This window comes from Streptomyces natalensis ATCC 27448, from assembly GCF_000935125.1.
In the GTDB taxonomy this organism is placed as follows: domain Bacteria; phylum Actinomycetota; class Actinomycetes; order Streptomycetales; family Streptomycetaceae; genus Streptomyces; species Streptomyces natalensis.
Genome location: NZ_JRKI01000034.1, coordinates 1 through 228,505, shown reverse-complemented (window position 1 = coordinate 228,505; position 228,505 = coordinate 1). Strand labels below are relative to the sequence as shown.

192 protein-coding genes, 2 tRNA genes and 5 pseudogenes (1 of these 199 cut by a window edge) are annotated in these 228,505 nt (G+C 71.8%); 108 read left to right on the top strand and 91 right to left on the bottom strand.

Annotated features, from left to right (window positions below; all coding sequences use genetic code 11):
* Both SNA_RS25710 and SNA_RS25705 read right to left on the bottom strand, forming a co-directional pair.
* On the bottom strand, positions 1-319 hold the start of the coding sequence (locus SNA_RS25710; RefSeq protein WP_030065960.1) for an alpha-hydroxy-acid oxidizing protein. Its footprint begins 842 nt before the window's first position; the window shows 319 of its 1,161 coding nt (coding positions 1-319); its start codon is at positions 317-319; the stop codon falls past the left edge of the window.
* 120 nt (positions 320-439) lie between these two features.
* Positions 440-1,018 carry a TetR/AcrR family transcriptional regulator gene (locus tag SNA_RS25705; protein ID WP_030065959.1) on the bottom strand — a complete coding sequence of 193 codons (579 nt, stop codon included), beginning with the start codon at positions 1,016-1,018 and terminating at the stop codon, positions 440-442.
* A 79-nt stretch (positions 1,019-1,097) separates the two neighbouring features.
* Here SNA_RS25705 and SNA_RS25700 point away from each other — a divergent pair, with 79 nt between their 5' ends.
* Positions 1,098-1,691 carry a dihydrofolate reductase family protein gene (locus tag SNA_RS25700; protein ID WP_030065958.1) on the top strand — a complete coding sequence of 198 codons (594 nt, stop codon included), beginning with the start codon at positions 1,098-1,100 and terminating at the stop codon, positions 1,689-1,691.
* Between the two features lie 218 nt (positions 1,692-1,909).
* Here the strand turns inward: SNA_RS25700 and SNA_RS25695 are convergent, their stop codons facing one another.
* From SNA_RS25695 to SNA_RS25670, 6 genes are all read right to left on the bottom strand, one after another.
* A complete protein-coding gene (locus SNA_RS25695; RefSeq protein WP_030065957.1) occupies positions 1,910-3,886 on the bottom strand; it encodes a collagenase in 1,977 nt (658 codons plus the stop codon).
* A gap of 226 nt (positions 3,887-4,112) precedes the next feature.
* Positions 4,113-5,081, bottom strand: coding sequence for a LysR family transcriptional regulator (locus SNA_RS25690; RefSeq protein ID WP_030065956.1), 969 nt, complete (start codon positions 5,079-5,081; stop codon positions 4,113-4,115).
* Between the two features lie 194 nt (positions 5,082-5,275).
* On the bottom strand, positions 5,276-6,055 hold the full coding sequence (locus SNA_RS25685) for an SDR family NAD(P)-dependent oxidoreductase (RefSeq protein WP_030065955.1): 780 nt from the start codon (positions 6,053-6,055) through the stop codon (positions 5,276-5,278).
* Between the two features lie 144 nt (positions 6,056-6,199).
* Positions 6,200-7,777, bottom strand: coding sequence for a hypothetical protein (locus SNA_RS25680; RefSeq protein ID WP_030065954.1), 1,578 nt, complete (start codon positions 7,775-7,777; stop codon positions 6,200-6,202).
* 440 nt (positions 7,778-8,217) lie between these two features.
* Entirely contained in the window at positions 8,218-8,817 is a 600-nt protein-coding gene (locus SNA_RS25675) for a carboxymuconolactone decarboxylase family protein (protein WP_037789729.1), read from the bottom strand.
* 127 nt (positions 8,818-8,944) lie between these two features.
* On the bottom strand, positions 8,945-10,045 hold the full coding sequence (locus tag SNA_RS25670) for a PP2C family protein-serine/threonine phosphatase (protein WP_030065952.1): 1,101 nt from the start codon (positions 10,043-10,045) through the stop codon (positions 8,945-8,947).
* A gap of 315 nt (positions 10,046-10,360) precedes the next feature.
* Here SNA_RS25670 and SNA_RS25665 point away from each other — a divergent pair, with 315 nt between their 5' ends.
* Positions 10,361-11,407 (top strand): hypothetical protein, encoded by a 1,047-nt coding sequence (locus SNA_RS25665; RefSeq protein ID WP_241779833.1) that lies wholly within the window; start codon positions 10,361-10,363, stop codon positions 11,405-11,407.
* A gap of 98 nt (positions 11,408-11,505) precedes the next feature.
* On the opposite strand, the gene SNA_RS25660 is transcribed toward SNA_RS25665, so the two are convergent.
* Positions 11,506-12,102: a hypothetical protein gene (locus SNA_RS25660; protein ID WP_241779832.1), complete on the bottom strand. Its 597-nt coding sequence runs from the start codon at positions 12,100-12,102 to the stop codon at positions 11,506-11,508.
* 487 nt (positions 12,103-12,589) lie between these two features.
* On the opposite strand from SNA_RS25660, the gene SNA_RS25655 reads away from it, so the two are divergent.
* The 3 genes from SNA_RS25655 (at position 12,590) to SNA_RS25645 (ending at position 16,160) form a co-directional block, all read left to right on the top strand.
* Entirely contained in the window at positions 12,590-14,002 is a 1,413-nt protein-coding gene (locus SNA_RS25655) for an amino acid permease (protein WP_044366933.1), read from the top strand.
* Positions 14,003-14,226: 224 nt separating this feature from the next.
* A complete protein-coding gene (locus tag SNA_RS25650) occupies positions 14,227-15,273 on the top strand; it encodes a hypothetical protein (protein WP_051877290.1) in 1,047 nt (348 codons plus the stop codon).
* A gap of 167 nt (positions 15,274-15,440) precedes the next feature.
* A complete protein-coding gene (locus SNA_RS25645) occupies positions 15,441-16,160 on the top strand; it encodes a hypothetical protein (RefSeq protein WP_044366929.1) in 720 nt (239 codons plus the stop codon).
* 116 nt (positions 16,161-16,276) lie between these two features.
* Here SNA_RS25645 and SNA_RS25640 read toward each other — a convergent pair whose 3' ends face one another.
* The gene (locus SNA_RS25640; protein ID WP_037789721.1) at positions 16,277-17,149 is read right to left on the bottom strand and encodes a helix-turn-helix transcriptional regulator; all 873 of its coding nucleotides are present in this window, start codon (positions 17,147-17,149) and stop codon (positions 16,277-16,279) included.
* Positions 17,150-17,345: 196 nt separating this feature from the next.
* On the opposite strand from SNA_RS25640, the gene SNA_RS25635 reads away from it, so the two are divergent.
* Positions 17,346-18,746 (top strand): MFS transporter, encoded by a 1,401-nt coding sequence (locus SNA_RS25635; RefSeq protein ID WP_078970193.1) that lies wholly within the window; start codon positions 17,346-17,348, stop codon positions 18,744-18,746.
* A gap of 11 nt (positions 18,747-18,757) precedes the next feature.
* A pseudogene (locus tag SNA_RS40440) lies at positions 18,758-18,943 on the top strand (GNAT family N-acetyltransferase); the annotation flags it as partial.
* Positions 18,944-18,955: 12 nt separating this feature from the next.
* Here SNA_RS40440 and SNA_RS25630 read toward each other — a convergent pair.
* Positions 18,956-19,390 (bottom strand): DUF2000 domain-containing protein, encoded by a 435-nt coding sequence (locus tag SNA_RS25630; protein WP_030065943.1) that lies wholly within the window; start codon positions 19,388-19,390, stop codon positions 18,956-18,958.
* Between the two features lie 118 nt (positions 19,391-19,508).
* On the opposite strand from SNA_RS25630, the gene SNA_RS25625 reads away from it, so the two are divergent.
* Positions 19,509-20,336, top strand: a complete 828-nt coding sequence (locus tag SNA_RS25625) for a helix-turn-helix domain-containing protein (protein ID WP_241779831.1) — start codon at positions 19,509-19,511, stop codon at positions 20,334-20,336.
* On the opposite strand, the gene SNA_RS25620 is transcribed toward SNA_RS25625, so the two are convergent.
* The 5 genes from SNA_RS25620 to SNA_RS25600 are packed head-to-tail and all read right to left on the bottom strand — an operon-like array spanning position 20,290 to position 27,866.
* The gene (locus tag SNA_RS25620; RefSeq protein ID WP_030065940.1) at positions 20,290-22,917 is read right to left on the bottom strand and encodes an acyl-CoA reductase; all 2,628 of its coding nucleotides are present in this window, start codon (positions 22,915-22,917) and stop codon (positions 20,290-20,292) included. The two genes, SNA_RS25625 and SNA_RS25620, sit on opposite strands and share 47 nt — an antisense overlap.
* Positions 22,914-24,080, bottom strand: coding sequence for a LuxE/PaaK family acyltransferase (locus SNA_RS25615; protein ID WP_030065939.1), 1,167 nt, complete (start codon positions 24,078-24,080; stop codon positions 22,914-22,916). Before SNA_RS25615 ends, SNA_RS25620 begins: the two co-directional genes overlap by 4 nt.
* Positions 24,077-25,246, bottom strand: coding sequence for a GNAT family N-acetyltransferase (locus SNA_RS25610; RefSeq protein WP_044366924.1), 1,170 nt, complete (start codon positions 25,244-25,246; stop codon positions 24,077-24,079). Before SNA_RS25610 ends, SNA_RS25615 begins: the two co-directional genes overlap by 4 nt.
* Entirely contained in the window at positions 25,243-26,601 is a 1,359-nt protein-coding gene (locus SNA_RS25605; protein ID WP_044366921.1) for an MFS transporter, read from the bottom strand. Before SNA_RS25605 ends, SNA_RS25610 begins: the two co-directional genes overlap by 4 nt.
* On the bottom strand, positions 26,598-27,866 hold the full coding sequence (locus tag SNA_RS25600; protein WP_030065934.1) for a phenylacetate--CoA ligase family protein: 1,269 nt from the start codon (positions 27,864-27,866) through the stop codon (positions 26,598-26,600). Before SNA_RS25600 ends, SNA_RS25605 begins: the two co-directional genes overlap by 4 nt.
* Positions 27,867-28,287: 421 nt before the next feature.
* Between SNA_RS25600 and SNA_RS25595 the strand changes: the two genes are divergently transcribed.
* From SNA_RS25595 to SNA_RS25580, 4 genes are all read left to right on the top strand, one after another.
* Positions 28,288-28,659, top strand: coding sequence for a hypothetical protein (locus SNA_RS25595; RefSeq protein WP_157880088.1), 372 nt, complete (start codon positions 28,288-28,290; stop codon positions 28,657-28,659).
* Positions 28,660-28,720: 61 nt separating this feature from the next.
* The gene (locus tag SNA_RS25590; protein WP_078970191.1) at positions 28,721-30,652 is read left to right on the top strand and encodes an ABC transporter ATP-binding protein; all 1,932 of its coding nucleotides are present in this window, start codon (positions 28,721-28,723) and stop codon (positions 30,650-30,652) included.
* Positions 30,649-31,608, top strand: coding sequence for a serine/threonine-protein kinase (locus SNA_RS25585; RefSeq protein WP_030065931.1), 960 nt, complete (start codon positions 30,649-30,651; stop codon positions 31,606-31,608). The genes SNA_RS25590 and SNA_RS25585 overlap by 4 nt, the downstream gene beginning before the upstream one ends.
* 83 nt (positions 31,609-31,691) lie before the next feature.
* Positions 31,692-34,658, top strand: coding sequence for an AfsR/SARP family transcriptional regulator (locus tag SNA_RS25580; protein ID WP_044366919.1), 2,967 nt, complete (start codon positions 31,692-31,694; stop codon positions 34,656-34,658).
* Positions 34,659-35,115: 457 nt separating this feature from the next.
* On the opposite strand, the gene SNA_RS43405 is transcribed toward SNA_RS25580, so the two are convergent.
* The 5 genes from SNA_RS43405 to SNA_RS43400 form a co-directional block, all read right to left on the bottom strand.
* Positions 35,116-35,292: a cold-shock protein gene (locus tag SNA_RS43405; RefSeq protein WP_198535131.1), complete on the bottom strand. Its 177-nt coding sequence runs from the start codon at positions 35,290-35,292 to the stop codon at positions 35,116-35,118.
* A gap of 176 nt (positions 35,293-35,468) precedes the next feature.
* Positions 35,469-37,442, bottom strand: a complete 1,974-nt coding sequence (locus SNA_RS25570) for an APC family permease (RefSeq protein ID WP_044366917.1) — start codon at positions 37,440-37,442, stop codon at positions 35,469-35,471.
* Positions 37,443-37,690: 248 nt separating this feature from the next.
* Complete coding sequence (locus SNA_RS25565) at positions 37,691-39,277, bottom strand: GMC family oxidoreductase (protein ID WP_030071236.1); 1,587 nt, start codon at positions 39,275-39,277, stop codon at positions 37,691-37,693.
* Between the two features lie 33 nt (positions 39,278-39,310).
* Complete coding sequence (locus tag SNA_RS25560; RefSeq protein ID WP_241779830.1) at positions 39,311-40,855, bottom strand: APC family permease; 1,545 nt, start codon at positions 40,853-40,855, stop codon at positions 39,311-39,313.
* The gene (locus SNA_RS43400) at positions 40,852-42,321 is read right to left on the bottom strand and encodes an aldehyde dehydrogenase family protein (protein ID WP_030071237.1); all 1,470 of its coding nucleotides are present in this window, start codon (positions 42,319-42,321) and stop codon (positions 40,852-40,854) included. Before SNA_RS43400 ends, SNA_RS25560 begins: the two co-directional genes overlap by 4 nt.
* Positions 42,322-42,450: 129 nt before the next feature.
* Between SNA_RS43400 and SNA_RS25550 the strand changes: the two genes are divergently transcribed.
* Complete coding sequence (locus SNA_RS25550; RefSeq protein ID WP_338059818.1) at positions 42,451-42,987, top strand: DUF6314 family protein; 537 nt, start codon at positions 42,451-42,453, stop codon at positions 42,985-42,987.
* A 55-nt stretch (positions 42,988-43,042) separates the two neighbouring features.
* Here the strand turns inward: SNA_RS25550 and SNA_RS25545 are convergent, their stop codons facing one another.
* Positions 43,043-43,897, bottom strand: coding sequence for a class I SAM-dependent methyltransferase (locus SNA_RS25545; protein WP_030071230.1), 855 nt, complete (start codon positions 43,895-43,897; stop codon positions 43,043-43,045).
* 92 nt (positions 43,898-43,989) lie between these two features.
* On the opposite strand from SNA_RS25545, the gene SNA_RS25540 reads away from it, so the two are divergent.
* The 5 genes from SNA_RS25540 (at position 43,990) to SNA_RS25520 (ending at position 48,491) form a co-directional block, all read left to right on the top strand.
* Positions 43,990-45,501, top strand: coding sequence for a DNA-3-methyladenine glycosylase 2 family protein (locus SNA_RS25540; RefSeq protein WP_044366915.1), 1,512 nt, complete (start codon positions 43,990-43,992; stop codon positions 45,499-45,501).
* 137 nt (positions 45,502-45,638) lie between these two features.
* Positions 45,639-46,145 carry a methylated-DNA--[protein]-cysteine S-methyltransferase gene (locus SNA_RS25535; protein ID WP_030071224.1) on the top strand — a complete coding sequence of 169 codons (507 nt, stop codon included), beginning with the start codon at positions 45,639-45,641 and terminating at the stop codon, positions 46,143-46,145.
* Positions 46,146-46,169: 24 nt separating this feature from the next.
* Positions 46,170-46,883 (top strand): 2OG-Fe(II) oxygenase, encoded by a 714-nt coding sequence (locus tag SNA_RS25530; RefSeq protein ID WP_030071223.1) that lies wholly within the window; start codon positions 46,170-46,172, stop codon positions 46,881-46,883.
* Positions 46,883-47,494 carry a type 1 periplasmic-binding domain-containing protein gene (locus tag SNA_RS25525; RefSeq protein ID WP_044366914.1) on the top strand — a complete coding sequence of 204 codons (612 nt, stop codon included), beginning with the start codon at positions 46,883-46,885 and terminating at the stop codon, positions 47,492-47,494. The genes SNA_RS25530 and SNA_RS25525 overlap by 1 nt, the downstream gene beginning before the upstream one ends.
* Positions 47,495-47,675: 181 nt before the next feature.
* On the top strand, positions 47,676-48,491 hold the full coding sequence (locus tag SNA_RS25520; protein ID WP_030071217.1) for an SAM-dependent methyltransferase: 816 nt from the start codon (positions 47,676-47,678) through the stop codon (positions 48,489-48,491).
* 37 nt (positions 48,492-48,528) lie between these two features.
* Here the strand turns inward: SNA_RS25520 and SNA_RS25515 are convergent, their stop codons facing one another.
* Together SNA_RS25515 and SNA_RS25510 are read right to left on the bottom strand one after the other, a co-directional pair.
* Positions 48,529-49,437, bottom strand: coding sequence for a helix-turn-helix domain-containing protein (locus SNA_RS25515; protein ID WP_030071215.1), 909 nt, complete (start codon positions 49,435-49,437; stop codon positions 48,529-48,531).
* 113 nt (positions 49,438-49,550) lie between these two features.
* Positions 49,551-49,793, bottom strand: a complete 243-nt coding sequence (locus tag SNA_RS25510; protein ID WP_030071213.1) for a DUF397 domain-containing protein — start codon at positions 49,791-49,793, stop codon at positions 49,551-49,553.
* Between the two features lie 196 nt (positions 49,794-49,989).
* Here SNA_RS25510 and SNA_RS25505 point away from each other — a divergent pair, with 196 nt between their 5' ends.
* Positions 49,990-50,502: an ATP-binding protein gene (locus tag SNA_RS25505; protein ID WP_030071212.1), complete on the top strand. Its 513-nt coding sequence runs from the start codon at positions 49,990-49,992 to the stop codon at positions 50,500-50,502.
* Between the two features lie 19 nt (positions 50,503-50,521).
* Here the strand turns inward: SNA_RS25505 and SNA_RS25500 are convergent, their stop codons facing one another.
* The 4 genes from SNA_RS25500 to SNA_RS25485 all read right to left on the bottom strand — a co-directional run bounded on the left by SNA_RS25500 (position 50,522) and on the right by SNA_RS25485 (position 56,206).
* Positions 50,522-50,914: a hypothetical protein gene (locus tag SNA_RS25500; protein WP_030071210.1), complete on the bottom strand. Its 393-nt coding sequence runs from the start codon at positions 50,912-50,914 to the stop codon at positions 50,522-50,524.
* A gap of 144 nt (positions 50,915-51,058) precedes the next feature.
* On the bottom strand, positions 51,059-52,102 hold the full coding sequence (gene meaB / locus SNA_RS25495; protein ID WP_044366913.1) for a methylmalonyl Co-A mutase-associated GTPase MeaB: 1,044 nt from the start codon (positions 52,100-52,102) through the stop codon (positions 51,059-51,061).
* A 10-nt stretch (positions 52,103-52,112) separates the two neighbouring features.
* Positions 52,113-54,338, bottom strand: coding sequence for a methylmalonyl-CoA mutase (scpA, locus tag SNA_RS25490; protein WP_030071207.1), 2,226 nt, complete (start codon positions 54,336-54,338; stop codon positions 52,113-52,115).
* On the bottom strand, positions 54,338-56,206 hold the full coding sequence (locus SNA_RS25485) for a methylmalonyl-CoA mutase subunit beta (RefSeq protein WP_030071205.1): 1,869 nt from the start codon (positions 56,204-56,206) through the stop codon (positions 54,338-54,340). The genes scpA and SNA_RS25485 overlap by 1 nt, the downstream gene beginning before the upstream one ends.
* A 171-nt stretch (positions 56,207-56,377) precedes the next feature.
* Between SNA_RS25485 and SNA_RS25480 the strand changes: the two genes are divergently transcribed.
* The gene (locus tag SNA_RS25480; RefSeq protein WP_044366912.1) at positions 56,378-57,643 is read left to right on the top strand and encodes a DUF4185 domain-containing protein; all 1,266 of its coding nucleotides are present in this window, start codon (positions 56,378-56,380) and stop codon (positions 57,641-57,643) included.
* 53 nt (positions 57,644-57,696) lie between these two features.
* Here the strand turns inward: SNA_RS25480 and SNA_RS25475 are convergent, their stop codons facing one another.
* The 4 genes from SNA_RS25475 to SNA_RS25460 form a co-directional block, all read right to left on the bottom strand.
* Complete coding sequence (locus tag SNA_RS25475; RefSeq protein ID WP_030071203.1) at positions 57,697-58,098, bottom strand: DnaJ family domain-containing protein; 402 nt, start codon at positions 58,096-58,098, stop codon at positions 57,697-57,699.
* A gap of 89 nt (positions 58,099-58,187) precedes the next feature.
* A complete protein-coding gene (locus tag SNA_RS25470) occupies positions 58,188-58,781 on the bottom strand; it encodes a GerMN domain-containing protein (protein WP_030071202.1) in 594 nt (197 codons plus the stop codon).
* On the bottom strand, positions 58,778-60,370 hold the full coding sequence (locus tag SNA_RS25465) for an ATP-binding protein (RefSeq protein WP_044366910.1): 1,593 nt from the start codon (positions 60,368-60,370) through the stop codon (positions 58,778-58,780). Before SNA_RS25465 ends, SNA_RS25470 begins: the two co-directional genes overlap by 4 nt.
* Positions 60,367-61,071 carry a response regulator transcription factor gene (locus SNA_RS25460; protein WP_044366908.1) on the bottom strand — a complete coding sequence of 235 codons (705 nt, stop codon included), beginning with the start codon at positions 61,069-61,071 and terminating at the stop codon, positions 60,367-60,369. The genes SNA_RS25465 and SNA_RS25460 overlap by 4 nt, the downstream gene beginning before the upstream one ends.
* A gap of 146 nt (positions 61,072-61,217) precedes the next feature.
* Here SNA_RS25460 and SNA_RS25455 point away from each other — a divergent pair, with 146 nt between their 5' ends.
* Complete coding sequence (locus tag SNA_RS25455) at positions 61,218-61,991, top strand: polysaccharide deacetylase family protein (protein WP_044366905.1); 774 nt, start codon at positions 61,218-61,220, stop codon at positions 61,989-61,991.
* Positions 61,992-62,093: 102 nt separating this feature from the next.
* Here SNA_RS25455 and ssgD (SNA_RS25450) read toward each other — a convergent pair whose 3' ends face one another.
* Both ssgD (SNA_RS25450) and SNA_RS25445 read right to left on the bottom strand, forming a co-directional pair.
* Complete coding sequence (ssgD, locus tag SNA_RS25450) at positions 62,094-62,507, bottom strand: spore wall synthesis regulator SsgD (RefSeq protein WP_030071192.1); 414 nt, start codon at positions 62,505-62,507, stop codon at positions 62,094-62,096.
* A 175-nt stretch (positions 62,508-62,682) separates the two neighbouring features.
* Complete coding sequence (locus tag SNA_RS25445) at positions 62,683-63,948, bottom strand: LuxR C-terminal-related transcriptional regulator (protein ID WP_044366903.1); 1,266 nt, start codon at positions 63,946-63,948, stop codon at positions 62,683-62,685.
* A 163-nt stretch (positions 63,949-64,111) separates the two neighbouring features.
* Between SNA_RS25445 and SNA_RS25440 the strand changes: the two genes are divergently transcribed.
* Positions 64,112-65,026, top strand: coding sequence for an NADP-dependent oxidoreductase (locus SNA_RS25440; protein WP_044366901.1), 915 nt, complete (start codon positions 64,112-64,114; stop codon positions 65,024-65,026).
* On the opposite strand, the gene SNA_RS25435 is transcribed toward SNA_RS25440, so the two are convergent.
* A complete protein-coding gene (locus SNA_RS25435; RefSeq protein WP_044367222.1) occupies positions 65,013-66,599 on the bottom strand; it encodes a PH domain-containing protein in 1,587 nt (528 codons plus the stop codon). The genes SNA_RS25440 and SNA_RS25435 overlap by 14 nt on opposite strands.
* A gap of 44 nt (positions 66,600-66,643) precedes the next feature.
* The gene (locus SNA_RS25430; RefSeq protein ID WP_030071182.1) at positions 66,644-67,162 is read right to left on the bottom strand and encodes a PH domain-containing protein; all 519 of its coding nucleotides are present in this window, start codon (positions 67,160-67,162) and stop codon (positions 66,644-66,646) included.
* Positions 67,163-67,270: 108 nt separating this feature from the next.
* Between SNA_RS25430 and SNA_RS25425 the strand changes: the two genes are divergently transcribed.
* A complete protein-coding gene (locus tag SNA_RS25425) occupies positions 67,271-67,882 on the top strand; it encodes a TetR/AcrR family transcriptional regulator (protein WP_030071181.1) in 612 nt (203 codons plus the stop codon).
* Between the two features lie 51 nt (positions 67,883-67,933).
* Here the strand turns inward: SNA_RS25425 and ssgD (SNA_RS25420) are convergent, their stop codons facing one another.
* Entirely contained in the window at positions 67,934-68,347 is a 414-nt protein-coding gene (gene ssgD, locus SNA_RS25420; RefSeq protein WP_030071179.1) for a spore wall synthesis regulator SsgD, read from the bottom strand.
* A gap of 382 nt (positions 68,348-68,729) precedes the next feature.
* Here ssgD (SNA_RS25420) and SNA_RS25415 point away from each other — a divergent pair, with 382 nt between their 5' ends.
* Positions 68,730-69,083: a hypothetical protein gene (locus tag SNA_RS25415; RefSeq protein WP_030071177.1), complete on the top strand. Its 354-nt coding sequence runs from the start codon at positions 68,730-68,732 to the stop codon at positions 69,081-69,083.
* A gap of 123 nt (positions 69,084-69,206) precedes the next feature.
* Here SNA_RS25415 and SNA_RS25410 read toward each other — a convergent pair whose 3' ends face one another.
* Together SNA_RS25410 and SNA_RS25405 are read right to left on the bottom strand one after the other, a co-directional pair.
* On the bottom strand, positions 69,207-69,713 hold the full coding sequence (locus SNA_RS25410; RefSeq protein ID WP_030071175.1) for a MarR family winged helix-turn-helix transcriptional regulator: 507 nt from the start codon (positions 69,711-69,713) through the stop codon (positions 69,207-69,209).
* Positions 69,714-70,032: 319 nt separating this feature from the next.
* Positions 70,033-71,832 (bottom strand): FUSC family protein, encoded by a 1,800-nt coding sequence (locus SNA_RS25405; protein ID WP_078970186.1) that lies wholly within the window; start codon positions 71,830-71,832, stop codon positions 70,033-70,035.
* 158 nt (positions 71,833-71,990) lie between these two features.
* On the opposite strand from SNA_RS25405, the gene SNA_RS25400 reads away from it, so the two are divergent.
* Positions 71,991-72,620, top strand: a complete 630-nt coding sequence (locus SNA_RS25400) for a TetR/AcrR family transcriptional regulator (RefSeq protein WP_030071171.1) — start codon at positions 71,991-71,993, stop codon at positions 72,618-72,620.
* Positions 72,621-72,699: 79 nt separating this feature from the next.
* Here SNA_RS25400 and SNA_RS25395 read toward each other — a convergent pair whose 3' ends face one another.
* The 5 genes from SNA_RS25395 to SNA_RS25375 form a co-directional block, all read right to left on the bottom strand.
* On the bottom strand, positions 72,700-73,023 hold the full coding sequence (locus SNA_RS25395; protein WP_030071169.1) for a hypothetical protein: 324 nt from the start codon (positions 73,021-73,023) through the stop codon (positions 72,700-72,702).
* Between the two features lie 268 nt (positions 73,024-73,291).
* A complete protein-coding gene (locus SNA_RS25390; RefSeq protein ID WP_044367216.1) occupies positions 73,292-73,927 on the bottom strand; it encodes a TetR/AcrR family transcriptional regulator in 636 nt (211 codons plus the stop codon).
* 393 nt (positions 73,928-74,320) lie between these two features.
* Complete coding sequence (locus SNA_RS25385) at positions 74,321-75,160, bottom strand: DeoR/GlpR family DNA-binding transcription regulator (RefSeq protein ID WP_030064178.1); 840 nt, start codon at positions 75,158-75,160, stop codon at positions 74,321-74,323.
* 72 nt (positions 75,161-75,232) lie between these two features.
* Positions 75,233-76,114, bottom strand: a complete 882-nt coding sequence (locus SNA_RS25380) for a class II fructose-bisphosphate aldolase (RefSeq protein WP_030064179.1) — start codon at positions 76,112-76,114, stop codon at positions 75,233-75,235.
* Between the two features lie 55 nt (positions 76,115-76,169).
* Positions 76,170-77,075, bottom strand: coding sequence for an SIS domain-containing protein (locus SNA_RS25375; protein WP_044366899.1), 906 nt, complete (start codon positions 77,073-77,075; stop codon positions 76,170-76,172).
* A 326-nt stretch (positions 77,076-77,401) separates the two neighbouring features.
* Here SNA_RS25375 and SNA_RS25370 point away from each other — a divergent pair, with 326 nt between their 5' ends.
* Complete coding sequence (locus SNA_RS25370) at positions 77,402-78,847, top strand: sugar porter family MFS transporter (RefSeq protein WP_044366898.1); 1,446 nt, start codon at positions 77,402-77,404, stop codon at positions 78,845-78,847.
* Between the two features lie 91 nt (positions 78,848-78,938).
* On the opposite strand, the gene SNA_RS25365 is transcribed toward SNA_RS25370, so the two are convergent.
* Together SNA_RS25365 and SNA_RS25360 are read right to left on the bottom strand one after the other, a co-directional pair.
* Positions 78,939-79,238, bottom strand: a complete 300-nt coding sequence (locus tag SNA_RS25365) for a YciI family protein (RefSeq protein ID WP_044366897.1) — start codon at positions 79,236-79,238, stop codon at positions 78,939-78,941.
* A gap of 26 nt (positions 79,239-79,264) precedes the next feature.
* Positions 79,265-79,687, bottom strand: a complete 423-nt coding sequence (locus SNA_RS25360; RefSeq protein ID WP_420823511.1) for an amidase family protein — start codon at positions 79,685-79,687, stop codon at positions 79,265-79,267.
* 53 nt (positions 79,688-79,740) lie between these two features.
* On the opposite strand from SNA_RS25360, the gene SNA_RS25355 reads away from it, so the two are divergent.
* Complete coding sequence (locus SNA_RS25355) at positions 79,741-80,463, top strand: endonuclease V (protein ID WP_044367214.1); 723 nt, start codon at positions 79,741-79,743, stop codon at positions 80,461-80,463.
* An 18-nt stretch (positions 80,464-80,481) separates the two neighbouring features.
* Here SNA_RS25355 and SNA_RS25350 read toward each other — a convergent pair whose 3' ends face one another.
* Positions 80,482-81,669: a saccharopine dehydrogenase family protein gene (locus SNA_RS25350; protein ID WP_044366895.1), complete on the bottom strand. Its 1,188-nt coding sequence runs from the start codon at positions 81,667-81,669 to the stop codon at positions 80,482-80,484.
* Positions 81,670-81,852: 183 nt separating this feature from the next.
* Between SNA_RS25350 and SNA_RS25345 the strand changes: the two genes are divergently transcribed.
* On the top strand, positions 81,853-83,388 hold the full coding sequence (locus tag SNA_RS25345; protein WP_078970185.1) for a sialate:H+ symport family MFS transporter: 1,536 nt from the start codon (positions 81,853-81,855) through the stop codon (positions 83,386-83,388).
* A 42-nt stretch (positions 83,389-83,430) separates the two neighbouring features.
* Here the strand turns inward: SNA_RS25345 and SNA_RS25340 are convergent, their stop codons facing one another.
* Positions 83,431-84,180, bottom strand: coding sequence for an MgtC/SapB family protein (locus SNA_RS25340; protein ID WP_030064187.1), 750 nt, complete (start codon positions 84,178-84,180; stop codon positions 83,431-83,433).
* Between the two features lie 153 nt (positions 84,181-84,333).
* On the opposite strand from SNA_RS25340, the gene SNA_RS25335 reads away from it, so the two are divergent.
* The 6 genes from SNA_RS25335 (at position 84,334) to SNA_RS25310 (ending at position 91,824) form a co-directional block, all read left to right on the top strand.
* Positions 84,334-84,714 (top strand): MmcQ/YjbR family DNA-binding protein, encoded by a 381-nt coding sequence (locus SNA_RS25335; protein ID WP_030064188.1) that lies wholly within the window; start codon positions 84,334-84,336, stop codon positions 84,712-84,714.
* A gap of 239 nt (positions 84,715-84,953) precedes the next feature.
* Entirely contained in the window at positions 84,954-86,111 is a 1,158-nt protein-coding gene (locus SNA_RS25330; protein ID WP_030064189.1) for a CaiB/BaiF CoA transferase family protein, read from the top strand.
* Positions 86,111-87,136: an LLM class F420-dependent oxidoreductase gene (locus tag SNA_RS25325; RefSeq protein ID WP_030064190.1), complete on the top strand. Its 1,026-nt coding sequence runs from the start codon at positions 86,111-86,113 to the stop codon at positions 87,134-87,136. Before SNA_RS25330 ends, SNA_RS25325 begins: the two co-directional genes overlap by 1 nt.
* A gap of 24 nt (positions 87,137-87,160) precedes the next feature.
* Positions 87,161-88,303, top strand: coding sequence for an acyl-CoA dehydrogenase family protein (locus SNA_RS25320; protein ID WP_030064191.1), 1,143 nt, complete (start codon positions 87,161-87,163; stop codon positions 88,301-88,303).
* 68 nt (positions 88,304-88,371) lie between these two features.
* Entirely contained in the window at positions 88,372-89,586 is a 1,215-nt protein-coding gene (locus SNA_RS25315) for an acetyl-CoA C-acetyltransferase (RefSeq protein ID WP_030064192.1), read from the top strand.
* Between the two features lie 33 nt (positions 89,587-89,619).
* Positions 89,620-91,824, top strand: a complete 2,205-nt coding sequence (locus tag SNA_RS25310) for a 3-hydroxyacyl-CoA dehydrogenase NAD-binding domain-containing protein (protein ID WP_030064193.1) — start codon at positions 89,620-89,622, stop codon at positions 91,822-91,824.
* Positions 91,825-91,863: 39 nt separating this feature from the next.
* Here the strand turns inward: SNA_RS25310 and SNA_RS25305 are convergent, their stop codons facing one another.
* Positions 91,864-92,655, bottom strand: a complete 792-nt coding sequence (locus tag SNA_RS25305) for a MerR family transcriptional regulator (RefSeq protein WP_030064194.1) — start codon at positions 92,653-92,655, stop codon at positions 91,864-91,866.
* A gap of 103 nt (positions 92,656-92,758) precedes the next feature.
* Between SNA_RS25305 and SNA_RS25300 the strand changes: the two genes are divergently transcribed.
* From SNA_RS25300 to SNA_RS25290, 3 genes are all read left to right on the top strand, one after another.
* Positions 92,759-94,603, top strand: a complete 1,845-nt coding sequence (locus SNA_RS25300) for an AMP-dependent synthetase/ligase (protein ID WP_044366893.1) — start codon at positions 92,759-92,761, stop codon at positions 94,601-94,603.
* 109 nt (positions 94,604-94,712) lie between these two features.
* A complete protein-coding gene (locus tag SNA_RS25295; protein WP_030064195.1) occupies positions 94,713-96,176 on the top strand; it encodes an amino acid permease in 1,464 nt (487 codons plus the stop codon).
* Positions 96,177-96,292: 116 nt separating this feature from the next.
* Complete coding sequence (locus SNA_RS25290; RefSeq protein WP_030064196.1) at positions 96,293-96,775, top strand: macro domain-containing protein; 483 nt, start codon at positions 96,293-96,295, stop codon at positions 96,773-96,775.
* Between the two features lie 37 nt (positions 96,776-96,812).
* Here SNA_RS25290 and sph read toward each other — a convergent pair whose 3' ends face one another.
* From sph to SNA_RS25275, 3 genes and pseudogenes are all read right to left on the bottom strand, one after another.
* Positions 96,813-97,787: a sphingomyelin phosphodiesterase gene (gene sph, locus SNA_RS25285; RefSeq protein ID WP_030064197.1), complete on the bottom strand. Its 975-nt coding sequence runs from the start codon at positions 97,785-97,787 to the stop codon at positions 96,813-96,815.
* Positions 97,788-97,924: 137 nt separating this feature from the next.
* Complete coding sequence (locus SNA_RS38610) at positions 97,925-99,346, bottom strand: serine/threonine-protein kinase (protein WP_051877169.1); 1,422 nt, start codon at positions 99,344-99,346, stop codon at positions 97,925-97,927.
* Between the two features lie 136 nt (positions 99,347-99,482).
* Positions 99,483-99,722: pseudogene (locus tag SNA_RS25275) on the bottom strand (acyl-CoA dehydrogenase family protein); the annotation flags it as partial.
* A 329-nt stretch (positions 99,723-100,051) separates the two neighbouring features.
* Between SNA_RS25275 and SNA_RS25270 the strand changes: the two are divergent.
* Positions 100,052-100,651, top strand: a complete 600-nt coding sequence (locus SNA_RS25270) for a TetR/AcrR family transcriptional regulator (protein WP_030064200.1) — start codon at positions 100,052-100,054, stop codon at positions 100,649-100,651.
* 93 nt (positions 100,652-100,744) lie between these two features.
* Here the strand turns inward: SNA_RS25270 and SNA_RS25265 are convergent.
* The 4 genes and pseudogenes from SNA_RS25265 to SNA_RS25250 all read right to left on the bottom strand — a co-directional run bounded on the left by SNA_RS25265 (position 100,745) and on the right by SNA_RS25250 (position 105,038).
* Positions 100,745-102,220, bottom strand: a pseudogene (locus tag SNA_RS25265) (aldehyde dehydrogenase family protein).
* The gene (locus SNA_RS25260; RefSeq protein WP_030064201.1) at positions 102,217-103,098 is read right to left on the bottom strand and encodes an oxygenase MpaB family protein; all 882 of its coding nucleotides are present in this window, start codon (positions 103,096-103,098) and stop codon (positions 102,217-102,219) included. The pseudogene SNA_RS25265 and the gene SNA_RS25260 overlap by 4 nt, the downstream one beginning before the upstream one ends.
* A gap of 32 nt (positions 103,099-103,130) precedes the next feature.
* Positions 103,131-104,399, bottom strand: coding sequence for a DUF6114 domain-containing protein (locus tag SNA_RS38605; protein WP_051877170.1), 1,269 nt, complete (start codon positions 104,397-104,399; stop codon positions 103,131-103,133).
* Between the two features lie 18 nt (positions 104,400-104,417).
* Positions 104,418-105,038 (bottom strand): DUF6230 family protein, encoded by a 621-nt coding sequence (locus SNA_RS25250; RefSeq protein ID WP_030064203.1) that lies wholly within the window; start codon positions 105,036-105,038, stop codon positions 104,418-104,420.
* Between the two features lie 132 nt (positions 105,039-105,170).
* Between SNA_RS25250 and SNA_RS25245 the strand changes: the two genes are divergently transcribed.
* The 4 genes from SNA_RS25245 to SNA_RS25230 are packed head-to-tail and all read left to right on the top strand — an operon-like array spanning position 105,171 to position 108,802.
* Positions 105,171-106,115 carry an oxygenase MpaB family protein gene (locus SNA_RS25245; RefSeq protein WP_063894105.1) on the top strand — a complete coding sequence of 315 codons (945 nt, stop codon included), beginning with the start codon at positions 105,171-105,173 and terminating at the stop codon, positions 106,113-106,115.
* Positions 106,116-106,119: 4 nt separating this feature from the next.
* Complete coding sequence (locus SNA_RS25240) at positions 106,120-107,019, top strand: oxygenase MpaB family protein (protein WP_030064206.1); 900 nt, start codon at positions 106,120-106,122, stop codon at positions 107,017-107,019.
* A gap of 60 nt (positions 107,020-107,079) precedes the next feature.
* Positions 107,080-108,072: an alpha/beta hydrolase gene (locus SNA_RS25235; protein WP_241779828.1), complete on the top strand. Its 993-nt coding sequence runs from the start codon at positions 107,080-107,082 to the stop codon at positions 108,070-108,072.
* Positions 108,073-108,082: 10 nt separating this feature from the next.
* Entirely contained in the window at positions 108,083-108,802 is a 720-nt protein-coding gene (locus tag SNA_RS25230) for a helix-turn-helix transcriptional regulator (RefSeq protein ID WP_030064208.1), read from the top strand.
* A gap of 64 nt (positions 108,803-108,866) precedes the next feature.
* Here SNA_RS25230 and SNA_RS25225 read toward each other — a convergent pair whose 3' ends face one another.
* A complete protein-coding gene (locus tag SNA_RS25225) occupies positions 108,867-110,366 on the bottom strand; it encodes a M1 family metallopeptidase (RefSeq protein ID WP_044366892.1) in 1,500 nt (499 codons plus the stop codon).
* A gap of 180 nt (positions 110,367-110,546) precedes the next feature.
* Here SNA_RS25225 and SNA_RS25220 point away from each other — a divergent pair, with 180 nt between their 5' ends.
* From SNA_RS25220 to SNA_RS25210, 3 genes are all read left to right on the top strand, one after another.
* Positions 110,547-112,547, top strand: a complete 2,001-nt coding sequence (locus tag SNA_RS25220) for a Xaa-Pro dipeptidyl-peptidase (protein WP_044366890.1) — start codon at positions 110,547-110,549, stop codon at positions 112,545-112,547.
* Positions 112,548-112,670: 123 nt separating this feature from the next.
* Positions 112,671-113,972: a M14 family metallopeptidase gene (locus SNA_RS25215; protein WP_044367208.1), complete on the top strand. Its 1,302-nt coding sequence runs from the start codon at positions 112,671-112,673 to the stop codon at positions 113,970-113,972.
* A gap of 84 nt (positions 113,973-114,056) precedes the next feature.
* Complete coding sequence (locus SNA_RS25210; protein WP_044366888.1) at positions 114,057-116,063, top strand: FUSC family protein; 2,007 nt, start codon at positions 114,057-114,059, stop codon at positions 116,061-116,063.
* Between the two features lie 36 nt (positions 116,064-116,099).
* Here the strand turns inward: SNA_RS25210 and SNA_RS25205 are convergent, their stop codons facing one another.
* From SNA_RS25205 to SNA_RS25190, 4 genes are all read right to left on the bottom strand, one after another.
* Positions 116,100-118,040, bottom strand: coding sequence for an AAA family ATPase (locus SNA_RS25205; RefSeq protein WP_104532067.1), 1,941 nt, complete (start codon positions 118,038-118,040; stop codon positions 116,100-116,102).
* Positions 118,037-119,443 carry a DUF2201 family putative metallopeptidase gene (locus tag SNA_RS25200; protein ID WP_030064217.1) on the bottom strand — a complete coding sequence of 469 codons (1,407 nt, stop codon included), beginning with the start codon at positions 119,441-119,443 and terminating at the stop codon, positions 118,037-118,039. The genes SNA_RS25205 and SNA_RS25200 overlap by 4 nt, the downstream gene beginning before the upstream one ends.
* A 177-nt stretch (positions 119,444-119,620) precedes the next feature.
* Positions 119,621-122,155, bottom strand: a complete 2,535-nt coding sequence (locus tag SNA_RS25195; protein ID WP_044366887.1) for a Tex family protein — start codon at positions 122,153-122,155, stop codon at positions 119,621-119,623.
* A 163-nt stretch (positions 122,156-122,318) separates the two neighbouring features.
* Entirely contained in the window at positions 122,319-123,188 is an 870-nt protein-coding gene (locus tag SNA_RS25190) for an SCO6745 family protein (RefSeq protein ID WP_030064220.1), read from the bottom strand.
* A gap of 138 nt (positions 123,189-123,326) precedes the next feature.
* Between SNA_RS25190 and SNA_RS25185 the strand changes: the two genes are divergently transcribed.
* Positions 123,327-124,292 (top strand): GlxA family transcriptional regulator, encoded by a 966-nt coding sequence (locus SNA_RS25185; RefSeq protein ID WP_030064221.1) that lies wholly within the window; start codon positions 123,327-123,329, stop codon positions 124,290-124,292.
* A gap of 56 nt (positions 124,293-124,348) precedes the next feature.
* On the top strand, positions 124,349-124,993 hold the full coding sequence (locus SNA_RS25180) for a DJ-1/PfpI family protein (RefSeq protein ID WP_044366886.1): 645 nt from the start codon (positions 124,349-124,351) through the stop codon (positions 124,991-124,993).
* A 21-nt stretch (positions 124,994-125,014) separates the two neighbouring features.
* Here SNA_RS25180 and SNA_RS25175 read toward each other — a convergent pair whose 3' ends face one another.
* Complete coding sequence (locus tag SNA_RS25175; RefSeq protein WP_044366885.1) at positions 125,015-125,785, bottom strand: enoyl-CoA hydratase/isomerase family protein; 771 nt, start codon at positions 125,783-125,785, stop codon at positions 125,015-125,017.
* Between the two features lie 54 nt (positions 125,786-125,839).
* On the opposite strand from SNA_RS25175, the gene SNA_RS25170 reads away from it, so the two are divergent.
* The 3 genes from SNA_RS25170 to SNA_RS25160 all read left to right on the top strand — a co-directional run bounded on the left by SNA_RS25170 (position 125,840) and on the right by SNA_RS25160 (position 128,402).
* Positions 125,840-127,498 (top strand): ABC-F family ATP-binding cassette domain-containing protein, encoded by a 1,659-nt coding sequence (locus SNA_RS25170; protein ID WP_030064225.1) that lies wholly within the window; start codon positions 125,840-125,842, stop codon positions 127,496-127,498.
* Positions 127,499-127,575: 77 nt separating this feature from the next.
* A tRNA-Met gene (locus tag SNA_RS25165) sits at positions 127,576-127,649 on the top strand.
* Between the two features lie 261 nt (positions 127,650-127,910).
* Positions 127,911-128,402: an ATP-binding protein gene (locus SNA_RS25160; RefSeq protein WP_030064226.1), complete on the top strand. Its 492-nt coding sequence runs from the start codon at positions 127,911-127,913 to the stop codon at positions 128,400-128,402.
* Here the strand turns inward: SNA_RS25160 and idi are convergent.
* The gene (gene idi / locus SNA_RS25155; protein WP_030064227.1) at positions 128,377-128,988 is read right to left on the bottom strand and encodes an isopentenyl-diphosphate Delta-isomerase; all 612 of its coding nucleotides are present in this window, start codon (positions 128,986-128,988) and stop codon (positions 128,377-128,379) included. The genes SNA_RS25160 and idi overlap by 26 nt on opposite strands.
* A 599-nt stretch (positions 128,989-129,587) precedes the next feature.
* Here idi and SNA_RS25150 point away from each other — a divergent pair.
* From SNA_RS25150 to SNA_RS25070, 17 genes are all read left to right on the top strand, one after another.
* Positions 129,588-131,381 (top strand): DUF5941 domain-containing protein, encoded by a 1,794-nt coding sequence (locus SNA_RS25150; RefSeq protein ID WP_030064228.1) that lies wholly within the window; start codon positions 129,588-129,590, stop codon positions 131,379-131,381.
* A complete protein-coding gene (locus SNA_RS25145) occupies positions 131,378-132,115 on the top strand; it encodes a phosphocholine cytidylyltransferase family protein (protein ID WP_030064229.1) in 738 nt (245 codons plus the stop codon). The genes SNA_RS25150 and SNA_RS25145 overlap by 4 nt, the downstream gene beginning before the upstream one ends.
* Positions 132,103-133,164, top strand: a complete 1,062-nt coding sequence (locus SNA_RS25140) for an iron-containing alcohol dehydrogenase family protein (RefSeq protein ID WP_044366884.1) — start codon at positions 132,103-132,105, stop codon at positions 133,162-133,164. Before SNA_RS25145 ends, SNA_RS25140 begins: the two co-directional genes overlap by 13 nt.
* Positions 133,142-133,921, top strand: coding sequence for a CDP-alcohol phosphatidyltransferase family protein (locus SNA_RS25135; protein ID WP_078970181.1), 780 nt, complete (start codon positions 133,142-133,144; stop codon positions 133,919-133,921). Before SNA_RS25140 ends, SNA_RS25135 begins: the two co-directional genes overlap by 23 nt.
* Positions 133,922-133,962: 41 nt before the next feature.
* Entirely contained in the window at positions 133,963-134,808 is an 846-nt protein-coding gene (locus tag SNA_RS25130; RefSeq protein ID WP_420823510.1) for a glycosyltransferase family 2 protein, read from the top strand.
* A gap of 78 nt (positions 134,809-134,886) precedes the next feature.
* Complete coding sequence (locus tag SNA_RS25125) at positions 134,887-135,816, top strand: ABC transporter permease (protein ID WP_030064234.1); 930 nt, start codon at positions 134,887-134,889, stop codon at positions 135,814-135,816.
* A gap of 16 nt (positions 135,817-135,832) precedes the next feature.
* Positions 135,833-136,624, top strand: a complete 792-nt coding sequence (locus SNA_RS25120) for an ABC transporter ATP-binding protein (RefSeq protein ID WP_241779866.1) — start codon at positions 135,833-135,835, stop codon at positions 136,622-136,624.
* 448 nt (positions 136,625-137,072) lie between these two features.
* Positions 137,073-138,008: a squalene synthase HpnC gene (gene hpnC / locus SNA_RS25115; protein ID WP_044366883.1), complete on the top strand. Its 936-nt coding sequence runs from the start codon at positions 137,073-137,075 to the stop codon at positions 138,006-138,008.
* Positions 138,005-138,955, top strand: a complete 951-nt coding sequence (hpnD, locus tag SNA_RS25110) for a presqualene diphosphate synthase HpnD (protein ID WP_078970180.1) — start codon at positions 138,005-138,007, stop codon at positions 138,953-138,955. Before hpnC ends, hpnD begins: the two co-directional genes overlap by 4 nt.
* Positions 138,956-139,016: 61 nt before the next feature.
* Positions 139,017-140,435 carry a hydroxysqualene dehydroxylase HpnE gene (gene hpnE / locus SNA_RS25105; RefSeq protein WP_044366882.1) on the top strand — a complete coding sequence of 473 codons (1,419 nt, stop codon included), beginning with the start codon at positions 139,017-139,019 and terminating at the stop codon, positions 140,433-140,435.
* On the top strand, positions 140,432-141,547 hold the full coding sequence (locus SNA_RS25100; protein ID WP_037788815.1) for a polyprenyl synthetase family protein: 1,116 nt from the start codon (positions 140,432-140,434) through the stop codon (positions 141,545-141,547). Before hpnE ends, SNA_RS25100 begins: the two co-directional genes overlap by 4 nt.
* 107 nt (positions 141,548-141,654) lie before the next feature.
* Positions 141,655-143,634 (top strand): squalene--hopene cyclase, encoded by a 1,980-nt coding sequence (gene shc, locus SNA_RS25095; protein ID WP_030064242.1) that lies wholly within the window; start codon positions 141,655-141,657, stop codon positions 143,632-143,634.
* Complete coding sequence (locus SNA_RS25090; protein WP_030064243.1) at positions 143,634-144,290, top strand: phosphorylase family protein; 657 nt, start codon at positions 143,634-143,636, stop codon at positions 144,288-144,290. Before shc ends, SNA_RS25090 begins: the two co-directional genes overlap by 1 nt.
* A 5-nt stretch (positions 144,291-144,295) precedes the next feature.
* Positions 144,296-145,321, top strand: coding sequence for an adenosyl-hopene transferase HpnH (gene hpnH, locus SNA_RS25085; RefSeq protein WP_030064244.1), 1,026 nt, complete (start codon positions 144,296-144,298; stop codon positions 145,319-145,321).
* A gap of 20 nt (positions 145,322-145,341) precedes the next feature.
* A complete protein-coding gene (dxs, locus tag SNA_RS25080; protein ID WP_044366881.1) occupies positions 145,342-147,243 on the top strand; it encodes a 1-deoxy-D-xylulose-5-phosphate synthase in 1,902 nt (633 codons plus the stop codon).
* A complete protein-coding gene (locus SNA_RS25075) occupies positions 147,240-148,622 on the top strand; it encodes an aspartate aminotransferase family protein (RefSeq protein WP_044366880.1) in 1,383 nt (460 codons plus the stop codon). The genes dxs and SNA_RS25075 overlap by 4 nt, the downstream gene beginning before the upstream one ends.
* Positions 148,623-148,651: 29 nt before the next feature.
* Positions 148,652-149,821 (top strand): serpin family protein, encoded by a 1,170-nt coding sequence (locus SNA_RS25070; RefSeq protein WP_030064247.1) that lies wholly within the window; start codon positions 148,652-148,654, stop codon positions 149,819-149,821.
* A gap of 6 nt (positions 149,822-149,827) precedes the next feature.
* Here SNA_RS25070 and SNA_RS25065 read toward each other — a convergent pair whose 3' ends face one another.
* Entirely contained in the window at positions 149,828-150,631 is an 804-nt protein-coding gene (locus tag SNA_RS25065) for a tyrosine-protein phosphatase (RefSeq protein WP_030064248.1), read from the bottom strand.
* Between the two features lie 255 nt (positions 150,632-150,886).
* Between SNA_RS25065 and SNA_RS25060 the strand changes: the two genes are divergently transcribed.
* The gene (locus SNA_RS25060; protein WP_030064249.1) at positions 150,887-151,687 is read left to right on the top strand and encodes an SGNH/GDSL hydrolase family protein; all 801 of its coding nucleotides are present in this window, start codon (positions 150,887-150,889) and stop codon (positions 151,685-151,687) included.
* A 66-nt stretch (positions 151,688-151,753) separates the two neighbouring features.
* Here the strand turns inward: SNA_RS25060 and SNA_RS25055 are convergent, their stop codons facing one another.
* A complete protein-coding gene (locus tag SNA_RS25055; RefSeq protein WP_241779827.1) occupies positions 151,754-152,215 on the bottom strand; it encodes an ATP-binding protein in 462 nt (153 codons plus the stop codon).
* A gap of 136 nt (positions 152,216-152,351) precedes the next feature.
* Here SNA_RS25055 and SNA_RS25050 point away from each other — a divergent pair, with 136 nt between their 5' ends.
* The 3 genes from SNA_RS25050 to SNA_RS25040 are packed head-to-tail and all read left to right on the top strand — an operon-like array spanning position 152,352 to position 154,426.
* Positions 152,352-153,218, top strand: a complete 867-nt coding sequence (locus SNA_RS25050; RefSeq protein WP_030064251.1) for a helix-turn-helix domain-containing protein — start codon at positions 152,352-152,354, stop codon at positions 153,216-153,218.
* A gap of 6 nt (positions 153,219-153,224) precedes the next feature.
* Positions 153,225-153,503, top strand: coding sequence for a DUF397 domain-containing protein (locus tag SNA_RS25045; protein WP_030064252.1), 279 nt, complete (start codon positions 153,225-153,227; stop codon positions 153,501-153,503).
* Complete coding sequence (locus SNA_RS25040; RefSeq protein WP_030064253.1) at positions 153,500-154,426, top strand: SAM-dependent methyltransferase; 927 nt, start codon at positions 153,500-153,502, stop codon at positions 154,424-154,426. Before SNA_RS25045 ends, SNA_RS25040 begins: the two co-directional genes overlap by 4 nt.
* A 34-nt stretch (positions 154,427-154,460) precedes the next feature.
* Here the strand turns inward: SNA_RS25040 and SNA_RS25035 are convergent, their stop codons facing one another.
* Positions 154,461-156,095, bottom strand: coding sequence for an FAD-dependent oxidoreductase (locus tag SNA_RS25035; RefSeq protein WP_044366879.1), 1,635 nt, complete (start codon positions 156,093-156,095; stop codon positions 154,461-154,463).
* A 251-nt stretch (positions 156,096-156,346) separates the two neighbouring features.
* On the opposite strand from SNA_RS25035, the gene SNA_RS25030 reads away from it, so the two are divergent.
* From SNA_RS25030 to SNA_RS25000, 7 genes are all read left to right on the top strand, one after another.
* Positions 156,347-157,471: a SchA/CurD-like domain-containing protein gene (locus SNA_RS25030; protein WP_030064255.1), complete on the top strand. Its 1,125-nt coding sequence runs from the start codon at positions 156,347-156,349 to the stop codon at positions 157,469-157,471.
* 61 nt (positions 157,472-157,532) lie between these two features.
* Positions 157,533-157,967: a cupin domain-containing protein gene (locus SNA_RS25025; protein WP_030064256.1), complete on the top strand. Its 435-nt coding sequence runs from the start codon at positions 157,533-157,535 to the stop codon at positions 157,965-157,967.
* Positions 157,964-159,232: a beta-ketoacyl-[acyl-carrier-protein] synthase family protein gene (locus SNA_RS25020; protein WP_044366878.1), complete on the top strand. Its 1,269-nt coding sequence runs from the start codon at positions 157,964-157,966 to the stop codon at positions 159,230-159,232. Before SNA_RS25025 ends, SNA_RS25020 begins: the two co-directional genes overlap by 4 nt.
* Positions 159,229-160,500: a ketosynthase chain-length factor gene (locus SNA_RS25015; protein WP_044366877.1), complete on the top strand. Its 1,272-nt coding sequence runs from the start codon at positions 159,229-159,231 to the stop codon at positions 160,498-160,500. The genes SNA_RS25020 and SNA_RS25015 overlap by 4 nt, the downstream gene beginning before the upstream one ends.
* A gap of 16 nt (positions 160,501-160,516) precedes the next feature.
* Positions 160,517-160,774: an acyl carrier protein gene (locus tag SNA_RS25010; RefSeq protein ID WP_030064261.1), complete on the top strand. Its 258-nt coding sequence runs from the start codon at positions 160,517-160,519 to the stop codon at positions 160,772-160,774.
* A 1-nt stretch (position 160,775) separates the two neighbouring features.
* Positions 160,776-161,252: an SRPBCC family protein gene (locus SNA_RS25005; protein ID WP_030064262.1), complete on the top strand. Its 477-nt coding sequence runs from the start codon at positions 160,776-160,778 to the stop codon at positions 161,250-161,252.
* 55 nt (positions 161,253-161,307) lie between these two features.
* Complete coding sequence (locus SNA_RS25000; protein WP_030064263.1) at positions 161,308-161,640, top strand: TcmI family type II polyketide cyclase; 333 nt, start codon at positions 161,308-161,310, stop codon at positions 161,638-161,640.
* Positions 161,641-161,710: 70 nt separating this feature from the next.
* On the opposite strand, the gene SNA_RS24995 is transcribed toward SNA_RS25000, so the two are convergent.
* The 4 genes from SNA_RS24995 to SNA_RS24980 form a co-directional block, all read right to left on the bottom strand.
* Positions 161,711-162,739: a methyltransferase gene (locus SNA_RS24995; protein WP_030064264.1), complete on the bottom strand. Its 1,029-nt coding sequence runs from the start codon at positions 162,737-162,739 to the stop codon at positions 161,711-161,713.
* 61 nt (positions 162,740-162,800) lie between these two features.
* Positions 162,801-163,883 carry a right-handed parallel beta-helix repeat-containing protein gene (locus SNA_RS24990; RefSeq protein ID WP_420823515.1) on the bottom strand — a complete coding sequence of 361 codons (1,083 nt, stop codon included), beginning with the start codon at positions 163,881-163,883 and terminating at the stop codon, positions 162,801-162,803.
* A gap of 238 nt (positions 163,884-164,121) precedes the next feature.
* Entirely contained in the window at positions 164,122-164,328 is a 207-nt protein-coding gene (locus SNA_RS24985; protein WP_030064266.1) for a hypothetical protein, read from the bottom strand.
* The gene (locus tag SNA_RS24980) at positions 164,325-165,176 is read right to left on the bottom strand and encodes a caspase family protein (RefSeq protein WP_030064267.1); all 852 of its coding nucleotides are present in this window, start codon (positions 165,174-165,176) and stop codon (positions 164,325-164,327) included. The genes SNA_RS24985 and SNA_RS24980 overlap by 4 nt, the downstream gene beginning before the upstream one ends.
* Positions 165,177-165,428: 252 nt before the next feature.
* Between SNA_RS24980 and SNA_RS24975 the strand changes: the two genes are divergently transcribed.
* From SNA_RS24975 to SNA_RS24950, 7 genes are all read left to right on the top strand, one after another.
* Entirely contained in the window at positions 165,429-166,322 is an 894-nt protein-coding gene (locus tag SNA_RS24975) for a DNA/RNA non-specific endonuclease (protein ID WP_030064268.1), read from the top strand.
* Between the two features lie 5 nt (positions 166,323-166,327).
* Positions 166,328-167,281 carry an alpha/beta fold hydrolase gene (locus SNA_RS24970; RefSeq protein ID WP_044366875.1) on the top strand — a complete coding sequence of 318 codons (954 nt, stop codon included), beginning with the start codon at positions 166,328-166,330 and terminating at the stop codon, positions 167,279-167,281.
* Positions 167,282-167,377: 96 nt separating this feature from the next.
* On the top strand, positions 167,378-168,499 hold the full coding sequence (locus tag SNA_RS42770; RefSeq protein WP_051877171.1) for a hypothetical protein: 1,122 nt from the start codon (positions 167,378-167,380) through the stop codon (positions 168,497-168,499).
* The gene (locus SNA_RS24965) at positions 168,480-171,380 is read left to right on the top strand and encodes an AAA family ATPase (RefSeq protein ID WP_052808985.1); all 2,901 of its coding nucleotides are present in this window, start codon (positions 168,480-168,482) and stop codon (positions 171,378-171,380) included. Before SNA_RS42770 ends, SNA_RS24965 begins: the two co-directional genes overlap by 20 nt.
* Positions 171,377-172,501 carry a trypsin-like peptidase domain-containing protein gene (locus SNA_RS24960; RefSeq protein ID WP_044366874.1) on the top strand — a complete coding sequence of 375 codons (1,125 nt, stop codon included), beginning with the start codon at positions 171,377-171,379 and terminating at the stop codon, positions 172,499-172,501. Before SNA_RS24965 ends, SNA_RS24960 begins: the two co-directional genes overlap by 4 nt.
* A 23-nt stretch (positions 172,502-172,524) precedes the next feature.
* Positions 172,525-173,592, top strand: coding sequence for a trypsin-like serine peptidase (locus tag SNA_RS24955; protein WP_044366873.1), 1,068 nt, complete (start codon positions 172,525-172,527; stop codon positions 173,590-173,592).
* A gap of 143 nt (positions 173,593-173,735) precedes the next feature.
* Positions 173,736-174,965, top strand: coding sequence for an MBL fold metallo-hydrolase (locus SNA_RS24950; RefSeq protein WP_030064275.1), 1,230 nt, complete (start codon positions 173,736-173,738; stop codon positions 174,963-174,965).
* Between the two features lies 1 nt (position 174,966).
* On the opposite strand, the gene SNA_RS42765 is transcribed toward SNA_RS24950, so the two are convergent.
* Positions 174,967-175,182, bottom strand: a complete 216-nt coding sequence (locus tag SNA_RS42765) for a hypothetical protein (protein WP_157880087.1) — start codon at positions 175,180-175,182, stop codon at positions 174,967-174,969.
* 3 nt (positions 175,183-175,185) lie between these two features.
* A complete protein-coding gene (locus SNA_RS24945; RefSeq protein ID WP_030064276.1) occupies positions 175,186-175,779 on the bottom strand; it encodes a hypothetical protein in 594 nt (197 codons plus the stop codon).
* A 389-nt stretch (positions 175,780-176,168) separates the two neighbouring features.
* On the opposite strand from SNA_RS24945, the gene SNA_RS24940 reads away from it, so the two are divergent.
* From SNA_RS24940 to SNA_RS24920, 5 genes are read left to right on the top strand one after another with little or no spacing between them, the layout of a single operon-like run.
* The gene (locus SNA_RS24940) at positions 176,169-178,154 is read left to right on the top strand and encodes a sensor histidine kinase (RefSeq protein WP_052808984.1); all 1,986 of its coding nucleotides are present in this window, start codon (positions 176,169-176,171) and stop codon (positions 178,152-178,154) included.
* Positions 178,144-178,632 carry a roadblock/LC7 domain-containing protein gene (locus SNA_RS24935; RefSeq protein WP_078970177.1) on the top strand — a complete coding sequence of 163 codons (489 nt, stop codon included), beginning with the start codon at positions 178,144-178,146 and terminating at the stop codon, positions 178,630-178,632. Before SNA_RS24940 ends, SNA_RS24935 begins: the two co-directional genes overlap by 11 nt.
* Before the next feature lie 2 nt (positions 178,633-178,634).
* On the top strand, positions 178,635-179,039 hold the full coding sequence (locus SNA_RS24930; protein ID WP_198535130.1) for a DUF742 domain-containing protein: 405 nt from the start codon (positions 178,635-178,637) through the stop codon (positions 179,037-179,039).
* The gene (locus tag SNA_RS24925) at positions 179,017-179,676 is read left to right on the top strand and encodes a GTP-binding protein (protein WP_030064280.1); all 660 of its coding nucleotides are present in this window, start codon (positions 179,017-179,019) and stop codon (positions 179,674-179,676) included. The genes SNA_RS24930 and SNA_RS24925 overlap by 23 nt, the downstream gene beginning before the upstream one ends.
* On the top strand, positions 179,673-180,296 hold the full coding sequence (locus tag SNA_RS24920; RefSeq protein ID WP_037788818.1) for a GAF domain-containing protein: 624 nt from the start codon (positions 179,673-179,675) through the stop codon (positions 180,294-180,296). Before SNA_RS24925 ends, SNA_RS24920 begins: the two co-directional genes overlap by 4 nt.
* Before the next feature lie 76 nt (positions 180,297-180,372).
* Here the strand turns inward: SNA_RS24920 and SNA_RS24915 are convergent, their stop codons facing one another.
* Entirely contained in the window at positions 180,373-181,653 is a 1,281-nt protein-coding gene (locus SNA_RS24915) for an acyl-CoA dehydrogenase family protein (protein ID WP_044366872.1), read from the bottom strand.
* 309 nt (positions 181,654-181,962) lie between these two features.
* Entirely contained in the window at positions 181,963-185,154 is a 3,192-nt protein-coding gene (locus SNA_RS24910) for an amidohydrolase family protein (RefSeq protein ID WP_030064283.1), read from the bottom strand.
* Between the two features lie 198 nt (positions 185,155-185,352).
* Between SNA_RS24910 and SNA_RS24905 the strand changes: the two genes are divergently transcribed.
* Positions 185,353-186,276, top strand: coding sequence for an alpha/beta fold hydrolase (locus SNA_RS24905; protein ID WP_044366871.1), 924 nt, complete (start codon positions 185,353-185,355; stop codon positions 186,274-186,276).
* 15 nt (positions 186,277-186,291) lie between these two features.
* Here the strand turns inward: SNA_RS24905 and SNA_RS24900 are convergent.
* Positions 186,292-186,695 (bottom strand): annotated as a pseudogene (locus SNA_RS24900) (hypothetical protein); the annotation flags it as partial.
* Positions 186,696-186,822: 127 nt separating this feature from the next.
* On the opposite strand from SNA_RS24900, the gene SNA_RS24895 reads away from it, so the two are divergent.
* Positions 186,823-186,896 (top strand) — tRNA-Pro (locus tag SNA_RS24895).
* 53 nt (positions 186,897-186,949) lie between these two features.
* Here SNA_RS24895 and SNA_RS24890 read toward each other — a convergent pair.
* On the bottom strand, positions 186,950-188,602 hold the full coding sequence (locus tag SNA_RS24890; protein WP_063752633.1) for a carboxylesterase/lipase family protein: 1,653 nt from the start codon (positions 188,600-188,602) through the stop codon (positions 186,950-186,952).
* A gap of 290 nt (positions 188,603-188,892) precedes the next feature.
* On the opposite strand from SNA_RS24890, the gene SNA_RS24885 reads away from it, so the two are divergent.
* The 5 genes from SNA_RS24885 (at position 188,893) to SNA_RS24865 (ending at position 194,163) form a co-directional block, all read left to right on the top strand.
* Positions 188,893-189,384 carry a helix-turn-helix domain-containing protein gene (locus SNA_RS24885; RefSeq protein WP_030066526.1) on the top strand — a complete coding sequence of 164 codons (492 nt, stop codon included), beginning with the start codon at positions 188,893-188,895 and terminating at the stop codon, positions 189,382-189,384.
* Positions 189,374-190,111, top strand: coding sequence for a hypothetical protein (locus tag SNA_RS24880; protein ID WP_044366870.1), 738 nt, complete (start codon positions 189,374-189,376; stop codon positions 190,109-190,111). Before SNA_RS24885 ends, SNA_RS24880 begins: the two co-directional genes overlap by 11 nt.
* Positions 190,104-191,348 (top strand): MAB_1171c family putative transporter, encoded by a 1,245-nt coding sequence (locus tag SNA_RS24875; RefSeq protein WP_030066523.1) that lies wholly within the window; start codon positions 190,104-190,106, stop codon positions 191,346-191,348. The genes SNA_RS24880 and SNA_RS24875 overlap by 8 nt, the downstream gene beginning before the upstream one ends.
* A gap of 114 nt (positions 191,349-191,462) precedes the next feature.
* Complete coding sequence (locus tag SNA_RS24870) at positions 191,463-192,716, top strand: cytochrome P450 family protein (protein ID WP_030066521.1); 1,254 nt, start codon at positions 191,463-191,465, stop codon at positions 192,714-192,716.
* Positions 192,717-192,939: 223 nt separating this feature from the next.
* On the top strand, positions 192,940-194,163 hold the full coding sequence (locus SNA_RS24865; protein ID WP_078970176.1) for a D-alanyl-D-alanine carboxypeptidase family protein: 1,224 nt from the start codon (positions 192,940-192,942) through the stop codon (positions 194,161-194,163).
* A gap of 21 nt (positions 194,164-194,184) precedes the next feature.
* On the opposite strand, the gene SNA_RS24860 is transcribed toward SNA_RS24865, so the two are convergent.
* The 3 genes from SNA_RS24860 to SNA_RS24850 form a co-directional block, all read right to left on the bottom strand.
* Positions 194,185-194,697 (bottom strand): DUF309 domain-containing protein, encoded by a 513-nt coding sequence (locus SNA_RS24860; RefSeq protein ID WP_037790364.1) that lies wholly within the window; start codon positions 194,695-194,697, stop codon positions 194,185-194,187.
* Positions 194,698-194,917: 220 nt separating this feature from the next.
* On the bottom strand, positions 194,918-195,250 hold the full coding sequence (locus SNA_RS24855; RefSeq protein WP_030066518.1) for a DUF427 domain-containing protein: 333 nt from the start codon (positions 195,248-195,250) through the stop codon (positions 194,918-194,920).
* A gap of 59 nt (positions 195,251-195,309) precedes the next feature.
* On the bottom strand, positions 195,310-199,065 hold the full coding sequence (locus tag SNA_RS24850; RefSeq protein WP_052808983.1) for a wHTH domain-containing protein: 3,756 nt from the start codon (positions 199,063-199,065) through the stop codon (positions 195,310-195,312).
* Positions 199,066-199,245: 180 nt separating this feature from the next.
* Here SNA_RS24850 and SNA_RS24845 point away from each other — a divergent pair, with 180 nt between their 5' ends.
* The 4 genes from SNA_RS24845 to SNA_RS24830 all read left to right on the top strand — a co-directional run bounded on the left by SNA_RS24845 (position 199,246) and on the right by SNA_RS24830 (position 205,367).
* The gene (locus tag SNA_RS24845; protein WP_030066513.1) at positions 199,246-201,321 is read left to right on the top strand and encodes a SpoIIE family protein phosphatase; all 2,076 of its coding nucleotides are present in this window, start codon (positions 199,246-199,248) and stop codon (positions 201,319-201,321) included.
* A gap of 84 nt (positions 201,322-201,405) precedes the next feature.
* Positions 201,406-202,809, top strand: a complete 1,404-nt coding sequence (locus SNA_RS24840; protein ID WP_044366869.1) for a type I glutamate--ammonia ligase — start codon at positions 201,406-201,408, stop codon at positions 202,807-202,809.
* Positions 202,810-202,811: 2 nt separating this feature from the next.
* On the top strand, positions 202,812-203,978 hold the full coding sequence (locus SNA_RS24835; RefSeq protein WP_198535129.1) for an amidohydrolase family protein: 1,167 nt from the start codon (positions 202,812-202,814) through the stop codon (positions 203,976-203,978).
* Between the two features lie 87 nt (positions 203,979-204,065).
* Positions 204,066-205,367, top strand: a complete 1,302-nt coding sequence (locus SNA_RS24830; RefSeq protein WP_030066510.1) for an MFS transporter — start codon at positions 204,066-204,068, stop codon at positions 205,365-205,367.
* 313 nt (positions 205,368-205,680) lie between these two features.
* On the opposite strand, the gene SNA_RS24825 is transcribed toward SNA_RS24830, so the two are convergent.
* Complete coding sequence (locus SNA_RS24825) at positions 205,681-206,439, bottom strand: L,D-transpeptidase family protein (RefSeq protein WP_241779825.1); 759 nt, start codon at positions 206,437-206,439, stop codon at positions 205,681-205,683.
* 512 nt (positions 206,440-206,951) lie between these two features.
* Here SNA_RS24825 and SNA_RS24820 point away from each other — a divergent pair.
* Positions 206,952-208,349: an NADP-dependent succinic semialdehyde dehydrogenase gene (locus SNA_RS24820; protein WP_030066508.1), complete on the top strand. Its 1,398-nt coding sequence runs from the start codon at positions 206,952-206,954 to the stop codon at positions 208,347-208,349.
* Between the two features lie 39 nt (positions 208,350-208,388).
* On the opposite strand, the gene SNA_RS44815 is transcribed toward SNA_RS24820, so the two are convergent.
* From SNA_RS44815 to SNA_RS24805, 3 genes are all read right to left on the bottom strand, one after another.
* Positions 208,389-209,981: a caspase family protein gene (locus SNA_RS44815; protein WP_051877322.1), complete on the bottom strand. Its 1,593-nt coding sequence runs from the start codon at positions 209,979-209,981 to the stop codon at positions 208,389-208,391.
* The gene (locus SNA_RS38590) at positions 209,978-210,379 is read right to left on the bottom strand and encodes an effector-associated constant component EACC1 (protein WP_051877321.1); all 402 of its coding nucleotides are present in this window, start codon (positions 210,377-210,379) and stop codon (positions 209,978-209,980) included. The genes SNA_RS44815 and SNA_RS38590 overlap by 4 nt, the downstream gene beginning before the upstream one ends.
* Positions 210,380-210,493: 114 nt before the next feature.
* Positions 210,494-212,659, bottom strand: coding sequence for a SpoIIE family protein phosphatase (locus tag SNA_RS24805; RefSeq protein WP_030066505.1), 2,166 nt, complete (start codon positions 212,657-212,659; stop codon positions 210,494-210,496).
* A 134-nt stretch (positions 212,660-212,793) separates the two neighbouring features.
* Here SNA_RS24805 and SNA_RS24800 point away from each other — a divergent pair.
* Positions 212,794-214,296 (top strand): annotated as a pseudogene (locus SNA_RS24800) (glycoside hydrolase family 30 protein); the annotation flags it as partial.
* On the opposite strand, the gene SNA_RS24795 reads toward SNA_RS24800, so the two are convergent.
* The 5 genes from SNA_RS24795 to SNA_RS24775 all read right to left on the bottom strand — a co-directional run bounded on the left by SNA_RS24795 (position 214,289) and on the right by SNA_RS24775 (position 219,910).
* Complete coding sequence (locus tag SNA_RS24795) at positions 214,289-215,527, bottom strand: metallophosphoesterase (protein ID WP_030066503.1); 1,239 nt, start codon at positions 215,525-215,527, stop codon at positions 214,289-214,291. The pseudogene SNA_RS24800 and the gene SNA_RS24795 sit on opposite strands and share 8 nt — an antisense overlap.
* A gap of 153 nt (positions 215,528-215,680) precedes the next feature.
* The gene (locus SNA_RS24790; protein WP_044366867.1) at positions 215,681-216,238 is read right to left on the bottom strand and encodes a DUF1990 family protein; all 558 of its coding nucleotides are present in this window, start codon (positions 216,236-216,238) and stop codon (positions 215,681-215,683) included.
* Positions 216,235-217,098: a YndJ family protein gene (locus SNA_RS24785; protein ID WP_044366866.1), complete on the bottom strand. Its 864-nt coding sequence runs from the start codon at positions 217,096-217,098 to the stop codon at positions 216,235-216,237. Before SNA_RS24785 ends, SNA_RS24790 begins: the two co-directional genes overlap by 4 nt.
* Positions 217,099-217,487: 389 nt before the next feature.
* The gene (locus tag SNA_RS24780) at positions 217,488-218,255 is read right to left on the bottom strand and encodes a crotonase/enoyl-CoA hydratase family protein (protein ID WP_044366865.1); all 768 of its coding nucleotides are present in this window, start codon (positions 218,253-218,255) and stop codon (positions 217,488-217,490) included.
* Positions 218,255-219,910, bottom strand: coding sequence for an acyl-CoA dehydrogenase family protein (locus SNA_RS24775; RefSeq protein WP_030066500.1), 1,656 nt, complete (start codon positions 219,908-219,910; stop codon positions 218,255-218,257). The genes SNA_RS24780 and SNA_RS24775 overlap by 1 nt, the downstream gene beginning before the upstream one ends.
* A gap of 104 nt (positions 219,911-220,014) precedes the next feature.
* Between SNA_RS24775 and SNA_RS24770 the strand changes: the two genes are divergently transcribed.
* Both SNA_RS24770 and SNA_RS24765 read left to right on the top strand, forming a co-directional pair.
* Entirely contained in the window at positions 220,015-220,764 is a 750-nt protein-coding gene (locus tag SNA_RS24770; RefSeq protein WP_044366864.1) for a PaaX family transcriptional regulator C-terminal domain-containing protein, read from the top strand.
* Between the two features lie 480 nt (positions 220,765-221,244).
* Positions 221,245-221,922, top strand: a complete 678-nt coding sequence (locus tag SNA_RS24765; RefSeq protein ID WP_044367180.1) for a LysM peptidoglycan-binding domain-containing protein — start codon at positions 221,245-221,247, stop codon at positions 221,920-221,922.
* A 287-nt stretch (positions 221,923-222,209) separates the two neighbouring features.
* On the opposite strand, the gene SNA_RS24760 is transcribed toward SNA_RS24765, so the two are convergent.
* Positions 222,210-223,427, bottom strand: a complete 1,218-nt coding sequence (locus tag SNA_RS24760; protein WP_044366863.1) for a lactonase family protein — start codon at positions 223,425-223,427, stop codon at positions 222,210-222,212.
* A 290-nt stretch (positions 223,428-223,717) separates the two neighbouring features.
* Between SNA_RS24760 and SNA_RS24755 the strand changes: the two genes are divergently transcribed.
* On the top strand, positions 223,718-224,824 hold the full coding sequence (locus SNA_RS24755; RefSeq protein WP_044366862.1) for a tetratricopeptide repeat protein: 1,107 nt from the start codon (positions 223,718-223,720) through the stop codon (positions 224,822-224,824).
* Between the two features lie 76 nt (positions 224,825-224,900).
* Here the strand turns inward: SNA_RS24755 and SNA_RS24750 are convergent, their stop codons facing one another.
* Positions 224,901-226,358: a lipase maturation factor family protein gene (locus SNA_RS24750; RefSeq protein WP_044366861.1), complete on the bottom strand. Its 1,458-nt coding sequence runs from the start codon at positions 226,356-226,358 to the stop codon at positions 224,901-224,903.
* 358 nt (positions 226,359-226,716) lie between these two features.
* On the opposite strand from SNA_RS24750, the gene SNA_RS24745 reads away from it, so the two are divergent.
* The gene (locus tag SNA_RS24745) at positions 226,717-226,887 is read left to right on the top strand and encodes a hypothetical protein (RefSeq protein ID WP_157880086.1); all 171 of its coding nucleotides are present in this window, start codon (positions 226,717-226,719) and stop codon (positions 226,885-226,887) included.
* Positions 226,888-226,985: 98 nt separating this feature from the next.
* Here the strand turns inward: SNA_RS24745 and SNA_RS24740 are convergent, their stop codons facing one another.
* Positions 226,986-227,561 (bottom strand): TIGR03086 family metal-binding protein, encoded by a 576-nt coding sequence (locus SNA_RS24740; protein WP_030066495.1) that lies wholly within the window; start codon positions 227,559-227,561, stop codon positions 226,986-226,988.
* Between the two features lie 369 nt (positions 227,562-227,930).
* Between SNA_RS24740 and SNA_RS24735 the strand changes: the two genes are divergently transcribed.
* Positions 227,931-228,505 (top strand): AMP-binding protein (locus SNA_RS24735; RefSeq protein WP_044367177.1); only part of this gene is annotated, 575 nt, incomplete at its 3' end.

Genomic DNA, 228,505 nt, shown 5'->3' with positions numbered 1-228,505 from the left:
CCTGGGTGCACAGGCCGATCACGCCGACCGGTGCCATGAGCAGCGGCGTGGCCAGCTGAACGCCGAACAGTTCGACGGACAGGTCCCGCTGGGTGGGGCTGACCATCATGCGGGGGATCAGGCCCCACTCCTCGAACGCGGTGACGTTGGCCCGCTGGGTGTACTCGTTGCCGGCGCCCCCGGCCACGTAGGAAAGCACCGAGGGCGGCATCGCCGCCTGGGCCAGCGGCTCCAGTTGGCCGTAGGTCATCGGCAGGCTGGGTACCACCCCGCGCAGCCCGTCGAAGTAGATCTCGTTCTGGTAGTCGGCGTAGTTCACGATCCTGCCCTCCCGGCGCGGGCCCTGAACCCTACAACCTGGCGGCGGCGCACGGTCCACCGTCCGCACCCGGACCCCGTGCGCACAGCAGGCCATACGCCGACACCAATCCGGCCGGGCCTACTCCGCCGCCACGATGCGCTCGACCGCGGCCGTTACCAGCTGGTCGCGCTCCGTCTCTGTGAAGACGTCCGGCAGGGTGAGCTGTTCGACGATCAGCCAGTTCAGGGTCAGATAGAGGAGCTTGACGGCCATGGCGTCGCCGGGGAGGCCGGAATTCTCGTGGTAGGCGATGTTGGCGTCGATGTCGGCGCGGACGCGTTCGGTCAGCACCTTACGTAGTTCGGGGCGGCGGGTGGCCTCGAGGCGGAGTTCGAGCAGGGCGAGGTAGCCGGTGCGGAAGGACGCGATGCGGCCGACGAGTTCGCGCATCAGCTCCGCATAGGTTTCGCGGTCGCGGCCCGCTGCCCGCTGGCGGCCGATCGTGGCCTCGTCGGGCTGGAGTCGCTCGTAGACGCGGGCGCCGGCCTGGGTGAGCAGGTCGTCGCGGTTGGCGAAGTAGTTGGATGCGGTGCCGGTGGGTACGGCGGCCTCGGTGTCCACCGCGCGGAAGGTCAGCCCCCGCGCACCTTCTTGGGCCAGTACCTCGATCGCGGCATCCACGAGGGCGGCCCGCCGCTGCTCGTTCCGTCTCGCCATTGACACCACTCCATCTGTAGTACTAAGTTCCTGTCCGTCAAACCACTTCAGGCAGAGTACTACGGATGGAGTCACAGGAATGCGAAAGCTCGTGTACTACGTCGCTGTCACGCTCGACGGCCGCATCGCAGGCCCCGGCGGCGAGTACGACTTCTTCCCCGCCGGCGATGAACAGCAGGCCGCCGCCTACGCCGCCTGGACCAACGCGCTGTACCCGGAGACCGTCCCAACCGCCCACCGCCCCGCCGTCGGCCTCGCCGACGTGCCCAACCGGCGCTTCGACACCGTCGTCATGGGCCTCGGTTCCTACCGGCCCGCACTCGACGCGGGGATCACCAGCCCGTACGCGCACCTGCGCCAGTACGTCGTGTCCAGCACCCTCAAGCCCGATACCGACCCGGCCGTCACCGTCGTCCCGGGCGACCCGCTCGCCCTCGTCCGCGAACTCAAGCAGGAGGACGGCGAGGGGCTGGACATCTGGCTCTGCGGCGGCGGCAAGCTCGCGGGCGCGCTTCTGCCCGAGATCGACGAATTGGTGATCAAGAACTATCCGGTGGTCGTCGGTGCCGGGGTCCCGGCCTTCGACGGCGCCTTCGACCCCACCGCCTTCGATGTGTCCGAGCGCACCGCGTTTCCCAACGGTGTCACCCTCACCCGCCTGAGCCGCCGTTAGGCGGTTTCGTCGGAGAGGGTGGGCTGGAGAGGGAGTGTGGAGAGGGAGTGTGGAGAGGGAGTACGGGGTCACGGGGCCAGCGGTAGGGCATGAGGCTCCTGACCAGGGCCGCTCGGGCTTCGCCGAGGGGGGTTGGGTCAGGAGCCTCATGTCTGCGCCCGTGGCTCGTGCATCAGGAGCCATGCGCCGTGGGCGGTGCGGTCCGGTCGCTCAGTGCGTCACCGGGTCTTGGCGCCGCAGGCGCCGGATGCGCAGGCGGTGAGCCAGGTGTCGAAGTCGGCGTCGTAGCGGGTGCCGATGTCGGTGTGATACACGGCGTAGCCGCCCTTGTAGTCGCCGGTCCGGAAGTGCCCGAGCATCTTGGCGACGTCGTCCGGGTGCTTCTCGAACATATAGCGGACCGCGAGGTAGCCCCAGGGGTAGGTGCGGGTCACATCGCTGTTGTCGTACGTGCCCTCGAACAACGTACTCAGCTTGTACGTGTGCTTTCCGGCCTCGGAGACCGCCTCGTCGTCCTTCTTGCCGCGGTAGCCGTACGACACGTACTCGGCGAGCCCCTCGATCCACCAGACGTCCGGGACCGATGTCTGCTGGGTGAAGTCGCCCTTCATGTCGTCGCGGGCGTCGAGGTAGTGCGTGTACTCGTGGTTGAGGTTCCAGATCCGGGCCGGGAAGCCGTTGTCGTCGTCCCGCTGGTACATGATCGAGAGGGGTTGGTTGTCGGGTTTGGTGGGATCACCGATCATGGTGATGCCGCCGTTGTTCGTGTCGACGCCGTAGATCGCGCCGGCATAGGTCTGGTAGTCGGCGCGACTGCCGAACACGACGTACTGGATGGTCGATTCGTGCTGGCCGGGTATGGGGCCGTCGTCCTTCACGAGCTTGTGGAAGTACGGGTCCTGTTTCTCGACGCTGGCGCAGGTGGCGGCGAGATCGGCGTCGGTCAGCGCCTGCGCCTTGACGGTGTGCGTCTTGTCGCAGGTGTGGTTGACGGGGAGGGCCGCCTGCGTGAGTTGTTTGGCCAGGTCGCAGACGCCGTAGTACGAGCAGTTGTCCTTGTCGTAGGAGTCGGCCTGCGAGGCGACCGTGACCCACAGGGGCGCCGTCTTGCCGGTGATCTTCGAGGCGTCCAGCAGGCCCTTCATCAGCGGCCGGGCCTTGTCCCTGAGGCCCTGGTGCTCGACGTAACGCGCCACGTTCATCCCGGCGTTGGAGTCCAGATAGGACTTGTCGGTACCCAGCAGGTCCAGGTGGTCCCGCGCGAACGAGTCGAGCGTGTCGAGGATGCTCGGGTCGGCCGTCACCGCCTTCACATAGTCCGGGTTCCAGTTTCCGCGCCAGAGCGGGGTGTAGACGTTGTTCACCGCCGCCAGCATGCTCGGGATGCCGTCGTAGGAGCCGTTGTACCCGGTGAGGATCGCCTTGTAGACGTCCAGGTAGTGGCCCTGGTCATTGGCGCTGTCGGTGAGGGTGACGACCTCGCTGAGGACGTCACCGTTCTTCGCTGTGACGTCCTTGGAATGCGCGTTGGCGAAGAAGGCGTCCAGGGCGCCCTGGACGGGTGTCGCCAGGTTCTGGCCGTAGTCGCCGACATCGTTGGGGTTGTTGGACTGCACGTAGTAGCCGGCGCGCAGGAAGAGCACGAGCTGCAACGTGTTCGCCGAATTGTCGCCGGGGTACGTCGGTGCCGCGTCCTTGAAGGCGTTGGCCACGGTGACCATCTGGTCCTCGCGGAACACGTCGTGCGCGTCTTTGCCGGTGACCGAGAAGAGGGTGTTGATGCACTCGGTGGTCGCGGCCTTGACGGCCGTGACCAGTTCGGGTCCGGTCCGGCTGCCGAAGTCGCCGGGGCTACAGGCGGCCGGTTTCGGGGAGGCCGGATGCGGCGCCGCAGTCGAAGAAGTGGGGGGATTCTTCGCGCTGAGCGGGCGGAGTTGGGCGGGGGAGAGCGGCCGGGCCTGGACGACCGACCGTTGCCCCGCTCCGACGCTTGAGCCGGTCGGTGGCGGCATGGTGTGAGGTGGCGGTTGTGGTGTGGTGTGGCTCGTCGGTGCCGGGACCCCGGTCGCGGCTTTGGCGGAGGCGGTCGGCTGGGGCGTGGTGGCCAGCGCCGGCATCGCCAGGAAACCGGCGATCGTCGCACAGGCGGTCAGGCCGCCGACCACATATCTGGGCAAGGTGAAGCGGTAGCGCATCCCTGCTCCTCTGTGGGGGGACAGATGCGCCTCGGGGACTGGATGAGGCGTGTGCGGCACCTTCTCAGCGCGCACCGGCCGACGACAATGAGGTGTGACATAGCACATGGGACTGACGGGTCATAACCTCCAGGACGGGTTGGCTGTTACGTGTGCCGTTGTCGTCCTGTGGCGCTTCCCTTCGTCCTGCGTCCTGTGGCGTCCTGCTATGGCCTGTGCCGTCGTTCTACGCCTTGTCCCGTGGGCCCACGCCCCAGGTGCGCGAGGCCCATCTGCGCAGGTGGGGCGACTGGGCGAGGAGGTCGCGGTACGCCGCGGTGGCGGAGCCGACGAGCGTATCCGCCACCTCGTCGGCGAGGCTGTCGCGCCGCCAGGCCAGCACATAACGGCACCACAGCGGTGTTCCGTTCAACGGTTTGATGAGGACGCCGGAGACCGGCCGGAGCGTGGCCTGCACAACGGAGACACCGAGCCCCTCCGCGATCATGTTCTGCAACTGGAGTTGGTCACCCAGGAATTCATGGACCGCGGCCGGGGTGAAACCGGCCGACTCGCAGGCCGCGTAGAACACGCCCGGCCAGCCGGCCCCGTCATCCGGAGTCAGGAACCATGCATCGTCGGCCAGATCCGCCAACCCGACCTCCATGCAGTGTTTGAGCCGGTGACGCGCCGGCAGGGCGACGAAGGACGGCTCGGTGACGATCCCGCGATGCGCCACCGCGGCCGAGTGCACGAGCTCCAGCCCCGGGTAGTCGGCGGCGATCGCCGCGTCCACCTCGCCGTCCTCCAGCAGTTGGACGATCTCCGAGGACGGATACACGCTGCTCACCGTGAGCGCGAGGTCGGGCAGGCGGCTCCGGAGCCGGACGACCATGCCGGACAGGACCGGAGAATTGGTCGCGGCCAGACGGAGGGGCATGCGCATGCGCGTCACGCTCTCGACCGGGCCGCGTCCTATCGCGTCCGCGCGGGTCAGGACGTCCCGTGCCTGCGCCAGGACCCCCACGCCGTACGGTGTCAGCTCGACGCCCGAGATGCGGCGATCGAACAGCGGCTCCCCGAAATACCTCTCAATGCGGCGGAGTTGCGTGCTCATCGCCGGTTGCGAGTACCCCAGCTCCGACGCGGCCCGTCCCAGGCTCCCGGCGTCGGCGATCGCACACAGCACCCTCAGGTGCCGAAGCTCCAGCTCCATGTGCACACTCCTCCCATCGGGTCAGCGCATCACGGGCATGCCTCGTACGTCTCGCGCAGGGCATGTCACGTACGTCATGCCCTGCGTGCCGGCGTGGGGCCGACCAGGCAGTGTTGCGTAGCTCAATTCCGGGCAACCCAGGCGGACTTCGCCATACTGGGGGCGGCGGCGTGGGTGATCCCGCTGGGTGGGGCTCAGTGAACGGAGAAGCCGCCGTCGACGAAGATCGACTGTCCGGTGACGTAGCCGGAGGCGCGGCCGGCCAGGAACACCGCTGCTCCGGCGAAGTCCTCGGCCAGGCCGTTGCGCCCGATCAGCGTGCGCGCGGCCAGGGCCGCCACCTTCTCCGGGTCGGACTGCAACCGGGTATTGAGCGGGGTCAGGACGAAGCCGGGCACCAGTGTGTTGCAGGTGACGCCGTGCGGCGACCATGCCTCGGCCTGGGAGCGGGCCAGCGACTCCAGCGCTCCCTTGGAGACCCCGTAGGCGCCGCTCTGGACGAATGCCCGGTGGGCCTGCTGGGAGGTGATGTGGATGATCCGGCCGAAGCCCCGCTCGGCCATACCGGGCCCGAACCGCTCGCCCAACAGGTACGGCGCCTCAAGATTCACCGCCATCGTGGCATCCCACACCTCTTCGCCCAGCTCGCCCATCGGCGGCCGCAGGTTGATCCCGGCGCTGTTGACGAGAATGTCCGGTTCGCCGAACACCTCGGCCGCCTGCTCCGCCGCCGCACGCACGCCGCCGCGGGTGCTCAGGTCGGCGCTCACCCAAGCCGCCCGGCAGCCGTCCGCCGTGAGTTCGTCGACCGTGGCGGCCAGTTCCGACTCCTTGCGCGCCACGATCACCACGCTCGCCCCTGCTCGTGCGAGGGCCCCGGCGATGCCTCGGCCGATACCGGAACTGCCGCCCGTCACCACGGCGACCCGGCCGTCCAGCGAGAACAATTCGGAGAGGTAGCTCTGCGAGATCATGTCCGCACCCTAGACGGCGCGTCCGCGGCGGCCGTGCCCGGGGCGATCTTCTGCCCGCCACGACCGATCCGGGGGTCCGGCCCACGGCGGCCCCGTGACTCGGCCGCATGATCCAGGCATGTGATCCGGCCCCGGGCAGTGAGCTCAGCGGTGGAGGAGTATGACCGCCGCCGAGTAAGGGGCGAGGCGTATCGGGGCCGTGCCGTGGTGGGTGGTGGGGGTGGAGTCGCCGCGCTGCCAGGTGAGGGTGCGGTCGGTGTGGTAGCCGGCCGGGAGCGTGAGGTGGAAGGGCTGGGCCTGCTTCGGGTCCTTGTTGATCACGACGACGGCCAGTGTGCCGTCCGCGCGACGGACCGCATGGGCGGTGAGGGTGCCTGGGCCGCCGGTGGTGGTCGTGGCGAGGGTGGCGCCTCCGCCCTTGAGGGCCGTGGTCAGCATCCGCAGGGTCTGGTAGGGCGCGAACGGAGTGCCGACCGGCGGCTCGCAGTGCTTCTTCTTCGGCTGGTCCCACGGGCACTTTCCGGAGGACAGCAGCCCCAGGTCGCCCCAGCCGCCGTCCTTCGTGGCGGACGGACCGTTGTACAGGGCCCACCAGTCGATGTCCGAGACGCCGTTCTCCAGCAGCGACAGATTGCTGTCGAGCAGGTAGAGCGCGCCGACGGCGTTGTCCTGCTGCTGCGTCGGGAAGACGCCGGAGTTGCTCTCACCCGCGACGATGCCGATGTGGTGGCGCGGCCCCGACGCCCGGTCCAGATCCGCCCGCAGCGCCTTCAGCACGGGCGCCGTGTTCGCGGTGTCGGCGAGCACCGATGCGTCGTCGAACTTCCCGCTGAACGTCGGGTGGTACCAGTGGATATCGACGAAGTCGACGGCCTTCGCCAGGCCCGGCGTGTGCAGAACCGCGTCGTCCCACTGCTTCAGCTTGCTCTGCCCCGGCTTGTGCGCCGTCGCCGGGTCGGAGGGGAAGAACTCGACGCCGACGCGGATGCTCGGATCGACGGCCTTCATCGCCTTCGCGTAGGCGATGGCGTTGCGGGCGTAGGCGGCCGGCGACTTGTCGGCGTGCGCGTCGGGCTCCTTGGGCATCGGGTGCGCGGGGTTGCTGAACCAGCCGTTGAGGTACGTCTCCTCGCCGACGATCCAGTTGCGCACGTGGTAGTGGTGCGTGCGGTTGGCGTACCGCACCCAGGCGGCGGCCTCGCGCGGGTCACCGGGCTTGGGGTGCTCCTTGGTACTCGGATGCGCCTTGGTGTCGGTCGGGCCGGTGCCGTAGTTGACGTGCACCAGCATGCGGGCGTGTGCGTCGTGGGCGGTCTTCGCGAACTGGTCGAAGCTGAACGTCGGGTTGAGGTCCTGGTACCCCCCGTTGTTCTTGCCGTTCGGATCGGGGCTCAGCCAGCCGCCGTGCTGGAAGTGGTACAGGTCGCTGGGCCCGCCGGCGTTGAACGACAGGGTCTTGATGCCTGCCTTGCGGATGAGCTCCGGGGTGTGGGAACGGGTGAGGTACGGGTTCCAGAAGGGGGTGTTCACCCCGATTGCGTGTGCGGAGACGGTGTTGGTCGGGTGGCTGGTGACCTTGATGTCCGCAGCCGAGGTGGGCGGCTTGGACGACTCGGCCCCGAGCGCCGTGGCGCTGGGCGTAAGGGCAAGTGTGGCTACTGCGGCGAGCGCGGCCGTGGCGGAGGCCAGGGCGAAGACACGGTGGCGGTGGCGTTGCGACATGGTGTGCGGGCCTTTCGCTTGAGGCACATCACCAAGTGGTGATCTGACATCAATCTGTCGCAATGGCCGCACAGTTGGCAGAACCGTGTGTCACGGATCCGCACTGACGAATGTCACAGAAGCGGATGCGCTCGTTCCCTACCGGCACCCTCACCGGCACCCTCACCGGCCCCGGCCCGGTTCCGCGGGCCGGGAGCCCCGGACCGCGCAGGGCCGGTCCGTCGTCGCGGGCGAGCCCGCGGATGCCCACCGAGGCGCTGTCGTTCTCCGTCGCCGGACGTGCCGAGCGGTGCGCGACGCCGGATTCCCCGGACGCCGCGCCACGGCCCCGCCTGCGAGGGGGTACCCGCCAAGTAAGGTGCCACCGCTGCAAGTTGCGCGCACGCCTGTGCCCTCCATCGGTACGTCCGACGGGCCGAAAGCGGTCTGTCCTCGACCGGTCAATGAGAGGCGTCCTGGACGTCGTCAGGCGGGAACCGCGGGTCCCGGCGGAACCGCGGTGCACCGGGTTCCGGCGCGAGCCTGGTCGCGCGGGCGGTGAAGCTGATGGCGTGGTACCAGCCGCACAGCATCAGCAGATCGAGAAGCTGTTCCGCGGTGAACTCCGCGCCGAGCCGGTCCCACAGGCCGTCATCGATGTCGTGGTGGGTGTGGAGAGCGTCCGTCGCGTCGAGGAGCAGCCGGTCGCGTTCGGCCGTCCAGCAGCCGTCCGCGCTCGTGCCGTACGTCAAGGAATCCACCTGGTCGGCGGTGAGTCCGGCACGCTCCGCGAACCGGGCGATGTGCACACCCCATTCGTACTCGCAGCCGCACAGGGCGCAGGTGCGGTCGATGACGATCTCGCGGTCGCGCAGGCCGAGGCCGAGCCGGCGGCCGAGCTGATACGAGCCCCAGCCGTGGAGCGCCTCGGCGAGGTGCTGGTGGCGCGCGAACAGGCGGAACAGGGCGAGCGGAGCTTCGTCGCGCGGCATCATCCGGCGCAGTACCGCCGCGGCCTCCGGGCGGTAGGGCGGCTCCAGGGGCGGTATCCGTTCGGGCACAGGCACCTCCGGTGCTTCGATTTTCGAATCAGAGTGATGTCGAGGTTAGTGCTTCTGAAATCGAAGCACCAGTCTCCACTGGGAGAGGGGCCGGAGAGTGCGATGTGCGGCGCCGTGGCCGCCCCGCTCAGGCGGTGTGGGGAGGGCGGCAGCGGGTGAGGGCCAGGATGGCCATATCGTCCTGTCCTCGGCCGCCGGTCCAGCGCCCGACGTCCCTGGTCAGGGTGTCCACCAGGACATCGGGATGGAGGAACCGCCTGCTCATGCGACGGGAGCGCAACGGATCGTAGAAGGTCCCCTGCTTGTCCCGCGCCTCGGTGACACCGTCGGTGACCAGGATCAGCGACGCGCCCGGGGGCAGGCGCACCACATCGACCGGCTCGCGACCCGGGGGAGCGAGGTCGTTCAGCCCCATGCCGAGGGGCAGCTGCGGCACGGCCGGATCGAGCCGTACCAGCCGCCCGTCGTGGACCAGGTACGGGGGCGGATGTCCCCGGTTGACCAGGCTCAGCACCTCACCGTCGACGGACACCTCGGCCAGTAGGGCGGTGGTGAAGCCCTCGGTCGACGCGATCGGGCCGCTCCGGGCCGCCATCCTGGCCATCGCCTCGTCCAGCCGTTGCGCCAGCGTGGCCAGCGTGGGAGCGTACTCGGCTTCCTGCCGGAAGGCGCCGATGGCGACCGAGACGGCGGCGACGGCCTGGATGCCCTTGCCCCGTACATCGCCGATGATCATTCGCACCCCGAAGGGAGTCTCCTGCACCGCGTACAGGTCACCGCCGATCCGCGCCTCGGCCTGCGCCGCCGTATACCCGGCGGCCACCGCCAGCGGACCGGCCCTCCTCGGCGGGTCGGGGAGCACCGCCAGCTGGACCGCCTCCGCAAGATCCCTGGTCAGCGCCAGATCGCGCCCCTGCCGCGTGAGGAGTCCGTTGATCGCCAGGCCCAGCACACCGATCAGGCCCACCACCGCCAGATCGACGAGCAGGGGAGTCGCCGGGCGCTGGCGCTCGATGTCCAGTCCCACCGAGACCCCGCAGGTCAGGCCCACGACGGCGACCGCGCAGCGGAAGGGCAGCATGGCACCCGCGATCAGCGGTCCGGCCGCGAGAAGCGGCAGTCCCGTATACGGCTCGGGCGCGAGAAGGTCCAGCAGGACGCCGGTCACAAGGGCCAGCGCCACAAGCGTCCACGACGCCTTCACCGGCGTGCGCTGCAAGCCGTCCACAGTGCTTCTCCTGCTGCCGGGCCACGCCCGCAACGCGGCAGAAAGCAGAGCCACGCAACGGTGCGCCTCACCGACTCCATCGGTATGCCCATGGCTTCACAGATACGCGGTATGCGCAACAGGTACGGGTTCGGCAGACGGTCGACAGGCCGCCGGACGCCGCCGTCGCGCACGTCCTCCCGAATACCATGTCGGTAAATTTCCGAAGGTGTAGGAACCCCGTACCGCGGTAGGCGACTCCTCTCCCGTGGAGACGCACGCCGGTGCGTCCGGTACGAATATGGGGGCGAGACGATGACACGTACAGTGCAGCCAGTGCGGCAGTCCGTGAGGGCGCGGAGAGCGGCGGCGGGTTCTGCGGCGGCGGTGGCGGCCGGGCTGGCGTTGGTGGTCGGAGCGGCGGGGACCGGGCAGGCGGCGCCCCTGCACACGGACGCAGGTGCGCAGTCGCCGTCCGCGGCGAGCTGCGGTGCTGCGACGGCGGCGCGGACCGCACCCGCGGCGGAGACGGCTCCGGCCCCCGGCATCACGGGTAGCGCGGCGCAGAAGATCTCCTACAGCCTTGCCGGGGAGGCGCCGGTGGGCCTGTGGACGTCGTCGAGCGTCACCCTGCGCACGCCGGTCTCCAAGGGCACGGTCAGCCTGGACGTCACCACGAGCGGCTTCAGTGCCGCCTCTCTGGAGATTCAGCGCTATGTGCCCACGACCCACCGCTGGGTCGATCTGCACTCCTCCGTCGGCGGCGGCCTGCCGGACAAGGGAACGTTCACCTTCCCGGTGTCGGTGGCGGCGAGCCCCGGTCACCCGGCCTCCGTGGCGCTGCGGGTCAAGGACCTCGACCGTCCCGGCCGCCTGAGCGTGGCCGCCTCGGTCAAGGACGGCCACGGGCACACCTACCGGGCGCCGGTGCGGAACGCCGTCGTCGATCAGCCGACGACCACGCTCACCGGCTGGTCGCGCGGCACCGCCATGGTGCGCGGTGGCGCGGCAAAGGAGTTCACCCTCAAGGTCAAGAACACCACCCGGCGGGCCTACCCGGCGCTGAACGCCGGGTACTTCGCCTACGGCCAGAGCAACGGACACACCCTGGCGCCGAAGGACCTGAAGTTGCAGCAGTATGTGCCCGGCCACGGGTGGCAGCGCGTTTCGCTGCTCCCCGGCGGCTGCGACCCCGGCATGAGCGCCGCGCTGGTCCCGACCGCCAAGTCGCCGCTGGCGCCCGGTGCCACGGCCGTCTACCGCATGCGTCTGGCGGTGGAGGGCTCCGCTCCCGTGACCAATGTCGAGGCGGGTGTGTCGGCGGGCACCGGTGACACATCGTTCTTCTACCGGATGCTGCCGTTCGTCATTCGCGCCCGGTAACGCCTCGCACTCCTCCCGGGACGACGCCTCGCAGTGTTCCGGGGACAACGTGGCGGGCGCCGACCAGGAGTCGGCGCCCGCTGTGACGTGGTCGGCCGTCAGCGCTGCACCACGAACGCCCGGCCCTTCTTCGCCTTGGACGAGCAGGAGTTCTGCTCGTCCTGGGTCATCTTGCGGGTCTTGACGATCACCGCATTGTTCTGTCCGTCCGTGCCATTGGCCGCGGGACCGGTGACCTTGTCCGGCACGTACCAGAAGTAGTGGCCCCACTTCGGGCTGTCGTAGTGGGTCTGCCAGGTGCCCGAGACGGTCTGCATCACCTGTGCGCGGGAGATCCAGCCCACCTCGCCGGGTTTCACCGTCATGTTCATCGAGCTGTTCTCGGTGTGCGTGCTCGACCAGGTGTGGCTGTAGGTCGCGGTGACACTCAGATCGATGAGGTCGGCGATCTTGCCGCCGGCGGTGACGGAGACGCCCGCGGAGTCCGTCGAGCCGACGGTGTCCGCCCAGCCCATCGACTGTGTGGCGTCCGAAGTGCTGCAGTTGTAGAGGGAGTTCGAGACCTGGTGGAAGTCTCCGAGGTGCGCCGTGTCGAGCTTGGGCTCGTTGAAGCTGCACTTCCCCTCGCCGGAAGCGCAGTCGGCTATCAGCTGCTCCCTGGTGGGTTGGTCATCCGCTGCGGCCGGCATGGTCATCGTCGCGACCAGACCTAAGGCCGCCGTGGAGAGCGCCATCAGGCGGCTTGCGCACCGGATCGTTCTGCTTTTCGTCCTGTTGCTGTTCACGTTGCTGTTGCCTTTCGCCCAGCCTCACGGAAGCGACGAGGCCGCCCGGAGTGGGGAGTTCGTCGCTGTTGCGTCTGAGACTGGAGTGAAATTTGATTCAACTACACCAAGAATCGGCAAAGTTGTAGTTGAGGGCGAAACATACTCCGTATGGGGGTGGGAAACGGAGGCAGCGTCAGGTCTCGATGGGGCATGGCGGGCCGTCATCGGTGCCGGTCGGGGGCCGCGCATGTGATCTCCGGCGTGCGGGGCGCCGAGCTTTCCGGGCGTGTCAGCCCCTTTACGGTGCGTAAGGAAAAGGTCCGAATAGCGGGCGTTCACGTCGTTCGTGCAGACGCCCCCTCAGACTCGTGAGGCTTTCCGCACGTCCCCGGCAATGAACAGGCACCACACGACCATGAGTCGGACACAAACCAGGTCACCCCAGGTTTCCCCGCAGGCAGCGCAGAACGGCGAACCCGTTTTGTCGCACGGCCTCAAGCAACGCCATCTGTCGATGATCGCCCTCGGCGGGGTCATCGGCGCCGGGCTCTTCGTGGGCTCCGGGGTCGCCATCGCCACGGCCGGGCCGGCCATCGTCCTCCTGTACATGGCGACCGGCGCGCTGGTCACGCTGATCATGCGGATGCTCGGTGAGATGTCCGCGGCCCGGCCGTCCACCGGTTCGTTCTCGGTGCACGCCGAGGAGGAGCTCGGCGCCTGGGCGGGGGTCACCTCGGGCTGGATGTACTGGCTGATGCTCTGCGCCGGTGTGGCCGCGGAGGCCACCGCGGCGGGCAAGATCATGCACACCTGGGTGCCGTTCCTCCCCGCCTACGGCTGGGTGGCGGTCTTCATGGCGTTCTTCTGCGCCAGCAATCTGACCGCTGTCAAGAACTTCGGCGAGTTCGAGTTCTGGTTCTCCGCGGTCAAGGTCACCATGATCGTCGCTTTCCTGGTGCTGGGCGTGCTCGGCATCCTCGGGGTGTTCGGCAGCGCGCCCGGCACCCGTCATCTCACCGGCCACGGCGGCTTCTTCCCGACCGGCGCCGCCGGGCTCGCGGCCGGTCTGCTGACCACCATTTCGGGGTTCGCCGGTCTGGAAACCGTCACCATCGCGGCGGCGGAGTCCGACCACCCGAGCCGGAACGTGGCCCGTGCCGTCCGCACCGCCGTCTGGCGGATCGCCGTTTTCTACATCGGCTCCATGGCCGTGGTCGTCACCCTGGTGCCGTGGAACGACCCGAAGGTCGCCCTGGACGGCCCGTACGTCACCGTGCTCGACCGGCTCGGCATCCCGGCAGCGGGCACGATCATGGAGATCGTGGTGCTGGTGGCGCTGCTCTCCGCCATGAACGCGAACATCTACGGCTCGTCGCGCATGGCGTACTCCCTCGTCTACCGGGGCCAGGGCCCGCGCGTCCTCGGCAAGGTCACCAGGGGAGTGCCGGCGGCGGCCGTGCTGGCGTCCTGCGTGTTCGGCTTCGCGGCCGTGATCGCCGGGATCGTCTGGCCCACCACGGTGTTCGCCTGGCTGCTCAACATCGCCGGCTGCTCGGTGCTGGTCGTCTGGTCCCTCGTCTGCCTCACCCAGCTGAAGATGCGCTGCCGTCTGGAGCGCGAGGCACCCGAGCTGTTGTCGGTACGGATGTGGGGCTTCCCGTATCTGACCTGGCTGGCGTTCGCCGCCATCCTCGGCGTCTTCACCGTCATGGCGGCCCATACGAACGGGCGCCGGCAACTCGTCGGCACCGCGGTCGTGGTGGCGGCGCTGGCCGGCGCGGGCCATCTCAAGCAGCGGCGCGACCGGCGGGGCGCTCCCACCGCCTAGGGCACCGCAGGCCGCAGACTTGCCGCCTTGCTGAAACGGGCCTCCTCTCGCGCGCATCACGGGCACACTCGCTCCAACTCCTCGCGCGAGAAGGACAACAGGTGAACCCGTACCAGAATCCTTATCCGAACCATCCGCATCAGCCGAACAATTCGCCTCACCCGTTCCATCCGGGGCCCGCGGTCCCGCGGCCGTGGTGGAAGACGACTCCGAGCGCGATCGCGATGATCGCGCTCGTGGCCGTCCTGGCCGCGATCAGTTTCCCGCTCGGCTTTCTCGCGATGATCGCCGTCATGGTTCTCTTATGGGTGCTGCCGCCGTGGAAGTGGGGCGCCAAGCTCGGCGCCACGATCGGGACCTTCCTCCTCCTCACGGTTGCCAGCGGGATGACCGGACAGCTCGACGACGCGGGGAAGGGCAAGCACAGGCCGGTCGCGGCGAAGGCCCATGAGCCGGCCGCCACGCCGAGCCCGGCCAGGAGCGCAGCGCTCAAGGCGAAGGCGCCGGACTACACCGGCAAGCCGCTGAACGAGGCGGAGCAACGGGCGCGCGCCGCCGGATACACCCCCGGGGCACACGACGCATCGGCAGAGCACCGGACCATCGTCCTCCAGTCGGGCTGGGTGGTGTGCTTCCAGCGGCCCGGCCGGGACGACGGACGCAAGCTGGTCGACTTCGGTGCGGTCAAGGACGGGGAGCCGTGCCCGGACAAGGACGGCGGACGGATTCCGTGGCCGGCGATGCCGGATCTGAAGGGCAAGACCTGGACGGCGTCCGTCCGCGCGCTGAGCGACCTCGGCGTCAAGAAGGACGGGATCCGCGCGGAGGCCGCGTACGCGAACGACACCCTGCCCGACGACGGCGGATACGACGACTGGACGGTGTGCACCACCGATCCGGCCGACGGCGGGGACATCGACACCAGGAGCACCACCCCGGCGACCTTGGACCTCACGGCACCGGGCAACGGATGCCCCGGCAACGCGCACGCCAACCTGCCCGACAGGGACCACGACGGAACCCCGGACTACCGGGACAAGCACGACGACCCCGACGACCGCGACACCACCGGCGGCGGGGGCAGCACGTCCGGAGGCAGCACCTCCGGGGGAGGCTCGTCCAGCGGCGGTGGCTCGTCCAGCAGCGGCGGAGGCGGCGGCGTCCGCACCGTGACCCCGGGCGCCTTCTGCTCCCCGCCGGGCGCGACCGGTACCTCCCACGGCCGTATCTACACGTGCAAGGGCCCCGGACGGAACCGCTGGCGCCAGTGAACGACACCGCGGCCCCGGCGCCCACCACGCCGGGGCCCGCCTCCTCCGCCCGTCCCCTCTCTTCGGGTGGTAGCTCGCCCCGATCCGGTATGCGGCAGATGGCGTAGGTCATACCTCTCTCCGGCCCTCCGGCCCTCCGGCACCGGACCGAAAGGAATCCCCTCCCCATGACCCCGCGCCACCAGCACGCACCCGAGGACCCGTCCGGCCACGCCTTCATCCTGGCGGGCCGGGAGGCGATCCACGGCTACCACCTGGCGATGTTCGGCAGGGCCGAGCACGCCTACCAGGTCGTGGTGAAGTACGACCTGCCCCAAGAGATCGCCGAGACCTACCTCAAGGACCGGGCGCGGCACCCCGACAGTTGGCATGCGGTACGCAACACCCGAGAGGTGCTGCTGCCGCCGATCGGCTACGGCTCGGTGACCGAGTACCCGGCACGGCTCGACCGCGTCACCCAGACCGGAAACGGCGAGGACCGGGTCTGGGAGCCGATCTCCGAGGGCTTCACCGCACGGATCCAGCGGGTGCTGCACTTCCGCCGGTTGAGCGACGAGGACTTCCCCGAGGATCTCACCTATCTGATCTACGGCCAGGGCGACGAGGCCCACATCTGCCACCGGCTGGTCAGGCGCCCGCACTTCGAGCAGATCTGCACCCTCCAGCAGGTGCCCGAAGGGGTCACCCAGGACGATCTGGCCAACGCCGTGGAACTGACCATCCACGCCGTCGCCGACAACGGCCACGACGGCAGGCCGTGGACCACCAGGCCGCTGCCGAACCGTTCCTACGACGCGCTGCTGCGCCGCGGTCCGTCCGGCCCCGTACCGATCCGACTCGACCTCGACGAGGAACGCTGGTGGAACATCACCACCCTCAACGCCTGAAGCCTCAATCGTCTGAAACCTGAACGTCTGAAACCTGAACGCCTGAAACCTGAACGCCAACCCTCAACACCGGAAGCCTTGAACGCCTGGAACCTCCATGCCGGGGAGGGCGCCGGCTACCGCTCGGCCCCCTCGGGGAGCCCTGCCTCCTCGGGGCTGGCCATGTCCAGCAGCAGCATCGCGTCGTGGTCCGCGGAGCCGGGCGGCGCCTGGTAGGTGACGAGGCGCTGGCCGTCCGTGCGGAAGATCGCCATCACCTCGAAGGTGAGGCGCATCGAGCCGACCTCCGGGTGCTGGAAATGCTTCTGGCCGCCGCTGCGCGCCCGTACGTCGTAGCGCTCCCACAACCGGGCGAACTCCGGGCTCTTCACCACGAGTTCGCCGACCAGCTGGGCCAGCTCCGGCATGTCCGGGTCGGCGCCCGCCATCGCCCGCAGGTGGGCCGCGCTGTGTGCCGCCATCCGCTCCCAGTCGGCGTAGAGCCTGAGGCCCATCGGGTGCAGGAACATATAGCGGGTGATGTTGCGGCGCTCCGGTGGCCAGTCCGTGATGCCGGGGAAGAGGCGCAGACCGGGCCGGTTGGCGGCCAGCAGGTCGTTGGTGCGGCTGACGACGTACGCCGGCGAGGGGCGCAGCGTCTCCAGCATGCCGCGCACCGACTCGCGCACCGTACGGGCGGGTCCCGCGCACGGCGCCGGCGCCTGGCCCGCGGCGAGTGCCGCCAGTTCGTGCAGCCGGTGCAGCGCGTCTCCGGAGAGCCGGAGCGCCTCGCCGAGCGCGGCGACGACCGCGGGCGAGGGCCGGGTCTCGCGGCCGCGCTCCAGCCGCGTGTAGTAGTCGACGCTGACCCCGGCCAGCGTCGCCAGCTCCTCACGGCGCAGCCCCGGCGTGCGGCGGATGCCGGTGCCGGCGGGCAGGCCCACGTCCTGCGGGCGGATCTGCCCGCGGCGGGCGCGGAGGAAGCGGCCCAGTTCCGTACCTTCGCTCATCCGGCCATTTTCGCAAAGGGCCGCGCGGGCAGGGAGGCCGTACCAGGGCCAGGAACCGCGCTCCCCCGTACGGCGCGGTCTGCCGGGGGCCGCCCGCGCCGGGCACGCTGTTTTCCGTAGCCGTCCCCGTACCCCTACCCGTAGCGGTACCCGACTCCGTATCCGACAGGGGCGGCACAGTGAGGAGCAGTGCACGATGAGCGTCACGCAATCCGGGGCGGGCACGGCAGTTGAGGCGGGGGCGGGTGAGCGGGTCGAGCCGGGGCGGCCGGGCTCCGCCACAGCGGCCCTGGTCGCCGCCGTGCTCGGATTCTTCGTGATCACGGTCGACGTCTCCGGCGTCAATGTCGCCCTGCCCGCCGTGCGCGGAGACATCGGCGGCTCGATGTCCGGTCTCCAGTGGGTCGTTGACAGCTACACGCTGATGTTCGCGGCGCTGATGCTCTCCGCCGGTGCGCTCTCCGACGCGGTGGGCGCGCGGCGCGCATACGGCTGGGGGCTCGGCGTCTTCACCCTCGCCTCGCTGGCCTGCGGAGCGGCGCCGACGCTCGGGGCGCTGACGGCGGCGCGGGTGGTGCAGGGGAGCGCGGCGGCGGTGATGGTGCCCGCCTCGCTGGCGCTGATCCGGCAGGCATTCCCGGAGGCGGGTGCGCGGGCGCGGGCCATCGCCCTGTGGACGGTCGGCGGCGCGGTCGCCATGGCCGCCGGGCCCGTACTGGGCGGGCTGCTCACCACGGAGTGGAGCTGGCGCGCCGTGTTCTGCCTCAACGCACCCGCCGGGCTGGCCGGTTTCCTGTTCCTGCTGCGGGCCGGACGCTCCCCGCGGCGCCGTGCCGCGTTCGATCTGCCGGGGCAGCTGACGGCGGTACTGGCGCTGGCCGCACTGACCTTCGCCGTGATCGAGGGCGGGCACGCCGGGCTCACCGGCACGGTGGTGACCGCGGCCGGGGTCGCGGTGGTGTCCGGCGCCGGTTTCGTGGCGGTCGAGGCACGGCGGTGCGCGCCGATGCTGCCGCTGGAGCTGTTCCGGCAGCGCGGCGTCACCGTGCCGGTCCTCGCGGGCTTCTCCCTCAACGCCGCCTTCTACGGGGTGGTGTTCGTGCTGAGCCTCTTCTTCCAGGAGCAGCGGGGGCAGTCGGCGCTCTCGGCCGGGCTGATGTTCGTGCCCATGGCGGCGGTCACCGCCTGCGCCAACTACCTCTCACCGCGGGCGGTTTCCCGCTTCGGTCCGCGGTCGGTGGTCGTCGTGGGGCTGCTGGTCTGCGCGCTGGGCTGCGGCGGACTGCTCACGGTCGACACCGGTACGCCCGCGCCGGTGACCGCCCTGCTGATGATCCCGCTGGGCGTCGGCGGCTCCCTGGCCATGCCGGCGCTGACCTCCCTGATGCTCGACAGCGTCGCCGCCGAACGGGCGGGTACGGCGGCGGCGTTGCTCAACACCAGCCGTCAGACGGGCGGCGCGCTCAGCATCGCCGTCTTCGGCGCACTCCTCGCAGGGAACTTCGCACCGGGCATGCGGGAGAGCCTGCTGCTCGCCGCCTGCCTGATGGTGGCGGCTGCACTGGCCGCGGCGGCACTGCCGCGGCGTAGCGCGTAATACACGAGCCCCCCATCGGCATGGGGCGGATCATCGGCGACGGCGGTACCGCGTTCCAGATCGTCGACGTCTGTGTGCACCCCGCCCACCAGGGGCGGGGCCTGGGCAAGCGCATCATGGCCGCGCTCACCGAGGAACCGGAGCGCCGGGCGCCCGCCACCGCGTATGTCTCGCTGATCGCGGACGGGCCGGCACGCGGCCAGCGCTGGTCAGGGGTGCATCCGGGCGCCCTTGAGCACCTTGTCGACGGCGTTGCGCGGTCCGTAGACGGCCAGGCCCACCACATCCAACTGGTCCTTGGCCACGGCCCGCACCGCCGCGCGGTTGTCCCGGTCGTTCCCGGTGGTGAAGAGGTCGGAGGTGAACACCGCCCGGGGCAGCGCGCGGGACAGTGCGCGGCCGTGGGCCGCGGTCAGCGTTTCCTTCGTCCCCTCGAAGACCAGGACCGGCTGGCGGAACATCGGCAGATACGGGGTGCCGTCGGCGTCGGCGTACGGTTCGCCGATCACCTCGGGCACCTCCGTGCCCAGCCCACTGACCAGGAACGCGGTCACGTTCAGCCGCTGCCAGGGCTCCAGGTCCTCGCGCAGCAGGACGGCGATCTTGTTGTCGAAACGGACGGGGGCGCTGTCGTCGGTAGTCATGCTCCGAGCCTGCCGACCGTCGCGGCGCACCGTCTTGTACATTCCTTGCGTGACCCCACCCGTGACTGACGTTGCGGGCTTCCTGAGGTCAGAGCAGTTGAGAGAAGAGATTCGCCCCTTGCCTGAGAGCGAAAGCCCCGTCGCCGGAAAACTGAGGGTGGCCCGGCAGCAGGTTTCCGCGTGGCGCCCGCAGGTCCCGGGTGTGGTGGAGGTCTTCCACGCGCATTTCACCGAGCACACCTACCCGATGCACGTGCACGACGTCTGGACCCTGCTCATCGTCGACGACGGTGCGGTCCGTTACGACCTGAACCGGCACGAGCGCGGCACCCCGCACGGCACGGTGTCCCTGCTTCCGCCGCAGGTCCCGCACAACGGCTCACCCGCCACCTCCCACGGCTTTCGCAAGCGGGTTCTCTACCTGGACCTGACCCAGCTGGACGAGAGCTTCATCGGCCCGGCGGTGGACGGCCCCGACCTCGCCGACGGCCTGCTGCGCCGGCGCATCGGACAACTGCACACCGCACTCGCCCACCGTGGCGACGAACTGGAGGCGCAAAGCCGCCTCGCCCTCATCCGGGAACGGCTGCGCACCCACCTGCGGCCCGGGCTCGTCGCCCGCAGGCCGGCGCCCGATCACGGTGTGGCGCACAGGCTGCGCGAGCTCCTCGACGCACGGCTGCTCCAGGGCGTCACCCTGGACGAGGCCGCCAAGCTGCTGCACGCCCACCCCACCCACCTGGTGCGGGCGTTCAGCGGCGCCTTCGGCATCGCCCCGCACCAGTACCTGACGGCCCGCCGCGTCGACCGCGCCCGCGGGCTGCTGCTCGACGGGCGGCCGCCCGGAGAGGTGGCGGCCGCCGCCGGCTTCTACGACCAGTCGCACCTGAACCGGCACTTCACCCGGCTGGTGGGCACCACCCCCGGGCGCTTCGGCGGTCGATGACCGTGCGGAGTTTGCCGCTGGTGGGGGTGCGTTCGAAGGCGAGCGTGGGGGCGGTCTCGACCGTGCAGGTCAGCAGCGCGTCCGGGCCGGCCGCCGAGCCGAGTTCCGGGATGTGGGCCAGCAGCGCCGCGCGGGCCGCGTCCGGGTCCGGTGCGTAGCGGTCGTCCAGCCGTACGGTCAGCTGCTCGCGGTCGGCTGCGGAGGTCAGGACGATCTGCAACTCGCCCCGGTAGCCGAAGCGTTCCTCGGCGACCTGGGTGAAGCGGCGGTAGTGGAAGTGATACGTGCCCATCCGGAACACCTCGCCGTACCGGCCCAGGAGTTCGATGCGCGGGGTGTGGCTGCCGCACGGGCAGGTCCCGCTCACGGCCCGGCCCAGGTCGCCGATCTCGTAGCGCTCCAGACGCTGGCCGGCCCGGGTCCGGGTGGTGAAGACCAGCCGCCCCGGCTGTCCTGCGGGGACCGGGAGGTCCTCCTGCGGGTCGAGGATCTCCAGTGTGTGCAGCTCGGTCAGGACGTGGTGTTCGGTTCCCCGGGCGTGGGTGCACTGGTGGCCCAGCGGGCCCAGGTCGGTGCTGCCGTATGCGGCGGACCGGATCAGCTCCACGCCGAACGTCTCGGTGAGGATGCGGCGTTGTTCGGTGGTGAAGTGCTCCCCGCCGTAGAACACCTTGCGGATGCCGCCGTAGGAGCGCAGCCGCTCGCCCTGTGTGTGGAAGAGCTGCCACAGGTAGGACGGCATCCCGAAGAGGGTGTCGACCCGGTAGGTGACGAGGGCTTTGGCTATCTCCTCGTGGTCGGGGCCGGCGGCCATCGGGATCTGGGTGGCGTTCAGGCGTTCCAGGATGGAGAAGAAGCTGATGAAGCTGCCGTACATGCCCCCGCAGAAGAAGAGGTTGGCGGCCCGGTCGCGGGCCGGATCGAAGCCCGCGGCGAGCAGGCCGTGGGCCGAGGCGCGCATCTGTGTGTCGTAGTCGTCGCAGGTGAAGACGGACAGGGCCGGGGCGCCGGTGGTTCCTCCGCTGCGGAAGTACAGCTGGGCGTGTTCGGGCGCGAGGGTACGCAGCTGGTCCTGGGCCGCCGCCTTGTCCATCAGCGGGCCGGTGGGCGCGGCGGGCGGTGTGGCGGGGGCGATCAGATCGTCCAGGCACGGGGTGGCGGCGAAGGCGGCGCCGTCGGCCTGCACGCTGACCCGGCGGCTGTAGCGCTGGAGGGCGTAGACGCCGTCGTGGGGTTCGCCCGGGTAGCTGTCGAGCATCGCGCCGAGCGGGGTGATCCGCTGGACGCCCGCGGTGATCAGGGTCCGGGAGAGCGTGGCGATGTCGGCGCGGCTGCCGCCGACCGAGGCGGTCTGGAGATAGCGGCGCATGGGCCGCAGCGTCGCGGTGATCTCGTGGCGGGGGAGTGGCTTGATCCAGACGGTGCGGTGCAGCGGGGAGGCGGCCAGGGCGGGACGGACGTCGGCGAAGACCCGCCAGCTTCCGTCGTCGGCGGTGATGACCCTGGTCAGCCCGAGATGCTGTTCGGCCCGGGCGACCAGTTCGGCGGTGGTGATCTCCGCATGCTCGGCGGCGTCCGCCGCATCCGCCGCGTCGTCGGACGGTGCGGGGAAGGTGGCGGATACCTCGTCGAGGACGGCGGCGAACCGCTCCGCGAAGGCGAAGAGTTCGGCGGTGAGTTCGTCGGCGCCTTCGTCGCCGGCGGGCGACCCGGCCGCGGTCTCACCATCCGTCCCGGTATCGAGATACACGACCTGCGGGCTGGAGCACGCCTGCTGCTCCGCCCGGCAGACATCGGCGGCCAGTGCGGCGAGCCCGTCCCGGTCCGTCCACGCCTCGCGGGCGAGGTAGGCGAAAGAGATCTTGTGGCCCCATTCGACGAGCCGGCACCCGGGCGGGACGAGGGCCGCGACCCCCTCCACGGCGTCCTCGCCGCCCCAGACGGCCACTGCGTCCGCGGGCGCGCACAGCAACCGCATCAGGTCCTTGCGGCGGGAGGGGAATTGCAGCGCCACGATCCGGCGGCCGACGGCCCCTGTGGGGTCCGCGGCCGCGAGTTCGGCGAGCAGGTGCTGGGCGAGCGGGGTGTCGTTCCTGCTGGTCTTGAGGACGTTCACATTGCCCGCGAGCAGGCCCTCCACGACGCTCAGCGGGGCGACCGTCGCGGCATTGCCGGGGGCGATGTGAACCAGCAGGCCCACCGGCGCCCACGCCTCGTAGACCGTCTCCCGCGCGTCGGGGCGGGTGAACCGCTCGGGACGCGGCCCGCCGAGTTCGCGGCGCAGTTTGCGTTCGAGGGCCGGCCGGGCGAGGGCGTCCGCGAGTTCGGCGAGGGTGGCGGCGGCTTCCGCGCGGTCGGCGGCCGGGACGTCCTCGGTCGCGTACGAGAGGAGCCGGGTGTGCACATCACCGTCCGGATCGCGCAGGGCGCGGCTGAGTGTGTCGCAGGCCCGCAGCACCGTCTCGGCGGACAGCGGCTCCGCGAGGGCGCGTTCGACGGCAACGGGCAGTTCGGCGAGTCGGCCGGCGACCTCGGCGTCGGCGATGAACGCGCCCTGCCAGAAGTGGAGTTGGCTGGTCATGACATTCCCTTCAAAAGTTCTGCGGCGGCCACCGCACAGCTGCGGTTACGGCTCACCCCGGCGCGGCCATGGATCGTGAACCACGGTGTGGCCAGGGGGCAGCCGCACTCCTCCCCGGGGTGCAGCGAGGCCAGGTCGCCCATCACGACGCTCTGCGCGGGGACCGAGGTGATGTACGGGGACACCAGGTGGAGGAAGCCGCGTGCGCCGTACGGCAGCGGTTGCAGGGTCCGGGTGTCGCGTACGGCGGCGCGGGACCAGACGGGAACGTGCAGCCGGTGGTGTGCGCACTCGACGTACGGCACGCAGTGCTCGACGGATCCGTAGGTGTCGCGGATCCGCTCGCCGGGGATGCCGAGTTGCTCGGTCACCTGGTCGTAGAAGTCCTCCTTGCCGATCTGCCGGTCGGCATGGCCCTTCCAGCCGCCGCCGAGGACGATCAGCGAGCCCTCCGGGAGGCGCAGCGGCGGGATGCCGGTGGCGCGCATGCGCTCCAGGGTGAAGTGCAGGAATGCCGGGAAGCCCAGGATCCGTACCGGCAGACCTTCGTCGGCGTAGCGCCGGAGCGCGGCGATACAGCCGTGTACGTCGAATTCATGGCCGGATCCGGTGTGCCGCAGGGCGTGGGTGATGTGCCGCGCGGGCGCGAAGTCGCACAGGTAGTTGTCGGTGAAGGAGGTGCCCAGACGCACGTCCGGTGCGGGTTCGTAGCTGTAGAGCAGGTAGTTGACGGGCCGGTCGGGGGTGATCCACCCGTAGTGGTCGAAGATGCGGGCCACCATCCGCTGCGCGGCGCGGATGGTCCACCGGTCGTAGAACATCTGCGACTTCTGTCCGGTGGTGCCGGACGAGGTCAGATGCAGGAAGACCTCCTCGCGCGGTACGGACAGCACCTCGTGCCGCTTGAAGAAGGTGGCGTGCAGCAGCGGGGTACGGGTCCGGGCGCCGACGGTGGGGGCCGGGGTCTCGGGAGGGTCCGCGAGCAGGGAGCGGAAGAACGGGGAGCGTTCCGCGTGCCAGGAGTTCGTTTCGGCCATCGCGGCCGCGAAGAGGGCGTCCGTCTCCGGGCCGGTCGTATAGGGCGCGGTGAGGTCGCACAGGCGTTGGACGGCGGGGAGGGCCGCCGGGTCGGGGACCTCGACGGGGGCGAGATGCGGGTTCATCGGTCAACCTCGTGACGGGGCAGGTAGGTGGACGTCCAGGCGGTCAGGTACGCGCTCAGATACGGCTGGAGCGGTGTGCTGACGGCGGTGGTCCGGAAGTCGATCTGACGGTCGGTACGGGAGAGGACGACGTGGTCGTGGAAGCGGTCGCCGATCCGGCGCATGGCCGGGTAGGCGGCGCTGGGGACGAAGCCGGAGGAGAGGAACGCGTGCAGCCCCGCGGTGTCGGACAGCGGCAGCAGCGCCTCGACGTAGTCGGCGCCCGCCCGTCCGAGGGCCGCCATGAGCGAATCGAGGGCCCCGGTGGCGGCCGACAGACAGGGGTGCACCGCGACCAGGGCACAGCTGCCGGCCGCCGGGTCGAGGTCGGCATAGATCTCGAACGCGCCGTCCGGCGGCGTCAGCACCGTGTTCGGGGTGCGCAGCGGGACGTAGGCGCCCGACGGGTCGGGGAAGACCTCACCGAACCGGCGGCGGACGAAGCCGGGGGCAGTGATCACTTCGACGGGGGTGCGGTCCGCTGTGTGGTGCGCGGATTTCGCGGGGTGCGCAGCCGAGCTCTCCGGCTCCCCGGGACCGAGCGGGCGCAGCGCGGCGTACCGGATCCCGATGCTGTCCTCGGCCGCCTCCAGCAGCGGTACCAGCGCCCGCGGTACGGCGGCGACGGGTGCGCGGCGGTCGAGGACGCCGTCGGCATAGCAGGCGAACAGGGCCAGGGTCTCGCAGCCGGACACCTCGGCGGCGTTGGGCAGCAGCCCGAGCGGCCGGTACCCGTTGCGGGCGACGACGCGCTGCGGGGCCTGCGTGACCGTACGGACCGTGGTGTGGATCGAATCGAGGGCACCGGTGGCGAGGGCATCGGCGGTGACCGCCGCGGTCAGCCGGCCCGCCAGCCCGTGCTGACGATGGCGGGGATGGACCGCGAGGCCGACGAGCTTGCCGACGCGGTTGCCCCGGTCGGTCTGCACGACCGCGGACCCGGCCAGTTCGCCGGTGTCGGCCCGGCGTGCGGTGAGCCAGTGGCAGTGCGGGTCGGTGATCAGGCGGTGCATCTCGGCCGGATCACTGCCCAGGGCGACCGGATACGCGTTTCCGTACACCTCGAAGTACAACTGCCGCAGCTCGGCGATGTCCTGGGGCCCGGCCGGTACGAGGGCGGCGGTCATCGGGCGTCCCCCAGCGGCACGGCGCCGGTGGCGGACTCGGGGGACGCGGACGCGGACCCGGACCCGGACCCGGACGCGGACCCGGGCACCGCCGCGGCGGCACCGTCGGACTCCGGCGGCGCCTCCGTACGCCTGCCGGACCACCACAGCACCACGGCGACCGGCAGCAGCCCGACGGCTTGCAGTACGCACAGGGCCCGCGGGGACAGCACGTCGCCGAGCGCGCCGAAGACGAGCGAGGACAGCGGGAAGGTCGCGCCGAGCAGCGCCTGCATCATGGCGAAGAAGCCCGGCTTGTCCTCGGCCGGAACCATCCGCTGGAACAGTGCGACGAACCGCACCCCGATGGCCCCCACACACCAGCCCGCGACGGTCAGGGCGGCGACGGCCGCGGTCTGACCGGCGACCAGGCCCGGCGTCCCGAGGGCCGCGGCCATCAGCGCCAGGCAGGCCCCGCCGACAGTGGTCGCCTTTCCCGGCAGCCGCGCGCCGGTGAACGACCCGAGCAGCGTTCCGACGCCGAGGCCCGCCTCCAGCGCGGCGACCGTGGCACCGTGCGCATGCAGCACGGACCGGGTGTACAGCGGCATGACCACGTAGACCGCGGTGGTGAAGACGTTCGCCGCGGTGAAGCAGAGCAGCACCCGCCGGATGTACCGGTGGTCGGCGAGAATCCGGCGCAGCGTCCGCCGCGCGGGCGCGCCCTCGGCCGGGCCGGCGTCGTCCGCGACCGCAGCAGCCCGCGGGAACCGGGTGACGGACACCAGCACCGCCGCGGCCAGGTAGGCACCGGCACATCCGGAGACGATGCCGGTCAGCTCCCAGGCATCCACGACGAGCGGACCCAGCAGCCCGCCGGCCAGACCGGCCAGGGACTGGGTGGCCAGTTCGAAGCCGGTCGCGGCCTCGATGTCGGCGTCGTCGACGAGCTCGGGGACGGAGGTGGTCAGGCACGGGTCGAACAGGGCCTGGCAGCCGGCCAGCAGCAGCGCCGCCCCGTAGGCGACGACCGTGGGCGGCGATGCGGCACAGGTCCACCCCGCGGTGGCGGCGGCGACCAGACCCGCCACGGCGGCCGCCGAACCCAGCACCGTACGGCGCGGGCAGCGTGCGATAACCGTGGCCACCAGCGGGGCGAGCGCCACCGCGGGGAGCGTGCTCACCGCCAGGAACGCCCCGGAGGCCAGGCCGCGGTCCCCGTCGGCGCCGATGGCGTGCCCGACGAGCCACCACACCACGCCGACCTGGAACATCCGTCCCGCGGCCTGGGTGAGGATCTGCGCGACCCATACGGCACCGAAGGCCCGGTTGCGCAGGACGACCGGGAGGCGGCGCGGGGCCGCTGCGGGCGTCATGAGTGCGGCCGTTCGTCGAGGACCCGGATCAGCTTGCCGGTACGGGAGTTGACGACCAGGCCGCCGTGCCGGACCCACTCCACGGCGATCGGGTGGATCCGTCCGTCGGCGGCCTCCGCGGCGTACATCGGGCGGGCGGCGAGGACCTCCTTGGTGATGGCGTCGGCCAGGTCCGCGAGCCCGCCGGCCGGCCGGTCCTCGTCGACGGCCAGCCGCAGCACCAGCCCGTCCCGCCCGTCCCAGCGGCGCGCCACGAGCTGCATTCCGCTCACCCGGCCGGCCACGTCCGCGGCGCGCACCAGATCGTGCACGTCCTGGGTGTAGAGCGACACCGCACCGATGCGTACGCCTTCCTCGGCCCGGCCGAGGATACGGAAGTGCCCCGCGGCGACATCGGTCCATTCGGCCCGGTCGCCGACCGGATACCGGACGATGGGCATCAGCCTCCGGCGCAGGTCCGTGACGACGACACGGCCCGCCGCACCGTTGCGGACGAGGGGCTCGCCGGTCTGCTCGTCCAGGATCTCGACGACGGTGTGCGGGGTGAACGCCTGGTGGACGCGGGGGTCGGCACCTGGTACGGCCCGTCCCAGGAGCCCGGAGTCGACGGCGGCATAGCCGATGGAGCGGGCCTGCGCCTGGGGGAACGCCTTGTGCAGCAGCGGCCGCTGGTCCTCGTGGAGCCCCTCGCCGCCGAAGAACAGGATCTGTACGCCGCTCAGTTGGCGTCCTTCGCGTACGAGATGGTCGGCCAGCGCGCACAGCGTCGTCGTGGTACCGGCGACGACCTCGACGTCGAATTCGTCCAGCGTCTGCACGGTCGAGGCGAGCGGTGCGGCGCCCCCGATCGGCAGCCGGACGTTGGCGACGGGTGCACGGTGCAGGGAGTCCAGGATGAAGGTGAAGCTGGCGTACAGCTCCCCGGCGTAGAAGAGATCGGCGACCCGGTGGCCGGGACGCAGTCCGGCTTCGACGAGTCCGCTGCCGAATGCGGCGGTGAATTCGCGCCATTCCTCGCGGGTGTAGACGGAGAACTTCGGGGCGCCGGTCGTTCCGCCGCTCTTGAAGACCACCGCCTCATCGAGCGGTCCGGTCAAAAGGCTGTTGTTCCGGGGCGTGTTGGCACGCCAGAACGCCTCATGGGGAACGACCGGCAGGTCGGTCAACTCCTCCACCCGGTGCGGCAGCCCGGCGTAGAGATCTCGGTAAAAGGGCGAGTGGTGACGCACGAAACGTATGAGTTCCGGCAATGGTTGAACGGGCATGTATTCCTGTTTTCCGGCATGCAGAAGGAACCGGCGCCATGGGGTGTGCGGCGCCAGTTCTCGGGGGTGGGGACAGCAACGGAAGCCTCGGGGAAACCCGGTCGGGGCCCCTCCCGAACGTCTCCGTTCTGGGGTGCTTCGATCGCTGATGATATGTCATGAGCGATGTTCCCCACCAAACCGGGCGGTGTCGGAAACACGCGCTTACCGACCGACATTCCGCCAGATGCCCAGGCCATCCGCCGGGTTGCCCTCCTTTACCGGAACCTGGCAGTGACCTACCTCACCAAGGTCGAGGGCGTGGCCTTTTCACCGCCGCCGGCGCATTTCTGCGCGGCAACCGGCCCACGGTCGTCGCCGACGGAGTCGTCGTTCCGTCCGGCTCCTCTTTGTGCTGAGCTCCCTGGCCGTGGAGGTCGTCATGGTGGGCGTCAGCTATTGGCGTACGTACACCATCGCAGTGACGCAGAGTAGCCATCGGTCGACGGGAAATATCGTCAGCAGCGGCAAGCGTGGGTCGATCCCGGTGAGTCAATCCCTTTTCAACGTTTTTCCGTATACCTGGGTGAACAGCGGGATTAAGGGGGGTCACGAGGAAGGCAGGAGTATGGGAGTCCTCGACAACCTGGTTCCCGCGCTGGGCCGTGGCCGTCGTGACTTCACGTCGGAGGACTGGCGCAGGTTCGACACCAGCGAAGATTTCTTCGGTGATCACGGTCGCCGTCGGCGCCGTCGCCGCCGCAGGCACGGCCACGACCACGACCACGGCATGCACCATGGAGGTGGTTACTGAGCGCTCGCCATGATGGGCCGCGGCCGGGCTCCTGCCCGGCCGCAGCAGTCGGTGAAGCCGGATGAGTGCGCGGCCGCATTTTCCCTCCCGTGGTGACGCCCAGGGCGACGGCGCGGGCAGCGAGAAGGCGCGCCGCGTCGCCGTGCGCCGCCTGAGGCGGGCGCTGCGGCTGCTGCTGACCGTCGCCGAGGACCCCGACGGCACCGGCGCACTCGTCGAAGCCGCTCCGCCGGTGGCCCTGCGCGATGTCTTCCGGCGCTTCTGGCCGTATACGCGGGGCGGCCGGCGCTGGCTGGTGGTGATCCTGGCCTTCGTCGTGCTGGATCCGGTCGTGGACGCCGCCGAGATCTGGCTGTTCAAAATCGTCATCGACGACATGCTGGTGCCGCGCAATCTGCACCTCTTTCTGCCGATCGCCCTGGCCTACCTCGCGTTCACCTTCTTCTCCGGAGTGCTCTCCTTCGCCGACGAGGTGACCTCGACCTGGGTCAGCGAGCGGTTCCTGCTCGCCCTGCGGTCGGATCTGTTCCGCCACGTCGAAGGGCTCTCGCTCGGCTTCTTCGAGCGGCGGCGGCTCGGCGACGTGCTCTCCCGCGTGACCGGTGACGTCGACGCCGTCGAGACCTTCCTGCTCTCCGGGATCGTGAACGCCATCGCCCAGATCATGCGGCTGGCCATCTTCCTCGCCGTGCTGTTCTACCTGCGGTGGGACCTGACGCTCCTGGCCCTCGTCATCGCCCCGATGTTCTGGTCCACCGCCCGCCGCTTCTCCCGGCGGGTCAAGGCCGCATCCCGGGAGCGGCGCCGCCGCAGCGGCTCGATCAGCGCCATCACCGAAGAGGCGCTGGGCAATATCGCCCTCGTCCAGGCGTACAACCGGCAGCGGTGGGAGCACGGCAGGTTCCAGCGCGAGAACCTCGGCCGGTTCCGGGCCGCCATGGCCTCCGCACGCATCGCTGCCGTCTACGGCACCGTCATCGACCTCATCGAGCTGGTCGGCGCGCTGCTCGTGATGGGCCTGGGCACCTGGGAACTGGCCCACGGCCACCTCACCCTCGGCGGCCTGATCGTCTTCCTCACCCTGCTCACCAGGCTCTACAGCCCCATCCGCGGCCTGTCCGGCCTCACCAACATCTTCTACTCGGCATCCGCCGCCGCGGAGCGGATCATCGAACTGCTCGACCAGCGGCCCCAAGTCGCCCAGGTCGCGGCCCCGCTGGAGCTCGGCCGCGCCCGCGGCGAGATCGCCTTCGACGACATCACCTTCCGCTACCCCGGCACCACCCGGCCCGCCCTCCGTGAGGTCTCGTTCGGCGCCGCACCCGGCGAGACGCTGGCGCTCGTGGGGGCGAGCGGCGCCGGAAAGTCGACCGCCGCCAAACTGCTGCTGCGCTTCTACGACCCGGACCGCGGAACCCTCCGCCTCGACGGGCACGATCTGCGCGATCTGCGCCTGGACGAACTGCGGGACAACGTGGCCGTGCTGCTCCAGGAGACCCTGGTCTTCCACGGCACCGTGCGCGACAACATCGCCTACGGCCGCCCCGACGCGAGCGACGAGGAGATCATCGCAGCGGCCCACGCCGCCGACGCCCACACCTTCATCGGCCAACTCCCCGAGGGCTACGACACCGTGGTGGGCCAGCGTGGCCGGCTCCTCTCCGGCGGACAGCGCCAGCGCCTCGCCATCGCCCGCGCCATGATCCGTGACGCGCCCGTCCTCCTGCTCGACGAGCCGACCACCGGCCTCGACGCGGAGTCCGGCCGACACATCCTGGAACCGCTGCGCCTGTTGATGAGCGGACGCACCACGATCCTCATCTCCCACAACCTGCTCACCGTCCGCGACGCCACCCAGATCGTCTTTCTCGCACACGGCCGTATCGCCGACCACGGCACACACGACCAGTTGCTCGCCCGCAGCGCCGCCTACGCACGGCTCTACCGGCTGCACGGGCCGGGCGACATCTCGAAGGTCGAGGCGCTGCCATGAGCCGTACGACACTCCTCGCGCCACCGCCGCTGGCGGCCGGAACGACGGTGGCCCCGGGCTACGAGGTCCTCGCGCACCTCTGCCGCACCGGCTGGCTGGATCTGTACGACGTCTGGAGCCGGGAGCGGGAGTGCCGGTGCGTGGTGAAGGTGCTGCGCCCGGACCGGCGCGACGACCGGTGGCTGCGCGAGAAGCTGCTGCAAGAGGGCCGCTGGCTCGCGGCCTTCACGCATCCGCACCTGGTCCGCGCCTACGAGACCGGCGACGCCCCGCAACCCTTCGTCGTGCTGGAGACGCTCACCGGAGAGACCCTCGCGCACCTCATCGACCGCCGCCGGCGCCGTCTGGCCGCGGCCGACCTCGCGCTCCTCGGACTCCACCTGTGCTCGGCGGTCCACTACCTGCACGGCAAGGACCTGTTGCACCTGGACCTCAAGCCGTCCAACATCGTGATCGGCTGCCGGCGCGCCAAGGTGCTGGACCTGAGCACCGCCCGCCCGCCCGGCCCAGCCCCGCCGGGCATCGGCACCCTGTGCTACCTCGCCCCCGAGCAGGCCCGCGGCGGGATCCTCACCCCCGCGGCGGACGTCTGGGGCATCGGCATCACGCTGTACGAGGCCGCCACCGGTGAGGTCCCGTTCGACGTCGATGACGACATCGCCGATGACATCGACGACATGGCCGACGACATCGCCGACGGTGAGACGGATGACGAGAGCTACGGCGCAAGTTATGAGGGGAGTGACGACGCCCAGGACGCCGGAAGGCGCCGATACCCCCAGCTCGACCAGCGCGCCCGGTCTGTCACCACCCGCCGGCGCCTTCCGTCCCCCCTCACCGCGGCGATCGACCGCAGCCTCGCCCACGACCCGGGTGACCGGCCCACACTGGCCCAACTCACCGCGGATCTCGACGGGTTGCTGGCGCGGGGCCGGCGCGAGGTGTCAGGGGAGTGAGCGCCCGACGCGGGGTCGTCTTGTCAATCATCGCGGGAGACGCTGAAATGCCGATGGCATTTCGATGATACGGGGGACGGGACATGGGGGACGGCGGCTCTGTGGTGAGCGGGGGAGTGCGTCAGCGGCTGCGGATCGCGGTGCTGGGGCCGGTGCTGGCCTGGCGGGACGGGACGCCGCTGGACCTGGGGCCGGTACGGCGGCAGGCGGTCCTGGCCGCGCTGCTGCTGCGTGCGGGGACGCCGACCGGTCCCGAGCAGCTGCTCGACGGCGTATGGGGGGCGAACCCGCCGGGATCCGGCCGCCGGGTGCTGCCCAGCTACGTCTACCAGCTGCGCAAGGCGCTCGACGCGGAAGGCGCGGGACCTGCGGAGTCGGTGATCCGCAGCGACCGGGGCGGCTACTGCTTCGCCCGCGATGCGGCGGAGCTCGACGTGGCCGAGCTGGCCGAACTGGGCGGTGCGGCGCAGCGCGCCAAGGAGTCCGGCGACCTGGCCGCCGCGATGGACCGCTGTTCCGAGGCGCTCGCCCTGTTCCGGGGCGAGCCCCTGGCCGGAGTGCCGGGCCCGTTCGCACAGGGCGAGCGGGGCCGGCTCACGCAGCGGCGGCGCACCCTCCAGCAGGAGCGCCTCGACTGCCTGGTCCTGCTCGGCCGCTCCGCCGAGGCCCTGGACGACCTCGCCGCCGTCGCCGCGTCCGATCCGTACGACGAGTCGCTGATGGCGCTGCGGATGCGCGCCCTGTACGGCAGCGGGCACCAGGCGGAGGCGCTGAACGCCTACCAGGACATGCGCAAGCGGCTGCGCGACGAGCTCGGGGTCGATCCCGGTGCGGAGCTGCGCCGGGTGCACCAGGCGGTGCTGCGCCGCGATGACCAGCTGCTCCTCGGCCCAGCGGCGACGCGCCCCGCCGCTGCCCCCGCCACTCCTCCCGCCCGGCCCCGCCGCCCGGTCAACGAACTGCCCGGCGACACCGGCCACCTCGCCGGACGGGAGCGCGAACTCGCCCTGCTGACCGCGCCGTTGGCCGACGCGGCCGTCTCGGTCGTGGCCGTCGACGGTCCGGCCGGGGTCGGCAAGTCCGCGCTCGCGGTCCGCGCGGCCTGGCGGCTGCGCGAGCACTACCCGGACGGCTGCCTCTTCGCGGACCTGCGCGCGCACAGCACGGAACAGCACGGGATCGCGCCGCAGCGCATACTGCGGCGGCTGCTGCGCTCGGTCGGTGCGGCCGAGAGCGAGGTGCTCGACGACCTCGACGAACTGGTCGCGGCCTGGCGGGCGGCGACCAGCTCGCTGCGGCTGCTCCTCGTACTGGACGACGTCCCCGGCGCACAGCAGGTCCGGCCGCTGCTGCCCGCCGGTCCGGGCAGCGCGGTGATCGTGGCCGGTCGGCGGCGGCTGGCCGGACTCGACGCCGACCGCCGCGTCAGCCTGGAGCCGTTGGCGGCCGGCGATGCGGTGTCCCTGCTGCGGCACGTCCTGGGGGAGGCGCGCGCGGACCGGGAGCCGGAGGCGGCGCAGGAGCTGGTCCGGCTGTGCGACGGGCTGCCGCTGGCTCTGCGGATCGCCGGAGCACGGTTGCAGAACCGCCCCGCCTGGACGCTGGCGTACCTCGTGGAGCGGATGTCCGGCGATGAGCGCCGCCTCGGCGAGCTGAGTGCCGGGGACCGCAGCGTGGAGGCCGCCTTCCGGCTGTCGTACGAGCAGCTGGCGCCGATGCAGCAGCGCGGATTCCGCGCCCTCGGCCTCTCGCCCACGGTGGAGTTCGACCCGCTGACCCCCGCGGCCGTCCTGGGGTGCCCGCCCCTCGACGCCGAGTGGATCCTGGAAAGCCTGGTCGACGCCAGTCTGCTGCAACAGCCCCGCCCGGGTCGCTACCGCCTGCACGACCTGGTCCGGGTGCATGCGCGACGGCTCGCGGACGCCACACCCGGCGAGGCCGACGAGGCCCGCACGGCCGTCCTCCGCCTCTACCTGGACGCCGCCCGGATCGCCAGCGACTGGGGCCCCGACGCCTTCCTCACCGGGCCGCGGCCGGCCGCGGCGCCGTTCCCGGACTGGAAGGACGCGGACGGCTGGCTGGACGCGGCCGGCGGTGAGCTCGTTGACGTCGTCGGCCATGCCGCGGCGCTCGGCGAGGCCGACTACGCCTGCTGGATCGCCGAGGCCCTGAGCGACTACTTCGCCCGCCGCGGCCGCTACCACGAATGCCGGACGGCCCTGGAGATCGCGCTGGCGCACGCCGAAGAGGCCGGCGACCGGCGGATGCCCTCCGCGCTGCGCACCTGTATGGGCGTCAACGACCTCTACCAGGGCCGCCACCAGGAGGGGCACGCCTGGTTCACCGAGGCGCTGCACCTCGCCCGCCGCCGGGCGGACCGCGGCGAGGAGGCCCGCGCCCTGGCCGGACTGGGCGCCGCCGACCTGTACGCGGGCCGGGCCGAGCAGGCGATGACCCGGATCGCCGACGCCGTGGAGCAGGCCCAGCGGTCGGACGACAGCTGGCTCGTCGCGATGGGACTGTGCCTCCTCGGCTCCCTCCACCAACTCCACGGGCGCAACGAGGAGGCGCTGGCCTGCTTCGCCTCCTCCGTCACCCGCGCCGAGAAGATCGGCCGGCCCCGCATGATCAGCAGGTCCCTGGCCTGCGCCGCCGACCTCCACCACGGTCTCGGCCAATACGGTGAGGCCAGGACCTTCTACCGTCAGGCGGCCGATCTGGCGGAGCGGGCCGGGGACGTCCTCCTGCACGCGATCCTGCTGACCCGGCTGGGCAGCGCGGAGCTCGGCGACGGAAACCTGAGCGCCGCCGCGGCCCTCCACCACCAGGCGCTCTCCCATCACCGCACGCTGTCCCCCCTCACCGAACCCCATTTCGCCCGGCTGGAGATGGACATCCGCTACCGGTTGGGCCGCACCTACTCGGCGGCGGGCCGGGTCGCCGAAGCCCGGGAACAGTTCCGCAGCGCGCTCGCCGTACCAGGAGCCGGAGAGCACCCCATGGAGCGCTCACAGGCGCTCGCGGGACTCGAAGAGTGCGGGGCCGGCTGACGCAGCGTCAGCCGGCCCGCCGGGCGCCGCGGCGGCCGGCGTCTACCTCAGCCACAAGGTGATCAGCACCGATCAGACCGGCTACGGCCGGATCCTCGGCCAGTCGCTGTTCAACAGCAAGCGGCTCTACTCCGGCATCGTCACCATGAACAACCGCTTCGCGGACCGGCCCCGTGCCTACGAGGTCGTGCCCGTCCAGTGGCTCCCGGCGGAGCGCGAAGGCGACGACGTCGAGGGGCAGTTGGCCGAGATCTGGAACCGGATCGTCACCCGGTCCAACGAGGACCTGGTGGAAGTTCCCGTCCGACCCGGCCTGACCCCGAACGGGCCGTGGTGGCACGGGCGTTTGCAGCTGCGTAACGGGACGCGATCCGTTCGTCCCGGCGCGACTCCCGCGTCCACACGGCAGAGGGCCCCGGGCATCCCGTCCGGGGCCGTCCCGCCCACCACGGCTGCTCTAGCGAGCAACGATCACATTGGTGGCCTTCGCTCCGTGGACGTCGAAGAGGACACGCTGACCGACGTTCGTGGTCTGCGTTTCCATCCCCGAGAAGGGAAGCGTTTCTCCCTGCTCGTCCGCGATGATCCCCACGCCGTCGCTCTTGTTGAACAGGACGATGGTTCCCTGTGGCATCGCTTCCTCCGTGGCCGGGTCGCTCCCCCGCGGCGGGTCTGTCCCACCGGCTGCGCTGTGTAGGAACCTTATTACGGACGGTGCACCTGTGGGGAAGGGTTGTGCGACAGGTCGGCCATAAACTGACCAGAAGTCAACCCTGTGCGGTGGCAAAGCCGTCCGGTGGGTCGGGACGCTCATCCCACGTGGACGTACGGTCGGCGCGCCCGGTCGGCTTCGGCCTCGCGCAGTACCTCGCGGGTGACGGGTGCGACTTCGCCCTGGCCGAAGAGGAAGAAGCGCAGGAACTGGGCGAAGGGGTTGCCCTCGGTCCATTCGAAGTAGATGTGCGGCCGCTGTCCGGTGAGGTCCCGTACGTGCAGCAGCAGCGCGGCCAGCGCGTTGGAGATGGTGGAGCTGTCGAGGCAGAGCACCCGGTAGCGGCCGTGCAGGACCTCGCCGCGGACGCGCAGCTCGCTCTCGAACTCCGACGGGTCGCCGACCGTGACCTCCACGAAGACGCAGTCGTCCGCCGACGAGAGGTCGTTGTCGCTGCGGATCTGCTGGAGTTTGTCGCGGTATTCGGCCACATCCCGCTGGTCGGGTTCGTTCGCGATGAAGCGGATCGTGCGCTGCGCGGTGTCGCGGATGAACCGCTGCGCCATATCGTCCAGGACCACGCTGGTCACCCGCAGTTCGAAGGCGCGGGCCAGGCGGGAGAGGAACGAGAGCAGGATGATGCCGGCGATGAAGCAGGCACCGATCTTGACACCGTCGGGCCGCTCGATGACGTTGGCGACCGTGGTGTAGAGGAACACCGCGGAGATCAGGGCGAAGCCGATCGTCCAGCCGCGCTGGCGGGCCCGGTGTGCGGCGATGGTCACGGCGATCGCGGCGGAGCTGATCAGGACGAGCACACCGGTGGCGTAGGCGCCGCCCTGCGCGTCGACATCGGCGTTGAAGAGCCATGTCACCAGGAACGCGACCAGCGTGAACACCAGTACCATCGGGCGGACCGCCCGCGCCCAGTGCGGGGCCATGCCGTAGCGCGGCAGATACTGCGGCATGAGATTGAGCAGCCCGGCCATCGCCGAGGCACCGGCGAACCACAGGATCGCGATGGTGGAGACGTCGTAGACGGTGCCGAAGGCGGAGCCGAGGTATTCATGCGCGAGGAAGGCCAGTGCGCGGCCGTTGGCCTGACCGCCCGGCTTGAAGTCATCGGCCGGGATCAGCAGGGTCGTCACGAAGCTGGTGATGATGAGGAAGACGCTCATGATGACGGCGGCCGTGGTGAGCAGCTTCTTCGCTCCCCGGATCCGTCCCGCCGGACGCTCCTCGGTGTCGTCGGACTTGCCCTCGATGTGCGGCATCACCGCCACCCCGGTCTCGAAGCCGGACAGACCCAGCGCCAGCTTCGGGAAGACCAGCAGTGCCACCCCCACCATCGCTAGGACATTGCCGTGCTCGGTGGTCAGCGCCTGGGACCAGTCGGTGACGACATGCGGCGCCTGGGCAACGTGCCACAGTCCGACGACGACCACCACGACATTGAGTCCGAGGTAGAGGGCCACCAGCACGATCGCCACACCGATGGCCTCCAGGAACCCCTTCATGAAGACCGCACCGAGCAGGGCGACCAGGATCAGCGTGATGATCACCTCCTGGCCGTGCAGAACACCCGTCAGATGCGGGTTCTCCACGAGGTGGGTGGAGGCGTCGGCGGCCGACAGGGTGATGGTGATCAGGAAGTCGGTGGCGGCGAAACCGAGCAGGGTCAGGACGAACAGCTTGCCCTTCCAGAACGACAGCAGCCGCTCCAGCATCGCGATCGAACCCTGTCCGCGCGGACTCTCCTCCGCCACCCGCCGGTAGACCGGCAGCGCACCGGCCAGCGTCACGATCACCAGGACGATGGTGGCCACCGGCGACAGCAGCCCCGCTGCCAGCGCGGCGATACCCGGCTGGTACCCGAGGGTGGAGAAGTAGTCCACACCGGTCAGGCACATCACCCGCCACCACCGCTGCCCCTTGTGGGCGCTCTGCGGTCCGGCGTGCGGACCGGGGTGGTGCTTGGCCATATCGGTCAGGCCCTCCAGCAGCCACGCGCGCAGGCGGGATCGCGCGGTGGTGGCCCCGGAAGAGGAGTCGGCAGGGGCGGAGACGGCCATCGTGTGCTCCTGTCGTACCGCGAACGAATCCAGCCATCGACGCGACGGCGACGTCAGGGTATGCATCCGCGGCGCCTTCACCGCCGTGTTCGTCTGCCCGCGCGTCCTCGTGTCCCTGAGCGGCGGTCCGACGGCGGCACGGCCCATCGCGGCCGCAGGGCCGGCGTTCCGGGCTCAGTACCCCACCGGCCGTACCACTCCCGTCTCATAGGCGAACACCGCCGCCTGGGAGGGGGCACCGCCCCGGCTCACCCGGACCGTCCCCGGATCAGGTCCGCGCACTTCTCCCCGATCATCATCGTCGTGATGCAGGGGTTCACCGCCGTCAGGAACGGCATCGCCGAACCGTCGCACACCCGCAGTCCGTCGACCCCCTTGACCCGCAGCTGGGGGTCAAGCGGGGCGTCCGGGTCGTCGGCGGCGCCCATGCGGACCGTGCAGGCGGGGTGGTAGACGGTGTTGTGGGTGGTGCGGATGTACTCGAGGAGGTCGGCGTCGGAGCGGGCGGCGGGGCCGGGAGCCAGCTCGGTGCCGGCCCAGTCGGCCATCGGGGCCTGGGAGATGATCTCGCGGGCCAGTCGCAGACCGTAGGTCATCACCCGGACATCGTGCTCATGGGTGAAATAGCGCGGATCGACCTTGGGTTTGTCGCGGAAGTCGCGGGTGCGCAGCCGTACGGTCCCCGTGGAGCGGGCGCGGGTGACGTTCGGGGTGAGGCAGAAGGCGTTCTCCGAGGTGGGGTAGCCGCGGCGGTAGGTGTTCATGTCGAAGGGCACCGAACCGTAGTGGAACATCAGGTCGGGGCGGTCCAGACCGGGTTCGGTGGGGCTGAATATGCCGATCTCCCACCACTGGGTGGAGGTGGTGACCATCGGCTGTTTGGCCTCCCACATGATCACGCCCTCCGGGTGGTCCTGGAGGTTCTGGCCGACACCGGGGGAGTCGACGAGCGGCTCGATACCGGTGGCGCGCAGATGGTCGGCCGGGCCGATCCCCGAAAGCATCAGCAGCTTGGGGGAGTCGATGGCGCCGCAGGAGACGATGACCTCGCGCCGCGCGGTGACCGTCAGGGTGTGGACGAGGTCGGGGGAGAGGTAGTCGACGCCGGTGCAGCGCGCGGCGGCGCCGGTGGCGTCCGGGGTGTCGAAGCGCAGGCGTTTGGCCTGGACGCCGGTGCGCACGTCCAGGTTGCGGCGGGTGCCCATGACGGGGTGGAGATAGGAGACCGAGGCGGAGGAACGGGTGCCGTCGGGGCGGCAGTTGATCTGGAACCAGTTCGCGCCGCGGACGACGGTCTGCCCGGTGTTGAACGGCGTGGTGGGGATGCCGGCCGCCGCACACGCCTCCAGCAGCGCGGCGCCGCACGGGTCGTGGGGCGGGACGCTGCGCAAGGTCACCGGGCCGTTGCGGCCGTGGTGGCCGCCCGGTGCGTCATTGGTCTCCAGCCGCTGGAAGAGCGGGAAGCATTCGGCCGCGGTCCAGCCCGAACAGCCCAGCGCGGCCCATTCGTCGAGATCCTCGGCCGGTGCCCAGAAGGCGATACAGGAGTTGTGGGACGAGCAGCCGCCGAGCACCTTGGCGCGGGCGTGCCGCATGAAGCTGTTGCCGTTCTCCTGCGGCTCGACGGGATAGTCCCAGTCGTAGCCCGAGGCGAGCAGGCCCATCCACCGGTCGAGGCGCAGGATGTCCGGGTCGTCGACGTCGGACGGCCCGGCCTCCAGTACGCAGACGCTGACCTGCGGGTCCTCGCTCAGCCGGGCCGCCACGACGGCGCCGGCCGTACCGCCGCCGACCACGACATAGTCGAACGCGTCGGCGGTCTCGGGTGCGTCCATCTGGGCCTCCTGGGACATGACGTGGCCTCCGGATCAGGAAGTGGGGGGCGGCGGCGGACCGTCCGGCGACTCGGCGGCGTGGGTCGCCAGCACCCCGGTGCGCTTGCGCTGTACGAACCAGTAGTAGGCGAAGCCGCCGACCGCCACGACGCCGATGAACACGAAGGCGCCCCAGCGCAGGTACCAGTGCTGGGGGCCGGTCGCGTTGTAGACCGTGGCGCGCGGCCAGGCGAGGTTGAGGGACATCGCGGCGCCCCACAGCACGGCCAGGATGTTCACCGGGAGGCCGAACTTCCCCAGGGAGAACTTCCCCTCGACCGGGCGCCATCTGCCGCGCAGCCGCTGGACCAGCATCGGCAGGGTGACCAGCAGATACGCCAGATAGATCATGATGATCGCGATGCTGGTGATCACCGAGAAGATCTGCGGCTGATTGACGTTGATCAGCAGGATGGCGACCGCGACCAGACCGATGATCACGGCCGGCAGCACCGGCGTCTGGAACCGCGGGCTGACCTTGGCCAGCAGGGACGCGGCCGGGAGGTTGTTGTCCCGGGCCATCGCATACGCCAGACGGATGCTGGCGGTGTGCACCGCCAGTTCGCACACGGTGATCGCGATGACCACGCACCACAGCACGATCTGCCCGACGGTCGAGCCGAGGGTGGAGAGCACCACATACTGGAGTCCGTCCACGGACAGCTCCTTGGCGTGCAGATCGGGCACCGCCAGCAGGGCGAACAGCAGGATCAGCCCGCCGATGAGGAACGACGCCACCAGGGCGCGCAGGATCGCGCGGGGGGCATTGCGGCCCGGGTCCTTGGACTCCTCGCCGAGGGAGGAGGCCGTATCGAAGCCGTACATCACATACGCCGAGGCCAGCGAGGCGGTCAGAAACGCGCCGAGGTACCCCAGGTCCGTTCCCGCGCCCAGCCCGAAGGTCTCGGTCAGCGCGGCGGCGGGGCTGCGGGTGAGATGGGCCGCGAGCAGCACGATCAGCACGATCGCGGCGATCAGCTCGATGGCCACGCCCGCGGAGTTGATCCGCGCCATCAGTTTCACGCCAAAGGCGTTGATCAGTGTGGTGAAGGTGACCAGGACGGTGCCGAGCAGGACGGCATTGGCCGCCGCATCGGTCTTTCCGGTGCCGTCGCCGATGAACTGGAACCACGACGAGATCTGCGGCAGCGTCACCTGATACGCCAGCGCCACCGCCGCCAGCGACACCATCGAGGCCGTCAGCATCATCCAGCCGCCCAGCCAGCCCACATGGGGACCGCCCAGCTGCTTGGCCCAGTTGTAGATCGAGCCCGCCACCGGATAGCGGGCGGCGAGCTCGCAGAAGCACAGCGCCACCATCAGCTGGCCGAGGAAGACCATCGGCCACGACCACCAGTACGCCGGGCCGCCGTGGCTCACGCCGAAGTAGAACAGCTGGAAGGTGCCGGTGAGGATGGAGATATAGCTGATACCGGCGGCGAAGGTGTGGAAGTTGCCCAGGGTGCGCTTGAGTTCGGGCTTGTAGCCCAGTTCGGCGAGCGAGGCGTCGTCGTGTTCCGGCGAACCGCTGGTGGTCACTCGAACCACCTCTGCGGCCGCGGCGCCGTATTGCGCCAGACGTGCTTGGCCTCCTGATACTCCGCCAGCCCCGCCGGACCCAGCTCCCGCCCCACCCCCGACTGCTTCATCCCGCCCCACTCCGCCTGCGGTACGTACGGGTGGAAGTCGTTGATCCAGACCGTGCCCGCGCGCAGCCGTCCCGCCACCCGGTGGGCCCGCTCCGCGTCCTTGGTCCAGACCGCCCCCGCCAGGCCGTAGACCGTGTCATTGGCGAGCGAGACCGCCTCGTCCTCGTCGCGGAACCGCTCCACGGTCAGCACCGGGCCGAACGATTCGTCGCGGACCACGGACATGTCCGGGGTGCACTCGTCCAGCACCGTCGGCAGATAGTAGAAACCGTCGGCCAGCGCCGGATCGTCCGGTGCCGCACCGCCGCAGAGCAGCACGGCGCCCTCCTCCAGCCCTCCCGTCACATACGCCGCCACCTTCGCCCGGTGCGCGGCCGAGATCAGTGGACCGGTCCGCGCGGCCTCGTCGAAGGGCCCGCCGAGCCGGATCCGCTGCGCCCGCGCGACCAGTTCGTCGACGAACGCATCGTGCAGTTCGTCCTGGACGAGCAGCCGGGCGCCCGCCGAGCAGACCTGGCCGGAGTGCAGGAACACCGCCATCAGCGCATAGTCCACGGCGGTGTCGAAATCGGCGTCCGCGAAGACGATGTTCGGGTTCTTGCCGCCCAGCTCCAGGGCGATCTTCTTCACCGTGGGCGCGGCCGCGGCCATGATCCGACGGCCGGTCACCAGCCCGCCGGTGAACGACACCATGTCCACCCGCATGTCCTCGGTCAGCGGCGCGCCCACCAAAGGGCCGGTGCCCAGGACCAGATTGGCCACCCCGTCCGGCAGCCCCGCCTCCTTCAGCAGCCGCATCAGATGGACGGCGGTGTGCGGGGTCAGCTCGCTCGGCTTCAGTACGAAGGTGTTGCCGGCGACCAGGGCCGGCGCGACCTTCCAGGCCGTCTGGAGGAGCGGGTAGTTCCACGGGGTGATCAGCGCACAGACGCCCACCGGCTCGTGCCGCACCGTGCTGTCCGTCTCCGGCGCGCCCGTGTCCACGACCCGGTCCGTCCCGCCGGCCGCCCCCAGGTTTCCGAAGTAGCGGAAGCAGTTGGCGATGTCGTCCATGTCGTACGCGCTCTCCACCAGCCGCTTCCCGGTGTCCAGGGATTCCGCCCTGGCCAGCGCGTCCCTGTCGCGCTCCAGCAGCTCGGCGACCCGCAGCACCAGCCGGCCCCGCTCGGCGGCCGGGGTGCGCGGCCAGGGCCCGTCGTCGAAGGCCGTCCGGGCGGCGGCCACCGCCGCTGCCGCGTCCTTGGGACCGCCTTCGTCCACGGTCGCCACCAGCGTGCCGTCCGCCGGACAGCGGATCTCCCGCACCTGCCCGTCGGCCGCTGCGGTCCACTGACCGCCGATGAACAGCTCCGGCATGGTCGTGCCTCCGGTCTCCGGTTGCGTACGGTGGCGGACTTTGCACCGAGCGTATGGCGAGCGTTGTCGGTCCGCACGGCATGCGGGGCCGCGGGCGTGGGACCGGCGGCCGGGCGGGACAATCGGGGCATGCCCGAACAGCCCGAGGACCACGGCGACGACTCCGTCCAGGATCACGGCGAGGGCCCTGGCCAGGATCACGGTCAGGACCACCGCCGACCCGCCGCCCACCCCGTTCCCGATGTCGCGGTCTATCTGGCGGGCCGCTGGCGCATCGTGCGTACGGTCCGCGATCTGCGGTCCGGCACCGAGGGCCGCTTCCACGGCACGGCCCACTTCCGGCCCGATCCGGCCGGGGCCGGGCTGCTGCACCTCGAAGAGGGCGAGCTGACCTGGGACGGAGCCGTCCATCCGGCGAGCCGTACGCTCCGCCTGATCCCGCTGCCGGACGGCACCGCCGAGATCCGCTTCGCCGACGGCCGCCCCTTCCACGACCTCGATCTGCGCAGCGGCCGCTGGCGGGCCGTCCACCCCTGCGCCGCGGACCGCTATCAGGGCACCTTCACCGCCGTCGCGGCCGACGAGTGGCAGCTGGAATGGCGGGTCGGCGGGCCCGCCAAGGACCAGCTGCTGCGATCCGTCTACCGGCGCGCGGACTCCGGATGAGGCTCCTTACGGCGTGACCGCTCACGCCCTGACCGCTCACGCCGTGACCGCCCGCTCACGTCGCGACCGCCCGCACCGCGAACAGCAGCGGCACGATCGGCTCCGCCTCGGGCAGCCGCCACCAGCCGTTGTCGCCGGGCACCATCGCCGCGAACCGCTTCCAGGGCAGCAGCTCCGTCTCCCGTACCCGCTCGATCCGCAGCCCGGCGGCGGCCACCGCGGAGAGCACCTCGCCCAGGCCGTGCCGCCACTCGAAACTGGTCGTCGCGCCCCGTACCGGCGGCCCGTCGGTGTACGTATGCGGCGTATCGCTGCGGATCGGACCGCGGCCCGCCAGATAGTCGTGCCGCAGCAGCAGCTCCTCGCCGTCCGGGCCGGGCGTCGGCCCCAGCGCATGGAGCAGCGGATGGAACTCCACGAGATACAGCACCCCGCCCGGCCGCAGCAGTGCGGCGACCGTCTCGGCCCAGGGCGCCAGATCCGGCAGGTAGCACAGCGCGCCCTTGCCCGTATAGACGACATCGAAACGGCGCCCGCCCAGGGCGCCCACCGCATCATGGACATCCGCCTCGACGAATTCCACCGTCCGGCCCGCCTCCCGCGCCAGCCGCCGGGCCTCCGCGACCGACACCGGCGAAAAGTCCAGGCCCACCGTGTGCGCCGCGCCCCGCTCCGCGAAGGCGGCCGTCTCGGTGCCCAGATGGCACTGCAAATGCAGAACGTCCCGGCCCGCCAGATCGCCGAGATCGGCCCACTCGAACGGCGCGAACCAGTCCTCCGCGGTCCGCGAACCGTCCAGACCGTAGAACCGGCTGGCCACATGCACGGGCGTCCGCGCATCCCAGTTCGCCCGATTGGCCCGCACCATCTCCGCCACGCTCGGCGCCGTCCCGCTCTGCTCAGTGGTCATCCACCCCACCTACCCACCCGCCCGCCAAGCGCGAACACCGCGTCCGATTTCCGCCAGCGCCGCCCCGGCGGCTGCCGCACAGTGGAGGGGTGATGAGCGAAGGCAGCAAATACGAGGCGGTGTGCAGCCGCGATGCGCGGTTCGACGGCGACTTCTTCTTCGCCGTCACCACGACCGGGATCTACTGCCGTCCCAGCTGCCCGGCCACCACCCCCAAACCGCAGAACGTCCGCTTCTTCCCCACCGCGGCCGCCGCCCAGGGCTCCGGCTTCCGGGCCTGCCGCCGCTGCCGCCCCGACGCCGTGCCCGGCTCCGCCGCCTGGAACGTCCGCGCCGATATGGTCGGCCGCGCCATGCGGCTGATCGGCGACGGCGTCGTCGACCGCGAGGGCGTCGCCGGACTCGCCCGCCGCCTGGGCTACAGCGCCCGCCAGCTCCAGCGCCAGCTCAACGCCGAACTCGGCGCCGGCCCGGTGGCCCTCGCCCGCGCCCAGCGCTCCCACACCGCGCGGATACTGCTCCAGACCACCCCGCTGCCCATCGCCGAGATCGCCTTCGCCGCCGGATTCGCCAGCGTGCGGCAGTTCAACGACACCATTCGCGAGATCTACGCCCTGACGCCCACCCAGCTGCGCGCCGCCCGCCCCGGAAAGGCCACCCGGTTCGGCCCGGTGGCCCAGCCCGCCGGCGCCGGCGGCATACCGCTGCGCCTCGCCTTCCGCGGGCCGTACGCCGCCGCCGAGGTCTTCGACTACCTCCAGCGGCGCGCCCTGACCGGCGTCGAGGAAATCCTCGGTGAGCGCGGCGCCCGCACCTACCGCCGCACCCTGCGCCTGCCCGGCGGCTCCGGCATCGCCGAGGTCGACGAACGGCCCGGCGGCCGCGCGGACGGCAGCGGCGGCGGCTGGCTGGAATGCCGGCTGCACCTGAGCGAACTGCGCGATCTGACCACCGCCACCCAGCGCATGCGCCGCCTGCTCGACCTGGACGCCGATCCGTACGCGGTCGCCGACCACCTCGGCCAGGACCCGCTGCTCGCCATGCTCGTCGCCCGGCGCCGCGGACTGCGCTCCCCGGGCACCTGCGACGGCCACGAGCTGGCCGTCCGGGCCGTACTCGGCCAGCAGGTGTCGGTGCCCGCCGGCCGCAAGCTCGGCAGCGCCGCCGTCGCCGCCCACGGCGCACCGCTCGCCGAGCCGAGCGGCGGCCTGACCCACCTCTTCCCCGCCGTCGAGGACCTCGCCGGGGCCTCCCTGTCGGCGCTCGGCATGCCCGACTCCCGCCGCACCACCCTGCGCGCCCTCGCCGCCGCGCTCGCCGACGGCACCGTTCCGCTGGACGCCGGAGCCGACCGCGACCAGGCCGAGAAGGAGCTGCTCAACCTGCGGGGCATCGGCCCCTGGACGGCCGGCTACATCCGGATGCGCGCCCTCGGCGACCCGGACGTCCTGCTGGAGGGAGACGTCGCGGTCCTCGCCGGGATGCGCAACTCCGGTGCCACCATGGCCGATTCGGACGCCTGGCGGCCCTGGCGCTCCTACGCCATGCACTACTTCTGGAACGCCAAGGCCCAGCGCCCGGCCCCCGCCGCGGTAGCGCCCTGAGCGGAAATGCGACGTCCGAATACCGCCAGCAACGGCCACGGCGACGGCGCACCATGGGACATATCAACGACACAGAGGCTTACGGCAGACCCGCCGCGGCACACCCGCCTCAACGGCACAACGGAAGGAACGGACCGATGACGGTCTACACCACCCTCGACAGCCCGCTGGGCGAACTGCTCCTGGTCGGCGAGAAGTCGGCCACCGCCCCCGGCGGCACCGCGCTCGCCTCGCTCTCCCTCCCCGGCCAGAAGGGCGGCGCCACCGTCCAGGACGACTGGAGGCGGGACGCGGACGCGTTCACGGAGATCGCCGCCCAGCTCGGCGCGTACTTCGCCGGTGAGCGCACCGGCTTCGACATCGAATACGTCACCAGCGGCTCCGACTTCCAGCAGCGGGTATGGACCGCGCTGGACGACATCCCGTACGGCAAGACCTTCAGCTACGGCGAGATCGCCGCGCAGATCGGCGCCTCGCGGGCCGCGGTGCGCGCGGTCGGCACGGCCATCGGGCGCAACCCGCTGCTCGTCGTCCGCCCCTGCCACCGCGTGATCGGCGCCAACGGCTCCCTGACCGGCTACGCCGGCGGCCTCGAACGCAAGGAGCAGCTCCTCGCGCTCGAAGGCATCACCCCCGCGGCCTGACCGCACCCCTACCGGAGACCTCCCGTGACCCTCACCCCCGCGCGCCGGATCGACACCGCGGACTGGACCGTCCTGGCCCAGGAACTGGACAGCTACGGCGGCGCGCTCACCCCGCAGCTCCTCACCCCCGCCCAGTGCGCCGACATCGCCGCGCTGTACGAGAAGGAGGAGCTGTTCCGTACCACCATCGACATGGCCCGTTACCGCTTCGGCTCCGGCCAGTACCGTTACTTCCACCACGACCTGCCCGAGCCGGTCGCCGCCCTGCGCGCGGCCTTCTACCCCCATCTGCTCACCATCGCCCGCGCCTGGGCAGCCCGCCTGGGCCGCCCCGCGCCCTGGCCGGACACCCTGGAGGAATGGCTGGAACGGTGCCATGCAGCGGGCCAGGACCGCTCCGCGCAGATCCTCCTGCGCTACGAGGCGGGCGACTGGAACGCCCTGCACCGCGATGTGTTCGGCGAGATGCTCTTCCCCCTCCAGGTCGTCATCGGCCTGGACGACCACGGCACCGACTACACCGGCGGCGAGTTCCTGCTCGTCGAACAGCGCCCCCGGGCGCAGTCCCGCGGCACCACACAGGTGCTCCGGCAGGGCCACGGCCTGATCTTCACCACCCGCGACCGCCCGGTGGCCACCAAACGCGGCTGGTCGGCAGGCGCCATGCGGCACGGCGTGAGCACCGTCCGCTCCGGCCGGCGCCGCGCGCTCGGCCTGGTCTTCCACGACGCCGCCTGATGGACACCCACCACGCGGGCACGGACCCCGCCTCCCCGCTCATCGGCCCCGAGGACCTGGCCGCCTCCCTCGGCCCGGACGGCGCCCCGCCGCAGGCCGCCCCGCACACGGACGCCGAACTCGCCGCGCTCATCGGCCTGTTGACGCGTCCCAAGGCCCGGATCGCCACCGTCACCGTGGGCCACGGCCGCGACGCCGCCTCCCGGGCCGCCGCCGCGGCGTTCACCGGCGCGTGGCAGGCCCGCGGCGGCACGGTCCTCGCCGTCGTCGACTGGCCGGAATCGGCCGCCTCCTGGCTGCGCCCGGCCCGCCGCCTGACGGCCCAGACCCCCGACGCCTGGGTCATCGCGGCGGCCCCGTCCGGCTTCGCCCAGCTCGCCCGCCGCCTGCGGCACAGCACCGACTGGGACCCGGCCCGCACCGTCGCCTTCGCAGCCCTCCAGGACTCCCGCCTCCCCGCCCTGACCGGCCCCGACATCCTCCACGGCCTGCGGGGCGCGACCGGCGAGGGCGGCACCTGGCAGATCGCCGGACACTGGGTCACGACCTTCCCGCCGACGTCCGGCACGGCCGGTCAACAGTCCGGTCAACGACCCGGTCAACGGGCCTGATTCGCACATCTGTTGCCTGCACCTGCGGCCGTCCGGTGGGTATGTTGGTCGCCGCACGGTGTGACCGTTCCGGCACGGAACGGCGCGGCGACGCCGCATGTCGCATGACGTATGCCGTACGCCGTGTGTCGTGTGGGTGCGCTCGAAGCGACCGGAAGCCCGGAAGTAAGGATCGTAGGCAATGAGCCAACAGACGCCACCGCAGTCCAGCGTCGTCGACGTCAGCATTCCGAGCGTGGCGCGGATGTACGACTACTACCTCGGTGGCAAGGACAACTACGCCGTCGACCGCGCGGCCTGCGACGAGCTGAGCAAGGTCGTCCCGAGCACCCAGGTGCTGGCGCTCAACAACCGGCGCTTTCTCCAGCGGGTGGTCCGCTGGCTGGCCCAGGAGCACGGCATCCGCCAGTTCATCGACCACGGCTCCGGTCTGCCGACGCAGGACAACGTCCACCAGGTCGCGCAGGCGGTCGACCCCGCCTCCCGGGTGGTCTACATCGACAACGACCCCATCGTCCTGGCGCACGGCCGGGCGCTGCTGGAGGAGAACGCCAACACCGCCGTCATCCAGGCCGATATGCGCGATACGGACGGCATCTTCGGCAGCCCGGAGGTCAAGCGTCTGATCGACCTCGATCAGCCGGTCGCCGCGCTGTTCGTCTCCGTACTGCACTGCATCCCGGACTCCGACGACCCGGGCGGTCTGGTCGCACGGGTCGCCGAACGACTGGTGCCCGGCAGTTTTCTGGTGGTGTGTCAGCTGGTCAGCGAGGACTTTGCGACCCGCGAATTCGTCACGAACTTCATGGCGGAGTCCACCCACGGCCAGTGGGGCAGGGTGCGGCAGGCGCATGAGCTGGCGGCGTTCCTGGAGGGGCTGGAGATCCAGGAGCCGGGGCTGGTGGAGGTCTCCACCTGGAAGCCGGACGCGGAGCTTGGACCCCGCCAACTGACCAAGGAATGGATCGAGTTCGGCGGAGTGGCCCGCAAGGCGTAGCCGGGCGGCCGGGCCAGGGGCATCGGCTGATCCGGCGTCAGTCCTCCTGCCGGATCAGCCGATCCATCAGGGCCAGGGAGTCGCGCGGTGACGAGGACTGGGCGCTGAGCCGGTCCATCACGGCGAGGTAGTGGTCGACATCATCGCGCTTGTCCAGATAGAGCGCACTGGTCAGCTGCTCCAGATAGACGATGTCCGGCAGATCCGGCTCCAGGAAGCGCAGGATCGTGATCGGCCCGCCCGCCGCCGCGAGCCCGCCCAGGCTGAACGGGGCGACCTGGAGGGTGATGTTGGGCAGTTCCGCCATCGACCGCAGATGTCTGAGCTGATCCGCCATCACCTCCGGGCCGCCCAGCGGACGGCGCAGCGACGCCTCGTCCATCACCGCCCACAGGCGCGGCGCATCCGGCGCGGTCAGCAGCTTCTGCCGCTGCACCCGCAGCGCGACCCGTCGCTCGATCTCCTGCGCCGTGGCCTGCGGATGGCCGAGCGTGGTCACCGCCCGCGCATAGCCCTCCGTCTGGAGCAGGCCCGGTACGAACTGGACCTCGTAGGTACGGATGACGGACGCGGCCTCTTCGAGGCCGAGGTGGGTTTCGAACCAGTTGGGGAGCACATCGCCGTACTGGTGCCACCAGCCGGGTGTGCTGGTCCGCTTGGCCAGGGTGAGGAAGTCGGAGCGGTCCGCCTCGTCCGTGACGCCGTAGAGCGTCAGCAGATCCGCGACGTCCCGCTCCTTGCAGCCCACCCGGCCGAGCTCCAGACGGCTGATCTTGGCATGCGAACCACGGATGGCATCCCCGGCGGCCTCCCGGGAAATGCCGGCCGCCTCCCGCATCCGGCGCAGCTGTGTGCCCAGGACGATCCGCAGCACGGTCGGGCCGCCCCGCGAATGCTCCAGATAGCGGCGCAGAGACGGTTGGCTGCTCGGCTGCGCGGCGCACATGCTGACTCCCCAGAGTGGACGGGCGTACGCCCAAGTGTCCCATCGGCCGATGTGGCCGTACAGTCATGGCGACTATCCGGCCGACATATGCCGTCAGTTGATGCGGTCGTGGGTCAGCAGCGGCCGATCAGATCGTCGAAGTCGCCGTCCTTGGCGCCCTGGACGAAGGCCGCCATCTCGTCGTGGGTGTAGATCAGGGCCGGGCCCGACGCGAACCGCGAATTGCGCACCGCGACCCCGCCGTCCGAAAGAACGGCCAGTTCAACGCAGTTGCCGCTCGGATTGCTGCGGCGGCTCTTGCGCCAGACGGCGCCCTCGATGGCGGTCGCCTGCATACCGTTGGTGACTGACTCCATCACAGTTGCTCCCTTGCTGGAGGCGGTGCCTCCTACCGTTCAAAGCTCACGATCATGTTGGCGTGAACGAGCTCCTGAGCGACCGTCCTTACCGATGTAATTGCAGATGCACTTGCAGCGGGGGGCGGCCGACGAGGATATTAGCTCCCCAAGAGGACTTCCGCCCAGCCCCGAAAAGCCCTTCACGGAGATCGTGATGACCACACATCCGGCCGAGACCGTGCACCACGTCCTTCGGGAGGAGGCGGGTGACAAAACCTGGTGGATGCCTGGCCCCAACGGGTTCGCCGCCTGCGCCCTGAGCCCCTCTGCGCGTGCCGTCGGCGAGGCCCGGCACTTCACCCGGCGCACCCTCCAGGGCTGGCGGATGTGTCCCGGCGTCGCCGACGACGCCACCACCGTCGTCTCCGAACTCGTCACCAACGCCCTGCGTCACGGCGCCGCGAGCGCCCGCCTCGGCGGTGACGATGGTTTCGTGGCCCTCGACCTGCTGTGCGGTGCCTGGCTGGCGCTGACCCGGCAGGACGGCAGCGTGCTGTGTGCGGTCTCCGACTCGGGAACGAGCGCGCCGGAGATCCGTCCGCACGACGCACTCGCCGAATCGGGCCGCGGACTGCATATCGTCGAGCTGCTCAGCGACACCTGGGGCTGGACCCCGCCGGACCGGCTGGGCAAGACCGTCTGGGCGACGGTGCCCAAGCGCGGCTGACGGTCCGGCCGTTCGCCCGTCAGGCGACCCCGTCACGGAGTGGAGAGTGGTGGGCCGGGGCCGAGGCGTCGGCGAAGGGCCCGGCGCCGTGGGCATGCAGCCGGATGGCGATCTCGTGCCCCGAGGGGTCCTCCTCCGCCGACGGGCCGAAGTCCCGGCCTACGGCCGAGAGTTGGCGCGCGACCCCGTACTGACAGGACTTGGCCAGCCGGTCCCCCTCGACGGCCGACAGTGTCACCCCGCGGCGCAGCTGGACATGGATGACCGGCCGCGCCTCCAGATCGCCGCCCGCAGCCGGTGCCAGGCAGAACCCGTCGATCAGCCCGGCCAGCGGATTGCCCTCGGAGAGTCCGTATGCGACGTCCTGCGGAGTGATGGTGGCCCCCTGTGCACGATGGTGGGATCGGGGCATCGCGAGGCGGCGTCTGTGTAGGCGGCCTGCGCCCCCGGGCCCGATCGGTGCGACGTGTCACCGACATCTTCGGGGCCGGGCCCGGGAGGCGCATGAGTGCAGCTACTCAGATGTGCGGCTGAGCAGCCCCAACCACCTTGCGTATCAGGGGACTTGAGGAGCGTCCGGAAGGCCGAAGGCGTCCAGCAGGCGCTCGGCCGCAAGCGTCGCGGTGAGGGTGCCCTCGCGGACCTCCCGCTCGACTTCGGGCCCGAGGCGGCGCACGTCCGGATGCTCCTGAAGGCGGTCCATCAGCCGCTCGCGGACCATCGACCACGTCCAGTCGACCTGCTGGGCCCGGCGCCGCTCGGCCAGGGCGCCGGTGGAGTCCAGCAGGGCGCGGTGCTGCTCGATCCGCTCCCACACCGCCTTCAGCCCGGTGCCCTCCCGGGCGCTGCACGTCAGGACCGGCGGCGTCCACACCGCGTCGGCGGTGGGGGTCCCCCCTGCTCGAGCGTCGTCGAGAGCTTGGGGGCGCAACAGCCGTAGCGCACCCGCCAGTTCGCGGGCCGCCGAGCGCGCGTCCCGCTCGTGCGGACCGTCCGCCTTGTTGACGGACACCAGGTCCGCCAGCTCCAGGACGCCCTTCTTGATGCCCTGGAGCTGATCGCCGGTGCGGGCCAGCGTCAGCAGCAGGAAGGTGTCGACCATATTGGCCACGGTGGTCTCGGACTGGCCGACGCCGACCGTCTCCACCAGGACGACGTCATAGCCCGCCGCCTCCATCACGACGATGGACTCGCGGGTCGCCCGCGCCACCCCGCCCAGCGTGCCGGACGTGGGGGAGGGGCGCACAAACGCCGCCGGGTCCGTCGCCAGCCGCTCCATCCGGGTCTTGTCGCCCAGAATGGAGCCGCCGGTACGGGTGGAGGACGGATCCACGGCGAGCACCGCGACCCGGTGGCCCAGGCCCGTCAGCAGCGACCCCAGCGCATCGATGAAGGTCGACTTTCCGACGCCCGGCACCCCGCTGATGCCCACCCGCCGAGCCGCACCCGAGTACGGCAGCAGCGTCACCAACAGCCGCTGGGCCGCCGCCCGGTGGTCGGGACGGGTGGACTCCACCAGGGTGACGGCGCGGGCGATCCAGGCGCGCGAACCCGCCCGCACCCCCTCGGCGTACCGTTCGACATCGATCGTCGCAGGCATGACCCCCCGCTCACAGCTCGTGGCCGAGGACCCGTGCCAGGTCCTTCACCAGGTCGTGGGCGGCCTCCGGAATGACCGTGCCGGGCAGGAAGACCGCGGCCGCCCCCATGTCGCGCAGCGGCTGGACGTCCTGCGGCGGGATCACCCCGCCCACCACGATCGTGATGTCCTCCCGGTCCTCGGCGGCCAGCGCCTCCTTCAGCGCGGGCACCAGGGTGAGGTGCCCGGCCGCCAGCGACGACACCCCGACGATATGGACGTCCGCCTCGACCGCCTGGCGGGCGACCTCGTCCGGCGTCTGGAACAGCGGGCCGACATCGACGTCGAAGCCCAGGTCGGCAAAGCCCGTGGCGATCACCTTCTGGCCGCGGTCATGGCCGTCCTGGCCCATCTTGGCCACCAGGATGCGCGGCCGGCGGCCCTCCGCCTGCTCGAACGCGGCCACCAGGCCGCGGGTGCGCTCGACCCCGGAGGAGGGGCCCGCTTCGTCTCGGTACACACCGGAGATGGTACGGATCTGACCCGAGTGGCGTCCGTAGACGGCCTCCAGGGCGTCCGAGATCTCGCCGACGGTCGCCATCGCACGGGCCGCGTCCACGGCCAGGGCGAGCAGGTTCCCCTCAAGTCCCTTGCCCGGCCCGGACCGTGCCGCCGCGGTCAGCGCCCGCAGCGCGTCCTGACAGGCCGCCTCGTCGCGCTCGGCCCGCAGCCGCTTGAGCTTCTCGATCTGCTGCGCGCGCACCGCGGAGTTGTCGACCTTGAGGACCTCGATCTCCTCGTCGGACTCCGCCCGGTACTTGTTGACGCCGATCAGCGCCTGCCGCCCGGAGTCGATCCGCGCCTGGGTACGGGCCGCGGCCTCCTCCACCCGCAGCTTCGGAATGCCCGCGTCGATCGCCTTGGCCATCCCGCCGGCCGCCTCGACCTCCTCGATGTGCTGCCAGGCCCGCCGCGCCAGATCGTGGGTGAGCCTCTCGACGTACGCGCTGCCGCCCCACGGGTCGATCACCCGGCAGGTGCCCGACTCCTGCTGGAGGAAGAGCTGGGTGTTCCGGGCGATCCGCGCCGAGAAGTCGGTGGGCAGGGCGAGCGCCTCGTCGAGGGCGTTGGTGTGCAGCGACTGGGTGTGGCCCTGGGTCGCCGCCATCGCCTCCACACACGTCCGGGTGACGTTGTTGAAGACGTCCTGCGCGGTCAGCGACCAGCCCGAGGTCTGCGAATGGGTGCGCAGCGACAGCGACTTGGGGTTCTTCGGCTCGAACTTCTGGACCAGGCGCGCCCACAGCAGCCGGGCCGCGCGCAGCTTGGCGATCTCCATGAAGAAGTTCATGCCGATCGCCCAGAAGAAGGACAGCCGCGGGGCGAAGGCGTCCACGTCCATCCCGGCCGCCAGGCCCGCACGCAGGTACTCCACGCCGTCGGCGAGGGTGTAGGCCAGCTCCAGGTCGGCCGTCGCGCCCGCCTCCTGGATGTGGTACCCGGAGATCGAGATGGAGTTGTAGCGCGGCATCTTCTGCGAGGTGTACGCGAAGATGTCGGAGATGATCCGCATCGAGGGCTGCGGCGGATAGATGTAGGTGTTGCGGACCATGAACTCCTTGAGGATGTCGTTCTGAATGGTCCCGGCCAGCTTCTCGGGCGGTACGCCCTGTTCCTCCGCGGCCACGATGTAGAGGGCGAGAACGGGCAGCACCGCGCCGTTCATCGTCATCGACACCGTCATCTTGTCCAGCGGGATGCCCGCGAAGAGCTGCCGCATGTCATAGATCGAGTCGATGGCCACGCCCGCCATGCCGACATCGCCGGTGACGCGCGGATGATCGCTGTCGTAGCCGCGGTGCGTGGGCAGATCGAAGGCGACCGACAGGCCCTTCTGGCCGGCCGCGAGGTTGCGGCGGTAGAAGGCGTTGGACTCCTCGGCCGTGGAGAAACCGGCGTACTGCCGGATCGTCCAGGGCTGGTTGACGTACATGGTGGGGTAGGGGCCGCGCAGATACGGCGTGATGCCCGGGTACGTCCCCAGGAAGTCCAGGCCGTCGAGGTCCGCCTCGGTGTACAGCGGCTTGACCTCGATGCCCTCGGGCGTCTCCCAGGTCAGATCCGCCACACCCTTGCCGGTGGCCTGCGCCACGGCCTCGGCCCACCGGCCGGCGTCGGACGTGCCGTGCGGCCCGCCCAGCTCGACGGTGCTGAAGTCCGGGATGGCGCCGCCCACGCGCTGTGCCGACTCTCCCATCACGCCACCTCCGTGACATCCAGGGCCGAGGACAGCGTCTCGACCGCATCGCAGCCCGCGAAGACGAAGGTGTCCACACCGGCCTCTACGAATTCCTCCCGGCGCTTGCCCGCCAGGTGCACCCGCCGCGCCCCCGCCGACTTCAGCGCGGCCACCACGCCCGCCGCCTGCTCGCCGTAGACCGCATCGCTCGCACACAGGCAGGCGATCTGCGCGCCGCTGCGGGCGAACGCCTCGCCCACCGTCTCGGCGTCCACCGCTTCCTGGACGGTCTCGATACCGCCCGCCTGGAAGAGATTGGCGGCGAAGGTCACCCGCGCGGTGTGCGCCGCCACCGGACCGAGGGCGGCCAAAAAGACCTTGGGGCGCTCCCCGGTGGCCGCCAGATGCGCATCGGACCGGGACCGCAGCCGCTCGTAGGCATCGTCGCGCCGCACCCGCGGCAGCCCCCCGCCCACCGGCGCCGGGGCCGGTTCGCGGTGGACGGGCTGTTCGGCCAGATGCGGGAACTCGCTGACACCGGTGACCGGTTCGCGGCGGTGCGCCAGCTCCCGGGTGCGCCGCTCCCATGTCTGCGCCAGCCGCCCGGCGAGCATCCCCGAGCGCAGCGCCGCGGCCTGGCCGCCCGCGCCCTCGATCTCCTGGAAGAACGCCCAGGCGGCCGCGGCCAGTTCGTCGGTGAGCCGCTCCACGTACCAGGAACCGCCCGCCGGGTCGATCACCCGGGACAGATGCGACTCCTCCAGCAGCACGGACTGGGTGTTACGGGCGATCCGGCGGGCGAACGCATCGGGCAGGCCCAGCGCCGCGTCGAACGGCAGCACCGTCACCGCGTCCGCGCCGCCCACGCCCGCCGACAGCCCGGCGACCGTGGTGCGCAGCATGTTCACCCAGGGGTCCCGACGGGTCATCATCACCGTGGAGGTGACCGCGTGCTGGCGCTGCGCGGACGCCTCTGGAGAGGCGCCGCACACCTCGGCGACGCGGGCCCACAGCCGGCGGGCCGCGCGGAGTTTGGCGATGGTCAGGAACTGGTCCGCGGTGGCCGCATAGCGGAACTCCAGCTGCCGGCAGGCGTCATCGACGCCGAGGCCGGCGCCGGTCAGCGCCCGCAGATAGGCCACGCCGGTGGCCAGCGAGGCGCCCAGCTCCTCGGCGGTGGAGCCGCCTGCCTCGTGGTACGGCAGTGCGTCCACGGCCAGCGCCCGCAGCCGGGGGGAGTCTTTGCTGCACCGCTGTGCGAGGCGGGCGGCCGAGGCCAACTGCTCGTCCAGCGCGCCGTCGTCGCCCGTACGGGCCAGCAGGCCGAGCGGATCGGCGCCCAGGTTGCCCGATGCCTCGGACAGCGCCACGCCGGAGGCCCTACAGAGCTTCAGGAGCTCCTCGGCGGCCTCGCCGAAGGCGGCGCCGGGGTCCAGGGCCACGGCGGCCAGGTCCAGATAGACACCCTGGAGTGCCTGCGGCAGCGCCGCCACCGGGACGCCGCCGTCGCCGACGGTCAGCCACAGCGAGGTGACGCCGTTCTCCAGGTCGGCGAGGACGGCCTCGTTGGCGCGCCGGGGATCGGTGTCGGCGTGCCGCTGGCGTACGTCCCATCCGGACACGGCGGTGCCCTCGGGGCGGCCGGCGCGTACGAAGGGCGGGAAGCCGGGGTGGCCGGCGGCGGACTGGGCGTCCTCGGCGGTGTAGAGCGGGCGGATGCGGATCCCGTCCTGGAGATCCGTGGCGAGCGCGTCCTCGGCGGCGGCACCGGCGGCTTGCGTGACGCCCGATTTGTGCAGCACGCCTTCGACGAGGCGCTGCCACTGGGCTCGGTCCGCGTCCGGGAATGCGGAGGCCAGGGGGAGTTCGGGGGACTCGGCGGTCATGTGCAGCAGGCTAGGCGAACGACCGTTAGCTGGAGCAGGGGCTCCGGCTGTGACCTTGCCCTCTTTGGCCTGGCGTTTGTCCGTATTCGGGCCGACATCGAGGCGGTTCAGTACGGTGGGCGCGGCACCCTCCCCCGAGCTCTTGAGGAGCAGGGCCCCCAGAGGAGCACGATGTCCAGGTCTCCGCTCGCCCGCACCGCGACCGCCGCCGCCCTGGCCCTGATCGCCGCCTTCCTGCTGTGGGCGCTGCCCCGGTCCGGCGCCCCGGACCGCACGGCCGCCTGTACCGGACGCCGGATCGCCGACTGGTCCACCGATTCGGGATATACCACCGCCTTCGCCCGATACGGTGACGACAACACCCGCCTGGACGACTGGACCGGCGGCGACGGCACCCACTCGGTGCGGCTGCCCGACGGCCGGACGCTGTGGCTCTTCTCCGACACCTTTCTCGACCGGGTGCAGCCACCGCCCAACCCGCAGGGACGGCCGTACCGCTGGCGCACCGCCGACCAGGGCGGCACCCCCTATCTGCGGCACAACTCCCTTGTGGTGACGGACCGTTCGGGACGACCGGAGCGCACCCTGACCGGCGGCACCCCCGCCGCTCCGGGGCCGTACTTCCCCGACCCCCGGGGCGGCGGCTGGCGCTGGCCGGTCCGCGCGAGCGTGGAACCCCGTACACCGGGCAGCCGGGAGCAGGTCGTCCGCGTCCTGCTGTGGAACCGCACGCCGGGGACCGGCCCCTGGGCCTTCGGGGTGCCGCGCAGCACCGAGGTCGCCACGCTCTCGCTGCCCGGTCTGCGGCTGGAGGAGATCTCCGCGGCCGTCGGCGGGTCCGCCGTCGCCGACCCGGGCCGACGGGTCCTGTACGGGACCGCGGCGGTCACCGACGGCGCCTGGACCTATGTCTTCGGCGGCGACGATCCGCCGTCCGCCCCCGCCTCCAGCGCCTATCTGGCCCGGGTCCCGACCGGACGGCTCGCCGAGGGGGACCGCTGGCGGTTCTGGGACGGCGCCCGCTGGCAGCGGCGGGCCGACCGCGCCGCGCCGGTGCTGCGCGCGGGCGGGCGGCGCGGCGTGGGCAGCGCGTACAGCGTCGTGCGGGACGGGGGCACCTGGGTGCTGTTCACCATGGACACCGCCGGCCGCGGCACTGCCGGACTGCGCACCATCACCAGCTACTGGTCCTGCTCGCCCCGCGGCCCCTGGCACGGCCCCCACGGTCGCCTCACCCCACCGAGGCCCGCCGCCGACCAGCCGCAGTACGTGGCCGCCTACAACCCGCAGGCGCATCCCGAGCTCACCGCGCCCGGCGGGCGGCTGCTGCTCAGCTACGACGTCAACCGGCTCGGACCGGGCCCGGCGGACCCGCAGGTCAACGGGAACGTGGAGCTCTACCGGCCGCGGTTCCTCAGGGTGCGGCTGGCGCGGTGACGGTGGTCACCTCCCATACCGGTCACCCTCCGTCCCGGGATCGCACGCGCGGCTCAACTCCCGTGCCGCGCACGCCACTTACCGGCCTCCGCGTCGATGTCGAACGGCGTGAGGCCGAGCGGCGGTCCTTCGAGCGGTGTCCGCATGGCCGCACGGATGCGCCCGTTGATGTCCGTCAGAATGCGGCGCAGGGCCGCCTCCGTCGGGGCCCGGGACGCGGCCTCCAGGGCCTCCTCGGCCTCCTTGCGCAGCGCGAGCGACGGCGGCAGATACGAGACGTGCTCGCGCGCCATCTTGTCCTTGATCCACCACAGCTCGTCGTACGGCTGGTCGAGATGCGGCAGCGGCTTGCCCTTGCCGGGAAGGTCGGCGAAGTCGCCGCGCTCGGTCGCCTCGCGGATCTGCTTGTCCACCCAGCTCTCGAAGTCGACGCCAGGCGGTTTGCGCTCGGTCATCGCGTGGGTCTCCCGGGGTGATCGGCCGGTCCTGATGGCACGCGAGTGCCGCTTTCACCGTAACGCGCCCCTCCGACAGTGCGGCGGCCTCAGCGCACGGGTGCCTCCGGGCTCGGCTGGACCACCGGGAAGGCGTTGTTGCCGCCGCAGACCATCGGGCCGACGCGGACGCCGTCGCCCACGATCGTGACGGTGACCTTGCCCGGCGGTTTGTCGCCCGGGACCCGGGCGTTGGCCGCCGTGCACACGAGCTGGTTGAGCGAGGCGGAGTCCAGCAGTTTGGCGTTCATGGGCAGCGTGAGGTGCACGGTGCCCCGGCCGGTGGTGGCGAGCAGCCGGCCGGGGAACTTCGGCAGCACGCTGGACAGGCCGCGCTGGCGTTCGGCGTGGTTGGGGCCGTCCATCAGCAGATCGATGGCGGTCTGCGGATCGGCCGGGGCCTTGGCGGGGCGGGTCGCCGAGCGCAGCCCGTTGGGGCCGTAGAAGAACAGCTGCACATCGGCGGCGGGCTGGCCGGGGGCCTTCACCCCGCTCGCGGGCTCCCCGGCATCGATCACATCCGTCGGGGCGATACCGCAGCCGGTCAGCGCAACGGCCAGCGCGCCGGTCAGCAGACCGCCCGCCAGGCAACCCGCCGCGAGCCGACGGGCCGGGCCGCCGAAGCGGGACGTCAGGGCGTTCATCGGTCGTTCTCTTTCCCGGCCCCGGGACGGTCGCCGTCCGGGCCCCCGTCCCGGCCGTCATCCGGGCCGTCATTCCGGCAGCCGTCCCGGTCGCCGCCTCGGCAGTCGTCCGCCGTGCCGTGCTCCGCGGCCCGGTGCAGCGGCAGATCCACCGTGAAGACCGCGCCGCCCTCGGGGCAGTTGGCGGCGCGCAGGGTGCCGCCGTGCAGCCGTACGTTCTCCAGCGCGATGGCCAGGCCCAGGCCGCTGCCCTCCGACCGGGCGCGGGCCGAATCGGCCTTGTAGAAGCGGTCGAAAACATGCGGCAGGACCTCGGGGTCGATCCCCGGGCCGCTGTCGGCGATCTCGATCAGCAGCCGGTCCGCGCCCGGCTCCGGGGCGTGCAGCACGACCCGGACCGGCTCCCCGCCGTGGTGCAGGGCGTTGCCGACCAGGTTGGCGACGACCACGTCCAGCCGCCGCGGATCCAGCCGGGCCCGTACGTCCTCCGGCAGATCGGCGCTCACCCGCTGCTGCCAGGCCCTGGCCTGAAGCGTCTTGCGGATGGTCTCGGCGACATCCACCTCGTCCAGATGCAGCGCCGCCGCGCCCGCATCGAACCGCGAGACCTCCATCAGGTCCTCCACCATCCGCGCCAGCTTGCCGGTCTCCTGGCTGATCAGCCGGACCGCGGAGGCGGTGTCGGGGTCGAGGGACTCGGCGTCCTCGTCCAGGACATCGGTGACCGCGGTCATCGCCGCCAGCGGCGTGCGCAGCTCATGCGAGACATCGGCGGCGAACCGCCGGGAATTGGCCTCCAGCCGGCGCAGCTCGGCGACATTGCGCTCCAGCTCGGCGGCCATGTCGTTGAACGTCCGCGACAGGTCGGCCAGTTCGTCGGTGCCCTTGGCCTCCAGCCGGGTGTCCAGTTTGCCCTCCGCCAGCCGCCCGGCCGCCTGCCGCAGCCGCCGTACCGGCCGCAGCACGCCCCGCGCGGCCAGCAGCGCCGGGACCATGGCCAGGCCCAGCACCGGCAGCGCACCGCCGCGCGCCGCGCTGACCAGCGCCTCGACGTTGGCTTCCTCGGCTCTCAGCGGCAGCTGCGCATAGACGGTCAGCGCGGAGGCGGTGCCGTCGGACTGCCGTACCGGCATCCCGATCAGCAGCCAGGGATCGCCGCCCCGGATGATGCGCTGGAAGACCGGCACATGGCGCTTCTCCACCGATTCGCGCAGCGCCGCCGGCACCACCACACCGCCCTGGAGCGCGCTGTCCTCGCTGTCCGGGACCCCGCTGTAGTGCACCGAGATGTCCCAGTCCCGGGACGTGCCGGAGCGCTCCAGCTGCACCCGGAAGAAGTCCAGGTCCGCCTGGGACGGCGGCACGGTGAGCTCCGGCGCCAGCGAATTGATCTGGGCCCGCAGATCGTTGACGGCGATGCCCTGGGAGCGCTGGAGGATCGCGTTACGGGCCTCGCGGTAGGTCAGGCTCGCGGTGGTCAGCGCGCTCACGGCGGCCACCAGCACGAACGCCACGACGAGCCGGGCGCGCAGCCCGCGCAGCCGGGCGGGGACGAGTCGGGTGGGCAGCAGACGGCCCAGGCGGCTCACAGCGGCCCGAAGCGGTAACCGAAGCCGCGTACGGTCTGGACGTAACGGGGGCTGCGCGGGGTGTCCTCTATCTTCGTCCGCAGCCGCATGACGCAGGCGTCCACCAGCCGCGCATCGCCGTGATAGCTGTGCTCCCAGACGTGTTCCAGCAGCTGCTGGCGGCTGAAGACCTGCCCCGGGGTGGCCGACAGGAACAGCAGCAGCTTCATCTCCGACGGGGCCAGCGCCAGATCCTGGCCGCCCTTGGCGACGACCAGCCCGGCCCGGTCGATGGCCAGCTCCCCGTACGTCTCGACGGGCGCGGGCCCCGGTTCCGTACCGGTTTCGCCGTCGGCGGGCAGTGCCGTACGGCGCAGCACCGCACGGATACGCGCCTCCAGGACCTCGCCCCGGGCCGGTTTGACGATGTAGTCGTCCGCGCCGGCCTCCAGGCCCAGCACGACGTCCAGATCGTCGCCGCGGGCGGTGAGCATGATGATCGGCAGCTGCCGCTCGGCGCGGATCAGCCGGCAGATCTCGAAGCCGTCCTTGCCGGGCAGCATCAGATCCAGCAGCACGATGTCCGGGCGGAACCCCGGCAGTGCCTCGAGCCCCTCCTCACCGCTGGCGGCGGCCGCCACCTCGTGGCCGCGCCGCCGGAGCGCGAGGGTCACGCCGTCCCGTACGGCGGCGTCGTCCTCGATCAGAAGTACACGTGGCATGGGTCCAGTATCGAAGAGTTTCTTGATGAATCCGTAACAGGCGCAGCCTGCCCGCTCTTCCGTGCATCTGACGTGGTGAAGGCGGTGCGTCGACGACACCACCGCCGACGTAGGCAGACGAGCTTCGCACGAGGGACGGGATTCACATGGGACGGCGGCGCTTCGGCATAGAGGGCGGGATCATCGGAGTGGTCGCGGCGGCGGCCGTGTCACTTACCGCCGCGGGGATTCTCGCGTTCGTCCAGCCCGGTGCCACCGCAAAGGCCAGCGCCGATACCGTCGACTCGGCGGACAGGGCGGCGGCGCGGCGCGTCAAGGTGGACACGTCGATCGTGCACGCCTCGGACCGTCCCGGCCGCAGCCTGAACATCACCATCGACGACGGACCGGACCCGGTGTGGACCCCCAAGGTCCTCGACGTCCTCAAGAAGTACGACGTCAAGGCCACCTTCTGCATGATCGGCCCGCAGGCCGCGGCCCACCCCGACCTGGTCAAGCGGGTGGTGGCCGCCGGGCACAAGCTGTGCGACCACACCGTCAGCCACAACACCGCCATGGACCACCGCCCGCAGAGCTATCAGGCGCAGCAGGTCCTCGACGCCCAGAAGATGATCGAGAAGGCGGCGGGCGGCGCCCAGGTGGAGTACTACCGCGCCCCCGGCGGCGCCTTCACGCCCTACAGCCGCAAGCTCGCCGCCGACCACGGGATGCGACCGCTGGGCTGGAACGTCGACAGCAAGGACTTCGAAAGCGGCAGCGTCGAGCGAATAGAGGCGACGGTGCAGGGCGAGCTGCACCTCGGCCCGACGGTGCTCTTCCACGACGGCGGCGGCGACCGCTCCCGCACGGTGGCGTCGCTGGACCGGCTGCTGCCGTGGATGAAGCAGCAGGGCTACGGCTTCGGATTCCCGCAGCGCTGACGGCCGGGTCTTCACCACCGAGCATCTTCCGGGCGGCTTCCGCGGCCGCCCGGAAGACGGCGTCTCAGGCACCTCGAAGTCACAGGCCACCTCGAACGGCCCTCAGGCCGCCCCGAAAAGCTCCGCCAGCCCGCGCTCCACGGCCGCCTGCGCCCGCTCCCGGCCCGCGGGCACCGCGTCGTAGGAGCGCGCGAGGAACAGCCGGACGTCCACGGTCCGCAGCTGCACCATGGCGACGCCCTCGTCCGCATGGAACTCCATCACCGTGCGCTCCGCCCCGCACGGCCGCACCCGCACATCGCCGTGCCCGGCCGGGCCGTACAGCCCCTCGGCCAGCAGGTCACGCGCGAACGCCCAGTCGACCGCGGCGCCGTCCAGCGAGATCTCCGGCGGGAACGTCATCCGTACCGCCAGCGGGTCGGCCGGCTCGTAGTGCAGCACCGCGGGCACCGCCTGCGGGCCGGGAGCGGTGGCGAGGAGACGGACCTGGACGGCGTGGTCGATGACGCTGGGCATCGCGGCTGCTCCCTCACGGCTGACGGTCGTGGTCACACGTCCCGGCTCGTTCAGTCAGTACATGGAGTAGGACGGCACTCCAGGGGCTGCCGTGCATGCACCGGAGGGGCGAAGTGTGTGAGGTACGTCATAGTGGCGACGGGCCGGGCCCTGCGCCCCAGGTCGGAGCAGGCCCCTACGCCACCGCATGGAACAGCGCCGCCGCCTCGCCCCGCGACTCCACCCCCAGCTTGGTCAGGATGTTGGCGACATGGAACTTCACCGTCGACTGGCTGATGTGCAGTTCCTCCGCAATCGCCCGGTTACGCTGCCCCAGCGCCAGACGGGCCAGCACCTGCAACTCCCGCTCGCCCAGCGCGGTGAGCGGATCGGGCGCCGGGTCCTGGGCGGCGCCCAGCGGAATCGTCGCCGTCACCGTCGAGCCCCACCCCGGCACCGCGTCCACGGCCAGCCGCCCGCCCAGCACATCGAGCCGTTCCTGCAACAGCCCGGCGGACAGGCGCTGCGCGGTCAGCGCGCCGGGTCCGTCGTCGCGCACCGTCGCCCGCAGCTCGCCGTCGGCGAGCCGCCAGCCCACATGCACCCGGCTCACCCCGTCCTGCTCCAGCACCGTCAGCAGCACCGCCCGCACCGTCGCCCGCGCCGTGTGCGCCACATCGGCGGCCACCGTCCGCGCCGACTCCGGCGCGCCCAGCTCCAGCCGTACGGGGCTGTAGCGCACCAGCGGCCGCAGCGAATCGGCGAGCCGGGCGAAGGCCCGCCCGGCCGGCTCCTCGGCGATCTCCTGGTCCCGCTCCGCGTCCGCCCGCAGCTCCACCAGCGCCGCGACGGCCAGATCGGTGGCGGTGGCCCGCGCCGCAGCATCGTCCAGGGCCCGGCTGCGCAGCACCCCCAGCAGCCCGGTGAACGCGGCCGCATACGCCTCGCCCAGCTCGGCGATCACCCGCGCCCGGGTCCCGGCGGCGGTCCGCGAACGGGCCAGTGCACCGGGCACGGCCTCCGTCGCCAGCCGGTCGAAATGGCTGGTCACCACGTCCCACAGCGCCTGCGCGAGGGCGAGCACCGAGGCGTCGACGGGAGCCGCGCCGTCCTCCCGTACGAGCAGCAGCACCGCGCCCCGCGGCGTCGCCTGGCTGGTCACCGCCAGCACCGGCCGGTCCGCACCGGCGAGGCGGAGGGTGCCCTGCCAGGGCCGCCCCGGGGTGCCCGAGGCGAGCAGCGGTGCCAGATCGGCCGTGGTGAGCCGGGCGGCGATCTCGGGATCGCCGTGCGTTTTGAACGGCGAGTGTGCGCAGTGCGTCGACAGCTCGGCCGCCGCGCGGTGCGCGACGAGCCCGGCCAGCACCCCGGAGAGCCGCGGCAGGATCTCGCCCAGGGGTTGGCGGATCACCTCGTACGCGGCGGTCAGGGCGGGGACGGCTCCGGGTCCGGTCAGCTCCATACCGGGCAGCGTAATCAGCGACGCAGAGGCCGGTCCTGTCCTTTTGGCCAGGCGCAACTGTCCTTCTGACCGGCCGCAGGGGCCCGGCGGCCGGGTGAGGCTGAAGCCCTCGACCACCGCTTCCACCGCATCCCACGGGGAGACCGATATGCGAGCGACCGATATGCGAGCGATCACCTACACCGAATTCGGCGGCCCGGACGTGCTCACCTACGGGCACACCGGCATCCCGGAGCCCGCACCGGGCGAGATACGGGTGAAGGTGGTGACCGTCGGCGTCAACCCCCTTGACCACAAGCGGCGTTACGGCTGGGTGGAGCAGTACTACCCGACGACGTTCCCGGCCGTGCCGGGGCTGGAGTTCGCCGGGATCGTCGACGCGCTCGGCGAGGGCGCGAGCGGCCCGGCCGTCGGCGAGGAGGTCTTCGGCTGGACCCGGACGGGCGCCTACGCGGAGTACGCCATCGCCGGAGACATCGCCCGCAAGCCCGCCGAACTCTCCTTCGCGGCGGCCGCCGCGCTGCCGGTCGCCGGGGAGACCGCCCAGCGCGTCCTGGGCGAACTCGGCCTGAAGCAGGGCGAGACGCTGCTGCTGCACGGCGCCGCGGGGGCGGTCGGCCAGGTGGCCGTCCAGCTCGCGGTGGCCCTGGGCGCCACCGTGATCGGTACCGCGTCCCCGGCCAACCACGATTTCCTGCGCGCCCTGGGAGCGGTCCCGGTGGCGTACGGGGACGGCCTCGCGGACCGGGTGCGGGCGGCCGCACCGCAGGGCATCGACGCGGTCTTCGATGCGGCCGGCCAGAACGTGCTGCCGCTCTCCATCGAGCTGCGCGGCGGCACGGCCGACCGCATCGTCACCATCGCCGATATGAACGCCGCCGCGCACGGGGTGCCGTTCTCCGCGGTCAGCACGCCCCCCGAGGAGGCCCGCGCCGGGCTGGCCGCGCACGCCCGGCTGGCCGTCGAGGGCCGGCTGACCGTACCGGTCGCCGCGACCTTCCCGCTCGCCGACGCCGCCCGGGCGCAGGAGCTGAGCGAGGCGGGGCATGTGCGCGGCAAGCTGATCATCGAGATCTGAGCCCGGCCTCCGCGGCGTCCCGGCCCGCGTCCCCGGTGGGCTGCACCAGGAACTCCTCCAGGATTCCGGGGGCCGCTTCCGAGGCGAGGGCCGGGGCGTGCCGGGCGGCGAGGTCGGGGAGGCGATAGCCGTCCTCGCCCGCCGCGACCGCCGCGGTCAGCGTGACCAGCCCGGCCCGCCGGGTGAACGGCGAGGTGGTGAACGTCCAGCCGACGATCGCCGCGCGCTGGAGGACCAGCGTGTCGCGGCTGAACGTGCCCGCGCGGATGACCAGATGGCGGCCGCGCAGCGCATGGCCGAGGCTGCGGTAGGCGTCCCGGGCCAGCCACCGTACGGCGGCCGTGCTCAGCAGGGCGTAGATCCAGGCGCAGTGCAGCAGCACGGGCGTGAACGCGGCCCCGAGCGCGGCGAGGGCGGCGGTGCCGGGGAGGACGGCGAACAGCAGACCGCGCGTACGGCGGCGACGCAGGGCGGCGCGCGGGTGCCGGGCGAGCGCCTCCGACGCACCGGAAGCCCCCGGCTCCGGAGCACCGGCATTCCCCGACTCCGGTGTGGGGAACGGAGATTGCAGCGCACCACCGGCCACCCGTACCGCCTCCGCGCGCGGCGCCGGCGGCAGCAGCGCGCTGCGCCGGCGGTTCTCCTCCCGATCTCCGAGGCCGCCGGCCACCGCACGGACCAGCGCGCCGCCGCCGGCCCGCAGCAGCAGCGGCTCGCGCAGCAACACACCCCGCAGCCGGGCCCGTTCGATGGTGACGGAGCGGGGGGTCAGCAGCCCGTGGCTGACCCGCAGCGTGTGCGCATCGGTCCACTCCAGGCGGTAGTTCCACCAGTTCTCGACGTAGAGGACGAGCGCCCCGGCCGAGCCGAGGGCGACGAGGCCCAGGAGAGCGGCCGGGACGGTCAGCCACAGCATGCCGGAGCCGAATGCGGACCAGGCGCGCCGGACGAGGCCGATCTTCCAGGGCTCGATGCCGATGCCGTGCAGCGTCCGGTAGACCGCCCCGGCGACGACGAACACGCCGCCGACCACCCAGAAGGTGAGCGGCGCATAGCGCAGCCAGCGCCGGCTGAACCGGGCCAGTACCGGGTCGTCGGCGGCCGCCCCGGCGCCCGCGCGGGCGAGCAACTCGGCGCGCAGCCGCTGCGCTTCGGCGGTCCTCAGCGCATCGAGCACCAGCGCGCCCGCCCCGTCGCCGGAGCCCGCCGTACCGGCCCGCAGTACGGTGACCCCCAGCAGCCGGTGCAGCGGAGTCGCCGTCACCTCCACGGTACGGATGCGGTGCAGCGGCACGCTCCGCACCCGCCGCGTCAGCAGTCCGCTGCGCAGTTCGAAGCGCTCGTCGGTGACGCGGAAGTCCGTACGGGCCCAGCGGATCAGGCCGATCGCGGTGACCAGGGCGAAGCAGGCGGCGACGGCGGCGAGGGTGAGCCACGCCCCGGTGGTGATCCGCCCTCCGGTGGCCAGCGCCGTCAGCGCCAGCGAACCGAGCGGCGCGCCCATCCAGCCGCAGTGCACCAGCAGCGTACGGGGGTCGAGACGGCGCCGGGCGACGGTGTCGGAGCGGTTCATGGTGACGGCGTCGGAACCGTTCACAGGGGCCGCGTCGGAGCCGTTCATGCGGCATCCCCCGGCACGTCCTGGGCGGCCTCGCCGATCCGCCGGGACAATTCCTCGGCGTCCGCGTCCGACAAGCCCGCGATCGTGATGTCGCCCGCGGTGGAGGCGGTGGTGACGGTCACCGTCGCCAGCCCGTACCGCCGCTGGAGCGGCCCGCGCACGGTGTCCACCGTCTGCACCCGCGACAGCGGCGCGATCCGCCGCTTCTGCCAGAACCAGCCGCCCGCCGCGTAGACCGCCCGCTCACCCAACTCCCAGGCGTGCACCGCATACCGCCACCGCGGCATCGCCACGAGATAGCCGAGGGCCGGCAGCACCAGCACGACCAGCAGCAGCGGCCCCAGCCACGGCAGCGCACCCGGGAAGAACAGCGCGCCGAGCACCGCCGGCACCAGCGCGGTGAGCAGCATCGGCCCGCTGACGGTGAGCAGCGCCTGCACGGTCCACCAGCGACGGGCCCGGGGATCGACACGATGCCGGGGCGGGCGGAGGAGCGGGGCGGGGTACGCGGGCATGCGGCGTCACCAGATTCCAAGTCACGTGTATTGAGTAGCGGTACGTTATAACGGTACGGATGACTTGTAAAAGCGTGACGAGCCCGTGAGGCGAGGAGGGGTGCGACCGTGCCCAAGAAGGTGGACCACGAGGCCAGACGCCAGGAAATCTCCGAGGCGCTCTGGCGGATCGCCCGCACCCGGGGCCTGGAGGGCGCGAGTCTGCGCGATGTCGCCGCCGAGGCCGGGATCTCGCTCGGCCGGCTCCAGCACTACTTCCGCACCAAGGACGAGATGCTCGTCTTCGCCCTCGCCTACATCAACCAGCTGGCCGAAGACCGGATCCGCGAGCGCATCGAGGCCCTCCCTGGAGACCCCACCCCGCGTGAGGTGCTGCGCGCCTGCCTGTGGGGGATGCTGCCGCTGGACGAGGAGAGCCGCACCGGCACACTGGTCGGCGCCGCGTTCTTCCACCGGGCCGTCCATGACGAAACCCTGCGCGCCGGCCCCAAGGGCGGCATCCCCAAGCTCCGCGGCTTCTTCGCCGACCAACTGCGCCGCGCCGCGGACCGCGGCGAACTCCCGCCGGAGAGGGCCACCGAGGACGAGGCGATGCTCCTGATCAGCCTGGCCGACGGCCTCTCCACCTACCTGCTCCTGGACGTCCACGGCCCGGAGCAGGCCATGCATCTGATGGACCTGCATCTGTCGCGCCTCTTCGGCGACGACGCGACGCGCTGACTACGCCTCATGGCCAGGCAGTTGCCTACGCCTTGCGCAGCAGGCCGTCGCCTACGCCTCGCGCAACAGCGTGGCGAGATCGCCGTCGACATCCAGATGCCGCGCCTCGTCGCCCTTCTCCACGACCGCGTACGACCGGGTCAGAAACAGCCGCAGATCCCGCGCGGCGAACTGCACCACGGCCATCCCGCCCGCGGCATGGAACTCCACCACCACACCGTCGATCCCACACGGCCAGATCCGCACATCGCCCGCCCCGGCCGGCCGCCGCAGCCCCTCCGCCAGCAGATCGCGCCCGAACGTCCACACCACCTCGGCGCCGTCCAGCGAGGCGGCGGGCGGGAACACCAGATGCACCGCGAGGGGGTCGGTGCGGTCGTAGCGAAGGGCTGCCGGGATCGCCCGCGACTGCGGTTCGGCCGCGATGAGACGGGCCTGAACGGCTTGCTCGATGACGGTGGACATCGCCGGCTCCCTTACGTTCGGTGTCGTTCGTTCGGTGTGGTTCCTTGTCCGTACAACGCATAGGACGCGCTGGTCATCGTCATCGTGCATCGAATTCCTACGTGACCTGCATCACCAGGCTTTGAATGCGAGGATATGCCCTCTTTACACATGCGAAATGCAAGCATTGCCGCGAAGGTCCGAACCTATGTCCGCGTTCCCCCACGGCTGCCTTCCTTGTGGCCTGTCTTCCCCGCGGGAGCCTGTGCCGGCCCTTACAAAGCCCCCGTCCGCGTCCGCCCCGTCTGAGATCCTGTCGTCCGACCGTCATGCGCCCGAGTGCCACCGCGCCGTCGGCGGGCGCGCGCCGCGCATGTCACCGAAGGACCCAGGGGAGGCGGCAATGCCGTTCATTGGCGAAGTGTGGCGGGTGGAGCGAGGGGCGGAAGTGGTCGGGGAGATCACCGTCACCGAGGCCAACTTCCCTTGGCTGAACGGGAGGTTCGCGCCCGGCCCCGGCTATCCAGAACTACGACCGCACTTCGTCCGGGAGCTGGAGCTGGTCGACGCGATCGACGGCGGGACGGACGGCATGACGGCCTGGGAGGACGCCTACAACCGGGCCTGTGAGGGCGTCCGGCTGGTGGCGCCGACCGGGCCGGTGGCCGAGTTCCTGCTGCACATCGAGGACGATGCGGCGTGGTTCCGCTGGAACGACGAGCCGTTCCCGAAGGACCCGGCGGACGGGGCGGTCTGAGTCCGGGGCGGAGTGCGTCGGGTCGCGTCCAGGGGCGCGTCGGTTCGCGTCCCGGGTGCGGCTTGCGGTCCCGGGACGCGAACCGCCCGTTCGCCCGTTCACCCGACCGTCCCCGCCCGCCACTCACTCCAACAGGCTGCCGAGCCGCCCCTCCAGCACCACCAGCAACTCGCCCAGCGCCACGGACAGTTCCTCCTGCCGCGCCTCGCCGATGCCTTCCAGCAACGCCGCCTCGTACCGCAGCTGTTCGGGCAGCAGCCGGTCGATGGTGTTGCGGCCCTCGTCGGTCAGGGAGAGATGCGCGACGCGGCGGTCCCGGTCGTCGGGCCGGCGGGCGATCAGACCGCGGGCCTCCAGCTGACGTACGCGTTTGGTGACCGCGGCCCCGGAGGCGAAGGTCTCGCGGGCGATCCGGCCGGGAGTCAGCTCGCGGTCCATCCGGCGCAGGGTGCCCAGGATGTCGAACTCGGGGCGGGTCAGCCCGGCCCGGCGCAGCGGCGCATCGGCCGCCTGCTGCAACAGCGCGGAACAGCGGTTGAGCCGCCCGATCACCGCCATCGGGCCGGTGTCCAGCCCGGGGTGCACCTGCTGCCACTGGCGCAGCACCCCTGCGACGATGTCCTCGGTCACCCGCGCTCTCCTCTCGATGTCGGTCCTGGCGACGGGCTCGGACCGCCCCCCCGATCGCGGCCCCGGCCACGGCTCCGACCACGGCTCGGTTCGCGGCCCCGACCACGGACTCATTGTGCCCGCCGCGTGCCGCGTCTCACGTGGTGCCCCTCTCGTGCTGCCCCTCGTGCGGCGGTTTTCGTGGGATGCCCGCCGCCGGGCGGGGCCGGGCGGGCGCCCGGCCCCGTACGCCCGGCAGATGCCGCCGCGCCGCCCGGACCCCCACGCCCGGCTGACGTCGCCGCCCCGCCCCGCTGCCCGGCCGCCCGGTTGCCTGCGGTCAGGCCGCCAACGCCGGCGTCTCCAGACGCCGTACGAGGCCCGCCAGCGTGCGATGCCCGCCCCGTTCGGCGCGGGCGATGCGCTCCTCCGGCAGGGCCCGCTGCCACCACTCGCCGGCCGCCACCTCCACCGCCTCCCGCAGCTCCACCAGGGAGCCCGCCAGCCGGTCGCGCGCCCACCCGGTTTCCCGCGCGTCGTCCGCACCGGGCGCGGGCGCCTCCGCGAGCAGCCGGTGCGCCGCGGCCTCCGCGACCGTCACCCGTTCCAGCGCGGCGTCGATACGGTCCGCGGCGCGCCGGTTGGTGACCAGCACACAACAGGCCAGCCCCACCACCGCGCCCACCACCGTGTCGATCCAGCGGTCGGCGATCAGTGTCGTCTCGGGCAGCCGGGCGCCGAATTCGGTCAGCAGCAGTGCCATGGGGGTGACCCAGACCGACCCCAGCCAGTAATTCCGCGTGATGCAGGCTTCGGCGCCGAACTGGCAGGCCAGCGCGAGCGCGATCATCGTGAGCGGTCCGGTGTGGATCAGCGGCAGCAGCACGGAGAACAGCACCAGGCCGAGCAGATTGCCGACCGTGCGCTGGAACGCCCGCTGCCACGACAGCGTGGTGTTGGCCTGGTAGATCGAGGCCGCGGTGACCACCGCCCAGTACGGATGCCCGACGCCGACCGCCAACGAGGCCCAGCCCGCCAGCACACACCCCGCCGCCACCCGCGCCCCTATCGGCAGCAAGGGCGACCCGGGCGCGAGCCGCGCCAGCACGGCCCGCACGCCGCGCTGCGCACCGGGCGCGGGCTGCCGCAGGCCGAACCCGGCCGCTGCCGAGCCGACGCCCACCGGCCCCGCCCCCTCCGCCACGACGCCCGCGAGCTCCTCGGCCTGCACCGCCGTCAACGGCACCTCCGGCAGCGGCCCGCCGCTCCGGAGCAGATGCGCCCACTCCCGGAGCCGCTCCGCTTCCGTATCCGCCCCGGCTTCCGCCCCTTCGCCGAGCGCCGATTCCGCCCGTACGAGCAGCCGCTCTAGGCCGGCGCGCGCCGCGGCCCGGGCGGGGGTGCGCGCAGGGACGAGGAAGAGGGTGTGCCAGGCGGCGTTCACGGCGGCCGCGGTCGTGTGCCGGGCGTGCGCCACGCCGTCGCTCTCGGCGCCGCCGTCCGCCCGCGTACGCAGCAGCCCGGCGGCGGCCTCCAGGGCGCGCGCCGTGGCGATCCGCTCCGGGCCCCGCGGCCGTACCAGACCCGGCGCCATGCACACCAGCCAGGCGAGCGCGCCGGCGCCGAGCGCCAGGGCGATGTGCAGCGGCACCTGCCCGAGGCGCTGCGGCACGAAGAAGGCGGACGCCGCGACAAAGGTCAGGATGAGATTGCCCGGCGGCCCGATGCGGGTCGCCTCGCACGCCATCTTGTGCGCGGCGGCGAGCAGCGAGGCGAGCACGACGAGGACGGCCGCCGAGGCCGTCAGCGAGGCGGCGGTCAGCGCGATACCGAGGCTCGCGGCCATGCCCAGCACCACCCACAGCAGCGTGCGGGCGCGGGCGGCGTACGGCAGACCGTGCGCGTACAGGGCGCACAGCGCCCCGGCGGAGGTGTAGAGGATCAGATCCAGCCGCCCGAGCGCGTAGAGCGTCAGATCGGGGACCGCCATGGCCACCACCGCGCTCAGCGCCGGTTTGTGCCAGATGTCCACGGGGCGGCGCAGCCGGACGGTGCTGCGGAGGGGCAGCGGACGGGCCCGCGCCCCGCCGTCGGGCGCGGTGGTCAGTGACTTCCCGGAGGGCTTGGCATGCTTCCCCATGCCGAGAAGATTAGCAGGTGTTTTACTAGTGAAAGATATGGAGGGGGCGCCCAGGAATGGAGGTGCCCCAGAGCCGCCGTTCCGGGACCGCCATTCCCGCCACTCCCGTCACGCCCGGCCGGACCCGTCACGCCTGGGCGGGCAGCGACAATGTCCACGTGCCGACAGCCAAGAGCAAGCAGAAGAAGACGCCGACGACGGCGAACGCGTCCCCCGAGCGCCGCCGCGAACTGCTGGCCATCGCGGCAGAGGTGTTCGCCGCGCAGGGTTACAACGCCACCACCGTCCGGCGCATCGCGGACGAGGCCGGCATGCTCGCGGGCAGCCTCTACTACCACTTCGATTCGAAGGAATCGATGGTGGACGAGATCCTGTCCACCTTCCTGACCGAGCTGTGGGGCGGCTATGACGCCGTACTCGCCGCCGGCCTCGGACCGAGGGAAACCATCGATGCCCTGGTCACCGAGTCCTTCCGGGAGATCGACCGCCACCGCGCCGCGGTCGCCATCTACCAGAAGGAGGCGCGGCAGCTCGCCGCCCAGCCGCGCTTCGGTTATCTCACCGACTCCCAGCGGAAGTTCGAGAAGGCATGGCTGGGCACCCTGGAACGCGGCGTCGCCGACGGCACCTTCCGCACCGACCTCGACATCCGGCTCACCTACCGGTTCCTCCGCGACACCGTCTGGGTCGCCGCGAGCTGGTACCGCCCGGAGGGCCGGCACAGTCCCGAGGAGATCGCCCGGCAGTATGTGTCGATGGTGCTCGACGGCATCGCCGTACCCGGCTGACGTGTGCCGTGCCGATGAGGACGCCGATCACGACGCTGTCGGACCGGGCTCCAGGGAAGCGGCGGCCTCAGTGGCTCTCTCAGTGGCTTTCCGTCGAGCAGGACGTGTTCTTGACGAACAGTGCCTTCGGGCCCTGCGTCGTCCCGTAACGGACGTCCTTGGTCTGGCCCTTCAGCAGCCGGCCGTGCGGGTCCTTCGCATGCGGGATGACGATGATGTAGCAGGAGGTGCGCCGGCCGCACAGGTTCGTCAGCCGCAGATAGCGGTACTCGCCCTTGGTGAAGTTCTTCCGCACCATCACACACCGCGGTCCGTGGTCGGCCGCCGCCGCTTGGCCGGCCGTGAACGCCAGCGAGGCGCCGCATGCCGCCGCCGTCAGTGCTATGGCGATGATCTTCCGCACGGTCTCTCCCCCGTTGTCCCGTCTGAAACTTCTGCGAACGCCCGAGGCGCGGGATCCCTGTCCTGTCGGACCCCTGCGGACCGGTTCGGCCTTCGCACGTTCATTCCCCATTGTCCATGGCCGCCGGAGAAAGTCAGCCGTGGGTGGCGCACCGCGGCGCAAGCGCGACGTTTTCGGAACCGGACCGGGGCCGTTTTCCGGGAACCGGCACGGAGACGGCCGCTGCACGAGGGCGTCCGAGCGGCTACGGCTACGGCTACGGACACGGCTACGGCCGGTCGCCGTCGCCCCGGCTCGCCGCGCCCAGATCGTCGATCCGCAGAAACTCCAGCGCGCGGCGGGTCAGCTCGGCGACGTCCTCCGGTGCGTCCTGGCGGGCCCAGTGCTCCATGGCGACGGTGATTGCATCGATCAGCACGGACGCCAGCAGCCGCACCTCCAGGCTGTCCCGCGACGCCCCCGTACGCGCCGCCAGCACCGGCACCAGCCGGTCCTGCATCTCGCGCCCGGCCGCCATCCACCGCATACGGATCGCCGGAACGCTGCCCATGACGCGGATCAGCCGACGCGCCCGTTCCGCGTCCGCGAGGCGCCGGGCGGAGGTGGAGGTGTCGAACGCCGCCTGCACCGCGCAGGTCAGCGGCTCCTCTACGGGCCGGATGGCGAGCTGATCGACGAGCTGACCGACGCCGTCGGTCAGTACGGGCGTGAGCGCGTCCTCCTTCGCCGCGCAGTAGCGGTAGAAGGTGCGCAGCGAAATACCGGCCGCCGAGGCAATGTCCTCGACCGTCGTGGCGTCGTACCCCCGGTCGGAGAAGAGCGCCGCCGCGGCCTCCGCGATCTCCAGCCGGGTCTCCTGCCGCCGCCGCTCGGTCAGCGTGGGCCTGCCGCGCACTGCCGTCATCCGCCTCTCCTCGCCGTCGGTGCGGGGCACCGGGGTGGCCGCCCTGATCATTCGGCACTCACTCTGTCACGGAACTATTCATTGGCAGGGCATGCCAATAAACCGTATGTTGACGTGGGGAGACGAGGCGTGGCGCGGCGGGGTGTCACATGGTGATGCGTCGTGGTGCGGCGGGGTGTCATGTGGTGGTGCGTCGTGGTGCGGCGGGGTGTCATGTGGTGGTGCGGCACGTCGTGAGGTGCTGCGCAGGACCGCGCACCCGCCGAACAACGCCGCCGAAGAACCCCGCCGATCCACGACCGGCCCGCCGGCATCTGATCAACACCCCCGCCTGCTCGGCTGCCGGCCCGGCCGGGCGTCTCAGCGCTGACTCTGCGTCCGGCAGCCGGTATCTCAGCGTCCGGCAGTCGATCCGGCAGCCGGTCCGGCTTCCGTGTCGCCCGGCGGGCGGGCCGTGACCACCCTCAGGCCGCGGTCCGTGAACTCCCGCCGCATTGCCTCCTTCGCTCCGTTGTCCGTGATGAAGGTGTCAAAGACATCGGCGTCGCCGACCCTCGCGAAGCAGCGTTCGCCGATCTTCGACGAGTCGGCGACGACCACGGCCCGCCGGGCACGCTCCGCCATCAGGCGGTTCACCCGCGCCTCCGCCTCGTCGTGCACCGTGGCCCCCATCGTCGGGTCCACACCGTTGGCCCCGATGAACGCGATGTCGATCGAGATCTGCTGGAGCACCAACTCGCTGAACGGGCCGACCAGTTCGTACGACCGTGAGTGCGCCACCCCGCCCGTGAGCACGATCTTGATCTGGGGCCGCACCGCCAGCTCGTTGGCGATATTGAGCGAGTTGGTGACGATCGTCAGATGCGGCTGCGGACCCGCCTCCGCGAAATCCGGCCGGGTGGCGAGCACCCGGGCGATTGCCGTGGTCGTGGTGCCACCGCTCAGCCCGACCACATCTCCCCGTTCGACCATGTTCGCCGCGGCCTGTGCCACCGCGTCCTTCTCCACGGACCGATGGCCGTGCTTGTACCGGATCGGCAGGTCGTACGCGACCGAGCTGAGCACCGCCCCGCCGCGCGTGCGGGTCAGCAGCTGCTGCTCGGCGAGGGCGTCCATGTCGCGCCGCATCGTGGCGGCCGAGACCTCCAGTGCGGTCGCCGCCTCCTCGACATCCACCCGGCCCCGGTCGCCGAGCAGCTCGAGCAGTGCGTTCATCCGTTCATGGCGCTTCATGGCGCGAGCCTAATTCGTCTCCTCCCTCCCCCGTGAGCCCGGCCGGACCAGGCGTCCGCGTTCCGCTGCGACCTACCCGGGCGCCGGCGCCTGGGCGGCGTGCTGCTCCGGGACCGCCGCCGGAGTGCTCAGGACCTCCAGCAGTCTCGCGGCCTCCTGGGCCACCGCCTCCCGGGCCGGCTTCACGTACTTGCGGGAGTCGACGAGCGAGGGGTCCGCGCCGAGTGTCTGCCGTATGGACCGAGTGAAGACGGACACCAGATGTGTGGAGATATTGATCTTCGTCATTCCTGCGGCGATGGCACGGCGGAGCTCGTCGTCCGGTACGCCCGAGGAGCCGTGCAGCACCAGGGGCACCGGAAGCGTCGCCCGCAGCGTGGCGATCAGGTCCTTGTCCAGGACGGCCGTGCGCTCGCGCATGGCGTGCGAGGAGCCGACGGCGACCGCGAGCGCATCCACACCCGTGGCCCGGACGAAGGCCAGGGCTTCGTGCGGTCGGGTGCGCACACCCGGCGCATGCACACCGTCCTTGCCGCCCACTTCGCCGAGTTCCGCCTCGACATAGACACCACGCTCATGACACCAGCCGGTGAGCTGGGCGGTGGTGGAGACGTTCTCCTCGTAGGGGAGCGCCGAGGCGTCGACCATCACCGAGCCCACCCCGGCGGCGACGCCCTGGTGGACCAGTTCCGTATCGGTGAGGTGGTCGAGATGGACCGCGATGGGGGCGGTGGAGCTCTCGGCCAGGGCGAGGCAGGCGCGGGTGATGGGCAGCAGACTGCCGTGGTAGCGGATGCAGTTCTCGCTGATCTGGAGGATCAGCGGGGTGCCGGTGCGCTCGGCGGCGGTGACGAGCGCCTCGGCGGTCTCCAGATGGATGACATTGAACGCCGCGGCACCGGCCTGCGCCGCCTGTGCGGCGTCGACGATGGATGAGGTCGGAACGAGGGGCATGGGACGCTGACTCCCTTGCGGACGGGGTGAGTTGGTCTCAGGGGAAGCGGGGCTGCTACGAGGCGGCCGCCGCGTCGAGCATCACGGAGCGGGTGAGGCTGCGTGGGTTGTCAGGGTCCAGTCCGCGGGCCCGCGCCCGGGCCAGGGCCACCCGCTGCACCAGCACCAGATCGGCCAGCGGATCGCGCGCATGGCGGACGAACCGGGCGCCGGTCCGCGCCACATCGTCCTCCAGCCCCTCCGGGGCCGGCCCGAACAGCCAGGTCACCCGGCCGGGCGCGGCTATGGCGATCGGGCCGTGGCGGTACTCCATCGCAGGGTAGGACTCCGTCCAACTCTGGGACGCCTCCCGCATCTTGAGGGCCGCCTCATTGGCCAGGCCGAACGTCCAGCCCGTGCCGAGGAAGGAGAACTGCTCGGCCTCCACCCACTCCTGCTCCACCGGAGCGGCAAGCGCCTCCTGCGCATCGCCCACCGCTCGGGAGACGTCCTCTCCCAGATGCGCGCGCAGCAGCGTCAGCGCCGTCGTCGCGAACCGCGTCTGGACCACGGACTTCTCATCGGCGAACGGCAGCGCGAGCGTCTCGTCGGAGACCTCCACCGCCGGTGTCTCGGGATCGCCGAGAATCGTCACCGTCGGGATCCGGCCCTTGACCGCGTCGAGAACCCGCAGCACCTCGGTCGTGGTGCCGGAGCGGGTGATCGCCACGACCGCGTCATAGGCGCGGTCCGTGCCGAGGAACGCTTCCGAGGCGGCGAACGGGTCCGTCACCCCCTGGCCCGCTCCCTCGCGCAGTGCCGCGTACGACTGCGCCATGAACCACGAGGTGCCGCATCCGACCACGGCCACCCGCTCTCCCGCCTTGGGCAGCGGTCCCTTCGCCGCCCCGATCCGTGCCGCCTCCCGCCAGGTCTCCGGCTGACTGTTCAGCTCCTGCGCCATGTACGAGGTCTCGCCCACCGCACACCCTCCCGTAATCCAGAATTTGTCCGCTGCGTAATTCTGCAACTTTTACCTGCATTGCAATCGACTGTACGCATGTTCGTGCTGCTGACCAATCCCTCGAAAGGGTGGGTGCGGCAGATGTGTGGCGAGGAGGCCGGATGGGTGAGGGGTGTCGGAGCGTAATAAATGTCCAGAATAAGGCTGTTTGGGTGGCCTCGAAGGGTGCCGGATGCAGCGCGTGTACCGGCGGCTCACATCTGTTGACAACTGCGTGAACGGCGCCGAATACTCGCAAGATCAGTCATGCAGCAAAGGCAGCTCCGCCGCACAAAGGACCCTCCATGTCCAATGCCACGCTCCCCGAGACGCCCCAGCCGCCGTCGCCCAAGGCCGCGCGCCGCACCGGCAGACTGTTCGCGCTCACCGGCGCCGTGGTCGGCGTCATCTACGGCTACGACACCGGCAGCATCTCGGGCGCCCTGGTCTTCCTCAGCAGGGACTTCCACCTCACCGAGGCGGAAAAGGGCCTGGTCAACAGCGTGTTGGTGTTCGGGTCCATCGTCGGTGCGCTGATCGGTGGCAAGCTCGCCGACGCCCTGGGCCGCAAGGCCGCGATGCTGATCGTCGCCGGCTCGTACGCCGCCTTTGTCGCGCTCTCCGCGTGCGCGCCCAACGTCGTCGTGCTCGATGTGGTGCGCTTCTTGCTCGGTGTCGCCATCGGCATCTCGATCGTGGCCGCCCCGCTCTATATCGCCGAATCGACGCCTGCGCGCATCCGCGGCGCATCCGTCGCCGCGTACCAGGTGGCCACCGTCGCCGGCATCGTTCTGACCTACTTCGTGAACTGGGGGCTGTCCGGCGGCGGCCACTGGCGCTGGATGCTCGGCCTGTCCGCGATCCCCGCGGCACTTGTCATGATCCCGCTGCTCCGGCTGCCGGACACCCCGCGCTGGTATGTGCTCAAGGGCCGTACGCAGCAGGCCGTCGAGGTCATGGCGACGACCGACCCGGAGGCCGACGCGCATGCAGAGGTGGCCGCGGTGAGCGCCGCGCTCGCCGCGGAGAGCGGCGGCCCGGCGTCCTCACTGCTGCGCACGCCGTACGCCCGCGCCACGCTGTTCGTCATCGGCCTCGGCTTCTTCTGCCAGATCACCGGCATCAACGCCGTGACGTACTACAGCCCGCAGATCTTCGAGGAAATGGGCTTCACCGGCAACGGGCAGAACTTCCTGCTGCCGTCCTTCGTGGAGCTCGCCTCACTGGTCGCGACCGTGCTGGCCCTTCTCATCATCGACCGGCTCGGCCGCCGGGTGGTGCTGCTCTCCGGCATCGGCACGATGGTCACCATGCTCGCCGTACTGACCGTCGTCTTCGCCATGGGCGAGCTGCACGGCGCCGCGACCTGGGTGGGCTTCGGCGCCATCCTGCTCTTCACCGCCGCCTTCAACTTCGGCTTCGGATCGCTGATCTGGGTCTATGCGAGCGAGGCGTTCCCCGCCCAGCTGCGCTCCACCGGGGCGTCGGTGATGCTCACCGCCGACCTGGTGGCGAATCTCCTGATCGCCCAGTTCTTCCCGTCCCTGATGGCCTGGGCGGGCGCGGCCTGGACCTTCGCCGGCCTCGGTGCGCTCGCGTTCTGCGCCCTGCTCTTCGCCTCCGCGATGGCGCCGGAGACCAAGGGGCGCCAGCTGGAGGAGATCCGGGGCTACTGGCAGAACGGGGGCCGCTGGCCCGAGCTGGCCCCGGCCCCGACCCCGGCCGGCCCCGCACCGGAAGCCGTCCTCTAGCGGCGACCGGCCGCCCCGCCCGGGACCGGCGCGGCCGCCCGAACGGCGCACGCCGGGCCCGGGGCGAGGCGGTGCGGACCATGGCCGGCCATCAGGACGGCAGCTTCTCCCGGTACTCCTCCAGGGCAGGGGCGGTCGTGGTCGCCACGAACTCCGTGATCCGGTACGTGCACACATCGGCGACCGAGAACGGGTCCTCCGCCACCAGGCGCTCGACGGCCGCACGGTCCATTCCGGTGGCGAGGATCACGCCTCCGTCGCGCGGGACCTTGCGGCCGGCGGCGATGAAGTGCCCCGCGGCATACTGCGCCTTCAGCCAGGTCACATGGTCCTCCAGGGCGGCGTCGACGCGCTCCATGGGGGCGGTGTAGGTCAGCTCCAATACGAACATGCCCGCAATATAGACAACGCCACAGGTCAGGCCGTCGGCGGCGCCGGGCGGCGCCGTCCGTGCCCGGTGGCGCCCTCGAAGGCGTGGCCGGCCTGGAGGACGGCGAGATCGGCGCGCGGCGGGCCGATCAGCTGGAGCCCCACGGGAAGGCCGCCGGGAGTGAAACCGGCCGGAACGGAGAGCGCGGGCACCCCCAGGACGGAGATGAGGTAGCAGGAGCGCATCCAGTCCAGATAGCTCTCGGTGGGCCGCCCGGCGACCGCCTCCGGGTACTCCCGTTCCGCCTCGAAGGGCGCCACCTGGCTCACCGGGGCGAGGAGCAGGTCGTAACGGGAGAAGAAGTCCACCGTGCTCAGGTGCAGCCGGCTGCGGGCGGCGGGGCGTCCAGATAGTGCAGAGCGTCGGTCATGACGGTCCTCGGGGACGGAAGGGGCGGGAGCGGCGGCCACCGGGGCGACGGCGGCCGATGACCGATCAGGGGTTCGGTAGCGTGGCGTTCACCATGGACACTCAACCCACCTTCTCGTGTGACGACGAACTGCGGCACTGGCCGACGGACGAGGCCCAGGCACGCGCCGTCCAGGACCGGCTGCGGACCTGTGTGCGGCTCGATGAATCCGGCCCGCCGCCGGGGTTCGCGGGCACCGTCGTCGGGGTGGATGTGGCCTACGACGACGCGCGGAACGTGGTTGCCGCGGCTGCCGTTGCCCTCGACGCCCGAACGCTCGCCGTCGTCGACGAGGCCACCGCCGTCGGACAGGTCTCCTTCCCGTACGTCCCCGGGCTGCTCGCCTTCCGGGAGATACCCACCGTGCTCGAAGCCCTCACCCGCCTCACCCGTACCCCGGATCTGGTGGTCTGCGACGGATACGGGCTGGCGCACCCGCGGCGTTTCGGCCTGGCCAGCCACCTGGGGGTGCTGACCGGACTGCCGACCATCGGGGTCGCCAAAAATCCCTTCACCTTCCGCTACGAGCCGCCCGGCCCCGAGCGCGGTGCCACCTCGCCGCTGCTGGACCGGGACGGGGCCGAGGGTGCGGGCGAGGAGGTGGGACGAGCGGTGCGTACCCAGACGGGCGTCAAGCCGGTGTTCGTCTCCGTGGGGCACCGCGTGGGTCTCGACCAGGCATGCGCCCACACGTTGCATCTGGCGGCCGCGTACCGCCTGCCGGAGACCACCCGGGCCGCCGATTCCCTGTGCCGGCGGGCGCTGGCGCGCACCTGAGCCCCCGGCCACAGGGGGTCAGCCCCGGACCACCCGGAAGGTGATGCCCGCCTTCTGGAGACGGGCCGTCAGCGCGTCCCCCATGGCCACCGCCGTCGTCACCTGGCCCGCGGTCTCCGGCAGATCGTCAAAGGCGAGGCAGAGCGCCGATTCGGCGAGCATCTTCGCCGTCTCGTCATAGCCCGGATCTCCGCCCGACACCTCGGTGACCAGCCGCTTGCCGCCGCCGGACGCCACGAAGCGCACCGCGAACCAGCTCTTTTCGCGCCGCTCGGCGCTCGGCCCCTCGCCCGGTTCGACGCGCCCGGCCAGCCAGCGCCGCGCGGGCGGCACCTGGGCGAGCGCGGCCAGCGCACCCGCCCCCAGGACGCCACCCACCGCGACCGGCAGATGCCGCACCCCGGCGTAGTGGCGGTAGCGGAAATCCGGCCCGTAGCGCTCCAGAGCGGCCGCCGAGCGGGCGATCACCTGTGGGTCCACGGTCGGCAGCGGCACGCCCCACACACGCGTCTCGGCGCTCTTGACGGGCAGGCCGAGCGGCGCCCGGACCGTCCGGCCGACCGGGAGGGGCTCCGCCTTCCGGCGCTCGCGGGCGGCCTGAGCCATCGCCAGCGGACGCGAGAGGGCCGTCAGCGCGGAGGACAGCGTGCCGCCGGAGAAGGCGGCGCCGGCCCGGACGAAGCCGTCGATGCGCAGTGGTACGCCCTCGGGGAGCAGGCCGACGGTGTACTGCACCCCCAGGTCGTGCGGAACGCAGTCGAAGCCGCAGGAGTGCACCAGGCGGGCCCCGGAGGCGCGGGCCGTCTCGTGGTGGCGCAGATACATCCGGTCGATGAATTCGGGCTCACCGGTCAGGTCCACGTAGTCCGTACCGGCCGCGGCGCAGGCGGCCACGAGCGGCTCGCCGTGGAGCAGATACGGGCCGACGGTCGTGGCCAGGACGCGGGTGCCATTGGCGAGGGCGCGCAGCGAGGCGGCGTCGCCGCTGTCGGCGTGCAGCAGCGGCAGGGCGGCGCAGGCCGGGTCGATACCCGCCAGGCGGTCGCGCAGCCGCTCCAGTTTGGCGGTGTTGCGCCCGGCCAGCGCCCAGCGCAGGCCGGTGGGGGCGTGCCGGGCCAGATACTCGGCGGTCAGCGTCCCGGCGAACCCGGTGGCGCCGTAGAGGACCAGATCATGGGCCCTTCCGGAGGTGTCCTGCCGTTGCATCGCGCATCCTCTCGATCTGAGGTCCGGACCCTAAGCACGTCGGCGACGCCCCGTCAATGAACCTCTTCGGCCGTGTCATTGACGGCTGAGCGAGGAGTTCTCCCGGCGGCGCGTGGTCTTGACACGGCGTCGGAGCGCGCTCAGATTCGGGGAGGTGCAACAGCAGGAGGAGGCAGGACTGCTGTGACGACGCGGCCCCCGAAACGTCCCGGAACTCCCGGCGGTCCCGGACCCTCCGGCGCTCCCGACGGCGCGCCGCCCTGGTACCGGGAGCCGACCCCGCGCCAGTGGAAGGCGCTGTTCGCCGCCTGGATCGGCTATCTCCTCGACGGCTTCGACTTCGTCCTGATCACCCTCGTCCTGACCGAGATCGCCGACGAGTTCCACCTCGGCACGGCCACCGCCGCCTCGCTCATCTCCGGGGCCTTCATCACCCGGTGGCTGGGCGGCGCCGTCCTGGGCGCGATGGGCGACCGCTACGGCCGTAGATCCGCCATGATCACCAGCATCCTGCTCTACTCGCTGGGCACCTTCGCCTGCGGTTTTGCCTGGGGCTACACCAGCCTGTTCATCGCGCGACTGGTGATCGGCCTGGGGATGGCGGGGGAGTACAGCGCCAGCGTGACGTATGTGCTGGAGAGCTGGCCCACCAGGCTGCGCAATCGCGCCTCCGGATTCCTGATCTCCGGTTACCCGGGCGGCAGCATCCTCGCCGCCGAGCTCTACGGATGGGTGGTGCCGCACTGGGGCTGGCGCTGGATGTTCTGGATCGGTGTGCTGCCCGTCCTGGTGGCGCTGTGGGTGCGCAGATCGCTGCCGGAGGCGGCCGACTGGCAGGCCGAGATCGGCGCGGCCGCCTCCGGCGCGCGGCCGGAACGCCCGAATCCGTTCCGTTCGCTGTTCACCGGCCGGCTGCGTTCCTGGTGCAACGCCGCCCTGACGGTTGCCGCCTCGGGCGCATTGTTCTGTGTCTTCACGCCCGTGGGGGAGGGGTACGTCCCCTGGCTGTCGCTCCTCGCGGCGCTGTGCCTGATCGCGTTCGCGGCGCAGCTCGGCGGCCGTAAGGGCTGGCTGCGCCATATCGCCCTGATGGTGACGGTGTTCTGTGCCTTCCTGTACAGCTGGCCGATCCAGGCGCTGTTGCCGACCTATCTGAAGACCGACCTCCACTACGCGCCCGCGCAGGTCACCGATGTGATGTTCGCCGCGGGTTTCGGCACCATGGCGGGCTGCTGGCTGGCCGGCTTCGTGGGGGACCGGTTCGGGACCCGGCGGGCGTATGTCGGCACCCTGCTGGCGTCCCTCGCCCTGGTCTTCCCGGTGTTCGCGGTCCAGCGCAGCCTGGTGGGGCTGGGGGTGCTGCTCTTCGGGCTGCTGGCACTGAGTCAAGGGATCTCCGGCATTCTGCCGAAGTACATCGCCGGCCATTTCCCGACCGCGACCCGCGCCGCCTCGCTCGGCTTCGTCTACAACGTAGGGGCCCTCGGCGGGGCGGTGGCCCCTGTCCTGGGGGCGCGGCTCGCGGAGGGGATGCCCCTGGGGCGGGCCCTGGCGGTGCTCACCTTCGGGCTCACGTTCCTGGTCATCGTGCTGGTGGGAGGGGATGTGCCCCGGCGGCTGGCCCGTCTGGTCGACCGCGATGGGCCCGAGGACCATCTGGTGCCCGAGGCCGGGGGATCCGGGCCGCTGCCCGAGGAGGCGCCGTCCGGTCCGGGGTGAGCGGGCCCAGGTCCCTGGTGCGTACGGCGGGGCGGGGGCGGGTCATTCCGTGCTGTCGTCCTGCCGTCCCAGCGCCACCCCGCGTACGCCGTCCAGCTCGGTCAGCGCCTCGACCAGGGGGTATGCCGTGCCGGTGCCCTCCAGACGGAGCAGTACCTCGGCGGCCGACCGCGCGTCGTCGGTGCCGGCCGGACCGGTCTCCACCCGGACGTCGGTGACCCGGAAGCCGCTGCCGGTGCAGTTCTCCAATATCGCCCCCAGCAGCCCGTGTTGGGGACGGTAGGTCAGCCGCAGCTCCACCTGGGCGAACGACGGCGCAGGTCCTATACGGTCCGAGATGACCGTGAGGCCGCGGACGATGAGGAAGTGCACCGCCGTCGCGCCGATCGCCAGCAGGGGCAGTCCGCCGCCGCATGCCATGCCGATGGCGCAGGTCAGCCAGATGGTGGCGGCCGTGGTCAGGCCGCGGACCGCATCCTTCTTGACGAAGATCAGCCCGCCGCCGATGAAGCCGATGCCCGAGACGACCTGTGCGGCGACCCGGGAGGGGTCCAGCGCCACGCCGTCGTGGCCGAGCAGCGCGCCGAAGCCGTGGATCGACACCTCCATGAACAGCGCGCTGCCCACGCCGACCAGCGTGTGGGTCCGCAGCCCGGCGCTTTTCTGCCGGGACTCGCGCTCCAGGCCGATGAGCGAGGACAGCAGCAGGGCCAGCGCCAGCTCGGTGAACTGACGGGGCCCCTGTCCGTTGTGGAAGTCGAACAGTGCGGCGGCGAGTTGCGGGGAGGACATGGGCGCATTGTCCCTCCGTCGGCCCTGCGTCCGGCGCTCCGCGGGCCGTTGTCAGTGGTCGCGGTTAGCGTGGAAGTCGATCGGGCGGCGTGCGGGGAAGGCGCCGCGGACGGCACCGCGCGGTGCGGGAGGGGGACGGACGTGGAGGAGCGCATGGCGAAGGCGGCGGGGCCGGCGGCGGTGCGGGCGCGGGTGCGGACGTTCGCGCTGGGGCTGCCGGGAGCGGTGGAGGAGTTCCCGTGGGGCGAGAGCGTCATCAAGGTCAACAAAAAGGTCTTCGTCTTCCTCGGAGTCGGGGACGGCAGCCATCCGCCGGGTATCACGGTCAAGCTCACCGAGCCCGAGGCGCATGCCCATGCGCTGACCGCACCCGGCGCCGAGCCGGCGGGCTACGGCCTGGGCAAGGCCGGCTGGGTGCGCATCCCCCTGGCGGAGACGGCCGCCCCGGCCGCCGAGCTGCTGTGTGACTGGACGGAGGAGTCCTATCGCGTCATAGCCCCCAAGAAGCTCATCGCCGAGCTCGACGGGGGATAGCGGCGCAGCGGAGACAGGCGCGCAAAGGCCCGTGACGGCGAGGGCGGTTGGACCTCGTCGGCGCGGGCCTTTTGCGGTGGTCGGCCGGTGGCCGGCGGACGGTACGCAGAGATGTCGCGAGCGCGCGGAAAGTGCTCATGGGGGGCTTGTGGAAAGTGGAACACGTTCTTAACATCACGAGTGTTACATCAGAAGTGTCACAGTCGTTTCCGGCGTGCGGCGGAAGGACCGGGGGTGCGATGGCAGACTCAGGCAACGGCCCGCTGAGCGGCGTGCGGGTGGTGGAGCTCGCGGGCATCGGCCCCGGCCCGTTCGCGGCCATGCTGCTGGCCGACCTCGGCGCCGATGTGGTCCGCGTCGACCGGCCCGGCGGCGCCGGACTGGGCATCGATCCGGCATGCGACGTCACCAACCGCAACAAACGCTCGGTGCTGGTGGACCTCAAGGACCCCCGAGGGGCGGCCCGGGTCCTCGATCTGGCCGAGCGCGCCGATGTGCTGATCGAGGGGTACCGGCCCGGCGTGGCCGAGCGTCTCGGCGTCGGCCCCCAGGAGTGTCTGGCCCGCAACCCCCGGCTGGTCTACGGGCGGATGACCGGCTGGGGCCAGCAGGGCCCGCTCGCCGACACCGCCGGGCACGACATCGGCTATATCGCCATCACCGGCGCCCTCGGCATGATCGGCCCGTCCGACGGCCCGCCCGCCGTCCCCGCCAACCTGATGGGCGACTACGCCGGAGGCTCGCTCTATCTGGTCATCGGCGTCCTCGCGGCCCTTCAGTACGCCCGCACGGAAGGCGGCCGCGGCCAGGTCGTGGACGCCGCGATCGTCGACGGCACGGTCCATCTGACGGCGATGATCCACGGCATGCTGGCCGCCGGCGGCTGGCAGGACCGCCGCGGCGCCAATCTCCTCGACGGCGGCACCCCGTTCTACGGGACGTACGAGACGGCGGACGGCGGCTATATGGCCGTCGGCGCTCTGGAAAAGCGCTTCTACGCCGAATTCATCCGCCTGCTCGGTATCGCGGACGACGCCCCCAGCCGCGACGACCTCGCCGCCTGGGGGGAGCTGCGCACCGCCATCGCCGCCCGCTTCAAGACCCGTACCCGCGACGAGTGGACCGCCGTCTTCCAGGAGTCGGACGCCTGCGTGGCGCCCGTGCTGTCCCTGCGCGAGGCCCCGGAGCATCCGCATCTCGCCGCCCGCGGCACCTTCGTCGACCACGGCGGCCTCACCCAGCCCGCCCCCGCGCCCCGCTTCTCGCTCACACCGGGCGCGGTGCGCACCCCGCCCGCACGGCCCGGCGCGGACACCGAGGACATCGCCCGCGACTGGCAGATCCCGGGCCTGGCCGCCGGCCCGGCCCGCACCGAGCCGCAGGAGGCGGACAGCTGATGGAACTGGCCACCACCCTCCAGTACGCGGGCGACCCCCGGCGCGCCGCCGAAGAAGTCGCCGCCCTGGAAAGCGCCGGACTGGACGCCATCTGGGTCGCCGAGGCCTATGGCTTCGACTCCCCGACGATCATGGGCTTCCTCGCCGCCCGCACCGAGCGCGCCAAGATCGGCTCGGCGATCCTGAACGTCTACTCCCGCACCCCCGCCCTGATCGCCCAGACCGCCGCCGGGCTCGACGCCGTCTCCGGCGGCCGCGCGCTGCTCGGCCTGGGCGCCTCCGGACCACAGGTCGTCGAGGGCTGGCACGGCCGGCCGTACGACAAACCGCTGGGCCGCACCCGCGAGACCATCGACCTGTGCCGCCGCATCTGGCGCCGCGAAACCATCGACCACCACGGCATCACCGATATGCCGCTGCCCCCGGAGAAGGGCGGCCGGCTCGGCAAACCGCTGAAGATCCTCACCCGCCCGGTGCGTCCCGAGATCCCCGTGTACGTCGCGGCCCTCGGCCCCGCCAACGTCCGGATGACGGCCGAGATCGCCGACGGCTGGCTGCCCACCCTCTTCCTCCCGGAGAAGGCCAAGGACGTCTGGGGCACCCCGCTGGCCGAGGGCACCGCCCGCCGCGACCCGGCCCTCGGGCCGCTCCGGACGGTCGCCGGGGGCCTGCTGGCGATCGGCGAAGAGGCCGCAGCCGTACGGGAGTTGGCCCGCCCGCTGATCGCGCTGTACGTCGGCGGCATGGGTGCCAAGGGCAAGAACTTCTACAACGACCTCGCCATCGCGTACGGCTACGAAGAGGCCGCACACACCATCCAGGAGCTCTACCTCGCCGGGAAGAAACGGGAGGCCGAGGCCGCCGTGCCGGACGAATTCTGCGAGCTGATGTCGCTGTGCGGTCCCGAGGGATACGTCCGCGAGCGGATCGCCGCCTTCCGGGAGGCGGGCGTGACGATGCTCAACGTCCACCCCGTGGGACCCGAGCCCGCCCAGCTGATCGAGACCGTCAAGAACTGGCTCTGAGGAGGGCCCGCAGCGATGACCGCCATGCCGCGTCAGATCTACACCGAGGACCACGAGGCCTTCCGGGAGACCGTCCGCACCTTCCTCGCCAAGGAGGTGACGCCACATTACGACCAGTGGGAGAAGGACGGCATCGTCAGCCGGGACGTCTGGCGGGCGGCCGGCCGTCAGGGCCTGCTGGGCATGGCAGTGCCCGAGGAGTACGGGGGCGGCGGGCAGCCGGACTTCCGCTACAGCGCCGTACTGGCGGAGGAGTTCACCCGGGCCGGCGCCCCCGGCCTCGCCATCGGCCTGCACAACGACATCATCGGCCCGTACCTGACCACCCTGGGCACCGAGGAGCAAAAGCGCCGCTGGCTGCCCGGTTTCTGTAGCGGCGAGACCATCACGGCCATCGCCATGACCGAGCCCGGCGCCGGCTCCGACCTCCAGGGGATCCGCACGAGCGCCGAGGACCGCGGCGACCACTGGCTCCTCAACGGCTCCAAGACCTTCATCTCCAACGGCATCCTCGCCGACCTCGTCATCGTCGTCGCCAAGACGACCCCCGAGGGCGGTGCGCACGGCCTGAGCCTGCTGGTCGTCGAGCGCGGCATGGCGGGTTTTGAACGCGGCCGCAACCTGGACAAGATCGGTCAGAAGGCGCAGGACACCGCCGAGCTCTTCTTCCACGACGTCCGGGTGCCCAAGGAAAACCTCCTCGGCGAGCTCAACGGCGCCTTCATCCATCTGATGACCCATCTCGCACAGGAGCGGATGGGCATCGCCGTGGCCGCGATCGCCGCCGCCGAGTATCTGCTGGAGATCACCACGCAGTACGTCAAGGAGCGCGAGGCGTTCGGCCGGCCGCTGGCCAAGCTCCAGCACATCCGCTTCGAGATAGCCGAAATGGCCACCGAATGCGCCGTCACCCGCGCCTTCCTGGACCGCTGCATCGCCGACCACGCGGCCGGTGCACTGGACGCGGTGCACGCCTCGATGGCCAAGTGGTGGGCGACCGAGCTGCAAAAACGCGTCGCCGACCGCTGCCTCCAACTCCACGGCGGCTACGGCTATATGACCGAGTACCGCGTCGCCAGGGCCTTCACCGACGGCCGCATCCTGACGATCTACGGTGGCACCACCGAGATCATGAAGGAGATCATCGGCCGCTCCCTGCTCGGCTGACCGGGGGCCGCCCCGGTCCCGCCGCCCGCCCCGCCCCCTCCTGGACCTCCTCCGAAAGGCTTGTTGACTTGAGTACCGAAGCGTACGTATACGACGCGATCCGCACCCCGCGCGGCCGCGGCAAGGCCAATGGCGCACTGCACGGCACCAAGCCGATCGACCTGGTCGTCGGCCTGATCCACGAAGTACGCACCCGCTTCCCCGGGCTCGACCCGGCCGCCATCGACGACATCGTGCTCGGCGTCGTCGGCCCCGTCGGCGACCAGGGCTCCGACATCGCGCGGATCGCGGCGATCGCCGCCGGGCTGCCGGACACCGTCGCCGGCGTCCAGGAAAACCGCTTCTGTGCCTCCGGTCTCGAAGCCGTCAACATGGCCGCCGCCAAGGTCCGTTCGGGCTGGGAGGACCTGGTCCTGGCGGGCGGTGTGGAGTCGATGTCGCGGGTGCCGATGGCCTCCGACGGCGGCGCCTGGTTCGCGGACCCGATGACCAACTTCGACACCGGCTTCGTCCCCCAGGGCATCGGCGCCGACCTGATCGCCACCATCGAGGGTTACTCCCGCCGCGACGTCGACGAGTTCGCCGCGCTCTCCCAGGAGCGGGCCGCCGCCGCCTGGAAGGACGGCCGCTTCGAGCGCTCCGTCGTCCCCGTCCGCGACCGCAACGGCCTGGTCGTCCTCGACCACGACGAGCACCTGCGCCCCGGCACCACCGCCGACAGCCTGGCCGGCCTCAAGCCCTCCTTCGCCGCCATCGGCGACGCGGGCGGCTTCGACGCGGTCGCCCTCCAGACGTACCACTGGGTCGAGAAGATCGACCACGTCCACCACGCGGGCAACTCCTCCGGCATCGTGGACGGCGCGGCGCTGGTCGCCATTGGCTCCAAGGAGGTCGGCGAGCGCTACGGCCTGACCCCGCGCGCCCGGATCATCTCCGCCGCGGTCTCCGGCTCCGAGCCGACGATCATGCTCACCGGCCCCGCGCCCGCCAGCCGCAAGGCCCTCGCCAAGGCCGGGCTGACCATCGACGACATCGACCTGGTCGAGATCAACGAGGCGTTCGCCGCGGTCGTGCTGCGCTTCGCAAAGGACATGGGCCTGAGCCTGGACAAGGTCAACGTCAACGGCGGCGCCATCGCCCTGGGCCATCCCCTCGGCGCGACCGGCGCCATGATCCTGGGCACCCTCATCGACGAGCTGGAGCGGCAGGACAAGCGCTACGGCCTGGCCACCCTCTGCGTCGGCGGCGGTATGGGCATCGCCACCGTCATCGAGCGCCTCTGACCCTCGTCCCACCCCACTACGGAGTACGCACCCATGAGTGAATCCGCTGCCTCGTCGACCATCCGCTGGGAACAGGACGAGACCGGCATCGTCACCCTGGTCCTGGACGATCCGGACCAGTCCGCCAACACCATGAACAACGCCTTCAAGACCTCCCTCACCGCGGTCGCCGACCGCCTGGAGGCCGAGAAGGACAGCATCCGCGGCATCATCGTCACCTCTGCCAAGAAGACCTTCTTCGCCGGCGGCGACCTGCGCGAGCTGATCGCCGTCACACCTGAGCACGCGCAGTCGGCCTTCGAGGCGGGCAACGGCATCAAGCGCGATCTGCGCCGTATCGAGACCCTCGGCAAGCCGGTCGTCGCCGCCATCAACGGCGCGGCGCTGGGCGGTGGCTATGAGATCGCGCTCGCCTGTCACCACCGCATCGCCCTCGACACCCCCGGCACCAAGATCGGCCTGCCCGAGGTCACCCTCGGACTGCTGCCCGCGGGCGGCGGCGTCACCCGCACCGTCCGCCTCCTGGGCATCACCGACGCCCTGCTGAAGGTGCTGCTCCAGGGCACCCAGTACAACGCCGTCCGGGCCAAGGACAACGGGCTGATCCACGAGGTAGCCCACACCCCCGAGGAACTGCTCACCAAGGCACGGGAGTTCATCGACGCCCACCCGGAGTCCCAGCAGCCCTGGGACGTCAAGGGTTACAAGATCCCCGGCGGCACGCCGGCCCACCCGAAGTTCGCGGCCAACCTCCCGGCCTTCCCCGCCAACCTCAAGAAGCAGCTCAACGGCGCGCCCTACCCCGCGCCGCGCAATATCCTCGCGGCCGCCGTCGAGGGCTCCCAGGTCGACTTCGAGACCGCCCAGACCATCGAGGCGCGCTATTTCGTGGAGCTGGTCACCGGCCAGATCTCCAAGAACATGATCCAGGCGTTCTTCTTCGACCTCCAGGCCGTCAACTCCGGCGCCAACCGCCCCAAGGACATCGCGCCCCGCCAGGTCGAGAAGGTCGCCGTCCTCGGCGCCGGCATGATGGGCGCGGGCATCGCCTACTCCTGCGCCCGGGCCGGAATGCAGGTCCTCCTCAAGGACGTCACCCTCGAAGCGGCCGAGAAGGGCAAGGCGTACTCGGAGGGGCTGCTGGCCAAGGCGCTGTCCCGGGGCCGTACGACCGAGGCCCAGCGCGACGAGCTGCTGGCGCGCATCACGCCCACCGCCGATCCGCAGGACCTCGCGGGCTGCGACACCGTCATCGAGGCGGTCTTCGAGGACATCGCGCTCAAGCACAAGGTGTTCAAGGAGATCCAGCACATCGTCGCCCCCGACGCGCTGCTGTGCTCCAACACCTCTACCCTGCCCATCACGCTGCTGGCCGAAGGCGTCGAGCGCGACCGGGACTTCATCGGTCTGCACTTCTTCTCGCCGGTCGACAAGATGCCGCTGGTGGAGATCATCAAGGGCGAGCGCACCGGCGACGAGGCGCTGGCCCGCGCCTTCGACCTGGTGCGGCAGATCAAGAAGACGCCGATCGTCGTCAACGACTCCCGGGGCTTCTTCACCTCCCGGGTCATCGGCCAGTTCATCAACGAAGGCGTCGCGATGATCGGCGAGGGCCTCGATCCGGTCTCCGTCGAACAGGCCGCCGCCCAGGCCGGCTATCCGGCCAAGGTGCTCTCCTTGATGGACGAGCTGACCCTCACCCTCCCGCGCAAGATCCGCAACGAGACCCGGCGGGCCGTCGAGGAAGCCGGGGGCAGCTGGCAGCCGCATCCGGCCGATGCCGTCATCGACCGCATGGTGGACGAGTTCGGGCGGCCCGGCCGCAGCGGCGGAGCCGGTTTCTACGACTACGGCGACGACGGCAAGCGGGCCGGTCTGTGGCCCGGCCTGCGCGAGCACTTCGGCACGGAGGGCGCCGCGATCCCGTTCCTCGACATGCAGGAGCGGATGCTGTTCTCCGAGGCGCTGGACACCGTCCGCTGCTTCGAGGAAGGCGTGCTGACCTCGGTGGCCGACGCCAATATCGGCTCGATCTTCGGCATCGGCTTCCCCGGCTGGACCGGCGGCGTCCTCCAGTACATCAACGGATACCAGGGCGGGCCGGGGCACGAGGACCGCGTCGGTCCGCCCGGTTTCGTGGCCCGCGCCCGTGAGCTGGAGGCGGCGTACGGCGAGCGGTTCGCGCCGTCGCCGCTGCTGGTCGAGAAGGCCGAGAAGGGCGAGACGTTCGGCGACTGAGCGCGGCCCGGGAAGGGGCGGGCCCCGGCGGCCCGCCCCTCACCCCTCGCGCCTGCCGCTCTCCTCGCTCCCGCCGTTCCCCTCGCTTCCGCCGTTCGCATCGTTCGCCGCGCTCTCGCCGAACCACTCCCGCAGTTCCTGCTTCATCGACCTCTGAAAGGCGGTGACCAGTGCCTGCACCACCATCGGCTGCATATGCGCCGACAGCGACTTCATCCGCGCCATCTCCTCGGCATCCGGCCCGCCTTCCCGGTACGGACCCCATACCTCGTCCTTGAAGAGCCGGCTCAGCTCCCGCGCCGCCGAGCGGGTGTGCTCGATGACGACGGTGCGCGCCGCCAGGATCGACTCCAGCGCGATCGGCACGTCCAGCAGCCGCGTGCCCAGATGCAGCAGACCCGGATCCACCCGGAAGACCTGCGGGTCCTCGGTCCGTACGAGCACGCTCATCGCGGCCAGCCGGTCGAGGTCCTCCTCGGTCAGCTCCCGCCCGGCCCGCCGTTCCAGCTGGTCGCGGGTCGTGTCCTCCGCCTTGTCCGGCACCCAACTCGCCACCAGCGCACGGTGGATGGCCAGATCCTGGGCGCTCAGATCGGGCGGCAGCTGTGCCAGGTAGCGCTCGATCGCCGAGAGGGTCAGGCCCTGGTGCTGGAGTTCCTCGATCAACGCCAACCGCGAAAGATGGTCCGGTCCGTAACGGCCGACCCGGCGCGGGCCGATCTCGGGCGGGGGCAGCAGTCCGCGCGTGCTGTAGAAGCGGATCGTGCGGACCGTGACGCCGGCGCGGGCGGCCAGTTCGTCGACCGTGAGGTCGGTGGCGGGCTCCTTCATGTTCAACAGTATTGCTGTCTCACCACTCGTGTGAAACCTTCTCTCCCTTGCTCCGCAGATCAGGCACTCACCAGATCAGGCTCTCACTCCTCAGGAGGCCGCCGTGACCACGATCCTGCGCATGCCCGGCACACCCGACGATCTGACCCTGCCCGCCCTGCTGCTGCGCAACGCCGAGGACCACGGCGCGCTGCCCGCGCTGTCCTGGCGCGACGGCGGGACCGGCGGCTGGCACACCCTGACCTGGTCAGAGGCCCGGCACCGGATCGCGGAACTGGCCGCCGGGTACCGCGCGCTCGGCGTCCGCCGCGGCGAGATCGTCCTGCTCATGATGGGCAACCGCCCCGAGCACTGGCTCAGCGACCTCGCCCTGGTGCACCTCGGCGCCGTCCCGGTGACGGTGTACGGCACGGCCGCCCCCGGGCAGATAGCGCATATCGCCCGCCACAGCAGGGCCCGGTTCGCCGTACTGGAGGGCGGGCGCGAGCGGGAACGCTGGCAGCCGCTGCTCGACGATCCGACGGCCCGGCTCGAAAAGCTGGTGATCGTCGAGCCGGACGAGGACGGGACCGGCCGGCACGACGAGCCCGGCAGGCAGACGACCTACGCCGCACTGGCCGCCCGGGGCGCCCAGCTCCACGACGCCGAAACCTTCGAGGCGGCATGGCGACGGTCGACCGCGGCCGACACGCTCACCGTCGTCTACACCTCCGGCACCACCGGCGACCCCAAGGGCGTCGTGATCAGCCACCGCAATGTGCTCCTGAACGCGACGGCCCTGGATGCCGCCGTCGAGCTGCCCGATCATGTCGAGCACCTCTGCTACCTCCCCTTCGCCCATATCGCGGAGCGGATGCTCGGCATCTATCTGCCGGTCTTCCGCGCCTCGCACGTCTACCTCTGCGCCGACCCGGCCGCGGTCGCCGCGACGGCGCGCGAGCTGCATCCGGCGCAGTTCTTCGGCGTCCCGAGGGTCTGGGAGAAGCTGGCGGCGGCCGTGCGGGCGGCGCTCGCGCGGCTCCCGGAGGAGCGGCGGGCGGCCGTGGACACGGCAGCCGGGACCGCCCGCGCCTATGTGGCCTGCAAGGAGCGCGGCGAGCGGCCCTCCGATCCGCTGGAAGCCGCATATGCGCAGGTCAAGGCCGAGGTGCTGGATCCGCTGCTGGCGCTGGCCGGATTCGACCGGCTGGTGTGGACCGCGAGCGCCTCGGCGCCGATGCCGCCCGATGTGGTCCGGTTCTGGGCCGGTCTGGGCGTGGTGATCATGGACGCCTGGGGGCTGACCGAGACGGCGGGCGTGTCCACGACGAACAGCCCCGGCGCCTTCCGGCTGGGCTCGGTCGGCCGTCCGATCGACGGCCTGGAGGTGCGCACCGCCCCGGACGGCGAGATCGAGGTCCGCGGGCGCACGGTGTGCGACGGCTATCTGCGGGGGGACGGTTCGGTCGAGCCGGTGACCGACGCCGACGGCTGGTTCGCGACCGGTGACATCGGGCGGGTGGACGAGGACGGCTTCCTGTGGCTGACCGACCGCAAGAAGGAAATGATCGTGACCTCCACGGGCAAGAACGTCTCGCCCGCGCTGGTCGAGAACACCCTCAAGGAGCATCCGCTCATCGGGCAGGCCCTGGCATACGGCGAGGGCCGGTCGTATCTGGTCGCGCTGCTGGTGCTGGATGCGGAGCTGGCCCCGGCCTGGGCGGCGCGCCACGGCATCGAGGGCACGCTCGCCGAGCTGGCCGCGCATCCGGCCGTCCGCGAGGAGGCCGAACGTGCGGTCGCGGCGGCGAATGCGCGCCTGAACCGGACCGAGCAGGTCAAGCGATTTTTGGTGCTGGGCGAGGAGTGGTGTCCGGAAACAGGGGAGCTGACTCCCTCGCTGAAGCTGCGCCGCCGGGTGATCGAGGAGAAATACCGTCACTTCCTACAAGGTTTTTACGCCATGTGATCTTGCCCACAGACGGGGCGGCGGTCATCGGGGAAGGTGTGCCGTCGGCCGTCCGCGCGATCCGCGGGTTTCGGTCTCGGCTCTGCCTTGAAAGCGAGATCCACCAGCAGTGAGCACCACAGAAACCGTCACTGAGACAGCCCACAGGCCATCTGCCGGGGGGAACGGCGCACAGCAGGACGCGGGCGACGCGGGCTACAGCAAGGGCCTCAAGGGCCGCCACATCAACATGATCGCCATCGGCGGCGCGATCGGCACCGGCCTGTTCCTCGGCGCCGGTGGCCGACTGCACTCCGCCGGCCCGGGCCTCGCCGTGGCCTACGCCGTCTGCGGCCTCTTCGCCTTCTTCGTCGTACGAGCCCTCGGCGAACTGGTGCTGCACCGCCCGTCCTCCGGCTCCTTCGTCTCCTACGCCCGGGAATTCCTGGGTGAGAAGGGCGCCTACGTCGCCGGCTGGATGTACGTCGTCAACTGGTCCACGACCGGTATCGCCGACATCACGGCCATCGCGCTCTACACCCACTACTGGAGCCTGTTCACCAGCGTTCCGCAGTGGGTGATGGCGCTGATCGCGCTGGCCGTCGTGCTCTCGGTCAACCTGATCTCCGTGAAGATCTTCGGTGAGATGGAGTTCTGGTTCGCGATCATCAAGGTCGCGGCGCTGGTCGCCTTCATGTTCATCGGCATCTTCCTGCTGGCCACCCACCACAAGGTCGGCGGGCACACACCGGGCCTCAGCCTGATCACGGATCACGGCGGTCTCTTCCCGACCGGCCTGCTCCCGGTCGTGATCGTGCTCCAGGGCGTGGTCTTCGCCTACTCCGCCGTCGAGCTCGTCGGCGTCACCGCGGGTGAGACCAGCGAGCCGGCGAAGGTCGTGCCGAAGGCCGTGAACTCCATCATGTGGCGGGTCGGTGTCTTCTACATCGGTTCGGTCGTGCTGCTCGCGATGCTGCTGCCGTGGAACCAGTTCACCGGCGACCAGAGCCCCTTCGTGACGGTGCTGTCCCACCTCGGTGTGCCCTACGCGGGCGATGTCATGAACCTCGTCGTGATGACCGCGGCCATGTCGAGCCTCAACTCCGGTCTCTACTCGACCGGACGGATCCTGCGCTCGATGTCGGCGGCCGGTTCGGCGCCGAAGTTCGTCGGCCGGATGAACCGCAACCAGGTGCCGTACGGCGGCATCATGCTCACCGCCACGGTGTGTGTGCTCGGTGTCGGGCTCAACGCGTGGCTGCCGGGCCAGGCGTTCGAGATCGTGATCAACATCGCGGCGCTGGGTGTGGTCAGCACCTGGGTCACCATCATGATCTGCCACATGGTGTTCGTCCGCCGCTCCCGTGCGGGGCTGGTGGAGCGTCCGAAGTTCCGGCTCCCCGGCACTCCGGTCACCGACATCGCCACCATCGTCTTCCTGCTCGGCGTCATCGTGCTGATGTGGTTCGACAAGCCCGTCGGCCGCCAGACCGTGATGCTGATCCCGGTCCTCGCCGCCGCGCTGGTCGGCGGCTGGTACGCGGTCCGCGGCCGGGTGGCCCGGATCGCCAAGGAGCGCGAGCAGGAGAAGTAAGCCCCACAACACCGGGCGCCCGAGGAATGAGGGCGGCCGCGGAGGCCCAAGAGGCTTCCGCGGCCGCCCTTTTCCGTCCCCGGCCGATTGTCAGTGGTCGCCCTTACCGTGGAGACATGACTGAGAAAACGGGGATCTCCTACGTCAAGGGGGACGCCAGCGCGCCGCAGGGCAAGGGCGTCAAGATCATCACGCACATCTGCAACGACCTCGGCGGCTGGGGCAAGGGATTCGTCCTCGCCCTCTCCGGCCGCTGGCCGGAGCCCGAGGCGGCGTACCGCAGCTGGCACCGCGGGCGCGCGGGGAACGACTTCGGCCTCGGCGCGGCCCAGTTCGTCCAGGTCGGGGAGCGCCTGTGGGTGGCCAATGTCGTCGGGCAGCGGGGGATGAAGACGGGCAGCAAGGGCGTCCCGGTGCGGTATGACGCCATCGACGCGGGGCTGGGCAGGGTGGCGGCCAAGGCCCGGGAGCTGGGGGCGTCGGTCCATATGCCGCGGATCGGCTGCGGACTGGCGGGTGGAAAGTGGTCCCGGGTGGAGCCGCTGATATCCGAGCGGCTCACCCGGCAGGGCATAGCCGTGACGGTCTACGACCACTGAGCTCCCTGTCCGCCGGGCCGCGGCGGCCCTGCGCCGGTCAGCCGCCGATCACGGGATAGTGATCGGAAAGGTTGGTGTAGGTGTAGTCCTTGCCCCAGCTGGAGACCGTCCAGGGCGCCGACTCCTCCTTCACCACCGTGTTCTGCCAACTGGCAGGACGGGCATGGCCGTTGCGGTAGAGGACATAGTCCAGGTCCTCGCGAGGATCGCTCGGGTAGCGGTACTTCGCGATGGAGTTCTCCTGGGTGTCGAAGGAGTACGGGTGGCCGGTGCGGCTGTCGGCGGGGGCCACGTCGGCATTGCTGAGCAGGGCCTGGTACTCGTCGCCGTGGGAGTCGGTGTTCAGATCGCCGGCGAGCATGACCTCCTCGTCCGCCGGGATGTTCTTGGCGTCGAGGAAGGCGTCGATCTCCTTGAGCTGCCGGGCGCGGTCGGCAGCCGCCTCGCCCGCCTTGCAGCCCGAGTCGGTGGACTGGGTGTGGGTGCCGACGACATGCACCTTGGTGCCGTTGACGTCCAGCACCGCATAGACGAAGCCCTTGTTGGAGTAGGAGTCCGAACCGCAGGCGTCCTTGTAGATGTACTGCTCCTTGCGCAGGATCGGCCACTTGCTCAGCAGCGTCACCCCGCCGTCCTCGGGGGTGACGGCGGAGTAGGCGCCGCCGGTGGCGTCCCAGCCGTCCTTGCTGCGGCCGACCACCGGGGTCTGGTGGGGATACTGCGCGGCGGCGCGGGACTTCAGGGCGTCGGAGGCGGAGTTGTCGAAGGCTTCCTGAAGAACGACGACGTCATTGCCCTGAAAGAAGTCCGCGTCCGGGATCGCCTGCGCGCGGTGGTCCTGGCCCCAGTTGGGATAGAGGTTCTTGCTCATGAGGAAGGTGTTGTAGGTCAGCACCTTCAGACGGGGGGTGGTGGCGGCCGAGGCCGTGGAGGGCGCGGCGGTCAGGGCGACGGCGGCCAGGGCTGCGGCTATCGCGACGGCTCGGGACGTACGCAGCGCGGAGTGCGACACGGGAACTCCCTGTGGGGTAGGGGGGTTGGACCGGCGACGCATATCCAATCAGCCGGGGTTACTTCTAGGTAACCGTTGGGAGAGAAGGAGATGGAGGGAAGGGAGACTTCTCCGAGCCGCAGGGGCAGTTGATCGTTTCAGGAACTCCGGGGAGTGCTGCCCACCTTCTGGCATGCCGTGAGGAGGTAGTCGTACAACTGGGTCCGAAGGTCGCCGCCGCCGACGTCGGCCCCCTCCGGAGCGGCGGCTGCGTAATTGCCGAGCGCGATGCTCACGTTCGTATCGCTCGCCTTCGCCCGCTCGGCGCGGAGGTCCGCTGCCAGCCGGTCGGCTGCGGCCTTCGCCGCCCGGTCTTCGGTGGTGAACGAGGGATAGGTCTGCTGGAACACCGCGATGTCCTCAAACGCCCTGTCGCAGACCGTCTTGTCGCCGGTGTCGCCGCGGGACTGCACGAGGGTCACGGCTATGGCGATGGCTACCACCAGCGCGATGCTCGCGGTGACCTGGAGCGCCTTCCCGGACCGTGGCCGTGCGGTTGTCGTGGTGACGCCGGACCGTGGCCGTGCCGCTTTCGTCGTGACGCCGGGCCGCGGCCGTGCGGTTGTCGTCGGGACGACGGACTCGGCCTCCGTCCTGGGCGGACGGTGTACGACTCCGGCCGTCCGCGTGACCTCGGCCCTCCGGGCCTCGGCCAGCGCCCGGACGGCCCCGGCGATCCGTAGGTACGCCTCGGCCCTGGGGGCACGGTGTACGGTCCAGGGCACCGTCGGCGACGCGAGCCGGGCCAGGGCCGCGCGCGTGTCCGGACGCCGGTCCGGGTCCTTGTCCAGGAGGGCCGTGATGAGGGGTGCGAGCCGGCCCGCCCGCTTCGACGGCGGAGCCTCCTCGAACAGGACCGCTGCCATGCATCCGGTGGGCGTGCCCCGGCGGAACGGCGAAAAGCCCTCGACGGCCTGATACAGCGTCACTCCCAGCGAGAACACGTCGCCGGCGGGCAGTCCGTCGGTGCCGCGCACCCGCTCGGGGGCCATGTACTCCACCGAGCCGATGATCGCCCCCGTGGTGGTCAGCGCGGTGTCGGTGTGGTGGACCGCGATCCCGAAGTCGGTGAGCAGCACATCACCGCCCCTGGTGAGCATGACGTTGGCCGGTTTGACGTCACGGTGGACGATTCCCGCCTCGTGCGCCGCACCGAGCGCCCGCAGGAGCGCCCGGGCGACCTTCTCGGCATGTTCCACCGACAGCGGTCCGTGCGTGGCGAGGTGTTCCTCCAGGGAGCAGCCGTCGACCAGCTGCATGACGATCCAGGGGAGACCGTCCTCCACGACGACGTCGTGCACCGTGACGACGTGCGTATGGTCGCGCAGCCGGGCGGCGTTGCGGGCCTCGCGCGCGGCGCGGGCCAGTCGTTCGGCCTGCTCGGCCTCGGATACCGCCGGAGGCAGCCAGATCTCCTTGACCGCCACATCGATCCGCAGGGTTTCGTCACGGGCCTTCCACACCCGTCCGAACCCTCCGGATCCGAGGTCGGAGACGAGCCGGTACCGCCCCCCGATCACCTGCCCCGGTTGCGCGTTCCGCCCCACAGCCACCCCCGCCTGGTCCCGGAGCCCGTCGCAGGACGGGCACGCCACCTGAGTCGCCAACTCTCCCTGGAAACCGTCACTTTAGCCACCGGCGGCGACCGGGCCGGGCCTACAAGCCGTAGCTCTTGCCGATGATCTCGCGCTGGATCTCGCTGGTGCCGCCGTAGACGGTGGAGACCACGGCCGTGCGCAGATGGCGTTCCATGTCGTACTCCGTCGCACAGCCGTAGCCGCCCATCATCTGCATGCCTTCCAGGGCCGCGCGTTTGGCGGTTTCGGTGGCCTTCAGCTTCGCCATGGACGCCTCGCGGGGGAAGAGCCGGTCGGGTTCCGCGTCGCAGCGGGCGGCCGGGAAGGGTTGTGCGGACCGCCGGTCTCGGCCGTGAGGGCGTCGCGCTGGGCGCGGGTGCCGCATTCGCGGTGGGCGAAGGCACGGAGCGCGGTGCGGAAGTCCCGCTGTTCGGGGGTGGGTCGGCCGACCATGGAATACCTCCTGAGCAGGGCGTAGTGACAAAGTTATTCCGTTAGTGTCTCTGTTACGAGCGGTCCGCGAGCGAGGACTGCGAGGGCCGTGAAGGCCGTGAGAACGGGGTGGAAGGGGCGGGAGCGATGGGCGTACGGAGTACGGGGAGCACGGCGCCGGGTGCCGGGGTGGATGCCCGCGACGCGGGGTCGTTGATGGCGCGGGCCCTGGCCGGCGCGCCGCCCGGGGATGCGCTGACCGACACGATCCTCGATGCGGCCCGGGAGCAGTTCATGACCTTCGGGCTGCGGCGGTCCACCGTGGACGATGTGGCCAAACGGGCCAAGGTGTCGCGGGTGACGGTGTACCGGCGGGTGGGCAACAAGGACGAGCTGGTGCAGCAGGTGCTGCTGCGGGAGTACCGGTTGTTCGTGGCCGAGGTGGATGCGGCGGTCGCCGGGCTGCCGACGATGGAGGAGCGGATGGTCGAGGGGTTTGCCGCGATACTCCGGCTGATCCGGGGGCATCCGCTGATCGGGGGGCTGATGCGGTTGGAGCCGGAGACGATGCTGCCGTATCTCACGCTGGAGAGCGGGCCGTCGTTTCTGGCGATGCGGGGGTACCTGGCGGCGCATCTGCGCAGGGCGCAGCGGACGGAGGGCCGGGAGGAGGGGGACCCGACGGCCGTTGCGGAGCTGATGGTGCGGATTACGGTGTCCTTTCTGCTCAATCCGGTGAGTTGTTTTGCGCTGGAGGACGATGAGCAGGCGCGGGGGTTCGCGCGGAGGTATTTGGTGCCGTTGCTGGGGCGGTGAGCTCGCCCCCTCAGCGCCCCCTGTGCCCCAGCGCCCCCAGCGAGCCCGCAGCCGTCCCTGGCGAAGGCCCGCCAGGGGGCTGCCGTCGGCAGTTCACCAGCGCGCGTGCAGCCGCCTCCCCAGTTCGACGGCGCGTTCCGCCCGGCGCCGCGACGAGGTGAAGGACGTCAGGTCCACCGGAGGCCGGAAGCGGCGGACCGTGAGGGAGTGCGGGGCGGCGAAGCCACGGAGGCCCTCGGCGCCGTGGATGCGGCCGTGGCCGGAGTCGGCGGAGCCGCCGAAGGGGAGTGCGGGGACCGAGGCGAAGCCGAGGACGGAATTGACCGAGACCGCGCCGGAGGCGAGGCGTTCGGCGACCGCGAGTCCGCGGCGGCGGTCGGCGGTGAAGACGGCCGCACCGAGGGCGTAGGTCCCGGCGTTGGCGCGAGCGACCGCCTCGTCGAGATCGGCGACGGCATTGACCGCGACGAGCGGGCCGAAGGTCTCTTCCCGCATGGCGGGGGAGTCCTCCGGGACGTTCACCAGGACGACGGGGTGGACGTACGGAGGCCGGAGGGATGCGGGCCCGCCGTACGCGGCATGGGCGCCGGCGGCGAGCGCCTCCTTCATATGGCGTTCCACGGTGGCGAGTTGGGCCGGGAGGATAGCGGCCCGTAGGGTGAGTCGGGGTCCGGGCCGGGGTGTAGGTCGCGTACCCGGTGCACGATGCGGGCGCACAGCGCGGCGTGCACCGAGGCGACGGCGTAGACGCGTTCCACTCCGGCGCAGGTCTGGCCCGCATTGGCCAGCGCGCCCCACACGATCGCCTCGGCCGCCGCGTCCAGATCAAGCGGAGGCGTCCACCAGGACGGCGTCCTTGCCGCCGCACTCCGCGAGCATCGGGGTGAGCCGTTCGGCGCAGACGGCGGCGACCTTGCGGGCGGTGCCCGGGGATCCGGTGAAGGCGACCTTGTCGACACCGGAGCGGGCCAGGGCTGCGCCGGTCGGGCCGTGCCCGGTCACGGTCTGGAGCAGGGCGGGGTGGCCGGGCACCGCCTCGGCAAAGCTCCGCGCCAGCAACTCGCCTACACCCGAGGTGAGTTCGGAGGGTTTGAAGACCACCGCATTGCCCGCCGCGAGGGCGTACCCGATCGATCCCATGGGGGTGTGGAGGGGATGGTTCCAGGGGCCGATGACGCCGATCACGCCCAGTGGGCGGTAGCCGACCAGAGCCCGCTGGTGCACGGAGAGCGGACCGGCGGGGACTCGGCGGCGGCCCAGGACGCGGCGGGCGTTGCGGGCCGCCCAGTCCAGATGGACGAGGGTCAGCAGGACCTCGGCGCGGGCGTCGTGCCGCGGCTTGCCGGTCTCGGCGCGGATGAGCGAGGCGAGTTCGTCCGTCCGGCGCGCCAGCGACCGCTTCCAGGAGAGCAGGTGCGCCCGGCGTCCGGCCCAGCCGCAGGCCGACCAGTCGCGGGCCGCCGCGCGGGCCCGGCCGACGGCGGCGCATACGTCCTCGGGGCCGTGCACGGGATGTTCGCCGACCGGCGCGCCGGTGACGGGGGAGCGGACGGTGAACCGGTCCGTCATGACGTCTCCTCGCCGGGGAGCGGCCGCAGCGGCCGGTGCTGGGCCCAGGCGGGCCCGAGGTCGTCGAGGGTGTGGCCGAAGGGGTACGACCGGGGCGGCGCGAGGCGGGGACGGGACTCGGGGCGGGCGGGGGTGAGCCGTACGAAGGCAGCGCGGGCCCGCAGCGATCGGACCGCCAACGCCTTTGTCCAGGAGGGCTGTTGGGGGAAACCCAGGGCTTTCAGCAGCGGCTCGTCGAGGAGCGCGAGCACGAAGCGGGCGACGGCCGGACGGAGCGCCGGCGGATACCAGGCGGACAGGACGCGGAAGGTGGCGTTGGCGACCCGATGGTTGGCCGGGTCGTAGGCGAACGCCGACGCCTCGTAGTCGTCGAGCAGCTTCTCGTATCCGGCCATGGTGTCCGGGGCGCCCTCGATGCCCATCAGCTCGGCCATCTTGTGGCCGACCAGCGCGAGGGCCTGGCATTCGTTGGCGCACAGCGGCCGCCAGCCGAAGCGGTCGATCCAGCGCTTGGGGCCGACGACCGTCGTGGCCAGCACGAAGCGGTAGTCCTCGTTGCGGATCGTGTACTTGCCGTGGATGCGGTTGAGGTGGCGGGCGGCCGCGCGGCCGCGCTCGGAGTCGAAGCCCTCGGCGGCCATCTCGTGGCCGAAGAGGACGGTGTCGTCGTAGCGCTTCTGTCCGGCGCGTTCGAACTCCTGGGTGTGGTCGAGGAGTTGGGAGATGCGGGGGACACCGTAGTCGCGCAGGAAGGCGAGGGAGATGCCCTGGGCGTAGTCCCAGGGGAACTCGTACTGGGTGATCCAGCGGAAGATCTGTTCGTAGTCGCGCTCGGGGTCCATCCGGCGGATCTCGCGCAGCCGGCTGTAGCGGCCCATGGGCACATACCTCCTGAGGGCGGGGCCGGGGGCTATCGCTGGGGGTGGGTGCCGAGGCGCGTGTAGCGCACGTCAGCGGTGTCGACGAGCACCTGGCCCGCGGTGACCGGTTCCACGGTCAGGTGGGGGAGTCGGACGGCGACGGGGAGGTTGGCCGGGATGATGTCCGCGCCGATGCAGATGTGTGGGGTGTTGACCTTGAGGCCGGGGATTTCGATCGAGCCCTTGAGATAGGTGGCGTAGACGTCGACGTCACGGATGTCGAGCTGGACGTCGAGGGTGTGGGTCGCCCCGCTCGGGCCCTTGACGTCGAGGTGGTAGTCGTCGGCGACGATCCGCGCCGCATGCACCCACAGGACCTTGATCCGGCCGCCGCCCACGGTGGGCAGATAGGTCGCCCCGTGGATGATCGCGTCGGTGGCCGTCAGGCGGGTGGCGTTGACGGTGGGGTAGTAGGGGCTGACGGAGTAGGTGGCGCGGCCGGGGCCCGGTTGGTCGCCGAAAACCAGCGGGGGTGTGAGTGCGGTGAGGTCGTCGGGGTCGCCGATCTTCCCGGGCTCGGCCGTGCCGGTGGGACGTCCGGGACGCCCGGGACGTCCCCCTTCGGACGGCGGAGGCCCCGTGGGGTCGGGGTTGTCGGCGCCACCGGTGTCCACGCCGGAGAGGCAGGGGAGGGAGACGCGGGCGGCGGCGCCGCGGGGATCACCGCCGCCCGGCCGGGCCGCGGCCGAGGGCGCGGTGGTGACCAGGCCCGCGATCAGCAGCGGGGGCAGCGTCAGGGCGAGGGCGGAGGTGCCGGGCGGCCGCCGGACACCGTGGCCCTCAGGCGCTTTTGGGTGGGCGGCCACCCCCTGTGGGGGCGCGTCGGGCGTACGGGGCGGGTGGGGCAGCCAGCCGAAGGCCATGGACGAGCCCAGCAGCCCCAGTCCGCAGCCGATCCCGAAGCCGCCGAGGTTGGTGGTGGCGAGGGAGACCAGCGAGGCGATGGCGGTGACGACGGAAACGAACATCCGCTGCGCGGGGGCGAAGAGGAAGAACAGGCCGCCGGCGATCAGGACCAGCCCGACGCCGATCGCGGACATCGCACCGATCCCCACCTTGAGCATCAGCGGCAGCGGCGCCAGAGGCAGCGCGATCATCTCGGCGCCGCCGGCCATCGCCCAGATCCCCGCCCAGAACGGGCGCCGCCGGCGCCAGGACCGCAGCGGCCGGCGCAGCCCTGGGGCGGGCAGGATGCGGTCGAGCCAGTCGCCGAACTCCTTGGCCAGTTCGGCGAGAAAGCCGAGTACGAAGGTGATCACGGGTCGGCTCCCCTCCGGCTAGTAGCACTCTTTGCCGGTATGGCTCAGCTCGATCTCGACCTTGTCGAGGGTGAGCGAGCCGCCGTTGGAGGCCCAGGCCGTGCTGCGGACATCGCGGGCGACCGCGGTGTCCGCCTGGACGCCGAAGAGCCCCTGCGGGCCGCTGACTCCCGGCGCGGCGGTGAGCGTGGAAGCGTCCCGGCCCGCCTGTACGCCCGTCACCCGGCCCCCGCTGCTGGTCAGCGCGTCGGCGTCGACGACGAGGTGCTCGCCCTTGATGGCCCGCTCGCCGCCCGACCGGACGATCAGCGACACCTCGCCGACCAGCGGCAGCTTCTGCTTCATCGACAGGCACACCCCTTGTGCCGTACCGGAGGCGATGCCCGCCAGCAGGACGGCGTGCCCCGTGCCGTCCTTGGCGCCGAGCGAGGAGGGGAAGCCGGAGATCCCCCGGCCGGTGATCCGGTCCGCGGAGACCTTGAAATTCTTGCCGGAGACGGCGAACGACGCGGCCATCGCCCCCTGGGCCAGTGCGATCACCACCGCTCCCACACAGGCGACGCCCGGCACCAGCATCACGGCGGTGCGCTTCCAGTGGGTGCGTCCTTCGGGGCTCAACTCACGTGCTCGCGCAGCCATTTCGGGATCCATTCCGGGTCCTCCCGACGGGGTGAGTCAATGTTACAAAGACTATTGACTTGTTTCACGAGCCGCGTCAACACTGCTGACACGGATTCATTAACGGGCCCACACGGCACCACAGGAGGCCGGATGAGCACCGCGACCACAGCCGACACCCCTCCCGAACCGGTCCCCGAACCGGCACCTGAACAGGCGTCCGCGCGGCTCCGGGCGCCCCGGCGAGGCGATATCGCCTGGCGTCACTTCGGCGACACCCGCGCCTTTCTGACGTCACCTCAGCTCCTGCTTCTCCAGGTCGCCCACCCCGTGGTCGGCGCCGGCGTCGAGGACCACTCCGACTTCCGTGCCCGGCCCTGGCAGCGGCTGCTGCGGACCGTCGGCTCCCTGGGCACCGTCATCTACGGAGGCCAGGCGGCTGCCACCGCCGAGGCCCGGCGGCTGCGCGAGGTCCACCGCGAGATGAAGGGCGTCGACGGCGAGGGCCGCCGCTATCACGCGCTGCACCCCGAGGCGTACCACTGGGTGCACGCCACCCTCGTCCGCGGCCCCGTAGACGCGCTGAAGCTGTTCGGCAAGGGGCTGACGGAGCAACAGATATCCGAGTACTACCGGGAGATGAGGGAGGTGGGACTCCTGTGGGGGCTCAAGGAACGGCATCTTCCGCCCGACTGGCCCGCGTTCTGCGCCTACTACGACGACATGGTCGAAAACCGTCTGGAGATGAACCGGTCCGTGCGGGACGTCCTCGACGAGCTGGCGCGTCCGCAGAAACCGCCGGTGTGGTGGGTGCCCGCCCTGCTGTGGCGGCCGTTCGCCGCGGTCGCCGCGCGCTGTGCGCTGCTGGTCACCGTCGGCGTACTGCCGCCCGTCCTGCGTGAGCGCCTCGGCCTGGCCTGGACGACACGACAGGAGCGGCGGCTGCGGCGGTTCGCCCGGGTCGTGCGCTTCCTGATGGCGCTGGTGCCGCCGCCGCTGCGGATCGCCCCGGCCCTGTTCCTGGCGTACTGGCACACCCACCGGCCGGGCACCGATCCCCGTAGCCGGCGGCCCCTGGGAGCGTCGTATGATGAGTAACGCGATGAAAACGGAATGTTCCCGGCGAAGCGAACGTGCGGCGCGGAAGGATCCGATACCCCCGCCGCCCGGAGGCATCCTCTGGTCGCTGGTCGGCGACATCCGCATGGTGCTGACCCTCCCGGCCGCCCTGACCATGCAGGTCGCGCACCCCGCGGTGGGTGCGGGGGTGGACGATCACTCGGTGTTCCGCACCGACCCCTGGGGGCGCGGCGAGCGGTCGCTGGCCTCGTTGCAGCTGTGGGTGTACGGCGGCGAGGAGGCCGTCGAGGAGGGCCGTCGGCTGCGGCGGCTGCACCGGACGATCCAGGGCACCGACGCCCACGGCCGCACGTACCACGCGCTCAGTCCCGCCTTCTACTCCTGGGTGCACGCCACCGGCTACCCCGTCTTCCGGTATGCGCAGCGCTACCTCGGCCGCCCCTTCACCGAGGCCCAGGAACGGCAGCTGTACGCGGAATGGCTCCAGGTCGGGAGGATCCTGGGCATCCACGACCGCGATATGCCGCAGACCATCGAGGAGTTCTGGCCGTACTACCGCACCGTCCTCGACGAGGAGCTGGAACAGGGCGCCGTGGTACGGGAGTTGCTCTTCCCCGAGCGCCCGATGCCGGCGCCCGACCGTGGACCGCGCCCGCTACTGCTGCTGCTCCGGCTGACCTGGCCCTGGCTCTACCCGCGCTTCGCCCGGCTGCGCCGTTTCCTGACCATCGGGCTGATGCCGCCGGAGGCCCGTCGGGCCCTCGGGCTGGAGTGGACCGCTGCACAGGAGCGCACGCTGCGGCGCTGCGGGCGGGTGGTGCGCGTGGCGGTGCCGATGCTGCCGGAGCGGCTGCGCTATATGCCGATCGCGCGCCGGGCCCGCCGGGCGGCGCGCCGCGCGAGGCAGCGCTACGGCATGTGAGGCAGCTCACCAGGAAACGGTGACAGGGCGTTGTCGCGGACGGCTGCGAGGGTCGGCGGCATGACGATCACCGAGGGCATGAAGATCACCAAGGGCATGACACTCACCGATGGCATGACGCTCACCGACGAGGACTGCCTCGCCGAGACGCTGGCATTCAACAAGGAATTCGAGGCCACCGCAGCGGGCCGCCCGGCGCGCGAAAGGACGCCGGACGCAACCGCGCTGGCCGCCCTGCGGCGCAACCGGCTCGGTGGCGACGCGCCACCGGTGCGACTGCCGCAGGGCCGGGACCGCGTCATTGCCGGCGGGGTGCGGGTCCGGGCGTTCGTGCCCGACCGCGTCGACGGCGTGTATCTGCACCTCCACGGAGGCGGCTGGGTATTCGGCTCCGCGGACGGGCAGGACGAAAAACTGTGGCGGCTCGCCGAGCAGGCACGGCTGGCCGTGGTCAGTGTGGAGTACCGCCTGGCGCCGGAACACCCGTTCCCCGCCGGGCCCGATGACTGCGAAGCGGCCGCCCGGTGGCTGGTGGACCATGCCGCGGCCGAGTTCGGTACCCAACGGCTGCTGATCGGGGGCGAATCGGCCGGTGCCCACCTGAGCGTCGTCACCCTGCTGCGCCTTCGCGACCGGTACGGCATCACCGACGCGTTCCGGGCGGCCCACCTGCTGTTCGGCTCCTACGACCTGTCGATGACACCGAGCCAGCGATTGTTCGGATCGAAGCGGCTGTTGAGCAACACCGACACGCTGCGGCGGACCTACGAGCTGTTCACCCCCGGCACGGGGGCGGAACAACGCCGCGACCCCGCGCTCTCACCGCTGTTCGCCGACCTTGCCGGTCTGCCCCCCGCCCGGATCGTCGTCGGCACCGAGGATCCGCTGCTCGACGACTCGCTGTTCCTGGCCCGGAGGTGGCAGGCGGCGGGCGCACCCGTGCAACTCGGTGTCGTCGCCGGCGCCATGCACGGCTTCACCCTCTTCCCGCTGACCGTCACCGAGCGGGAACAGCGGCGCGAGCGGGACTTCCTGTCCACCGCGGGACGGTAGCGTCGCCGGCATGAACCGCACTGCCCGGCTCTATGCGCTGGTGGAGGAATTGCGCGCGGCGGCGCCGCGGCCGCTGACGGTCGCGGCGCTCGCCGCGCGATTCGAGGTGAGTACGCGCACGGCGCAGCGCGACCTCCAGGCGCTGATGGCGGCCGGTCTCCCGGTGCGCACCGCCCCCGGGCGAGGCGGGGGCTGGTCGATCGACCCGGAAATGACCCTGCCCCCTATCCACTTCACCGCCGAGGAAGCCTCCGCACTGGCCGTCGCCCTCGCCGCGACCGACGCCCGTGCCCCGTACGCCGGTGCGGCCCGCACGGCGGCCCAGAAGGTCGCCGCCTCGATGACGGGCCCCGTCTCGGCGGCGGCGCAGGAACTCGCCGCACGGATCGTGACGCTGCCCTCGCCGTCCGACTCCACGGTCCGCGCCGCGGTGGAACAGGGTCTCGCCGCCCACACGGTGCTGCGGCTGACCTACATCGACGCAGCAGGACGCGAAAGCGACCGCGTGGTGGAACCGGCCGGACTGCTCACCGCCAACGGCCGGTGGTACCTCATCGGGTGGTGCCGTACGCGACAGGCCGGCCGGGGCTTCCGGCTGGACCGCATCACGGCGGCGGTTCCCACCACGGAGCGGGCGCGGCCCCACGACCTGACCGCACTCCTGCGCGGCTCGGCCGCAGCCGACGCGGTGCGGCCCACCACGCTGGCTCCCCTCACACCCCTGGCCTGAGAGCGGGAGCCGGGGGACGACACCCCGGCTCCCGCTCTCCTACAGGGCTCGACGCCCGGTCCCTTCAGTGCCCGTGCGCCTCGTGCACCTCATTGGTCGCCGCGATCGACTTCCACGACTTCGGCTGCGCCACCGGCGCCTTCCGCGCCGCCGCCGCGATGCCCGTGGCCGCCCCAGCGGCCGGCTTGGCGGGCTGGAACAGCCAGGTGCCGAAGAAGCCGGCGAGCTTCTTGCCGGACTTCTTCTCCGCGAACTTCACGAAGTCGGCCACCGAACCGTTGCCGTACCTGTTCTCCGTCGGCCACGCCTTGAGGATCTCGAAGAAGACCTTGTCGCCGACCTTGTTGCGGAACGCCTGGATGGCCAGCGCACCCCGGTCGTAGACGGCGATGTCGAACTGGTTCTTGGCACCGGGGTCGCCGGGCTTGACCTTCCAGAACGCGTCGTCGGCCGGGTGCTGCGCGTAGACATAGTCCGCGAGCTGCTGCGCGGTGCCCTCGCCCTCCTTCTCCGGCCACAGCCACTGGGCGTAGCGGGCGAAGCCCTCGTGGACCCAGATGTCCTTCCAGTCCTTGAGGGACACGCTGTCGCCGTACCACTGGTGCGCCAGCTCATGGACGATCACGGACACATTGGCGCCGTTGTCGAACACCTTCTTGCCGTAGAACGGCCGGGTCTGGGTCTCCAGCGCGTACCCGGCCGGCACGTTCGGCACATACCCGCCCAGCGCATTGAAGGGGTAGCGGCCGAAGAGGCCCTCCTCCCACTGCACGACCTCGGCCGTACGCGCGATGCTGGCCTTGGCCGCGCCCTCGTTGGCGCCCAGGTCCTTGCTGACGGCGTTGATCACCGGCAGGCCGTTCGCGGTGGTGTCCTTGGTGATGTCGAACTTGCCGACCGCCAGCGTGGTCAGATACGTCGACTGGGGCTTGTCCGAGCGCCAGTTGTAGCGGGTCCAGCCGAGTTTGGAGGTCTCGGACAGCAGCACGCCGTTGCTCAGTGCCTGGGTGCCGTCCGGGACGGCCACCGAGATGTCGTAGGTCGCCTTGTCGGTGGGGTGGTCATTGCTCGGGTACCACCACACGGCGGCGTCCGGCTCCTGTGCCACCACACCGCCGTCGGGCGTACGGGCCCAGCCGCTGTAGCCGTCGATCTTCACCTGCGAGGGCGTGCCCGCATAGCGCACCACGACGCTGATCTGCCGGCCCTTCTCCAGCGGTGTGGCCGGGGTGACCTCCAGCTCGTGCTTGCCGGAGGTCGCGAAGCGGGCCTTGACGCCGTTGACGCGGATCTCGCTGACCTTGAGGCCGAAGTCCAGGTTGAAGCGGGAGAGGTCCTGTGTGGTCGTGGCGAGCAGCGTGGCGGTGCCCTCCAACAGGTCGGTCTTCGGCTGGTACTTGAGCCTCAGGTCGTAGTGGGAGACGTCGTACCCGCCGTTGCCGCTGTCGGGGTAGTAGCTGTCGCCCACCCCCGGAGCCCCGGGCCGGAAGCTTGCCGCCGATGCCGGGATCGCCAGCAAGAGACTGAGCACCGCGGCACCCGGGACGATAAGTCTGTGACGCACGAGTCCTCCAAGTAGGTGGGGAGAGGGATCTCTTGGGCCCTGTGGATCGGACCCTATGTACTCATCGTGGTCATCGTCATGTCCATGGCCCCATCCGACACATGACCGACATCTCGCCGACACGCACCCCGTAGCGCCCCCTTCTGTACGGGAGTTGAGCAGCCGCGCTACGGTCCGCGCGTGACCATACGTGCGTGGATACCCCACATCCCCTGGAAGGCGCTCGTCGTGGCGGCCACCGTCGCCCTGTTGTCGATGCTCCTCGTGCCGGGCGGCGCCGGCGCGGCTCCCGCGGCCGCCTCCGCCGCTTCCTCGGCTTCCGCCGCCTCCGGCGGGAGCAGACCCGTGTACTCCTACGCCCACGCGATACGCGAATCGGTGTGGGTGGACACCCGGCTGGACGGCGACGCGGACGGCAGGACCGACCGGGTCGCCGTCGATGTCGTGCGGCCCCGCGAGCCCGCCCAGCAGGGCCATCGCATCCCGGTGATCATGGATGCCAGTCCGTACTACTCCTGCTGCGGGCGCGGCAACGAGAGCCAGAAGAAGACCTACGACGACAAGGGCCGCCCGGTCCAGTTCCCCCTTTTCTATGACAACTACTTCGTTCCCCGCGGCTATGCCACGGTCCTGGTCGATCTGGCCGGAACCAATCGCTCCGACGGCTGCATCGACATCGGCGGCCGCTCCGACATCCAGTCGGCCAGGGCCGTCGTCGACTGGCTGAGCGGCCGGGGGCGCGCCTACACCGCCCGTACGGGAGGCAGACCCGTCACCGCCGGCTGGTCCAACGGCCGCACCGGCATGATCGGCAAGAGCTGGGACGCCACCATCGCCAACGGTGTCGCGGCCACCGGGGTCAAGGGCCTGAAAACCATCGTCCCGATAGCCGGCATCTCCTCCTGGTACGACTACTACTTCGCCAAGGGCGCCCCGCTCTACGACTCCGGCCCCGACGCGCTGGCGAAGGACGTGGAGAGCCCCGCGGCGCAGAAACGTTGTGGCGCCGTCCAGAAGAAACTGGTCGAGGGCGCGCCCCGCACCGGGGACTGGACCGGTCTGTGGACCGAACGGGACTACGTCCGCAACGCCGCCAAGGTGCACGCCAGCGTCTTCATGGTGCACGGGATGCAGGACCTCAACGTCCGTACCCGCCACGCCGGACGCTGGTGGGACGCGCTCGCCCGGCACGGCGTCGAGCGCAAGATCTGGCTGTCGCAGACCGGGCACGTCGACCCCTTCGACTACCGGCGCGGCACCTGGGTCGCGACCCTGCACCGCTGGTTCGACCACTATCTGATGGGCTACGGCAACGGCATCGACCGCGAGCCGATGGCCGACATCGAGCGGGCGCCCAACACCTGGTCCACCGACGCACAGTGGCCCGCGGCCGGTACGCAGACCACCACCCTGCGGCCCCGTAACGCCACCGCCCCGGGCGCCGGCATCCTGGGCACCGTACCCGCCCCGGCGGGTACGGACGCGGCCTTCACCGACGACCCCCAGCACAGCGAGGCCGACTGGGCGGCGGGGATCGACAAGGCGACCCCGGACAAGGCCGGGTTCACCACCGCACCGCTGAAGGCGCCCCTGCGGCTGTCCGGCTCCGGCAAGGTGACGATCACCGCCACCCCCAGCACCTCGACCGCGTATCTGTCCGCCGTCCTGGTCGACCTCGGCCCCGCCACCATCCGCAATTACGGGGGCAAGGGCGAGGGCATCACCACCCTGACTCGGCACACCTGCTGGGGCACCGGCACCACCGGCGACACCGGCTGCTTCAAGGAGACCGCCGCCGACACCCAGAAGGTCGCCCACACCGTCTTCAGCCGCGGCTGGGCCGACCTCGGCAACTACGCCGACCCGCGCAAGGGCCGCCCGCTCACCCCGGGCAAGGCGTACACCATCACGCTGGACCTGGCCGCGAGCGACCACATCGTGCCCGCCGGCCACCGTCTCGCGCTGATCGTCGGCGGGACCGACGCGGGCCTGATCGACCCGCCGGCGTCCCGGCCCCGGCTGACCCTCGATCTGGCGCGCACCGTCGCCCGGCTGCCGCTGGTCGGCGGCGCCCCGGCGTTCGACCGGGCCACGGCGGGCGCCGCACGGCAGGCGGCCGGCGGAACGCTGAACGGCATCGCCCCGCCCGCGGTGATCAGCCGCATACCGTCCGCGGGTTGACCCGGCCGGGGGCCGCCCCGCACCTCGGGGCGGCCCCCTTCCCGTCTCTCCTCGACCCCAGGAGGCCCCCTCGTGAGACCCCGCTCCGGCAGCCTCACCCGTGCCGCCCTCGCCGTCGGCCTGATGGCCGCCCTCGCCGCGGCGCTGCCCGCTGCCCCGGCCGGCGCGGCCGGAACCCGGCTGCCCCGTACGGGCTTCGAGATCAGCCACGGCGCCCGCTGGACCGGCCAGTCGGAGGAACGCTCCTTCCTCGCCGCGGTCGACCGCGCCACACCCCGGGTGCGCCTCGACCGCATCGGTACCACCCGGCAGGGCCGCCCGCTCCGGCTCGTACGGATCGGCGCCCCCGCCCCCAAGAGCCCCCAGGACGTACGCCGCGGCAACTCCGTGCTGCTCATCTGCTCCCAGCACGGCGACGAACCCTCCGGCCGCGAGGCGTGCCTGACCACCGTGCGCGATCTGGCCTACGCCCAGGACCCGGCCACCCGGCGCTTCCTCGCCCGCACCAGCGTGCTGGTCCTGCCGACCGCCAACCCCGACGGCCGGGCGGCCGACACCCGCGGCAACTCCGAGGGCACCGACATCAACCGCGACCACCTCGCCCTGACCACCCCCGAGGCCCGCGCGATGGCCGCCGTGATCCGCGACTACCGTCCCGACACCATCTACGACCTGCACGAATACACCCCCACCGCGCCGTACTACGTCAAGGACGTGCTGTCGCTGTGGCCGCGCAACCTCAACACGGCACCCGCGGTGCACCGCGAGGCCACCGTCCTCTCCCGCGACTTCGTCGCCCCGGCCGTCCGTGCGGCGGGCCTGAGCACCGGCGTCTACGGCATCTGGACCGACCCGGAGACCGGCGCACCGGTCAAACAGGTCGCGGGCGACGGCCAGGAACGGATCCTGCGCAACACGGCGGGCGTGAAGGGTTCGGTGGGACTGCTCGTCGAGACCCGCGTCGATCCCCTGACGGCCGCCGAGAAGGCGGACCCAGCGCGGGGCAACCGGCGCCGGGTCGCCTCCCAACTGGCCGCTCTGCACGGCGCGTTCACCTTCCTCGACCGGCACCGTTCACGGATCGAAGCGGCCACCACGGCCGCCCGGACCGCCGGATACGCCGACCGCGGCCCCGTCTACCTCGGCGGTGCGGACAACGAACCCGCCACGGACCAGGACGTGTTGTCCGACCCGCCGTGCGGATACCGCCTGGATGCCGGGCAGCTGGCCGCCGTCGAGCGGCAACTGACGCTGCACGGAGTCGGGTGGCGGCGCGAGCGCGACGGGGGAGCGGTCGTCCTCCTGCGGCAGTCGCGGCGCGCTCTCGTCCCGCTGCTGCTGGACCGGCGGGCCCACTACCACCTCACGGCGGCGACACCGGTCGGCCGGGACGTCTGCGCAGGTGGGCGCGCCATCCGGAGGTGATCGCGACGTAACCCTGCGGACGTCATCCGGACAAAACCGGACCTTAGGCTGGGGGGCAGCACCGTCGTCCGTCGAAGGAAGCACATGCCCCGCGCTGCGCGCGCCCTGCCCGCCTGGCTCGCCCATCCGCTCCGCTGGCAGCGGCTGCCCGTTCCCTGGGCCGCCGTCGCCCGCGGCGCCCTGTGTGCCGGGCCGCTGCTCGGCGCGGGCCTGGCCACCGGCCATACCGCGGCCGGTGTACTGGCCGGGCTCGGCTCGATGCTGGCCGGTGTCAACGACCGCCCCGGCACCCGGCGCACCGGCATCGTCCACATCGGACTGCCCGCCCTGGCCTCGGCGCTCGGCATGCTGATCGGCGCCGCCCTGCACGCGTCCGGCGCGGGCTGGTGGATCGTCGCGGCGCTGTTCGCGGTCGGCTTCGTCTCCGGCGCGGGCAGCGTCGCCGGACCCGTACGCTCCACCGCCGGCATGCAGATGCTGGCCACCACCATCCTCGGCGCCGGTATGCCGTTGCCCGGCACCCCCTGGGGAAAGGCCCTCTGCGTCCTGGCGGGCTGCCTGTGGCTGCTCCTGCTGCGGCTGGTCCTGCGGCCGCCGCGTCCCACGGGCGGTGCGCTCGACGGCGAGCGTGCGGCCGTCGCCACCGTCTTCGACGCGCTCGCCGACGCCCTGGCCGCGGCGGGCGCCCCCGGCGCCGAGTCCGCCCGTCGCCGGCTGACCGCCACCCTGGACCGCGCCGACGAGGCCCTCCGGCTGCGCCGCCTGACCAGCAGACTGCTGCGGCGGCCGGCCCGTACGGAAGAACTCCTGCTCGCCGAGCGGTTCAGCGCGGCGACGGCGCTGTGCGAGGCCAGCGTGGCGCTGCTGTGGGAGGCCCGGCCGCTGCCCGCCGCGGTCGTGGAGAGCCCGCGGCGGTTCGCCGACGCCCTGCGCACCGGGCGGTCACCGGGGCGGCTGTCCGCGCCGGAGACCAGTTCGGCGGCGCGCCGGGCCTTCGACCGCGCCCTGCTGGACGCGGCGGTCGCCTTTGCCCGGACGGCGCCCACGACGCGGCCCGGACGGCCGGGCCCCGCCGCCCCCGAGCCCCTCCGGCCGCCCCTCGCCCGCCGCGCGGCCGACGCCGTCGCCCGCCGCACCCGCCCGGGGCGCAGCCTCGTGGAGCCCGCCGGACGCGACTACGGCCTGCGGGTCGCCCTGTGCATCGCCGCCAGCGCCGCCGTCGCGCTGCTGCTGCGCGCCGACCACTGGTACTGGCTCCCGGTGACCGCCACCTTCCTCGTCAAGCCCGACCTGGGCCCGCTCTTCTCCCGTACGGTCAACCGCTTCACCGGCACCGTCGCGGGCGTCCTGGTCTTTGCCGCGGCGGGGCAGCTGCTGACGTGGACGGGCGCCGGGGCGTGGTGGCCCGCCGTGGTCGCCGGTGCGGGCGGTGCGCTGCTGCCGTTCGCCACCCGCCACTTCGCGCTCCAGACCGTGGCGATCACCCTCATGGTGCTGTCGTTCGTGACCGTCGGCGGCGATCCCCAGGCCGCCGCCGAGCGCATCGTCGACACCTCCCTCGCCTGCGGCATCGTCCTCGTCGTCGGCCATCTGCCGCATCTGGCCGACCCCCGCCGCCGGGTCGGCCAGCGCGTCGCCGCGGCACTGCGCGCCACCGAGGACTTTCTGCGGCACGTCCTGGAATCCGCCCCCGGAGCCGACCCCACCGCACGCCTGGCGCTGCGCCGTGCGGCCTACCGCGCGCTCGCCCAGGCCCGTACGACGGCCGAGACCGCCGCCGCCGAACTCCGCACCGCCCGCGACCGCACCCCCGACTGGCTGACCGGCGTCACCGCCGCCGAGCGCATCGTCGACGCCGCCACGGCCTGCGCCGTACGCCTCGACCACGGCGCCCGCCGCCCCGCTCCCGACGAGGCCGAGCGGCTGTGCCAGGCCCTCGCCACCATGGCCGATGCCTTCGAGGCCCCCCGCCACCGTGCCACCGGTACCTCTGCCCCCGCCGTCGACCTTCGGGCCGACCCGGACTGCGCCACGCTGACGGACGTCGCGTCCGAACTGGAGCGTCTGCGGGGGTATGCAGGGGCGGGGTAGCCGGAAGGTGCGGCCTCGACACAGCCGCCGCGGTTCTTACGACCGGGGTATCCGCGCGAACGTATCGATCCAGAACCGCTGCGCCTCGTGGGACGCCCCGACCAGATAGGTGGACCGCAGTTTCGGCGGCAGCAGCGGCAACAGCCGGGCCACCGCATCCTGATGCTTGCCGAGCTGGGACAACTCGGCGTTGGCCAGGATCTGGTGCACCAGATCGCTGTCGTTGGACCCCTCGCTCGACTCGGCCGCCGCCGTGCGCAGCCGCTGTTCCCAGGCGTCGATGTCCTCGGCCAGCTCCCGCAGCCCGGTGACCGGACGTTCGCTGAGCCGGTCGATCAGGGCGGTCAGTGGCACCGGCGCATACTCGCCCTCACCCAGATACACCAGGCCCATCTCCAGCGGCAGCCCCCGCTGATGGAGCCTGATCAGCCGCTCGAGGGTGCGCTTGGTGATCCAGGCGCGGCCCTCCTCGTCGATATCGTGCTTCCACCACTCCAGGACCGTCTCCGCGACCGCCCCGTACTTCGCGATCAGCCACTCATTGGCCGGGATGTCGCCGGGCTCGACGGTCAGCGAGGCGGTGAAGCGGGTCGCCTGGGCGATGTTGTTCCGCGCGACCAGCAGCTTGCGGCCCAGGTGGTAGGGCGGATTCTGCACGGCGATCTGCGCCCGCAGATTCTCGATCCGCCGGCCCGCCAGCGACCACTCCTGAGTGATCTCCATCAGCTTGGCGAACGTCGCCTTGTCCTTGGGGCGGTTGTACTCGTCCCAGACGATGGCCTTCGGCTCGGTCCCCAGAAAGGACCCGGCCAGCAGGTTGTCCAGAGAACCGTCGGCCGTCGGGATCGGGGCACACAGGTCCTCGACATTGGTCACCGGCATCGAGAAGTACAGCGGCTCGCGGCCGCCCAGGCCCTCCCGGACCGTCTCGCGCACCAGCTCCGTCTTGCCGCAGCCGGGCGGCCCCTGCAACAGCACCGACCAGCGGTTGCGCAGCGCCGCGCGGACGACCGAACGGACCGGATCGGGGATCGTCGCGGGATTGGCGGCCCCGACCGCCGCGGCGATCCGGTCCAGGATCTCGGCCGTACGGTCCTTGCCGGGCTTGCCGTCGGCGCGCTGCTCGCGCAGCCGCAGCCGCTCGCCGTTGACCAGCGGCAGCCCCCAGCGCAGCGGGAAGCCCTCCTGCGCATTGGCCAGGATGTGGTCGAGGGTGCGCGGGGAGAGCACCTCGCGCAGCCCCGGGCCCAGGGCCGCCCAGGTGGTGAACACCTCACGCAGATTCCACCGGGGGTACTTCGCGGCCAGCTCGTAGCGCCAGGCCGTGTCATTGGCGGTGATCCGGAGCGTCACCATCCGGTCCAGTACGGCCAGATCGCTGCGCCGGGCCGCCGTCTCCGCCAGCGACTCGTTGTCCGTCAGGAAGACACCGATGCAGCCCAGCGCCCGCAGATCGAACTCGCCCAGCGTCCAGTTGCAGGCGATCTGCATCAGCTGCGACTGGATGGTCGCACCGGCCTGGAGCGAATCGTCGATCAGCAGCACGAACGGCTTACCGGGCCGCAGCTGGCTCATCACCAGCTGCCGCAGCACCAGTTCACCCGTCCCGGCGTCGCGCACCGGGGCGTTGGCGAGCAGATCGTCGGGCGTGAGATTGGCGGCCGGGACGAAGACCAGCTCGGCTTCCGGGTACGCCGCGGGCAGATGGCTGAAGAAGGTGGCGGTCTTGCCGATGCCGTGCTCGCCGAAGATCTGGCCGGTCTGCCCCATGTCGATCATCGCGTCGATGAACGACTCCAGCCGGGAGACGCCCGTCCAGCCCTCGGGCCGCTCCGGATAGGTGGCACTGGCCCGCCAGCTCAACTCCTCGGCCGCGTCCCCCTTCTGGGCCCCCTTCTTCGCCGCCGTCTCCGCTGCCTTCTTCGGTGCCTTGGCCGCGGCCGCCTTCGGCGTCGCGGTGGGCGTGGTCGTGCTCATCGGTCTCCTGTCGTCACCCGGTGGCAGGCCATCTGCGGGGTGTGGTGGTCGGGCCAGTCGTCGCCGCCCTCGGTGATCAGCCAGATCCATTTGTCCGGCTCGGCGGGGGTGATGTGCGGTGCATAGCCGTCGGTGAGCATCACCACGGCATCCGGTATCTCCTCGAAGGGCACACCGTCGAGCGCCGTACGGCCCTCGACGTAATCGGCCACCGCCTGAAAGCTGGTGCCCCCGCCGCCGTACACCCTCTCGCCGGGCCGGAACGGCATCACCGCGCCGTCGAACGACAGCCAGTGTGCCGACACCCCGTCGATCTCGCCGACCAGCTTCGTCAGCCACTCCACCACCCCGTCGGGCATCGAGCCGGAGGTGTCATAGGCGATGACCAGCACCTTCTCGCGCTCCGCACCGCGGCGCGAGAGCATCGGGTCATGGCCCAGCGCCGCCAGCAGGGCGCCGCGCTTCTTCGGATAGACCAGCCGCTCGCCCTCCCGCAGCTTCGAGGCGAGGACATCGACGAGCCAGCGCTGCCACCAGTCGACCTTCCCGGTCCGGGCGGTCTCCCCGCGCAGCGCCCCGGCACCCAGCCGCCCCCATACCTTGCTCGCATGCTCCGACGTGCCGTCCGTACGGTCCATCAGGTCGAGCAACTCCCGCTCCGCGCCCGGATGTCCGCGGCGCGCGGCCAGCAGGGTGTTGAGCAGCGCGGAGGAGACGGTCTCGTCGATGGTCTCCTGGTCGGCGCCCGCCCCGGAGCCGCTCAGATGCGCACACACCGTCTCCGGCGGCGTGGGAGGGTGCTTCATCCGCTTCAGCTCGTTGAAGACGGTCATATCCGTCTCGACGAAGTCGTCGTAGCCCAGCGGTTCGTGGCCCTGGCCGGTCAGGTCGGCGGCGTAGTCCTGGTGGACCTCGCGCGGATCCACGCCCGTCGGGGCGCCGTCGAGCACGGGGAGGCCGGCGCGGCCCAGCCGCACCAGCGCGACGTGATTGATGGACACCTCGGCGGCGAGGGTGAAGAGCGGGTCCGCGCGCAGCTCCGGATCGGCGAACAGATGGCGGTGCACCAGATGGCGCGCCTCGTGGAAGAGGACGAACTTCACGCCCGCCAGGCCCAGTCGGACGAAGAACTCCGGGTTGTAGAGCAGCGGGCAGGTGCCGTCCCCCGAGGCCACCACGGCGGCGGTCGCCACGGCCGTCGTCGGGATCTGCTGGGGGCACTTCGCATAGATCCACGAGGCCACCACGGATTCCGTCAGCCCGAAATCCAGCAGCGCGGCCTCCTTGAGCCGCCGCGCCTCCTCCACCACCTCCGGCTCCGCCGGCCGCCACCGCTCCAGCGCCCGCCGGTCGGTCAGATCGACCACCGGCCGGTGCCCCGCAGTTGTCGCGTCATACGCCATGATCCACCCCCGTGCTCAGCTGCCTTCATTGGTATCAGGCGGCACTGACAACGGATCTTGGGGAGGGTGAAGAGGGGGCGAAGAACGAGCGCGAAGACGGGGCGGCGGGGTCCGGGGAAGGGGGCGAACCAACGCCTGGCGGCATGAAGTTGCCGCCAGGCGTCAGCCGTCTACCGCCTACCGCCGTCCGCCCTCCCCGCCCAGCAGCCCCGCCCGCCGCAGCGCATCGGCCATCGCGTCATTGGCCGGTCCGGCGTCGCGGCCGCCCCTGCGGTCCCCGCCGCGGCCCGCTCCGCCGGCCTGCCGCTGCCGCGGCGCACCGCCGCGGCCGCCCTCGCGCGATCCGCCACCGCGGCGCTCACCACCACCGCCACGCTCGCCACCGCCACGCTCGCCACCGCCACGCTCGCCACCGCCACGCTCGCCACCGCCACGCTCGCCACCGCCACGCTCGCCACCACGGCGCTCACCGCCACCGCGCCGTTCGCCGCCGCCCGCCGGCGCGCCCTTGCCGGGCTCGTCGTCCAGCCGCAGCGTCAGCGAGATCCGCTTGCGCGGAATGTCGACATCGAGGACCTTGACCCGCACGATGTCGCCCGGCTTGACCACGTCCCGCGGGTCCTTGACGAAGGTCTTCGACATCGCCGACACATGCACCAGCCCGTCCTGGTGGACGCCGACGTCCACGAACGCCCCGAAGGCGGCGACGTTGGTCACCACGCCCTCCAGGAGCATCCCCGGCTGGAGATCGCCGATCTTCTCCACGCCGTCCTTGAAGCTCGCCGTCTTGAAGACCGGACGCGGATCGCGGCCCGGCTTCTCCAGCTCCTGGAGGATGTCGGTGACGGTCGGCAGACCGAAGGAGTCGTCGACGAAGTCGGCGGGCCGCAACGTCCGCAGCGCCGCCGTGTTGCCGATCAGCGAGCCGACCTCGGCGCCCGCCGCCGTGACCATCCGGCGCACCACCGGGTACGCCTCCGGGTGCACGCTGGAGGCGTCCAGCGGGTCGTCGCCGCCCCGGATGCGCAGGAAGCCCGCGCACTGCTCGTACGCCTTCGGGCCGAGCCGCGCCACATCCTTGAGCGCCTTACGGGAGCGGAAGGGGCCGTTGCTGTCCCGGTGCGCGACGATGTTCTCGGCGAGCCCGGAGCCGATGCCCGACACCCGCGAAAGCAGCGGCGCGGAGGCGGTGTTGACGTCCACCCCGACACCGTTCACACAGTCCTCGACCACCGCGTCCAGGGAGCGCGAGAGCTTCACCTCGGACAGATCGTGCTGGTACTGGCCGACGCCGATCGACTTCGGGTCGATCTTGACCAGTTCGGCCAGCGGGTCCTGGAGGCGCCGGGCGATGGACACCGCGCCGCGCAGCGACACATCCATGTCGGGCAGTTCCTGCGAGGCGAAGGCCGAGGCGGAGTACACCGAGGCGCCCGCCTCGGACACCATCACCTTCGTCAGCTTCAGCTCCGGCTGGGCGGCGATCAGATCGGCCGCCAGCTTGTCCGTCTCGCGGGAGGCGGTGCCGTTGCCGATCGCGATCAGCTCGACGTCGTGCTCGCGCGCCAGCTTCGCCAGCGTGGCCAGCGAGGCGTCCCACTTCTGCTGGGGCACATGGGGGTAGATGGTCTCGGTGGCGGCCACCTTGCCGGTCGCGTCCACGACGGCCACCTTGACGCCCGTACGGAAACCGGGGTCCAGGCCCATCGTGGCGCGCGTCCCGGCGGGCGCCGCCAGCAGCAGATCGCGCAGGTTGGACGCGAAGACCCGCACCGCCTCGTCCTCGGCGGCCTGCCGCAGCCGCAGCCGCAGATCGATGCCGAGGTGCACCTGGACACGGGTGCGCCAGGCCCAACGGACCGTGTCCAGCAGCCACTTGTCGGCCGGGCGGCCCCGGTCCGCGATCCCGAACTGCCGGGCGATGGACTGCTCGTAGGACGTCGGCCCTTCCACCTGCTCGGTGTCCGGCTCCAGCGCGAGGTCGAGGACCTCCTCCTTCTCGCCGCGGAACATCGCCAGCACCCGGTGCGAGGGCAGCTCGGTGAACGGTTCCGCGAAGTCGAAGTAGTCGGCGAACTTCGCGCCGGCCTCCTCCTTGCCCTCGCGCACCTTGGCCGCGACCTGCCCCCGTGACCACATCCGTTCGCGCAGCTCACCGATCAGATCGGCGTCCTCGCTGAACCGCTCGGTCAGGATGGCCCGCGCGCCCTCCAGGGCGGCGGCCGGATCGGCGACCCCCTTGTCGGTGTCCACGAACGTCGCGGCCGCCGCGGCCGGCTCCACCGAAGGGTCGGTCAGCAGCCCGTCGGCCAGCGGCTCCAGGCCCGCCTCCCGGGCGATCTGCGCCTTGGTGCGCCGTTTGGGCTTGTACGGGAGGTAGATGTCCTCCAGGCGCGCCTTGGACTCCGCGCCCCGGATCTGCGCCTCCAGGGCGGCGTCCAGTTTGCCCTGGGACCGTACGGATTCCAGGATCGCGGTCCGACGCTCCTCCAGCTCCCGCAGATAGCGCAGCCGCTCTTCGAGCGCACGCAGCTGCGCATCGTCGAGCATCTCGGTGGCTTCCTTGCGGTAGCGCGCGATGAACGGGACGGTCGACCCGCCGTCGAGCAGTTCGACCGCGGCCCTGACCTGCCGCTCCTTGACGCCGAGTTCCTCGGCGATCCTCGCTTCGAGGGACCCGAGAGGCCCGGTGGACACAGTGGATGCCGTCACGTTGATCCTGCCCCGCCTTCCAGCGCTTGCTTGAGCCTGCATTGTGCCGGGTGCCGGGCCGCGCTGTCGCACCGCCCGGCCGCGCGCGCCGGGGTGTGAGAAGGCGCACCCACACCCCGGCGGCCGGGGCATGCCCGACGGGTCGGCGTGGGCCCGCCCCGGCTCACTTGCCGAACATCTCCGCGGGGAACGCCCCGGCGCTCAGCGCGGCGGAGGTGAAGCCGGTGGCCAGTTCGGTCAGGCGGGCCACGCCCTCGGCGCCCAGGTGCTCGTACGGGCCGCGGTCCAGCCGGTCGGTGTGGCGTTCGAGGTCCTTGCGCAGCCGGACGCCGGCCTCGGTCAACTCGCCCTCCGCGTCCAGGAGGCCACGGGACCGCAGCCGTTCCTGTGCGGCCTGCCAGTCCTCCGGCGACCAGCCCCGGGTCGCCATGACGCCCTGATAGCTCATGCCGCGCCCGCTGGCGGTGTGCGTGACCAGCGCCTCCAGCCCGTCGAGTTCGGCGTCCAGCAGCGCCAGCAGATGCCCGTCGCCCCGGTGCTCGCGCAGCAGCGTCGCCGCGCGCCAGTAGGCCAGGTGCGGGGCGTCCGGTACGGGCAGATCGGCGTGTGCGGCGTACAGCGGACGGGCCTGGCGGGCGCAGCCCTCGGTGGCCCGCAGCGCCAGTTCGGCGGCCTCCGCCATCTCAGGTGAGTCGAGCGCCGCATCGCCGAGCAGCCGGCGCAGGGTGACGTCGGCCGCCCGCAGCCGGGCCTCCAGCACGGCCTCCGGCGTGGTGACCGTCCAGACGTACGGCACGTGCTGTGCGATGAGGTCGTGGTGGAAGTTGTAGAAGGTGGCCGTGATGGTGCCGGGACCCACCGCGCCCATGGCGGCGCCCCGTGCGGCGAAGTAGGCGGCCCGGCGGTTCCCGATGCCGGCCTTGGCCAGCTCCTCGCCGAACTCCGGCGCGAAGTAATGCGTCGAGTGGTACGGGTTGACGACGTTGTGACACTGGCGTCCGGCGTTCTCGGGCAGTGCGCTCGTAGAGGTCATACGAGCAGGTTACCGACCGCTCGGTATGGGCGCACCGCGGCCCCGGCTCCCGTCCGTCCCCACCCGCACGCCGCGCATGGCAGAAAAGGTGGGAAATTCGTCATTGCCGCCATCGCCACCGCTCTCCAGGATGGAGACATGGAACAGCGCGATGTGCTGGTCGTCCTCTTCGACGGCCTGCAAAGTCTCGATGTGAGCGGACCCGTCGAGGTCCTGAGCGGCGCCACCCTCACGGTCCCTGGCGCGTACCGGATCCGTACGGCAAGCCCGGACGGCGCCCCGGTCCGCGCCTCCAGCGGGCTGACGCTCACCCCGGACCTCGCGCTTCGCGACGCCACACCGCAGCACACCCTCCTGGTGCCCGGCGGCAACGGCACCCGCGCCCCCGACCCGCGGCTGATCGACTGGCTGCGCATGCAGGCACCGCACGCCCGGCGCACGGTCTCGGTGTGCAGCGGCGCCCTGTTGCTCGCCGAGGCGGGGCTGCTCGACGGGCGCCGCGCGACCACCCACTGGGCGCTGTGCGAGACCCTGGCGCGACGATTTCCCGCCGTACGCGTCGAACCGGAGCCGATCTACGTCCAGGACGGCGACCTGTTCACCTCCGCGGGCGTCACCGCCGGGATCGACCTGGCGCTGGCTCTGGTGGAGCAGGACCTCGGCCGCGATCTCGCGCTGGACATCGCCCGCCACCTGGTCGTCTTTCTGCGCCGGCCCGGCAACCAGACCCAGTTCAGCGCCCAGCTCGCCGCCCAGACCGCGGAGCGGCGCCCGCTGCGCGACGTCCAGCAGTGGATCACCGAGAACCCGGCGGCGGACCTCTCCGTCGACGCCCTCGCGGCCCGCGCCGGACTCTCCCCCCGGCACTTCGCCCGCGCGTTCCGCGACGAGGTCGGAATGACCCCCGGCCGCTATGTGGACCGCATCCGCCTGGAGGCCGCCCGGCGCCGCCTGGAGGACACCGCCGACGGCATCGAGGAGGTGTCCCGCCACTGCGGCTACGGCACCCCCGAGGCCATGCGCCGCGCCTTCATACGTGTCCTGGGCGCGGCCCCCGCCGAATACCGCCGCCGTTTCCAGCCGGCCCCCGTTCCCGCCGTCTGACCCACCCGGACCACCACCGGCCCACCCACGCCGACCCATCCCCAAGGAGCCAGCCCGTGCAGATCGCCATCCTCCTCTTCGACCGCTTCACCGCCCTGGACGCCGTCGGCCCGTACGAGACCCTCAGCAGGCTGCCGGGTGCCGAGACGGTGTTCGTCGCCGAGCGGCCCGGTGTCCACCACAACGAAGTCGGCTCCCTCGGCCTGGTCGCCGACGCCGCGCTCGCCGACGTCACCGAGCCCGACATCCTCGTTGTGCCCGGCGGGCCCGGGCAGATCGCGCACATGGACAACGGCGCGCTGCACGAGTGGATCCGCGCCGTGGACGCCCACACCGCCTGGACGACCTCCGTGTGCACCGGCTCGCTGTTGCTGGGCGCGGCGGGCCTCCTCAAGGGCCGCCGCGCCACCTCCCACTGGCTGGCGCTGGACCAGCTGCCGGGGCTGGGGGCCGAGCCCACGGGGGAGCGGGTGGTCTTCGACGGCAAGTACGTCACGGCGGCCGGCGTCTCTTCCGGTATCGACATGGGACTGGCCCTGGCCGGCCGGATCGCCGGGGACGCCGCCGCCCAGGCGATCCAGCTCGGCATGGAGTACGACCCGCAGCCGCCGTACGACGCGGGCGCCCCCGACAAGGCCCCGGCCGAGATCACCGCGGCCCTGCGCGCACGCAGCCGTTTCGTGCTCGCCGTGGAGGAGTAGAGCGCCCCGGCCGTTACCCGGCTAACCCGCGGGCCAGGTGAAGCGCGGCGCCCGGCGCTCCAGGAAGGCGGCGGCACCCTCCACGGTGTCGCCGCTCTCGCGCGCCTGCGCGGCCCAGTACGCGCCGCGCTCCTCGGCGTCGGCGGGCGAAACGTCCCATGTCCCGTCGGCGAGCTCCTTGGCCGCGGTCTGCGTCAGCAGCGACCGGCCGGCCAGTACGGCGGTGAAGTCCGCGACCCGCTTGTCCAACTCGCCCTCGGGCAGCACCTCGTCCACCAGCCCCGTACGCAGCGCCCGCGCGCCGTCGATCAACTCCCCCGAGAACAAGAGGTACTTGGCGGTCGAGGGCCCGATCAGCCGGACCAGCCGCCGGGTGGCGGACGCCGGATAGGCGACCCCCAGCTTCGCCGGTGTCACCCCGAACAGCGCCCCCTCCTCCGCGAACCGCAGATCGCAGGCCGCCGCCAGCTGGCAGCCGCCGCCCACGCAGTACCCGCGGATCACCGCCAGCGTCGGCCCGGGAAACGCCGCCAGCGCTTCCTCGGCCGCCACCGCCAGCCCCTGGGACTCGCCCGCGCCCTCCCGCAGCGCCCCGATGTCCGCCCCCGCGCAGAAGGTCGTGCCCGCGCCCGTCAGCACCAGCTGCCGTACGCCACGGTCGCCCGCCAGGCGTTCCAGCAGCGGCGGCAGTTCCCGCCACATCGGGACGGTCATCGCATTGCGCTTGCCGAGGTTGCTGATGGTGACGGTCGCTGTGCCGTCGCTGACATGCGTTTTCAGGCCCGGTTCCATGCCCGGATATTAGAGCGGCCAAGGCACGGGCGTCCGGATACGATCGGCGGCCTGATGTCAGCAACCCTTGTCGCCAAAGACCTCGCCGCCGGCCACGGCGAGCGCGTCCTGTTCTCCGGCCTCGATCTGGTCGTCGCCCCCGGCGAGGTGATCGGCCTGGTCGGCGCCAACGGCGCGGGCAAATCCACGCTGCTGCGCCTCCTGGCCGGTCTGGACACCCCGGAGGAGGGCAAGCTCGCGCTGAGCCCGCCCACCGCGACCGTCGGCCATCTCCCGCAGGAGCCCGACCGCCGCCCGGGAGAGTCCGTACGGGAGTTCCTCGCCCGCCGCACCGGTGTCGCCGAGGCCCAGCGCGCCCTGGACGCGACGACCCAGGCGCTGGCCGAGGAGCGCCCCGGCGCGGACGACGCCTACGCCGTCGCCTTGGAGCGCTGGCTCGCGCTGGGCGCCGCCGACCTCGACGACCGCGCCGACGAGACCGCCGCCCAGCTCGGCCTCACGGTCGGCCTGGACCGGCCGATGACCTCCCTGTCCGGCGGCCAGGCCGCCCGCGCCTCGCTCGCCTCGCTGCTGCTCTCGCGCTACGACATCTTCCTCCTGGACGAGCCGACCAACGACCTCGATCTGGACGGCCTGCGCCGCCTGGAGACCTTCGTCACCGGCCTGCGTGCCGGCACGGTCCTGGTCAGCCACGACCGCGAGTTCCTCACCCGTACCGTCAGCCGCGTCGTCGAGCTCGACCTCGCCCAGCAGCAGGTCAATACCTACGGCGGCGGTTACACCGCGTACCTGGAGGAGCGCGAGCGGGCCCGCCGGCACGCCCGCGAGGAGTACGAGGAGTACGCCGATACCAGGGCCGCCCTGGAGACCCGCGCCCACACCCAGCGCAACTGGATGGAAAAGGGCGTCCGGAACGCCCGCCGCAAGGCCCCCGACAACGACAAGATCGCCCGCAAGGGCCGGGTCGAGGCCACCGAGAAGCAGGCCGCCAAGGCCAAGCAGACCCAGCGGCTGATCGAGCGGCTGGAGGTCGTCGAGGAGCCGCGCAAGGAGTGGGAGCTGCGGATGGAGATCGCCGCGGCGCCCCGGGCGGGCGCGGTGGTGGCCACCCTGCGCGGCGCCGAGGCCCGCCGCGGCGACTTCCGCTTCGGCCCCGTGGACCTCCAGATCGACTGGGCGGACCGGGTCGCCATCACGGGCCCCAACGGCTCCGGCAAGTCCACCCTGCTCGCCGCCCTCCTCGGCCGGCTCCCGCTGGACGCGGGGCATGCCGCCCTCGGCCCGGGCGTGGTGGTCGGCGAGATCGACCAGGCGCGCGGTCAGCTCCTCAAGGGACGCAGCCAGGGGGACGAGCCCCTGATGGACGCCTTCCGGGCCTGCGTACCGGACCTCTCGCCCGCCGACGTCCGCACCCTGCTGGCGAAATTCGGCCTGAAAGCGACGCATGTACTGCGCCCGGCGCACACCCTCTCGCCGGGCGAGCGGACCCGCGCCGCCCTGGCCCTCCTCCAGGGCCGCGGTGTCAATCTCCTCGTCCTGGACGAGCCCACCAACCACCTCGACCTTCCGGCCATCGAACAGCTGGAGTCGGCGCTCGCCTCGTATCCGGGCACGCTGCTGCTCGTCACCCACGACCGGCGGATGCTGGACGCGGTGCACACCACGCGCCGGATCGAGGTCGACGGCGGGCGGATCACCGACCGTCGGGTGTGAGCCGGACCACACCGAACCGTTCATCGCCTCATCGATTTGGTCCTGCGTCTCCTGCCCCGTACTGTGGTGTTCACCGACGCGGGGTGGAGCAGCTCGGTAGCTCGCTGGGCTCATAACCCAGAGGTCGCAGGTTCAAATCCTGTCCCCGCTACTCAGTAGGACGGCAGGCCCGGTGCTCAGGCACCGGGCCTGCCGTCGTATGCGGCCGGGCCCTCGGGCGTGTGCTGCCGCCCGTGGCGCAGACCGTTCGGCCGTTCTTCCCGGCCGTTCCTGCAATACGGCACAAAGCGGGCAAGAGTAGTCGCCCCGTCGAGCAGACCGCACGAAATCAGCCAGAAGGCGTCAATAGGCGCTGACTTGCGTTCAGCGGGCCGGTCCGGACCAGCGCATTCCCAACACTCTTCTTGTGAGGATGCCTTCCGGACCCCCCGCAGAACCCCCCGAGGAGCTGACCTCCCCGCCGGCGTACGAGGGTGCCTGGCGGTTCACCGCCCCGGCGCTGGAGTCGTCGGTGCCGCAGGCGCGCCACGCGGTACGGGATCTGCTCACCGAACAGCGTGCGCCGGTCGCCGCCGACATCATGGACGGTCTGCTGCTGATCGTCTCCGAGCTGGTCACCAACGCCGTCCAGCACGCCGCCCTGCTCTCGCCGGAGATCGCCGTGGAGCTGACGATCGGGCCGAACTGGCTGCGCGTCGCCGTCGAGGACAACCACCCCTACCGTCCCAAGGCGCTGGAGGCGGACGAGGGCGATGTCGGCGGCCGCGGCCTGTGGCTGGTCAAGGTGCTGACCGCGCAGGCCGGCGGCAAATGCGATGTCGAGCACACCGCGAGCGGCGGCAAGGCCATCTGGGCCGAGCTGCCGCTCGCCCCGCTCGCTACCAGCCCGCCGACGCTCCTGTGAGCTCACGCACCGCCGGGCGCGCCGCGTCCAGCACGGTCATGAACCATGCGGAGAACGGCGCCGCGGCGTGCCGTTCGGCCAGCTCCTGCGGTGTCACGAACGTGATCTCGCCGATCTCCTCCGGATCGGGCGCCGGCTCGGCGCGGACCAGCCCGACGAAGAGGTGGTTGTACTCCTGCTCCACCAGGCCGGAGTCCGGGTCGGGATGGTTGTAGCGCACGGTGCCGGCCTCGGCCAGCAGCGCGGGGGCCAGACCCAGCTCCTCGGCGGTGCGCCGGGCCGCGGCCGCGAACGGCGTCTCGCCCGGGTACGGGTGTCCGCAGCAGGTGTTGGACCACACACCGGGGGAGTGGTACTTCGACATCGCCCGGCGCTGGAGCAGCAGCCGGCCCTTCTCGTCGAAGAGGAAGACCGAGAACGCCCGGTGCAGCTGTCCGGGGGGCTGATGCGCGGCGAGCTTTTCCGCCGTGCCGATCGTCGTGCCGTCCTCGTCGACCAGCTCCAGCATGATCGGTTCGGCGGCGCCGTCCGGCGTGCTCACCGCAGCGTCCCCGGCGGTCTGTCCGTTGGCAGGTGTGATCGGCATGCCCATCCTTGTCGTCGGTCCTCGACGCCCAGTCTGCCCCACCTGTGTGCCCATCAGACGCACAGCGGGCCAGGTCGTGCGCGGTGCCGCGGTCTTCGTCGAGTTCCGGCCCGGCGTCCGGAGGGCGGTCCGGAAGTGTGTCCGATTGCAAAACGATCAGCGGGTGGCGGTCGCGCGCGGCAGTCGTCACGGCGGTCGTCACGGTCCTCGTCGCAGCCGTTCGCGCGGCCGGACCGTGAGAGGGGCCACACCCGCGGGCCGCCCGCATGGCCCCCGCCACACCCGCCCCGGCACAACCCACACCACCTGTGACCAGCCCGCTCATAACCGGCACGGATCGAGCGGCTGGTCAGGACGGCAGTTGTTCAGGGGCCGTCCGATCCACCATGATGATCGCGGCAGACGCAGCCGTCGGTCACCCGATCGGGCGGTGAATGCGCGGTGAACGGCCGCATCCGGCGATCCGATAACCTCTGCCGACGTGCCACCCGGCCCCAGCCGCCGGGTGTGCCGCGCCCGCTGCCCGGGTAGTTCGTATCGAATCGGATCGATCGCGGACCTCCCGTGCTGCCTTGTCAGCATCCAAGGAGTGAGTTCGTCTGTCGACCGCCATCCTCACCGGTCCGCCGGTCGCCGGGTCGTCGCTCGAAGCCGACCTGCGCACGCTGGGCTTCGACGTCCGTACGGCGGACGATGCCACGGCCGTCGCCGAACTGATCGCCGCCATGCCCGCCCAGGAGCGGGTCGCCGTCGTCGATCCCCGGTTCGTCGGCCATCTCCACCTCCTTCGGCTGGCACTGACCGACCCGCGCTTCCCGGCCGCCGCCGCCCCCGGCGTGCTCACCGCGCAGCCCGAGGCGCGCTCCGCGCTGCTGAGTGCCACCGCCAAGATCCCGGTCGGCGCCGGCACCGCGCATCTGACGGATGTGCTCACCGACACCCTCACCGAGTCCCTGGAGCGCGCGGACATCGGCCTGCACCGCGTCGAGCCCGGCACCCTGGTCGCCACCGTCGCGCTCACCCCGGCGCAGCGCGAGGAGGCCCGCGAGGCCGTCGCCGCGGTCGATGACGAGGCCGTACGGCTGCGCACCGCGGTGAAGTCCCGTGACGGGTTCTTCACCACCTTCTGCATCAGCCCGTACTCGCGCTACCTGGCGCGCTGGTGCGCCCGCCGCGGCCTCACCCCCAACCAGGTCACCACCGCCTCCCTGCTCACCGCGCTGATCGCGGCGGGCTGCGCGGCCACCGGAACCCGCGGCGGGTTCATCGCCGCCGGCGTCCTGCTGCTCTTCTCCTTCGTCCTGGACTGCACCGACGGGCAGCTCGCCCGCTACTCCCTCCAGTACTCGACGATGGGCGCCTGGCTGGACGCCACCTTCGACCGCGCCAAGGAGTACGCCTACTACGCGGGTCTGGCCCTGGGCGCGGCCCGCTGCGGCGACGACGTCTGGGTGCTGGCCCTGGGCGCGATGGTGCTCCAGACCTGCCGCCATGTCGTCGACTTCGCCTTCAACGAGGCCAACCACGACGCCACCGCCAACACCAGCCCCACCGCCGCGCTCTCCGACAAGCTCGACAGCGTCGGCTGGACGGTCTGGGTGCGCCGGATGATCGTGCTGCCCATCGGCGAGCGCTGGGCCATGATCGCCGTCCTGACGGCCCTGACCACCCCGCGCATCGTCTTGTACGCCCTGCTCGTCGGCTGCGCCCTGGCCGCCTGCTACACCACGGCCGGCCGGGTGCTGCGCTCGGTCACCCGGCACGCCCGCCGCACCGACCGGGCCGCGCAGGCGCTGGCGGACCTGGCCGACTCCGGCCCGATCGCCGAGCTCGTGTCCAAGGGGCCGGCCTCCCGCGGCTATATGGGCGCCCCCTTCATGGCGGTGGCCGGTGTGGCATTCCTCATCAGCCAGCTGGTGTGGAAGGACGGCGGGAGCTGGTGGCCCGTGGTCGGCGCGGCCGTCTACGCGCTCTTCGCCGGTGGCGCGGTCGCCCGCCCGCTCAAGGGCCCCCTGGACTGGCTGGTGCCGCCCCTCTTCCGGGCCGCCGAATACGGCACGATCCTGCTGCTGGCCGCCCGCGCGGACGCCCCCGGAGCGCTGCCCGCAGCATTCGGCCTGGTCGCGGCGGTCGCCTACCATCACTACGACACCGTCTACCGCATCCGCGGTGGCACTGGGGCCCCGCCGCGGTGGCTGGTCCGGGCAACCGGCGGCCACGAAGGACGCGTCCTCGTGGTGACGGTCCTGGCGGCCGCGCTGTCCCCTGAAGGTTTCACAATCGCGCTCACCGCGCTCGCCGTGGTCCTGGCGCTGCTGGTGCTCGTCGAGAGCATCCGCTTCTGGGTCTCCTCCGGAGCACCCGCCGTACACGATGAAGGAGAACCCGCATGATCGGCCTCGTGCTGGCCGCCGGCGCCGGACGGCGTCTGCGCCCCTACACCGACACCCTGCCCAAGGCGCTGGTGCCGGTCGACGGGGACACCACCATCCTGGACCTGACCCTCGGCAACTTCGCCGAGATCGGCCTGACCGAGGTCGCGATCATCGTCGGCTACAAGAAGGAAGCCGTCTACGAGCGCAAGGCGGCCCTGGAGGCGAAGTACGGCCTCAAGCTGACCCTCATCGACAACGACAAGGCCGAGGAGTGGAACAACGCCTACTCCCTGTGGTGCGGCCGTGACGCCATCAAGCACGATGTGATCCTCGCCAACGGCGACACCGTGCACCCGGTCTCCGTCGAGAAGACCCTGCTCGCCGCCCGCGGCAACGGCCAGAAGATCATCCTCGCCCTCGACACGGTCAAGCAGCTGGCCGACGAGGAGATGAAGGTCATCGTGGACCCCGACAAGGGCGTCCAGCGCATCACCAAGCTGATGGACCCGGCCGAGGCCACCGGCGAGTACATCGGTGTCACCCTCATCGAGGGCTCCGCCGCCGACGAGCTGGCCGACGCCCTGAAGACCACCTTCGAGCGCGACCCCGACCTCTACTACGAGGACGGCTACCAGGAGCTGGTCAACCGCGGCTTCCAGGTGGACGTGGCCCCGATCGGCGACGTCAAGTGGGTCGAGATCGACAACCACGACGACCTGGCGAAGGGCCGTGACATCGCATGCCAGTACTGACCCGCCTCATCCCGTCCCCGGTCGTCGTCGACATCAACGCCGGCGCCCTGGACGACCTGGCGGGCCTGCTGGCCGATCAGCGCATCTCCGCGTCCGGCAAGCTCGCCATCGCGATCAGCGGCGGCTCGGGGGCACGGCTGCGCGAGCGGCTGTCCCCCGCGCTGCCGGGCGCCGAGTGGTACGAGGTCGGCGGCGGCACTCTGGACGACGCGATCAAGCTCGCCGACGCCATGAAGAAGGGCCACTACGACGCCGTCGTGGGCCTGGGCGGCGGCAAGATCATCGACTGTGCCAAGTTCGCCGCGGCGCGCATCGGTCTGCCGCTGGTCGCCGTCGCGACGAACCTGTCGCACGACGGCCTGTGCTCGCCGGTCGCCACCCTCGACAACGACGCCGGCCGCGGCTCCTACGGTGTGCCGAACCCGATCGCCGTGGTGATCGACCTCGACATCATCCGCGAGGCCCCGGTCCGCTTCGTCCGCTCCGGCATCGGCGACGCGATCTCCAACATCTCCGCCGTCGCGGACTGGGAGCTCTCGCACCGCGAGACCGGCGAGGCGATCGACGGACTGGCCGCCGCCATGGCCCGCCAGGCCGGCGAGGCCGTCCTGCGCCACCCCGGAGGCGTCGGCGACGACAACTTCCTCCAGGTGCTGGCCGAGGGTCTGGTCCTGACCGGCATCTCGATGTCGGTGGCCGGCGACAGCCGCCCGGCCTCCGGAGCCTGCCACGAGATCAACCACGCGCTCGACATCCTCTACCCCAAGCGCTCGGCGAGCCATGGCGAGCAGTGCGGCCTGGGTGCCGCCTTCGCCACGCATCTGCGCGGGGACAAGGAGACCCGGGACATGATGGTCGAGGTGCTGCGCCGGCACGGTCTGCCGGTCACGCCGGGCGAGATCGGCTTCACCGACGAGGAATTCGTCGAGGCCGTCGCCTACGCACCCAAGACCCGCCCGGGGCGCTACACCATCCTCGAGCACCTCGACCTGTCCACCGACCAGATCAGGGATGCCTACGCCGACTATGCACAAGCCATCGGTAGCTGAGCTCCGGCCGGTCGTTCATCCCCCGGGGGTGAAGGACCGGCGGAGCGGCGAGCACTGGGCCGGCCGGCTCTACATGCGCGAGATCTCCCTGCGCATCGACCGGCACCTGGTGAACACCCGGGTCACGCCCAACCAGCTGACCTACCTGATGACCGTCTTCGGCGTCCTCGCCGCCCCGGCGCTGCTGGTGCCGGGGATCGCGGGCGCCGTGCTCGGCGTGCTCATGGTCCAGCTGTATCTGCTGCTCGACTGCGTCGACGGCGAGATCGCCCGGTGGCGCAAGCAGTATTCGCTCACCGGTGTCTGGATGGACCGCGTCGGTGCGTACCTCACCGACGCCGCCGTGCTCGTCGGCTTCGGCCTGCGCGCCGCCGACCTGTGGGGCTCGGGCCGGATCGACTGGCTGTGGGCCTTCCTCGGCACGCTGGCCGCCCTCGGCGCCATCCTGATCAAGGCGGAGACGGACCTGGTCGGCGTGGCCCGCGCGCAGAGCGGCAAGGAGCAGGTCAAGGAGACCGCGTCCGAGATGCGCTCCTCCGGCATGGCGCTGGCCCGCAAGGCCGCCGCCGCGCTGAACTTCCACCGGCTGATCCTCGGCGTCGAGGCGTCCCTGCTGATCGTGGGACTGGCGGTCGTCGACCAGATCAGGGGCGATCTGTTCTTCTCCCGTCTGGGCGTCGCCGTGCTCGCCGGCATCGCGGTCGTCCAGACCCTGCTCCACCTCGTGTCCATCCTCGCCTCCAGCAGGCTCAAGTGACGGGGGCGTCCCAGATGCGCGTCGGTGCGGTTGTTCTCACGATGGGCAATCGCCCCGACGAGCTGCGCGCGCTGCTGGACTCGGTCGCCAAGCAGGACGGCGAGCGGGTCGAGGTGGTCGTGGTCGGCAACGGTTCGCCGCTGCCCGAGCTCCCCGAGGGCGTACGGACCGTCGAGCTGCCGGAGAACGTCGGCATCCCGGCGGGCCGCAACGTCGGCACGGAGGCGTTCGGACCCGGCGGCCGCGAGGTCGACATCCTGCTCTTCCTCGACGACGACGGGCTGCTGGCCCGGGAGGACACCGCCCGGCTGTGCCGGGAGGCGTTCACCGCCGACCCCGAGCTCGGCATCATCAGCTTCCGCATCGCGGACCCGGACACCGGCGAGACGCAGCGCCGCCACGTCCCGCGGCTGCGGGCCTCGGACCCGATGCGCTCCTCGCGGGTGACGACCTTCCTCGGCGGCGCCAATGCCGTGCGGAGCAAGGTCTTCCAGGAGGTCGGCGGGCTGCCCGACGACTTCTTCTACGCCCATGAGGAGACCGATCTGGCCTGGCGGGCGCTGGACGCGGGGTGGCTGATCGACTACCGGTCGGACATGCTGCTGCTGCACCCGACCATGGCTCCCAGCCGGCACGCGGTCTACCACCGTATGGTGGCCCGTAACCGTGTGTGGCTGGCCCGCCGCAACCTCCCCGCCGTGCTGATTCCGGTCTACCTCGGTGTCTGGTTGCTGCTCACCCTGGCCCGTCGTCCCTCCTGGCCTGCGCTGCGGGTCTGGCTGGCCGGCTTCAAAGAGGGCTGGACGACCCCTTGCGGCGACAGGCGCCCCATGAAGTGGGCTACCGTTTGGCGACTGACCCGACTGGGCCGCCCTCCGGTCATCTGACAAGCTCGTATCCAAGAGCATCAGGTGCGATACGGGGCGTGACCCCGGCCGTGCACAATGAGGACGAAAGTGTCAACTGTGAGCGAGACAACGCACGACAGTGCGGTCGCCATGAGTGCCCCGTCGGCTTCCGACGGAGGGCTCACCGCTGCTGAGCGTGCCCAGAAGTACGGACTCTCGCAGAGCGGGGCCCGTCCCGGCCTCGTGGAGTACATCCGGCAGCTGTGGGACCGGCGGCATTTCATCTCCGCCTTCGCCAGCGCCAAGCTGACCGCGCAGTACAGCCAGGCGAAACTGGGCCAGGTCTGGCAGGTGGCGACGCCCCTGCTGAACGCGCTCGTGTACTACTTCATCTTCGGCGTGCTGATCGGGACCCGTAAGGGCATCCCGGACTTCGTCCCGTTCCTGGTGACCGGCGTCTTCATCTTCACCTTCACCCAGAGCTCGGTGATGGCCGGCACCCGCGCCATCTCCGGCAGTCTGGGTCTGGTGCGCGCGCTGCACTTCCCCCGCGCCTGCCTGCCCATCTCCTTCTGCCTGATGCAGCTCCAGCAGCTGCTGTTCTCGATGGGCGTGCTGGTCGTCATCCTGCTCGGCTTCGGGCAGATGCCGACCTGGTCGTGGCTGCTGGTCTTCCCGGCGCTGCTGCTCCAGTTCATCTTCAACACCGGCCTGGCGATGGTCATGGCCCGCCTGGGCAGCAAGACGCCGGACCTGGCGCAGCTGATGCCCTTCATCATGCGGACGTGGATGTACGCATCCGGCGTGATGTTCAGCATCAGCCTGATCACCAAGGGCAAGCACGTCCCGGCGATCGTGGAGCTCCTGCTCAACGCCAACCCGGCCGCGGTCTACATCGACCTGATGCGGTTCGCGCTGATCGACAGCTTCACCAAGCACCAGCTGCCGCACCACGTGTGGGCCTGGGCCGCCGGCTGGGCGCTGGTGATGGGCGTCGCCGGTTTCGTGTACTTCTGGAAGGCCGAGGAGCGGTACGGACGTGGCTGAGCAGACCAACAGCACCATGGAGCCCATGGCGCCCACGGAAGCCGCGCTGGAACGCGTACCGACCGTGATCGCGGACGATCTGCACATCGTCTACCGGGTGTACGGCACGGGCGCGGGCAAGGGCAGCGCCACCGCGGCCCTCAACCGCATCGTCCGCCGCAAGCCCTCGGTCGGCGTGCGCGAGGTCCATGCGGTCAAGGGCGTCTCCTTCACCGCCTACCGCGGCGAGTCGATCGGCCTGATCGGCTCCAACGGTTCGGGCAAGTCGACGCTGCTCAAGGCGGTCGCCGGCCTGCTGCCCGCCGAGCGCGGCCATGTCTACACCCACGGCCAGCCCTCGCTGCTGGGCGTGAACGCGGCCCTGATGAACGACCTGACCGGCGAGAAGAACGTCATCCTCGGCGGCCTGGCCATGGGCATGTCCCGCGAGCAGGTCCGCGAGCGCTACGACGGCATCGTCGACTTCTCCGGCATCAACGAGAAGGGCGACTTCATCTCCCTGCCGATGCGGACGTACTCCTCCGGTATGGCCGCCCGCCTGCGCTTCTCCATCGCGGCGGCCAAGGACCACGACGTGCTGATGATCGACGAGGCGCTGGCCACCGGCGACCGCGCCTTCCAGAAGCGCTCCGAGGCCCGCATCCGCGAGCTGCGCAAGGAGGCCGGCACGGTCTTCCTGGTCAGCCACAACAACAAATCCATCCGCGACACCTGTGACCGGGTGCTGTGGCTGGAGCGCGGTGAGCTCCTGATGGACGGCCCGACGGACGAAGTGATCAAGGCGTACGAGAAGGAGACGGGCAAATAGCCCGCACTCCGCACCGGCCGCTCCCGAAGACCTCCGCGCGTACGGCTCGCGGAGGTCTTCGGGTGCGCAGGCCCCGGCACCGTCACGGGTGAACGTTCACGGACGGTCAATTCCCGGCGCTCCGGGAATAGTTGAATCGGAGCCGATGCTGACGGGATCGTTGTCCGGGGCTTCGGTACCCACTCGTACAGGGGCGAGGTGTACGGCGTAAGCTGTACGGGTGCCGAACAGCACAAGTGGTACAAAGTAATACAAGAGGCACAAGTCGGGCAATACTCACCTGAGCGGGCGAGGGTCGGCTCGTTCGAGGCGCGCCGTGACCTGCGGCGTGTCCGAAATGGGATGTTTTCGCTTGGCGGTGTAGAACGGGAGACGTGACGGCAATGGCTACTGGTTCGCTCCGGCTCCGAAACGCGCCGGGCAGCCCGCGGTGAGTGAAGGGGAGGCGTTGACGCGCACCGTCGTCCATCGGCGGGCGAAGGACACCGGCGGGCCGGCCGACGCACACTCGCGCAGCACGCTCGACAAGGCCGCGCACGAGAACTTCCCGGTGGCGCCGTTCTTCCTGCCGCGTGCCTGGCGGGCCGACCTGATGGCCGTCTACGGCTTCGCCCGGCTCGTCGACGACATCGGCGACGGCGATCTCGCCCCCGGCGGCGGGGATGCCGCACTCCTCGGCCTGGACCGCGCACAGACCGAGGACCGCCCCGCCATGCTGGACGCCCTGGAGGCGGATCTGCGCCGCGTCTTCAGCGACCGCACCCCCGGCCCCCGTCATCCCCTGATGCGCCGCCTGGGCCCGACCGTCCGCCGCTGCGGTCTGACCCCCGAGCCCTTCCTCGGCCTGATCGAGGCCAACCGCCAGGACCAGATCGTCACCCGCTACGCCACCTACGACGACCTCCTCGCCTACTGCGAGCTGTCCGCCAACCCCGTCGGCCGGCTCGTCCTGGGCATCACCGGCACGGCCAGCCCCGAGCGCATCCGCCACTCCGACCGGATCTGCACCGCCCTCCAGATCGTCGAGCACCTCCAGGACGTGGCCGAGGACCTCGGCCGCGACCGCGTCTACCTCCCCGCCGAGGACCTGAAACATTTCGGCGTCACCGAGGGCGATCTGGCCGCCCGCAGCGGGGGCGCATCGGTGCGCGCACTGATCGCCTACGAGGCGGAACGCGCCCATGAGCTGCTGAATGAAGGCGCCCCGCTGGTGGGTAGCGTCCACGGCAGACTCAAGCTGCTGCTGGCCGGTTTCGTCGCCGGCGGGCGCGCCGCACTCCAGGCGGTCGCGGCCGCCGACCACGACGTACTCCCCGGACCGCCCAAACCGACCAAGCTCAGCCTGCTGCGCGAGGTGGGGGCGACATTGCGAAGAGAGGGGTGAGCCGCGTGGAGGCAACCGCACACGCATCCGCGCCGGTGCTCGCTGCGTACCGCTACTGCGAGACCGTCACCGGGCAGCAGGCACGGAACTTCGCCTATGGCATCCGGCTCCTGCCGACCGACCGGCGACAGGCCATGTCGGCGCTCTACGCCTTCTCCCGCCGGGTCGACGACATCGGCGACGGCGGCCTGGAGACCGCCGCCAAACAGCAGCGCCTGGAGGACACCCGGGCGCTGCTGGCCCGTGTCAAGGACGGCCGGATCTCCGAGGACGACACCGACCCGGTCGCCGTCGCCCTGGCCGACGCCGCCCGGCGCTTCCCCATCCCGCTCGACGCGCTGGACGAACTGATCGACGGGGTGCTCGCGGACGTCCGCGGCGAGACCTACGAGACCTGGGACGACCTGAAGGTGTACTGCCGCTGCGTCGCCGGGGGCATCGGCCGGCTCTCGCTCGGCGTGTTCGGCACGGTGCCCGGCGCGCCGGACGTCGAGCGCGCCCCCGAGTACGCCGACACGCTCGGTCTCGCCCTTCAACTCACCAACATCCTCAGGGACGTTCGCGAGGACGCGGCCAACGGACGGACGTACCTTCCCGCCGAGGACCTCGCCAAATTCGGCTGCTCGGCCGGTTTCCACGGACCGGTCCCGCCGGCCGGCTCCGACTTCACCGGCCTGGTGCACTTCGAGGTGGCCCGCGCCCGCGCCCTGTTCGCCGAGGGCTTCCGGCTGCTGCCCATGCTCGACCGGCGCAGCGGCGCCTGCGTGGCCGCGATGGCCGGGATCTACCACCGGCTGCTGACCCGCATCGCCGACGACCCCGAAGCGGTGCTCCGCGGCCGGGTCTCGCTGCCCGGCCGGGAGAAGGCGTTCGTCGCGGTGCGCGGGCTCTCCGGTCTCGACGCCCGCGCGATCGGCCGTCGCGCGGCCGTCAGGAGGCGCGGATGATCCTCCGGGCAACCCTCGCCGGGACATCTGCGTCCCTCTCAGCGGTATGGGGGGAGCACACATGACATCGGCAGCCAGGCCGTCCGGCCGCCCCGAGGGGGCGGCCGCCGTGGTCATCGGCGGCGGCCTCGCGGGCACCACGGTGGCCCTCGCGCTGGCCGATGCCGGTCTGGACGTCACCCTGGTCGAGGGCCGGCCCCGGCTCGGCGGGCTGGTCTTCTCCTTCCGTCGCGAAAGCGCCGCGGGCGACCTGACCGTCGACAACGGCCAGCACGTCTATCTGCGCTGCTGCACCGCCTACCGCTCCTTCTTGGAGCGCATCGGCGCCGCAGAGCTGGTGCCCCTCCAGGACCGGATGGACGTCCCCGTCCTCGACGCCGACCGGATGCGGCTGGGCCGGCTGCGCCGCACCGCCCTGCCCGTACCGCTCCACCTGGCCAAGAGCCTGGCCACCTACCCGCATCTGACGCCCGCCGAGCGCGCCGGAGTCGTCCGCGCCACCCTCGCCCTCAAGCGCCTGGACCCGGCCGATCCCGCCCTGGACGGCGTGGACTTCGGCAGCTGGCTGCGCCGCCACGGCCAGTCGCCCCGCGCCGTCGAGGCACTGTGGGACCTGGTCGGCATCGCCACCCTCAACGCCACCGCGAACGACGCCTCCCTGGGCCTGGCCGCCAAGGTCTTCAAAACCGGCCTGCTCTCCGCGCCGGGCGCCGCCGACATCGGCTGGGCCCAAGTGCCGCTCGGCGAGGTCCACGACGCGCTCGCCCGAAGCGCGCTGGAAAAGGCCGGCGTGAGCATCCGGCTGCGCACCCGCGCCGTGGCCGTCTCCCGTACGGACGAGGGCTGGCGGGTCGCCGTGGCCAACGGCCCGCACGGCCGCGAGCAGCTGGCCGCGGACACCGTCGTCCTGGCCGTACCGCAGCGCGAGACCCGCGGCCTGCTGCCCGACGGCGCCCTGGCCGACAAGGACCGGCTGCTGGAGATCGGCACCGCACCGATCCTCAACGTCCATGTCGTCTACGACCGCAAGGTGCTGCGCCGCCCCTTCTTCGCCGCCGTCGGCTCCCCGGTGCAGTGGGTCTTCGACCGTACGCACGCCGCCGGGCTCGCCGAGGACGGGCAGTATCTGGCCCTCTCGCAGTCCGCCGCACAGCAGGAGATCGACGCCCCGGTCGCCAAGCTGCGGGCCCGCTATCTGCCCGAGCTGGAACGGCTGCTGCCCGCTGCCCGGGGCGCCCGGGTCCGCGACTTCTTCGTCACCCGCGAGCGCACCGCGACCTTCGCGCCCGCCCCGGGCGTCGGCAGGCTCCGCCCCGATGCCCGCACCCAAGTTCCCGGCCTGTACCTGGCCGGTGCGTGGACCGCCACCGGGTGGCCCGCGACCATGGAAAGCGCTGTCCGCAGCGGCACCGCCGCCGCTCGCGAGGCACTCACCGAACTCGGCTTCCCCCAGGGCCAGTTGCCTCAGGAGGCGGCATGACTACGAGTACGAGCGCTCGCCAGAGCACGAGCACCGGAAAAAGAGGAGAAACCGTGGCTTCCCCGGCTATCGACACCGCGAGCGTCACCGCGCTGCTGGAGCGCGGGCGGACACTCGCCACTCCCGTGCTGCGTGCCGCCGTCGACCGACTCGCGCCTCCCATGGACACCGTCGCCGCCTACCACTTCGGCTGGATCGACGCCGCGGGCAACCCCTCGACGGGCGACAGCGGCAAGGCGGTACGCCCCGCTCTGGCCCTGCTGTCGGCCGAGGCCGCGGGCGCCGCGCCCGAGGTCGGCATCCCCGGCGCGGTCGCCGTGGAGCTGGTGCACAACTTCTCGCTGCTGCACGACGACCTGATGGACGGCGACGAACAGCGCCGGCACCGCGACACGGTCTGGAAGGTGCACGGCCCCGCGCAGGCCATCCTGGTCGGCGATGCGCTGTTCGCCCTGGCCAACGAAATACTGCTGGAGCTGGGCACCGTCGAGGCCGGCCGGGCCACCTGCCGGCTGACCCTGGCCACCCGCAAGCTGATCGACGGCCAGGCCCAGGACATCTCCTACGAGCACCGCGAGCGGGTCACCGTCGAGGAGTGCCTGGAGATGGAGGGCAACAAGACCGGCGCCCTGCTCGCCTGTGCGGTCTCCATCGGTGCCGTCCTCGGCGGCGCCGACGACCGTACCGCCGACATCCTGGAGAAGTACGGCTACCACCTCGGCCTCGCCTTCCAGGCCGTCGACGACGTGCTGGGCATCTGGGGCGATCCGGACTCCACCGGCAAGCGGACCTGGAGCGATCTGCGCCAGCGCAAGAAGTCGCTGCCGGTCGTCGCCGCGCTGGCCGCCGGCGGCGAGGCGTCCGAGCGGCTGGCCCGCATCCTGGCCGCCGACGCCAAGAAGACCGAGACCGAGTTCGCCGACTTCACCGAGGAGGAGTTCGCCTCCCGGGCGGCCCTGATCGAGGAGGCCGGCGGCCGCGAATGGACCTCCCAGGAGGCCCGCCGCCAGCACGCCACCGCCATCGCCGCGCTGGACGAGATCGACATCCCCGAAAAGGTCCGCGCGCAGCTGGTCGCGCTCGCGGACTTCGTCGTCGTACGAGAGAGATGATCACTATCGACACGAACTAGTTCGCAGTCGCCGGCCGGTGCCAGCCGGGCGCCGGCCGACGGAATCCCTGAGCTGAGCCGTGACCGTTCACCGCAGAAGGGGAAGCCATGACAGCGACGACCGACGGAAGCACCGGGGCGCTGCCGCCCCGGGCCCCTTCGGCCAGCGATGCCACCGCTGAGAAGACCGACCTGACCGCGGCGCGGCGGGCCACCGCCCGCGCCACCGACCATCTGCTCGCCCTTCAGGACCCGGCCGGCTGGTGGAAGGGCGACCTCGAGACCAACGTCACGATGGACGCCGAGGACCTGCTGCTCCGTCAGTTCCTGGGCGTGACCGACCCGAAGCTCACCGAGGCCGCCGCCCGCTTCATCCGCGGCGAGCAGAGCGCGGACGGCACCTGGGCCACCTTCCACGGCGGGCCCGGCGAACTGTCCGCCACCATCGAGGCGTACGTGGCGCTGCGACTGGCCGGGGACGCCCCGAACGCGCCCCATATGGCCAGGGCCGCCGCCTGGATCCGCGACCGCGGCGGCATCGCCTCCGCCAGGGTCTTCACCCGCATCTGGCTGGCCCTCTTCGGCTGGTGGCGATGGGAGGACCTGCCCGAACTCCCCCCGGAGCTCATCTACGTCCCCAAGTGGCTCCCGCTCAACATCTACGACTTCGGCTGCTGGGCCCGGCAGACGATAGTGGCCCTGACCATCGTCTCGGCCAAGCGCCCGGTCCGCCCGGCGCCGTTCGCCCTCGACGAGCTCCACGCCGACCCGCGCCGCCCCAACCCGCCGCGCCCGCTCGCCCCCGTCACCACCTGGGACGGCCTCTTCCAGCGCCTGGACCGGGCGCTGCACGTCTACCACAAGGTCGCCCCGCGCCGGCTGCGCCGCAATGCGATGCGTACGGCCGCCCAGTGGATCATCGAGCGCCAGGAGAACGACGGCTGCTGGGGCGGCATCCAGCCCCCCGCGGTCTACTCCCTGATCGCCCTGCACCTGCTGGGCTACGACCTCGACCACCCGGTGCTGCGCCACGGCCTGGCCTCGCTGGATCGTTTCGCCGTCTGGCGCGAGGACGGTGCCCGGATGATCGAGGCATGTCAGTCCCCGGTCTGGGACACCTGTCTGGCCACCATCGCGCTCGCCGACGCCGGGCTGCCCGCCGACCATCCGCAGCTGGTCAAGGCCGCCGACTGGATGCTGGACGAACAGGTCCTGCGGCCCGGCGACTGGTCGGTGCGCCGCCCCCAACTCCCACCCGGCGGCTGGTCGTTCGAGTTCGAGAACGACAACTACCCCGACATCGACGACACCGCCGAAGTGGTGCTGGCGCTGCGCCGGGTCGAGCACCCCGACCCCCAGCGGGTGGACGCCGCGATCCGCCGCGCGGTGCGGTGGAACCTCGGCATGCAGTCCCGCAACGGTGCCTGGGGCGCCTTCGACGCCGACAACACCAGCCGGTTTCCCAACCGCCTGCCGTTCTGCGACTTCGGGGAGGTCATCGACCCGCCGTCGGCCGATGTCACCGCCCATGTCGTCGAGATGCTCGCCGATGTCGGCCGCAGTCACGATCCCCGTACCCGCCGGGGGCTGGAGTGGCTGCTGGCCGAACAGGAGCCCAGCGGCGCCTGGTTCGGCCGCTGGGGCACCAACTACGTCTACGGCACCGGATCCGTCCTGCCCGCTCTCGCCGCGGCCGGTATTCCCGCCTCGCACCCGGCCGTCCGCCGGGCCGTCGGCTGGCTGGAGCGGGTGCAGAACGACGACGGCGGCTGGGGCGAGGACCAGCGCTCCTACCAGGACAAGAACCGCTGGGCCGGCCGCGGCGCCTCCACCCCCTCGCAGACCGCCTGGGGGCTGATGGCGCTGCTGGCGGCGGGGGAGCGGGAGAGCCAGGCGGTACGGCGCGGGGTGCGCCATCTGGTCGACACCCAGCGCGCGGACGGCTCCTGGGACGAGCCGCACTTCACCGGTACGGGGTTCCCCTGGGACTTCTCCATCAACTACCACCTCTACCGCCAGGTCTTCCCGCTGACGGCCCTGGGCCGCTACGTCCACGGCGGACCGGCCGACGCGCCGTTGGGGGACTGATGCCGAGACCGGCCCCGGCAGACGCCGAACCGCCGCTGCTGATCGCCTGCGCGCTGGGCATCGAGCGATGGGCGCTGCGGGGCGGGAAAGCGGACGGCCCGCGTCCGCCGGTGGTCACCCTCCGTACGGGCATGGGGCCGCAGGCGGCCGAGCGGGCCCTGGACCCGGCGCTGCGCGAGGGCGCCGCCACCGCGCGGTCACCGGTCGTGGCCAGCGGTTTCTGTGCCGGGCTGGCCCCGGGGATGCGGCCGGGTGACGTGGTGGTCGCCGAGGCCACCCGCGACCACCGCCCCGAGGCCCATGACGTCGTCTGCCGCGACAACGGCCCGCTCCTCGCGGCCCTTGACCGGCGCGGGCTGACCGTCCACACCGGCCTGCTGCGCGGCTCGGACCACATCGTCCACGGCGCCGAGCGGGCCGCGCTGCACGCCGCGGGCGCGATCGCGGTGGACATGGAATCCGCGGCCACCCTGCGCGCCGCGCAGCGCGCCGGACCCCGCCCCGTTGCGGCCGTCCGGGTGGTCGTGGACGCTCCAGAACATGAACTCGTACGGATCGGCACCGTGCGCGGTGGAATATCGGCCTTCCGTGTGCTGCGCTCGGTTCTTCCTGTTCTCTTCGAATGGCACCGTTCGTTGCTGCTCCCCAGGAGGTGAGTCAGATGGCCATGCCGCTTCGCCAGACCATCCGGGTCGGGACCTATCTCTTTGAACAGAAAGTGCTGCGGCGGCGCGAGAAATTCCCGCTGATCGTCGAACTGGAGCCGCTCTTCGCCTGCAATCTCAAATGCGAGGGCTGCGGAAAGATCCAGCATCCGGCGGGCGTCCTCAAACAGCGGATGCCGGTGGCCCAGGCGGTCGGCGCGGTGCTGGAATCCGGTGCGCCGATGGTCTCCATCGCGGGCGGCGAGCCCCTGATGCATCCGCAGATCGACGAGATCGTCCGGCAGTTGGTGGCGAAGCGCAAGTACGTCTTTCTGTGCACCAATGCGATGCTGCTGCGCAAGAAGATGGACGCCTTCACGCCCTCGCCGTATTTCGCCTTCGCGGTGCATATCGACGGAATGCAGGAGCGCCACGACGAATCCGTCGCCAAGGAAGGCGTTTTCGACGAAGCGGTGGCGGCCATCAAGGAGGCCAAGCGGCGCGGCTTCCGGGTCACCACCAACTCCACCTTCTTCAACACCGACACCCCGCAGACCATCATCGAGGTCCTCAACTTCCTCAATGACGACCTCCAGGTCGACGAAATGATGCTGTCGCCCGCCTACGCCTACGAAAAGGCCCCCGACCAGGAGCATTTCCTGGGCGTCGAGCAGACCCGTGAGCTGTTCAAAAAGGCATTCGCGGGCGGCAACCGCCGGCGCTGGCGGCTCAACCACAGCCCGCTCTTCCTCGACTTCCTGGAAGGCAAGGCGGACTTCCCCTGCACGGCCTGGGCGATTCCCAACTACTCCCTCTTCGGCTGGCAGCGGCCCTGCTATCTGATGAGCGACGGCTATGTCCCCACCTACCGGGAGCTCATCGAGGAGACCGACTGGAACAAGTACGGCCGTGGCAAGGACCCCCGCTGTGCCAACTGCATGGCGCACTGCGGCTATGAGCCCACCGCCGTCCTGGCCACCATGGGATCCCTGAAGGAATCGCTGCGGGCGATCAAGGAAACCGCCGGCGGAAACCGCCGGTGACCCGGGGAGGGGGACCGAGCATGACCCTGCTGGAACACATCCGTGCGCCACGCGACCTCAAAGCGCTGCCCGGGGAGCGGATGGCGGAACTCGCCGAGGAAATCCGCCAGTTCCTCGTACAGTCCGTCGCCCGCACCGGCGGCCACCTGGGGCCCAACCTCGGCGTGGTCGAGCTGACCCTGGCCCTGCACCGGGTCTTCGACTCACCCGCCGACCGCATCCTGTGGGACACCGGCCACCAGTCGTATGTCCACAAGCTCGTGACGGGACGTCAGGACTTCTCGAAGCTCCGGGCCAAAGGCGGCCTGTCCGGCTATCCCTCCCGCGCCGAATCGCCGCACGACATCATCGAGAACAGCCACGCCTCCACGGTCCTGGCCTGGGCCGACGGGCTCGCCAAGGCCAACCGGGTCCGCGGCGTCAGCGACCATGTCGTCGCCGTCATCGGTGACGGGGCGCTGACCGGCGGCATGGCCTGGGAGGCCCTCAACAACATCGCCGCCGCCAAGGACCGCCCGCTGATCATCGTCGTCAACGACAACGAGCGCTCCTACGCCCCCACCATCGGCGGCCTCGCCCACCACCTCGCCGCCCTGCGCACCTCCGACGGCTACGAGAAGTTCCTGGCCTGGGGCAAGGACGTCCTCCAGCGCACCCCCGTCGTCGGCCAGCCGCTCTACGGATCGCTGCACGGCGCGAAGAAGGGCTTCAAGGACGCCTTCGCGCCCCAGGGCATGTTCGAGGACCTGGGCCTGAAGTACCTCGGCCCGATCGACGGGCACGACATCGCGGCCGTCGAATCCGCGCTGACCCGCGCCAAACGCTTCGGCGGCCCGGTGCTGGTGCACACGCTGACCCAGAAGGGACGCGGCTACCCGCCCGCCCTGGAGGACGAGGCGGACCACTTCCACACCGTCGGCGTGATGGACCCCCTGACCTGCGCCCCCGTCACCGCGGCCGACGCCCCCTCCTGGACCTCCGTCTTCGGCGACGAGATGGTACGGATCGGGGCCGAGCGCCCCGACGTCGTCGCCCTGACGGCGGCGATGCTCCAGCCTCTCGGCCTGGAGAAGTTCGCCCGCGCCTATCCGGACCGGATCTGGGACGTGGGCATCGCCGAACAGCACGCCGCGGTCTCGGCCGCGGGGCTGGCCACCGGCGGACTCCACCCGGTGTTCGCCGTCTACGCCACCTTCCTCAACCGCGCCTTCGACCAGATCCTGATGGACGTCGCCCTGCACCGCTGCGGCGTCACCTTCGTCCTGGACCGGGCCGGTGTCACCGGCACCGACGGCGCCTCGCACAACGGCATGTGGGACCTGTCCGTGCTGGGCGTCGTACCGGGGCTGCGGATCGCCGCACCGCGCGACGCCGACCAGCTCCGCGCCCAGCTGCGCGAGGCCCTCGACGTGGACGATGCGCCCACGGTGATCCGCTACCCCAAGGAGACGGTGGGCGACCCGGTCCCGGCCGTCGGCCGCATCGGCGGCGCCGACGTGCTGCACCGTAGGCCGCAGCCGGACGTCCTGCTGATCGCGGTCGGCGTGATGGCGCCGGTGTGCCTGCGGGCCGCCGAACTCCTCGCGGCGCGCGGCGTCGACACCACGGTCATCGACCCGCGCTGGGTCAAACCCGTCGATCCCGCCCTCCCCCCGCTCGCCGCGCAGTACGCCCTGGTGGCGGTCGTCGAGGACAACCTCCGTACCGGAGGCGTCGGTTCGGCGGTCGGCCAGGCGCTGCGGGATGCGGACGTGGACGTACCGCTGCTCACCTTCGGCATCCCCGACCAGTTCCTGCCGCACGCCAAACGCGGTGAGCTGCTGGCCGACGTCGGGCTCACCCCGGCCGGGATCGCCGCCCGCATCAGCGACGCGCTGGCCCGCAAGAACCCCGCGCCGGCCCACGAGGAGAGCGCCTCGTGACCGGGTTCGACCTGGCGAAACTGCTCGCCGAACGCGGCGCCGAACGCTACGACCTGCACGCCCGCCACCTCAACCACCAGCTCCCGCGGATGCTGCACACCATCGGCTTCGACAAGGTCTACGAGCGGGGCGCGGGCGCCTACTTCTGGGACGCCGAGGGCAACGACTACCTCGATATGCTCGCCGGCTTCGGGGTGATGGGCCTGGGCCGCCACCATCCCGTCGTCCGCCAGGCCCTGCACGACGTCCTGGACGCCGACCTGCCCGACCTCACCCGCTTCGACTGCCAGCCGCTGCCCGGCCTGCTCGCCGAGAAACTGCTGACCTACGCGCCCCACCTCGACCGCGTCTTCTTCGGCAACAGCGGCACCGAAGCCGTCGAAACCGCCCTGAAATTCGCCCGCTACGCCACCGGCCGCCCGCGCATCCTCTACTGCACCCACGCCTTCCACGGCCTGACCACCGGCGCCCTCTCCGTCAACGGCGAGCCCGGATTCCGCGACGGTTTCGCCCCACTCCTGCCCGACACCGCCATCGCCCTGGGCGATCTGGCCGCCCTCGAACGGGAACTGCACCAGGGCGATATCGCCGCGCTGGTCATCGAGCCCGTCCAGGGCAAGGGTGTCCACCCCACCCCGCCCGGATTCCTGCCCGCCGCACAGGAGTTGCTCCGTAAGCACAAGGCCCTGCTGATCGCCGACGAGGTGCAGACCGGCCTCGGCCGCACCGGCGACTTCTTCGCCCACCAGCACGAGGAGGGCGTGGAACCGGACCTGGTCTGCGTGGCCAAGGCGCTCTCGGGCGGCTACGTACCCGTCGGCGCCACGCTCGGCAAGGACTGGATCTTCAAAAAGGTCTACTCCGCCATGGACCGGGTGCTGGTCCACTCCGCCAGCTTCGGCTCCAACGCCCAGGCCATGGCGGCCGGCCTCGCGGTGCTCACCGTCATGGAGGACGAGGGGATCGCCGCCAACGCCCGGCGTACCGGCGACCTGCTCCGCACCCGCCTTGCCGCCCTGACCGACCGCTACGAGCTGCTGCACGACGTCCGCGGCCGCGGCCTGATGATCGGCATCGAATTCGGCAGACCCAAGTCCCTTGCGCTGAGGGGACGTTGGCGGATGCTGCAAACCGCCCGCAAGGGGCTGTTCGCCCAAATGGTCGTGGCGCCGCTGCTCCAGCGCCACCGCATCCTCACCCAGGTCTCGGGCGATCACCTCGAGGTCATCAAGCTCATTCCGCCGCTGATCATCGGTGAACCGGAGGTCGACCGGTTCGTCGAGGCGTTCACGGCCGTCATGGACGATGCACACAACGGCGGCAGCCTGATGTGGGACTTCGGGCGGACGCTGGTCAAACAGGCGGTCGCCAACCGCTGACTGACGTACAACTGGGGGGAGTGCGCACGATGATCGCTGCGACGACGGTGCGGGCCGTCAACGACCTGACGGCCCGCTGGGCACACCGCACGGTGGGGGAGCGCGGCACGGCCCTGACCGCCACCGGCCTCTGGCCGCTGCTCGCCCTGCTCGCCACTCCCGCGGCCGGACCGGCCCGCGAGGAACTGGCCGCGGCGACCGGTACGGACGCCGGGGACGCGGTACGCGAGGGCGCCGGCCTGCTCACCGCGCTGGCCGCGACGGACGGCGTCGATGCCGCACTGGGTCTGTGGACCCGGCGCGCCCTCACCCTGCGCCCGGACTGGGTGGCCGCGCTGCCGCCGGCCGTCCACGGCGAACTGACCGGCGACGCCCCCACGGACCGGAAGGCCTTGAACGCCTGGGTGCGGCGGCACACCGACGGGCTCATCGAGCGGATGCCCGTAGCGGCCGACCCCGCCACCCTGCTCGTCCTCGCGAGCGCCCTCCTCGTCCGCACCACCTGGCGCGAGCCCTTCCGCGACGTCCCGCTGCGGCCGGCCGAAGGACCATGGGCCGGACGGGAGATGACTGGCCTGAGGCGCTCGGGGGGCGACCCGGAAGAGATACGGGTGCACCGCACACCGGCCGGTGAGCTGACCGTCGCGCAGGTCGCCGGGGACAACGCCCTGGACGTCCAGCTGCTGCTCGGGCCGTCCCGGATGTCCGGCGGCGAGGTGCTGCGCCATGGCGTGGCGGCGCTGGGCGGTGCGTATCCGGTCCGGTCCGGTACGGCGCTGAGCGACGGCGCCGGGCCGGGCGTCCGGGTGTCGACGGTGGCGAGCTGGGACGGCCGGCCGCAGGCGGAGCTGTGCTGTGCGGCCTTCACTGTCGACGCCGAGCACGATCTGCTGGAGCACGCGGGGCTGTTCGGGCTCGCCACCGCCACCGATGCCTCGCGCGGCCACTTCCCCGGCATCAGCGACCGGCCGCTGGCGGTGTCCGCTGCCCGTCAGACCGTCACCGCGACGTTCGGGGCGCTGGGCTTCCGCGCGGCGGCCGTCACGGCCATCGGGATGCGCGCGGGCTCCGCACTGCGCCCCGAGAAGACGTCACAGGTGGTCTCCGCCACCTTCGACCGGCCCTTCGGCTTTCTCGCGCGGCACCGGGAGTCGGGGCTGGTGCTGGTAGCGGGGTGGGTCACCGACCCCGGCACCTGAGGCGCCTCAGTCGGTCAGCAGCTGGGCGCGGAGCTTCTCGCGGGTGGCGGGGGTGAGGCCGAGGCCCTCGGTGAGGTAGGTCTCGGTGGAGCCCCAGGTGCTTTCGATGGTGTCGAAGGCGGCCGCGAGGTAGTCGGAGTCGGCCCCGAAGAGGGGGGAGAGGAGTTCCGCGACCTCGGGGGGCATGACGGGGGAGGGGCCGGAGCGGCGGACCTTGTAGCGGCGGTGCGGTTCGTTGGACTTGAGGTAGTCGGCCTCGATGGCGTCCCGTTCGACGCCGACGGCGAGCAGCGTCACGGCGATGGACAGGCCCGCGCGGTCCTTGCCGGCGGCGCAGTGCATCAGGGCGGGGACGCTGTCCTCGGCGAGGGAGTGCAGCACCCGGCTGTGGTCCTCGGTGCGGGTGGTGATGATCTCCCGGTAGGTCGCGACCATCCTGGCCGCCGCCTTGCCGTCGCCGAGCAGGACGCGCAGCTGTTCAAGTTCGCCGTCGCGCACCATGGCCCAGAATTCCGCGCCGTCGGCCGGGTCGGTCAGCGGGATGTTCACATTCCGTACACCCGGCAGCGCGACATCGGGACCCTCGATCCGGATGTCCCCCTCATTGCGGAAGTCGAAGACGGTGTGCAGCCCGAGTCCGCCGAGGTACGCCGCATCCGCCTCGGTCGCATGCGCGAGGTGGCCGCTGCGGAAGAGCCGTCCGTGCCGTACCCGACGCCCGTCCACGGTCGGCAGCCCGCCCACGTCACGGAAGTTACGGACCCCCGCGAGGTCGAACTGCTCCTGCGGGACCTGCGGCGTCTGCGTCACGGGCGTTCCTTCGGTTCGGCCGCCGACCTGGGCGTCGACGCGCGGAGTGGGCGCCTCCGACGATACGGCAGGCGCCGCGAGATCGGTGCAGGGGGCAATCACCCGCGGGACGGGCGCATGAAGCGATGGTGGAACTCTCTGTGACCGTTCATTATTCCAACTTGAGGAGAAATTGACTTGGTGGCATTAATCACCTCCCGTCAACCCCTGGTTACGGTGGCGTAAGTCACTTCTCACCGTGAAGTATGTGTTGACGTGGCAGACGATTCGAAGAACATCAACAGCGGCGCCCATGGCGCCATCGGGTCGTACGCAGCCGTCGGGGACAGCTTCACCGAGGGGGTCGGGGATCCCGGCCGTGACGGGGCGTACATCGGTTGGGCGGACCGGCTAGCGGTCCTCCTGTCGGACCAGCGGGAAGAGGGGGACTTCCGCTACGCGAACCTTGCCGTCAGGGGGCGGCTGCTCGACCAGATCGTCGAGGAGCAGGTGCCCAGGGCCAAGGAGCTGGGCGCCGAACTGGTGACATTCTGTGCCGGCGGCAATGACATCCTGCGGCCGGGCTCGGACCCGGACGCGGTGGCCGAGCGCTATGAGAACGCCGTCGCGGACCTGCGGGAATCGGTCGGGACGGTGCTGCTGTGCACCGGGTTCGACACCCGCGGGATGCCGGTGCTGCGGCATCTGCGCGGCAAGATCGCTACGTATACGGCCCATGTGCGGGCCATCGCGGACCGGCACGACTGCCCGGTGCTCGACCTGTGGTCGCTGAAGTCCGTACAGGACCGGCGGGCGTGGAGCGAGGACCGGCTGCATCTGTCGGCCGACGGGCACACCCGGGTGGCGCTGCGCGCGGCGCAGGTGCTGGGGCTGACGGTGCCGGCCGAACCGGACCAGCCGTGGCCCCCGGAGGCGGAGCGGTCGGCCGCCGAGACCCGGCGCGAGACCATCCACTGGGCGCGCGAGCACCTCGTTCCGTGGATCGGGCGCCGGCTGCGTGGCGAGTCCTCCGGCGATCATGTCGAGCCCAAGCGGCCCGATCTGCTGCCGCTGTAGCGGCAAGGCCCGGTGAACGGGCGCGCATGACTGAGGCCCCGGTCTCCGCGGATGCGGACCGGGGTCTCAGAGCGAGGCGGCGGCGTACGGCAGATCCGCCCACACGACCCGGCCCCGGCCGCTGTCGCCGGGCCGCGTTCCCCAGCTCTCGGACAGCGCGCCGACGAGGAAGAGCCCCCGCCCGCCTTCCTTGTCCACGCTGCCGGGCTGGGCGTGCGGCGCCGAATGGCCGGGACCGCCCTCGTCGGTGATCTCTATACGGATGTGGGACCCGACGAGAGCCAGCTCACAGCCGACCTTCTCGCTGTCGGTGTGCCGCACCGCATTGGTGAACAGCTCGGAGACCACCAACTCCACGTCGTCGCGGACGTGTTGAGCCGCACCCCATTCACGCAGCAGCGCGATGACCCGCTTGCGGGCCTCGGGGACCGAGGTGCGCCGCGCCGGCAAATGGAACGCGTCCTGGGGGTGCCCGGCGGCATAGCCGCAGAGGCGCCCTAACGAAGGGGCGTTTTTGGAGGAAGCCACCACGTAACTATGTGCGATGTCGGTCACCGATGGCAAGGATCACTCTGCAATTTGCAGAATCGCATATGCAGTCTGTTCGACATCCTGACGGCATGACACACTGCTGACCACATAAGTCAGTTGGAGGGGATCTGACGTGGTGGACCCACGTTCGGCCGGAGCGCCGACCGTCCTTCGGGTGGTGCTCGGCAAGCGACTACAGGACCTGCGCGAGAAGGCGGGACTGTCCTTCGAACAGTCCGCGCGGGCCCTCGATGTCACCCACGCCACGATACGGCGGATGGAAAAGGCCGAGGTCGGGCTGAAGCTCCCCTACGTCGAGAAGCTGCTGGCCACCTACGGCGTCACCGAACACGACGAGATCGAGGGCTTTCTCTCGCTCGCCCGGGAGGCCAACAAGCCCGGCTGGTGGCACCGCTTCCGTGACGTCCTGCCGGAATGGTTCAGCGCATTCGTCAGCCTGGAGAGCGAGGCCAACCTCATCCGGGCCTACCAGCCCCACTACGTCCCCGGCCTGTTGCAGACCGAGGACTACGCCGCCGCCGTCCTGCGCGCCGGTATGCCGCACGCCCCCGCCGCGGACATCGACCGCATCGTGGCGCTGCGCATGGAGCGGCAGTCGCTGCTGACCCGCGAGCGGGCGCCGATGCTGTGGGCCGTGATGGACGAGACCGTCCTGCGGCGCCCGATCGGCGGTCCGAAGGTGATGCGCGACCAGATCACCCGGCTCATGGAGGCCACCTCGCTGCCGAACGTCCGGTTGCAGGTCATGCCCTTCGCTTCCGGCCCGCATCCCGCGATGTACGGGCCGTTCCACATTTTCCGCTTTCCGATTCCGGAGCTCCCGGACATCGCGTACGCGGAAAGCCTCGTCGGAGCCGTGTACTTCGACCAGCGCAACGACGTCTCGCAGTTCCTGGAGGCCCTGGACCGGATGTGTGCGCAGGCCGCGCCGGCACACACCACCAGGGCCATTCTGGGTGGCTTTCGCAAGGAGATCTAACCCCCCATGGATCGCATACGCATCTACAACGGCATGCCCGCCAATGAACTGGGCAACGAAGGCTGGCACAAGCCGTGGAGTGGCGGAAACGGAGGCGAGTGCGTCGAAGCCATGCGGCTGAAGGACGGCCGGGTGGCGCTGCGCCAGTCGACCGACCCCAACGGCCCGGCGCTGATCTACACCCAGCGCGAAATGGTCAGCTTCATCGAAGGCGCGAAGGCCGGGCACGCCGACTTCCTGCTCACCGCGGCACCCTGTCGGCGCGCGGAGCGGAGGACGGCATGAGCGAGCGCGACGGCACGAGCGAGGGCTTCCCCCACGAGCACGAGGAAGCCGGCCGCGGGGTCCCGGAGATCGGGCCGTATGCCAAAGGGCCCGAGCACTCCGGCTTCTCGGCCGAGGAGATCGACACCAGCAAGGCGCACCCGGCCCGGATGCACGACTACTTCCTCGGCGGCTGGGACAACTACGAGGTCGACCGGGAGGCCGGGGACCGCATCCTGGCCATGCACCCCCACGTCCGCGAGAGCGCCCTGGCCAACCGTGCGTTCCTGCGGCGGGCCGTGCGCGAGCTGGTCGGCGGCGGCATCCGCCAGATCATCGACATCGGTACCGGCATCCCCACCTCGCCCAACGCCCATGAGATGGCACGCGAGACCGCACCCGACACCGTTGTCGTCTACGTCGACAACGACCCCATCGTCGCCACCCATGCAGGCGCCCGCCTCACCAACACCGACCGCACCGCCTTCGTCCTCGGCGATCTGCGCGATCCGAAATCGGTGCTGGAACACCCCGCCGTCCGGACGCTGATCGACTTCGACCGGCCGGTGGCGCTGGTGATGGGCATCGTGCTGTCCTTCATCCGCGACGAGGAGGAGCCCGCAGCCTGCGTCGCCGCCCTCGCCGACGCCCTGCCCGCCGGCAGCCACCTCGTGCTGAGCCATCCCACCTACGAGCCCTACGAGGGCTTTCCGGAGGGCCGGGTGGAGGAGTGGATGCGGATCGCGGCGGAAGAGGTCTACCGCCGCTCCGCCGTGCCGCTCCAGCTGCGCTCCAAGGCGGACATCACCCCGTTCTTCGGCCCGTTCACCCCGCTCGAACCGGGGATCGTACGGATACCGCTGTGGCGGCCGGACGGCGAGGTGCCCGGCCCCGCCGAACTCAACGACATCGTCTTCTACGGCGGGGTCGGCAGAAAGGACTGAACCGCGCGGCGGACGGACCCCGCACCCAGGGCCCCTAGGCCCGGCAGAGCACCGCCGCCAGCACCCGGTCCAGCTCCGCCTCCGGGTCGGCCGCCGCACCGTGCGCCCGCCAGGCCACGAACCCGTCCGGGCGCACCAGCACCGCCCCTTGCGGGGTGGTGCCGTGGACCTCGGCCCAGTCGGCGCCCTTCTCGGGGGCGAGATCGTCCTCGGGACGGGTGCCGATGCGGTACGCCGGCAGCCGCAGCGCCCAGCGCTCGGCGGTGCGTGCGGCGGCGGCGTGCCAGAGCCCGCCCTCCGGGCCGGTCAGCAGGACCAGGGTCTTCTCGTACAGGTCCAGGGTCGACACCCGTACCCCGGCGCGCTGGAGCCACATATGCGGCGCCCGGGTGCCGGGGGCGCCGGTCAGCTGCATCCGGGCCGGTACGACCGGGAGCGCGGGATCGGCGCCGACCACCGCACCGCGCGGATAGCCGTAGCCGAGGGCGACGGTGAGCACGCCGCTCTGCCGGCCGCCGCCGACGCCGGGCGCCGCGGCATACCCGGGGTGGCTGTGTTCGGCGGACCGGGCCGACGCCCGGGAACTGGTCGCGCTCGCCACCGGGCGGCGTTCGGTCTCGTAGGTCTCCAGCAGGCCCGGCCCCGCCCAGCCGTCCAGGACCGCGGCCAGCTTCCATACGATGTTGTGGACGTCCTGGATACCGGTGTTGGAGCCGAACGCCCCGGTGGGCGACATCTCGTGGGCCGCGTCACCGGCCAGGAACACCCGCCCGGCCGCGTACCGCTCGGCGACGCGTTCGGCCGCGTGCCAGGGCGCCTTACCGGTGATCTCGACCTCCATGTCCATGGCCCCGGTCGCCCGGCGGATGTGCTCGATGCACCGCTCGTCGGTGAAGTCCTCCAGAGTCTCGCCCCGGTCGGGGTGCCAGGGGGCGTGGAAGACCCACTCCGCCATGTTGTCCACCGGGAGCAGACAGCCGTCCGCCTCCGGATTGGTCAGATAGCAGGCGATGAAGCGGCGGTCGCCGACCACGTCCGCCAGCTTCGGGGCCCGGAAGGTGATGCTCACATTGTGGAAGAGATCGCCCGGGCCGGTCTGGCCGATGCCCAGCAGCTCCCGGCACGGACTGCGCGGACCGTCGGCCGCGATGACGTAATCCGCGTGGACGGTGGTGTGTTCGCCGCTGTCGCGGTCCTTGACGACCGCGGTCACCCCCTCGCGGTCCTGGTCGAACGAGATCAGCTCGGTGTGGAAGCGCAGATCGCCGCCCAGCTCCCGGGCGCACTGCAACAGCACCGGCTCCAGATCGTTCTGGCTGCACAGACACCATCCGGCGGGGCTGAACTTCGCCAGTCCGCCGCCCGGGTCGATCTCCTTGAACAGCCACTCCTGCTCCTCGCCGGTCAGCGACGGCGCCTGGAGGATGCCGTGATTGTCCGCCAGGACGGACGCCGCCTCGCGGATGGGCCGTTCGGCGCCCGCAACCCGGAACAGCTCCATGGTGCGGACGTTGTTCCCCCGACCGCGCGGATGCCGTGACGTACCCGAGTGCTTCTCCACCAGCATGTGCCGTACGCCCAGACGCCCCAGGAACAGCGACGCGGACAGTCCCACCAGGGAGCCCCCCACGACAAGTACCGGAACCCGCTCTTCGCCCGCTGCTCTCATTGACCGCTCCAGCTCCTGTCACGTCTACGGAGAGGGAGTTTCCCCGGCCAGCCAAGCGTTCGATCATGGTTCACCCGCATGGCCCATACGCCTCGCGATCCCAGGGGGCCCCCGCCACGATCGATTCGGGACGGCCACGTCCCCCGTTCGAGGGGCCGATCGTCCCCGTAGGCCGGGTCCGCGCCCGGATGACCTCCGGGCCTGACGACGCACCACGGGAGCCAGCCCGCTCCGAGGGAGATGCGTAGACGATGACACCAGTGCCGGAACGAATTTCGCAGTCCGCGTTCGACGGCTCGAAACTCCGGGTTGTCCTGATGCTGGACCTCTACGAAGGCGCCCAGCAGCGCTTCCTCGAAGCCTACGAGAACCTGCGCAACCAGGTTGCCTCCGTCCCCGGCCACCTCACCGACCAACTGTGCCAGTCCATCGAGAACCCCTCACAGTGGCTGATCACCAGCGAATGGGAGAGCGCACCGCCGTTCCTGGCCTGGGTCAACAGCGAGGAACACGTCGAACTGGTACAGCCCCTGCACGACTGCGTGAGCCGCACCCGGTCGCTGCGCTTCAGCGTGCTGCGCGAGACCTCCAGCGACCGCGCGAACGCGCCCGACACCGCCAAGGGCCAGCTCCAGGTCGCCCCCCGCGTCGGCGACGGCATCGTCCGCCACGCCCTGTCCTTCACCGTCAAACCCGGCAGCGAGTCGATGGTCGCCGAGATCCTCGCCGACTACGCCTCCCCCGAGTCGCGGGTCGACGAGACCACCCGGCTGCGCCGCACCTCGCTGTTCATGCACGGCAACCGCGTCGTCCGCGCGGTCGAGGTGCAGGGCGACCTCGTCGCCGCGCTGCGTCATGTGGCCGAACAGCCCGAGGTACGCGCCGTCGAGGAGGCCATCAACCCCTACCTCGAACAGGACCGGGACCTGACCGACCCCAACTCCGCGCGGGTCTTCTTCACCCGGGCCGCGCTGCCCGCGGTGCACCACATCGCCGCGGACGGCCCCGCACCGGCCGACGTGCAACGGCACGCGCTGTACTACCCGGCCAAGGAAGGCTGCGGGATGGCGCTGGCCCGGATGCTGGCCCGACAGGACGACGCGGCCGCCGACGACCCCTCCTGCCCCCTCGTCGGCAGCACCCTCTTCCAGCGCGACGACATCGTCATCCGGCTCATCGACCTGCGGATGCCCCTGGACGCCTGCGACCCCGACGTCGTCATCGGCGTATGCGGCCCCCGTAAGCGGGGCGTCTTCAAGCGCCTGATGGACACCGACGTGGCCGGCGGTCTGACGACCGACCGCGAGATGGCGCACTTCCTCGCGCGCTCCGACATGGACCTGATCACCGACCGCCGGGCACCGGAGGACTCCTGAGGGCGCATCCGGCCGTCCCACGGTCCCACCCGCCGGCACCCCGTACCTGGAGGAGGCAGCCATGACCACGCACCGCCCACGCATCGTGGACCTGAGCGAGACCAAGCCCAACCGCCGCCGCGGCGGCGACCTGCGCGCCATGCTGACCCCCACCGCGGTGGGTGCCACCAGCGGCTTCATGGGCATGGCCCTCGTACAGCCAGGGGAGCGCATCGGCGAGCACTACCACCCGTACTCCGAGGAGTTCGTCTACGTGGTGAACGGCGCCCTCGAAGTGGACCTGGACGGCGAGGCGCATCCGCTGCGCCCGGACCAGGGCCTGCTGATCCCGCCGTATGTGCGCCACCGCTTCCGCAACGTCGGCGACGAAGAGGTCCGGATGGTCTTCCATCTCGGCCCGCTGGCCCCGCGCCCGGACCTCGGACACGTCGACACCGAGGAGACGGACGGAGACGCGCCCACGGGGCCACCCGAACGCAAGGAGCCGGTGTCATGACCCGACGCGTGGCGGTCACCGGAGTCGGCATCGTCGCGCCGGGAGGCGTGGGCGTGCCCGCCTTCTGGGACCTGCTGTCCGCCGGGCGCACCGCGACGCGCGGGATCACCCTCTTCGACCCGGAGGGCTTCCGCTCGCGGATCGCCGCCGAGTGCGATTTCGACCCGGCGGCCCACCGGCTGACCGCGGAACAGGTGGCCGAACAGGACCGGTACATCCAGTTCGCGATGGTCGCCGCCGACGAGGCGGTACGCGCCGCGGGCCTGGACTCCGGTGCCGAAAACCCCTGGCGGATGGGGGTGTCGCTGGGCACCGCGGTCGGCGGCACCACCCGCCTGGAGCACGACTACGTCGCCGTCAGCGACGTCGGGCAGAAGTGGGACGTCGACCATCGGCCGGCCGGCCGCCATTTGCAGCGGGCGTTCTCGCCCAGCTCGCTCGCCTCGGCGGTGGCGGAGCAGACCGGCGCCCGCGGTCCGGTGCAGACCGTCTCCACGGGCTGCACCTCCGGCCTCGATGCCATCGGCTACGCCTTCCACTCCATCGAGGAGGGCCGGCTCGATGTGTGCATCGCCGGCGCCTCGGACTCGCCGATCTCCCCGATCACGGTGGCCTGCTTCGACGCCATCAAGGCGACCTCCGCCAACAACGACGACCCCGCCCATGCCTCGCGGCCGTTCGACGCCCACCGCGACGGATTCGTCATGGGGGAGGGCGGCGCCGTCCTCGTCCTGGAGGAGCTGGAACACGCCCGCGCCCGCGGCGCCACCGTGCACTGCGAGATACGCGGCTATGCCACGTTCGGCAACGCGTACCACATGACCGGGCTCACCCAGGAGGGCCTGGAGATGGCCGAGGCGATCAACCGCGCACTCGCCCACGCGCAGGTCGACAGCTCCCAGATCGACTATGTCAACGCGCATGGCTCGGGCACCCAGCAGAACGACCGGCACGAGACCGCCGCGGTCAAGAGGTCGCTGGGTGAGCACGCCTACCACGTGCCCATGAGCTCCATCAAATCCATGGTGGGCCACTCGCTCGGCGCGATCGGGGCGATCGAGATCGTCGCGTGCGTGCTGGCGCTCGCCCACCAGGTCGTACCGCCGACCGCCAACTACGAGACCCCGGACCCCCAGTGTGACCTCGACTATGTGCCCAGGACCGCGCGGGAGCTGCCGCTGCGGTCGGTGCTCTCGGTCGGCAGCGGGTTCGGCGGCTTCCAGTCCGCGGTGGTGCTGACCAGACAGGGTGGGAGGGCCCGATGAGCTCCCTGCAACAGCTGCCACAACGCCGGCAACGACGGTCCGTCGTCACCGGCATCGGCGTCATCGCCCCCAACGGCGTGAGCACCGAGGTCTTCTGGAAGGCGACCAGGGAGGGCATGAGCGTCATCGACCTGGTCACCCGGGAAGGGTGCGAGCAACTGCCGCTGAAGGTCGCCGGAGAGGTGCGCGACTTCGACCCGGCCGTGCTCATCGAAGAGCGCTACCTGGTGCAGACCGACCGGTTCACCCACTTCGCCATGGCGGCGGCCAACCTCGCGCTGGACGACGCCCGTCTGGGCCGCGCCGACTACAACGACTCGCCGTTCGCGGTGGGCGTGGTGACCGCGGCCGGCTCCGGTGGCGGCGAGTTCGGCCAGCGGGAGCTCCAGCACCTGTGGGGCCAGGGCTCCAAGCACGTCGGGCCCTACCAGTCGATTGCCTGGTTCTATGCGGCCAGTACGGGCCAGATCTCCATCCGCGGCGGCTTCAAGGGTCCCTGCGGCGTGGTGGCCAGCGACGAGGCCGGCGGTCTGGACGCGCTGGCGCATGCGGGACGGACCATCCGGCGCGGCACCGACGCCGTCGTCGTCGGCGCGGCCGAGGCGCCGCTCGCCCCGTACTCGGTGGTCTGCCAGCTCGGTTACGACGATCTCAGCCGGGTCGCGGACCCGTACCGCGCCTACCGCCCCTTCACCGAAGCCGCCTGCGGCTTCGTCCCCGCCGAGGGGGGAGCGATGCTGGTGGTCGAGGAGGAGACGGCGGCCCTCGACCGCGGGGCGCCGGTGCGCGCCGTGGTGGCCGGACACACCGCGACCTTCACCGGCGCGGCCCGCTGGGAGGAGTCCCGCGAAGGACTGGCGCATGCGATCACCGGCGCGCTGGAGGACGCGCGGTGTGCGCCGGAGGAGGTCGATGTGGTCTTCGCGGACGCGTTCGGGGTGCCGGCGGCCGACCACGCCGAGGCGCATGCGATCGCCGACGCGCTGGGCAGGCACGCCACGGAGGTGCCCGTGACCGCACCCAAGACCGGCACCGGCCGGGCGTACTGCGGCGCCCCCGTCCTGGACGCGGCGGCCGCGGTGCTTTCGATGGAGCACGGCGTCGTGCCCCCCACCCCCAACGTCTTCGAGGTGAACCACGACCTCGATCTGGTCACGGTCTCGGCCCGACCGGCCGAATTGCGGACCGCGTTGGTGCTGAGCCGGGGACTCATGGGCTCGAACGCGGCACTGGTGCTGCGCAAGTGCCCGTCCGGGTCCCCCTCGTGAGAAGGAGAAACCCGTCATGAGCGCTGAACTGACCTTCGACGAGCTGGCCTTGCTGATGAAAAAGGGCGCCGGACTTCCCGTCGAGCCCGCGGACCTGGCGGAGCGGGCCGATGCGACCTTCGCCGAATTCGGCCTGGACTCGCTCGGCCTGCTCGGCATCGTCGGCGAGCTGGAGAACAAGCTCGACCGGCCGCTGCCCAACGACGCCGAGCGCAGCAGGACGCCGCGTGACTTCCTCGACCTCGTCAACACCGTGCCGACGACAGGAGCCTGACATGCCTGGCCACACCGAGAACGACATCAAGATCGCCGCTCCCCTCGACCTCGTCTGGGACATGACCAACGACCTTGAGAACTGGCCCCAGCTGTTCAGCGAGTACGCCGCGGTCGATGTGCTCTCCCGCGAGGGCGACAAGACGACCTTCCGGCTGACCATGCACCCCGACGACAACGGCACCGTCTGGAGCTGGGTCTCCGAGCGGACCGTCGACCGCAAGAAACTGAGCGTGCGCGCCCGCCGGGTGGAGACCGGCCCGTTCGCGCACATGGACATCCACTGGACCTACCGCGAACTGCCCGGCGGTACGGGGATGTACTGGACGCAGGACTTCGCGATGAAGCCGGAGGCCCCGGTCGACGACGCGGGCATGACCGCGCACATCAACCGCAACTCCAAGATCCAGCTGGAGCTGATCCGCGACAAGATCGAGGCGCGCAACCGTGCCATGAAGGGCTCGGCCAGCCCCAACTGAGCGGCCTCACCCACCGGTACGCCACCGTCCGGCCCGCAACCGAAGGGACGCACCGATGCACCATGCCCTGATCGTCGCCCGCATGGCGCCGCAGTCCGCTCCGCGGATCGCCGAGGTCTTCGCGGCCTCCGACCAAACGGAGCTGCCGCATCTGATCGGCGTCTCGCGGCGCAGCCTCTTCCAGTTCGGTGAGGTGTATCTGCACCTCATCGAGTCCGAGAAGCCGCCCGGACCCGAGATCGCCAAGCTGACGGACCACCCCGAGTTCCGTTCCGTCAGCGACAAGCTGTCCGCCTACGTCAGCGCCTACGATCCGGAGACCTGGCGCAGCCCCAAGGACGCGATGGCGCGGCAGTTCTACACCTGGGAGCGCGACACCTCTCGCTGACCCGGTGCCCGCGACCGGCACCGGTCGCGGGCACCCCGCGCGGCGGAGCACGGCCGGCTCTTCCGGCCGGCTACCCCGGCACGCTGCACTCGAAGGCGTGCAGATAGGCGTTGACCGGCATGATGTCGTGCACCCGCAGCCCGGCCTCCGCCATCCGGCCGATCAGGCTCTCCTTGGTGTGCTTGGCCCCGCCGACGTTCAACAGCAGCAACAGGTCCATGGACGTGGTGAACTTCATCGACGGGCTGTCGTCCACGAGATTCTCGATGATCACCACCCGGGCGCCGGGCCGCGCGACCTCCAGGATGTTGCCCAGCGTCCGCCGGGTGCTGTCGTCGTCCCACTCCAGGATGTTCTTGATGATGTAGAGGTCGGCCCGGACCGGGATCTCGTCCCGGCAGTCGCCGGGCACGAACCGTACCCGCGAGGCGAGCGGACCGCCGTCGCGCAGCCGCGGATCGGCGTTGGCCACCACCTTGGGCAGATCGAGCAGCGCCCCCTCCAGATCCGGGTGCTTCTCCAGCAGATCCGCCAGTACGTGCCCCTGCCCGCCGCCGATGTCCGCCACCGACGCCACCCCGGTCAGATCCAGGAGTTCGGCGACATCGTGCGCGGACTGCTTGCTGGAGGCGGTCATCGCCCGGTCGAAGACCTTCGCCGACTCCCGGGCGTCCTGGTGCAGATAGTCGAAGAAGCCCTTTCCGTACAGGTCGTCGAAGACGCTGCGGCCGGAACGCACCGCCTCCTCCAGCCGTGGCCAGACCTCCCACGTCCACGGCTCGGTACACCACAGCGCGATATCGCGCAGGCTGTCGGGGGTGTCCTCGCGCAGCAGCCGCGACATCTCGGTATGCGCGAAGCCACCGTCGTCGGTCTCCTCGAAGATCCCGTAACAGGTCAGGGCGCGCAGCAGCCGCTGGAGCGGACGCGCCTCGGTGCGCAGCGCGGCGGCCAGCTCCTCCACGGTGGCGGGCGTGTTCCCCAGCGCGTCCGCCACGCCGAGTCTGACTGCCGCGCGTACCGAAGCCGTGCACGCGGCGCCGAAGACGAGTTCCCGCAGCCGCATGGCCGGCTGGGGGGTGGGGCTTACGGTGGTCATTGCGCCTCGTTTCTGCTGCTGGTCGGTGCTCCAGGTACGGGTGGTCCGGTGCGCGCAGCCCTCAGCACAGGCCGGCCGGCTCGGAGACCCGGCAGACATTGCCGACGAACCGGTGCCCGGAGCCGTCTTGGTCCCGGTCGGCGAGGTCGGCCGGCCGGTTGCGCAGCACGAGGTTGTCCCGGATCTCATGGCGCGCGTTGGGGGCCTTCGCAAAGCTGGGGAACAGGACGATGCCGCCGGAGAGCGGCGAGCCGCCGATGTTGTCGACGACCCGGTTGTCCCGCACACGGGTGTCCTCGGCGCCCGTCAGGACGATGCCGATGCCCTGGAGGAACGGCAGGCGCTTGGTGGCGGGGCAGCGTTTGTTGTTCCGCCACACGTCGTTGCCCCGCAGCGTGAGGTCACCGGCCCGGGGGCGGCCCTCGTCGCCCACGATGAACACCCCGCCGCAGTTGCCGGACATCCGGTTGCCGTCCACGCGCAGGTTCCGGACCCGCCGTACGGTGAGGCCGATCCGGTTGTCCGCCAGCAGGTTGCCGTCGATGGCGGTGTCCTGGGTGTCCAGGGCGCCGCCCTCCTCCTGGACCACGTTGGCGAGGAAGATGCCCGCGTCGCCGTTCTCGCGGGCGGCGTTGTCCAGCAGACTGCTGCGCACGGACCGCTCCAGGGCGATTCCCCACTGGCCGTTGTTCCGCGCGACGACGTCGCGCACCTGGAGCCCGATGGTGCCGGTGGCCCAGATGCCGTTCTTCTTGAAGCCCGCGACGGTCAGCGAACGGATGCCGACATTCCGCAGACGGCGGCCTGGATCGCCCAGGACGCAGATGCCGTCGCCGTCCTGACCGCACGCGTTCTCCGCCCGCGCGACGGGCGGGCCGATCACGGTCCGCGGGCCGGCCCCGCGCAGGGTCACCCCCGACTCCTTGATCACCACGCTCTCCCGGTAGATGCCGGGACCGATGAGGACGGTGTCGCCCGGGCGCGCCGCATCCACCGCCGCCTGGATCGACTCGCCCTGGTGGACCATGTGCGGCTCCGGAGCCTGGTGGACGGTGTGCGGCTCCGAGGCACCGGCCGGCGGGGCCGTACCGAGCCCGCCGGCCAGAGCCGCCGCCAGGTACGTCCCGCACACCAGGCGGCGCAGGGCCGGTTGCTTCGTGGGGTGCTCCGTATTTCGTCTCACGGGCCGTTCCGTCCCTCTCGCCTGACGGCCGGTCTGCCGCCGCGCATGCCACCGCGGACGCGACCACGCCCATCGGCTGATCTGTCGCCTCGTCATGAGGCGAAGTTATGGGCGATGACGACCGCTTGCCACATGCAGTAACCCGATGACCACAGCAGGTACGCAGAACGGGTGGGCGCGGCCCCGGATGCCGTAGGGATCATGACCAGACCTCGTGGTCCCCGCCGCGCCATTCGATCACCTCGCGGTCGTCCAGGGTCACGACGTCCGTCGCCAGACCGGCCCGGCGCAGGAATTCGAGCACGTCCACGGTGCTGTACGCCCGGCCGACGCGCTCGCCCCCGATGGTCACCTGCCGGCCGCCGTCGGGGGACGGCGCATGCACGATTACGGGCGGATGGCTCATACCGTGAACGGCTGCTGTGCCAGGAACGTCTCACCGGGCTGTCCGGTGACATAGAAATTCGGGCTCTGGGTGGGTGGCATGTTCCGCTGGATGTCCCGGTGGAATGCGCGATATCCGCCGCGGAACGTCCCGTTGTCCCACACCTCCAGCAGCGTCCCCGTGAACAGGCCGTTGACCGGGCCGTCCGAGGCGAGCTGATTGTCCTGGCAGGCGGAGATCAGCAGCGCGCTGGTGCTCCCTTTACGGGACGATTTCGCGCCCAGGCTGCGCTGGATGTTCCGGAAGAAGTCCTTGTCCCGCTCATAGATCTCGGCCTGTTTGACGACCGGCATCAGCCGCGAGGTGTCCTCGATCCGGTTCGGGTCGCTGGTCTGGAACTGCCGCTGCATCGCCTCGGGGGTGAGCACCTCGCGCACCTCGATGCCGGTCCCGCTGTGGCAGCTGTCGTGCAGCGCCAGGATCCGCACCCCGTCGGCGAACCGCCCGAATTCCCGGTAGAGCTCGTCGTCCAGGAACTGCCGGTCGTAGAACACCAGCGTTTCGTCGAATTCATCCGCTTCCTCGTCCCCGCCCTCGGCATTCGGCACCTGGCCGCCGTGACCCGAGTAGGTGAACAGAAAGATGTCGCCGTGCTCCAGCCGCTTGGCCGCCTTACGTAGTTCGCCGGTGATGTTCTCGGTGGTGCCGTCGGCGGTCAGCACCACCGTCTCCTCGAAGCCGACCCCGCGGGCCAGCTCCGCCAGATCGCGGGCATCGTTCTCACAGGCGACGAGCCGGCCGTCCCAGCCGTCGTATTGCGCGGGATCGACGCTGTTGAGTCCGACATGGAGGGAAAGGCCGGTGGCCATAAGGGCTCCTGGAATACGGGGTCGGGGGATAGCGGATGCGCCTCGATGCATTCCGTGGCGCACCGGGCCGGAACCCGGGGCGCCGCCCCAACCGCCTGAACGGGCCTTTGGCCCGGCGACGGCCCGCCATCGGCCCGCGATCGGCCCGCGATGGGGCGTGCGAGGGGCCCCGTCTTCCCCGTGCCCGGCCGTTCGAGTGGCTTCGGCGCCGCCCCCGGTGCCCGCCCGGCGCCGCCGGGAACCGCTCCCCGTATGACACCCCCGGATTCCCCGCGCCCCGGCGGCCCCGGCGGGGCGGCATCCCGCGCGACGCCGACCGGCCGTACGGGCTACGACGAGAGCTTCCTCGGCCCCGCGGTGCCGCTGCCGCGCCCCCTCGCCCCGGACCTCGCCACGGTGGTGCTGCCGTACACCCACTTCAGCGTGGTGCTGCGCCCCGACCGGCGGCTGGCGGCGGCCACCGCGGTCTGTATCGACGGGCAGCGGCTGATGGAGGGGGTGCTGGCACGGGAGGACAACTGGCGCTTCGATCCCCGGCTGCCCGAGGACCGCCAGGTCGGCGAGGACATCTACCACGACAACATCCTCGACCGCGGGCACCTGGTGCGCCGTCTCGATCCCGTATGGGGCGATCCGGCCGAGTGCGAGGCGGCCAACGACGACACCTTCCACTTCACCAACGCCGCGCCGCAGGCGAATGTGTTCAACCAGGGCAAGAAGCTGTGGCAGGGCCTGGAGAACTATCTGCTCGACCACGCCGCCGAGTTCGACCGCAAGCTGACCGTGTTCACCGGCCCCGTCCTGCACGATTCCGACCCGCCCTACCGCGGCGTCCAAGTGCCGCTGCGCTTCTGGAAGGTGGCGGCCTTCCTCCAGGGCGGTGCGCTCGCCTCGACCGGCTATGTCCTCGACCAGAGCCCGGATCTGACCCGCGACGCCGACCGGGCCCTGGCCGGGGCGACGCCGGGCGGGCCGCCGCCACTGGGTGCCTTCCGCACCTTCCAGGTGCCGGTCAGCGATATCACCGAGCTGACCGGACTGGATCTCGGCCCGCTGCCCGCCTGCGATCTGATGCCGCTCACCCGCGCCCCCGCTGAGCGCTGGCGGCGCCTGGAATCGCCCGACGACATGGTCCTGAACGGCTGACCGCGATGACGGACACCCCGGCTTCCCCGGCGCAGCGGCCCACGGTGGTCTATGTCCACGGCATCGGCAACAAGGTCCGCCCCGAACTGCTCAAGTCCCAATGGGACCAGGCTCTTTTCGGCAAGGACATGGGCGATGCCTCCCGGATGGCGTACTGGGCCTCGCTCCGGTACGAGACACCGTTGCCCGACTTCCGGTCCGACCCGCTGGACGGCGGACCCGACAGCGCGGCGGAGAGAGTGGGCCCGCACGGGGCGGAAGATCCCGAGGAATTCATCCTGCACACCCTGGGTGAGGCGCATTTCGAGGCGGGTGAACGCAGCGGGGAAAGCCCGCCCGGATCCGTACCGGAAGATACTCTCACCGGCTGGCTGCGGGATATGGTCTATCTCGCCGACACACTCGCCGAAAGCGGTCATGACGAGGGCCCGGGGCAGGGCGAGGAACCCCTGCTCGAGGTGCTGCCGCTGCCCCGGCCCGCCCGTAGAGCGGCATTGCGGCTGCTCGTTCAGCTCACCTTCAAGGACGTTTACGCCTATTTCTTCGGCGGCGACGGACCGGCGATCCGGGACGTTCTCAAGAAAGCGCTGGACGGGCTGGACGGCGGCCCGCTCGTGGTCGTGGGACACAGCCTGGGATCCGTCGTCGCCTACGAGGTGCTGGCGGAACTCCGGCGCGAGGTGCAGCTGCTGGTGACCGTGGGATCACCGCTGGCGATCACCGAGGTACAAGACCGGCTGGCCCGGCCGCCCGCCGTTCCGTCCGGCGTCCTGACCTGGCGCAACGCCTCGGACCTACGGGATCTGGTGGCCCTCGACCACACCCTGCGGCCCGAGTACGCACCCGCGGACCGCATCACCGATCTGCTGGTCACCAACGACAGCGAAAACCACCACAACATCACTCAGTACCTGGCGAACCGCCACGTCAGCGAGCCCGTGCAACGGCTCTTCCACTGACCCCGGCACGGAATTGCAGCGGCGCATCTCCGGTGGAAACATGACAGTGAGAGGTGCTCCGGCCCGAGCTTGCGAGGGCGGGTGGGTAGGTGTGTTATGCCGCTGAACGAAGAGGAATGGGGCCTCGTCCGCGAATGGATACGGGATTACCTCCTCAACGATCCGCATCCCCATCTGGTGCTCGAGCGGTACGACTTCTCCCCGGATTTCATCGGTTCGCTCGCCCTCGGGGCCGTTCCCGAGGAGAACGCCAGATCTCTCATCCACGCCTCGCGCCGCTCCATCGAGGAGCAGATGAAACTCGTCGAGGTTCTGGTGTCCCTGTTGTCCCCACTGCCGGCCGTCGAAAAAGCCAAGAATTTCCTGAAAAGGCTGCTTGCGGACTGGGAATTGCGAGTCAAAATCCGGGGCAAAGAGCGGGATATGTTCCAGATGTCCGTCTTCGGTGACGAGGTGTTCATCGGCCGCAGCGAACTCCGAGAAACCCTGCGCAGATTCCTGTCGGGCTCCGACAAGTTCGTCCTGCTCGTGGACGGTGTCGCGAACAGCGGCAGGTCCTACACGTACACCTTCCTGCGGCACCTCGGACAGCAGAGCGGATTCCGCCCGGCGCGCGTCACCCTGTCGCCCACCTCCACCGCCGACAAAGTCGTCCGCCGCCTGGCCGGATACACCGACGACCCCACCGGCCGCCTCCCACCGCTGAACCTCGCCGAGCTCAACGACCTCCTGCCGTCACTGGACGACGCGGCGCACTGGGTGGTCCGCCGGGCCGCCGCCCTGGATCAGCCCCTCTGGCTGGTCCTGGACGAATGCGACATGCTCGAACGCTCCTCCGACGTCTGGGACTTGATCGGAGAGCTGGGACTGGCCATCTACGAGCAGGTGTGTGGCGACCGGTCCCCCCGCCTGGTCCTCCTCGGCTACGGACCCACGATGCACCAACTGCCCGACGACCTGCGGGTCAACCAGTGCCAGGACACGGCGCGCGTCGTGGACCCCCGCGATCTGCACGGCTTCTTCGACCAGTACTTCCACGAATCGCCGCCCGCCTGGCTGGGCGAAGGACCGGCCGCCGAGGAGCAGATCACCGAACTGGTCCGGCTGGCCGTCGACGAGGTCCTGCGCTTCGCGAACGCACCCGGCGGCGAGGAAAGCTATATGCGCAGGATCTGCCGCGCGGCGGAGGGAGCGGTCCGTGTCTACCAGTCCCTCTGAGACAGGCGAGAGGTTCGCCGCCCGGCTGCGCCAGGAACTGCACGCCGCCGAGGACCGCTCGCACACCGTGTCCGACACCCACCGCGCCTACCGCGAAGCGGCCTGCCTGCTCTCCCGCTTCGACCCCGACCGGCTCCGGCTGCCCGGCGAGGACCACGCCACCGGGGACGCCGCCCTGGAACTGGTCGACGACTGCCGCACCATCGGACTCCAGGACGCCGTCGTCTGGGCCCTCAAGTCCGAGATCCGCAACGCCACCCTGCGCGGCCTGGCCGGCCCGGACGCCGCACTACGCGCCCTGGAAGCCAACCGCGAGCAGTTCCGCGCCGACTGCGGCCCCGAACACCTCTGCCTGGCCTACCTCTCCGGCACCCCGCCACCGCAGCCGGCCCAAACCGCCGAGGCACTGGCCGACACCCTCCAGGCCGTGCGCTGGCTCTCCCTCGTACCGGGCGTGTCGGGCCTGCCGGACCCCGGTGACGTCCGCCGCGCCCTGGACCGTGCCCGGCTGCTGCGCCCCCTCGAACGCCTCGTCCGGGGCCCGTTCGAGGGCCGCACCCGCGAACTGCGCACCCTGCACGACTACGTGTTCGGCGCCCAACAGCCGCCGGTGCCCCCACTGGCCATCCACGGGTCCGACGGGATGGGCAAGAGCACCCTGCTCGCCACCTTCCTGCTGCACAGCATCCGGCAGGACGCCCCCGACTTCCCGTTCGCCTACATCGACTTCGCACGGCCCACGCTCTCCATCCAGGAACCCGTCACCCTCATCGCCGAGGTGGCCCGGCAGCTCGGCATCCAGTACCCCGCGTACCGCGCCGAACTGGCCGCGCTCGCCGAGGAGTGCCAGCAGGTGGCCCGCAGCCAGCGGGTGGAACAGGACCGGGTGACCCAGCTCCAGTCGCTTGCCACCACCCGTTCCGTCCTGGGCCGCAGCTCCTCCACCGCGTTCCAGGTCGTGGCCACCGGGCGGGAGAGCGAACTCCTCGCGCGGACCGCCGATGTCCTGGTGCGCGCGGTGGCCGGCACGGACCAGGAGGAGCAGCCGTTCCTGCTGGCCATCGACTCGTTCGAGGAGGCCCAGTACCGCGGCTCGCCCGTGCTGGGCCGGATGTGGACGACCTACCGCGCCTTCGAGCGGGTCTATCCGCGGCTGCGGTGTGTCGTCGCCGGCAGTGCCCCCGTGGAGCATCCGGCACGTGACGTCCCGTCGCAGGAAATCGAACTCCGGGAACTCGAACCGGACGCGGCCGTCGCCCTCCTGACGGTCCGAGGCGTCGCCGACCCCGAGGTGGCACGCGCGCTGGCCGACCGCGTCGGCGGTCACCCCCTCAGCCTCGAACTCGCGGCCCGCGCCGCCGGCCTCGGCAGCGGCCCCGACCCCATCGGCGAGCTGCTGCGCTCGCTTCCCGCCCGGCGGGACGAGGGCTTTCGCCGCGTCGACCAACTGCTCGTCCAGGGCATCCTCTACGACCGCATCCTCAGCCATATCGCCGACGAGGACATCCGCCGCCTCGCCCGCCCCGGCCTGGTGCTGCGCACCCTCACCCCGCAGATCATCAAGGACGTCCTCGCCGAGCCCTGCGGACTCGACGTGCCCACCCCGCAGGCCGCCCGGCGGCTCTTCGAGGAGCTGTGCCGCCTGGACATGGTGGAGCCCCTCGGCCCCGATGCGGCGTGCTACCGCGCCGACGTCCGCGCCATCATGCTGCGGCTGCCCGGCAGCGACCACACCGCCGCGATGCGCGCGGTCGAAGCCGGCGCCGTCGACTACTACGCCGCACGGGACGGGCTCGCCGACCGCGCCGAGGAGATCTACCACCGGCTGCGGCTGGACGAGGACCCCCGCTCGGTCGAGAACCGCTGGCTGCCCGGCGTCGAACGGTTCCTGGCCGGCGCGCAGCAGGACCTGCCGCCCCGGGCGGCGGCGCAGCTGACCGCCCGGCTCGGCACCGGCGCGCCCGACAAGGTCACCGAGGCCGCCGACCAGGCGGACTGGGAACGCCTCACCGCCCGCGAGGTGGAGGACCTGCTCGCCCAGGGCTATGCGCAGGCGGCGTACGAGCGGCTGGAGCGGCGCCGCCCCTGGACACCGTGCAGTCCGCTGCACCCGCTGCTCGCCGAGACGCTCGACCGGCTGGGACAGCGCACCCGGGCCCGTACGGTCACCGCGGACGCCCTCGACGAGGCGGCCCGGGAGGGCTGCGGCGAACGGCGGCTGGAACTGCTGCTGCTCTCCGCCCGCCTCGCCGAGGCCGACGGCGACCGGGCGGGCGCCGGTCACGACCTGGAGCTGGCGGAGAACGTCGCGGCGGGGCTCGGAGCGGACCTCGAAGCCATGGGCGCGCTGCTCGCCCGCGCCCGGCTGACCGGCGACGACCTGCCCGGCGACGCCGCGGCGGGCGGTCAACTCGCCCACAGACTCCGGGAGATGCCGGACGACGTCCTCGCCAAACGGCCCGTCCTCGTCCGCGCCGTCGCCTCCCAGATCTACGACCAGGACCCCGGCGCGCTCGACCACGCCCTGAAGGTCGCCGGGCTCCCGGCGGACGACGCCACCCTCGACACCCTCGGCGGGGCGATGCGCCGGGCCACCACCCGACGGCCGGAGCTGCTGGGACGCGTCATGAAGATCCTCAACGAAGCCATCGGCACGTACCGGCAGCACTTCGGGGACGCGCCCACCCCCGGCATCGCCGATCTGCTGCGCCTGGCCAGGGACCGCGGCACCCTCGGCCGGCTCGCCCAGCGGCTGCTGACGGTGCCCGACGACAGCGGCGAGATCGTCGCCGGGGTGGCCGCGGCCATGGGCGTGGGCACCGGCGCCCGTACCGCGGCCGGCGAGCCCCTCCGCCCGCACGAAAGGCCGGGTGCACCGTGACCGCCTACCTCCCGCCGGACGCGATCCAGCAGGTGAGCGACGCCGCGCTGGAGAGCGGCCTGGCCGAACCCGCCCTGCGCCCGCTCCTCTTCGACGGCATCATGCTCAAGTACCGCGGCGGGCTGCCCCTGCTTCCTGCCCCCGGCCCTCAGGTGCACTCCGATCTCGCCTCGATGAACCGCGTCGAACGGCTCGTGGACGGCTCCGTCCCCCTGGGGATCTGGCTGCGCAACGCCGTCGCCCAGACCACCGAGTCCGCGCCGCTCGCCGTCTTCCAGCGCGCCCTGGACGAGGTGGCCCGCCAGGCCGGCGGCGAGCCCGACATCCTGGCCGAGCACCCCGCCCCGGAGATCAAGGAGGAGATCGTCCACCGCGACGACACCGTGCCCATCGGCTTCCTGCGGGGCGGCGACCTGGCCGGCACCGCCGTCGCCCGGATCAAGGTCCCGCCGTACGAGGGCGGCGCCCCCCTCCAGCCGAACGGCTACCCGCACTCCGGCACCGGCTGGCTCCTCGCCCCCGACCTCCTGATCACCAACCACCATGTGGTCAACGCCCGCACCGCCACCGGCGGACAGCGGCCCACCGCCGCACCCGACGACCTGCACCTCCAGGCCCAGCACGCCCACGCCCGCTTCGACTACGACACCGACGACGTGGAGACCGAGGAGGCAGCCGTGAGCGATCTGGTCGCCGCCGACCCGGGCCTGGACTACGCCGTCCTGCGCCTGGCCACCGCGCCCGCCCGCCCGGTGCTGAAACTGGCACCGGCGTCCCTGGCGGTCGCCGACGGCGACTACGTGGCCGTCAACATCATCCAGCACCCCGGCGGCCTGCCCAAACGCGTCGCCCTGCGCAACAACCTGGTCTACGAGGCGGACGACCAGGACGTGCGCTACTTCACCGACACCCGCGGCGGCTCCTCCGGCTCGCCGGTCCTGACCGACGACTGGAAGGTGGTGGCGCTCCACCGGGGCAGCCGGCGGGTGGAGAACGTGATGTTCCAGGGCAGAACCACGGCCTTCGTCAACGTCGGCACCCGGATGGACGTCATCATGCAGCACCTGGAAGCCCACACCCCCGCCGTCCACGCCGAAATCGCCGCCGCCCAGCGCGACTAGCCGCCGCCGGAAAGGAGCGCGCCATGCCCACCCGGAGCCGCTCACCGGTCGCAACCGGCCCCGAGCAGCTGTTCTCCGACCTGCGGGAGGTCGCCCAGCGGGTTCGGGACGGTCTGACCTGGGAAGTGCCGGAATCCTCGGCCGAGTTGCCGGCCGCGGAGCTGCCCGCCGGCCAGATCTCCCAGTACGCCCGCCAGGAACGCACCCGGGTGCTGGCCGCGGGCGCCGACGGCCTGGAGAAGCTCGCCGCGGGCCGCGCCGACGAGATCGGCGACGACGAGTCCTTCGGGATGGAGGCCATCGTCCTGCTGGAAGGCCGCCCCGCCCTCCTCGTCCAGAACCACGACTTCGTCCCGCCCGCCGGCGACTGGGCCGTCCTCGACGGCCACCGCCCCGCCATCCGCCGGTCCCTCGCCCGGGTCGGCCGGGTCGAGGTCACCGGGCACCTCAGCCTGGACTGGCTCGGCACGGCGTTCCTCGTCGGCCCCGAAGCGGTGATGACCAACCGTCATGTCGCCGTGGAGTTCGCCCGCAGCGACGGCGACGGATGGACCTTCCAGCAGGGCATGACCGCCGCCCTCGACATGGCCGAGGAGTACGCCACCCCCACCCCGCAGGACGGCGGCGCCACCTACCGCATCACCGAGGTGCTGGGCATCCACCAGGACGTCGACATGGCCCTGCTGCGGGTCGTCCCGTACGCCGGTCCCACCCCGCCGCCCGGTCCGCTGGCCGTCGCCGCGGACGCGCCGGCCGATCTGCCCGGCCGGCCGGTGTACTGCATCGGCTATCCCGCCTGGGACGGCCGCCGCAATGAACCGGAGTCGATGCGCCGGATCTTCATGGACATCTACAACGTCAAACGCCTCCAGCCCGGCACCACCACGGAGCTGCTGCCCGCGCGCGCGACCATGAAGCACGACTGCTCCACCCTCGGCGGCAACAGCGGCTCCCCGGTCTTCGACCTCGCCGACCACCGTGTCCTCGGCCTGCACTACGGCGGCCGCTACGGCTACGGGAACTACGCCGTACCGCTGTGGCAGCTGGTCGACGACCCGCTGCTGACCCGGGCGGAGGTCAACTTCGTCTGAGGCGGGTGTGCGGGGAACATCCCGGCCGCGGGACGTACCCAGGCTGCGGGGAACACCCCGGCTGCGGGAAATACCCCGGCCGCAGGGAATACCCCGCCCGCTCGCGCCGTTTCCCTGGGGACCGTCCCGACCATGGAGGTGCCGTGACCGGCTCCCGACCCCGCCGGACCCCGCTGCGCGCCCTGCGGCCCGCCGCCTTCGGCGCCGAGCCCACCGGGGAGCGGCTGGCCAGGATGCGCCGATCGCCGCAGTTCCGGGACGGCCAGTTCCGCAATCCGGCGCCGACCCGGCAACTGTTCCGGGCCTCCGCGCTGCCGATGGCCCGCGCACAGCTCAGCCGCGAGGCGCGGCGCCGCCGCGTCCCGGCGGGCCGGATTCCGGTGTACGACCCGACCGCCGCGGACTGGGGCAGCCCGCCGGCCTCCGGGCTGCGGATCACCTGGCTGGGCCATTCGAGCGTGCTCGCCGAGATCGACGGGCGACGGGTGCTGTTCGACCCGGTCTGGGGCGAGCGCTGTTCGCCGTTCGACCGGATCGGCCCCAAGCGGCTGCACCCGGTGCCGATCGACCCGGCCGCGCTGGACCCGGTCGATGCCGTCGTCATCTCGCACGACCACTACGACCATCTCGACATGCCCACCATCCAGGGCCTGACCGCCTCCGGCGCGGCCTTCGTCGTCCCGCTCGGCATCGGCGCCGACCTGGAATTCTGGGGCGTCCCACCGGAGCGGATCACCGAACTGGACTGGCACGAGTCCACCCGGATCGGCGAGCTGACCCTCACGGCCACCCCCGCCCAGCATTTCTGCGGCCGCGGACTGCGCGGTCCGCAGCACACCCTGTGGGCCTCGTGGGTGGTGGCGGGACCCGAGCACCGGATCTACCACAGCGGCGACACCGGCTACTTCCCCGGATTCGCCGAGACCGGCGCCGCCCACGGGCCGTTCGACGTGACGATGATCCAGGTCGGCGCGTACTCGAATTTCTGGCCCGCGGGCCGCACGGACACCGTGCCCCTGCCCGGCGCCTGGCCGGACATCCACATGACGCCCGCACAGGGCATCCAGGCCCACCTCGACCTGCAAGGACACCGGCCCGGCGGGGTGCTGCTGCCGATCCACTGGGGGACGTTCAGCCTGTCGGTGCACCCGTGGGCGGAGCCCGGCGAGTGGACGAGGGACGCGGCGGACGAGGCCGGGCAAGCCGTGGCGTTCCCGCGGCCGGGCCAGCCCTTCGAACCCGCCGGAGACGTCCCCGCCGATCCCTGGTGGCGCGCGGTGTCCGCCCCCCTCGCCCATCCCTGGCGCCGGCCCCGGCCTGCTGCCGCGGTGCAAGAGGCAAGCGGCGAGCTCGACTTGGCGGGCGAGAGGTGACTCAGCCGCCGTGCCGCCGCCGGTAGCGGCGAGCGGCCCACAGCCCGGCGAGAATTCCGGGAACGAGGAATCCCCACACACTTGCGGTCGCTTCACGCCCACCGAGGGAAACGATCCAGAGCAGCGCCAGGAGCACCGTGCATGCCGCAGCCACCGACACGAACACCGCGCATTCGATCCACCAGTTGCGAGAGCGGTAATGCATATCCGTCATCATCGGCTACTTGGTGATGAAGTGGCACTGCACAGCGCGCCGCTTACCGTTGACGAACAGCTGAGCACACGCCTTCCCGTACTTGGGAAGCGTACGTTTCCCCGTCTTGTACACGGGCACCGTCCCCGTCTTGCACGTCGTGTTCAGCGGACCGCGCACGATCTTGTACGTCTTCCCGGCGGTATCGGCGTAGTGGTATTCCAGGCGGGTGTTGCAGAAGCGGGTGGCCAGCACCGCCGGTCCGACGCAGTCCACACCCGTGATCTGGCGGTCGATCTTCTTACCGGACCCCTTGATCGAATGGGTAAGAAAACAGCCGGTGGGAACGTTGAAGGTGGCTCCGCCGATGGAATAGCTGAACGAGCCGATGGCGGTGGATCCGGCCGCCGAACGCAGCATCGGGTTCGGCGCCTTCACCAGCTTCTGGTCCTCCGCCGTGACGGCGTCGCCGGGAATATCCTCGATGGCGACGTGATCGGCGAGAGCCTCGCCCGAGTAGTCGGACGGAATGTCCTCTGCCGCCTGGGCGGAGGAGGCGCCGACGGCGAGGAGGGCCGCGGCGGATATACCGGCCATGGCGGCAGCGGTGATCTTGCGCAAGGGATTTCCCCCGGGTGGAGCAAGTAATTCGGTCCCGCGGGACATTACCTTCTCTTTACCGTGGAAATCGAATTGATCTCCGTCGGGCCGTGGGGTTGGTCCGCGAGCGCGCCGGTACGGGCCGTTGTGCGCGGCGTTCGCCCCCCTCCCGTCCCTGGCGTCACCCGCGACGGCGGGGCCCCTCGCGCCCCCGCCGACCCCCCGCGTTACGCGCTCCAACTCCCCCTTTCAGAACGGGAGTTCGTACGGAATCGCACTGCCATCCGGGCGGCGCCCACTCAAGGAGGTGGCGAGGGGTGGCGAAACCTCGAAGTGGGTCCGGTTCCCACCCCGGCAACAACTAGCGTGCGTGCTCCGTGAACTGCCAACGGCCGATCCGGAGGGCGCCGATGCCTGCCGCATTCCCCCAGGGGACCCAGACGTCCCCGGAGGTCCCCAGGTCCCCGGAAGGGGAGAGTTCCTCTGGGGATCAGTGTTCCCCGGGGGGACCCCCCGTACCCCTTCCCGCCGCGCGGCGGGAGCGCGAGGGCAGGCGCCACGGCCGGGCCGCCTTCCCCGAGTCCGCCGCCGACTCGGCGATACGGTCCCGTCTGGTCCGGCTCGCCGCCGTACCCTGCCTGCTCGTCGCCGTCGTCGCCACCGCCGTCGCCGCCTTCGCCGTCCAGGCCGGCGGTGCCCACCTCACCGGCCGCGAGTGGCCGGTGCTGGCCGGCGGGCTGGGGCTGGTCTGCGTCATCGTGCTCACCGCGGGCGCCACCGCCAACTCCGAGGCGCGCGCCGTCGTCATGCGCTACGCCCGCCTCCGCGAGGTGTGCGCACGCAGCCAGTCCGACCTCTACGACCTCCTGGACCGGGTGCGCCGGGGCGACCGCCTGCACCACCGCGACCCCGCATCCGACCAGACCCCCGCCGGTACCGGCGACACCCTCGATCTGCTCGCCCACGAGGTGACCTCCGCCGGCCGCGCCGCCGAGGCCGCCGTCATCGACGCCGTCGCCATCGCCCGCAGCAACGCCACCGGCAGCGAGCAGAAGGTCGAGGTCTTCGTGAACCTCGCCCGGCGCCTCCAGTCCCTGGTGCACCGCGAGATCCTGCTGCTGGACGAGCTGGAGCACCAGGTCGAGGACCCCGATCTGCTCAAGGGGATCTTCCACGTCGACCACCTGGCGACCCGCACCCGGCGGCACGCCGAGAACCTCGCCGTCCTCGGCGGCGCCATCTCCCGGCGCCAGTGGACCCGCCCGATCTCCATGGTCGAGGTGCTGCGCTCGTCCATCGCCGAGGTCGAGCAGTACCCCCGGGTCAAGCTCGTCCCGCCGATCGAGGGCCACCTCCAGGGGCACGCCGTCGCCGACGTCGTCCACCTGCTCGCCGAACTCGTCGAGAACGCCTCGATCTACTCCGCCCCGCAGACCCCCATCATGCTGCGCGCCCAGCTGGTCACCGCCGGCCTCGCCGTCGAGGTCGAGGACCGTGGCCTGGGCATGGACCACGACGAGCAGACGCAGATGAACGCGCTGCTCGCCGACCCCTACAACGTCGATGTCGCCGAGCTGCTGAGCGACGGCCGCATCGGTCTGTACGTCGTCGCCTCGCTCGCCCGCCGGCACGGCATCGTCGTCCAGCTGCGGAACAACATCTACGGCGGCGTGCAGGCCGTCCTGATCGTGCCCACCGAACTCCTCGGCGAGGCACCCCCCGAGGAGGACGGCAAGGGCGACCGGGCGACGGTGACCGGCGCCGCGCCGACGACCACGGCGACGCTCGAACGCGACGACGACCACGAGCACGACCCCTACGCCCGCTACGCCTCCGATGCCTACGAGAACGAGCCGCGCGGCCGCCACCGCAGCCTCGACTCCGCCGCCACCGGCCCCGAGCGCGCACTCGAAGCCCCCCGGCGGGGCGCCGACGACCACTCGGCCATGCCACCCACCGGCCCCGTGCGCGCCACCGCCCCCGCGCACCCCGACTCCGTCTCCGCCCCCGGCCCCACGCACGCGGGCGCCGCCCCCGGCCCCGTCCAGCTGCCGCCCGCCCCGCCCGTCGATCCGGACGACGGCGCCCGCCCCCGGCTGCCGCGCCGGATCAAGCAGACCCATCTGGTGCCCGAACTCCGCGGCGAGCCGATCCTGCCGTCGCAGAGCACCGGCCCCGAACCCGAGCACGACCCGACGCTGATGGCCACCTTCCAGCGCGGCTTCAGCCTCGGCGACGACGACTACGCGGCCGGGCTCGCCCCCTACCGCAACCGCACCCCCGCAGGCCAGGGCGGCGAGACCAGCAGCCCCGGCGGCCCCCAGCCGCTTGCCGACCACGACCACGAGGCCCCCACGGCCCGCCCCCGAGGAGACGACCACAACCATGGTGAGTGATGTGCACACGCAGCCGCACCGGCAGCCGTTCACGGCGCAGCCGCACACCGCATCGCAGGCCCAGGCCCAGGGCCGGCAGCAGGGGGAACTGGCCTGGCTCCTGACCGGACTCATCCAGCGCGTCCCGCATACCACCAGCGCGCTCCTGCTGTCCTCCGACGGCCTGGTGAAGGCCGCCCACGGCTTCGACCCGGACAGCGCCGACCACATGGCCGCCCTGGCCTCCGGCCTCTATTCCCTCGCCCGCAGCACCGGCGCGCGTTTCGCGCCCGGCGACAAGGTCCTCCAGGTCGCCGTGGAGCTTGAGTCCAGCTTCCTGTTCGTCTCCGCCGCCGGAACCGGCGCCTGCCTGGCCGTGCTGGCCGGCCGCGACGCCGATGTGGGCGTGCTGTCGTACGAGATGGGGATGCTGGTCAAGAGCGTGCGGCCCTACCTGTCCACGCCCGCGCGCCAGCAGACCCCGGCCGGCGGTCGCTGACCATGCCGCTGGGCCGCCGGATGCGGCAAGGCGGTCATGAGCCGGCCTGGTACGACGACGCGGCGGGCCGGCTGGTCCGGCCGTACACCATCAGCAACGGCCGGACCCGCCCCACCGCGCACTTCGACCTGCTGACCATGGTGATGGCCACCGGTCGGCGGCCCGTCGCCTGCCAGGGACCGGACTACGCGAGGGTGCTGGGACTGTGCGGCGGGCCGGTCTCGGTCGCCGAGATCGCCGCCCACATACGACTGCCCGCCGTGGTCACCAAAGTGCTCCTCGCCGACCTCGTCGAGTGCGGGGCGCTCACCGCGCGGGCGCCCGCCGCCGTTTCGGCAGACCCCGCGTCCCGGACCGACCGAGCCCTGCTGGAGGCGGTGCTGCATGGACTACGTCAACGACTGTGACTCCCCGGCCACGGGGACCCCTTCCCCCGTACCCCAAACCCCGGGGAGTCCCCCTCCCGAATCCCCCGACCTGTTCCCCACCGCGCTCAAGATCCTGGTCGCGGGCGGTTTCGGCGTCGGCAAAACGACCTTCGTCGGCGCGGTGAGCGAGATCGAGCCGCTCAGTACGGAGGAACTCCTCACCCAGATCGGCATCGGCACCGACGACCTCGAAGGCATCGAGGACAAGAACACCACTACCGTCGCCATGGACTTCGGCCGGATCACCCTGAGCTCCGAACATGTGCTGTATCTCTTCGGCACACCGGGCCAGCAGCGCTTCTGGTTCATGTGGGACGAACTGTCCAACGGTGCCCTCGGCGCGGTGATCCTCGCCGACACCCGCCGGCTCGACCAGTGCTTCGCCGCCGTCGACTTCTTCGAGCGCCGCGGCATTCACTTCATCGTCGCGGTCAACGAGTTCGACGGCTCCTACCACTACGAACCGGAGGAGGTCCGTGCCGCAATAGACCTTTCGGAACGCACCCCGGTCGTGCTCTGCGACGCCCGGCAGTGCAGTTCGGCCACGAACATCCTGGTTTCGCTCGTCGAGCATCTGCTCACCCCCGCCCTAGCCGCCACTCCGGAGGTGCCATGAAGCATCCCGTCTCCCGTGTCCCCTACGTCTCCTACGACCCCACGCGCCGTCTGCTGCTGACCCCGGAGGACAACGAGGCCCCGGCGCGCGTGGCCCGGCTGCGTGAACTGGGCATCGGCAGCTCCCCGTTGCCCGCGTTCGACGACTTCGCCCGCAAGCTGGCGAAGACGACCGATACGCCGTACGCCATGGTCAACTTCATTGACGAGCGGCGGCAGTACTTCGCCGGGCTCTACGCACCCGACATGGACCGGGCCGTCGAGCTGGGCCCGGCGCCGCCCAGCGGCCGGCCGGGCCGGGTGATGGCCCGCGACCACGGCTACTGCCCGCATGTGGTGGTCCGCCGCAAGGCCCTCGTCCTGGAGGACGTCTGCGACTACCCCCGCTTCGCGGGCAACCCGGTCGTCGACGAGATCGGCATCCGCTCCTACATGGGCGCGCCGCTGATCGACCGTACGGGGATGACGCTGGGCACCGTCTGTGTGGTGGACCTCGAACCGCGCCCGTGGGGACGGGAGGGGCTGGCGACCATCAAGGGGCTGGCCGCGGAACTGGTCGAGAAGATTCACCAGATGGAGCAGGAGCAGCTTCAGCGGGAGCAGCAGCCCGACGCCTCCTGAGCGACACCCGGACAACGGGCCGCGACACCGGTCGATGTGACCGAGCGCCGCGGCCCGTCCGTTCACCCGGCGCCGCTCACCGGTGCCGGCTGAACCAGGAGACCGCTCGCCCCGGCCCGGTGCGCTGTCCCGGGACCGTGGCCGACGCCTTCTCCTCCGGCTGCTCGGCCGGCTCCAGCCGCAGCAGCTCCGCCAGCCGGTTCGACCACTCGCCCTTCGCCCGGCCCAGCGCCAATTCGCCCAGCCGCAGCAGCTGGACGTCCGAGGTCCCGGCCGGCGCGACGATATGGTGCGCATCGCGCAGGAACCGCTCCACCGGCCGGTCGGTGAACAGCCCGCACGCGGCATGGATGTCCATCGCATCCCGCGCCGATTCCAGCGCGGATTCCACATTGACCAGCTTGGCGTTCATCAGCTCCGCATCACACGGCAGCCCTTGGTCCAGCAGATGGACGGCGTGGTACGCGGACAGCCGGGCCAGCAGCAGCCGGGACTGGATGCGCCCCAGCTTGAGCTTGATGTTGTTCAGCTCCGCCAGCGGTTTGCCGTAGCGCTGCCGCTCCGCACTGAAGCGGGAGGTCTCGTCCAACACCGCCTGATGGATCCCCAGCGAAACGGCGGTCAGATTGGGCCGCCCGTACAGCACGCTGGAGGAGTACGCCACGGACAGGCCGTCGCCCTCTTCGCCCAGCAGATTCGCCGCCGGCACCCGGCAGTCGTCGAAGAACAGCTCGCCGAAGCTGAAGCCGTGCAGTCCCATCGCGGGCTGCTGCGGCCCGACCCGGAAGCCGGGGGTGCCGGACTCGACGAGGAAGGCGGACAGGCCCGTGGACCCGGGGCCGGTGCGCACGACCACGCCGTGCAGATCGCCGACATGACTGTTGCCGACGTAGACCTTGTGGCCGTTGAGGACATAGTCGTCGCCGTCGCGGACCGCGGTGCTCTCCATGCCCAGGACATGGCCGCCGGACTGCGGTTCGGTGACGGCTATGGTCGGCAGGCATTCGCCCGACGCGATCGCCGGCAGCCAGGTCTTCTTCTGCTCCTCGCTGCCGAAGTGGACGATCTTCGCGACGCCCAGCTGGGACGCCTGCACCATCGCGCCCATGGCGGCGCTCACCCGCGAGAGCTCCTCGATGATGAGGGTTTTGGCCAGATGTCCGGCGCCCATCCCGCCGTAGGCGCGCTGGACGGTCACGCCGATCCATCCCTGCCGGGCGATCAGCCGCGAAAGGTCGTGGCAAACGGAACGGCTCGCCTCCATCTCGGCGATCCGGGGCCGGACCTCGCGCTCGGCGAACTCCCGTACCCGCTGCCGGAGCGCTTCATGTCGCTGGTCGGTGAAATAGCGATACAAGACGAGTCCTCCTCCGCGTTCCTTCCCACGCTGGTTGCAACCGCCTCAGGACGGCACTGGCGATGCCGTCTACCCCACCATTCCGGAACGTGATCTGTCGCTTACTGCGTGCAATACCCGTTGGCATACCTACTGCGGGCCGCTCAAAACATCAACTGGTAGCAATTCACACAGGAGTTGAGGCGTGCGCGCACGGCGCACTCCCCCTTTCGAGCCCCCACCCGGCGAACGCCGGTGGCGCGGCCGCGGACGGTGCCACAGCCGCGCCACCCCGCGCCTCCCCGGCGCTCCCGAACCGTTTCGTACCGTTCAGTGCCCCGTGTGGCAGCACGATTCGCGACGCTGCTGCCGCCCCACCTCCAGCCAGTCGGTGCCCGCGGCGACAGCCCGGTCGGAGTGCGACGCGGGCGCCGGGAAGGACTCCACCAGCTCGCGCCGCTCGATCACCCGTCCGCCGCGCAGCACCGCCGCAATCCGCACCAGGGAGTCGAAGTCGCTGAACGGGTCGCCGTCCACCAGCGTCATATCGCCGAGCTTGCCGGCCTCCAGCGTCCCCAGGTCCCGCTGCGCGCCGAACACCCGCGCAGGCAGCGCGGTCGCGGTCCGCAGCGTCTGGGCCACGCTCAGCCCGCCGCGGTGCAGTGCCCGCAGACACAGATGCAGGGACAGGCCCACCGAGGTCAGCGGCTGGTCGGTGCCCAGCGCGACCAGTCCGCCCCCGGCCAGAACCCGCTGGTAGATGGCCACTTCGGTCGCGATATCGGCCAGCTGCGCCGGGGTGGGCGGCGTTCCGGCGTGCTCCCGTACGAGCGCGCTGTCCCACGGCGGCATCAGCCGGCCCACCCGGTCGTCCTGCGCCAGCGAGGGATCGTCGCCGAGCAGCGCGGCCGCCGAGAACGGGGTCGCGAGGAGGTGGAATCCGGCGCCGCCGGTGTAGATCTCCTCGACGTCCTGGTAGGAATGTGCCGAGCCGGCGACGGCGTGCCCGAACTCCAGGCGCTGGGTGGCCTGGAGATGGGTCGTCAGGTCCTGCCCGAGCTGGACGCCGGGCGTCAGCAGATGACTGCCGGACCGCACCCCCAGCCGCTCGTGCGCGAAACGCGCCGCCTCCTCCATCACCCAGCCCGGCGCCCGGACATAGGTCTTGACGAAGTCCCAGTCCAGGGCCGCGCCCCGGGCCAGCGAACGCCGCAGGCCCGCCCGGGTCCGGTGCGCCCGCCCCATGCTGTACGCCACCCGCCCGCCGTCCAGCAGCTCCCCGCTCGTCAGCAGCCGCGGCCCGGCCAGCGCTCCGGCCGCCACCGCTTCCCGGAGGCGGGCCTGTTCGTACGCGAAACCGCCGCAGGAGACCGCCGTGGTGATCCCGTACGCCAGCTGGAGCGCGGTCTGCCGCCCGCCGTAGGTCGTCTGCCAGGGGTGGGTGTGGGCGTCCCACAGGCCGGGCAGCACGGTCTGTCCGGAGGCGTCCACCGTGCGGGACGTCCGGCCCCGGGCCGGCCGGTGCGGTTCCACCGCGGTGATCCGCCCGTCCCGTACGACGACATCGACGTCCTCGCGCACCTGCTCTCCGGTGCCGTCCCAGAATCTGCCCGCGTGGACGACGGTGTCCCGGGCGCGTGCGGGGCGGTGGTTCAGCGACAGCGGGACGGTCCGCGCCGGGCCGCCCTCCACCGGGATCAGCCGCAGCTTCCCGGCCGACAGGTACAGCAGCGTGCGCGAATCCCCGGACCACGACGGATGGTCGGCGCTCTCCTCGGTCAGCTGCCGTGGCGCGCCGTCCGGTGTGCCGTCGGCCCGTACCGGCAGCACCCACAGCGCGGACTCGGCGATCACCGCCATCCACCGGCCGTCGGGGGACCACACCGGCCCGGAGTCATAGCGGTCGGCGAGCGAGACATGGTCGGCGAGCGGATACAGCCGCCCCTTTCCGGTCTCGGTGTCCAGGACCCGGATGACGTTGTAGCCCTCGCGGAAGCGGTGGTTGAGGCGATTGCGGTCGCAGTACGCCAGATAGCGGCCGTCGGGCGACCAGCTGGGCCGCCCCGGCAGCCCGCCCGCGCCCATCGGGGCGGCCAGCACCTTCTCCGTACCGTCCGCCAGGGTCCGTACGACGAGATTGCCCGCCATGTCGAGCGCAGCCAGCCGACCGCCGTCCGGCGACAGCGCCGGCTGTACCCGGCCCCCGGTGGCCAGCTCGGTCTCCTCGCCGGAGGCCATCTCGCGACGGCGGACGGCGAACAGCCCGTCCCGGTCGTCCGCATAGACCAGCGCCCGTCCGTCGCGCGACCAGCTCGGCGCGAGGACGTACCGGGTGGCCGCGGCGCGGACGATCCGGCGCGGCGCACCATCGCCCGAAGTGGGCGCCGTCCACAGGGAGTTGTGCGCGGCGAAGGCGACGATGCGGCCGTCCGGGGAGAGCGCGGGCAGATGCACCCCGCGCACCGGCGCCGCCGCCGTCCGTTCGAACCCGTAGTCCTTGACGCGGTACTCGGGGCGGTCCAGCGGCATCCCGGCGCGGAACGGGATGGTCTCGGCCCGCTGCGGAGCGTCCACCGGGACGATCCGGAAGTGCCCGTCCAGCGTCAGCAGCAGCGCGTCCGGCGTCACCCAGCGCGGCGGCACCGGCGCCACGTCCCCGGTGACGTCGATCCGTGCCCCGTCGACCACCAGGGTGCAGGTCGGCCCCGGATAGTCGGTGGTCCGCAGATAGGCCAGCCGCCCGGTGGGGGACAGGACCGGGGTCATCACCTGGGTGGCGGCCGTTTCGGTGTGCTCGGTACGGACCGCGCCGCCGCCGTCGGCGGGCACCGAGGCGACCGTACGGGAGACGAGCGCGGCCCCGGAGACGGCGCCGCGGACGAAGGCGATCCTCGTGCCGTCCGGCGACCAGCAGGGATCGAAGTCCTCCCAGGCGCCGTCCTGGTGCGGGCCGTCCTGACCGGGCAGCCCGGTCACCCGGGTCAGCCGCCGCGTCGCCACCTCCAGCACCCAGATCCGGTACGGGGCGCCCGCCGCCGCGTCGCCGCCGCGTTCCGAGGCGAAGGCGATCCGGGTCCCGTCGGGCGACCAGGCGGGGCCGCGGTCGTCCCAGGGGCCGTCGGTCAGCTGCCGCAGGCCCGAGCCGTCGGGGGCGACCAGCCACAGATGGAAGGAGCCGCCCCGGTAGGCGCAGAGCGCGATCCGGCGGCCGTCGGGGGAGTGGACCGGACGGGTGGGTTCCAGGTCGGGCGGCGTCAGGGCCACCGCCTCGCCGCCGGTGCGCGGCAGCGACCACAGGACGTTCTGGACCTCGGCGACCAGCCGGTCACCGGACGGGGAGAGGGACGCCGCGCCATTGGTGGCGGCGGATAAGGAGAGGGCGGTGCCGTCCTGTGCCCAGGCGGCGGGGGCGGCGACTCCCGTCAGCCCGGCGACGGCGGCCGCGGATGCGGTGCCCTGGAGGAATCTGCGGCGGGAGAGGGGGAACGGGCCCGCATCGTCACAATGGTCGGTGGTGTTCAACGGTCCTCCTGGAAAAGGGGGTTGGGGCACAGCGGCAGCGAAGAACCGGCTGATCGTGTCACGCCGCGCGCCCACCGGGGCAACCCCGCCGCGCGCGCCCCATGGACGTAGCGCCGCCGCTCGCGCAAGAGTGGGCGCCGACCACTCTGTGCCACCGCTTTCCCCGCCACCGTTTCCCGGCAGTCAGGAGACGCCCCTATGCAGGCCCCGCGGCAGGACTTCCACCAGGCACCCGACGGTGCCCGGATCGCCCGGTACACCTGGCTGCCGGAGTCCGGCCCGCCGCGCGCCCTCGTCCAGATCGCCCATGGTGCCGCGGAACACGCCCGGCGCTACGACCGCTTCGCCCGCTTTCTGACCGGCCACGGCTATGGCGTCCTCGCCTCCGACCACCGCGGCCACGGGGCCACCGCACCCGCCACCGGGGGCCGCGGAGTGGTCGGCGAGGACGCCTGGCGGGCGACCGTCGCCGACCTCAAGGGCATCGGCGACCACACCGCCGCCGAGTACCCCGGCATCCCCCTGGTCCTGCTCGGCCACAGCATGGGCGCGATGCTGGCCCGCGACTACGCCCAGGAGTACGGCGCCGACCTCGCCGGCCTGATCCTCTCCGGCACCTTCCGCACCCTGCCCGGCCTGGACCTCGAAGCCGCCGCCGACGCACTGGAGCGGGAGATCGCCACGCACGGCCGCGCCCACCCCTCCCCCTTCATCCCGCGCACCTTCAGCTCGTTCAACGACGCCTTCCCGCACCGCACGGGCTACGAATGGCTCTCCCGCGACAGCGCCGAGGTGGACCGCTATGTCGCCGACGACGACTGCGGCTTCGCCTTCAGCGCCGGTCTCGCCCTGGACTGGGTACGCGCCATCCGCAAGATCAACGACCCCGCCGACCTCGCCCGCATCCCCCGCGGCCTGCCCGTCCACATCGCCGTCGGCGATCAGGACCCCTGCCACCAGGGCATGACTCTCGTCCACGAACTCCTGGAGGACTTCCGCTATATCGGCACCCGCGACCTGACCTGGAGGGCCTACCCGGACGCCCGCCACGAGATCCTCAACGAGACGAACCGGGACGAGGTCCAGGCCGATCTGCTGGCGTGGCTGGACAAGCGCATCTGACCCACCGGATAGGCCCTACCTCCCCATGAACCCCGCGATCCGCTCCCGCAGGCCGTGCGGATCGAGCCCGTGCGCCGCCAGGTGCTCGTCGATCTGCCCGTAACGGCGCAGCTCCTGGCGGCCCACGCCTAGGGGGCTTCTGAGTGCCGCAGCAGCGTTTCGGCCTCGTCCGGATAGCCGGGCACATGCACCGTCCAGCCGTCGAGGGTGTCCAGCAGCGCGATATCGCCCGGCGCCATATGGGTGAAGCCGCCGCTGGGCCACTCGTACGAGCCGCCGGCGCTCACCAGTACCCCGCCCACGCCCTGGTGGCCGAAGTCCAGCTTGACCTGCTCGAAGGGCCGCTCCACCAGGAAGCCGGCGAAGGTGTGCACCACGGGGCGCAGCCCGGTGAGCGCCGGCCCGCCGCCCGGCGGCACCGGCGGCGGCCGCGCCCCCGCCCCCGTCGGCCCGCCGTACCGGAATATGGCGGCACGCACCCTCTGACATGGGGTATTGTTCTCGTGCACGCCCGGTACGGGACTTTTTCCGGCCGAAGCGGGCAATCGGGACGTGGCGCAGCTTGGTAGCGCACTTGACTGGGGGTCAAGGGGTCGCAGGTTCAAATCCTGTCGTCCCGACGGACGAGCAAGGTCCGTCGGCCTGGGGAAATCCCAGGTCGGCGGACCTTTTCTCATGGCCGGGTGGCCTGCGCGGGGTGCTCCGGCTCGCCCTCGTCGAACGACCGGACGCCGCCCTCGTCCGCGCCCTCGATGTACGGCGGCCAGGGGGCGAGGCCCGCGCCGTTCGGTGAGCCGGTGGTGACGAAGGCGGCAAGGGCCCCGGCGAACCTGTGGAAGAGTGCCTCGGCCCGGAGCCGGCGGGGGTCGTCGGGGCCGCCGAGGGCGCCCAGCAGTGTGCTGCCGCGGTAGGCGGCGAAACTGCCGAAGAGGAAGGGGAGTTCGGCGCAGTGCGAGGCGCCGACGGAGTCGATGGTGCCTATGGATCCGTCGCCCCGGCCCCCGTTCTCGTCGTGGCCGTCCCCGTTACCGGTCAGGTTGTCCCCCTCCCCGTAAGGGCACCGGTCAAAGCGGTAGACGTACGTCAAGTCGCCCGGCCCTGAACGTCGTTCGGCGAGGTCGGTGACGCCCGAGCGCCAGTGGAGGTCGCTCGCGACGTCCGTGAGGATCCGCGCCGGAGTGCCGCCGGGCCGCCGGGCCGTATACCGGACGTAGGTCTCCTCCGCCCGGTCCCGGTCGCCGCCCAGCCAGGTGGTCAGCATGCCCACCGCCGCCGCGCGGTCCGCCGTGCGGATGCGGTCGTCGTGGGTGAGGAAGGCGGTCATCTCGTCGGCCGTGGTGCCGACCAGGACGTCGGTGCCGTGCAGTGCGCCGTCCGCGACCGCATCGAACGGCGGCCGGGGGAGCGCGGCCCCGCCCAGGACCGGGTACATCGGCGGCGCGGTGCGCCCGGCGCGCAGCGCCTCGGCGCGCACCGTGCGGTAGCCGTCCAGCAGTTGCTCCACGGGGAGTTTGCGCAGCGCGGCTGCCGTCTGCGTCGGGCCGGTGCCTGCGGGGACGTCCAGTGCCCGAAGATACCCGGCGGTGGACTCGGCGGCCTGATGGGGATCCTGAGCGGGGAGGTTGAGCGGAGCGCTCTGGGCGATCACGCGCCGGATCAGCGGACCGGCCTCGGGGGAGAGCGCCAGCAGCAGGGCCGTATAGGCGCCGGAGGACTGGCCGCCCACCGTGAGCTGCGCCGGGTCGCCGCCGAACGCCGCGATGTTCTCCCGCGTCCAGCGCAGCACCGCGATCTGGTCCAGCAGCCCGGCGTTGTCCGCGCCGATCTCCGGGAGGTGGAGGTAACCCAGCGGACCGATACGGAAGTTGGCCGTGACCACGACGATGTCGCCCAGCGCGGCCAGGCGGGCGCCGTCGTAGCATTCGGTGCCGCTGGAGCCGCCGGCGAAGGCGCCGCCGTGGAACCACACCAGCACCGGGCGGGGCCGTGCGCCGCGCACCGCGTCGGCCGGGCTCCAGACGTTGAGGGTCAGGCAGCCGTGCTCGGACCACTCCGGCGTGGGTTGACCGGTCAGCCAGGACAGCGCGGAGGGGAGCTGCGGTACGGCGGGCCCGGGGCGCGCCGCGGGGCGGACGCCGGTCCAGCCCCGGTGTGGCTCCGGGGGCGCGAAGCGCAGGCCGCCGACCGGCGGCGCGGCGTACGGAATGCCCTGGAAGGCCGCCACCGGACCGGCAGGCATCCGGCGCGGGTCGTCGTGCAGGACCCCGCGGACATCGCCTCCCGTCGTGGTGACGGTGTGCGTATCCGACGGGCGCGAACTGGTCATGACGGATGGTCGCTTCCGTGTGGGGGGCGGTGACGGCGTGTGCTGTGTCGATCGTAGGCGAGGGGCGTACGGGGCCGCGGGCAGGGCCGCGTCGTACGCACAGCGTGAACTCAACTCCCGGTTAAGTCCGCGCTCCTCACTGTCCGTAAGTGGACTGGTGCGGCGCGTACGTCGCGTGGAAGGATGGCGCAGAGAGGTTCCGGCGCCCTTGACTGCCTTAACTGTTCGTTGGGCCAGGCCCATTGGGCCGCGGTGCGGGACCGCGAGAGTCCGAAAGGCGGAACGGTGGCATGACGGCAGCGGGGGACGGCCGGTCCAAGGAGGCGGGCAGCGGCGCGCTCGCGGAGCGCCTCAACCATCTCTTCGCGCATATGCATCCGGCCGGGGCCCCGTACACCAACGCCTTTGTCGCCGAGGAGATCAGCCGCCAGGCGGCCGAGTACGGCGGGGCCAAGGTCACCGAGCAGTATCTGTCGATGCTGCGCAACGGCCGCCGCACCAACCCCGGTCCGGAGCTGCTGCGCGCCCTCGCCAAGTTCTTTGCCGTACCGGTCGGTTATCTGCTGGGCGACCTCTCGCAGCCGCAGGTCGCGCGGGTGGAGGAGGAGGTCCGCTTTCTGGCGGCGATGCGCGACCAGCGGGTGCGGGCGATCGCCCTGCGCTCGGTCGGGCTGCCGCCGGAGGTGCAGGAGAGCCTGTCGACGATCATCTGCCAGTTCCGGCGGCAGATGAACCTGCCGCCCGATCCGCCGGAGCGGGGCGGTGAGCGTCATGGGGAGTGATCCGATACGGGAGCCGGTGGGCGATGCTCTGCGGGCCGCAGGGCCGGACGAGATCTTCGCCTTCTGGCGACGGGCCGGACGTGAGGACGGGACGAGCATGCGAGTGGGGCAGATACGCCGGCGGTGCAAGCGGCTGATCAAGGAGCTGGCGCTGCCCGCCGCCGTGGATCTGCGGGGGATGTGCGACATCGTCGCCACGCAGGTGGCCCGGCCCGTCCATATGGTGCCGATGAGCCTCGGCGGGGTGGTCTCGGGCATGACGGCCTCCACCGACGACGGCTACTGGGTCCTCTTCGAGCTCCGGACGTCCCCGTGGCACCAGGCGCACATCGTGCTGCACGAGCTGAGCCACCTGCTGCTGGGCCATGCGCAGGATCCGGCCATGACGGAGGACGCCCTGCGGATCTGGACCCCGTCCGTCGATGTGGCCACCGCCATGCGCCGGATGGGGCTGACGGCGGGCCTCGCCCGCCACCACGGCTACGACAACCTCGCCGAACGGGAGACCGAGGTGCTGGGCACGCTGCTGATGGAGCGGGTCGCGCCGTCGGCCGGGGAGCGCGAACTCCCGCTGGTGGGAAAGGCGGCCGAACTGGCCGCGGCCCTCGGGCCCGCGCTCCAGCACATCCGCAAGCAGCAGGACGAGGCCGCGGGGGACGGGCCGGGACAGGGCACGTCCGGGCAGGACGAGACCGCGGCCGACGACGGGGGACCGCAGCGTGTTTGACGTCATCTATCTCTCCTTCGCCGCGCTCTCCTGGGCGCTCGTCGCCTACAAGGCCGCCGCCTGGTTCCGCGACCGCGGCAACGCCGACCTCGGGCTGACGTGTGTGATGACGGGCGGCGTGGCGACCGTCTTCCTCTTCTCCGCGCCCAGCCTCTACCGCGGGTTCGACCGCCTGGTCGGCGTCGCCAACCTCGCGATGGTCTTCCTCTACTCCTCCGTCATGGTCTTCGCCGCGGGCGCGCTCGTCCTGCTGCTGCGCTGGACGGCCGGCGAGGGCGAGGCCGCGCGGGCCCGCGCTCGGGCCAGGGCGCGCGCCGCCGTCGGGGGTGTGGCCGCGCTGTGGGCGGTGGCCGTCGCCGGCTTCGCGATCGGCCGCCCCGATACCGTGGAACACCCGCGTGACTTCAGCACCGCATACACCAACTCCCCGGGCGTCATGCTCTTCCTGGTGCTGTATTTGGCCATCTTCGGGTCGAGCCTGGCGGGCCTGGCCGCGCTCTGTTCGCGCTACGCCGCCCAGCTCGGCCGGTCCTGGCTCGCCCGGGGCCTACGGGTGCTGGCCGGGGGCTGCGGACTCGGCCTGTGTTACTGCACCTTCAAGGTCGTCGGCTTCGGCCTGTCCTGGGCGGGCCACCCGGCGCCCTGGCTCTCGAACGGCGTGGCCCCGCTGAGCGCCTCGGTCGCGGCGATCCTCGTCCTCACCGGCTTCGCCCTGCCCGCCGCCGGTCCCCGCGCCGCCGCCTGGCGCCGACTGCGCCGGCTCTCCCCGCTCTGGCGGACCGTCACCGCGCAGGCCCCCGAGGTCACCATGGAACGCCTGCGCTGGACCGCCCGCTGGCCGTTCGCCGACCTCGAATGGCGCGCCAACCGGCAGATGGCGGAGATCCGCGACGTCCAGCGCGGCATCCGGCGCCATGTCGAGTCCGACGCCGTCGACGTCGCCCGCGAGCGCGCCCGCGGAGTCTCGCTCGACGACCGCCAGCTGGCCGCCGTCGCCGAGGCGGTCGCGCTCCGCCGCGGGCTGGAGAACCGCGCGGTGGGCCATGTGCCGGCCCATGGCGCCGACAGCGTGGTGGTCACCACCGGGACGTCCGCGGGTTCGTCCGGCACCGGTGAAGCCGTCGAACTCTCCACGGAATACGAGCACTTGGCGCTGGTCGCCGACGTCTATCACTCGCCACTGGTGGAGACGGTGCTCACCGAGCTGCGCCAGCGCAGCGCCGTATCGCGCCCCTAGCGGCGGCGCGATCCCCCAGACGGGGTGGCCCGGCACGGGGGTCCGGGCCACCCTCCCCGTCGTCCCCCGCCCACCGCGCCCACTGGCGCCCGTCCGGATCTAGAGTCGAGCCCCATGCAGAACACCGCCGAGACCGGCCCCGACGCCCCCATCGACGTGACGCCCCTCCTCGACGATCCGCACGCCGCGTACGCCGCGCTGCGCGAGTCCGGACCGGTGCACCGGATCACCGGGCCGGACGGGCACCCCGCCTGGTTGGTCACCCGCTACGACGACGTGCGCAGCGCGTTCGCCGATGCGCGGCTGTCCCTGGACAAGAAGCATGCCGCGCCCGGCGGTTACCGGGGTTTCGCGCTGCCGCCCGCGCTCGACGCCAACATGATGAACATGGACCCGCCGGACCACACCCGGATCCGTCGGCTGGTGGTGAAGGCGTTCACCCCGCGCCGGGTCGAGGCGCTGCGCGACCCCGTACACCGGGTCGCCGAGAGGCTCTTGGACGCCATGGAGGAGCGCGGCGGGCCGGCGGATCTGATCGCCGATTTCGCGGGACCGCTGCCGGTCATCGTGATCTGCGATCTGCTCGGCATCCCCCAGAGCGACCGGCACGACTTCCGCGCCTGGACGGACGCCCTGGTCACCCCCGATCCCGCCAAACCCCAGGCGATGCGGGACGCGGTCGGGGCGATGCTGGAGTTCTACACCGGTCTGATCAAGACCAAGCGCGCGGAACCGGGCGACGATCTGCTCTCGGATCTGATTGCGGTGCGCGACGACGCCACCGGGACGGACGGCGACCGGCTCACCGAGGACGAACTGACCTCGCTCGCCTTCCTGATCCTCTTCGGCGGGTACGAGAACGTGGTCCACCTCATCGGCAACGCCACCCTCGGCCTGCTCGAACGCCCCGACCGACTCGCTCGGTTGCGGCGTCATCCGGCCGAACTCCCCGCTGTCGTGGAGGAGTTCATGCGTCATTCCGGCCCGGCGCCGCTGGCTATCCGCCGCTTCGCCAAGGAGGACCTGGAGATCGGCGGCGTCCGCATCGCGGCCGGCGACAGCGTGCTGCTCGGCATCGCGTCCGCGAACCGTGACCCGGCCCGCTTCCCGGATCCGGACGCCTTCGACCACGGCCGGGACCTCTCCGGGCACCTCGCGCTGGGCCACGGCATCCACTACTGCGTCGGCGCGCCGCTGGCCCGTATGGAGACCGCGACCGCGCTCGGGGCGCTGATCGCCCGCTTCCCGGGCTTGCGCCTGGCCGTTCCGCAGGGCGAACTTCGGCGTCGGCGCACGCTGCGCGCACATGGCCTGATTTCGCTGCCCGTGGCCTGGGAATCGAGAAACGAACAAGTTTTTGAGGCGTAACCGCTCCCGGATGCGGTAAAAAGGTCTCAGACCCGCCCGGTGTGCATCCCCCGTCGCACCGGGCGGGTCCTTTGTTTGCAGCTGCGACCGGCCCGGCCCGGCGGGCGACGGCGCGCCACCCCGGCTGTCCTCCCGGCCGCGACACGCCGGGCGGCCGGCCCTCCCGTGGCCCGTCTGGCGCATCCACGCTGCGGGCCGCAACGGCCGTTCATAGCGTGACGGCATGGCAACCGACGCGCTGTATTCCAGGAAGGCCGCCGCCATCGCGGCGCTCGCGCTCGCCGGAATCTCCCTCACGTCCATACCTGCCACGGCCCGCCCCACGGACCGCCCCGCGGCCGCCGGGCCCGACAGCCGACGGCCCGCCGCATACGGACCGGGCGTCCGGGTCGGCGAGGCCCCCGATGTGCCCGAGCTGCCGGGCGGGCTCTCGGCCCGGTCCTGGATGGTCTCCGACGCGGACACCGGCGATGTGCTGGCCGCCAAGGACCCGCACCGCAAGCTCCCCCCGGCCAGCACCCTCAAGACCCTCTTCGCGGTCACCGTGCTCCCGAAGTTCGAGGCCGGTTCCGTCCACCACGTCAATGCCACCGACCTCCAGGGCGTCGCGGACGGCAGCAGCCTCGTCGGCGTCAAGGAGGGCGGACAGTACCGGGTCGCGGATCTGTGGCGCGGGGTCTTCCTGCGCTCCGGCAACGACGCCGTGCACGTTCTGGCGTCGATGAACGGGGGCTGGGACGCCACCGCCCAGGAGATGCAGAAGACCGCCGGCAGGCTCGGTGCCCGCGACACGACGGTCAAGTCCCCGGACGGCTACGACACGCCCGGCCAGGTCTCCTCGGCGTACGACCTCACGGTCTTCGGCCGCGCCGGTCTCGCCAACCCCGACTTCGCCCGCTACTGCGCCACCGCCAGCGCGCACTTCCCCACCCCCGACGGCATCACCCGGATCGAGAACACCAACCGGCTGCTGGCCGGTTCCCACGGCATGACCCGCTACCCCGGCATCATCGGCGTCAAGAACGGCTACACCAGCCACGCGGGCAACACCCTCGTGGCCGCCGCCCGCCGGGACGGCCGCACCCTGCTGGTCACCGTGATGCACCCGAGCTCGGGCGAGTACAACGCCGTCTACAAGGAGGCGGGTGCCCTGCTCGACTGGGGCTTCGACAGCGTGGGCAAGGCCCGCCCGATCGACACCCTGCACGCCGTGCCGGCCCTCCCCGACGACCGCTCCCCGTACCGCGCCCGGGACCGCTCCGGACACCGCGCCGACATACGCCGGCCCGCCGCCGGCACCGGAATGGCGCAGGGCGCACAGGATGCCGGGAACTCCGCCGCCGCGATCTGGGGAGGCGGCGTGGGCGCGGTCATCCTCGCCGTGGCCGGCACGCTGGCCTGGCGACGCCAGGGCCGGCGCCGCGGGAGGCCGCAGGGGGAGGCGTAGGACGCGGGGAGCCGGGCCGGGTCAGGCGCCGCCGGTACGCAGCCGCGGCGCCGTCCCGGCCGCCGACACCGGCGTGTCGCGCCCGTCCAGGCTCCCCGCCACCCGGCGCGCCCAGCCCATCAGTCCGGCGACGTCGATGCCGTAGGGGCCGGTGGCCGCGTACGGGGCGAGGGCCTTCGCGCCCCGGTCGAGCAGCGCCCCGGCGCCCGTGACATTGCCCCGCGCCGCGTGGGTGAGGCCCACCGCGAGCTGCGCCAGCCCCCGCCACAGGCCGCGCTCCGCCTCCGGTGCCGATTTCCAGGCGTCCTCCAGGACTTCGTGCGCATGGAAGGGCATCCCGTCGTCCAGCAGCCGCTGCGCCTCGGTCAGTGTCTGGGCGGGCGTACGGGGCACGCCCTCGGGCTGCCGCGCCACACCGGGGGAGCCGTACGGCAACGGCCGCCCGAGCCCGTCGCGCGGGCGGGCGTTACGGGCCCGTCCCTGCTCGTCCCGGTCCCTGCCCTGGGTGCGGGAGGCCGCAGAACCAGGGGACACGGCTGGCTCCTCGGCCGTATCGGCCCCGGTTTCCGCCGCCGGGGCGCCGCAGTGCTCGCACCCCCCGCCGTCCGGCCGCTCCCGCACCCGGCCGCACTCCTCGCACACCAGGTGCAGCCGGCACGCCGGATCGCCGCCCGGGACGGGCGCGCCGGACTGGTCGGGGGTCTTCTCGGTGCCGTTCACCCTTCGATTGTGCGGTGTAGCGTCCGTCCGCGTCTCAGCCCTGCTCCACCTCGTAGAAGCAGAGATGGTCCTTGATCCGCGCGACCTCCGTGTGCGGCTCGGGGTAGGCCCATGCGACGTCCTCCGGGCCGCCGGGCAGCGACCAGTAGGAGGCGGTGCCCTTGAAGGGGCAGACGGTGTGGGTGGCGGAGGGGGTGAGCAGGTCCGTACGGACGTCCTCGGGCGGGAGGTAGTAGCGGGTGGGGTAGCCGGTCTCGGAGAGGAGGAGGGGGCGGCGCGATTCGGCCAGGATCTGGCCGTTGACCACGACGCGGACCGGGTCGGTGCCTTGGGTGATCTCGATGCGGTGGCCGGGGGCGGCGGGCATGGTGACGTCCTTCGGGTGGTGGGCGGGCGGTGGTCCGGTCCAGGTGGGCACTTCAGGTATCACTCCAGGGTGGCACCGGCGGCGTCGAGCAGCGGGACACGGGCCAGCGCGCCGCGCAGGGTCTCGCCGATGTCCGCGACGGGGATGCCCAGCGCGGTCAGCCAGGCGATGACCTGGGCGAGGGAGGCGTCCATGGCGGCGGTCAGCGGAAGCAGGGCCTGGAGGGTCACCGGAGTACCGCTGTGCCAGGAGCCGTAGAAGGACAGCAGGGTGAGGGCCCGGCCGTACGACAGGCCGTCGGGCAGCCCCTCGCCGGAGATCCGGATGCCGTAGGAGGCCAGGCGCGCCGCGATGTCCTCCGGGGCGGCCCGCACGTCCTGCGAGGCCACCACGGCACGGGCGAACGGCAGCACCTCGGCCGGGTCCACCCGCCAGCCGGCACAGGGCCCGTCCGGGCTGAGCAACTCGTCGTCCAGCGCGGTACGGGGGTGCGGCAGGCGCAGCGGGACCTCGATCCCGTACGCCCGCAGCCGGGTCAGGACCTCTTCCAGGGAGCGGCCGGTCGTGCGCGCGCCGTGGAAGAGGCGCTCGTAGGTGACCGGTTGGGCGCGCCAGGGCAGCAGGGGCCGGTCCGCATCGCAGGCGTCGGCGGGAAACGGGTCGGGCGGCCGGAAGCCGTAGCGGATCAGCCGCTCCAGGACGTCTCCCGGTGCGAGGTGCAGTTTCCGCGCGGCGGAGAGGACATGGCCGGCGGGGACCGGCTCCGCCGGGGACAGCCAGGGCCAGCACCCGTTCGCGTCCGCGCTGAGCAGCGTCAGCGCGGCCTCGTCGGGCACGTCGGGCAGCGGGCCCGGCCGTGCCTCGAACCCGTAGCGGCGCAGCACGGCGGCGATCTCCGGCAGCGGGATGCCCAGCGCGCAGGCCGCCTGCGCCAGGTGGCCCGGCGGCACGGGCTCCTCGGGGTCGAGCCACTGCCGCAGGTCGGGGCCGGGGTCGCGCAGATCCCGCAGCAGCAGCACATCGGGCCGGTCGTTACGGGCGTGGGCCGGTGCGGCCGCCGGGGACGGGGTGAGCGGCAGCCCGAGCGCGGCCGCCCGCCGGCGGACCGCCTCCGGCCCCAGCCGGGCCGCAGCCCTCTCCAGGGCCGCCTGCTGCATCGCTCCGGCGTGCTGGATCCAGGTCCAGTGGCGTTGGCCGGGCCTGCGGTGGGCCAGTAGGAGCTGGTCGGAGGGCAGCGCCGGCAGGACGGCGTCGACCGTGCGCAGATCGGGGTGGAACGCGGCCAGCGTGTCGAAGACCGGGTTGGGGCGGTGGGCGAGGATCCGCCACAGCAGCACGTGGTCGTACGGCGCGCCGTCCACCTTCGTCCACATCGGATAGCGTTCGACGCGCAGCGGCCCGGCCTCCAGGAAGAACGGATCTCCCGGCAGGCACCCGGTGCGCGCGGTGTCGAAGTTCCAGCGGTCGGCAGTCAGCCGCCGGCCCGCCGCGGCGGTCGCCGCCGCCACCACATCCGCCAGCTGCACGCTGTGCTCGGCCACCGAGCTGATCCAGTCGAAGGTGGGCAGCTGCTGTTCCGTGGCGACCAGATCGCGGGCCGCCTCCGCCAGCACCTCCCGGACCGTGTCCGACACCTCGTCGAGGATCTCGGTCCGGTCGGCCGACAGCCGTTCCGGGGCGAAGGCGCCGGAGAGATTCACCACCGCACCGGTCAGCCCCGGGCCGGTCTGCGACAGCACCCCGCGCCGGACGGCCGGGTGGACCACCAGACCGTCGACCAGCACCCCGCCGCCGCGCTCGCACCACACGACCTGGACGCCGTCGGGCGCCTCGCGCCAACGGACCGTCCTGTGATGGGCGTTGAGGCCGAAGCGCTCCCCCGCAGCGCCTTCCCTGGGCTTGAGTTCACCCGCCGGCCAGACGCTCATCCGCCGCCCGTGCCGGGCGACCGTGGGGAACTCCGCGATCCCCAGGACCCGTTCGAGCCCGTCGACGCACGACCAGCCCGGCGCCCGCTCCTCCGTGTCCCGCAGATACAGCCGTACCCGCGTCCCCGGTTCCTCGCCGCGCGGCGCCCGTTCCACGATCCGGAACAGATGCCCCGGGCCGAAGACCGACACCTCCAGCTGCGGCCCCGGCGTACCGTCCCGCCCCATCCGGCAGGTCCGCACCCGGATCTCGTCGGCCAGCATGAAATAGCTCAACACGCCGATCCCGAAACGGGAGTTGGGGAAGAACGGGACCGGCGGGTCCAGCCGCCGCCAGTCCGCCTGCTCCAGCTTGAAGTCCGGCTGTTCGGCAAACCGCGCCCCGGCATGCGAGAACACCCCGCGCAGCTCGGCATCGCCCATGCCGATGCCGTTGTCGCGGCATTCGACATACTCCCGGCCGTCCTCGTCCACGCCCTGCGCGAAGGCGATACGCCCCTCGTACGCATACGCGGCCGGCTCCGTACGGTCCAGATACGCGGTGCGGGCGCGGCGGTAGCGGCAGGCGTCGAGGGCGTTCTGGTAGAGCTCGCGGAGGGCGAGTTCGGGGTCCTTGTAGAGCTGGACGCCCATCAGGAGGTCGCGCACCCGGTGCTCGTCGAGACGGAAGCCGGCCCAGCCCTTGAGGACCCCTGCGGCCGGGACCACACCGTCCGCCGACAGCCGGGTCGGCAGCGGCGGCAGCGGCTCGGTGACGCGGTCGTGGACGGTGCGGTGGACCGCGTGCAGCAGGTCGTCGGCGCGCACCGTGTAGGCGCGCAGCGCCTCGATGACGGCCTCGTGGTGGCACTGCGCCCGCAGGACCGGCAGATCGGGGGAGCCGCCCCAGCCGGATGCGTCCAGTGTCCGACGCAGCTGCGCCGGATCGACGGGATGGGGCACGCCCAGATGTTCCGCGACGATGTCCGGCAGGGCCGTCATCTCGACGGACGTGCCGTAGGCCAGGGCGAGCAGCAGGCACAGGCGGCGGTCGCGGATGCGCTGATGGCGCGGACCGCCCACGACCCGGTCGTCCGCCGGGAGCAGGTCGAGGTATTCGGGATTGCAGACACCGGGGCCGCGGCGCAGCCCGTGCAGCAGCCGGCTCACCCGGAGCGGGTCGAGGGCGTCACCGAGCGCCCGTGCGGCGTCCGGGACGAGGGCGAGGAGCTCCCGGACGGCCTCCGGGTCGCCGAAGTCGGTGCGCTGGGCGAGCCAGCGGTGCCGCAGCCACCAGTGGATCGGCGCCGCCGCCTCGGGATGCAGCAGGGCCCGCTTGCGTAACAGGGCGTGCTCCTCGGCGTAGGTCTCGAAGGACGCGCGGGCCTCGTCGGCCTCCGGTGGGGACGGGTCGACGGCGGCCCGCACGGCACGGCGCAGCGTATGGAGGCGGTAGAGGAACGGGGTGAGGACCAGCAGTGCCGCCTCGGCCGGGTACAGATCGAGGGCCGGGCCCCGCCCCGGCTCGCCCAGGAGCCATTCGATGCGGTCGAGGAACCGGGCGGGCAGTCCGGGGTCCTGCCAGGGGTCGGCGGCCAGCAGCCGTTCCGCCAGGTCGCGCTGCTCGGCCAGGCGGGCGGCGGCCGCGGCCACGCACTCGCGGAAGGGGGCGGCGTCGCGGCCCTGGGGGACGTGGTCCCACACGGGGGAGTCGGCGGCCAGCCGCGCCCAGGGATCCTCGGCGGGCGAGGGGGGCGGGGGCGGGGCGGCCTGATGGATCGACAGCTGCCCGATGTGCTGGGCCTGGACCACCGGGCCCGCCACCGTGCCGCCCGACACCGTGTTCCAGGTCTCCGCGTTCCGCGGCACCCCGGCGTCCCCGCCCCCGGTCTCCCCTTGCTCGCGCATCGCGCCCGCGCCCTTCCCTCGGCTCAGTGGGACAGCCTAGGACCGGCGCCCGGCCCGGAGGTCCGGACGAGGCGGCCCCGGCCGGGGACACGGTACGTGATGATCCGGTCGCCCTTGGTCGTTGGGCGGCCATATCCCCTGGAGCAGCAGAAAGGCGGTGGAATGTGGCAAAGTGACGACATGGCTGACCGGGGAGCGAAGCACCCCACCGTGTCGGTGCCGGACGACTGGCCCGCCCACCCGGACCTGACCCTGGCTCTCAACGGCATGGGCGGCTTCGACTGGGACCTCGACAGCGGGCTGATGCACATGGATCCGCCCGCCCTTGAGGTCTTCGACCTGCGCCCCGCCGAGTACGACGACCGTCCCGAGTCCCTCAGCGGCCGGCTGCCGGCCCATGAGGCGGCCCGGCTGGACGCCCTCGTGGCCCGCGCCCTCAAGGACGGCAGCGACTCCTACGGCGCCTATTTCCGGGTCCGGATGCGCGACGGCACACTGCGCTGGACCCACGCCCAGGGCAGTATCCGCCGCGACCCCACCGGCCGTCCCCGCCGGATCATCGGCATCTTCCGGGACGCCAGCCACGAATACACCCACGCGGCGGAACGCCTCGCCGTCGACGAGGAGCGGCGCCGGCACACCAGCGTCGTCGAGCGCACCACCGCCGCCCTGGCCCACGCCCGGTCGGTCGGCGAGGTCATCGCCGCGCTCGCCAACGAGCAGGGCCTGGAACGGCTGGGCGCCGAGAACGTCATCCTCGGACTGGTCGAGGCCGGCCGTATCCGGCTGGTGTCGGAGGGCAAGGCGGGCAGCTTCGTCCCGGACCTCGAATACACCCGGGTCGGCGACCACTTCCCCATGAGCGAGGTCGTCCGCACCCTCACCCCGCGCTATGTGCGCACCCGCGCCGAGTTCCAGTACGGCTACCCGCGGCTGTGGCACGCCATCGAGCCGCTGAACATCCGCTCCGCCGCCTATCTGCCGCTGATCGCCCAGGGCCGGCCCATCGGCGTCATCGGGGTGTTCTACGCGCGCGAGAGCGACTTTCGCGACCAGGAGCGCAATGTGCTGCTCGCGCTCGGCAGCAGCATCGCCCAGAGCCTGGCCCGCGCCATGCTCTACGACCAGGAGCACAGCCTGGCCGCGGACCTCCAGCAGGCCATGCTGCCGCGCCGGATCCCCGGGGTGCCCGGCGCCCAGGTGGCCGTGCGCTACCGCTCCGCCGGGGTCGGCCGGGACATCGGCGGCGACTGGTACGACGTCATCCCGCTGCCCGACGGCCGGGTCGCCGCCGTCATCGGCGACGTCCAGGGCCACGACACCCACGCCGCCGCCCTCATGGGCCAGCTGCGGATCGTCCTGCGCGCCTACGCCGCCGAAGGCCACGCCCCCGCCACCGTCATGGCCCGCGCCTCCGCCTTCCTCAACGAACTCGACACCGACCGCTTCGCCACCTGTACGTATGTCGATGCGGACCTGAGCACGGGGGCGGCCCGGATCGTGCGCGCCGGGCACATCGATCCGATGGTGCGGCACGCCGAGGGCATCTGCCGCCGCCTGCCGGTGGCCGGCGGGCTGCCCCTGGGGATCGCCTCGGAATTCATACGGCTCGACTACCCCGTCACCACCGTCCACCTCGCCCCCGGCGACACCCTGGTGCTGTGCACCGACGGACTGGTCGAACAGCCCGGCATCGACCTCGACGACGGCATGCGGGACCTGGCCCGCGTGGTCCGCGACGGACCGCAGGACGTCCAGCAACTGGCCGACGCACTCTGCGAGTCGGTGGACGGGGCCCGGGGCGAATCGGCCGGCGAGGACGATATGGCGCTGCTGCTGCTCCGGCGCCTGGGCACCCCCGAGCACGACACCGTCGGCCGCTTCCGCCAGCACATTCCCCCCGCCGACCCCGACGCGCTCTCCGCCGCCCGCCACATGATCCGCGCCGCCGTACGGGCCTGGGGCGCCCGCGAACGCTCCGAGGAGATCGAGCTGGTCGCCGACGAGCTGATCACCAACGCCCTGCTGCACACCGACGGCGAGGCGATCGTCAACATCCGCATGCCGCACAGCGCCATGCGACGGCTGCGCCTGGAGGTCGAGGACCACTCCAGCAGCCTGCCCCGCCGCCGCGAACCGGGCGAGGCCGGGGTCTCCGGGCGCGGGCTGCTCTTGGTGGACAGGCTGGCGGATGTCTGGGGTGTGGAACCGCGCGGCACCGGAAAGTGCGTATGGTGCGAGTTCAACTGCCTCTGACGGCACGGCGCTCGGCCGCACCGCCATCGGCGGTTTTCGGGCGCCGAGCAACCGGCACGGCCACGCGAGGACGGTAGGACGGATATGGGATCGCCGGCGGATGCGGAACAGCGCGGTGACGTCCGCGAGGCGGCGGCCCGGCTGCATGCCGAGGGCGTCCGCACCCTCGCGCTGACCTGGGTGGACAACGCGGGCATCACCCGCGCCAAGGCCATTCCGGCCGAGCGGCTGGCGCACGCCGTACGGCACGGGGTCGGCATGTCGCCCGTCTTCGACGTCTTCACCTCCGAGGACGCCATCACCGAATCCGACCATCTCGGCGGCCCGGCCGGCGATCTGCGGCTCTTCCCCGACCTGGAGCGGCTCACGGTGCTCGCCGCACAGCCCGGCTGGGCCTGGGCCCCGGCCGACCGCTACGACCAGGACGGCACCCCGCACCCCGCCTGCCAGCGGCAGTTCGCCCGCGCCATGGCCGACCGCGCCACCGCCGCCGGCCTCGACCTGCGCATGGGCTTCGAAACCGAGTGGGTGGTCACCCGCGCCCCCCAGGGCCACGACCCGGCCGAGGACGATGCGTACGAGCCGCTGGACTACCCCTGCTCCGGCCCCGCCTACGGCATGACCCGCATCGTGGAACTCTCCGACTACCTCCGCGATGTCACCGAAGCCCTCACCGTCCAGGGCATCGAGGTCCACCAGATCCATCCCGAGTACGCCCCCGGCCAGTTCGAGGTCAGCTGCGCCCCCGGCGACCCGGTGCGCGCCGCCGACGACGCCGTTCTGGTACGGGAGACCGTCCGCGCCGTCTCCGCCCGGCACCAGCTGCGCGCCTCCTTCGCCCCGGCCGTCGTCGCCGGAGCGGTCGGCAACGGCTGCCACCTCCACTTCAGCCTCAACCGCGCGGGCGCGAGCCTGCACCGCACCCCCGACGCGCCCTGGGGCCTGGCCCCCGACGCCGTCGCCTTCCTCGCCGGCACCTTCGGCGCGCTGCCCGCCCTCCTTGCCATCGGCTGCCCCTCACCCGCCAGTTATCTGCGGCTCCAGCCCTCCCGCTGGGCCGGGATCTACCAGTGCTGGGGCGTCGAGAACCGCGAGGCCGCGCTGCGGCTGATCCCCGGCGCCCCCGACGACCCCGACGGCGGCAGCGCCGAGCTCAAGACCTTCGACGGCGCCGCCAACCCCTACCTCGTCGTCGGCTCGGTGATCGCCGCCGGACTGCACGGCATCGAGACCGGCGCCCGTCTCCCGGCCCCCGAGACCGAGGACCCGGGCACCCTCGGCGTCCGCGAACGGGCCCGGCGCGGCATCGTCCGGCTGCCCGGCACGCTCTCCGAAGCCACCGACCGCTTCGAGAAGTCGGGCCCGCTGCACGAGGCGATGGGCAAGGTGCTGCACGGCGCGGTGCTGGCCGTACGGCGCGCCGAGGACACCCGGTTCGCCGACGTCGACGCCGAGGAACTGGCCGCCGCGACCCGCTGGCGCTGGTGACCATGGCGGCGCACACCGCGGGGCCGGAGCCCGGCCCGGACGAGGGCGCCGGGCTGGACCTGCCGCCGCTGGTGGACCACCACTGCCACGGCGTGCTCCGCTACGAACCCGCCCCCGGGACGTTCGCCGCCTACCTCACCGAATCGGACCGCCCGCCCGCCGCGGGCACCACCTTCTTCGACACCCAGACCGGCTTCGCCGTACGCCGCTGGTGCCCGCCGCTGCTCGACCTGCCCGCCCACTGCCCGCCCGACGACTATCTGGCCCGCCGCCGCGCCCTCGGCCCCGACGAGACCCGCCGCCGTCTGCTGGGCGCCACCGGCATCGGCGCCTACCTCCTCGACACCGGCCTGCCCGGCGACCTCACCGGCCCCGCCGAGACCGCCCGCGCCGCGGGCGGCACCGGATACGAGGTCGTCCGCCTGGAAGCGCTGGCCGAACGCACCGCGATCGGGGCGCGCGACGCCGAGGAGTTCACCGACGCCCTCGGCACCGCGATCGAGGACGCCGCCCGCACCGCCGTCGCCTTCAAATCGGTCGCCGCCTACCGCCACGGCCTCGCCCTCGACCCGCTGCCCCCGCCCCCGCACGAGGTGCACCGCGCCGTACGCGACTGGATGGCCGCCGGACTGCCCCGCCTCGCCGACCCCGTCCTGCTGCGCCACCTCGTCTGGCAGGCCGTCGCCACCGGCCGCCCGCTCCAACTGCACACCGGCTTCGGCGACCCCGACCTGCGCCTGGACCACGCCGACCCCGCCCTGCTGACCGACCTCGTCAAGGCCACCGCCGGCACCGGCACCGACCTGGTGCTGCTGCACTGCTACCCGTACCACCGCCAGGCCGCCTACCTGGCGAGCGTCTTCCCGCACGTCTACGCCGACGTCGGCCTCGCCCTCACCCACACCGGCCCGCGCGCCACCGCCGTCCTCGCCGAATTCCTCGAACTCGCCCCTTTCGCCAAACTCCTCTTCTCCACCGACGCCTACGGCCTGCCCGAGCTCTATCTGGTCGGCAGCGCCCTCTTCCGTACCGCCCTCGCCGCCGTCCTCGGCGACTGGACGGCCACCGGCGCCTGGTCCGCCGACGACGCCCGGCGGGTGGGCGCGATGATCGCGGCGGACAACGCGCGACGGGTCTACGGCCTCGAAGCCGCCACGGCCTCGCCATGAGCGCGCCCCGGTAAGGGGCGCACCCGGCGAGCGCCTCTTTTCGCCCTGCCGTCCGCCGCACCCCCGCCGCGTGCTTTACTGCGCCGCGTGGCATCTACAACGACCTCGGACGGCAACCGCTCACCCAAGAGCCCCGAAGAGCCCCATATACCCGCCCGCTCCCGGATATTCGCCGATCTGACCCCGCTGCGCACCTCGCCCGACTACCGCCGCCTGTGGTGCGGCAACACCGTCTCCTGGATGGGCCAGCAGATGACCGCCCTCGCGGTCTCCCTCCAGGTCTACGCCCTGACCCACTCCACCTTCTCGGTCGGCCTGGTGGGCCTGTGCTCCCTGGTCCCCCTGGTCGTCTTCGGGCTCTACGGCGGCGCCATCGCCGACACCGTCGACCGGCGCACACTGGGCCTGTTCAGCGCCTCCGGCGCGACCGTGCTCTCCGTCGTCCTGGCCACCGCCGCACTCGCCGGCTACCACCGCGTCTGGCTGCTCTACACCGTCGTCGCCCTCCAGGCCGTCTGCTTCGCGATGAACTCCCCGGCCCGCAGCTCGATGATCCCCCGGCTGCTGCCCACCGAGCAGCTGCCCGCCGCCAACGCCCTCAACTCGCTGACCAGCAACCTCGGTCTGATGGGCGGCCCGATGCTGGGCGGCGTGATCGTCGGCCTGTGGGGATACCAGGCCGCCTACCTCATCGACGTCGCCGCCTTCAGCGCCTCCCTCTACGCCATGTGGCGCCTGCCCTCCATGCGCCCCGACCAGGGCGACGGCGCCCGCCGCCGCGCCTCCGTCCTGGACGGTCTGCGCTTCCTCGCCACCCGCCCCAACCTGCGGATGACGTTCTTCTCCGACATGGCCGCGATGGTGCTCGCCCAGCCGCGTGCCCTGTTCCCCGCGGTCGCCGTCCTCTGGTTCGCGGGCGATGCCAAGACCGTCGGCCTGCTGGTCGCCGCGCCCGCCGTCGGCGCCGTCCTGGGCGGGCTGTTCTCCGGCTGGCTCGGCGGTATCCGCCGCCACGGCCTGGCCATCCTGCTCGCGGTCGCCTCCTGGGGCGCGGCCATCGCCTGCTTCGGCCTCTCCCGCCACCTGTGGCTCGGCCTGTTCTTCCTCGCCGTCGCCGGCTGCGCCGACACCGTCTCGATGGTCTTCCGCAGCACCATGCTCCAGGCCGCCACACCGGACCGGATGCGCGGCCGCCTCCAGGGCGTCTTCATCGTGGTCGTCGCCGGCGGCCCGCGCCTGGGCGACTTCCTCACCGGCTCGGCCGCCGACCTGACCTCCCCGGAAACCGCGGTCATCGGCGGCGGCCTGGCCTGCGTCCTGACCGTCGCCCTCCTGGGCCTCGGCCGCCGCGCCTTCGCCCGCTACGACGCACGGGATCCGCAGCCGTAGGGCCGTATCCCCGCCCGCTACGGCAGAACCGCCGTCAGGTCCGGCTCGTCGAGGCCCTCGTCGTGAAGGGACAGGGCGGCCGCCGTACCTTGCGGTGTCCCAGGCGCAGCAGGTCCTGGTCCACGCCGCCGGGGGCCACGGCCGCCGTCCGCCCGCGCCCGTCGTGGGCCCGGGACAGCGCCCCGGCAGCGCCGCGCCGCGGCTCACCCGGAAGCCGTCGTACGTCGTGCGGTGCGGGCAGAACCGGCTGGACCCGACGGCCGTACCGCCGATGCGGATCCGCAGCCGGGGGGACGGGGGAGAGGGCACGGTCTCAGTACCGGACGATCGCGGTCGGCCCGAACACCGTCCCGATGGCCAGGTGCGGGGCCAGGGACGGCCGTACCCAGGCCAGGATCCGCGCCATCGCCCCGGCCGGTACGGAGACACAACCGGCCGTCGCACCCTTCCCGTTGACGTGCAGGAAGATACCGGCGCCGCGGTGGCGCGCCGGGCGGTGATAGTTGAACCCGGTCACCAGCGCCTGGCCGTACTGCGTCGGATGGTCCGCCAGCCGCTCCGACTCGCCGGCGGCGCAGTCCGGCGGCAGGGGGGCGACCCAGCGGTTGTAGGAGGCGGAGGCGTTGTCCTCGCACCACCAGGAGTCCGGGCCCACCCGCCGGTAGGGGATCGTGGTGCCGGGCGGCGCCGGGTCGAGGCCGAAGCCGTACGGCAGGTCGTACAGCCCGGTCGGGGTGGTGGAGGTGCCCTGCTGCCGGGTACGGCCCTCGGTCAGGCCGCCGGACCCGAAGCGGGCGGGCGCCGAACCGCTCTTGTGCCAGCGGCCGTTGTGCCGCTGCCACCAGGCCACGGTGCCGGTGGTGGAGCCGGTGGAGAGCGCCCGGGCGGTGATCAGCTGGGCGCCGCCGCCGGTGTCGGCCATCAGGTAGGGGAGGGGGAGCAGCTCCGCGCGGGCGGGACCGGCGGCGGGGCCCAGCAGCAGTGCTGCGCACCCGAGGAGCAGCGCCGCGAGCGCCGCCGGCGCCGTCCTCCGGCGGGCCGGGACCGTCCTGGGCACGGCGGTGAGGGGCATGGCGGCACTGTAGAGCGCACCGCGCCGCCCGCACGCCGTCCAAACAGGCCAAACGGGCCACCGCACGGGCCGGACCGGCCACCGGGTCCCGTCGGCGGCCCCTCCGCCCCGCCCGGCGGGCTCGTCCGCGGCAATCCGTCGTGCGCGGGGGCCATGGACGGGCCAGACTCGGGTACGGGGGCCGATGTGCCACGAAACGTTCCGATACCGGAGGCCCCCAGTGCAGTGGCAATCACCTAAGCGCAGTGACGGCACGCTCGACCGCGAACCCGAGCCCCCGCGGCCCGGGCCGCCCCCGGACCCCGGCGGTCCGCCGCCCAGCCCCCTGCCGGAGCCGCTCCCCGGCCCGCCGCCGACCCCCGAGCCGCCCGATCCCATACCGCCCGAGCCCTCCCCGGTGCCGCGTCCGCCCGGGCCCGACCCGGTCCCGGATCCGTCCCCGGCTCCCGGACCGCTCTCCTGAGCATCACAGCCCAGCCCGTACGCTCTTCCTCTCTCGGGAGGTGCCGATCATGGCCATCGCCACGGTCAACCCGGCCACCGGCGAAACCCTCAAGACCTTCGACCCGCTCAACGCCGGTGAGATCGAGGACCACCTCGTCCGCGCCGAGCAGGCATTCCAGGAGCACCGCACCACCGGCTTCGCCTACCGCAGCGAACGCCTGCTCGCCGCCGCCGATCTGCTGGAGGCCGATCTGGACTCGATCTCCCGCACCATGACCACCGAAATGGGCAAACCGCTCGCCCAGGCGCGCGCCGAGGCGAAGAAGTGCGTCAAGACGATGCGCTGGTACGCCCACCACGCCGAGGAACTCCTCGCCGACGAACACCCCGACCCCGCCGACGTGACCGACTCCGGCGCCGCCCGCGCCGTGGTGCGCTACCGCCCGCTGGGCACCGTGCTCGCGGTGATGCCCTGGAACTTCCCGCTCTGGCAGGTCGTACGGTTCGCCGCCCCCGCCCTGATGGCGGGCAACACCGGTCTGCTCAAACACGCCTCGAACGTCCCGCAGACCGCCTTGTACATCGAGGAGCTCTTCCGCCGCGCCGGCTTCGCCGAGGGCTGCTTCCAGACCCTGCTGATCGGCGCCCGAGCCGTCGAGGACATCCTGCGTGACCCGCGGATCGCCGCCGCGACGCTCACCGGCAGCGAACCGGCCGGCCGCTCGGTCGCCTCGATCGCCGGCGACGAGGTCAAGAAGACCGTCCTGGAACTCGGCGGCAGCGACCCCTATGTCGTCCTGCCGTCGGCCGATCTCGACAAGGCGGCCTCGGTCGCCGTGACCGCCCGCGTCCAGAACAACGGGCAGTCGTGCATCGCGGCCAAGCGGTTCATCGTTCACACCGACGTCTACGACGACTTCGCCGCCCGTTTCACCGAGCGGATGTCCGCCCTCACCGTCGGCGACCCCATGGACGAGCACACCGACGTCGGCCCGCTGGCCAGCGAGCAGGGCCGCTCCGACCTGGAAGAACTGGTCGACGACGCGGTCCACCGGGGCGCCACGGCGCTGTGCGGCGGCCGCCGCCCGCCCGGGCATCCCGCGGGCTGGTTCTACGAGCCGACCGTACTCTCCGGCATCGACCCCGATATGCGGATCCACCACGAGGAGGCGTTCGGCCCGGTCGCCTCGCTCTACCGCGTCGCCGACCTGGACGAGGCGGTGACGGTCGCCAACGATTCGCCGTTCGGGCTCAGTTCCAACGCCTGGACCCGCGACCCCGACGAACAGGCCCGCCTGGCCCGCGACCTCCAGGCCGGCGGCGTCTTCTTCAACGGGATGACCGCCTCCCACCCCGGCCTGCCCTTCGGCGGCGCCAAGCGGTCCGGGTACGGCCGGGAGCTGTCCGGGCACGGCATCAAGGAGTTCTGCAATATGACGACGCTGTGGTACGGGCCCGAGGACTAGGCGCTTCTGACGGATCTCCGCGGCGTCTCGGCGCCTGGCTCACGGGGCGTCCCAGAGGGTGGCCGTCAGCTCGAACGCGGGGTTGCGCGAGCTGCCGAGGCTGCCCCCGGAGGATGTGTCGACCTTGGTGAAGGTCACCTTCGCCACCCGGTTCTCCGTGGTGATCACGCACCAGGTCGTGCCGGGAGTGATCTTCGTCGCGGGCATGGACTGGGCGACGCCGCCGGCGTTCGCGGCGGCCCGGCAGTCGGCGGCCGTCGCGGTGCGGGAGTCGGCGACACCGGCCTGCACCTGGGGGGAGTCACTGTTCCACACGATCGTGGCGGGGCCGCCCTCCTGTACGCCGCAGCCGTAGTCGATGAATTCGCTGTTCGACGAGAGGCCGGTCCGGTCGACATGGGTCGAGGGCTCGTCCAGGTCGAGGACCTGAATCCACTGCCCGCCGACGTCGCAGGTTGCCGCCTGCCAGCTGAGCTTCCGGTCGCGGTAGCGCACCTTCGGGCCCGCGGGGGCGGTGCCGCCCCCGGCCGCCGCCTTGCTCGGTGGTGCGGTGCCGGGGGTCGTGCCCAACGGGCCGGGAGTGCTGCCCGACGGGCTGCCGGTGTGCTGCGAGGACCCGTCCCGGGCCTGGCCGCCGTGTGCGCCACCCTTGCCCGAGGCACCGTCACCCCCACCCCCCAGTACCCCTTTGACCAGCGACGACGCCAGCAGTACCGCCAGCGCACCGCCGACCGCCGCGGCGATCACCACCGGTCGTCCGCCCTTGTGTCCGCGCGGCGGCGGAGTGGGGGCGCCCAGGTGGAACGGCGGTGGGGCGGGGGCGACCGGAGAGAACGGCGGCGGTGACGGCGGCGCCGACGGCCGTGGTGGTGGCGGCACGGCACCGGGTGTCCCGACCGGCCCCCGCACCAGCGCCAGCGACCCGGCTCCCCCGGCCGACCGGCGCTGCGGACGAGGCAGTCCCCGGCTGTGCAGTGTGCGGTCGACCGCGCGGTGGATCTCGTCGAGGGTGAGGGCGGCCGGCGCGCCCAGGGACTCCAGCAGGGCGCCGGTGAACGCGGTGTAGCGCGCTCCGGAGGGCGCATGCGCCGGAGCCGTTTTCGTCGTGGAGGTGAGGACGTACGTTCCCGATACGTCGAGCGATAAGTCGAGCTGACCAACGGCCAGGTTGGTCGGCTCGGCCATCGCGGACACCGCCCGGCCCGAGAAGCAGCAGTCCAGCAGCAGGACCCGCGACCGGGCCAGGGCCTCGCCCACATGGCGTTTGAGCAGTTCGATCGGGACGGCGGTGAAGCCGATGTTCTCGACATCGGTGTGGACCAGTGCGAGGTGCAGCTGCCCGTCGCCGTCCAGCACGCCGTGTCCGGCGTAATAGACCAGCAGCAGATCCTCCGCCTCCCGCACCGCCCAGCTCAACGCCGCGCCGACGGCCGCCTGATCGGAGGGGTCGGACACCACCCGGCAGTGTTCGGGTGCCAGCAGACCGTGCGCCGGATCGGTCAGGGCGGCCTTCAGCGCCCCGAGATTCGCCTCGACGGAGGGGATGTCGGGCAGCCCGGTATGACCGAAGCGACTCGTGCCGATCAGCACGGCCCTGCTGGTGGGGCCGTGCGGGAAGCGTCTGCCGCTCATTCCCCCTGCCCGTTGCGGGAGTCGAGGGAGCGGAACAGCTCCTGCGCTTCGTGGAGCACCGCCGACTGGTCGGTGGCGCGTTTGACGTCGATGCTGACCTTACGGCCGTCGCCCAGCTCCAGGCTGACCGCGACGTCGGGACGGCGGTTGGTGAACCAGGTGCACAGAGGGGCGATCAGCCCCGCGATACCGCCCGATCCCAGAATGACCGTCAGCGCCGTCAGCGTGCCGCCCATGTGGCCGGGCGCCGGCGGCGCGTACTGCCAGGTGACCCGGCCGCGCAGCTCGTCGTCGTACGCCAGCCACTGCTGGAGCGACCGCAGCTGTGCTTCGCCGTCCACCCCCTCGACGGTCAGCCGCAGTTTTCCCGGATCCTGACCGGCCCCCACATCCGCCATCGGACGTCCTCCCCCTTGCGATGGGACGCCATCTTGACACGATCGCCGGGGGCAGGAACCCGATTCGGCGAGCAAACGGCCGTCTTCCTCAACAGTCCCTCCCCGTAAGGTGATTCAGCCCGCCCCCGGCCCCCGCTCCGCCCCCTTCCCCACCCCCGCCTCCGGCACCGCGAACTCGCACCACAGCGCCTTGCCCGCACCGCGCGGCTCCGCGCCCCAGCGGTCCGCGAGCGCCTCGACCATCAGCAGACCGCGGCCGGAGGTGGCGGTCTCGCCCGGACTGCGGCGGCGCGGCCAGGAACTGGACCGGTCCTCGACCTCCAGGCGGATCCGCCGTGGCGCGCCGGACACCAGCTCCACGGACACCAGCGCACCGCTCTCCGTATGGGTCAGCGCATTGGCGATCAGCTCGGAGGCGGCGACCTCGACATTGTGGGTGACCTCGCCCGCCCGCCACTGGTCCAGCGTGCGGCGCAGCGCCGAGCGGACCTCCGCGGTGCCCGACGGATCGGCCTGATGGACGTGCAGCCGCAGACGCGGTGTGGCGGCGGTCCCCGGGCTCGGCGGCCGGTGCAGCAGCAGAAGGGCCATATCGTCGCCGGAGCCCGGTTCGGCCCACAGCTGTTCGGCGAGCCGGTCGGCGAGCGCCTCCAGCCCGCCCGGCCCGGAGCGGAACGCCGCGGACAGCGCCTCGATACCCGTCGAGATGTCCCAGCCCGGCTGCTCCACCAGACCGTCCGTGCACAGCAGCAGCGTGGAGCCCGGCTCCAGGAACAGCTGGGTCTCGGGGAAGTGGTCGTGCCCGAAGTCGGTGGCCGCCCCCAGCGGCAGCCCGCCGCGGACCTCGGGCCAGTCGACATGCCGGGCGCCGTCGCAGATCAGCGGCCCGAGATGGCCGGCCCGGGCCACATGCAGCGCCCCCGACGCCAGGTCGGCCTGGATGTACGTACAGGTCGCGAACCGTTCGGTCTCCAGCTCGGCCAGGAAGCGGGAGGCCCGCACCAGCACGGTCTCGGGGGAGTGGCCCTCGGAGGCATAGGCGCGCAGGGCGATCCGCAACTGGCCCATCACGGCAGCCGCGTGGGTGTCATGGCCCTGTACGTCGCCGACCACCAGGCCCGTCCGCCCCTGGGGCAGCGCGATCACGTCGTACCAGTCGCCGCCGACGTCCCGCCCCACACTCGCCGGGTGATAACGGACGGTCACCTCGCCCCCGGAGATCTCCGGCACCCGGCGCGGCAGCATCGCCTCCTGGAGCCCGGTGGCGAATTCCCGCTCCTTGTCGAAGAGCGTGGCCCGTTGCAGCGACTGGGCGACGACCCCGGCCAGCGCCAGCGCCAGGTTCTTGGCCTCCGTCGACTGCATCGCGGGCTCGGTGTTGAACAGCCCCAGCGCCCCGATGACGGTGTCCTGCGCGACCAGCGGCAGGAAGGAGGAGCTGCCGGGCGGCAGGACCTCGGTGAACGGGCGCAGCCGGGGGTAGCGGGCGATCAGCTCGCCCCGGGTGCTCAAAAAGGCCGGCCGCCGCGAGAACGCCGCCTCGGACAGCGGCAGGGTGTCGTCCAGCGGGGAGCTGGTCATGTCCTCGGGCACCTCGCCGGCCATCCCCGTGACGGCGATGACCTCGAACCGGTCGTCCGCCGCCAGCCCCAGGACCAGCGCATCCGCGCCGAACCGCCGGGCGCCGCCGGTGCCGGTGAGCACCCGCGTCACATCCGCCACCGACAGGGCCCGCGACAGCGCGGCCGTGGTCTGCTGCACCATCACCGTCTGCCGCTGCCGCTCCTGCTGGAGCGACCGCAGCAGCGCGGAGTCCGCCAGCTCGCCGGATGCCTCCCGCACGATGCCGATGATCCGGTACGGCAGCCCGTCACCATCGCGCAGGATCCGCCCCTGGGAGTGCGCCCAGCGCGGTGTCCCGTCGCGGCACTGGACGCGGAAGTAGCCGCCGTAGGACGAGCCGCCCTCCTGAAGGGCCTGGGCGAGCGCCTCATCCAGCCGCATCCCCTCTTCGGGCGGCACCCGCGCGATCAGCGACAGCGGCGCGCCGTCGTATTCCTCCGGGCGCAGATCGAAGACCTCCAGCGCACCGGCGTCCAGATCCATCAACCCGCGGTCCAGGTCCCAGTCGAAGGTGCCCATCCGGTTGAGCGCCAGCCGCCGGCGCAGGCCGATCGGCTCATGGTGCGAGACCCCGGCACAGCGCTCCGGGACGCGTCGTACGTCCCGGTGGGCGCGGGGGTCATAGCCGTCCCGGGACGGTCCGTCCTTGCTGGTCATGGTGCATGCCGCCTGCGCGGCCGAGGTCCACCGGCGGCCATGCGCTCACCTTAGGCGGCACCCGCCCACCCCGCATGTCCGGCGACCAGGGGACCATGGGGAGGGTGCAGCCCCACAGGAAGGCACTCCTCGCCATGACGCCCCGTAGCGGCCGACGGAATCCGCGCCCCTTCCGCCGCGCCCTGAACGGCGCCGCCGGGGCGCTGGCGGCCGTCCTCGCGCTGGCGTTCACGGCCGCCGGCCCGCCGGGCGGCCCGCCCCCCGGCGCCCGGGAACGGCCGGTGCAGGTCCATCTCACCACCACCTCCGACCCCGGCGGCCGCCATGTCGTCAAGGGCCTGGAGAGCCTGCCCCCGCTCCACTTCACCCGCGGCAGCGCGCCGCACCGCGGCATCACGCTCACCGTCGACGGGTCGACGGCGTACCAGACCTTCCAGGGCGGCGGCGCCTCCTTCACCGATACCGCCGCCTGGCTGCTGAAGGGCAGCGGCGCCCTGAGCGAGCGCGCGCGCGAGGCGACGATGAAACGGCTCTTCGACCCCCGCGACGGCATCGGCCTCAGCTTCCTGCGCAACCCCATGGGCGCCTCCGACCTGGCCCGTTTCGACTACACCTACGACGACCTGCCGCCCGGCCGGACCGACCCGCAGCTGAAGCACTTCGCCATCGGGCACGATCTCGCCGGTGTCCTGCCCCTGACCGCCGAGGCCCGCCGCCTCGATCCCGCCCTCAAGATCATGGCGGTGCCCTGGAGCGCGCCCGCCTGGATGAAGGACAACGGCTCCCTCGACCAGGGCCGGCTCCGGGCGCAGTACCACGCCGTCTACGCCCGCTACTTCGTGGCCGCTCTGCGTGCCTACCGTGCCCACGGCGTGCCCGTCGACTACGTCTCCGTACAGAACGAACCCACCTGCTGCGCCGGCTACCCGTCCATGCGCTGGACCGGCCGGGACCTGGCCCGCTTCACCAAGTACGACCTGCTGCCCGCCCTGGCCGGCGCCCGTCTGTCCACCAAGGTCCTGGCCCTGGACTGGAACTGGAACCGCTACCGCGCCTTCGGCGCACCCACCGTCGACGATCCGGCGATCCGCCGCCACCCCAACTTCGGCGGCGTGGCCTGGCACGGCTACGGTGGCGACGTCGGCGAGCAGACCCGGGTCCACCGCCGCTATCCCGGCCTCGCCATGTACGACACCGAGCACTCCGGCGGCCGGTGGATCGCCGACCAGCAGCGCGAGGACATGCACGACCTCATCGACTACACGCGCAACTGGGGCAGCAGCTGGATCCGCTGGTCGCTGGCCGTCGACCAGAACGGCGGCCCGCACCACGGCGGTTGCGGCTCCTGCACCGGTCTGCTCACCGTGCACCACGGCGACGCGGCGCAGGGCACCGTCGACTACACCATCGAGTACTACACGATGGGCCATCTCACCAAGTTCGTACGCCCCGGAGCCCGGCGCATCGCCTCCACGGCCTCGGCCGCCGTCCCCAATGTGGCCTGGCGCAACCCCGACGGGTCCGTCGCGCTGATCGCCTACAACGACTCCACGGCCGCCCGCTGGGTCACCCTCAACTGGCAGGGGGAGCAGGCAAGTTACCGCCTCCCGCCCCGCGCCTCGGCCACCTTCACCTGGTAGCGGCCGCCAGGGACGGCGTGCGGCCGGACACCGGCCCGGTCTGCCGCGTGCGGTGGGCCGGCGTGGCCTTCCGCGTCGCCACATCGACGGTGTAGACGTCGATGGTCAGCCGCGCCCGCGCCACCTTGAGCACCATGAACCCGTGGTCGGAGAAGTTCTGCCAGGCCGCCGGGTTCGCAAAGTGCGCCTTGCCGTCCTCGGTCTTCGCCGACGCCCCGCACACCACCTGCCGGGTGCCGCCGGTGCGCGCCGTGGGCTCCAGCACCTGGAGGCAGTGGTCGTGCCCGGAAAGGATCAGATCGGCGCGGCCGCACACCACCTTCTCGTACATGTCCTTGAGGTGGACGCCGCTCGTGTAGTTCCCGATGGTGAAACCGTCGTAGGCACCGGCGTTGCCGTGCTTGCCGTTGTTGAGATACGGGTGGTGGCCGATCACCACCTTCCAGCGGGCCCGCGAGGCGCGCAGCGCGCCGTCCAGCCAGGCCCGCTGCTCGCGCATGTACGGGCCGTCCCAGCGGAAGTACGGGTCGATCTGGGCGACATACGACGACCAGGGAATGGTGTCGATGGCGAAGAACTCGACCAGCGGGTCGGCGGCCGGCAGCGGCACGCTGTAGTAGCGGGCCGGCATGTACCAGCGCTTCGAGGTCGTGGCGTAGGCGACCTCACGGTCACCGCGGGACGGGTCGCCGCCGCTGCCGGGTATCAGCCCCGAGCAGTCGTGATTGCCCAGGACCATCAGCCAGGGCACGTCGATACCGCTGTTGGGCTTTTCGAACTTGTCCTGGAAATCGGAGTCATGGGCCGACTCCGGGCCGTTCTCGTAAATATTGTCGCCGAGGCCGATCGCCAGACCGATGCCCTCCGCCCGGCAGACGTCCCGGGCGGCGGCCGCCACCGCGTACTGCGCCTCGTCGCCGGTGCCCGCGTCACCGGTGACCAGGACGGCGAACTCGCCCTTCCCGTTGGGGTGTTCGGGGAACGGGAAGGCTCCCGGCGCCCCCGGACGCGGCGCGGCGGACGCGGTGGCCGGGCGGGCGCCCGACGCCAGGACGGTCAGCGCCGCGCCGGCCATCGCGCCGCCCAGCAGCGTCCGCCGGTTCACCGGCTTCGGCACCCGCCCCGTGGTGGGCATCGCGGGCCCGTCCGGCGCCGCCGCGGCGCCGGCCCGCAGCCACTCCCGCTCGGTCATGTCCGCCTGCGGCGGGATCAGTTCGTCATCGCACATGCCTGGTGTTCTCTCACGCCGGGCAGGGGCGGTGGTGGCGAAAAGATGAAGCGCAGGTGGACGTATGGAGATCGGCGGACTCCATACCTACTTGTCGGTAACTCGGCGTTTCCGCACGTCATCAGGGTGTGATCGAGGGGCCGGGGGAGCCCTCTACGGGCTGGGGGCACCTCCCGGCGGTAGCTGGGGGAGGGTCAGCCGTCGCAGGGTCCGGCCGAGGTGCCGGGCGTAGCCGCGCTGGAGTACGGGCACCAGCGGTCCGGCGAGCCGGGTGAACCACGCGGCCGGGCGGCTGAAGGCGGTCACGGTGAACCACACCGAGTCGTCGGCGTGCCGCTCGACCAGGAACGCCTCCTCGCCGCATTCGGGGTGCCCGTCGCGGGTGCCGTATCCGAAGCCGATCCGGTCCTCGTCGGCCACCGTCCACACCACCCGGCACGGCACCCGCAGCACCAGCGGCCCCGCGCCGAGGCCGACCTCGACGGCGACGCCCGGCGCGGCGCGGGTGGCCTCGGCGCGGATGACGGTGCCCGCACTGCGGTGCATCCGGAAGGTGGTGACCGCCTCGCCCGCCGCCCGCAGGGCGTCCCGCCCCCGGCCGATGGGCACGGCCACCCGCAGATGGGCGTAACCCTCCGGCAGCGGGATCTGTGCGGCGCCGCCCTCACGAGGGTAAGTGGCGCCTTTTTCGGGGTAGTTGACGTCACTCATGCGAGGCGCTCCTTGAGGGTCGGGGCGAGGGCGGGCCGCCGCGGCGGTGCGGTGCGCAGACGGCGCTGCGCGAGGATCGCACACAGGGCGAAGCCGAGGGCGTTGCCCAGGCCGTGGGTGGCGGCCATCCAGGCGAGCGAGGGATGCGGCAGGCCGGTGGCCTCGCCCAGCGCCCAGCTCAGCGCGAGCAGCATGGTCGCCACCACGACCACGGCCGAGCAGCCCAGCAGCGCACGGGTCGTCCGGTCGGGTCCCGCGGCCCGCAGGTCCCGCCAGGTGAGCAGGCCGACCAGCCACATCCCGGCGGTCAGCACCAGCGCACCGGCCAGTTCGGCCCAGTCGTCGATGAAGTAGCCGGCGAGGACGAGCATTGTGCCGACGGGGACGCTGAGCGCCGCCGGCCGGCCCGCCCGGCCGCCGCCGCTGCCCCGGCAGACCAGGCCCGCGATCAGTGCGGCCGCGAATCCGGCGAAGTGGAAGTGCGGCACGGTCAGCGCCAGGATGTCCAGATCGAAGCCGAACAGCCGGTATCCGGCGCGCTCGGCGACCAGCGCCGTCCCCGCGATCGCGGGGGTGGCCAGCGCGGTGAGCACGGCGATCTCGGACGGTGCGAGCGAACGGGTGCGGGCCAGCCGCCGGGGCGCCTGTGCGGCGAGCGCCAGCGTGGCGGCCGCGTAGACGGCGGCGCACCCGGTGGCGAGCGGGCCGCGCGGCAGCCACAGCGCCACCGCCCCCACGGCGGCGGCAACCGGCCAGACCCGCCGGACCCGGGCCACACCGCCCCCGTCGATCAGCGCGACCCCCAGCGGGATCACCACGAACATCCCGAGCATGACGATGAGTCGGACCAATGTGGTCATCTCGGCCCCCTTTCGCGACGGTCCGGACCCCGTTTCCCGTGGTCCGGACGTGGTGAGGCCGACAGTACCGCAGAATTGAACGCGTTCAATATCGGGCCCCCGGGGTCGCGAAGCGCGCTGCGCACGCCGTCCTGACCGGATGTCAGCCGACGGAGAACGCTGGACAGACGGACCGGCCGAGGGAGTTCCGGGCCCGGCAGGTGGTGACAACCCTGCTCTGGCACATGCCCGGGTCCGCAGGCAGGGCGCAGGGATCGGAGTTGCCCTGGTGGTGCTCGGCCCATTGCCTGGCGGCACGGTGCGGGGCGGCAACGACCGGCGGGCCGCCTGCCATTCGCGGCAGGCGGCCCGCCGGCCCTCGATGCGGGTCCGGATCCCGGACAGGTCGATCAGGGAAGGGCATCCGCCTCCCCATGCCGCCCCGCCCCCGCCGCGAACCGGGCCGCGCCCGCCAGCGCCTGCGTCAACACGCCCTGCCCGTACCGGAGTTCACCGGCCATCGCCGCCTCCTCGCTCCGCCCCTCCTGCTCCAGCAGCGAGGCCCGGTCGCTGCGCAGGCACGCCTGCGGAAAGCGGGCGATCTCCGCCGCCAGAAGCTCCGCCTCGGCTCGCGCCGTGCCGGCCGGCACCACGCGGTCGGCCAGCCCGATGGCGAGCGCCTCCTCCGCGGGGACCGGGCGGCCCGTCAGGACCAGGTCCATCGCCCGGCCCGCCCCGATCAGCCGCGGCAGCCGCACCGTACCGCCGTCGATCAGCGGCACACCCCAGCGCCGGCAGAACACCCCGAAGACCGCGTCCTCCTCGGCGACCCGCAGATCGCACCAGAGCGCCAGCTCCAGCCCGCCGGCCACCGCATGCCCGGCGACCGCCGCGATCACCGGCTTGCTCAGCCGCAGCCGGGTCGGGCCCATCGGGCCGTCGCCGTCCGGTGCGACGCGGTTGCCGCGCTCCGTGCCGACGGTCTTGAGATCCGCACCCGCGCAGAACGTCCCGCCCTCGCCCCACAGCACCGCGACGCTCGCACTCTCATCGGCCTCGAACTCCCGGAAGACATCGGCCAGTTGGCGGGCCGTGGCGCCGTCCACGGCGTTACGGACGGCCGGCCGCGACAGCACCACCGTCGTGACCGGCCCGGTGCGCTCCACCCGTACGGACATCAGGCCCCACCCGCGGCCTTCGGCCGGGCGCGCTCCAGGATCGCGCCCAGATCCACCCCCGTCGGCAGCGTGCCGAAGGCATGGCCCCACTCCCCGCCCAGCCGCGAGGCGCAGAAGGCATCGGCCACCGCGGGGTGGCTGTGGCGCACCAGCAACGACCCCTGGAGCACCAGCGCCATCCGCTCCGCCAGCGAACGCGCCATCAGCTGCGCCCGCTCCGGTACCGCCAGCGAGCCGAGCATCCCGCGGACGGACGCCACGGCCGCATCCAGCCGCCGGTCGGCGCCCGCGGCCGCGTCCACCTCCGCGAAGAAGGCGTCCAGACAGGCCGGTTCCTTGCCCAGCGCCCGCAGGACGTCCAGGGCGGCGACATTGCCCGAGCCCTCCCAGATGGACAGCAGCGGCGCCTCCCGGTACAGCCGCGGCATCCCCGATTCCTCGACATAGCCGTTGCCGCCCAGGCACTCCAGGGCCTCCGCCGCATGGGTGCTGCCCCGCTTGCACACCCAGTACTTGCCCGCGGCCAGCGCCAGTCGCCGCAGCGCCGCCTCCCCGGCATCACCGGTCTGCGCCCGGTCCACCGCCGCCGCCAGCCGCATCGCCAGCACCGTCGCCGCCTCGGACTCGACGGCGAGATCGGCCAGCACCGCGCGCATCAGCGGCTGCTGGTCCAGCTCCCGCCCGAACGCCCGGCGGTGCGCGGTGTGGTGCAGCGCCTGCCGCAGCCCGGCCCGCATCCCGGCCGCCGAGCCCAGCACACAGTCCAGCCGGGTCATGTTCACCATCTCGACGATGGTGCGCACCCCGCGGCCCGGCTCGCCGACCGGCCAGGCCACCGCCTCGTCGTACTCGATCTCCGAGGAGGCGTTGGAGCGGTTGCCGAGCTTGTCCTTGAGCCGCATCAGCCGCATCCCGTTGAGCGTGCCGTCCGGCAGCACCCGCGGCACCAGGAAGCAGCCGATCCCCTCCGGCGTCCGGGCCAGCGCCAGGAACACATCGCTCATCGGCGCCGAGGTGAACCACTTGTGGCCGGTGATCCGGTAGGTCCCGTCGCCGGCCGGCACCGCCCGGGTGGTGTTGGCCCGTACGTCGGAGCCGCCCTGCTTCTCCGTCATCGACATGCCCGCGATCAGGCCCGCCTTCGTCAGCGGCGGCCGCAGCCCGAAGTCGTACGTACGGGCCGCGAGCAGCGGTTCGTACTGCGCGGCGAGGTCCGGGGCGGCGCGCAGCGCGGGAATGGCGGCGTAGGTCATCGAAATCGGGCAGCCGTGGCCCGGCTCGGCCTGCGACCAGACGTAGAACTTGGCGGCGCGCACCAGGTGGGCGCCGGGGCGGTCGTCGGACCAGGGCGCGGCGTGCAGACCGTGTTCCACCGCGACGGTCATCAGCTGATGCCAGGCAGGGTGGAACTCGACTTCATCGATGCGGTGCCCGTGGCGGTCGTGGGTGTGCAGCCGGGGCGGCTGCTCCTCGGCCCAGCGCGCCTGGTCCTGCACCGCCTGCGTGCCGGCCAGCGCCCCCAGCGCGGACACCTCCGCCTCGCCCCATGCGGCGCCCTCCCGGCGCAGCGCCTCCAGCAGGGTCGGTTCGTCCGCGGTGCTGAACTCGGTCAGCGGCGGGGCCTGGTTCAGGACTTCATGAGTGACGGTCGTCATGGCGTCGACGGTACCGGCGGTCTTACAGATTCGAAACACCTGCTGTAAATCTGTAAGACGCGCCCCCGGGTCCGGGCGCGGCGCCAGTAGAATTCCGGGCACATATGAACGACGACTCCCTCGCCCTGCGGCCGCTCACCGCACGTTCCATCGTGCTGAGCACCCTCCTCGGGCACCATCCGCCCCGGATGCCCGCGCGCGCCCTGGTGCGGGTCGGCGAGCTGTTCGGCATCGCCGAGGGCACCGTCCGCGTCGCGCTCTCCCGGATGGTGGCCGCCGGCGACCTCCGCCAGAGCGACGGCTCGTACGAGCTCACCGCCCGGCTGCTGGCGCGCCAGGCCCGGCAGGACGAGAGCCGTACGCCCCGGACCCGCCCCTGGTCCGGCGACTGGGAGATCGCCGTGGTCAGCGTGGAGCGGCGGCCGGCCGCCGAGCGGACCGCGCTGCGGCAGGCCATGGCGGCCCTGCGGCTGGCCGAGCTGCGCGAGGGCAACTGGCTGCGGCCCGGCAACCTCGAACGGCCCCGCCCCGCCGTCGTCACCGAACAGTGCACCTGGCTGACCGGCACCCCGGACGGCGACCCGGCGGCGCTGGCGCGCGCCCTGTGGGATCTGCCCGGATGGTCGGCGCGGGCGCGCGCCCTGCTGGGCGCCCTTGACGGAGCCGCCACCCCCGCGCAACGCTTCACGGTCTCGGCTGCTGTCTTGCGCCACCTCCTCACCGATCCGCTGCTCCCGGACCCGCTCTTGCCTGGCGACTGGCCGGGCGCCGAACTCCGGTGCCGTTACGACGCGTTCGAGGCCGAACTACGCGATCTGCTCCGGCAGTACGTCACGCCCCACCGCACCGACTGACCGTGGCACGGCCCAAGGGGCCGTGCGCGGTGCGTGCGGACCTGCGCCGCGCGTATGCACCGAGCCCCCCGAGTGCGCCCGGCGGGCACGGCCGAGGGGAACGGATGGGCGATCTCTGCAGGGAGTTCGTGCCTCCGGCATGAAGGGTGCGCCCCTACCCGGCTGCGGTGTGCACCATGCGACGGCAGCTGTCCCCGATGTGGCGGCAAGGGGGCAAGCCGGTCGGCCCAGGCGCTACCGCGCGCTCTGTCGATGCGATCTGTGGGCGTGGTTGTGTCTGACCCGTCGAATTCGCGGCACCCGGTGAATTCGCCAGAGAAGAGGGAATTCGGCGATCCCGAAGGACTCTTTGGGCGATATACGCAAGGGTGCCACGTTTCCTGATTGGCCGCCAGGTAACTGCGCGGCGAGCGACGGGAGGGAAAAGAAATGGCACATCCGCAGATGCCGGAACAGGTTTCGGAGCAGGTGTCGGGGCAGATGTCGGACCGGGGGGCCGAGCAGACACCGGAGTCGGAGAGCCGGGGAGAATTCCGCGGCCGGGGGGTCCGGGGCGTCACGGCAGCCGCGGTCCTGCTGGCGGCCGGCGCGCTGAACGTGACGGCCGACGGCCCGGCCACGGCGGCCGGCGCCGGGACCTGGGACCGGCTGGCCGGATGCGAGAGCGGCGGCAACTGGCACGCCGACACCGGCAACGGCTTCTCCGGCGGTCTCCAGTTCGCCCACCGCACCTGGCACTCCTTCGGCGGCGGCAGCTACGCCGCGCGGGCGGCGCTGGCCAGCCGACTCCAGCAGATCAACGTCGCCGAACGGGTGCTGGCACGACAGGGCTGGAACGCCTGGCCCGCCTGCTCGGCCGCGCTGGGCCTGCACGGATCGGCCGCCCCGCGCAGCACGGCACCCCGGCCCTCCGCCCCGCGCACCACGACCCCGCACACCACGACCCCGCACACCGCCCCCTCCCTGGGAAAGCGATGGAAAGCGACACGCCACCGGAGTACCGGCGCCTCCGTCGTCGTCAACCTGGGTGACACGCTGAGCGGAATTGCCGCCGCCCACGGCTGGGAATGGCGGGAATTCTATCGGCTGAACCGCTCGGTGATCGGCGTGGACCCGGATCTCATTTTCCCGGGAATGCGGCTCTCCGTACGGCGCTGAGGCAGCAGCCGACCACATTCCGGCACCTTTGAGTGCCACCGGAGAATTCAGTCGAGGGTGATGCGGCTGAGGGGATAGCAGGCCGTCCGTGGCGCCGCGGACGGCCTGCCCGCATTTCCCGTTGTACGCGGCGGCGCCGAATTTCGTATGCCGCTGGAGCCATCGGAACAGCCACATCCGCAGCGCGCCGGCAGGGCCGGCCCGGTCCGCTCCAGCTTGCGGCGCGGCACGCCACTCGCGCCCACCCCGGCGAATCCGCGAGCACGTCACCGGGTCCGCGGGGCACGTCACAGGGGCAGAACGCACACCGGCATCGGTGCGGCGAACGGCACGCCCGTCCCGGCGAGCGTCCCCGTATCCGGGTCCACCGAGAAGACCGTCACCGACCCCGACTTCTGGTTCGCCGCGAACAGCAGCCGCTCGTCCGGCGAAAAGGCGATCTGCCGCGGAAAGTCCCCGCCCACCGGCACCGCGTCCAGCAGCCGGAGCCGCGCCCCGGCGGCCTCCACCGCATACCGTGTCAGGCTGTTGTGCCCCCGATTGGCCAGATAGGCGAAGCGGCCGTTACGGGTGACCAGAATCTGCGCCGGGTAGTTGGTGCCCGCTCCCGTCCCGGTGGACTGCGGCGCACCGGGCGTCAGCCGGCCGCTCCACCGCTCGTAGCCACAGACCACGACGGTGTTGTCGACCTCGTTCGCCAGATAGGCGAAGGCGCCGGAGGGGTGGAACGTCAGATGCCGCGGCCCGGCGCCCGGCCGCAGCGTCGCATACGACACCTGGCGCAGCCGCCCGGCCCGCTCGTCCAGGCGGTAGGTGTACACGGTGTCGTTCCCGAGGTCGACGGCCAGCACATGGCGGCCGTCCGGAGTGGTGATGATCTGGTGCGCATGCGGTCCGTCCTGGCCGGGGCCGGGCGGGGGATCCGTGTGCACGACCAGGTCCGTACGCGCCCCCAGGGCGCCGCTGCGCGGATCGACCGGATGCACCGCCACGCTGCCGGAGAGGTAGTGCGCGCTCAGCAGCCAGCGCCCGCTGGGATGCACCGACAGATGGCAGGGGCCCGCGCCGCCGGCCGGCTGCGTGCCCAGCACCTCGGGCGGCGCCCCACCGGGGGACAGTCCCAGCGCCGTCAGACCGCCCTCTTCCTGCTCGTCGACCGCATAGAGCGCCCGCCCGGAGGGTGCGAGCGCGAGATAGGAGGGGTCGGCGACGCCCGTCACCACACCCGTCGCGGTGATGCGGCCCTGCGCGGGGTCGTACGTCGCCAGACCGATGCCGGTGCCGCCGCCCGCTTTCGAGGTGTACGTCCCGAGGAAGAGGGGCCGCTCGGCGCGCGGGCGGCGTCCCGCAGGGCCCTGTCGCTCCTGCCGGTCCCGACGCTCCTGCCGGCCGCGCGCGGGCGACGCATCCCCGACCGCGACGCCCGCAGCCCCGACCGCGGTGAGGCCCAGGAACCGCCGGCGCCCCACCCCGGCCCCGCTCGCTCCGTCCCGTCCTGTGCTCATGCCGCACCTCGGTCCCGGTGATCGTGGATGGCGGATCCGGCAGCCAGCGTGACCCGTCCCGTACGCCCTGGCAAGCCCTGCAACTCCCGTTGCGCAGTGCACAACGCGGCTCCGTACGTCGGCCCGACCCTGACGTTCCCCTACATCCAGATGATGACCGGACCCCCCGGCGTAGCACTCCGGGTGTACGGCACAAACCCATACACGGGTTGATTCGCGGCACCCCGCACAGAACGTACGTTCGTGATCAAGGCAGGGAGACGAGCGGATGAAGGAAGGGCCAGGGAACTATGTACGGCAAGGCATTCGCCCCGGAATACCAGGGCGAACTGGGCGCGGCGCTGGGTGTGAACTCCTCTTACGAGGAGGTGCTGGCCACGGCGAGACGCGCGCACGACACCGCGGGCACGGCGCTGGAGCGGGCCCGCGCGGCCCTCGCGTTCGCCGAGGCCAACCGGCGGCTGGGCCGGGTGGCGGATGCCGGCCGGGCCTGGCGTGACAGTTACCGCAGCGCGCGGGAGGCGGGCGATGCGGCCGCCATGGCGTGGGCCCTGTGGAGCGGCGGCACCCTTGCCCGCCAGTGCGGCACGCTTCCGCTCGCCCGTCGACTGCTGACCCACGCCGTGGAGCTGGCCGACGGCAGCGGTGACCGCCTCGCCCACGGCTACTCGCTCGCCGGCCTGGCCGAGACGGGCCGCATACAGGGCGACTACGCCGCGGTCGCCGAGCTCCACGAGCGCCTCCTCGAAGAGGGCCGGGCGCACGGCGAGGCGCGCCATATGGTCTGGGCGATGTCCGGGATCGCCCAGATGCACCGCAACACCGGCGACTACGCCAAGGCCCTGGAGCTGTTCGAGGAGTCCGTCCGTATCGCCACCGACGCCGACGACGCCCGGGGCCGCGCCTGGTCGCTGCGCGGGGTCGCCGACGTGCTCTCCGTCCAGGGCGAACCGGACCGCGCGCTGGCCCTGCTCTCCGAGGCGGAGACCATCTGCCGCACCATGGACCTGGCGAGCGCCCTCGCCTACAACCACAAAATGCGGGGCAACGTCCAGTACCGCGCGGGCCGTTACGCGTCGGCCCGCGACACCTACGCCCTGGCCCTCGCCGAATTCAGCGGTATGCACGAACCCCGCGGCGTCGCCCTCTCCCGCCTCGGCCTGACCAAGTCCCGCGCCCGCCTGGGCCGCGACCCGGAGGTCACCCTCGCCGAACTCGCCGAACTGGAACGGGACTTCGCCCGCATCGGCCTGCGGCACGCCCGGGAGATGGTCCTCGCCTTCCGCGCCGAGCTGCTGGAAGCGGCCGGTGGTGGCGCGATACCGGGGCGGTCGGAGGAGGCCGGGATACCGGAGCGCACCGAGGCGGCCGGGGGCATGGTCCCCGCCGGGGCGTAGCCGGCAGCCCGCCACACTCGGCCCCACCGGCCGCCCTGACCGTCCCGCCGACCGGCCCCGTGCGGCTCGCCCGGTGTCAGCGCGACGGCCGCGACGGCCCCGGCGGCCCCGACCGCGGCCGGTCCAGCGGCGACAGCGCCATCGGCGGCAGAAAATCGCGGATTTCCCGGCGGTGCCACCACGCCCCGGTCTCGCGCAGCTCCCGCCATGTGGTGAAGCGGTACTGGAAGACCCGGGCCCGTACTTGCGCCGGCGGGGTGTCGGGGAAGGGGTTGGTGCGCAGCAGACGCAGCGTGTCGCGGTCGTTTTCCAGGAGGCGTTCCACGAAGGCGACGAACCAGGCCCGGGCGTAGGCCGGGGAGAGCGCGGCGAACCACATCAGCCAGTCCAGCCGCAGGTGATACGGGGCGAACTGGCGTGGCAGGCGGCGGACATCGCCCGGTTTGCCCTGGAACTCGTACGCATGCCAGGTCGTGCCGGGGCCGGTCACCTCGTCCGCCGTGCCCTCGACCACGATCTCCCGGCGGACCCGGGTGATGCTGCCGAAGGCCCCGTAGGAATTGACCAGATGCAGCGACTCGTAGGAGGTGTTCATGCGCTGCTCCCGGCTCACCAGGTTGCGGGCCGGGCGGTAGCTGAGGAGGACGACGAGCGCCGTGGCCACGAGGACGACGATCTCGAACCACAGCGGAGACGGCGGGGGAGGTGCGGACGGCCGCGACCACGAGGGGGAGATGGCCGACATGGCCAGCGTGACGGTGAGCCAGTTGAGCCAGGCGAAATTGCCGGACAGGACCAGCCACAGCTGGGTGACGACCATGGCGAAGGCGGCCCAGCCGGCGATCGGCTGGGGCGTGAACAGCAGGACGGGGAGGACGAGTTGGGCCACATGATTGGCGGCGACCTCGACCCGGTGCAGGGGCCTGGGCAGATGGTGGAAGAACCAGCTGAGCGGTCCGGGCATCGGCTGGGTCTCGTGGTGATAGTAGAGACAGGTCAGATCGCGCCAGCAGCTGTCGCCGCGCATCTTGATCAGCCCGGCGCCGAACTCCACCCGGAACAGCACCCAGCGCAGCAGGAACAGCACCGGAACCGGGGGCGCGGTCTCGGCGTTGCCGAGGAAGACGGCCAGCATGCCCGTCTCCAGCAGCAGCGACTCCCAGCCGAAGCTGTACCACGTCTGCCCCACATTGACGATGGACAGATACAGCGCCCACAGCACCAGCCACATCAGCATCGACGCCCACAGCGGCACGGCGTCCGCCGCCCCCAAAGCGACCGCCGCCGCCAGCAGGGCGCCGCCCCACGACCACAGTGCGAAGAACCGGTCCGAGTAGTGCAGCTGGAAGACCGACGGCGATGCCCGGAACGGCACCCGTGCCACGAAGTCGGGCACCGGCAGCATCCCCCGCGCCCCGATCAGCGCCCGGAACTGCCGGGCCGCCGCGAGAAACGCGACGAGGTACATCACCGCCAGCAGCCGCTGGAACACAAGCCGCCCGAGCCAGTAACCGGGATCCGCGAACCACTCCACGTGCCCATGGGTAGCACTGCGCTCGTACGCGGGGGCGCACGGCGCGCTGCCGTGGGAGCTCGCTCACCACCAGGACCAGGTAAAAAGTACAAAATGCAACAAAAGGGCAACCGGGCGATGCGGGGCGCTCCGCACCTGGTGGGGTGCGGTTTCCGCCGTCCCCCGATGTGACGTAATCGCCGGAAAAGAGCGAGCGCGCCGGGAAAGACGTCGATACCCTGGTGATCGACGGACAGCCCTTCTGGGAGACGCCAACACCATTGGCCCGTCGCGGGACCGCCACAAACCCTGGCCGACCTCCCGGTTTGTGAATGAGGCGCCACCGCGTCGGACCGTTACCTCAATGAAGGAGTGCGTGGTGGCACTGCACAAGGCTCAGTACAAGCAGCCCCGGTTGAAGCAGGGTGACCGGCCAGGTCGTATCAAGGAAGTCCGCAACCTCGAGGTCTGGGGCCGCTGCGTCCCCGTGCGCCTCGCCGGCTGCGACGACGACCCCGCCGAGCCGCATATCTTCCGCGGGATCGACTGAGAGCGAAGGGACGAGAGCGGCGGCCGAGGCCGCCGCTCCCCGTCGCCCCCGTCACACCGCCGGGCTTCCCCGTCACACCGCCGGGCCTCGGAAGGGCGTCAGGGCCGGCGGCCCAGCAGGCACAGCAGCCGGATGAGGTCGTCGGCGTCGGCCGGGGGCTCGATCGCGGGGGCGAAGAGCCCGGAGGCGCCCAGGCCCGGGGCATACGGCTCGACCTCGCGCAGGGCCGCCGTCGCCAGATGGCCGGGCAGCGCCTCCTCGGCGCCGATCGCCCGGGACAGATCCCAGGCGTGCACCACGGCGTCGGCCATCATCTGCGCGCAGTACGCATCGGCCGGGCTGGAGCCGTAGGACAGATGGACGGTGCGATTGAGCGCGCCCGCCGCGCTGAACGCCGCCACCGCCGCCACCGCCGCGCGGTCCCAGACCGCGGCCGGATCGGTGCCCAGCTGATCGCCGTCGAAAACCGTGCCCACCTCCGCGAGGGTGGCGCCGTCGCGCACCAGGCGCGGGACCCACAGCTGTTCGGCGGTGACGTGGTTCACCAGATCGCGCACCGACCATTCCGTGCACGGAGTGGGGGCGTCCCACTGGTCGTCACGGATGACATGCACCCGCGACCCGAAGAGCTGGAGGGCCTCGCCGTGGGTGCGCAGGATCTCGTCATGGTTCATGCTCCCCGAGCATAGGAGGGGGCACTGACAGCCACGGCGACGGCGCACGGGGTGGCGCACAGGACGACGCGCGGTGGGGGCGCACCGGGACGGGGCACGGCGAGGGGTGCGGGGCGGGGTACGGAGGCGGGGCAAGGCCAAGCGGACGGAGTCGCCTTCTCCAAGGCGGCGACGACCCGTTCGGGCCAGCGGCACCCGGCCGCATGCCCGGTCGGACCAGTGGCCGGAAAGTTTTTGCGGCGGCGGAGGAGGCAGGGAGGAACAGGGAGTCGAGGGGGGCGCCGCGGGCCGCCGGTATCGCGTCGGCACTCTGGTAATCCGCCGCGACCGGCTATTCAATGGGCGCCGCCGACCCCCATTGGAGGCACCATGGACGACCCCGCCGAGCCTTCCGCGTCCCCGCTTCCCCAGCCCGCAATCCGCTGCGCCGGTCATGAGCGGGGTTACCCCGCCTTACTCGACCGCGCCGCCCGGATTGCAACAGGGCTGCGCAGTATGGGAGTTGAGCCGGGCGACCGGATCGCCGTCGTGATGCGCAACGAGCCCGCGCATCTGGAGATCACCGCCGCGGCCGCCCAGTTGGGCGCCTCTGCGGTGCCCGTCAACTGGCACTTCCGCCACGACGACCTGGGCCATGTGCTCGCCGACAGCGGCAGCAAGGCCGTCTTCGTCCACACCGACCTGCTGCCCGCGGTGACCGCCGTACTGCCGGACGGCGTGCGGGTCATCGAGGCCCCCGTCCCCGCCGGTGTCGCCGCCGCCTGCGGTATCGACGCACCGGCGGACACCGGCGCCCACCCCCTCCTGGACTCCTGGCTGGCGGGTCACGAGCCGCTGGCCCGGCCCGTCGCGGACCGTCCGCCCACCGTCATCTACAGCTCCGGAACGACCGGCCGCCCCAAGGGAGTGCTGCGCGAGCCGGTCCCCCAGGACCGGCTCCCCCA

What these genes read in the sequence shown, in the direction of transcription:
- SNA_RS25205 (WP_104532067.1), bottom strand. Translation starts at nt 118,040, where the DNA reads ATGAGCACGACCACGCCCACCGCGACGCCGAAGGCGGCCGCGGCCAAG.
- SNA_RS25415 (WP_030071177.1), top strand. Translation starts at nt 68,730, where the DNA reads ATGCCGTTCATTGGCGAAGTGTGGCGGGTGGAGCGAGGGGCGGAAGTG.
- SNA_RS25230 (WP_030064208.1), top strand. Translation starts at nt 108,083, where the DNA reads ATGAACCGCACTGCCCGGCTCTATGCGCTGGTGGAGGAATTGCGCGCG.
- SNA_RS25455 (WP_044366905.1), top strand. Translation starts at nt 61,218, where the DNA reads ATGGGACGGCGGCGCTTCGGCATAGAGGGCGGGATCATCGGAGTGGTC.
- SNA_RS25010 (WP_030064261.1), top strand. Translation starts at nt 160,517, where the DNA reads ATGAGCGCTGAACTGACCTTCGACGAGCTGGCCTTGCTGATGAAAAAG.
- SNA_RS25320 (WP_030064191.1), top strand. Translation starts at nt 87,161, where the DNA reads ATGCCGCGTCAGATCTACACCGAGGACCACGAGGCCTTCCGGGAGACC.
- ssgD (WP_030071192.1), bottom strand. Translation starts at nt 62,507, where the DNA reads ATGCCCAGCGTCATCGACCACGCCGTCCAGGTCCGTCTCCTCGCCACC.
- SNA_RS25535 (WP_030071224.1), top strand. Translation starts at nt 45,639, where the DNA reads ATGACGGTCTACACCACCCTCGACAGCCCGCTGGGCGAACTGCTCCTG.
- SNA_RS25505 (WP_030071212.1), top strand. Translation starts at nt 49,990, where the DNA reads ATGACCACACATCCGGCCGAGACCGTGCACCACGTCCTTCGGGAGGAG.
- SNA_RS24975 (WP_030064268.1), top strand. Translation starts at nt 165,429, where the DNA reads ATGACACCCCCGGATTCCCCGCGCCCCGGCGGCCCCGGCGGGGCGGCA.
- SNA_RS24780 (WP_044366865.1), bottom strand. Translation starts at nt 218,255, where the DNA reads ATGTCCGTACGGGTGGAGCGCACCGGGCCGGTCACGACGGTGGTGCTG.
- SNA_RS25235 (WP_241779828.1), top strand. Translation starts at nt 107,080, where the DNA reads ATGACGATCACCGAGGGCATGAAGATCACCAAGGGCATGACACTCACC.
- SNA_RS25070 (WP_030064247.1), top strand. Translation starts at nt 148,652, where the DNA reads ATGATCGCTGCGACGACGGTGCGGGCCGTCAACGACCTGACGGCCCGC.
- SNA_RS25365 (WP_044366897.1), bottom strand. Translation starts at nt 79,238, where the DNA reads ATGTTCGTATTGGAGCTGACCTACACCGCCCCCATGGAGCGCGTCGAC.
- SNA_RS25035 (WP_044366879.1), bottom strand. Translation starts at nt 156,095, where the DNA reads ATGAGAGCAGCGGGCGAAGAGCGGGTTCCGGTACTTGTCGTGGGGGGC.
- SNA_RS38590 (WP_051877321.1), bottom strand. Translation starts at nt 210,379, where the DNA reads ATGGCGGATGTGGGGGCCGGTCAGGATCCGGGAAAACTGCGGCTGACC.
- SNA_RS42765 (WP_157880087.1), bottom strand. Translation starts at nt 175,182, where the DNA reads ATGATGACGGATATGCATTACCGCTCTCGCAACTGGTGGATCGAATGC.
- SNA_RS24885 (WP_030066526.1), top strand. Translation starts at nt 188,893, where the DNA reads ATGACGGCAGCGGGGGACGGCCGGTCCAAGGAGGCGGGCAGCGGCGCG.
- SNA_RS43400 (WP_030071237.1), bottom strand. Translation starts at nt 42,321, where the DNA reads ATGCCGGAGCTGTTCATCGGCGGTCAGTGGACCGCAGCGGCCGACGGG.
- hpnE (WP_044366882.1), top strand. Translation starts at nt 139,017, where the DNA reads ATGACATCGGCAGCCAGGCCGTCCGGCCGCCCCGAGGGGGCGGCCGCC.
- SNA_RS24925 (WP_030064280.1), top strand. Translation starts at nt 179,017, where the DNA reads ATGGACTACGTCAACGACTGTGACTCCCCGGCCACGGGGACCCCTTCC.
- SNA_RS24930 (WP_198535130.1), top strand. Translation starts at nt 178,635, where the DNA reads ATGCCGCTGGGCCGCCGGATGCGGCAAGGCGGTCATGAGCCGGCCTGG.
- SNA_RS25605 (WP_044366921.1), bottom strand. Translation starts at nt 26,601, where the DNA reads ATGACGCCCGCAGCGGCCCCGCGCCGCCTCCCGGTCGTCCTGCGCAAC.
- SNA_RS24760 (WP_044366863.1), bottom strand. Translation starts at nt 223,427, where the DNA reads ATGAGCACAGGACGGGACGGAGCGAGCGGGGCCGGGGTGGGGCGCCGG.
- dxs (WP_044366881.1), top strand. Translation starts at nt 145,342, where the DNA reads ATGACCCTGCTGGAACACATCCGTGCGCCACGCGACCTCAAAGCGCTG.
- SNA_RS25650 (WP_051877290.1), top strand. Translation starts at nt 14,227, where the DNA reads ATGATCGCGCTCGTGGCCGTCCTGGCCGCGATCAGTTTCCCGCTCGGC.
- SNA_RS25580 (WP_044366919.1), top strand. Translation starts at nt 31,692, where the DNA reads ATGGGGGACGGCGGCTCTGTGGTGAGCGGGGGAGTGCGTCAGCGGCTG.
- SNA_RS25430 (WP_030071182.1), bottom strand. Translation starts at nt 67,162, where the DNA reads ATGCCCGCGTACCCCGCCCCGCTCCTCCGCCCGCCCCGGCATCGTGTC.
- SNA_RS25610 (WP_044366924.1), bottom strand. Translation starts at nt 25,246, where the DNA reads ATGACCGCCGCCCTCGTACCGGCCGGGCCCCAGGACATCGCCGAGCTG.
- SNA_RS25635 (WP_078970193.1), top strand. Translation starts at nt 17,346, where the DNA reads ATGAGCGTCACGCAATCCGGGGCGGGCACGGCAGTTGAGGCGGGGGCG.
- SNA_RS25090 (WP_030064243.1), top strand. Translation starts at nt 143,634, where the DNA reads ATGCCGAGACCGGCCCCGGCAGACGCCGAACCGCCGCTGCTGATCGCC.
- SNA_RS25350 (WP_044366895.1), bottom strand. Translation starts at nt 81,669, where the DNA reads ATGCAACGGCAGGACACCTCCGGAAGGGCCCATGATCTGGTCCTCTAC.
- SNA_RS25100 (WP_037788815.1), top strand. Translation starts at nt 140,432, where the DNA reads ATGACTACGAGTACGAGCGCTCGCCAGAGCACGAGCACCGGAAAAAGA.
- SNA_RS24820 (WP_030066508.1), top strand. Translation starts at nt 206,952, where the DNA reads ATGGCCATCGCCACGGTCAACCCGGCCACCGGCGAAACCCTCAAGACC.
- SNA_RS25695 (WP_030065957.1), bottom strand. Translation starts at nt 3,886, where the DNA reads ATGCGCTACCGCTTCACCTTGCCCAGATATGTGGTCGGCGGCCTGACC.
- SNA_RS24790 (WP_044366867.1), bottom strand. Translation starts at nt 216,238, where the DNA reads ATGAGTGACGTCAACTACCCCGAAAAAGGCGCCACTTACCCTCGTGAG.
- SNA_RS25680 (WP_030065954.1), bottom strand. Translation starts at nt 7,777, where the DNA reads ATGTCGCAACGCCACCGCCACCGTGTCTTCGCCCTGGCCTCCGCCACG.
- SNA_RS25040 (WP_030064253.1), top strand. Translation starts at nt 153,500, where the DNA reads ATGAGCGAGCGCGACGGCACGAGCGAGGGCTTCCCCCACGAGCACGAG.
- SNA_RS25460 (WP_044366908.1), bottom strand. Translation starts at nt 61,071, where the DNA reads ATGCCACGTGTACTTCTGATCGAGGACGACGCCGCCGTACGGGACGGC.
- SNA_RS25260 (WP_030064201.1), bottom strand. Translation starts at nt 103,098, where the DNA reads ATGGGCCGCTACAGCCGGCTGCGCGAGATCCGCCGGATGGACCCCGAG.
- SNA_RS25685 (WP_030065955.1), bottom strand. Translation starts at nt 6,055, where the DNA reads ATGATCTCGCAGAGCTACCTCTCCGAATTGTTCTCGCTGGACGGCCGG.
- SNA_RS25585 (WP_030065931.1), top strand. Translation starts at nt 30,649, where the DNA reads ATGAGCCGTACGACACTCCTCGCGCCACCGCCGCTGGCGGCCGGAACG.
- SNA_RS25545 (WP_030071230.1), bottom strand. Translation starts at nt 43,897, where the DNA reads ATGACCACTGAGCAGAGCGGGACGGCGCCGAGCGTGGCGGAGATGGTG.
- idi (WP_030064227.1), bottom strand. Translation starts at nt 128,988, where the DNA reads ATGCCGATCACACCTGCCAACGGACAGACCGCCGGGGACGCTGCGGTG.
- SNA_RS25130 (WP_420823510.1), top strand. Translation starts at nt 133,963, where the DNA reads ATGGGCAATCGCCCCGACGAGCTGCGCGCGCTGCTGGACTCGGTCGCC.
- SNA_RS25440 (WP_044366901.1), top strand. Translation starts at nt 64,112, where the DNA reads ATGCGAGCGATCACCTACACCGAATTCGGCGGCCCGGACGTGCTCACC.
- SNA_RS25005 (WP_030064262.1), top strand. Translation starts at nt 160,776, where the DNA reads ATGCCTGGCCACACCGAGAACGACATCAAGATCGCCGCTCCCCTCGAC.
- SNA_RS24845 (WP_030066513.1), top strand. Translation starts at nt 199,246, where the DNA reads ATGGCTGACCGGGGAGCGAAGCACCCCACCGTGTCGGTGCCGGACGAC.
- SNA_RS24980 (WP_030064267.1), bottom strand. Translation starts at nt 165,176, where the DNA reads ATGGCCACCGGCCTTTCCCTCCATGTCGGACTCAACAGCGTCGATCCC.
- SNA_RS25330 (WP_030064189.1), top strand. Translation starts at nt 84,954, where the DNA reads ATGGCAGACTCAGGCAACGGCCCGCTGAGCGGCGTGCGGGTGGTGGAG.
- SNA_RS25705 (WP_030065959.1), bottom strand. Translation starts at nt 1,018, where the DNA reads ATGGCGAGACGGAACGAGCAGCGGCGGGCCGCCCTCGTGGATGCCGCG.
- SNA_RS24970 (WP_044366875.1), top strand. Translation starts at nt 166,328, where the DNA reads ATGACGGACACCCCGGCTTCCCCGGCGCAGCGGCCCACGGTGGTCTAT.
- SNA_RS25380 (WP_030064179.1), bottom strand. Translation starts at nt 76,114, where the DNA reads ATGCCCCTCGTTCCGACCTCATCCATCGTCGACGCCGCACAGGCGGCG.
- SNA_RS25565 (WP_030071236.1), bottom strand. Translation starts at nt 39,277, where the DNA reads ATGGACGCACCCGAGACCGCCGACGCGTTCGACTATGTCGTGGTCGGC.
- SNA_RS25385 (WP_030064178.1), bottom strand. Translation starts at nt 75,160, where the DNA reads ATGAAGCGCCATGAACGGATGAACGCACTGCTCGAGCTGCTCGGCGAC.
- SNA_RS42770 (WP_051877171.1), top strand. Translation starts at nt 167,378, where the DNA reads ATGCCGCTGAACGAAGAGGAATGGGGCCTCGTCCGCGAATGGATACGG.
- SNA_RS25290 (WP_030064196.1), top strand. Translation starts at nt 96,293, where the DNA reads ATGACTGAGAAAACGGGGATCTCCTACGTCAAGGGGGACGCCAGCGCG.
- SNA_RS24825 (WP_241779825.1), bottom strand. Translation starts at nt 206,439, where the DNA reads ATGCCCCTCACCGCCGTGCCCAGGACGGTCCCGGCCCGCCGGAGGACG.
- SNA_RS25405 (WP_078970186.1), bottom strand. Translation starts at nt 71,832, where the DNA reads ATGGGGAAGCATGCCAAGCCCTCCGGGAAGTCACTGACCACCGCGCCC.
- SNA_RS25190 (WP_030064220.1), bottom strand. Translation starts at nt 123,188, where the DNA reads ATGACCTCTACGAGCGCACTGCCCGAGAACGCCGGACGCCAGTGTCAC.
- SNA_RS25045 (WP_030064252.1), top strand. Translation starts at nt 153,225, where the DNA reads ATGGATCGCATACGCATCTACAACGGCATGCCCGCCAATGAACTGGGC.
- SNA_RS25185 (WP_030064221.1), top strand. Translation starts at nt 123,327, where the DNA reads ATGGAACAGCGCGATGTGCTGGTCGTCCTCTTCGACGGCCTGCAAAGT.
- meaB (WP_044366913.1), bottom strand. Translation starts at nt 52,102, where the DNA reads ATGCCTGCGACGATCGATGTCGAACGGTACGCCGAGGGGGTGCGGGCG.
- SNA_RS24795 (WP_030066503.1), bottom strand. Translation starts at nt 215,527, where the DNA reads ATGTGCGATGACGAACTGATCCCGCCGCAGGCGGACATGACCGAGCGG.
- SNA_RS25690 (WP_030065956.1), bottom strand. Translation starts at nt 5,081, where the DNA reads ATGGAGCTGGAGCTTCGGCACCTGAGGGTGCTGTGTGCGATCGCCGAC.
- SNA_RS24995 (WP_030064264.1), bottom strand. Translation starts at nt 162,739, where the DNA reads ATGACCACCGTAAGCCCCACCCCCCAGCCGGCCATGCGGCTGCGGGAA.
- SNA_RS24855 (WP_030066518.1), bottom strand. Translation starts at nt 195,250, where the DNA reads ATGCCCGCCGCCCCCGGCCACCGCATCGAGATCACCCAAGGCACCGAC.
- SNA_RS25210 (WP_044366888.1), top strand. Translation starts at nt 114,057, where the DNA reads ATGCCCCGCGCTGCGCGCGCCCTGCCCGCCTGGCTCGCCCATCCGCTC.
- SNA_RS43405 (WP_198535131.1), bottom strand. Translation starts at nt 35,292, where the DNA reads ATGCCACAGGGAACCATCGTCCTGTTCAACAAGAGCGACGGCGTGGGG.
- SNA_RS25525 (WP_044366914.1), top strand. Translation starts at nt 46,883, where the DNA reads ATGGACACCCACCACGCGGGCACGGACCCCGCCTCCCCGCTCATCGGC.
- SNA_RS24905 (WP_044366871.1), top strand. Translation starts at nt 185,353, where the DNA reads ATGCAGGCCCCGCGGCAGGACTTCCACCAGGCACCCGACGGTGCCCGG.
- shc (WP_030064242.1), top strand. Translation starts at nt 141,655, where the DNA reads ATGACAGCGACGACCGACGGAAGCACCGGGGCGCTGCCGCCCCGGGCC.
- SNA_RS25640 (WP_037789721.1), bottom strand. Translation starts at nt 17,149, where the DNA reads ATGAGCGAAGGTACGGAACTGGGCCGCTTCCTCCGCGCCCGCCGCGGG.
- SNA_RS24865 (WP_078970176.1), top strand. Translation starts at nt 192,940, where the DNA reads ATGGCAACCGACGCGCTGTATTCCAGGAAGGCCGCCGCCATCGCGGCG.
- SNA_RS25510 (WP_030071213.1), bottom strand. Translation starts at nt 49,793, where the DNA reads ATGGAGTCAGTCACCAACGGTATGCAGGCGACCGCCATCGAGGGCGCC.
- SNA_RS24805 (WP_030066505.1), bottom strand. Translation starts at nt 212,659, where the DNA reads ATGACCAGCAAGGACGGACCGTCCCGGGACGGCTATGACCCCCGCGCC.
- SNA_RS25015 (WP_044366877.1), top strand. Translation starts at nt 159,229, where the DNA reads ATGAGCTCCCTGCAACAGCTGCCACAACGCCGGCAACGACGGTCCGTC.
- SNA_RS25445 (WP_044366903.1), bottom strand. Translation starts at nt 63,948, where the DNA reads ATGGAGCTGACCGGACCCGGAGCCGTCCCCGCCCTGACCGCCGCGTAC.
- SNA_RS24985 (WP_030064266.1), bottom strand. Translation starts at nt 164,328, where the DNA reads ATGAGCCATCCGCCCGTAATCGTGCATGCGCCGTCCCCCGACGGCGGC.
- SNA_RS25595 (WP_157880088.1), top strand. Translation starts at nt 28,288, where the DNA reads ATGGTGGGCGTCAGCTATTGGCGTACGTACACCATCGCAGTGACGCAG.
- SNA_RS24740 (WP_030066495.1), bottom strand. Translation starts at nt 227,561, where the DNA reads ATGAACCATGACGAGATCCTGCGCACCCACGGCGAGGCCCTCCAGCTC.
- SNA_RS24770 (WP_044366864.1), top strand. Translation starts at nt 220,015, where the DNA reads ATGAACGACGACTCCCTCGCCCTGCGGCCGCTCACCGCACGTTCCATC.
- SNA_RS24755 (WP_044366862.1), top strand. Translation starts at nt 223,718, where the DNA reads ATGTACGGCAAGGCATTCGCCCCGGAATACCAGGGCGAACTGGGCGCG.
- SNA_RS25660 (WP_241779832.1), bottom strand. Translation starts at nt 12,102, where the DNA reads ATGACCATGCCGGCCGCAGCGGATGACCAACCCACCAGGGAGCAGCTG.
- SNA_RS25645 (WP_044366929.1), top strand. Translation starts at nt 15,441, where the DNA reads ATGACCCCGCGCCACCAGCACGCACCCGAGGACCCGTCCGGCCACGCC.
- hpnH (WP_030064244.1), top strand. Translation starts at nt 144,296, where the DNA reads ATGGCCATGCCGCTTCGCCAGACCATCCGGGTCGGGACCTATCTCTTT.
- SNA_RS25485 (WP_030071205.1), bottom strand. Translation starts at nt 56,206, where the DNA reads ATGACCGCCGAGTCCCCCGAACTCCCCCTGGCCTCCGCATTCCCGGAC.
- SNA_RS24940 (WP_052808984.1), top strand. Translation starts at nt 176,169, where the DNA reads ATGCCTGCCGCATTCCCCCAGGGGACCCAGACGTCCCCGGAGGTCCCC.
- SNA_RS25340 (WP_030064187.1), bottom strand. Translation starts at nt 84,180, where the DNA reads ATGTCCTCCCCGCAACTCGCCGCCGCACTGTTCGACTTCCACAACGGA.
- SNA_RS24935 (WP_078970177.1), top strand. Translation starts at nt 178,144, where the DNA reads ATGGTGAGTGATGTGCACACGCAGCCGCACCGGCAGCCGTTCACGGCG.
- SNA_RS25245 (WP_063894105.1), top strand. Translation starts at nt 105,171, where the DNA reads ATGAGCACCGCGACCACAGCCGACACCCCTCCCGAACCGGTCCCCGAA.
- SNA_RS25135 (WP_078970181.1), top strand. Translation starts at nt 133,142, where the DNA reads ATGCACAAGCCATCGGTAGCTGAGCTCCGGCCGGTCGTTCATCCCCCG.
- SNA_RS24775 (WP_030066500.1), bottom strand. Translation starts at nt 219,910, where the DNA reads ATGACGACCGTCACTCATGAAGTCCTGAACCAGGCCCCGCCGCTGACC.
- SNA_RS25025 (WP_030064256.1), top strand. Translation starts at nt 157,533, where the DNA reads ATGACCACGCACCGCCCACGCATCGTGGACCTGAGCGAGACCAAGCCC.
- SNA_RS24955 (WP_044366873.1), top strand. Translation starts at nt 172,525, where the DNA reads ATGCCCACCCGGAGCCGCTCACCGGTCGCAACCGGCCCCGAGCAGCTG.
- SNA_RS24920 (WP_037788818.1), top strand. Translation starts at nt 179,673, where the DNA reads ATGAAGCATCCCGTCTCCCGTGTCCCCTACGTCTCCTACGACCCCACG.
- SNA_RS25215 (WP_044367208.1), top strand. Translation starts at nt 112,671, where the DNA reads ATGGCCGCCCTCGCCGCGGCGCTGCCCGCTGCCCCGGCCGGCGCGGCC.
- SNA_RS25540 (WP_044366915.1), top strand. Translation starts at nt 43,990, where the DNA reads ATGAGCGAAGGCAGCAAATACGAGGCGGTGTGCAGCCGCGATGCGCGG.
- SNA_RS25305 (WP_030064194.1), bottom strand. Translation starts at nt 92,655, where the DNA reads ATGAAGGAGCCCGCCACCGACCTCACGGTCGACGAACTGGCCGCCCGC.
- SNA_RS25615 (WP_030065939.1), bottom strand. Translation starts at nt 24,080, where the DNA reads ATGAACCCGCATCTCGCCCCCGTCGAGGTCCCCGACCCGGCGGCCCTC.
- SNA_RS25590 (WP_078970191.1), top strand. Translation starts at nt 28,721, where the DNA reads ATGAGTGCGCGGCCGCATTTTCCCTCCCGTGGTGACGCCCAGGGCGAC.
- SNA_RS24890 (WP_063752633.1), bottom strand. Translation starts at nt 188,602, where the DNA reads ATGACCAGTTCGCGCCCGTCGGATACGCACACCGTCACCACGACGGGA.
- SNA_RS25020 (WP_044366878.1), top strand. Translation starts at nt 157,964, where the DNA reads ATGACCCGACGCGTGGCGGTCACCGGAGTCGGCATCGTCGCGCCGGGA.
- SNA_RS25655 (WP_044366933.1), top strand. Translation starts at nt 12,590, where the DNA reads ATGAGTCGGACACAAACCAGGTCACCCCAGGTTTCCCCGCAGGCAGCG.
- SNA_RS25335 (WP_030064188.1), top strand. Translation starts at nt 84,334, where the DNA reads ATGGCGAAGGCGGCGGGGCCGGCGGCGGTGCGGGCGCGGGTGCGGACG.
- SNA_RS24850 (WP_052808983.1), bottom strand. Translation starts at nt 199,065, where the DNA reads ATGCGCGAGCAAGGGGAGACCGGGGGCGGGGACGCCGGGGTGCCGCGG.
- SNA_RS25435 (WP_044367222.1), bottom strand. Translation starts at nt 66,599, where the DNA reads ATGAACCGCTCCGACACCGTCGCCCGGCGCCGTCTCGACCCCCGTACG.
- SNA_RS25390 (WP_044367216.1), bottom strand. Translation starts at nt 73,927, where the DNA reads ATGACGGCAGTGCGCGGCAGGCCCACGCTGACCGAGCGGCGGCGGCAG.
- SNA_RS24835 (WP_198535129.1), top strand. Translation starts at nt 202,812, where the DNA reads ATGGCGGCGCACACCGCGGGGCCGGAGCCCGGCCCGGACGAGGGCGCC.
- SNA_RS25370 (WP_044366898.1), top strand. Translation starts at nt 77,402, where the DNA reads ATGTCCAATGCCACGCTCCCCGAGACGCCCCAGCCGCCGTCGCCCAAG.
- SNA_RS25520 (WP_030071217.1), top strand. Translation starts at nt 47,676, where the DNA reads ATGAGCCAACAGACGCCACCGCAGTCCAGCGTCGTCGACGTCAGCATT.
- SNA_RS25355 (WP_044367214.1), top strand. Translation starts at nt 79,741, where the DNA reads ATGGACACTCAACCCACCTTCTCGTGTGACGACGAACTGCGGCACTGG.
- SNA_RS25475 (WP_030071203.1), bottom strand. Translation starts at nt 58,098, where the DNA reads ATGACCGAGCGCAAACCGCCTGGCGTCGACTTCGAGAGCTGGGTGGAC.
- SNA_RS25310 (WP_030064193.1), top strand. Translation starts at nt 89,620, where the DNA reads ATGAGTGAATCCGCTGCCTCGTCGACCATCCGCTGGGAACAGGACGAG.
- SNA_RS44815 (WP_051877322.1), bottom strand. Translation starts at nt 209,981, where the DNA reads ATGAGCGGCAGACGCTTCCCGCACGGCCCCACCAGCAGGGCCGTGCTG.
- SNA_RS25570 (WP_044366917.1), bottom strand. Translation starts at nt 37,442, where the DNA reads ATGGCCGTCTCCGCCCCTGCCGACTCCTCTTCCGGGGCCACCACCGCG.
- SNA_RS25160 (WP_030064226.1), top strand. Translation starts at nt 127,911, where the DNA reads ATGCCTTCCGGACCCCCCGCAGAACCCCCCGAGGAGCTGACCTCCCCG.
- SNA_RS25550 (WP_338059818.1), top strand. Translation starts at nt 42,451, where the DNA reads ATGCCCGAACAGCCCGAGGACCACGGCGACGACTCCGTCCAGGATCAC.
- SNA_RS25200 (WP_030064217.1), bottom strand. Translation starts at nt 119,443, where the DNA reads ATGGCGTATGACGCGACAACTGCGGGGCACCGGCCGGTGGTCGATCTG.
- SNA_RS25000 (WP_030064263.1), top strand. Translation starts at nt 161,308, where the DNA reads ATGCACCATGCCCTGATCGTCGCCCGCATGGCGCCGCAGTCCGCTCCG.
- SNA_RS25170 (WP_030064225.1), top strand. Translation starts at nt 125,840, where the DNA reads ATGTCAGCAACCCTTGTCGCCAAAGACCTCGCCGCCGGCCACGGCGAG.
- SNA_RS25515 (WP_030071215.1), bottom strand. Translation starts at nt 49,437, where the DNA reads ATGTGCGCCGCGCAGCCGAGCAGCCAACCGTCTCTGCGCCGCTATCTG.
- SNA_RS24765 (WP_044367180.1), top strand. Translation starts at nt 221,245, where the DNA reads ATGTCGGACCGGGGGGCCGAGCAGACACCGGAGTCGGAGAGCCGGGGA.
- SNA_RS25700 (WP_030065958.1), top strand. Translation starts at nt 1,098, where the DNA reads ATGCGAAAGCTCGTGTACTACGTCGCTGTCACGCTCGACGGCCGCATC.
- SNA_RS24880 (WP_044366870.1), top strand. Translation starts at nt 189,374, where the DNA reads ATGGGGAGTGATCCGATACGGGAGCCGGTGGGCGATGCTCTGCGGGCC.
- SNA_RS25620 (WP_030065940.1), bottom strand. Translation starts at nt 22,917, where the DNA reads ATGACCAGCCAACTCCACTTCTGGCAGGGCGCGTTCATCGCCGACGCC.
- SNA_RS25630 (WP_030065943.1), bottom strand. Translation starts at nt 19,390, where the DNA reads ATGACTACCGACGACAGCGCCCCCGTCCGTTTCGACAACAAGATCGCC.
- SNA_RS25240 (WP_030064206.1), top strand. Translation starts at nt 106,120, where the DNA reads ATGAAAACGGAATGTTCCCGGCGAAGCGAACGTGCGGCGCGGAAGGAT.
- SNA_RS24785 (WP_044366866.1), bottom strand. Translation starts at nt 217,098, where the DNA reads ATGACCACATTGGTCCGACTCATCGTCATGCTCGGGATGTTCGTGGTG.
- SNA_RS25030 (WP_030064255.1), top strand. Translation starts at nt 156,347, where the DNA reads ATGACACCAGTGCCGGAACGAATTTCGCAGTCCGCGTTCGACGGCTCG.
- SNA_RS24840 (WP_044366869.1), top strand. Translation starts at nt 201,406, where the DNA reads ATGGGATCGCCGGCGGATGCGGAACAGCGCGGTGACGTCCGCGAGGCG.
- SNA_RS25600 (WP_030065934.1), bottom strand. Translation starts at nt 27,866, where the DNA reads ATGCCCGTTCAACCATTGCCGGAACTCATACGTTTCGTGCGTCACCAC.
- SNA_RS25120 (WP_241779866.1), top strand. Translation starts at nt 135,833, where the DNA reads ATGGAGCCCATGGCGCCCACGGAAGCCGCGCTGGAACGCGTACCGACC.
- SNA_RS25145 (WP_030064229.1), top strand. Translation starts at nt 131,378, where the DNA reads ATGATCGGCCTCGTGCTGGCCGCCGGCGCCGGACGGCGTCTGCGCCCC.
- scpA (WP_030071207.1), bottom strand. Translation starts at nt 54,338, where the DNA reads ATGGGAGAGTCGGCACAGCGCGTGGGCGGCGCCATCCCGGACTTCAGC.
- SNA_RS25175 (WP_044366885.1), bottom strand. Translation starts at nt 125,785, where the DNA reads ATGGAACCGGGCCTGAAAACGCATGTCAGCGACGGCACAGCGACCGTC.
- SNA_RS25270 (WP_030064200.1), top strand. Translation starts at nt 100,052, where the DNA reads ATGGCGCGGGCCCTGGCCGGCGCGCCGCCCGGGGATGCGCTGACCGAC.
- SNA_RS25470 (WP_030071202.1), bottom strand. Translation starts at nt 58,781, where the DNA reads ATGAACGCCCTGACGTCCCGCTTCGGCGGCCCGGCCCGTCGGCTCGCG.
- SNA_RS24870 (WP_030066521.1), top strand. Translation starts at nt 191,463, where the DNA reads ATGCAGAACACCGCCGAGACCGGCCCCGACGCCCCCATCGACGTGACG.
- SNA_RS25140 (WP_044366884.1), top strand. Translation starts at nt 132,103, where the DNA reads ATGCCAGTACTGACCCGCCTCATCCCGTCCCCGGTCGTCGTCGACATC.
- SNA_RS25500 (WP_030071210.1), bottom strand. Translation starts at nt 50,914, where the DNA reads ATGCCCCGATCCCACCATCGTGCACAGGGGGCCACCATCACTCCGCAG.
- SNA_RS25250 (WP_030064203.1), bottom strand. Translation starts at nt 105,038, where the DNA reads ATGGCTGCGCGAGCACGTGAGTTGAGCCCCGAAGGACGCACCCACTGG.
- SNA_RS25480 (WP_044366912.1), top strand. Translation starts at nt 56,378, where the DNA reads ATGTCCAGGTCTCCGCTCGCCCGCACCGCGACCGCCGCCGCCCTGGCC.
- ssgD (WP_030071179.1), bottom strand. Translation starts at nt 68,347, where the DNA reads ATGTCCACCGTCATCGAGCAAGCCGTTCAGGCCCGTCTCATCGCGGCC.
- SNA_RS25325 (WP_030064190.1), top strand. Translation starts at nt 86,111, where the DNA reads ATGGAACTGGCCACCACCCTCCAGTACGCGGGCGACCCCCGGCGCGCC.